Below are 230,686 nucleotides of genomic sequence, written 5' to 3'. Positions count from 1 at the left end.
TTCATGAGTCCGATGAGATGATCCAGTCGAAGCAGGTGCTGGTTGTGGATGACGATATCCGGAACATTTTTGCGCTGACCACGATTCTGGAGCGCCACAATATGCAGGTCACTTCTGCTGAGAATGGTCAGGAGGCTATCCAAATACTGGAGAGCCATCCGCAGATCGAAATTGTTCTGATGGATATTATGATGCCGATTATGGATGGATATGAGACAACGCGGGCAATTCGGAGCAATCCGAAATTCCGTGATTTGCCGATTATCGCATTGACGGCGAAGGCGATGGCAGGGGACCGTGAGGCTTGTCTGGAGGCTGGCGCTTCCGACTATATTACGAAGCCTGTGAACAGCGCTCAGCTCCTTTCGATGATCCGCAGCTGGCTTGACCGGCCGCAGGAGACGGAGGATTCAGAAGCTTCGGAATAAAAAATGATCCTGTATCAACTAAACGTTCGCTCTAAACGTTCGCTTTATGCTTCCGAAGCGAGGGTGTCCCAAAAGTGATCATAAGATGAACTGAGGGACACCCTCTTTCATTTTGTCGAACAAAAAGAAACCGCTCTCTGGAAAATGGAGGTACCCCCCAACCATAAACCAAAAAGAGACGGTTTCTTTGTACATACTTGGTCTAACGGACATTTTGGCTGCTTTGAGAGTAGAATCGAGTGAACCAGAGTCGTTTGAGCGTCCTAAGCGCCCGAAATGTCCGTTACCCCTTCCAATAATGAGAACAAGTCTGCTAAGAGTCTAGAATATGTCCGTTAGCGAGTTTAAAATATCCGACAGCGATAATAGGGAAGAGAAACAGCTACAGCAAAACGGATCATGACAGATGCTTGTTGATCCATTCAATACAGTCCTGTGTGACCTCGTCGCGGTTGATTTCGTTCAGCATTTCATGGCGCCCTTCGGCGTACAGCTTGAGCTGCACATCCCGGATACCTTGCCGGACATACATTTCTGCAAGCCGCTTCGGACCTGCGCCGTAGAGCCCGACAGGATCACTGTCTCCGCCCAATATGTACACTGGCTTATCTTTAGGAATAAGGGAGAGCTTGCTGCTCCTGTGAATCTCCCGAAGAAGGGCGAACATGCTGCTGAAGAAGCCCGCGCTGCAGATAAAGCCGCACATCGGGTCATTGATGTATTTATCCACTTCCGCCTCATCCCGGGACAACCAGTCAAAGGGAGTTCTCATCGGCAGGAACCGCTTGTTGAAGCTTCCGAACGTAATGGCGTTCATCAATAGACTTGGATGCTGTGATCCTTGAAGCTTGCACTGAAGTGTTGCTAGCTGCTGTCCAAAGGACAGGAGACCCCGGGGGCCGTTCGTTCCGGACAGGAGGAAGCCGTGATAAGCCTCTGGCGCTACATACATGACTTTCTGGGATAAGAAGGAGCCCATGCTGTGTCCGAATAGGAACAGCGGCAATTCTGGGTAATGTGCAGAGATCAGTGAGCCTAACGAGATCATATCCCGGGCCATGCCGTTAAACCCGTCTTCTCCCGGCCACCCTAGCTCTTCCGGCGTTCCGGCTGTCTTTCCATGCCCCCGGTGATCATTCGCATAGACGACAAAGCCTGCCTCAGTCAGAGCAAGCGCGAAACGTTGATATCTAGCCGCCGTCTCGCTCATTCCATGCGCAATTTGGATCATGCCTCGGATACGTTCAGACTCCGCAGGCAGCCAGCGATAGACAAATACATCATGCCCGGTATCGTTGGCGAAGGTAAAGGTTTCTTCCCGCATGCTCGACACTCCCTCCAGATCGGGTTAACAATGGAGCCTTACTTTTTCTCAACGGCGATCAAGTAAGGCGAATCCGGCTTTTGCAGTTGGCGATACACCAGTGCCTGTCCCCTGCCTTGCGATAGAGCCGCCGCCCAGGCTTCCACTATAGCCGCTTCCTCACGTCCGCCGGAATGCCCGGGATAGAGAACGGCGGTTAGGACGCCTCTTGGCCTGAGCAGCTCAAGAGCCTGTTCAAGGGCAGGGATGGTACTGTGAGGGCTCGTGATCACGGCTTGATCGGCTCCAGAGGCGGGCAAATAGCCTAAATTGAACATAACGGCACCGATCCTGCCATGTGTCTCCGGAGGAAGCGCAGCCCCCATATCGGCATGGCTCTTTAACAGCAAGGTAACAGGTGAGAGCCGAAGCTTGCTCTCCTTATCTAGTCTGGTCTGGGTGAGCTGAAGGGCCTGCGGCTGAATGTCGAAGGCGTACACATGGCCGCGTGCTCCGCATATTCCTGCGAGGAAAAGGGTATCTGCTCCTGTGCCGGCCGTGGCATCTATAGCGGACTCTCCCGGCTGCAGGCGCTCACTGACCAATTTATGCGCAAAACTGAGAACGGATTGAAACCCCATGCTTACCCCCTCCAGTATTTCCCCTGCCAGGTATCGCGCTGCTTCAGTTCATCATCGATGGCATTGAGCACTTCCCATTTCTTAAGACTCCACATCGGACCGATCAGAAGCTCTCTTGGAGCGTCGCCCGTCAATCGATGCACAATCATTTCCGGGGGAAGAAACTCAAGGGTATCGACAATCAATTTCACATATTCGTCCTGCTCCAGGAAACGAAGCAAGCCCGCTTCATATTGCTTGACCATCGGGGTCTTGCGCATCAGATGGAGCAGATGGATCTTGATTCCTTGCACATCCATATTGGCGACGGCCCGGCCGGTCTCCAGCATCATTTCATGACTCTCCTGAGGAAGTCCATAAATGATATGGGTACAGACGCGAATGTTATGCTTGCGCAGTTTCTCTACGGCGTCCAGATAGCATTGGGTATCATGCGCACGGTTAATCAGGGTGGACGTTGACTCATGAATCGACTGCAGTCCCATTTCTACCCACAGATAAGTGCGCTCGTTCAACTCTGCCAGGTATTCGACGACATCGTCCGGCAGACAATCCGGGCGGGTTGCTATAGATAAACCTACGACACCCGGCTGCTCCAGGATGGCTTCATAGTATTCCCGTAATTCCTCCACCGGGGCATACGTATTGGTATAGGCTTGGAAGTATCCAATGTATTTGGCATGGGGCCATTTCAAATGCTGGCGGTCTCGAATTGTGTTGAACTGCGTCACCAGGTCGTCCCGGCGGCTTCCTGCAAAATCGCCGGAGCCGCGGGCGCTGCAAAATGTGCAGCCTCCTTTAGCGATGGAGCCGTCCCGATTGGGACAGGTGAATCCGGCATCGAGCATGACTTTAAATACTTTATCGCCAAATTGTTCCCGCATTTCGGTGTTCCAGGTATGAAACCGTTTATCACTCCACAATAAAGGGGCGGAAGGTTGTAATGTACTCATCGTTTCTCCTTAGTCCATGATGGATGTAATATAGTTGTCACATTTGAGAAAATTTCAGTATGAAAACCTAAAGGGCCTTGCGTTATGCGTATTCCCTGGAATCATTGTATCAAAAAAATAAAAAAAAGTGGAACAGTGAGCAGGAGCATTTCTTGCGGCTTATGACATATTATGCTATTTTTAAAATACCTAAAATTTGTTTGGACCCCAATTCCAATAAATCGAAGAAGGAATCCCAGCCCGTCTCCCCGGCGGCACCGGATTCCTTCTTCACTTTTTAAGAGGTTATTCAACTCGCATTTATACCGAATTACTCTTTACAATTGGACCGAACTTCGGCACAATGTTTCAGTAACTACTAGAAGGTGGAGGAATAAGATGCGTTTACGCGGCAGAAAAGGAATCCGTGAGGAGCTGGAGCAGCAACAGGATATCGTTGTTCTTGATCCGAGGGGCTATAAAGGGAAATGGGCGCAGGTGTTCGGCAATGACCGGCCGCTCTATATTGAGCTGGGCATGGGCAAAGGACAATTTGTCAGCGGCATGAGCTTCAAGCATCCTGCGTGTAATTTTGTGGGCATGGATATGTACGATGAGCTCATCCGGCGCGCAAGCGAGAAGGTGCGTTCGATCTGGAGCGGGACTCCGGAAGGAGAGCCTGCAAATGTGAGACTGGCCTTGGGAAACATTGAATCGATTGAGGAGTTTTTTGCTCCCGGAGAGGTTTCGCGCATCTATCTTAATTTTAGCGACCCATGGCCGAAGAAGAAGCATGCCCGGAGACGGCTTACTCATCCGCGCTTCTTGGATAAGTACTGCTCGCTGCTTAATCAGCAGGGCGAAATTCACTTCAAGACCGACTCACGCGAATTGTTTGAGTTCTCGCTGAATGCTTTTGCGGCCAAGGGACTTCAGATGAGCAATATATCTCTGAATCTTCATAAGGACGGCATCAATGAACAGCATGTCATGACGGAGTACGAGAGCAAGTTCTCCAAGCAGGGAATGCCGATCTATCGTTGTGAAGTGAAGATAGGGGAAGAGGCGCTCGAGGCTTATCATCGGACGAAAATGGAAGAGTTCTAAAAATTAGCACCAACCATACAGGGGCCATCCAAAAGCGGATTGAATGATCTGCTTCTGGATGGCCCCTGCCGATTCAGTTATTATTCTCTGTTAAAAAAGGATGACGCTCGATAAGTTCGATGATAGCTTGAGCGCTCTGCATCGGATAATAGCTGGCGATCCTGTCAAGCATCTCCGCACGTTCGCGAACGACTTCATCGTAATGATGCATCAGTCTATGAATCCAGGCTGTGATATCATCCAGCGAACTGATCGGAGTGCCCCAGCCCTGAGAAGTAAAGTACTGCGAGTTCTCTTCCTCCTGGCCGGGAAGCGGCTTGTGGAACAGCATGGGAATGGCTTTGGCCAGTCCCTCCGAGCAGGTCATACCGCCCGGCTTGGTAACAAGCAGGTCGGACACCTCCATCAGCTTGTCAATTTCACGGGTGAACCCGAGTAAATGAATGTGCGGATGAATAAAGCGCGGATCCTTCCTCATTTTCTCCAAAGATTTCGTATTGCTGCCAAAGCAGAAAATAATCTGAATCTGCTCGCGAAAGGAAGCCAAGTGGGCGTTAACCGCCTCGTCCTTCATGAATCCCCAGCCCCCGCCCATAACCAGCACAGTAGGCATCTCCTTCAAATGAAACTGCTCCCGAATGTCGCTTTTCTGGTGGCGTTCCCAGAAATTCGGGTGGACAGGAATCCCGGTAATTCTGATTTTATGGTCTTCGACCCCGCGTTCCAGCAGCTTTTGCCTCACTTGCTCGGTAGAGACCAAGTAGCTGTTCACCTCGGGGCTAATCCAGGTTCCATGGGCATCGTAGTCGGTGATCACCGTAGCCAGCGGCACATCGAGCAGATCAAGCCGCTTGATCCGGGAGATAATTGCACTTGGAATCGGATGCGTGCATACAATGACTTCCGGATGAAGCTGCTTGATGATTTGAATTGTATCTGTGTAAAACATTCGATGAAGAGCAAGCGTCGTCAATCGGTTCAGTGATTTTTTATAATTGCTTCTATACATCATTCGTATTAACCGTGGTTGCGTAGAGACCGTTTTTTTATAGGCGGTGATAATGATCGGTGCCATCCTGGGGTTCAAGAAGCTTCCCAGCTCCATGACTTTCGTCTGCACCTGTGGCGAAACTCTGCGTAAACTGCTTGATAGCGCATACGCCGCCTGCGTGTGCCCGGCTCCAAACCCTTCGGATAGAAGCAAGACTCTTTGTTTTTGCACTTAGTTTCACCTTTTCCTACAAGGTTTTCCTACCCAATACAATATCCCCTTTAAGGCCATAATGCAACCGTGCTAAGCGCGACAGCAGAGCCGATAATGCCTCCTGCGAGCACGTCTGAAGGATAGTGCAGACCCAGATAAATCCGCGAAATTCCAACGATCACAGCGATTGGTGCCAGAATGAGTGCAAGTAAAGGTTGGGTGGAAATAAAAGGAACAGTAATCGAGAAAATGGCTGTCGTATGTCCGGACGGAAAAGAATGGTCCGTCAGCGGATTACGGAATGTATTTGTTCCCGGAAGCGTCAAATAAGGACGAACCCGGGGGTAGATTTTTTTCGCCAAAGCAACAGGAATATGGCTGGCTGCAAGGGCGGCAAAAGCCTGCAATCCCGTTCTGCTCCATACTGGCGAAGGAGCGAAATACCAAATGGCGAGAGTGGATAATATCGTGAACCAGGCTCCTCCCAGATGGGTCAGATGGTATAGCCAGAAATTAAGAAAGCTGCGATGCAGTCTGCCATTGATCCCGACGAATAACCGTTGATCAAGCTCTACAAGTTTTTGAAACAATCTAGTCATGGGGGTATCCCTCCGCGTTTGGTGTGCCGCACGTACGGCCTTGACTGCCGCTGAAGCCGCATTTCAACGCAGCGATGGCAATATGGCTTGATTATAAAAGACATCTTTATCAAAAAGGTATCATAATTTTTAATTCTGCTTGAGTTAATATACCCTTTTTTTGATTTCTTGTGAATCAATCCTTTGAAGTTCTTGCTGCCCTGATTCAAATATTATCAAACAAGTTTAAAGGAAATTGATGTGTTGTGTAAACATTTTTACCCCAATCTTCGTTTGTATTAAATAGAGAGCGTAACAAACATTTACAAAACGCTGATTTTTTTCGAACGAAGGGGGGACTAAAGAAATAAAAAGAGCTAAAACTGACGAAAATAGGAAAGAATCGCAGCGAAACATGATGGAAACCCTCACTTACCGATAAATGCGCTGACTTCTGCTTATTTTGAAGGCAAGCAAGCTTTTACACCGGTTTGACAAATGGTGAAAACTCATGGAAAATCGAAAAAGCATTGAAATAAGAGCATTAGCTATTCAATGCTGAATGCTGCTTTCCCAGGCCAGCTAGGCAGACAAGGTTTAAGGTTAGGGTCATAAAAAAGATGTAAAGAAAAAAAGGGTCGACAGAAACTCCGCAAGGTAAAGAGAGACAAAACACAAGAATTCATAGGGGTTTAAAGGGGGTACTGAAAACATGTTTAACACGATCATTATTGTATTGCAGGTGCTGCTCGCTGTAATCGGAGTGTATCAGTTCGCTTTGTCGCTGTTCGGTATGTACAAAAAAAAGAAAAAAGAAGTCCACGCTCCGTCCAAATCCTTCGCTGTGCTCGTAGCGGCGCATAATGAGGAGCAGGTTGTCGGCGCTTTAATGGAAAACCTGAAAAATTTGAACTATCCGAAAGAACTGTACGATGTGTTTGTGATATGCGATAACTGTACGGATTCAACTGCTGAAATTGTTAGAAGCCACGGGATGAATGCCTGTGTACGCGTTAACCCGAACCTGCGGGGCAAGGGCTACGCGATTGAGTGGATGCTGAAAGAGCTCTGGAAGATGCCGCGCCAATATGACGCCGTTGTTATGTTTGATGCTGACAATCTGGCACATCCGGACTTTCTGAGCGAAATGAACAATGATCTTTGTTCCGGCGCCCGGGTTATTCAAGGTTATATAGATACGAAAAATCCGGAGGATTCCTGGATCACTGCGTCGTACGGGATCTCTTACTGGTACTGTAATCGTCTCTGGCAGCTTTCCCGGCATAACCTGGGTATGGCCAATTTTCTGGGCGGTACGGGGATGTGCTTTGAGACCGATCTTCTTAAGGAAATTGGCTGGGGAGCCACCAGTCTTGTAGAGGACCTGGAGTTCACCATGCGTTGCGTGAAGCGGGGGATCTACCCGGTGTTTAACTATGATGCGAAGCTGTTTGACGAGAAGCCGCTTACCTTTAAAGCGTCTGCACGTCAACGTCTGCGGTGGATGCAGGGGCATTTCACGGTAGCTCGAAGATATTTCTTCCCGCTGCTCTGGAGAAGCTTGAAGGAACGCAGCATGGTCAAGCTGGACATGGCGCTGTATGGCGTTAACGTCTATATCGTCCTGCTGACATTTCTGTTGACCGCACTGATCTGGTCGGATCAAACGATCTTTGGCGGACCGCATTTTGATACGCTGTACTCGCACTTCCCGTTATGGATTTCCTTTGTTGCGATTGCAGCGAATGTATTTACTTTCCTGGCGGCGATGGCATTGGAAAAGGTGACGTACAAGAAGGTATATGCTTATTTGGTGCTGTTTCCGATCTATCTGCTGTCTTGGTGGCCGATTACGTTCTATGCGTTCTTCACGCAGAACAACAAGCAGTGGAGTCATACGCAGCATACTCGCGTTGTCCGTCTAGAAGAAGTCCAAAAAGGGTAAGGAAACTTAATTATCGACTTTTGATCACGAAGTAAACTCAAGTAGAATATTCGGCGTCGAATCTTGAACTCAGCCTGGGTCTTCCGTTGCTCACGTAGGTTTTGCCAGCTTATGCTTCCGAAGTCGTTTTCTCCGAAAACGTGTAGCTCCGCTACTCAGACCCAGGCTTTATTCAACCTTCTCGGTGCTGAAAAGCCAATAATTAAGTCTTTATTGAGAGGTACCTTAAAAACGGGACTTTGATCACGAAGCAGACTCTAAGGGGACTATTCGACATCGAATCTTGAACTTAGCCAGGGCCTTCCGGTGCTCACATAGGATTTTCCTATGCTCCGCTCCTCAGTCCCTGGCTTCGTCCAACCTTCTCGGTGCTGAAAGTCCCTTTTTTTAAGCTTTAATTGATAAGGTAGCTTTGAAAATTGGACCTTGGTTGCGAAGTTTTTCATCTCTTTCTTCGTTCTATGACAATAGGCGTTAGAAACGGATTTGATGCTGAACTTTTGTATGGAATATCGTATAAAAGTCATCGTTGTAATGTCCAAACAAGCAATTTTGTACGAAAATCCGTACAAATGCTTTCAATTATGGGGTGGACACGCTAGTTTTGTACGATTATTCGTACAAAATGACCTCATATAGTACTATAATGTACTTTTTTATAGGAAGAATCGTATAAAACTTGCTTCGATGACGGTGATGATTTGTACAGAAGATTACACTGAAAAGCTAGTGGGGAGTATGTGGGTACTCAGTGAGTACTCTATGAGTACTCTATGGGTACTCTGTGGGTACTCAGGTGGGGCATAGGGTGGTACTCAGGTGGATTTAAGTTTTAAGTTGGATTAAGTTTGGATCAAGTAAGCGTCTTTAGGGCAGCTTTTGATCATTTCGATCATCTTGATCATGTCGATCATTTCGATATGTGGTGTTTGGTATTTCAACAGGCAACCTGACGCTAACAGCAGGTGGTCCCCGAATTTGTATCCTAATTTTGTATCCTGATCGTGTTTCCTCATTTTATTTCCTTTCGCTTGACAACGATCTGCGTGCTGTGTTAAATTATTTGAGTATTGCAACAATAACTGTTTTGGATTGCAAGCAGAGGCTCTAGCTTCTCACCTGACCGACGATGGCGTTGGCTGGTATTGATCCAATGATTTATGAATGCTTATGTTCATGATGAATTGACGATCAAAAGGGATGCGGGCGCCTAAACCTGCATCCCTTTTTTATTGAACCTAATCAATGGAGGTGGAGAATTATCAGTAAGGAACATATGATCAATGATGAGATTCGGGTGAAGGAAGTTCGTCTGGTTGGACCTGAAGGTGAACAGATTGGAATTAAGCCTACCCGTGAAGCGCTGCAAATGGCAATCGATTTGAATCTGGATCTCGTCAATGTAGCACCGACGGCCAAGCCGCCTGTCTGCCGCATCATGGATTACGGAAAATTTCGTTATGAGCAGCAGAAGAAAGAAAAGGAAGCCCGTAAGAACCAGAAGATCGTGGACATCAAGGAAGTTTGGTTCCGCGCCAATATTGAGGAACATGATTTTCAAACAAAGCTTCGCAATGTGGTTAAGTTCTTGAATGAAGGCGATAAGGTAAAGTGCTCGGTTCGCTTCCGCGGCCGTGAAATTACCCATGCAGATATCGGTAAGAAAATTCTTGACCGCGTCAAGGAAGAGGTTGCCGAGATCTCTGCCGTAGAACGTCTTCCAAAATTGGAAGGCCGCAGCATGATTATGATTCTGGCGCCTAAAAGCTAAGCGCATTGAACACAAACTATGAGGGGGAAGTACCATGCCTAAAATGAAAACTCACAGCAGTCTGAAAGACCGCTTCAAAATTACCGGTTCCGGTAAAGTAAGACGTTACAAAGCAAACCGCAATCACTTGCTGTCCCATAAGTCCAAACGCGCAAAACGTGTATTGGCAAACAGCCCTGTGGCTTATTCCGGTGACGTTAGCCGTTTGAAGCAACAACTTGCAAACTTGAAATAATCATTTACACAACTTATTGGGAGGTTTATTGATATGGCAAGAGTAAAAGGCGGATTTGTAGTTCGTCGTCGTCATAAAAAAGTATTGAAGCTGGCAAAGGGTTACTTTGGTTCGAAACATCGCATTTTCAAAACTGCTAACGAGCAAGTTATGAAATCGATGCAATATGCTTACCGGGATCGTCGTACGAAGAAACGCGACTTCCGCAAGCTTTGGATCGTTCGTATTAATGCGGCTGCTCGCATGAACGGCTTGTCCTACAGCAAATTGATGCACGGCCTTAAACTGGCTGAAGTCAACATCAACCGCAAAATGCTGGCTGACTTGGCTGTAAATGATATTAATGCGTTCAATTCCTTGGCGACTGTAGCTAAAGAAAAAATCAACGCTTAATTTATGAAGTCTATACCGCCGTCACAGAATGACTTGATTCATTCCGGTGACGGCGGTTTTATTATGATGTGTGAAAAGTATATAATTGGGCACGATAAGAGAGGGATTTATAAGGAAGAAATGTGCTGCAGAAGGCAGAAGTTCACATCTACCAAACATAGGATGGGAACTATGTCGAAAGGAAGCGTTTGCTTTTACAAAAAGACGAAACTTATTTAACCATAGGTTATTAAAAGTATGGATTTTAGGTGTTTTTAAAGGTATAATCGGTCTGTGCAGAAATGGACAAAATTTTTAAGGGGGATTATACGTTAATGAACAAGGTCTTCAAGTATTCTCTAGTCATGGTGCTCGCATTGACAATGGTTCTGACAGGATGCGGCAACAACAGCAAGAACAATGCAGCGAACAACACTTCTGATAATGGTGCTGCAACCAACAACTCCAGCGGCGCTGGCAACAGCGGTGACAGCAAGGGCTCCGATATCAAGATCGGCCTTGTAACTGACGTAGGCGGCGTAAACGACAAATCCTTTAACGAATCGGCTTGGGAAGCTCTGGAAGCATTGAACGCTGAGCAAGGTATTCAGCATCAATACCTTCAAAGTACAACAAGCGCGGATTATCTTCCTAACCTGAACGAATTCGTTCAAGGCGGATATGATCTGACTTGGGGAATTGGCTTTGACCTCGGCGATGCTGTTAAACAAGTGGCCGACGCTAATCCGGAAGCGAAGCTTGCCATTATCGACGCGGTAGTTGAAGCTGCCAACGTTGAATCGGTAACCTTTGCCGAGAACGAAGGATCCTTCCTCGTAGGTGTGGTTGCTGGTCTGACTACAAAGACAAATAAGATCGGCTTCATCGGCGGCATGGAAAGTCCGGTTATCAAGCGCTTTGAAGTAGGCTTCAAGGCAGGGATTGAAGCGGTTAATCCTGATGCGAAGCTGACGATTACTTATGCAGGTGCCTATGACAAGCCTGACGTTGGTAAATCTTTGGCGAGCCAATTGTTCGATGACGGCGCGGACATTATTTTCCCAGCTGCCGGACAAACAGGCAACGGCGTATTTAACGAAGCAACTGCACGCAACGCTGCCGGTGGTGCCAACAAATTGTGGGTTATCGGCGTAGATAAGGACCAATCGATTGAATTCGGCGACGAAGTAACGCTGACTTCGATGGTTAAACGCGTTGACGTAGCGGTTAAGAACGTATCCCAGCAAGTTATTGACGGTACGTTCAAGGGCGGACAAGTTACCAACCTGACTTTGAAGGATGACGGTGTAGGCTTGCCGGAAACTTCGAAGGCAAACGTAAGCCAAGAAATCCTGGACAAGGTCGAAGAGTTCAAACAGAAAATTATCAACGGTGAAATTACAGTTCCTGCTGAATAATCCCGTATAGATAAATCTCAAGACCCATTCCGATATGAAAAATGTAAAGCACAAACAAGCAAGGCCAGTGATGTATAACTGGCCTTGTTGTTTGCTTAAATCCCAAATGATGAGGGTGATTTCATGAGCACTGCGGCTGTGGCTCCTGTGGTCGAGTTGAAGCAAATCACAAAGCGTTTCCCTGGCATTATTGCCAATGACTCCATCAGTTTGACCCTCCGCAAAGGGGAAATTCATGCGCTGCTCGGAGAGAACGGCGCCGGCAAATCGACTTTGATGAATATTCTATTTGGTCTTTATCAGCCAGATGAAGGCACGATTGAAATGAACGGCACACCGGTTACGATTGACAATCCGAATAAGGCGATTAAATACGGAATCGGCATGGTTCACCAGCACTTTAAGCTTGTCCAGCCTTTCACGGTGACAGAGAATATCATTCTGGGTATGGAGCCTAAAAAAGGACTAAATATCGACTATAAATCAGCATCCGCGCAGGTGGCCAAGCTGTCGGAACAATATGGACTTCAGGTCAACCCTAACTCGAAGATTCAAGACATTTCGGTAGGAATGCAGCAACGCGTCGAAATTATGAAGACGTTGTACCGGGGCGCTGATATTTTAATATTTGATGAACCTACTGCGGTATTGACACCACAGGAAATTGAAGAGTTAATGGCCATTATGCGCCGCTTGGTGGCGGAAGGAAAATCCATTATTCTAATTACGCATAAGTTAAAAGAAATCATGGAAATTTCGGATCGGGTGACGATCATCCGCAGGGGGAAGGTCATTGATACCGTAGATACGGACAAGACCAATCCGAGCGATCTCGCCGAAAAAATGGTCGGACGCAGTGTTTCGTTCAAGATTGACAAGGACGATCCGAACATTGGCCAGCCTGTACTGGAAATGAATCAGGTAAGAGTGGAAAGCAAAGACGGCGTTTCTCTTCTTAACGGGCTTGACCTGGTAGTCAGAGCCGGAGAGGTCGTCGGAATTGCCGGTGTGGACGGGAACGGCCAGACCGAGTTAATCGAGGCCATTACCGGACTGCGTAAAATCAATTCAGGAACGATTACCCTGTCAGGCAGAAGCATTACCAATCTGCCAACTCGGAAAATTATTGAAAGCGGTGTGTCGCATATTCCCGAAGACCGTCACAAGCACGGTCTGGTTTTGGATTTCTCCGTCAAGGAGAATATGATTTTGGAAACCTATTACAAGACTCCCTACAGTAAGGGCGCTTTCCTGGATCAGCGCACGATTGGCGAATATGCAGGAAAGCTAGTCAAAGACTTTGATGTTCGTACACCGGATATTGAGACCAAGGCTCGTTCGTTGTCCGGAGGAAATCAGCAGAAGGCGATTATTGCGCGGGAAATAGACAAGAATCCCGATTTTCTTATTGCAGCTCAACCTACACGGGGCTTGGACGTAGGCGCCATTGAATTTGTACACAAGCAATTAATCGCGCAACGCGATCAGGGCAAAGCCGTTCTTCTTGTCTCGTTCGAGCTGGATGAAATCATGAATGTTGCCGATCGGATCGCGGTTATTTATGGCGGAAAAATCGTCGGAGAAGTGTATCCGAAGGACACCAATGACCAGGAGCTCGGACTAATGATGGCAGGCTTTATCGATAAAGGGGGACAAAAGGGTGAATAAGCTGCGCAAAATATTTACGCTCGACAGCCTTGTCGTGCCTTTAGTCGCCATTGTGCTGGGCCTGATCGTAGGCGCTTTGGTCATGCTTCTCGGGAATTATAATCCGATTGAGGCCTACTCCGCGCTTATTAAACGTGTGATCGGCAGTCCATATCATGTGGGAGAGACCATTCGTCAGGTCACGCCTCTGATCTTTACCGGTCTTGCTGTTGCCTTTGCCTTCCGTTCAGGGATGTTCAACATCGGGGCGGATGGTCAGGTGCTTATCGGTATGACGACGGCCACGGCCGTATCGTTGTCTCTGGATGGCGTACATGCTCTGGTTTCAGTTCCGCTGGCAGTAATCGCAGGTGGACTTGCAGGCGGATGCTGGGCTGCAATTGCCGGCTTCCTCAAGGCGAAACGGGGAATTAACGAGGTTATTACGACGATCATGCTGAACTGGGTCGCTCTTTACTTCTCGAACTATATTATTCGTCACTTCTTCCTGTTAAAAGGACAGAACCGTTCCGAAGATATTCAGGCATCCGCTTCGATGACCTTCTTGTCTTCAATCTTCGATAATGCCCGTGTGCACTGGGGGACAGTAATTGCACTGATCGCAGCGGCATTCTTTTATATTTACTTATGGAAAACAAAGCAGGGCTATGAAATGCGCGCCGTGGGCTTTAATCAGCATGCGGCTGAATATGCAGGGATGAACGTGGGCCGCAATGTCATCAAGGCGATGTTCATCAGCGGCGTGTTCGCCGGCTTGGCCGGCACCTTTGAGGTGCTTGGCGTATTCCATTTCCAATCCGTGTTTGCTGCATCTCCGGGGTATGGATTCGACGGAATTGCGGTTGCGTTGCTTGGGATGAACCATCCGATCGGCGTTGTATTCGCAGCGATTCTGTATGGAGGCTTGACTTACGGATCGGCAGGCATGAGCTTTGCCGCCGGAGTTCCGCCTGAGCTTATTAAAATCATTATCGGCTCGATTATTTTTTTCATTGCTGCGCAAGGCATCGTACGCTTCATCCTAAAGCCGTTCTATCTCAAGCGCAAGAAAGAGAAGGTGCTGTAATATGGACGTTCTTACGCTGTTAGGCCAATTGCTGAACTCGACGCTCGTGTTTTCTACGGCTTTGATCTTTACGGCACTCGGCGGGATTTTCTCCGAACGTTCCGGCGTAGTCAATATCGGACTGGAAGGTCTGATGATTTTCGGCGCATTTGCCGCCGGAGTAGGCACTTATTATGCACAAGAGGCGGGCATGGGAAGCGCAGCCCCCTGGGTCGGCGTTATATGCGCAATCTTTGTAGGCATCCTGGGCTCGTTGATCCATGCGTTAGCCTCCGTTACCTTTAAAGCGGATCAGACCATCAGCGGTATCGTCATTAACTTCCTGGCGGCCGGTCTGACCTTATTTATTGTGAAGCTGCTGTTTGACGGCTCTGCCGAGACACCGCTGATTAAAGTGTTTCATAAACAGGCTATTCCTTTGTTAAGAGATATTCCGATTATCGGCGAGGGATTCTTCAATGCCTATCCGACCACTTACCTGGCTTTGATTCTGGTGGCAGTAGCATTCTATGTGCTGTACAAAACGCCGTTCGGCCTCCGTCTGCGTTCGGTGGGCGAGTACCCGGGAGCGGCAGACACGCTCGGGGTGAATGTGTCCCGTATGCGTTATATCGGTGTTATGATTTCCGGCGCATTGGCCGGATTGGGCGGGGCAACGATTACGTTAACGACAACCAGTTTGTTCTCGCACAACACCATTTCCGGACAAGGCTATATTGCGATAGCCGCAATGATCTTCGGGAAATGGAATCCGGTGGGTGCCTTTGGGGCAGCGATGTTCTTCGGGTTCTCCCAAGCGATTCGGAACTATGTGCAATTGTTTGAATGGTCCAGAAGTATTCCGCAGGAATTTATCTTCATGATCCCGTATGTACTGACGATTATCGTGCTTGTCAGTGCGGTGGGGAGAGCCTCCGCACCGTCTGCGCTCGGGACTCCTTACGATCCTTCCAAACGCTAATGATCCAAGAACTGTATCCCGAGGCCGAATTCCATCGGCTTTGCGGATACAGTTTTTTTATGCCCATTTCTTAGCCTCAAGGCGATGGCTCAAACAGCGGCGAAGTCCCGGGAATATAGTAATTTGAACGAGATTACGATATACGAAGGAGGAAGCTGAAATGGCCACGAAGGTGACAAGGAAAGAGGCGGAAAAATGGGTCGGGAAATCGATTGTCGCTTATAAAAAGGACGGAAGCGTTGTCAGCGGCAAACTGGTCAAGGTTAGCGGCGGTCGTCTGTACGTAAGGCAGAATCCAGGGAAAAAGGTAAAGACGAAGGCCATCATTCCATTGGTTTTGTTTGATTTGCTTGCAATTGGAGCATCGCCATACGCCTACGGCGGAGGTTATGGAGGCTACGGTTATGGAGGCTATGGACCATACGGGGGATATAGTCCTTATGGCTATGGACCGGGCCCTTATGGAGGGGGCTTCTGGTAAGGACTATCTTCGGTTTAAAAGCTCCTTTTCTAGTTCAAAGCATTGAGAGGGCTTCATGTAACGGATGGTTTGATATCCTAAATTTTTGTAAAATAAGTGTGCTCTGGTGTTGTCGAAGTCTACCATAACCTTTGACTTTACACAGCCGCGTGAACTGGCAAAATTCTCAGCATGTGCCAGGAGCGTCTTTCCAAGGCGGTTGCGACGATAGGATGGAGCAACCGCCATCATGTCAATATAGAGCAGTTCCCCATGCATCATGAAGTGGATAAATGCGATAGGGTCTGATTCATAATCTTTGGATGCTACCAGGGTAACGCCATGGGATAGCCGTTTGGGCACGTCCTTAACCACTGTCTTCAGTTCACTTGGAGACAGGTGGGAGAGCGGGACAAGCTCCTTGCAGATCAGATCATGAATGACAGGATCGTCCTGCTTGGGTCTTCTGTATCTAATCATTTCACACATCCTCCTTGCCTGGGCCATTACCCATATCATATGTCGAAAATCTTAAAGCGTTCGTCTTTTGATCACGAAGTGATTCATGAGGATAATTCGACTTACTTTTGTGCAGATTAAAATTAAGGTATTGACTCTGAATGTAAACTAATCATATAATGTGTCTAAACATTTTAACGACTATATCAAACGGCTATGATGAGGACGAAGGTTAAGGGCTCTTTGCTCAGAGAGTGGATGGATTTGCTGAGACCATCTGCCATTACCCCTTAAATGCGAGCTCACCTCGGAGCTGTTTTTCTGAAAAGTTGGATACCGGTCCCCCGGCATATCCCGCCTATTAGGAGAAATCGTCGGGTCTGCGTTAAAGACCACGGGTAGTAGCTGGAATGCTGTACCCGTCAAGGTCCGATTCCGTGAGGAGTCGGGTAAAAATGGGTGGTACCACGGAAGCAAAGCCTTTCGTCCCTCGGAATAGGAGACTATTCCGGCGGACGGAAGGTTTTTTTGTTATATAAATATATCCAATCTTTGGAAGGAGGATGACTGATGAGCGCGCAAATTCCTGAAGTGCGGTCTACAGAACAATTACGTGAGAAATGGATGAAACCGGAAGTGATTTCCGGCTCCGAAATCTTGCTTCGCAGTTTGCTATTGGAAGGTGTCGAGTGCGTCTTCGGTTATCCAGGTGGGGCGGTATTGTATATCTACGATGCCCTGTACGGATTTACTGATTTCCACCATTTGCTGACAAGACATGAACAAGGAGCGATTCATGCAGCAGATGGCTATGCACGCGCGAGCGGCAAAGTTGGGGTGTGTATTGCAACCTCCGGTCCGGGTGCAACCAATACGGTCACGGGAATTGCAACAGCTTATATGGATTCAGTGCCTCTTGTGGTGATTACGGGGAACGTCGTGTCAAGCTTGATCGGAACCGATGCTTTCCAAGAAGCCGATATTACCGGGATCACGATGCCGATTACCAAACACAGCTATCTGGTACGAAATGTGGAGGATTTGCCGCGGGTGATTCATGAGGCATTCCACATTGCAAATACAGGCAGAAAAGGTCCGGTACTGATCGATATTCCGAAGGATGTCTCGGCAGCCAAGACCTTGTTCGAGCCAGTGCAGAACGTTCATCTGCGCGGCTACCAGCCAACGGTGAAGCCGAACAGACTTCAGCTGGATAAGCTGGCTGCGGCGATTCAAGAATCGGAACGTCCGGTTATCCTGGCCGGCGGCGGTGTCGTCTACGCCGGAGCGCACGAGGCGCTGCTCGAATTCGTAAACATCACTCAAATCCCGATTACCACAACACTGCTTGGTCTTGGAGGTTTCCCGAGCGGACATGAATTGTGGATGGGAATGCCGGGAATGCACGGTACGCTTACGGCGAACCGCTCCATTCAGGAAGCGGATCTCCTCATCAGTCTGGGGGCACGGTTCGATGACCGCGTAACCGGAAAATTGGACGGATTCGCTCCGCATGCGAAAATTGCACATATCGATATCGACCCGGCTGAGATCGGAAAAAATGTGAACACAGATATTCCGATTGTCGGGGATGTCAAGCACGTGCTGGAACTGCTCATCCCGCTTGTGGCTCGGGCAGGCAAAGCGGATGCTTGGAGAGAGAAGATTGCAAAATCCAGCCAAGAGAACCCGTTCAAGTATAAGGACTCGGATACGGTGCTTAAACCGCAATGGGTAATTGAGCTTTTGAACGAAACGACGGAGGGGCAAGCGATTGTAACAACGGACGTAGGTCAGCATCAAATGTGGGCTGCCCAATACTACAAGTTCAATCAGCCTCGCTCCTGGATCACATCCGGCGGCCTGGGGACAATGGGCTTCGGATTCCCGTCGGCCATCGGTGCTCAGATGGCTGCCCCGGATCGGCTGGTTATCTCGATCAATGGCGACGGCGGCATGCAGATGTGCGCTCAGGAGCTGGCGATTTGTGCAATCAACAACATTCCGGTTAAGGTGGTTGTCATTAACAACCAGGTGCTGGGGATGGTGCGGCAATGGCAAGAACTGATCTACGAGAACCGGTACAGCTTCATCGACCTGGCCGGCAGCCCTGACTTTGTGAAGCTTGCCGAAGCGTACGGGGTGAAGGGACTCCGGGCTACGAATAAGGAAGAAGCCAGACAGGCCTGGCAGGAGGCTCTGGATACACCGGGACCGGTGCTTGTGGAATTCGTCGTTGAGAGAGGCGAGAACGTCTATCCGATGGTACCTCAAGGCTCCACAATTGATCAAATGCTGTTGGGGGAAGATTAACATGATGAAGAACCATGCGATATCAGTATTAGTTAATGACCAGCCGGGTGTTCTTCAGCGGGTCGCGGGATTGTTCGGACGCCGCGGCTTCAATATCGAGAGTATTACGGTTGGCCAGTCGGAGGAAGAAGGCTTGTCCAGAATGGTCATTGTGACCCAGGGTGACGACAAGACTTTGGAACAGATTGAGAAGCAGCTCTACAAGTTGATTGATGTTATTAAGGTAGTGAACCTTAGCTCGAGACCGATGGTTGGCAGAGAACTTGCATTGATTAAGGTGAAATCAGAGCCTTCGGAGCGCCCGGAGATCATGGGCGTAGTCGAAACCTTCCGCGCTGCGGTAGTTGATATCGGTACGAGCAGCATGATTGTTCAGGTTGTGGGTGACACCGAGAAAATTGATGCGATGATTGAGTTGCTTAGTCCGTATGGAATTAAGGAATTGTCCCGGACCGGAGTAACTGCTATGATTCGAGGGAACGCTTAGATCGAATCTCGTCCGTGTATGGCGGGAGATTGATGAGATCCTTAACATCGGCAGGGTCTCATGAATCCCCCGTCATACAGGCGGCGAAACAATAAAAATTGGGACGTGCCTATGGCACAGACCCGCAAAATATGGGAGGGCTTTAGAGATGGCAGTAACTTTGTACTATGAACAGGATGCAGAGCTTAGCGTACTAAAAGGAAAAACGATTGCAATTATCGGTTATGGCAGTCAAGGCCATGCCCATGCGCAAAACCTGCGTGAGAGCGGACTTCAAGTCGTTATCGGTCTTCGTGAGGGTAAATCGTTCAATAAAGCGAAGGAAGACGGCTTTGAGGTTCTGTCTGTGGCGGAAGCAACAAAACGCGCGGATGTTGTACAAATTCTTATGCCTGACGAGACGCAAGCATCTGTGTATCATAGCGAAATTGCACCTAACCTGAAAAAGGGAGCAGCACTGCTGTTTGCACACGGCTTTAACGTTCACTTTGGACAAATTGTTCCTTCTCCGGACAACGACGTGCTTCTTGTAGCCCCTAAATCACCGGGCCACATGGTTCGCCGGACTTATGTTGAAGGCTTTGGGGTACCAGGCCTGATTGCAGTTCATCAGGATGCAACCGGCAAAGCGAAGGAAATCGGCCTTGCTTATGCAAAAGGTATTGGCTGTACCCGTGCGGGAGTTATTGAGACTTCCTTCCGCGAAGAAACCGAAACCGACTTGTTCGGTGAGCAAGCTGTACTTTGCGGCGGCGTATCCGCATTGATCAAGGCTGGCTTCGAAACATTGACTGAAGCAGGTTATGCTCCTGAGATGGCTTACTTCGAATGCTTGCATGAGTTGAAGCTGATCGTAGACCTGATCTATGAAGGCGGTCTGGCCACAATGCGTGATTCCATCTCCAACACGGCGGAGTATGGTGATTATGTAACAGGTCCTCGCATTGTTACTGAAGAGACGAAGAAAGCGATGAAGGCTGTATTGTCCGACATCCAACAAGGTAAATTTGCAAGAGACTTTATCCTGGAGAACCAGTCCAACCGTGCCTTCTTGACGGCAACTCGCCGCAATGAAGCTGAACATCCGATTGAAGTTGTGGGTAAAGAGCTTCGCGGCTTGATGCATTGGATCAAGAAGTAAGGTAACCCCAGATTAACGACCTGTTTTTCTTACGTAACTTGAGAACTCCCCTGAGCATTGACTTCAGGGGAGTTCGTTTATCCTTTTATAATCAACTTATAGGTTTAACCTATGAAGTTAATAGTTTCTATATCTTTGTAACTCCATGTATGTTATGTTACAACTGAAATAAGATGATACAAGCGAGTTAGATAAGTTGAACTAAAGGTACTCAAGCTGCTTCATTTTCGGAAAGTATAGTCCAGCTTACTACAGATATAAGCTATCCATGAAAGGGAGTTGTAATTATGGCAGAAGTGAAGAAGATTGCAGTCATCGCCGGAGACGGCATTGGTCCGGAGGTTGTTGCAGAAGCGGAGAAGGTTCTTAAGCGGACAGAGGAGCTGTTCGGCTATCGCTTCGAGACCGAGCATGCTTTGTTCGGAGGAATTGCAATTGATGAGAAGGGGACCCCGCTCCCGGAGGAGACTCTGGCAGTGTGCCGCAAGGCGGACGCAGTACTGCTTGGTGCCGTTGGCGGTCCGAAATGGGATAATAATCCGAAGGAGCTTCGTCCGGAGACAGGACTTTTGGGCATTCGCAAGGCACTGGGGCTGTTCTCCAATCTTCGTCCGGCTGTCGTATTCGACTGCTTGAAGGATGCCTCCACCCTGAAGCCTGAGGTGCTGGAAGGAACCGATTTGATGGTTGTCCGCGAGCTTACAGGAGGCATTTATTTCGGTGAGAAATATCGCCGTGATACCGACCAGGGGCAGGAAGCGGTTGATACATGCGCCTACAACGTGTCCGAGGTTGAGCGTATTGTGCGCCAGGCATTCGAAATTGCACAGAAGCGCCGGAAGAAGCTCGCTTCCGTAGACAAGGCGAATGTGCTGGAGACTTCCCGCTTGTGGCGTGAAGTGGTGAACCGGGTTGCTCCGGAATATCCGGACGTTGAACTTGAGCATGTGCTCGTCGACAACTGTGCGATGCAGCTCTTAAGACGGCCTTCCAGCTTTGATGTCATTGTCACTGAGAATATGTTCGGAGATATTTTGAGTGATGAGGCGGCCATGCTGACAGGCTCGATCGGCATGCTGTCATCGGCATCGCTCGGAGAAGGTAGCTTTGGCCTGTACGAGCCGGTTCATGGCTCTGCACCCGATATTGCAGGCCAGAATCTGGCCAATCCGATTGCAACCATCTTGTCCGTAGCCCTGATGTTCCGGATGACCTTCGGATATGCGGATGCAGCGGATGCGATCGAGCGCGCGGTGGCGGATGTATTGAACGCCGGACACCGTACAGGCGATATCGCAGTCGACAAGAGCAAGGCCATCGGCACAGTTGCCATGGGAGACCTGATCGTCGCAGCAATGTCCAAGTAAAGGGGCGTCAGCAAGAGGCCATCAGCGAGTTGACTTCACAATTGCCCGGTGCTACCATGTGAGTTGATTATTCTTTATTCAGGCGGGTTGAGGTATCATTAACCGGTCTTTAGAATAAAGTAGATGCAATAACATATTAGGGGTTCAGGAATATTCCTGATTTGCTGAAAGGGTGATGGGGAATGAGTTTTTGCTGTGGAGCGAGTATGCTGGGCACGAAAGGGACGTTGAAGCATTATCGTACTCAAGTACACAATGTTCCCCTCCTGTTCTGCCCTGTTTGCCATCGGGTGGAGGTCCACTACAAGGTTGAAAATGAGTATGAGGTATTGGCGGAATATGCGCATAGTGACGGCCTCTCCGAAATCGATTTTCAGGATTTTAGCATGGAGGACGAAGATGAAATCCTCGGCAACTGTGTAAACCGGGAGGATGAGGATCCGCTCGATATTGTTCAGAATCAGATTGACCTGTCGCTGGATTTGCTCTCTGTTGCCGTTCAACTCAATGATACAGAATGGGAAGCGGAGTTGAAGCGAAGACTCGCTGTCATGAGCCGCCGAAGAATGAAGCTGTTGCAAAAACATAGCTGATAAAGAAGAGCCGTCATCTCAAGGATCACTTCCTTGAATGGCGGTTTTTCCTTATTCGAAAGAATTACCAGCTGCAAATCGCAATACTTTTTTTCGGATTTCTGTTTATTTGAGAGTATCCCCTCTTTTTCGACAGTATCTCTGATTGACGTTAATTGGAAAAGTTTACTATGATTGAAATAGTTAATTACATATAGGACAGGCTCTAATTACAGTTTCATAAGTAAGCAAGATTGTGTTCCAGGAAAAGGCGGATGTTTCGTTTCATGATCGTTAGTGTCGTTTATGGCAGGAAAGATCATTAAGAGACAAAGGGGGAACCAGCTTGTTAGGCGAATTTCAAGAGACACTGCTCCAATCTGTAAAAGCATTTCAATCTACTGAATTAGTCATGAATAAATATGAGAATGTACTTCAGCATCTGGATAGCGGGATTATGCTATTTGACACAGAGGGGACCATGACCTTTATCAATGTCCGAATGGCTAAGCTGCTTGAGCTCCCTCGTCAGTCACTGATTGGTTGTAATCTGGCCCAGTTACTGAAGCACCCTGGCATTAGCCATTACAAGAGAAAGAAGATTATCGGGCTGTATCGGGAAACCATTGTGTATCGGAAGAGAAACTTTGAGTTTATGGATGAGTATGGTCGATATTGGCTTGCGACCATAACGTATAGTGATGAGATGGATGGAGACTATCTGGTCAGTGTCAAGGATGTCTCCGAGTTCAAACAGATTGAAGAAACGGCCTATCAGAATGACAAGCTGGCCATGCTGGGGAAGATATCGGCTGCCATCGCACACGAAATTCGCAACCCGTTAACTGCGATTCGCGGCTTTATTCAACTGCTCAAGCCCCATCTTGTTCAGTTGGGAAGGGATGAATATGCGCAGATCATTCTGAGTGAGATTGACCGGGCTAACGATATTATTTATGAATTTCTGAACTCCTCGAAGCCTTCGACTCCGCAGAAGAGCGTAATCAGCGTCGCTTCCCTGCTGAAAGAGGTTGTCCTTCTGACAGAGAGCGAGGCCTTGATGAAGGGTTGCGAGATCAGCATTAAGGAAGTTGCGCCTCAGATGAGCATTGCGGTGGATGTAAAGCAAATCAAGCAAGTGCTCCTTAACATGATCAAGAATGCAATGGAGGCGATCGAGGAAGTAGGCAGTGAGCATTCCGGCCAGATTGAAGTGAAGGCTGAGCTTGAAGAGAAATACGTCAACATTTCTATTCGCGATAATGGAAAGGGAATGGATAAAGCGATGCTGGCAAAACTGTTCTCTCCCTTCTTCACGACGAAGGAAAAGGGAACCGGGCTCGGACTATCGGTCAGCTATAGAATTATAAAAAACCATCGGGGAACGATATTTGCCGATAGCATCAAAGGGGCAGGTACGATCTTTGTGATCTCGCTTCCTTTGGCTACATGAATACAAAACCTGCGCCGCACAGCAGCGGCCGCAGGTTTTTTAGCATGCATATTTCACTCATCCCGATGGCGGCTGCTTGGTCGATGAAGAAGCAGAATCGCAACAGGAAGCTGCACAGGATTGTTGTTGGGCGCAGGCTGCGCAGGCCCCTTGCTTCCGTTTTCGAATACCTCGAAAAAAAGCAAATCCAGCATAAGCGAATACAACCGTCAGGATCACAATGTCAGCGATCATTCGTTCATCTTCCTTCCATTAAAAGATCAGCTTGCCCCCTTGGTAAATAACGATCGATACGAGATAGGCAAGCAGAACAGCATATGCAACTGAAAATGCAGTCCACTTCCAGGAGGACGTTTCCTTCCGAAGAACACCCACGGTTGCCAGACAAGGCGTGTATAACAGTATAAATGACATGAAGCTGTAAGCCTGAAGCGGAGTAAAGGCCGATGAAATCTGGACTTGCAGTCCGTTGATATCCGGAGCATGGTAAATGATATTCATGGTTGAGACGACGACCTCTTTGGCCATAAAACCAGTCATTAATGCAGCGCCAGCTTGCCAGGTTCCGAAGCCGACAGGCTGAAGCAAAGGGGCGATCAGCCCTCCGACATAGGCGAGAAAGCTATCATCCATGGACTCAGCCACGCCTCCTGGGCCGAGATAAGACATCATCCAGATCAGAACAGAGCCGGCAAGAATAAATGTGCCTGCTTTGCGCAGGAATCCCTTTCCTTTCTCCCAAGTACTTCGGAATAATGTCCGTCCTTGCGGCAGACGGTAGGGAGGAAGCTCCATAAAGTAGAAGGATTTTTGATTCTTAAAGATGGTCCTGGAGAACAGTTTGGCAAGCAGCAGAGTAAGAAGAATACCAAGGAAATAAAGAGAAAAGACGACTAGAGCTTGTGATCTGGCAAAAAATACACCGGCAAATAATGCATATACAGGAAGCCTGGCGGAACATGACATTAAAGGTACAAGCAGCATCGTCAAGGTACGTTCCTTTTCCTGTTCAATCCCTCTGGAAGCCATGATTGCAGGAACGTTACACCCAAACCCAATAATAAATGGGATCAGCGACTTGCCGTTCAGTCCGACCATCTCCATTAACCGATCCAGCATTACCGTAATTCGGGCCATGTAACCAGTATCTTCAATGAAGGAAATGATAAGGAACAGGATGAAGATTTGCGGTATGAATACCAGGACACCGCCAACACCTGCTACAATGCCGTCTAATATTAATGCTGCAGTGAATCCAGAGACGTTCAGAGCCTCCAGGGCTCCTGAAATAAAAGTACTCAAGGGTCCTGAAATAAAGGTATCCAGCATATCGGATAGCGGATTCCCGAGCCAGTCAAACGTTAGTTTGAAGGTAACATACATAAAGGTTAAGAAGAGGGGGACTCCCCAAAAAGGATGCATGGCCATTTGATCTATACGATCCGTAAGAGTCGGGTGAGCTTTTGGTTGGGTAATCACCGCGCTTTTTAAAATTTCTTGAATGCGCGCCATTCGTACAGATCTCAAGTAGTGAGTCAGTGTCATGGATGGGTGTGTTGCCGCTAGCGACCGCTCTGTCCCTTCAAGAAGGGTATCCAGACGCCGGGAACAATCGTCGTCTAATTTCAGGGCATGGCGTACAGCTTGATTGTTCTCAAGCAGTTGAAGTGCAGCCCAACGCGTTGACAGACTCGGATTAGGGACAAATTTCGCTAATTCCCGGGAAATATCAAGGATAGCTTGTTCAATTGTCTCGCCGTAATCAAGAATCCAATCCGGCGCAGCGGTCTGCGAGGAATTGTGGGTCATAACCTCCAATAATTCATGGCATCCTTTTCCCGTCCGCGCAACCAATGGAATGACTGGAACTCCCAGCATACGGGATAATACCTCGATCTGAATATGGACTCCACGGGATTCAGCGACGTCCATCATATTTAAGCCGATCAGAAGGGGCTTGCCGTATTCAAGCATCTGTAAGGTGAGGTAGAGGTTTCGCTCCAACTGGGAGGCATCCACAATATTTACGATTGCCGAGGGCTCCTGACCGACCAGAAACGTCGCTACCACGCCTTCATCGCGGGACACCGGATTGAGGGAATAAACACCGGGCAGATCTGTAATAGAACCTGCTTTATTGCGAAGCTGGCCTACTTTCTTCTCAACCGTGACACCGGACCAGTTGCCTACATATTGATATGAGCTTGTCAGCGCATTAAACAGCGAGGTCTTTCCTGTGTTCGGATTTCCGATCAATGCGGTATTGTTCAAGATCCGGACACCTCGATCCGGGCAGCCTCTCTTCTGCGGATACTCAGAAGCTGCCCGCGACATTCAAGCAAGACCGGTCCGCCCCACAGACAGTAACGCTTGACGGTAATGCTTGCACCCTCATGAATGCCGAGGTCTGCAAGTCTTCGCCGCAGCATGGGGTCGATATGTATCAGTTGCGAGATTACAGCGGAATGACCAGGTTTGAGCCGAATCAGATTTTCCGAACGAGGCAGCATTGTTTTCCCTCCAAATAACATTATTCGATATTGATAATCACTCTCAATTGGGATCAATATACAGCATGCTTATGGAATTAACTGTGAAAATAGTCACAAAAAACAATAAAAGAAATGGCTGAACATCTTTACTTTTACTTTTCTCTTCAAGTAAGATGGTAGATAAAACATGCACAAAGAAGGGACACGGTACGGATGAAGGAAAATCAATGCAAAATCGTAGACTGTACAATTCGAGACGGGGGACTTGTTAATAACTGGGATTTCAGTGTTGAATTTGTCCAAAAATTATATGCAGGCTTGAACGAAGCCGGCGTCGATTATATGGAAATCGGATATAAAAACTCTCCAAAGCTGTTGAAGGGAGCCGACGAGGCGGGACCTTGGCGTTTTCTAAATGATGATTTCCTGAAGAAGGTCATTCCGAATAAAGGAAATACGAAGCTCTCCGCACTGGTGGATATCGGACGAGTGGATGAAAATGATATTTTGCCGCGCAGCGAAAGCTTGCTCGATCTGATTCGGGTTGCCTGCTATGTGAAGGATGTGGACAAGGCTCTGAAGCTTGTTCAGACTTTTCATGACCGTGGATATGAGACCACGATTAATATTATGGCACTGTCTAACGTTATGGAGCATGAACTGCTTGAGGCGTTTGACATGATCAAGAACAGTGTCGTGGATGTCGTATATATTGTAGATTCTTATGGGAGTTTGGACTATAAAGATATGGAGCATCTGGTAAATAAGTTTAAGCAGCATCTGCCGAACAAGCGTCTGGGCGTTCATACGCACAACAACCTGCAGCTTGCCTTCTCCAACACGCTTGTTGCCGCGGATCTAGGTGTCGAATTACTCGATGCTTCTGTCTACGGGATGGGACGTGCCGCAGGCAACTGTCCGACGGAGCTGTTAGTCACCCATCTGAAAAATACAAATTACAAGCTGCGCCCGGTACTGGAGGTATTGGACCAGTTGCTGGTTCCTTTGCGCGAGAAGGAAGAATGGGGATATCTGATCCCCTATATGATTACGGGAAGTCTGGATGAGCATCCGCGCTCGGCGATGGCCTTGCGTGCCTCTGAGGACAAGGACAAGTCGGTCGACTTTTATGACAAGCTGACAACACCGGAGGTCGGATTCGACAAGAGCAAGTAAAATGCACGTTAAAGGGGCAACGTGTGAAGTGTACTTTCGATCGCTGTTGTTCGCAGATTTCTTTAATTGGACTAAGTTCCCACAAGGGAGAAATCCGCTCACAAAGGCGAACGCTCCGCTTCTTCAGTACACTTCACACTTATGCCCTGATCACTTGCCTTTGGAGTATAACTGATACGCGAGATTGCACCATGACTGCGCCACATGTTTCATTACAGTAAGCTTGTAGTCCGCGGCATCATACAGGCAGGGTGCGCTCGTGTTAGAGTTGCTCCCCGACCTCATGATGCTCCGGTCTTACATCGAAACTTCGCCCGTCCTGCCATTATTGAAGTTTTCTCCGAACTTAACTTGACCTACTGGCATTCCACCTTGCTCTGAACTCCATCCGCTCTTCTTGACCAACCTCATTCAGCTCGCTCTCATCCGCCCATGCTCCAGTGAAATTACTTACCTTAAAATCTTCATTCGACGCACAAACCCACTTTTAGTGAAAAAACTTACCTTAGATCGTCAGTAACTAGCCAAACCCACGTTTTAGTCAACTTTAAGTACAAAAATTTCACTATATCTGCATTTCTATCATTTCCACTGAATTTAAGGTAACTTTTTTCACTACATGCGTAAGAGCCATATTTTCATGCGGTTGACTGATTAACGTCATGCTGCGAAACACCGCGCACTGATAGCCGAACTCTTTGCTAGGTGTACGCATGCGTACTTGATGGGTATATTGCTTAATCTACTGAAATGACCCATGCTCTGCGGGCTTGATGAAATTGGGGCATTCCCAATAATGAAGCGGTGTTGCCTATTTACTGCTTGTAATTCGTTAGTGCAGGCACTTAAAGCCGAGCTCAAGAGCCTGCGTAATAAAAGCATAAGTGTGAAGTGTTACAAGCTTTCTGTAAGAAAGCTTGTAACACTTCACACGTTGCCCCCACGAAACGCAGAAACGTTAGACGGTTTTATGCTGCTGCACACTTGCAGCAAACTGCGCCGAAAGGAGCGCTACCATTAACATGAGCTTGATGAGTCACTGCCGAGCGAACTAGTGCGATAAATTTCTATTAACCGCAATGAATAATAATTCGAAATTTGTTATTTTAAAATGGATAAAGCAGGAATAGATCATTTCTTGTTGAATTACTATTGTGTGCGACTTGCAAGATACCAACACTTGCAAGATACCAACCTCCAGGAGTTGAGCATATATGAACGTCAGGACAGAGGAGAAGACAGCGGTTATTCACATCGGGCTTGGTCTGTTGGTAATGATAAGTCTATTCGCATTTTTCGAGAATTTTGAAAATTTCGGTGATACTCAGACTATTCAGGTTATTCAACTGGTAGGAGGACTGATCTGCGGGGCAGTGGCGTTCGCTATCTTTGCGCAGGGGTGGATCTGGTTTGCCGAAAAGTTATCGAAGCATCGTTTCTACACAGCAATCCTGTTCATCGTGCTGGCTGGCTTCAGCTTTCTGCTAGCCATGGGACCAGACGGAGTAGGAGTAAGGGATTCCGATATGGATACCCGGCTGAGTAATGTTTGTCTTGTTATCTCACATCTGATATGTGCTGTAGGAATGTTAGTGATATTTTCAGCTTCGGACAATCAAATTACGAGACGGTATAAAGTAAGTGTTCTGCTTGGAACAGCTGTTGGGAGCGGTGCGCTGCTCCTGCTTTTATTCTCTTATCAGCAAATTTTACCGGAAAGTATGCTTGAGCTCGGCAGCTTTCCTCAATTTAAACTAACGATATGGATCATTACCATGCTGTTGTATTCCGCGGGGATCGCAGGTGTGATGTATCATCATCGTAAAGCAAAAACGATCGCCTCGCTGACGGTGGTCCGCGCCTTGCTGTTCATGATGATGGGCTATTCCCTGCTGTTGACCGGTGATCCTGCCAAGCCCAGCTTTTATCATATGATCGGGCAATGGTATATGGCGATATCTTATTATTTTGTGCTTAAAGGCGTTTATCAGCTAACGATTCTGGAGCCTTTCCGCGTTCAACAGAAGATCGAGGCGCGTATGAAGCATATGGCTTATCATGATGACCTGACGGGTCTTCCTAATATTCGCCGTCTGAAGGAGACGCTTGCCGGGATGCTAAGCACATCCTCAAAGACCTCTGAGCTTAAGGGCGTCGCGGTTGTCAATATCGATCGGTTTAAAGCAATCAATGATTCGTTAGGCTACAGCACAGGCGACCTGCTGCTGAAAGAGCTTGGCAAAAGGCTCGAAATGCTATGTACCGAGCAGGAGAGGGTATACCGGCTTGGTGACGATGAATTCGCTTTAATATTCACAGGGCTTACCGAATCGAAGCAATTGGAAGACCGTGCAGAGCAATTGCTGCATTCTGTTAATCCCTCCATCACAATCGTAGATACGGAGTATCATGTTTCCCTCAGTATGGGGCTGGCTATTTTTCCGTATGATGCGAAAAGTGTGGATCATTTGATCCAGTACGCCGATATGGCCGTACATTATGCTAAAGAACGGGACGTGACCTTTCTTCGGTATTCGGAAGACATGAAGTTACGCACACAGGCAAGAGTGGAATTGGAAAACGATATGCGAAAAGCCTTGGACAGAGAGGAATTCTTCCTTGAATTCCAGCCTCAGTTCAATTTATTGAGCGGAAAAATGGTGGGCATGGAGGCTTTGGTGAGGTGGAATCATCCGAAGCGCGGCTTACTTCCTCCCAATGAGTTTATTCCGATCGCGGAAGAGTCCGGTTTAATTGTACCGCTGGGAGAATGGGTGCTCAAGACAGCTTGCGGGTATAACAGAAGATGGCAGCTTGAAGGCTTTGACCCGGTATGTGTATCCGTCAACTTATCCATGCGGCAGTTCAGACAATATAACCTGGCGGAAAAGGTGGATTCCATTCTTAAAGAGGTTGGACTTGAAGCCCATTACCTTGAGCTTGAAGTAACGGAAAGCATGACCTTTGATATCGAGACGGCTCTAAATCAACTGGAGAGCTTGAAGAAGCTGGGTGTACATATTAGTATCGATGATTTCGGCACGGGGTACAGCTCTTTGAATTATCTGAAAAGTCTTCCTATCGACCGCCTCAAGATTGACCGTTCCTTTGTAAGGGAGGTCATGATTGACGGTAATGATGCAGCGATCGTATCCACGATCACGATGATGGCGCATCATTTGAAATTAAAGGTTACGGCGGAAGGAGTAGAGAGCAAGGAGCAGCTGGAGTTTTTGAAGCAGCAGAATTGTCATGAGGGTCAAGGCTACCTGTTCAGCAAGCCTGTTAAAGCAGAAGAATTGAGAGATCATTTTCTGAACCGGAAGGCAGGATAACAGGATAAATATAGGAAAAGGCAGTTCTATCAGCCCGCGGGCTGAGGAACTGCCTTTATTGATATGAACGGACATTTGAAATGACACATAACAAAAACAGCCGCTTAGGAAGAGCTTCCTAACGACTGCTGAGTTGTAAAAGAGATGGAGCGGGTGATGGGAATCGAACCCACGCTACCAGCTTGGAAGGCTGGAGTTCTACCATTGAACTACACCCGCATGATAATTATAATGGTCGGGACGACACGATTTGAACATGCGACCCCCTGGTCCCAAACCAGGTGCTCTACCAAGCTGAGCTACGTCCCGTCAACTTCACATTGAGTAAATTCTTCAGTGAAGACAAGAAATAATATAGCACTTTTCAAGAAGGGATGCAAGCACTTTTTACCTCAAGAGAAATTGCTTGCCGGAGAAATTTCAAGGCATTGCTTGCCATCGAAGTCAACTTTTCATATAATAGCAGATAATTGAACAAGCAAATGCAAAGATGGAGATAAGTAAGCAGAAGCCTCCTCACAGGGACAGGGTGCCATGGATTGAGAGCACTCTTGCGGAAACAGGCTGCTGAAGTTCACTCCGGAGCAGTGCCTTGAACCCGATGGAGATTTGGATCCCGCGGCAATAGAGGTTACCGGCTGCGACCCGTTATGTCGATCAAGTGAGAATTCAGGCCAGACTGCGAGTTTGTGGTGTTTGCAGGTGCTTATGAGTTCTAACAAGGGTGGTACCACGGTCTGTTCGTCCCTTTCTGGGAGAACAGGCCTTTTTTATTTTTCCAGTGAGGCAATAATGGACATGAAAGATCTTAGCATGAAAGTCTAAAGGGGGATTCAATCAATGAAACAGCGTCTGGAATCATTGAAGCAGGAAGCAGTGGAGCAGCTTGGCGGGGTTGCCGATGTGGCCCAGTTAAACGACCTTCGGGTAAAGTATTTGGGGAAAAAGGGAGCACTAACAGAAATCCTGCGGGGCATGGGGGCATTGAGCGCTGAGGAGCGTCCGATCATTGGCCAGGTGGCGAATGAGGTGCGTGGCGTGATTGAAGCTCTGGTTGAGGAGAAGCAGGCAGCGTTCGATCACAAGGAGACAGAATCACGCTTGGCGGCGGAGAAGGTCGATGTTACCCTGCCAGGCCGCCCGATGACGCAAGGCTCAGTTCACCCGTTGAACCAGGTCATCCAGGAGATTGAAGATATTTTTATCGGTATGGGCTATCGAATTGCAGAAGGACCTGAGGTGGAGACGGATTATTATAACTTTGAAGCGCTGAACCTACCGAAGAATCACCCGGCGCGGGATATGCAGGATTCCTTCTATTTGACGGAGGAATTGCTGATGCGTACCCATACCTCTCCGGTTCAGGTGCGTACCATGGAAGCGATGAAAGGGGAGGTGCCGGTCAAGGTCATCTGTCCGGGGCGCGTATTCCGGCGTGACGACGACGATGCGACGCATTCCTTCCAGTTCCATCAAATCGAGGGCCTTGTTATTGGCGAAAAGATTCGAATGAGCGACCTGAAAGGCACACTGCTGGAATTCACCCGCAAAATGTTCGGCAGCCAGACTCAAATCCGGTTGCGTCCAAGCTTTTTCCCGTTCACTGAGCCCAGCGTTGAGGTTGATGTAACCTGCGTGAAATGCGGTGGTGACGGCTGCAGAGTATGCAAAGATTCCGGCTGGCTGGAAATCCTGGGCAGCGGCATGGTCCACCCTCGCGTTCTGGAGATGAGCGGCTACGATCCTGAAAAGTATAGCGGTTTTGCCTTCGGTATGGGGATGGAACGGATTGCGATGCTGAAATACGGTGTCGATGACATCCGTCATTTCTTTACGAATGATCTGCGTTTCCTGCAGCAGTTTTCGAGAATATAGAGCGCCGAATAGGGAAGGGGAATATACGATGAAAGTTTCAACCGATTGGTTATCACAATATGTATCTTTGGAGCAGGTTGATGCTGCCGAGCTCGCCGAGAAAATCACCCGGTCCGGGATCGAAATCGATGGCGTTGAGAACCGGAACAAAGGGGTATCCGCACAGGTTGTTGTCGGATATGTCAAGCATAAGGAAAAGCATCCGGATGCGGATAAGCTGAACATCTGCACGGTGGATGCCGGGCAAGAAGAAGATCTTCAGATCGTCTGCGGCGCTAAAAATGTGGATGCCGGACAAAAAGTGCCGGTCGCACTTGTGGGAGCCAAGCTTCCGGGCGGCCTGGACATTAAGAAAGCCAAGCTGCGCGGAGTGGTCTCCCAAGGGATGATCTGTTCCGCCAAAGAGCTTGGACTTAATGATAAGCTGCTGCCAAAGGAGCAGCAGGAGGGTATTCTTGTACTTCCTGCCGATAGTACAGTCGGCTCCCCGATCGCCAAGCTGCTGCATCTGGATGATCAGGTGCTGGATTTCGATCTGACACCGAACCGTTCGGATTGTCTTAGCATGCTGGGAGCGGCATATGAAGTAGCAGCCATATTGGGCCGGGAAGTGAAGCTCCCTGATCCTGAAAGCAAATTGATCGAAGTGTCTGATGCAGCCTCTGAGTCGATTCAGGTAAAAATTGAGTCGCCCGAGCTATGTGACCGGTATGCCGTAAGAGTTATTTCCGGCGTAGAAATCGAGCCTTCCCCGCTATGGCTGCAGAGCCGTCTGATGGCAGCGGGAATCCGGCCGATCAATAACATTGTGGATATTACGAATTACGTTATGCTGGAATACGGCCAACCTCTCCATGCGTTTGATGCCGACAAAATCGCCGGGAAAACCATTGGCGTGCGTGCTTCACGGGCAGGGGAGAAGCTGGTTACATTGGATGGACAGGAGCGGACATTGGAGCCGGAAACCCTGCTGATCGTCGATGGGGAAGACCGTCCGGTCGGGCTGGCAGGCGTTATGGGCGGCCTGGATTCTGAAGTGACGGATTCAACACATACCATTGTGCTGGAATCTGCCAAATTCGACGGCGGTTCCATTCGTAAAACCTCCCGTCAGCTGGGGCTTCGCTCTGAAGCCTCGCAACGCTTCGAGAAGGAGGTTGATCCGGCAAGAGTTCTTCCTGCTCTCAACCAAGCTTCGCTGATGATTGCAGAGCTTGCTGGCGGCCGAGTGCATAAAGGTATCGTCCAGGCGGTTGAGCGGGAAACAGAGCCGAAGACAATCAAGCTCTCGTTAAGCAAAGTGAACGATTATCTCGGAACAGATATCTCGCTGCTGGAAGCTAAGGCCATTCTGCTGCGTCTCCACTTCGAGTGCGGGGATGCCGGTACCGGCGAGCTTGAAGTAGGGGTTCCTACACGTCGTGGAGATATTACCCGGGATGTGGATCTCATTGAGGAAATCGCCCGGATCTACGGCTATGATAACATTCCTACAACCTCTATTGAGGGCCGGACAACAGCCGGAGGCTACACCAAGGCACAGGCTTTGCGCCGTGCGCTTCGCCAACTGCTCGTGCACGGGGGCTGGCAGGAGACGCTGGGATATTCATTCATTCGTGAAGGAGCGGCCCGTGTATTCCCATCGCTCGGAAAAGGCGGCGGAGAGGCTCGCCTAGCCATGCCGATGAGCGAGGACCGCAGTGTGCTCCGGGGAAGCTTGCTGCCGGGTCTGATGGATATGGCACAGTACAACCGGAACCGCAAGCAGAACGATCTGGCGATCTTCGAGATCGGTACTGTGTTCCACTCGGTTGATGAGAAGCTTGCAGAGAAGCCGCATGAGCTGGCTGTTCTAGGCTTGCTGCTGACAGGAAACCGCGGACTCAAGACATGGAACACCTCTGCGGAAAAGGTGGACTTCTTCGACCTGAAGGGGGCTCTGGAAAGTGTATTTTCCAGCCTGGGTCTGGAAGACCGGGTACGCTATGCAGCTGATAGTCCTAAGGGCTTCCATCCGGGACGCTCCGCCTCGCTCTATCTGCATACGGCCGGAGAAGGTGAAGTTCATATCGGCACACTGGGTCAGCTTCATCCGGAGCTGCAGCGTGACATGGATCTGGAGGATACCTATGCGGCCGAGCTGCTGCTCGCACCTCTGTTCAGCCATGCCGGGGAAACAGTAAGCTATCGCGATTTGCCGCGCTTCCCGGCCATGCAGCGGGACATTGCTGTCGTAGTTGACCAGTCCGTCGAAGCGGGCTCGCTTCTTGAATTGATCAAGCAGACAGCAGGCGAATGGCTTGAGCATGCCGAGGTATTTGATGTCTTTACGGGAAGCAAGCTCGGCGAAGGCAAGAAGAGCGTGGCCTTGTCTCTCGTCTACCGTCATATGGAGCGGACGTTGACAGATGAAGAGGTGGCGAAGGCGCATGAATCCGTGATTCAAGCTCTTGAGCAAACTTTTGCCGCTGAATTGAGAAAATAGCAGGAATTATGTGGAGTCACATCGAATCATGAGTGTAAGAGTCATGCTTCGGTGTGGCTTTTCTATAAGAGGCAAAGCAGACTTTTGAACGCGCATTATAAAAAAACGACACCCAAGAGTAACCCAGGACGAAGGAGGCCCCTGCTGTGAATACCCCTGATCGCATTACAATAAACGTAGAAATATACGGCACATCCTATAAAATTGTGGGTTCCAACCCCGAGTATATGAAGCAAGTCGCCCGTCGTGTAGACAGCCATATGCGCTCCATGGCCAAGCAATACACCCATCTTGATACTCCGAGATTAGCCGTGCTGGCTGCGGTAAGAATGGCGGAAGAAGCGGTTAAGGTTGATGATCTGCAGGCTGAACTAGAGGAACTCCAGAAGGAAAAGGGAAGCCTAGCTCAGGAGATCTCCGTCCTTCAGGCGCTTCATACAAAACAGGAAGCTGCACAAAAGGAGCTTCAGGAAGAGCGGCATCAATTAAAAAGTGACAAGAAGACCTTGACCGAACAGAATGCCAAGCAGGCTGCTTCTCTTCAAGAGAGGGAGGCGGAGTGCTTGAAGCTGGGCGGTAAGGTTCAGGAGCTTGAACGTCAACTAGCAGAGCTAAAGGGCAGCAATGCTCAACTTCAGGCGAAGCTGCGCGGAGTTGAACAGGAGGCTCGAAAGGAGCAGCAGGAGAAAACCAAGGCGCAAGGCGAGCTTCAAGCAGCCAAAGAGCGTGAGGAGGAAGCGAGGAAAGCTGGCGTACAGTCGAAAGAGAGCGCAGCTAGGCTGGAACAGCAGGTGAAGCTGCTGCAGCAATCCTTGCAAGCGGCAGATAGCGAGATTAAGAAGCAGCAGCGCCTGCAGCAAGAGACGAAAGCCCGGGAGGACAAGCTCCGTGAGGAGCTGGCAGCCGTCGTTCAGAACGAGGCATCCTGGCAAAAGCTTGCCGATAAGCGGAGTGAAGAGCTTAGCCGGATGGAGATCACGCTGATGGAGAGCAAGGAGGCCGCAGCAGGTCTGGAGCGTAAGCTTGCTGTATCGGCGGAAGAGCAGGAAGCTGTGAAGAATAACTTGGCGCAGGAGCAGAATCGGGTTAGAGACCTGCAGACGGAGCTGTCGGGCCTGCAGGAGAAGCTTGCAGAGGCAGAGCAGACGAAAGAAACCCTGTTCAATAATGATCAATTTATACGTGAGGATAATGAGCGTTTACAGAAAGAAGTAGAGAAGCTTGGCGGCCGGCTTCAACAGCTGGAGCAGGACATTAAGGATTATGCGGCGCTTGCCGAAGATCAGGAACAGGCGAGGGAAGCTGCGGAGATCCGCGAGCGGGAATGGCGCGAGCAGCTTGCTCTGGCGGAGCAGGAGCTGAACTCCTGGCGTGATACAGAGCGTGAGCTCCAGCTTCAAATTGAGAACTGGCAGCAGGAGAGCGCAGCCGGCGGGGAACAAGTGCTGACCTTGAAAGAGGACTATGAAGAAGTATTGAAGGAACGGGATCGGCTTGCGGAAGAATTGAAGCAGATTTCGGACAGCTTCGAGATAGTCTCTCATGAATACCGCCTGCTTCAAGTGGAGCGGGAAATGTCCTTGGAGAAATCGGAGAGCCGTGAAGCAGAATATCAGCGTCTGAAGGAGGACTATGCCAAGCTGCAGAACGAATACAATGAATGGATCGAATTAATAGAACAGGATTGATTCATAGCCGTATCAACAGAATAGCGCCACCGGTACAAGGGACCGGGCGGCGCTATTTTGCCGTGTTGTTTGTCACTCAACAATAAGTGTAGACACCATGGTGCCATGCCCAGAACCGCACATGATAGAGCATGCAATTTCATATTTTCCGGCTTCCTTCGGAGTGATCACGACGGAGTCTTTCTTACCGCTCAACTGCACTCGCAAGCCGGGAATTAGGATTCCATGATTCCCCTCCACATTTTTGAAGGTGATTTGCACAGGGACATCCTTCTTTACACGGTATTCTTTTTGGTCAAATTCATAATTGACGGCTTCGATGACGAGTTCGGCCTCGGGCTTAACCTGGGCTTCAGTGCTTGCTGCAGAATTTGAGTTGCTTGAACATGCACTTGCCAAAGTCAAAAGAACGCATAACATCAATAATGCAATCGTCTTTCTCATTGTCAATCCCCCGCAATATGATATATTTGTGACAATTCCAAATGTATTATAGCCTAGTTGTAGTTAAAGAAAGAATGAGAAGTGTGTCTAAATGGTGAACGCATAAAATGAATATACACGTCAAAAAGCCCGAGGCGCATACCCCAGGCTTTTCGATCAATTCGATGCCGGTACGATATGAAGCTGCTATCGCTGGCTTCTTCCTGCCTCAAACGGTGTGGACACAGGGATGAACAAATCGATGATCCCGATCACAAGCGCCGCGAGGATCGCCCCGATAATAGAGACAGATACGCCGGAGACAATAAATTGAGCCAGCCAGATGACGAGTGCGCTCGTAATGAAGCCGACGATGCCGCGTCCGAACGGGGTGACCTTTTTTCCGAAGATCCCTTCGATTGCCCAACCGATCAAGGCAATGACGAGTGCGAGCAGCAGGGCGCTGCCAAAGCCGCCTATACTGAATTGCGGGACGAGCCAGCCCACTACAAGCAGTACGAGGGCTGATACGATAAAACGCACAACGTGTCCCAGAAATCGCATGGAACTTGGCCTCCTTTTTAGAATGGATAGATCTCCTTGGTCCTTCTTTTGAATCCTGCTTAGTGTGTACGGGAAAAACCTTAAATATGTACCCGGACTGCAAATGGCGGAAATACGGGATATTCGATATAATATAAACAATGCTCGAGGGGAGTCGTGAGTTCTTTGAACGAAAAAATATTCAAAACGATGGAATACCGCAAAATTATCGATCAGCTAATTAAATATACACAAACTCCGATGGGGAAAGAGGCCGCGGACCGGCTTGTCCCTGTACCGGATCTGGAAGAAGTCAAGCGCTTGCTGCAAGGAACGGAGGAGGCTTTCACGGTCGACAGATTGAAGGGCGCCCCTTCCTTCGGCGGAATCGTCGATATGACGCCTGCAGTAAAGCGGGCCCGCATTGGCGGAACCTTGAATCCTCATGAGCTTCTTGGAGTGGCAACGACGCTGGAAGGGGCGCGGAGAATTAAGCGCTACCTTGCTTCCATGCACGAGGAGCATCCTGCCCAATTGCTGCATGCCTTGAGCGAGAACATCAGCGAGCAAAAGCCGCTGGAGGATGCAATTAAGCGATGCATTGACGACAGCGCTGAAGTACTGGACTCAGCTAGTGCGGAGCTTGCCCAAATTCGCCGTGAGCTGCGGGGTGGGGAAGTCCGGATTCGCGAGAAGCTGGAGGCCATGATCCGGTCCTCCAATGTCTCGAAAATGCTGCAGGATCAATTGATTACGATTCGCGGAGACCGGTTTGTTATTCCGGTTAAGGCGGAATACCGCGCCCATTTCGGCGGGATTGTTCACGATCAATCAGGCTCCGGGGCAACGCTCTTTATTGAGCCGGAATCGATTGTCGCCATGAACAATAAGCTGCGGGAGACCAGGCTTCGCGAGGAGCGCGAGATCGAGGTTATTTTGCAAAAGCTGACTGCGCTTACGGGAGACCAGGCCGAGCTGCTGCTATATGATAGCGACGTAGTTGGCCAGCTGGATTTCTTATTCGGGAAGGCGCGTTTGGCCCGCGAAATGAAGGCTGTTCTTCCAAGGATGAATGACCGCGGATTTATGAAGCTGCGAAAAGGCCGGCATCCGCTAATTGACCGCGACCAGGTCGTGCCCATCGATGTGGAGCTGGGCAACCAATATTCCACGATTATTGTTACGGGACCGAATACGGGCGGGAAGACGGTTACGCTGAAGACGATCGGCTTATTGAGTCTGATGGCGATGTCCGGCTTGTTTGTTCCTGCCGAGGAAGGAAGCCAGCTATGCGTATTTGACGCGATTTATGCAGACATCGGAGATGAGCAGAGTATTGAGCAGAGCCTCAGTACCTTCTCCAGCCACATGACGAATATCATCTCCATCCTGAAGCAGATGACGCCTAAAAGTCTCGTGCTGCTGGATGAAGTGGGCGCGGGTACCGATCCAGCCGAAGGCTCGGCACTGGCAATTGCCATACTGGAGCATATACACAGCTTCGGCAGCCGCATGATCGCTACGACGCATTACAGCGAATTGAAGGCTTATGCTTATGAGCGTAAAGGCGTCATCAACGCAAGTATGGAGTTTGACGTGAATACGCTTAGTCCGACGTATCGATTGCTTGTTGGCGTTCCGGGACGAAGCAACGCCTTTGCCATTGCGGAGCGTCTGGGGCTGCCATCGCAGATTCTGGACTACGCCCGCGGCGAAGTAACGGAAGAGGATCAGCGGGTAGAGCATATGATTGCCTCGCTCGAAGAGAATCGGACCGCGGCAGAGCAGGAACGGGAATCTGCCGAGAAGCTGCGTAAGGATCTGGAGAATCTGCGAAGCCGCCATGAGGCCGAGCTTGAGAAGCTTGAGCAGCAGAAGGATCGCAGGCTGGAGAAGGCCGAGGACGAGGCGCGGGCTATTATTGCCAAGGCAAAAGCCGAGGCGGAGAAAATTATTGATGATCTTCGGCGAATCGCTCAGGAAGAAGGCGCTGCCGTTAAGGAGCACAAGCTGATCGCGGCCCGCAAGCAGCTGGAGGAGGCCGAGCCTGCCCAGCGGAAGAAGGCAGCTGTCCGCAAAGCGGGCAAACAGCCGCGGCAGATCGGTCCCGGGGATGAGGTTATGGTCTACAGCCTGAACCAGAAAGGGCATGTTGTAGAGCTTGCAGGAGCGAAGGAAGCGCTGGTCCAGCTTGGGATCATGAAGATGAAGGTTTCATTAGACGACCTGGAGCTCCTGGCTGCTTCGCCGGCGCCAAAGCCGGTTCAAAAGGTCGCACCCAACGTTAAACGGACAAGAGACGATAATACTAGAAGCGAGCTGGATCTGCGGGGAGCCAACCTGGAAGAAGCGCTTATCGAGGTGGACCGTTTCATTGACGAGGCCTATCTGGCGAATCTTGGACAGGTCTATATCATTCACGGGAAGGGCACGGGCATCCTTCGCACCGGCATATCTGAATATTTGCGCAAGCATAAGCACATCAAGAGCTACCGGCTGGGAAATTACGGCGAAGGCGGAACCGGGGTTACCGTTGCCGAGCTGAAGTGATGAGGAGGATGTGTGTTGAGAGAAAGTATTGATCCGCTGCTGGAGCAGCCGGTAGGTTTGATGGCAGGGTATTTTTCTGTAGCTGTTATCGAATTGATCGTATTTCTTTCGTGTTTCGAGCTTGTGACCAAATATCGTTGCTGGCATGAGATCAAGCGGGGCAATATCGCCGCATCATTGGCAACGGGCGGAAAAATCTTCGCTCTATGCAATATTTTGCGCTTTGCGACCGCACGCTCGAACATTTATGACTTCATGGCCTGGTCGTTTGTAGGAGCGTTCCTGTTGTTCTTGGCTTACATCATGTTTGAGTTCCTGACGCCAGTATTTCAGATCGACAAGGAGATCGCCGAAGGGAATACAGCGGTAGGGCTGATTGCCATGGCAGTCTCCGTCTCCGTATCCTTTGTAATTGGAGCTTGTATCGCATAGGGGGGATTCTTGGTGCTGAAAAATTTGGTCCGAGTTCTGTTTGTGGCTTCAATGTTATTTCTGGTAGCGGGTATTATTTTTTTGTGGAATGCTTAAAGTGCATGTTCAAAACAACCTCTTAAAAGATTTAGGCCGGGTGGCCTATGGAAGGATGTAAATACATGGTAGAAACTACAATTTGCCCATGGTGTCAGACAGAGATTGTCTGGGATGAGGAGCTGGGACCCGAGGAAGAATGCCCTTATTGCCATAATGAGCTGAAGGGATACCGAACGCTTAATATTGCCCTTGGCTCGGATGAAGATTGGGAGGATGAAGACGAGACTTCCGGTGATGATACGGATGATGCAGGGCTCTGGCAGGAGGATGAGGAGAGCCATTTGAACGCGATCCGCAGGGTAGAAGCTTTTGCTGGTGCGGGCGGAGACCTTTTGGCCTATGAATCGGGAGTAGAGAAGCAACTGGACGCTCAAGAGGAGGTTCCGGAGTGCCCTCACTGCCGGGAGTATATGCTGCATGCAGGAACAGAGCCATTGTCTCCGGGCTTTAAGCCGGTACAAATGCAAGCGAAGGATATGCCGGTACTCCGGTCAAGCGCTGTCTTGAATGTCTATGTCTGCTCGGCCTGCTTCCAGGTGAGCCGTTTTCTATCGGAGGATGACCGGAATCAGTTGATTAAGACCGTCAGTGAAGAGTAAGGAAAACATCAAGCGCCAGATCCGCCCCTTAACTGGAAGGGACAGGTCTGGTGCTTCTTGTTAATGAGAACATTTCCGCATCCTCTCGTGAAATGCCCGCAATAAGATCGGCAATTAATTCAGCACCCAGCATGCTGCATACGGTGCCGTTCCCTCCATATCCCTCCAGAAAGTAACAGCGGGGAAAGTCAGGGTGGCCGCCGATGAACGGTAATCCGTCACGTGTCCGCCCGAATACGGCTCCCCAGGAGCGCTTGATCTGGAGCGAGGATTTTTCGGGGAACATCTGATGAAGCAGATGCAATAGATCCTTGCCCTTCTGGATTTCCCGTCCTTCCTTAAGTCCTCCTGGAGGAAGGGGCTCATCCAATCCGCCGATAATAATATTTCCGCCTGAAGTGGTTCGCATATACAAATAGGGACGGGCTGTCTCCCAAATCAGGCAGCGTTCAAACCAATCATTGAAATGGGCTGCGGAATCAGTAGCAATGGCATAACTGGTAACGAGTTCTGCACCAGGCTCCCGCTTCAGAGTCTGAGCCATATAGCCTGTCGCGAAGATAACGTGCTTCGCCTTGATCGTGTTGTGCCCGCATCGGCAGATCACCCCGTCCGGGCGGAACGTGTCTATTTGAATGGGGGAATATTCAAATACCTGAACGCCTTTGGAGGCGGCGTGGCTGACCAGGCCGCGAGTGAAATCAACGGGCTGAATCTCTGCATCACCCTTCGTGTAAATCGCGGCAGGTCGTTGAAAGGGAAATTTACTGCCGATTTGATCGGCATCCAGCCATTCTGCAGGAAATCCATATTTCTGGAGGGTTGCATATTCTTTATGCAGCATAGGTACATCTTCTTCGCTGCTTGCAAGATAGAGGCTGGGGCGTGTCTCCAGTGCGTGAAGATGAAGCGATTGATTGATTTCCTTCAGATGCTCCAATGCAGACCGGCACGCACGATAGAAATGTACGGCCTTTTGCTCGCCCAGGGTATGTATGAAGGAAGTCAGGCTCTTGTCGTTGGCATACTGAATGAGCCCGGTATTGACAAGGGTGCTTCCGGTGCCGATGGTATTCTGTTCGGACAAGACTACGGACAACCCCTGCTGATGCAGTAAATGAGCGCATAGCGCTCCTCCGATGCCGCCGCCGATGATCAGACAATCGCAGGTGAGGTCTTGCTTAAGCTTGGGATAAGTGGCTCGGGGCTCACGGGTGTCCAGATTCATCCAGAGATAATTGCCGATGTGCAGCTTCATCTTTGCTCCTCCTTACAAAATCACCTATCTCAATATTCACCTGGATGACATAAGTATAACCAGCCTCTCCTTATAAAAATTAGGAACAAGGATATAATATGCCACGAACGCATAATACAACCTGGAGGAGTCAACATGAACAATCACCAAATGCAGGCGCTCTCCGGCAAGGAGCTTAATTACATCGCCGATAGTATTGCCAATGAGGACATGCTGATCAAGATGTGTGCTGCTGCGGTCCAAATCTCGACACATCCGCAGATTACGCAGGCAGTTACCCAGCATATTCAGGCTCACGAACAGCACATGGACAAGCTTCGCGATGCGCTCAAGCAGCATCAGCCGCTTGCCCCCGGACAGACACAATAGCCTTGCTCCACACATCCATGGACTATAACGACAACAGGAGGGAATCAAGTGAACAATCAGCTTCAGAATGACATGCTGCCGCAGGATGATCTGTTAAAAATAATGCTGGCTGACTTGAGACGAACTTCGCGCGAATATACGACGGCAACAACGGAAGCCTCATGTCCCGCAATCCGCAGCTTGTTCTCGGAACTGACCGATAGCACCTTGAAATTGCAAGGCGAACTGTACAAGCTGATGGAGCAGCAGCAGATATATACCAAGCCTGCCGGGGCTTCACGTAAAGAAGTAGATCAAAATCTGCAGGAAGCGGAACAGGCATGCATGAAGGCGAAGCAACTTGTCGCTCAGCATCAAAGTCAGCTGGGAAGCGTAGCTGCACATATGTCTAACGTATCCGCTCATCAGGTGAATACAAAGCCATATAACTAGCCGTCAGGGCTACAGTTCAAGGCTACAGTACGTGCTCGGCTTGCAAGTCATCGGCGTTCGCTTCGGGGGAAATCTTCCATGAAGCGGACGTTTTTATTTGCAGGAGTAACAAATTCATGTAATATAAGTAGTAAATTTGATTCCGAGACTTTAGGTGTGATTGACCTGAATCGGAACAGCGCTGGAGGATGAAGCATGAAACCATTAAGCGAATTGAAGCTGAAAGTGCTGGATCTTCTGAGAGAGGATGCCCGCCGGGATCCTAAGCTGCTGGCGACTTTGGTAGGCTCGTCGGAGCAGGAAGTGGCTGAGGTGATCGCCGAGCTTGAAGAGGATCATGTAATTGTGAAGTATGCGACAGTGGTCAATTCTAGCAAGTTGGATGATGAGAAGGTAACCGCACTGATCGAAGTGCAGATTACACCTGAGCGCGGACGCGGCTTTGAAGCGATTGCGGAGCGGATTTACTTGTTTCCGCAGGTGATGTCCGTCTACCTCATGTCTGGCGCCTATGATCTGCTCGTAGAGGTTGAAGGACGCAACCTGAAGGAAGTCGCGAGCTTTGTCTCCGACAAGCTGTCTCCGCTGGAATCGGTACTGTCGACGAAGACGCATTTTATTCTAAAAAAATATAAGCAGGACGGTATCATCTTCGAGGACCCTGAGGAAGATCGCCGTCTGATGATTTCTCCGTAAAGGAAGTAATGTCATGAGCATTCATTCACAGGAAGAGCAGCACATGGAATCGGCCGGCAAGACGATGACGTCCTATTTGGCGCCCCGCGTACGGGATATTCAGCCTTCAGGGATACGCCGCTTCTTTGACCTGGCCAGTGGAAACAAGGATATTATTACGCTGGGTGTAGGGGAGCCCGACTTTATTACACCCTGGCATGTAAGAGAAGCCTGCGTATATTCTTTGGAGCGTGGATTTACAAGCTACACCAGCAATGCGGGCACCCCAGAGCTGCGGGAAGCCATTGCAGAGTACTTAGATAACAGTTATCAGGTAAAATATAATCCAAAGGATGAAATTCTGGTTACGGTAGGAGCGAGCGAAGCGATTGATCTGGCCTTGCGTGCTTTGATCGTACCCGGGGACGAGATTCTTATCCCTGTTCCTTGCTATATCTCCTACTCTCCAATTACGGCCGTCGGAGGCGGCGTGCCCGTTGAGGTCGAGACCTTTGCGAAGGACAGCTTCAAGCTCCAGGCCGCGCAGCTTGAAGCCAAGATTACGCCTAGATCAAAGGTTCTGATTCTTAATTACCCGAGCAATCCGACGGGGGGAATTATGAGCTATGAGGACTGGCTTCCCATTGCCAAGCTGGTCGAAAAGCATGATTTGATCGTTATTTCCGATGAGATTTATTCAGAGTTGACCTATGGAGAGAAGCATGTCAGCTTTGCTTCGATTCCTGGCATGAAGGATCGCACGATTCTCGTCAATGGCTTCTCCAAAGCCTTTGCCATGACGGGCTGGCGGATGGGGTATGCTTGCGGACACCCGGACTTGATCTATGCGATGTTAAAGATCCACCAATATACCGTCATGTGTGCTCCGGTCATGGGACAAATTGCTGCGCTTGAGGCCTTAAAGAACGGCCTGGAGGAAAAGGATCATATGGTGGAGTCGTATAATCAGCGCAGACGGCTGATTGTTCAGGGCTTGCGGGACATCGGTCTTGCCTGTCATGAGCCGCAGGGCGCTTTCTATGCCTTCCCAAGCATAGAATCAACCGGACTCACCTCCGAGGAGTTTGCTACGGGCTTGCTGAAGGAGGCCAAAGTTGCCGCCGTACCGGGCAATGTCTTCGGCGCAGGGGGAGAAGGCTTCCTCCGCTGCTCCTATGCGACCTCTGTGAACCAGATCAGCGAGGCGCTGCACCGGATCGGACAATTTGTCCACCAACTGAATAGATAACAACCTGTTATTCCCGGAGCGCCGAGAATTTATCGCAATTAACAGTTATTTCAATAATTAATTGATCATTGGATGATTCCCATGGTATAATTTGATTTTGGAAGGTGCTTAAGATGCTCTGGGAGGGATTTCTTTTGGGTTGTGGTGAGAGTAAATTGCCATTCGAAATGGATGATTTTACAGCTGGAAATGGCAATCATTTGAATGAATGGGAAGATGAAGCGAGTCGGATGACTTCACCACATGCAGTATCTCCCTATACACTGGAAGACGAAATTCGCATTTTACGTTGTAAGATGGTAAAGCTGTTTCAACAAGAGAACTCATTTACATCGGATAATGTGATCGAGATCAGCAGTCTTCTTGACCTGAAAATCAATGAATTTATGAGGACATATCAGAAACATGAATAGCAGCACCTTGGAGACGCCGGAAGGCGTTTCTTGTTTTTCATCACCAATTAGCGATATATTGGAGACAGAAAGCGGGGAGAGCATATGAAATTGTATACGCGAACCGGAGATACGGGGCAAACCTCGGTTATAGGAGGAAGAGTCGATAAGGATGATCTTCGGATAGAGGCTTATGGTACGATTGATGAATTGAACAGCTATGTTGGCTTGGCTGCCGCTTACGTGGATCCTGCGCGCTTCGGAGACTTAAGCGACCAGCTTCAACAGATTCAGCATGAATTGTTCGATTGCGGAGCTGATCTGGCCTATGCGACAGAGGATGAGGATCGGTATAAAGTCCGCGAAGAGCTATCGGCTCGGCTCGAGGTTTGGATGGATCAATATCAGCAGGAAACGCCGCCAATCGAAAAATTCATCCTTCCAGGCCGAACCCAATTGGCTGCAGCACTCCATGTCTGCCGGACAGTCTGCCGTCGTGCTGAACGGAGAGTAGTGAGTCTTTTCCGGACCAAGCAAGGCAATGCGGAGGTTCTGATCTATCTCAACCGGCTGTCCGATTATTTCTTTGCGGCTTCACGGGTTGCCAACTACCGTTTGGATCAGGAGGATGTCGAATATATTCGCAGTGCCAATGTGTTCGGCAAGTCTGGGAAATGAGCTCGTATTATGATCCTATCTCTTACCTGGTAACCGAGGATGAGAATGGCTGGCAGGTAAAGAAGGTATTGCAGCGAAAGCTGGGGGTATCCCGCAAGCTGATGTCACGAATCAAGCTGACGGAGCGCGGTGTACTGTTGAACGGAACCAGGGTGTATATTAGCGCGCTAGTGAAAACGGGGGATTGGGTATCCATCTCCCTGGAGAAGGAGTCGTCGGAGGATATACTTCCTCAGCCTATTCCCTTTGATATCGTGTATGAAGATGACGCTCTATTAATCGTGAATAAAGCATCGGGTATCATTGTGCATCCTACCCATGGTCACTATACGGATACATTAGCTAATGGGGTGGTGTACTATTGGCAGGAGCAGGGGAAGCAGTATCGCTTCCGACCGGTGCATCGGCTGGATCAGGAGACAAGCGGTTTGATTGCAATTGCAAAAAATGCATATATTCATCAGCATATTTCCGAGCAGTTGATCGCAGGGACGGTGACTAAAAAATATACAGCTCTGGTGTACGGGTGCCCGGAGCATCCGGAAGGCACTATTGACGGTCCCATTGACCGGGATCCGGAGCAGCCTCACCGGAGAATCGTTACCCCGGAGGGTTACCCTGCTTTGACAAGCTATAAAGTGATTCATTGCTATCCGGGTGAAATAGGAGCACAGGTTGAATTACGCCTAGGTACCGGGAGAACCCATCAAATCCGGGTTCATATGACCTCGATCGGCCATCCTTTGATAGGGGACAAGATGTACACCTTGGAGCATGGAGAGACGGACTCCATGGAGGAGTGGATCGGGAGACAGGCCCTGCATGCTTCAGAGCTGGGATTCCGGCACCCGTTAACTGGAGAAGAACTGTTATTTAAGGCCCCGTTGCCTGCCGATATGCAGTTGCTGAGACAGAGACTTGAAGGAGGAACAGAAGGATGAGCAGACTGGTTGTCTATCAATATCCCCCGTGCGGAACCTGCCGCAAGGCAGTGAAATGGCTGGAACAGCAAGGATTTGAGCTTGATTTGCGCAATATCAAAGAGGCTCCTCCATCCGTTAAGGAGCTCGCTGAACTGCTGGACAAGAGCGGACTGGAGCTGAAGAAATTCTGGAATACAAGCGGTGACGCCTATCGTGAGCAAGGATTGAAGGACAAGCTTCCTGCGATGAGCCGCGAGGAGCAGATGGCATTGCTCGCTTCGAACGGGATGCTGATCAAGCGGCCGATCGTATATGACGGCACCCGTGTGACAGTAGGCTTCAAGGAAGAGATGTATGAGCAAGCCTGGAAGGAGAATCTAGAATGAACCTGAATATGGAAGAAGAAAAGGTTCTGCTTGTCGACGGCATGGCTTTGATGTTCCGGGCTTACTACGCCTCTGCCGTGACAGGGTATATCCGTCGGACCAAGGCTGGCTTGCCAACCAATGCGGTGTATGGATTTATGCGTTATTTCTGGGATGCGGTTCAGAAGTTCGATCCGACGCATATTGTTTGCTGCTGGGATTTGGGCGGGAAGACGTTTCGAGCAGAACAATTTGCTGGTTATAAGGGGAACCGCTCCGAGGCGCCGGATGATCTGATTCCTCAGTTCGCTGTCATTCAAGAAGTGATGGAGAGCCTGAACATTCCGAATATTAGCTGCCCGGGTTATGAGGCTGACGATTGTATTGGCAGCCTGGCTTCCCGCTTCAGCAAGGAGATGGATGTCTATATCCTGACCGGGGATCATGACATGCTTCAGCTGGTCAATGAACGTACCCGGGTTATTATTATGAAAAAGGGCCATGGCAATTACAGGGTCTACTCCCCGGAAAGCCTGATGGAGGAGAAGCAACTGACGCCCCGCCAGATCATCGACCTCAAGGGTCTTATGGGGGACACGAGCGATAATTACCCCGGAGTAAAAGGCATTGGCGAGAAGACGGCGCTGAAGCTTGTGCAGGAATTCGGCTCCATTGAAGGGATTCTGGCGAATCTGGATTCCTTGTCCAAATCCGTTCGAACCAAAATTGAGAATGACCTGGATATGCTGCACCTATCGAAAAGCCTCGCGGAGATCCGCTGCGACCTGGATGTGGTCTGCACGGCGGACGGCTGCCGTCTTAACCTTGATCCGGTCACTGTCATCACCAAGTTTGAAGAATTGGAAATGGCGAGCATGAGTGCATGGATGGGACTTGCTGCAAATTAAAGCGGAGCAAGAAACAGACTGACGAAGCTTCGTCTAGTCTGTAAAGTAAGGGTCTCCGACAACCTGAACCAGGAACAATCGAAGCTCTGACGCCTCCTCCTCATTCAGCTTGAAGACATGCTCAATATACCCTTCCTCATCCAGATCATCACTACCAAGGATGGCGCTCTTTCCGTTTTGCAAATCCGTCACCAGCTTCTTTCCGTAAAACCGGTTGGTGGAGGTAACCGCGAAGTCAAAGCGCTGCAAGGAAGGTCCGATGAAGGTTACGAATCGTGTGGATGTCTGTTCCGTGCTGTCGGATAAAAAATCCAATTCTTGTTCGGGCTCTGTCATTTCTAATCCTCCTGTAAGGTATTCTCTTGTCATTATAACGATTTCATGAGTCAAGGAGCAATGGAAAGCAATAAAGATGAGGCCATATTGACAGTTTGGATGAGCATGGTATTATTAGGAATAACAGTATATGGTTACGGGGAAGCACCTCTCTTGAATATTCAAGGGGGGTGCTTTTTTTATTTGCCCCTGATACCGGAGCTGAACTTGAAGGAGGGATTATTATGAGAATCATTTTTTTGAACAGTCTGGAGAAGCAGCAGAATGGGACGATGCCCCATAACGCCCAGGTCTGGATTGGAGAGGAAGAGGGAATCTGGCGGATGGGCTGGAACGAGACCATTGCGGAGAGCAGCACAGAGACAATCTGGTACGAAGGGGCCTCCTGGTCAGAGATGCTGCATGTATACAGGCATCAATTGGTGATCAGGCTGAGCGAAGGCTTTCGTCCGGTTCTGGAAGGGATCTGGGATGGACAGGACGGGTATCAGGGACGGGGGGTGGCGCAGAAGCTGCTATGCTACAGCGACCTGCATCCTAATGAAGCATTATATAGCGAACTGAGCTTGTGGAGACGGAAGAAGGCAGCCGAGCTGCGCAAGCCTCCGTACATGATTGCAAGCAATCGGCTGTTAAAGCTCATCAGTGTATTTAGGCCGTTAACCAATGAAGAGCTGATGCAGCTTCCGGGAGTTGGAGCGGCAAAAGCAGCGGAATACGGTCAGGAATGGATTGCGATGATGGCTTCTGCTGCTGGAGAGCGCCCCGGCCATTTTCCATTGGATTGGGTAGACAGACAGATTGATGATGAGGTCTATCGCGCCTGGGTATACAAGCAGAAGGAGGCCAAATTCCGCATGGAGACAGAAAGGATCACTGTGCGGCGCAAAATTATGGATGAGGCCGTCCGCGGCTCCAATTTGGAAGGGATTTGTACGGCGACAGGACTTCAGCGCAGAGAGCTGGTTGAATGGCTGGAAGTGCTTGAGAAGGACGGCTATTCCATGGACGAGATTATCGGGAAGGAACTGGAGGGCATGGCCGTAGAAGATATCCAAGCGGTGTGGGATACCTTCGAGGAGCTTGGCGATCAATTATTGAAGCCGGTGCTTCAACGGCTGTATACAGCCGAGGCGATTGAAGCCGCTGGACAAGAGACACTTTATGAACGTCTGCGGCTGATTCGCATGAGATTCCGGAGAGAAAGAAGCTATAACCGAAAGGCGGTATGATCGTCCGTATTTAAAAGAAAAGGACGGCCGTTAAGATACTGCCCGGAAGTATTCCAGGTCCGTATCTTAACGGCCGCCCCTGTAACAATTTACAGATTAATCTTTGATTTCAGATCCAATCGCGCTTCCGGAACAGATAGAACATTCCTGCCCCAAGCGCCAGCATTACGCCAAGCACAATGTAATAACTGTATTGCCCATGAAGCTCTGGCATATGATCAAAGTTCATCCCGTAGATCCCGGTAATCAGGGTCAGCGGAATGAAGATCGTTGTGATTGCTGTGAATACTCTCATGATTTCATTCGCTCGGTTCGCGATGGCGGCCTGATAGGCTTCACGCAAGTTGCCTACAAGCTCTCTGAAGGTATCGAAGTTTTCGGAGATCTTAACGGCATTTTCATAAATATCGCTGAAGTATTTTTGCAGCTGATCATCAATCAGCCGCAGGTCCTTTTTGTTCAGGATATTAATAACTTCCTTCTGTGGTCCCAGCACCTTCTTGAGCCATAAAATTTCGCTTCGAAGACCGATGATTTCATTCAAATGCGAGCGCTTCGTATGCATCAGAATGTCTTCTTCCAGGTTCTCAATCTTGACCTCGATCCGATCGCCTACGGTGAAATAGTTATCCACTACAAGGTCGGTTAAATAATACAAAAACCGGTCAGGCTCGCTGACCTCCTGCTCCCACAGAATCGGCTTGATCGCTCTAAGCTCATTGATCTTCTGCTTGGTCACGGTAATGATATAATGCCGCCCCAGAAACATGCTGAGCGCACGCAGGAAAATCTCTTCATCATCATAACGGATGCTGTTCACGACAATGAAATAATGATTATCATAGGTTTCAATCTTTGGCCGCTGTTCTTCTTCCGTCATACAGTCTTCGACTGCCAGATCGTGCAGAGAGAACAAAGGCTGAAGCACTTCAAGGTCTTCCACGTCCGCATCAATCCAGTAGAAGCCTTCCTCCGGTGCGGTTGTCGTTAACTCAACATTTTCAATAACTGTAAAAATACCCTTCATTACGTGCCGAATCTTCATTCGAACTCACTCCTTTATTCAGACCGTAACCGGCCTGTGTGCTCAGTGCTGCATGGGAGCATAGGAAAGAGAATGCGATTCGGGTAAGGGGGCGGGCCAGACACGCCAAAGCAGGTGTTTCTATAGTAACACCGGGAATAAAAAGAGCCCGCCGGCACACACCGTCGCCTGGCTATTCGCTTTCCTATGCAGTTGAAACTTCAGGACAATACTGTGGGGCCTCGGGTCGCCTTCCATTCTCGGATTCACCTCTTTATTTAGTGGTCGTAAATACTTGTCTAGTATAACGCCGGGATGGAAGTAGTTTCAACCAAAAAGATTCTGTGACACAGACTGAAAATGGCTTGTGAAAATTACTATTTCATGTATAATGAAAATCAGCATATCAAATTTTAAGTTTACAACTGAATATGAAGACGATTTTCTTATCAAGAGCAGGTGGAGGGACTAGCCCGATGAAACCCGGCAACCGGCGATACGTCGCACGGTGCTAATTCTTGCAGAACATGAAGTGCATACTTCGTGCTCTGAGAGATGAGAGAGGCGCATGTTTTATAAATGACGACCTTTCTCTATGCGAGTAAGGTTTTTTTATTATGCAAGTTGAGCTCACATTTCAAAAGGAGTGATTCAAATGCCGATTAAGGTGCCCGATCATTTACCGGCCAAAGACGTTCTGACAGGTGAAAATATATTTGTGATGGATGAGAGCCGCGCTTATCAACAAGACATCCGTCCTTTGCGGATTGCCATACTTAATTTGATGCCGACCAAGGAGACGACCGAAACCCAGATTTTGCGCCTTCTTGGGAACACGCCGCTTCAAGTTGAAATCGTCTTGCTTCATCCAAGCACCCATACCTCGAAGAACACCTCTGCCGATCATCTGCAAATGTTCTATAAAACCTTTGAGGAGATTAAGGACCATCGGTTTGACGGCATGATTATTACCGGTGCTCCGGTAGAGCAGCTCGAATTTGAAGAAGTAAACTACTGGAACGAGCTTAAGGATATCTTCGAATGGAGCAAGTCGCATGTGACCTCGACAATGCACATCTGTTGGGCTTCCCAAGCGGGATTGTATTACCACTATGGCGTCCGCAAGCAAGCCTTGCCGAAGAAATGCTTCGGAATTTTCCCTCACTGGGTGAACACCCCGCATGTGAAACTGCTTAGAGGCTTTGACGGTGTGTTCCAGGTTCCCCATTCCCGTCATACGGATGTGAACCGAGCGGATATCGAACGCCATTCCGAGCTGGAGATTCTTGCGGAATCGAAGGAAGCAGGTATTTACCTGGTGTCATCGAAAGACGGCAAGCAGATTTTCGTGACCGGCCACTCCGAATATGACCCGGACTCCTTAAAATGGGAATACGACAGGGACGTAGCCAAAGGAATGGAAATTGATCTGCCTGTAAATTACTACCCGAATGACGACCCGACTCAAACGCCGTTATCGACTTGGAGAGCACATGCTAACTTATTATTCTCCAACTGGCTGAACTACTATGTGTATCAAGAAACGCCCTATGATATTGATCAGAGTTCCGAGTTAATATACCATATTTAAAAAATATGCTGGAGGGAAGCAAAGTGGGAGAGAACAATTGGCGTATTGAAAGCAAGCTGGCTCAAATCGGCTCGATGGATGAGCCGGTAACGGGAGCCGTTAATTATCCGATTTATCAGGCAACAGCCTTTCGTCATCCGAAGCTGGGCCAAAGCACAGGATTCGATTATGCCCGTACCAAGAGTCCGACCCGGAGTATCCTGGAGGAGGCATCAGCTTCACTGGAAAGCGGGGATGCTGCATTTGCCTGCAGCTCCGGTATGGCAGCATTGCAAACGGTGTTTAGTCTGTTCTCACAAGGAGATCACCTGATCGTGTCTCTTGATTTGTATGGGGGGACCTACCGCCTGCTTGAACGAATTTTATCCCGTTTCGGGATTACAGCCTCTTATGTCGATACCAATGATGCGGACGCATTGGAATCTGCACGGAAGCCGCATACCAAAGCGGTGTTTATCGAGACGCCGACCAATCCGCTGATGATGATTACAGATCTGGAAGCCGTCAGCGGGTGGGCGAAGCAGCATCAACTGCTTACGATTGTGGATAATACGCTGTTGACACCGCTCTTTCAGCGTCCGATCGAGCTGGGTGCGGATATCGTCGTACATAGCGCCACCAAGTATTTGGGCGGCCATAACGACGTGCTTGCCGGGTTAATCGTTACCAAGGGAGAAGAGCTGTCGAATGAAATGGGCTTCCTGCACAATTCGATTGGCGCCGTACTTAGTCCGTCTGACTCCTATCAGCTTATGCGAGGCATGAAAACCTTGGCACTCCGGATGGAGCGCCATGAGAGCAATGCGCTTGCGATTGCCCGCTACCTCAAGGAGCATCCGCAGGTGGAGACCGTGTACCATCCGGGTCTGAGCGACCATCCGGGTTATGAGATTCAGAAGAAGCAGTCCAGCGGCAACACGGGCATCTTCTCCTTCAAGGTTACAGACGCAAGATACGTTGAGCCGGTGCTGCGTCATCTGCGGTTAATCGCATTTGCCGAGAGCTTGGGCGGGGTGGAATCGTTGATGACTTACCCGGCGGTTCAGACCCATGCCGATATTCCTGAAGAGATTCGCGCTGCGGTCGGTGTGGATGATCGGCTGCTCCGGTTCTCGGTGGGCATCGAGCACGTGGATGATCTGATCGGGGATTTGGCACAAGCTCTCGAGGCGGCTCGGCAAGAGGTGGAAGGAGGAAGCCATCAATGACTAAATTCGATACGAAGCTGATTCATTTCGGCAGTGAAGTAGATGCGGCAACCGGCGCCTCCAGCGTGCCGATCTACCAGGCTTCTACCTTCCATCACCATGACATCTATAATCCGCCGGAATACGATTACAGCAGATCCGGCAATCCGACTCGTCAGGCACTAGAGGAATATATTACTCTGTTGGAAGGCGGAGCACGGGGATTTGCCTTTTCCAGCGGCATGTCTGCTATTTCTACGGCATTTATGCTGTTCTCGGCCGGTGATCATCTGATCGTTACCGAGGATGTGTACGGGGGGACTTATCGGCTGCTGACCCAGATTCTAAGCCGGATGAACATAGAGACAACCTTTGTTGATATGACGGACTTGTCTGCTGTCAAGGCTGCGCTGCGTCCGAATACGAAAGGGGTCTTTATGGAGACGCCTTCGAATCCGACCCTGAAAATTACCGATATCGCAGCGGTTGCCGCATGGGCAAGTCAGCATCAATTGATCAGCATGGTGGACAACACCTTTATGACTCCTTACTACCAGCGCCCGATCGAACTTGGAGTAGATATTGTCCTGCATAGTGCGACCAAGTTTCTCGGGGGACATAGCGATGTGTTGGCTGGACTGGCAGTCGCGCGTACCGAAGAACTGGGTAATCAGCTGAAATATTTGCAGAATGGACTGGGAACCGTCCTGGGAGCGCAGGAATCCTGGCTGCTTATGCGCGGGATGAAGACGCTTGGAGCCAGAATGGAGCGCAGCGAGACAAGTGCCCGCAAGCTGGCAGATTGGCTGCAGGGACGGTCCGATATCCCGGCGGTCTATTATCCTGGACTTGCTTCTCATCCTGGGCGGGAAATTCAGGAGAAGCAATCCACAGGGTATGGTGCGGTTGTCTCCTTCGATGTGGGCTCTCAAGAACGGGCAAAGCAGGTGCTTAGCCGGGTCAAGCTTCCGTTGGTGGCTGTCAGTCTTGGAGCCGTGGAGAGCATCCTCTCGTATCCGGCGATGATGTCTCATGCTTCTATGCCTGCCGAGGTGCGAAGCGAGCGTGGAATCACGGACGGATTGCTTCGCTTCTCTGTGGGACTCGAAGATATCGAGGACTTGATCGAGGATTTGGGGCAGGCGCTTGAAGGCTAATGATGAAGTGACTGTTGCTGGTGTGTTTAGGATGGCTTAGTTTAGCCAGAAAAATTCGTGAGCAACAGCGATCGCAAGAATAATTTATACGTTGCCTAACTCGTACAAACCTTACGCGCGTATTAATCTTATGCATACAAACATTAGTTCGCTGCATGGCACCTGAGAGAATCGGGTGCTGTTTTTTTAAAATGAGTATGTTACGATATAGTAGCAATTTAAAGGAAATGCAAGGAGGCAGATCCATGGCCGTAATTGACCATATTTTAAACAAAGCATTGCAGGGCGAGCGCCTTGAGCTGGAAGAGACAATTGCACTTTTTGATTCTAATGAAATAGAGAAGATGGGCCATACCGCCAATGTGCTGATGGAACGCAGACATCCGGATCCGATCACAACCTTTGTTATCGGACGAAATGTCAATTATACGAACATCTGTGACGTGTATTGCCGGTTCTGTGCATTTTACCGCCGGCCAGGGTCGGAGGAAGGGTACGTTCTTCCCGATGAAGTAATTATGCAAAAGATTCAGGAAACCGTTGATGTTGGCGGCACTGAAATTTTGATGCAAGGCGGCACGAATCCTAACCTGCCCTTCAGCTATTATACCGATTTGCTTCGGAAGATTAAGAGTCAATTTCCGGATATTACCATGCACTCCTTCTCTCCGGCGGAGATCATGAAGATGAAGGAAGTGTCGGAAGGGCTTAGTCTGGAAGAAGTTGTGCGCGAGATTCATGCAGCCGGACTGGACTCCCTTCCCGGAGGCGGCGCAGAAATTCTGGATGACCGGACCCGCCGTAAGATCAGCCGATTGAAGGGCTCCTGGCGCGACTGGATGGATGTTATGCAGACTGCGCACAAGATCGGCATGAATACAACAGCGACGATGGTCATTGGTCTTGGCGAATCCAATGAGGAGCGGGCGCTTCACTTGCTTCGTGTTCGCGAGGCTCAGGATGAATGCCTGAATAACAACTATTCTTCCGAAGGCTTTCTTGCCTTTATTCCATGGACCTTCCAGCCGGATAATACGAATTTGAAGCTGGAGCGTCAGACACCGGAGGCTTACCTGAAGACTGTGGCGATCAGCCGGATCGTACTGGATAATATTAAGCATCTTCAATCCTCCTGGGTAACGATGGGGCCTGAGATTGGCAAACTGTCGCTTCGTTACGGCTGCGATGACTTTGGCAGTACGATGATTGAAGAGAATGTGGTGTCATCCGCGGGTGCGACTCATAAAGTCAACATCGAATCGATTCTGTCGATCATTCGCTCCGCCGGCAAGATTCCTGCTCAGCGTAATACTCGATACGATATCCTGCGCGTATTTGATGACGAGCAGGCTAAAATCGAAAATGATTTCATCATGCAAAACTAAAATATGATAAAACGTTTGTTGAGTTATCCGGCCGGATGAACTCAACAAACGTTTTTTATTTTCCAAATTAACTAATCTTGAGGAAGGGGGAGTTCATGCGAATGAACTCAGGTAAAGCTTAAAGCTGTACCGTTTTTAGCGAATTGGAAATGCTGGTTAACATTCCATAAGCCTGACCTCGTATATCCGTTTCTTCCCCGCCATATACTTTGGGAAGACAACGAAAGGGGCGGAGCGTATGGGATATTTTGTATTAAGGGCAGATCGAACCGGTACTGATCATGGCACACGGCTCCTTGAATATATAATTGGAAGAGGCAGCGGAATGGGGGGACATAACATGCCTCCACAGTCATGGACGATTGATTATGATGAGTCGGGCAGAGCGCTCGTTCAAATGAAGGACAGGGACGAAGAGGCAATCAACAGTATTGCAGCAGGCTTGGCGGATTATATTCTAGAGCAGTGCGAAGCTGACCTTGCCGGTGTCTTGGCTGATCGGCGGTATGCCTTTGTTGAGCCGAACGACCGGGCCCGGGCCGAGCGGTTCTGGCTTAGCTTTCTTAATGGAGATGAGGCAGGGGATCAATTGATTCGGCAGCGCCGGAGAGAGCTCGTGCTGAACACACTCCAGAGTTATTTGCTTGAATCCCAGTATTTGGATCTAAGCGGATTTATTGCCTTTCGGCTGACGCTGTACAAGGAGATGCTGCAAGAGACGATTGACTTGGCCATGGAGGAGTATTTGCTGGATCAACAATATGAAGAGTTCCTTCAATTGCTGCAGTACTTTGTCCAATTTCAGGAGCCTCTGACTCCTCTGGTGCACCTCGTCCATCATGGGGGCCAGGAGTTCAGCATATTTAATCAATCCTTCTCGCCGATCCGTGAAAGCTCCAGCGGCATGGTGGTGGCTAAAATGGGCGATCTGGAACTGGAGATGGAGGATCAGGTGGTCAGCACGCTAATATCCTTGTCCCCCGACCGAATCCTGCTTCATACCATGGCACCGGAGACCACAATTATATCCACAATCCGCACCATTTTCGGGAATCGGGTTCAGCTGTGCCAGCAGTGCCCGCATTGTAATCCGGTGCACACAACAGCCAGGAAGCAAGATCAGGAGTGCCACGGAGGTTCTTGACGGACCTTGCCGATATCTATAGAATCTCCGAATAAGAGCGTCCGTCCGGTAAGGTCAATTGTATTGGCTTGCGGGCGGATGCTCTCTTTTTTCTGATTCCAGCACGACAGGGAGGATTTGTTGACACCATTATAATGAAATGTTTAAATGTTGTTTATTACATTCCTTTGGAAAGTGAGAATAACATGATAGATATACATACGCATATCCTGCCTGGACTGGATGATGGTGCGCAGACTTGGGAAGATACAATGAATATGGCCAGGGTTGCGGCCTCAGAAGGTATCACAACAATAATAGCAACACCGCATCATGCGAACGGGAGATATGACAACATAGCTAGCGAAGTGGTAGAGCACACCAAGCATGCTAACGAACAGTTGATAGCGGCCGGGATACCTGTTACGATCTTGCCTGGACAAGAGATCCGGATGCATTATGATTTTCTGGAGGCTTGGTATAGAACGGAGTTGCTTCCGCTGGCGAACTCGAAGTATGTGTTGCTTGAGATGCCTTCCTCTCGAATACCACAGGAAATTTATGAGCTAATTCATGAACTTAAAATAATGAAGCTTAAACCGATTATCGCCCATCCTGAACGTAATGCCGAAATTATGAAGAATCCGGAGCGGCTGGGTGAATTAATTGATTTGGGCGCCTTTGCCCAGGTTACAACTCATTCCTTGCTTGGGGGTTTTGGCAAACGAATTGAAAAATCGGCTTGGTCCCTTTGCAAAAACGGTCTTATTCATCTCGTTTCATCAGATGCACATCATGTTGAACGCAGGGGCTTCCGATTGCGTGAAGCCTATAATGTAATCTCTGAGCGGCTGGGGAGACCATGGGAGACTTATTTTTTGAACAATGCACAGTGTGTTATTGAAGATAATTCATTTGGTACTCAACCGGCATCAGTGCCTATTGAGGGGAAAACACGTCGAATGCTATCTTTTTTTCATAAAAATTAGCTCGTATTTAGGACTATACCCGCTCTTTGGAGGAGTAAATTAGGTAATAAGGTATCGGTATTTTTCGGGTTAGTTGTACTCCTGAAGTTGTAAATTAATGCTGACTTTTTCGAAAAGTCCTGAATTGATACATTTTCAATAAGAACTGATATTATGGCACCTCGTTTTTTTTGAACCAAGTAAACCGTTTTTTTGCGGTAAAACTTGGTTTTTTTATTATTTAAAGTGAAAATTCGTATAATTCTACAAAATTTTAAGCTATAAAAAAAGGGTAATTTACTTAAAATTTTACTTTTTTAGTCCTGTTTTTTTAGGACGGTGGACAATAGTCCCTAATTAGCGGAACATTATATCATGTTTTGCAATAATTATCCTTTTTAAAGTTATGCATTAAACAGGAAAAAACCTTTATTTTTCAAGGAAAGGAAGCTGTTATAGGCGATAGATTTAGAAATCAAAGAAGGAGATTTTATTATGATTTTATAAAACGCTTACATTAAATAAATGATTGGAAAAGCATCTCAAACGAAGATAAGTCGTGTTACTTTTCAACATAAATCAGGAACTCTAGACTATGTCTTTTTTCACTCAAGAAATGTTTACAATTATGTAATAATAACAGCGAGGGGAGAATTGGAGTCCGGATATAACCCTTTCCGTGGAGAGCTATATTGATTTAAAGTGCGTTAAGATGGTTAAAGCAAATAGGTAAGCTCCATTATTTCAAGGAACTTAGACTTGATGAATTGAATTGAGGATGCAAAGATGAATGTTTCCAATAGTGAGCAGCGGCAAGTACGACTGAAGCAATTTTTGAGAATACTGTCGGAAGATCCTTCTCTATCGCATCAAGTTGAGCAAGGGAAGTTGAGATCATTGGCTGAACTTCTTATGGTCTCCGGTTATTGGCCATGCGGCGAACCCGTTAATATGTCTAGTGTAGTGTCGTTATCGTTAAAGAAGCTAGGTCTTGAAGCTGGATCAGAGGAACTGATAGAATACATCATGAATGGCGGAACGGTTGAAAGCTTTATAGATTCGGTAAAACAGGGTCCATTTAATCGCCCCTAGATGTTCGCGAATTGAATAACTTAAGTCAATGTTATGAAAGGAATATCCGCGGGATTTTATTTCTGCGGATACATTATGGCCTTAAGTTCTCGTTTTGAATAACTATTATATTAAAATTATTCATTATGAATTGTCTAGTTGAAGCAGCATCGGAAGAAGACGTCACATAACTAGTAACGGAGGAAACAATTTGGAACTAAAACAATATTGGTTAATCGTCAAGAGAAGGTTGATATTGATCGCATTGATTGTAGCGATAAGTTGTCTATCCGTAGGCATTTACTCTTACTACTTCATCACACCGCAATATGAAGCATCAGCTAAACTCATCGTTAACCAGTACAAGGACAGCAGCTCACTCATACCGAGTATAGATGTCGGCTCTATTAATTCTACGATCGGGCTAATTAAAACTTATAAGGAAATTATCAAGACACCAAGAATGATGAAAATTGTCGTTAAAGAGTACCCAGAACTTGGGGCAACGTACAACGAGTTGATTGGGAAAGTAAGCGTCAGTTCAGTAAATGAGACGCAGGTGATGTCCATTACAGTTCGTGACAATTCCTACGCTAAGGCCGCAAATATTGCTAACGCTGTTGCAGTAGTCTTTCAGAAAACGATTCCTGATCTTATGAAGGTCGACAATGTCTCCGTCTTGGACAAAGCCGATCCCAAGGAATTCCATGGGCCGATCGCACCGAATCCTAAGCTTAATATTGCGGTTGCTTTCTTATTGTCCTTGATGCTCGGCGTGGGTATTTCATTCCTGTTGGATTACTTAGATGACACGATAAAGACCGAAGAGGATATTGAAATGGTGCTTGGGGTGCCGGTGTTGACTTCAATACCAAGGCTCAAAGAAATGGATCTTAAGAAACAAGAAGATACAGGGTCATTTAAGCCGACAGCTGGGAGGGATAGCCATGTCTCGTTCGACTCCTGAATGGAAGTTGATTACAGAGAGCAATCCGAAATCACCGATCTCCGAAGGATATCGGATGTTGCGAACAAATATCGAGTTTTCAACGATTGACCAAAAGCTCCAAGTCATCATGCTGACTTCATCCAAACCGAATGAAGGAAAAAGTACCACCAGCGCGAATATGGCCGTCGCTTTCGCTCAAGCCAATAAAAGGGTGCTGCTGATTGATGCCGATTTAAGAAAGCCAACGCAACACCATATCTTTGGAAAGTCCAATCGTAACGGATTAACGACAGCATTGTTTAAACAGAAGGACATCCATGAAGTGATCCAGCAATCCGACACGGAGAATCTGTCGCTTATTCATGCAGGTCCTACCCCTCCCAATCCGTCGGAGTTACTGTCATCGAAACAAATGGCGGCACTGATTGCAACAACCAGGGAAATGTTTGATGTCATCATCATCGATACACCACCTATCTTGTCTGTCACGGATGCTCAAATTGTAGCGACCCAAAGCGACGGTGTCGTCCTCGTTGTGGACTCGGGGAAGGTGAAGAAGGACGTTGCGCTCAAGGCGAAGGCTTCATTAAGTCATGTGAATGCCAAGCTTATCGGGGTTGTACTCAATAACATTAATCGTAAACATTCGGATGCCTATTCTTATTATTACGAAGATATCAACGAGGCTTAGCATGGCTTATTTATACTACAATTCTACAACGCACTCTTTATAGCCCTGGAAGTTGTGAACAGGAAGGTAATGTCTCCTGCACCTTTATCACTGGAGGCACTCGATCATGCTGTGGGTCAGTGACCTTAGACGTTTGTCGTCAGGGGTGTGATGTGAGGAAGGGTTCAATGCCCTTGTAATTTGTAATTTGTTTGCAAAAAAACAGGATAGGGTGGGTTCCATATGAAAAAAGTGACAAAAGCCATTATCCCGGCTGCAGGGCTCGGTACTCGTTTCTTGCCAGCAACGAAAGCCATGCCAAAGGAGATGCTTCCCATTGTCGATAAGCCAACCATCCAGTACATCGTGGAGGAAGCCATTGAATCGGGAGTCGAGGACATCATTGTCGTAACCGGTAAAGGAAAGCGGGCGATCGAGGACCACTTCGATATCGCATTTGAACTTGAGCATATTTTAGAGGGAAAGGGAAAATTTGACATCCTGGAAAAGGTTAGAAAGTCATCTCATGTCAATCTCCATTATATCCGGCAGAAAGAGGCCAAGGGACTTGGACACGCTGTTTGGTGTGCGCGTAATTTCATTGGAAATGAGCCGTTCGCCGTTCTGCTTGGTGATGATATTGTGGAAGCCGACATTCCTTGCACAAGACAGTTGATTGAACAGTATGAGCTTACCGGACGTTCGGTCATCGGTGTTCAGAGTGTCGAGGATGATCAAACACATCGGTATGGCATTGTAGACCCGGGTGAGAGAGTGGGTAACCTTTACCAAGTAAATCGGTTCGAGGAAAAGCCTCCGCAAGGACAAGCACCTTCAAATCTGGCCATTATGGGCCGTTATGTTCTTACTCCCGATATTTTTGAATATTTGGGTAGACACGAACGTGGAGCGGGTGGAGAGATTCAACTTACAGATGCTATTCAAAGGTTAAATGTAGCTCAGGGTGTTTACGCCTATGACTTTCAAGGAACTCGTTATGATGTGGGAGAAAAGATCGGATTTATTATGACAACGATTGACTTTGCACTTCGAAATCAAGAACTTAGACAACCATTAATATCAGGGTTGGAAGAATTGATGGAACGTGAGATCCGTAAACAATTAACCTATTAAGGAGTGATGTAAGATGGCACCTTCACCATATAGGGATGAAGCAGTAATCGGTTTCTCGGATTATTATTTGATGACGAGGTCTAAGCAAGAAGGACCTACCCTGTTCTTGGTATTCAAACGAACCATAGATATTTTAGGTTCACTGGCCGGGTTGATTCTGTTAAGTCCATTATTCGCCATTATGGCCATTCTGATCAAATGGGAAGATCCATCGGGTCCTGTCTTTTTCTATCAGACAAGAGTTGGTAAGAACGAAAGGCTATTTCGGATGTACAAGCTCCGTTCAATGTATACAGATGCCGAAGAAAGGCTGAAGGATCTGCTTGATAAGAACGAGATCAGCGGAGCGATGTTCAAAATGAGAAATGATCCGCGTGTAACGAAAGTCGGGAAGTTTATTCGGAAGACGAGTATTGATGAACTTCCGCAATTAATCAATGTGTTGCGCGGGGAAATGTCCTTGGTTGGTCCGAGACCGCCCCTTACAAGAGAAGTAGCGGAATACACAAATTATGATAAGAAACGTCTGGCTGTCACCCCAGGCTGTACAGGACTTTGGCAAGTTAGCGGTAGAAATAATCTTAGTTTCAAGGAAATGGTCGATCTTGACATTACTTATATAGAGAAAAGATGCATTGTGCTTGATATGAAAATAATCTTAAGAACAGTGAGAGCTATGTTCGGCTCCAAGGATGCATTTTAACCAGAAAATGGAGGGGAGATCATGGTTAGAGTCCTTCATATTTCGGAGTTTACTAAAGGCGGGATTGAAACCCATCTAAATGAGGTATTGAAGTACCAATCGGGCAATCATGATGTTTATCTTATGGCATCTCAGCAGAATTCGAACCGGGATACGCTTTGTATCCATCCTGATCGTCTGCATCTGTACTCCTATAAGAGAAGTCCTAAATATTTTCTCAAGGCGATGCATTCGATACATAGGATGATCAAAGAGATGAATCCGGATATTGTACATGTCCATGGAACGTTTGCGGGTTTTTTTCTGCGAACGTTGTTTTTTTTAAAACGGAAGCGGCCGGTTGTGATTTATTGTGCCCATGGATGGGCTTTTCTTATGGACACGAAGCCGTGGAAAAAGGTTGTATTTGCAGCCGTGGAGAAACTATTATCGCTTCGGACTGATTTCATCATCAACATCTCAAACTATGAATATCAGAACTCGATAAGCTATGGTCTGCCTGAAAAGAAATCAGTAGTTGTGTATAACGGGGTTTCGGATACGCCGCCAGGCAATCATGCGCCATTTGAGGTGGATAAGGACAGCATTAATCTGCTATATGTAGGTCGCTTTGATCGTCAAAAGGGCTTTGATTTGCTGCTTGAAGTGTTTAAAGAACACTCCTTTGGAAATGTCTGCTTGTATTTAGTCGGAGATACCGTATTAAAGGAATTTGAATATGATTATCCGAGTAATGCGGTCAAGATCGGTTGGGTGGATAATTCGCAAATTGATCGTTATATGCAAGCTTGCGATGCGGTGATCGTTCCGTCTCGCTGGGAGGGCTTCGGGATCGTCGCGATCGAGGCATTACGAAATAAGAAGCCCGTTATTGCCAGTAATCGAGGCGCACTTCCGGAGATCATTAAACATGGAATCAATGGATATATCTTTGATTTTAATAATAGGGAAGAGTTAGCTCATATCATTCAGAGACTTAATAAACAACAACTTCAAATGATGGGAGAGAGGGGGGAATTGATTTTTAACGAGAAATTTCATTCGGATAAGATGAATGAACAAATTCAACAACTATACGAAGAAGCATTGAAAAATCGAAGGGATCGTTATTCTAAGGCTGTTAGCAAATATGTCTAGATTCACGAGGATGAGGACGAAGATGAATGCAAACTTACAGAAAAGTCATCTGATATATACAGAGCAGATCCAGAGTCAATCGAATAAAGTGCAATTTTTTCTGGCGTTATATCTTGTTTTCTTGTTATTGTTGACACTCTATCAGGATTTCCCTCTAGTGAATCAAATCGGTGAAATTGGCAGATCGCCCATAATTACTCTGTTTCCACTGTTTATATTTTGCGAGATCGCTTTGCTTTCGAAATATAAGCAGGTGATGTATGTATCAAAGATACAAAAGTATTTATTTACACTTATTCTTTATTTAAGCTTCATCAGCATGGTCTATATTCTCGTTCAATTCATGCAGGGCAGCTACAGCTTTGGGACTGAGAACTTGCTCGGCAAAGCGATCAAGGTGTTAATCTACTTTGTTACCATCCTGCTCTATGTCCGGCATATGCAGCTTGTCTTTTCGAAAATACAAAGCGTCAGGCTGCTCTACAGCAGCTTTTTTGTTGTGGTCACTTTTTTGCTGGGCATTATGATTGTGGAACTAGTTAGTATGCCTAATGCGCTAACCTTTCTGCACTCTAAAGATACCCCCTATTGGCGAGTGAGATTGCTCACCTCTGAGAGTAGTACAACAGGGTCGATTATCGTCGTGTATTCTGCGATTCTAATCTACTTGTCGAGACATTTAAACCGATTTGCCAGGACACTGTCTCACTTGTATGTTGCTGGTTTTTTTCTGTTTTATTTATTCGTTACGGGATCGAAGGGATTTTTGATTGTAAGCTTATTGACGTTAATTGTGACGATGATCAAATTTCTTGATTTCAGGAAGAAGCGAAATTTCATTCTGCTTTTTATGGTCATCACAGCTATGTATTTGTTCATTGCTTATTTTTCCGCAGGATTGATCGGGTCGTTCAGCAACGATATTGAGAACTACACGTCGTCTTATACACGAATGGGCACAATTATAATTGCCATAGCTACCGTCTTCCATCATCCATTTGGGGTGGGCACGGGGGCTTATTTAATGTATTTCGATCATTATTTAAATGACGCAATAAACCTGATGTCGCGTTTATACTACAGCCTGTTTAGCGTAAGCCAGATCAATGCGGGAGAGTTGCTGCAATACACGGGCTCGGATAAAAATTTGGGCGTTAAATCGGGCTTCTTCCAATGGGTGATGTTTGGTGGAATTTTCGCATTCGTATTTTTTTATCTGCTGGCTAAAAATCTGATCATAAAGGTGAAGTCGAGTCTCATTCTGTTTGTCGCGCTAATATTCAACTTGTTCTCACTGCTCTTTGTGGCGCTTGAGATTAAATATGAGATATGGCTATTATTCGCTTTTATTAGTCTTTTTCTAGGGAATAAAGAATTTAATCACACTTACACCGGGGGGTTGCAAGATGAAAATACTAGTAGTATGCAGTGACTTTCCATACCCCGCCGATCATGGGGGACGGGTGGATACATGGGGAAGAATTAAAGTGCTGTCCGAGCTGGGGTGGAACATCCATCTCGTCGTTTGCGGCAAGCAAATTCCCTCCGAGGAAGAGATTAAAGTTGTCTTTCAATATGTAAATAAAGTGAAATTATGCGAAAGACGGAGCAGGCTGGTGGATTTGCTTCATGCGTTTCCCATGCAAGTCAAGTCGCGGAGTGAACTGAAGCATGTGAACATCGATGAGGATTATGATTATGTGCTGCTTGAAGGCGATTATGTGTATCCCATTCTTAAGAACCCGCTGATCAAACAAGGTAATGTCATTTTGCGGGTGCACAATGATGAAGCGATCTATTTTAGCGCGTTAGCAAGAAGCACGAAAAATATGATTCATAAGTTGTACTATCACATGGAGAGCCGGAAGTTTATGAGATTACAAAAGAAAGTACTGGAGCAGGTGGATAAGTATTTGTTTATTTCTAATAAGGAGTTTGAAGACTTCCAAAGACAAAATCCATCTGCCAAAAGCATATTTTTACCGCCACCGGTTCGTAAGGAGACGTTCCTTTCGAACAACTTTCAGGATAAACATAAGCATATAGTATTTATAGGCTCGTTGTTCATGCCGAATAATCGGGAAGCGATTGAGTGGTACCTTGAGTACGTTCACCCATTGCTGTTGCAGGAGAAGGATTACAAATTCATTGTAGCCGGGAACAGCAGGAAGCAGAGCCTAAGCTGGATGCAGGCATACGACTTGAGGAATGTGGTTGTGTACGACACGCCGGAGAGCTTGGACGATATTTACAAAGACGGGTATTTGTTCGTTAATCCAATGCAGAACGGTGCTGGCGTAAAACTAAAGACAATCGAGGCGATTCAGAATGGGCTGCCGGTTGTCTCAACCTCTACTGGCTATGAGGGTACAGGCCTCGTCCCCAATAAGCACATTATGATCGCTGATAGTCCGGAGACATTCTATCAGCGTATTAAAGAACTGCTGCATCAACCCGCACGGGCACAAGAACTGCTTGAAGCATCGCAGCAGTTCATTCGCAGTCATTATGATCATAAAGAGGTGCTCAAAGGTTACATAGATTCATTAAATCCTAATGCTCAAATGAAGCAGGTGCTGTGATGGATAGAACAAAAATTAATGTCTTGTTTGTTACGCATGCGGATAAGAAGGGCGGAGCCGAACAAAGCTTGATTCATTTAATCAATTATCTGGATACATCCCAATATCAAATCTTCTTACTAAGTCCTGAAGATGCGGACTACTTGACTGAAATTCGGACGAAGTTCATTCATTTTCCGCTTCGCCTAAACAGTATTAAGAGGAAATGGGGCTTAGGCTATTTGCAGACGGTATTTCAGATTCGGTCTTTCGTGATGAAGAATAACATTGAAATTATCCATGCCAATGGATGGCGGGCTCCGTGGTATATAGCACCGCTTAAATTTATTGCGAACAGCAAGCTGGTCTGGCATCACCGGGACTATACACACTTGCGCATGTTTAACTCCGTGCTGCCGCGGTTCTTCGATCAGGTCATCTGTATCTCTCAGTTTGTGGCGAGTTCAATTCAAGGCAGTAACAAGACGATTATTTATAACGGTGTTGATCCAGAGCTATCCTTGAGCAGGAAGAACCGGGTATTTATGGAGGATGATACGCTCGTTATTGGAACATTCGGACGAATCGTAGAGTGGAAGAGATATCATTTGGTGATTGAAGCAGTCAAGAAATTAGCTCTTAACGGGAAGACCAACTGGAAGCTTCTGATCGTAGGAGATACATCAGTCGATGGATCAGAAGGATACTATAACGAGATGATCCGGAAGGTTAGCGAATATGGATTGGAACAGAACGTTATCTTTTATGGGTACAGTAAGAAGCCGCTTGATCTGATGAAGGAATGCGATCTAACGATTAATTTTTCTCTTAACGAGCCGTTTGGGAGAGTAATTATCGAATCTTTGCTTGTACAGACACCTGTCATCGTCTCTGATTCGGGCGGTGCCCCAGAGATCATAAACCTAACAAAAGGCGGGTTCATTGTAAGAGATGGAGATGTTGAGGCGCTCTATGAGACGATTCGGCAGGTTTACGATGGAAAGATTAACTATCAAGAGCTCTCCATTCAAGGCTATGCAAATGTAATGAAGGATTTTAACATGGCCACGATTACTCGTAAGGTAGAGGAAACTTACAGCCTGTTATTAGTAGACTCTCTGAAGCTAAAAGCTGGCGGAACATTACTATGAGAATTTCATTCAAGCAGATTCGAATCGGCAAGCTGCTTGCTGTGCTGAAGGGGGCTGTTATCCTGCCAATCAAGGCCAATTCCGTCGGTCGGCTAGGTCGAATTGCCGGAAGGCTGATGATAAGAAACAAGGGCAAGCTCGTCATAGGAGCCAATGTTTCTTTCCATGCCAAGCCTTTTCCCTCGTCGATTTCGGTTGATAAACAGGCAAAGCTGTGGGTAGGCGATAATGTATTTTTTAATTACGGCCTTGATATTGGCTGCACAAAGTCAATTCGGATCGGTGATAATACCATCATTGGTCCGATGGTTAACATTATCGATACGAACTTTCATCCGGTAGATGTGGGGGATCAGTCGTTTAGCAAAGACATTGTCATCTGTAATAATGTCTGGATTGGCCGGGGGGTTCTTATCTTACCCGGTATAACGATTGGACAAAATAGCGTGATCGCTGCAGGCAGTGTCGTAACGCGCAATATTCCGGATAATGTGTTGGCCGGAGGGGCGCCTGCCAGGGTTATTCGGGAAATCCACGTTCCGAAGGAATGGGTGCGCAGATATAACTGAGAAAAGTTGATTCCAGCATGTTTAGGGAGAGTTAGCGATGAAAGTATGGATGTGGCCGAAATCTAGCGAGTTGAACTTTTACAATGATTTATTATCGAATTCGCTTTGCAGTGCGGGCCTGGACATTATGGATCTGCGACATGGCAGGCTGATGCTGAAGGTCGGCCAAGTGAAATCAGGGGACATCGTTCACATTCATTGGATGCATCATGCCTACCAAAATGAGAATCCGCTGCTGTTTATCGTGAAATCATTCATCTTGGTATTGACGATGCTGTATTTGAGGTTAAAGAATGTACAACTGATTTGGACCATTCATAATCTGTATCCGCATCATGTGAAATATCCAAGCATGGAGCGCTTTATGCGGTCCTTAATTTGTCGTTTTTGCAACAAGCTGATCGTTGCTTCCGGATCGATTAAGTCAAAAGTAATGACGGAGTTCGGCGTTCCGGATCATAAGCTGTTCGTGGTGAAGCATGGTCATTATTTAGGTGTATACAGCCCCAATGGTAAGGATTTTAGACAAATATATAATATCGGCAAAGACAGCCATGTTTATTTGTTCATGGGCGCGATCAAGGCATATAAGGGTGTGGAGGATCTAGTAGAGGCCTTTAATTCAATAAAGACAGAACGATCTTACCTTATTATTGCGGGTAAAGCGGACCAAGAAATGCAGAATTATTTGCAGACTATTAGAGATAAGGATCGGGTGATTATGGATCTGCGATTCATACCTAATGAAGAGGTTGCCGATCTGATCAATGCGGTGGATGTCATGGTGATGCCTTATAAGGAAATTACAACCTCCGGCACCGCTATACTCGGGTTGTCGTTCAAGAAGCTGATTGTTATGCCAAAGAATGATTTCATTGATGAATATTTCAGAGAAGACATGGTTGTCAGTTATGATCCATCAGAAGGCAATGGATTAAAGAATGCAATGAAGAGGGCGTTAAATGTGAAAAAGGAAGAGAAATCACCTGAATATGAAGAAGTGCTTAGGGAATTAGACTGGAGACTCATTGCAAAGCAAATCAAAAACGTTTATCAAGGATGGGGATGAACGATGAACAGAGTCGTAACGGTGGCGATTTGTACACATAATCGAGCAAAAGATACAAGTGAAGCTATTGAGAGTGTAGTGCTCCAGAGTTACGCAAAAGAGGATATCGAAATTATTGTTATCGACAATCGATCCACGGATAACACCATGGATATGGTGAACGATCTGAGGCGTCGTCACGGATCAAGGATACGTTATATTTATGAGAATAAGCTCGGATTATCGGTTGCCCGGAATCGGGCGATACATGAAGCAAGGGGCGAGTATATTCTTTTTCTCGATGATGATGCGATAGCTTCTAAGGATTGGGTGCATGAAATTGTAGATGTTTTTGAGAGTGACCCTACGATCGGTTGTGTTGGCGGGAGAATAGACCCGATCTGGGAAGCTGCAGAGCCCTATTGGATTCCAGAAGAACATCGTTCAGTGTTTACGATTCTCGATTATTCCAGCAAAGTACAGGAAATGCCTGCTCCGTCTATTCCATACGGCGCGAATGTCGCCTTTCGAACGAGTATTTTTAAGCATATGAAGCCGTTCCGCGAGGACCTGGGGCGCGTCGGAAATAAATTGCTGTCGAGCGAAGAAAGCGAGCTGATTGCCAGACTTCGGGAAAATTACAAAGTATACTATACGCCTTATGGACAGGTCCAGCACAAAATAGCGAAGGAGAGAACGACAAAGAAATGGTTCCTGAAGCGGATATTCTGGCAGGGGGTAAGCGATGCGGTCAGACGCCAGGATAACAGCCCTATTCTTGTGATCAAGCATATCATCCGGATGCTGCAGGCTATTTTGTCGTCGATACTCTCCATTTTTCACTATAAGTCTTTCATCAGACAGATTACTAAAATTTGTTACCGGAATGGATCGCTAGTTGGTATCCTCCGCTACAACGGTAGGGGATGAGCAAAAAATATGAATCAGCTCATGTTTCGTAAAGCATGGAGTGGAGATGGATTAGTTCAGACGATCTTTCGTACCAGCGCAACAAATCTCTTAGTGATGGTTATCAGTACACTTACCTCGATTGTGACGGCCCGTATGTTTGGAGTTGTCGGGAAAGGTGAATTCTCGGCTATTATCTTCTGGCCAACATTACTTGCAGGCCTTGTGGGATTTGGCCTTCCGACATCACTAATCTACAACCTCAAACAAAATCGGGGCAGTGAGGCCGATTTTGTAAGGGCAGGCTTCCTATTTCAAGTGCCTGTCAGCATCATCACGGGTGTTATTGCTTGGACTTGGCTGCCCTCATGGCTTGGAAATTATCCTGAAGCGGTTATCGAGACCTCAAGGTGGTACACGGTACTAATGCTGCCGATCTTGCTTGCGGTTAATTTGATTTCTGCACTAGCGCAAAGCTGCGGCAAATTTAATGTGTATAACGGCGTACGTTTATTTTTCCCGCTCATCAATCTTGCCGGACTTATCGCACTGTGGATTATTGGAAATTTAAGTCTTCATTATGCGGCACTGGCATTTCTTCTAACCAGTGTATTTGTCATTTTCTGGGCTGTGTACAGTATGCGGGATGATCTGCGAATTCATTGGTTTAGAGATTTAGGTAATACCACGGCGGCAAAGGCTTTATTCGGTTATGGAAGCAAAGTATTTGGCGTAGAGCTGCTGGGGACCCTGTATTCTCAATTCGATAAGCTTGTCATTCTATCAATGCTAACAGCAAGAGATCTAGGTCTGTATACTGTCGTATACGCGTTATCACGGGTATTTAACGTTGTTCAAACAGCGATTACGAATGTTATTTTTCCGAAGGTAACCGGTATGGCGGCGGATGCGATCATGGCTACGGTTGGGCGGGCGTTTCGCTTATCGATGCTCTTGATGATGCTTGTTGTTGTTCCCTGTATGTTCGTCGGCCGCTTCCTGATGGGGATATTATTCGGTGCGCCTTTCTTAGAAGCTAGCGGAGCTTTCTATCTTTTGTCTATAGAGTGTATCCTCGGAGGCGGCTCATGGATCCTGGCATCCTCTTTCAACGCGATGGGTAGACCCGGACTTGTACTGATACGGCAGCTTATAGCGCTGACAGTAACGATCGGGTTATTCTTCGTATTGGTTCCATTATATGGCCTTAACGGGATCGCACTTGCTTTATTAATCGGTGCTGTCATCCGATTATTGGTGACGATGGCCGCGATGAGAATTGTATTTCAAGTAAAGATGAGCACTCTGTTATTTGATAAAAATGATTTTCGTTTTTTGCTGGAACGCATAAAGGACAAGACAAAAAAATAAAGGAGTGCGCTGAGATATGTCGATGGAACTAATCGTTCACCCGATGGACGTGTTGAAAAATCAGCTTCGCAAAATATTGCGTGTGATCCCGCCGGGATCAAGCATTTACTATGTCGATTATCCCGTTCATAGCAATGGCGGTGATCTGCTAATTATGAAAGGCACAGAGGCATTTTTCAAGGATTACGATATCATTGTTCAAGCGCGATATAGTGTTCTGGATTTCCCTGACGAGCTGAATATTCCTACAGACCAGATCATTGTTCTCCATGGCGGAGGAAATTTTGGAGACCTGTATCCCGCACATCAAAAGCTGCGTGAGAAAATAATTACGGATTATCCTCATCACCGGGTCGTTATTCTGCCGCAGACTATCTTTTATATAGAAGAGTCCGAATTCGATCGTACGGCTCAAATTTTCAATCAGCACAGTGACGTCCATCTCTATGTTCGAGACACCTTGTCCTACGATATGGCGTTGGAGAAGTTCAATACCTGTAACGTCTATTTATCGCCGGATATGGCTCACCAATTGTGGCCAATCATGCCTACGAGTGATCCAGTGAAGGAGTTGTTGTACTTCTTTCGTACAGATATTGAGAAGACCAAAGAGCAGGAAGAGCTGGAATTATCGGGACGCGGCGACTACCTGGATTGGATTTCATTATATAACCGGGTCGAGAAGAAGACGATCAGCATGATTGTTAACCGAATGCGAAAAGGCGGAGGCCCGCTTCCTATGCAAGTGATCTGGAGCAAGTATACGGATTATCTCGTGGACAAAGCCGTCAAACGGTTCAGCGGCTATCAGCATGTGCAGACTTCCAGACTGCATGGACATATCTTGTCTTGCTTGTTGGACAAGCCTAATATATTGCTCGATAATTCATACGGCAAAAATTCCAATTACTATAACACTTGGACAAGCGGAATCAAATCCGCGCAGCTAGTTGCGGCAAGCCCCCAAACTGAGCTTATGCTTTCGAAGTAAGTTTTTCTCCACAAAACTTAAGCTTATGCTTTCGAAGTAAGTTTTGTTTCACAAAACTTAAGCTTATGCTTTCGAAGTAAGTTTTGCTCCACAAAACTTTGTAGGAGAGGATATCATGAAAATTGTTCTTCTATCGGGGGGATCAGGTAAACGCCTGTGGCCCTTATCGAATGAATCGCGCTCCAAACAGTTTTTGAAGGTGCTTGAGAATGAGGCTGGCGGGCGGGAGTCCATGGTGCAGCGCGTATGGAGGCAGATTTCTAAGGCTGGCCTTCGTGAGCATGCATTTATTGGAACCAGTAAGGCACAGGTTGAAATGATTCATAGCCAACTAGGAAGCGAGATTGAAGTCATCGTTGAGCCAGAGCGAAGAGATACATTTCCGGCGATTGCACTGGCGGCTGCCTACTTATATTCGGTACAAGATGTTGCCCTGAACGAGACCATCGTAGTAATGCCAGTTGATCCTTATGTGGAGGAATCATTCTTCTCTAAGACGAAGGAGCTTGAGGATGTTCTTCAGCAATCCGGTGCGGATTTAGCGCTTATGGGAGTTAAGCCGACATATCCTTCCGAGAAATATGGATATATCGTCCCCGATAACGGCGCTAAGGTTGAGGAGGACGAGCCTTTCGTAACCGTTCATAGTTTTAAAGAGAAACCCCGCGAGGAAGAGGCGGTAGCCATGATAGAGCAGGCTGCGCTTTGGAACTGCGGTGTTTTTGCTTTTAAGCTTGATTTTCTGATTAACATCTTGATTGCAAATGACCTTCCGATCCAGTATGACGAGATGTTGAAGCAATACGGCAGACTTCCCAAGACTAGCTTTGACTATGAAGTTGTGGAGAAAGCCAATCATATTGTCGCACTTCCTTATAGGGGGGACTGGAAGGATCTTGGGACGTGGAACACGCTTACGGAAGAAATCGAGTCCTCAATTGTTGGCAATGGAATGATGAGCGGAGCTTGTCATAATACGCATGTAATCAATGAACTAGATATACCCATTACGCTGCTTAATTTATCCAACGTTGTCGTAGCGGCAAGTCCGGACGGCATTCTGGTCTCGGACAAGGCTGCAAGTCCGATGATCAAAGAGGTCATGAAGCATTCGGATCAGCGGCCGATGTACGAGGAGCGGCGTTGGGGAGGTTACCGGGTGCTAGACTACTTGAAGTATCCGGATGGTAAAGAAGTTCTAACGAAGCGAATCTGCATTACGCCAGGTCAGAACTTAAGTTACCAATACCATCTGCTCCGAGACGAAGTATGGACAATCGTATCTGGTGAAGGTGAGATGGTGCTTAACGGCAAGCACTTCCCAGTAAAGCCGGGCGATGTTCTTGTTATATCCAAAGACAGCAGACACAGCCTGCGTGCTGTAACTGAAATGGACATTATCGAAGTTCAGACCGGGACCGAGCTTATCGAAGAAGATATCGTAAGGCTTGCTTTTGATTGGAATGAAATTATACAGCTGTGCACGGTTAATTGAACTATTTAAATGAAGGAGTGAGAGATATGAACATTACGATCATCGGAACCGGATATGTAGGGCTAGTATCCGGCGTCTGTTATGCGGAGATCGGTAACGACGTCATCTGTGTAGATAAGGACCCGTATAAGATTGATCTGTTAAACAAGGGTAAGGTTCCTATTTATGAACCAGGCCTAAAGGAACTGATTGCAACTAATCGTTTGGGGGGGAGGCTTGCATTTACATCTAATTTATCGAATGCCGTAAGGCATTCCGACATTGTCATCATAGCAGTCGGAACGCCGCCTCTGCCGAGTGGGGAAGCAAATCTGTCTTACATCGATCAAGCGGCGATTGAAATTGCGAAAGCGATGAATGGATACAAAATCATTACAGTGAAAAGCACTGTACCGGTGGGAACAAATGAAAGACTTGCCAAATTAATAAAATCTCATACAAACATGGCGTTTGATAGCATTTCTCTGCCGGAGTTTCTGCGGGAAGGCTCTGCGATTCAGGATACGCTTTATCCTGACCGAGTCGTCATCGGCGCCGAATGCCAGAAGGCGGCAGACACGATGGTTCAGCTGCATAAGCCGTTGACACAGAATATTGTCGTGACAGATATCCGCAGCGCAGAAATGATTAAGTATGCATCTAATGCATTTCTTGCAACGAAAATTTCATTTATTAACGAAATTGCTAACATATGCGAGAAAGTCGGCGCAGACGTGACTAAGGTTGCGGAGGGGATGGGATATGACAAACGAATAGGGTCTTCATTTTTAAAGGCCGGGATCGGCTATGGAGGCTCTTGTTTTCCGAAGGATACGAGTGCGCTCATTCAAATTGCCGGAAATGTTGATTACGAATTCAAGTTGCTCCGATCGGTCGTAGAGGTGAATCAGGATCAAAGATTTAACGTTATCCGCAAGCTGGAGACGATTTTTGATGGTGAGTTAAACGGAACAACGATTGCGGTCTGGGGACTCTCGTTCAAACCGAATACCGATGATGTGCGTGAATCGCCTGCGTTGGAGATTATTCAGCATTTGGTGGATAACGGAGTAAGAGTAAAAACCTATGATCCTGTGGCGATGGAAAGCTTCCAATCTCTATTCGGAAAGGAGGGTGTGATATGGTGTGAGGATGCAATGGAAGCAGCACAAGATGCAGATGCGCTATGTTTACTTACGGAATGGCATGAGTTTGCAAAAGTTGATCTTCATGAACTGCAAAAGGTATTGAAACAGCCGATTCTAATCGATGGGCGTAATGTGTTCAATGAGGAACAAGTACTTGGAACCGGTTTTATTTATTACTCGGTAGGTCGTCCTAATTTAAATCAAGGTGTGAAAGAGAAGGTGCCTGCTCTCTAGAGGCGGTTACAAAGGATTTACCAAATTATATCCGAGGTGAATAAGATGTCGCTTAGAAAAAAAGCAACTGTATCCGCTCTTGTCCTTTCTATGCTGACCGCATCCGTTGGAATCTTGCCCTTCAGCACAAAGGGCCCCATGGAGAAGCTGAGCCTGATCCAGATGGCGAATGCCGCCGAAATGGAGCAGTCATCAGGATCCTTCAGAGAACGATTAAGCGAATTATACGCTGCTCTGGCAATTGATCCTGAGGGTCTCCAGGATGTCATAAATCTGCGTGAAGAAATAACCAGACTTCAGTTCGTAGAAGTCCAACCTCTAATCAGTCCGATCTGGAGCAAGGTGAATGCAAGACTCCCTGAAACCGTTGATCGGAAGGAACTAAGAGAAGGTCTGATTCATCTTTTCAAGACAGTCAGCACGATCCAAACCATGTCGGAATTGGAGGAGCTTCGATCCAATCCTGAATTCAACGCAACGTTGAGAATGATTGCGGCCGCATTTGGACATGAAGATTTAAGCGTGGATGATTTCATTGTATTTCTGTTTGGGGACGGCGGAAGCCGTTTGGGCTTGGAAGGGACAGTCGCCAGTACCCTGGAAAATATGCCATTGACTCAGTTAGCCGGATTAATAGGTAATAGGCAAGCTGCTACCGAGATCCTGCTCCAAGCGGTAGACAAGCTGCTGGAGGAAAACGATGCGTATAGAATCAGCTCCATTTTGAAGGAAATGGACATTTCTTCTCAGGATATTAGGTCATTGTTGACTAGCCTGCAGGGCAAACTTCAATATGATGACCAGGCTATCCATGCTATGATTATGGCTTATGTTCGTACAACCGTAGAGGCTACAGCCCAAATCAGCGAGGATGGCCGTCAACATATATACAGTTTGAATGCATTCGGAATTGAAATTCCAGCTTTCATCCTGCAATGGAGCAAGGTATCCGGGGATGCTGCCGTAAGCGTATCCTCAAACGGAGTAGTAACGATTCCGGAGGGTGCAGGCAGCGGTTCAGCCGTGATTCAAGCTGAACTGGCGAACCCTTATGGCAGCGGCTCCGGTGTGATTTTTCAAAAAGAAGTGACTTTGAGAGAGACTTCCGGGGAAGAAACGGTGTTTCCAAGTGAGCAGTTCTTGGAACGGATGAATAAACTGCATGCGGCACTTGCAGCAGGGGATCCAACTGATATTCAGGATGTGAGGAATCTTCGTGATGAAATTGCCGGACTCGATCCGGTTCTGGATGAAGCCTTGATAGATCCAGTCTGGAACAAAATAGCTCCTAAGCTGCCGTCAACAGTGGATCAGGCTGAACTGAAAGCAAACCTCTTCCAGATGATTAAGGAAGTAGGGTCATTCCAGTATGATCCAACCGCATCGGAGCTCGAAGCGATTCGAAGTAATCCGAAGTTCCGCAGCACGCTGAAGACGATTGCGGCGGCTGGTGGTGACAGCCAAATCGTTATGGATGATTTCTTATTGTTTATGTTCGGTGATGGCGGCTCTCGTAAAGGCATTGAAGGAACAATCCGGGATTTACTAGTCAATATGAATGCTGCTGAGCTATTAGGATTGCTAGGTAACAATGAAGCCATTACTGCAGTGCTGCTTCAAGCAACAGAGCAACTGCTCAGTGAAACCGATGAATATAAGTTTAGCTCGATTTTAGAGAAGCTTGAGGTTACGCCGCAGGATCTGAGATCAACGGTGCTAAACTACCAAGTTAGGCTACAATATGATGTGCCGGCAATTCATGCAATGGCGGTCGCATATATGCGTTCAGAATCAACTGAACGGGTCGATGTAAGCGAAGATGGCCGTCAACATATATACAGTTTGAAGGTGTTTGGAGTCGATGTGCCTGCTATAGCTTTAAAGTGGGTCAAAGTATCAGGAAGCGATGACATCGAAGTATTGCCAAACGGTACGGTTACGCTTGCTCCGCGCGTACCGAGCGCTTCCGCAGTTATTCAGGCACAGCTTTTCAACCCTTACGGTGGAAATGCTAAAGTAATTTTTGAGAAAGAAGTTACATTAACGGCCTCTACTGAAGAAGGAAACATCTTCCCAGTAGAGCAATTTCTAGAACGAATGGAGAAGCTGCACGCTGCTCTTCAGGCAAATGGATCTTCAGATGTAAGGGATGTTCGCAGGTTACGGGATGAGATCAATAGCCTAAGTGCCACGAAGGACGCCGCTCTGATCAATCAGATATGGAAGCCTATTGCAGAGAGGCTCCCGGATTCTATTGATAAAAATGAAGTGAAGAAGAACTTGTTTGAGCTCATTACTTCAGTTGGTTCCCTACCGTATGATCTGGAGGGTTCACAGCTTGAAGCCATTCGCACAAATCCGGACTTCGTGGCAACGATGGGAATTATTGCGGAGGCTGCAGGAGTATCCAATCTGTCGATCGACGATTTCCTTATTCTGCTATATGGTGATAACGGCGAACATAGTGGAGTTGAAGGAGCCATACGTAATACGATATCGAATATGAATTCAAAAGAATTGGCTGCATTCTTGAAAAATAAGAATGGCCTCGATCGTGTTAAAGAGGCAGCGCTGGAAGCGGTTCTATCGGATCGGAACGGATATGCGTTAAGTGAAGCCTTGTTTAACCTTGGTGTTAAACCGAAGGCTGCAACTTCTTTGGTACAGAATTTTAAGACGAGACTAAGATATGATGTGCCGGCGGTCAGAGCAATAAGCGCTGCCTTTATCTCTTCCGAAACAGAATCAAAGGCAGAGATTACCCAAAATGGGCGCCAACATGTATATACGCTGACGTTTCTGGGTGTTGAGCTTCCTTCCTCAGCTCTGAAGTGGAAAAAGGTATCCGGAAGCAAAGAAGTAAAGGTAACTTCAAACGGAAAAGTAACCATTGATAAAAAGGTCCAAAAGGGTACCGCTATTATTCAGGCTACGCTGGTTAATTTATTTGGGGGCAATTCCAAAGTGATCTTTACACAAGAGATTACGCTTACCAATGGAGTGGTTGATCCGGAAGTTCAAATTCAGAATATCGTTCATTCGCTTCAAGGTAAGTTAGCCGAAATAAAAATAAGGTTTGATTCTGCAACGATTGATGCCGAAAAAGTTCAGTTGATAATGGAAGTTGTGCAGGCAGGAAATGATAGCTTCGATCGGATTAATGAGATTGATGCATCTAAAGCCGTCAAGAATAAAGCAATCAACAATGTAAAAAAACAAGTTAATAAAATGATGGATTACATTTTGCAAAATCTATTGAAATTCTAAGACCAAGCCAGCTCTTCCTGCCAACAGGAGGGCTGGCCTATTTCTTTTACCCATCGTTACACTTTGTAGGAAGGCGGTGTTCACATCACAATGGGACAACAACGAATCCGCAAGAGAAGGCGGCGTCGATTTCGAAAACCGGATATAGTCATTTTTATCTTATCCACGATCACTATTCTCTTACTTTTTCTATGGGGGGGATTGTATTGGAAGGAGTCGTCGGAAAACAAATTAATTGTTAATGCCAGTGAACAAGAAGAATTCCAACAAATCCTGCTGGAAGACAATGATCTATTATTACTTGATGTTGAGGATATCACTGCAGAGGCAGTGGAACAACACGAAGAACTCGGAGAGACGGGAGATGTTTCAGCAAACTCGGGTACGCAAGTCCAGAATAATAAGAATGCCCAAGGCTCGCAGACCTCCACGAATCAGAGTACCCCAAGCCTGGCATTACCGAGTGCTCAAAGCACAACGAAGCCAGACGATTCAAGCACGACGAAACCAGACGATTCAAGTACAACGAAGCCAGACGATTCAAGCACGACAAAGCCAGACGGTTCAAGCACAACGGACGTGGCTTCACCTAGCGTGGTACAATTAGACTCTACAGCGAATCTGATAGAGAAATATGAGCAAGATTTCACACAACTTCAGGAAAAGTGTAGAAAGGATATGAGGGCAGCTTTAAGTGACGCGGAAAATAGTATGCAGCAACTGGATAAAAGTGATCCCCGCAATGTAATCGCATGGAGAGATCAGTTAAACGCCGAATTATCAAAAGCTGAATCAACCTGTGACGATTCATTCCAAAGAATTGTTCAAAATGCAGAAAATGATGCAGTATCTGCAGACGTCATCGAAGGCTGGAGTCAAAAATATGACGATTTAAAGGCGAAACTTCAAGAGGAGTCAGAAGCGAAGCTGCAACAACTAATGGGCGGTTAAATCATTCATCCTTTGGAAATTGCCGATCGCGGAGTACTCGTTCAAGTAAAATACGAATCAAATCAAGATCGTCCTTTTCCAAAGGGATTCCGTCCCAATGAAGCTGTTCGAAATTTAAATATTCTTTGGCATTATGATTTAGTTCTCCCGGTGGTTCTGGATAATTAGTAAGCCCCAGAAGATAATCCGCCGACGTGTTTAGTTTACGAGATATCGTTTGGATAGATTCCAGAGTAGGTTCACGGTAACCGGATTCATACCCTGCATACGTACTTTTGGCGACCCCAACGTAATCTGCAACTTCCTGCATCGTCAGTTTTCTCTTTTTGCGCAACTGCTTCAGTCGCTTCGCGAACATCCGCTAGCTCTCCCTTCAGACCCCGTAAATGACATTTCCGTTATGTGAAATACACTCGTATTCACTTCTAGCAAATGCAACCATAATTATAGCATGTTCACCAAACAACGCAATTAGGGAACTTCATTTCTTACGCAAATTCGCAAAAGTTCCAACGTCGGGGCGGTTCTTGACGGAGCTTGCCGATAGCTATATAATTACTGATAATTCGAAAAGCGTTGACAAAGACATGGGTCATGCAGAAAGAACGGATCAGAGAGAGGGAACATCAGGCTGGAATTCCCTTCGGTTTCGCTGTTGGCTTACCCCTTTGTAGCTGTAACTCCGAACCTTCCTGCTCAGCCTGGCTGAGCGGTTGTTATAAGAGCTGCCGGGCCATTCCCGTTACAGAATGCCGAATAAGGGCTTGACTGCATGGCAGATAAGCCGAATGAGGGTGGAACCACGGGTTATGATGCTCGTCCCTTTCCGGGGACGGGCTTTTTGCTGTCCGTTGCCGGTACTCCATATTATCAAATTATTGACTGGGAGGAAACAATCGTGGCAATCAAGATTTCACTGCCGGACGGTTCTGTCCGGGAATACGTAGAGGGGAATACGCTGGAGGATGTAGCAGCATCTATCAGCAGCGGCCTTCGGAAAAATGCGGTAGCCGGTAAAATTAACGGTCAAGCGGTAGATCTTAATACCGCGTTAACCGATGGCGCCCAAGTGGAGATCATTACATTGGACTCCAAGGATGGCGTGGAGATTATGCGTCACAGTACGGCGCATTTGATGGCTCAAGCCGTTAAACGCCTGTTCGGCGGCAAGGAAGTTAAGCTCGGGATTGGTCCGGTGATCGAGGACGGGTTCTACTATGATATGGATCTGGAGCATCCCTTGAACCCGGAAGATCTTCAGAAGATCGAGAAGGAAATGGAACGCATTATTGGAGAGAATCTTCCGATTACGCGCCGTGAGGTCAGCCGCGAGGAAGCGGTGGCGATTTTCACGGAGCTTGGCGATCCATACAAGCTGGAGCTGATTCGTGATCTGCCGGAGGACAGCGTGATTTCGATCTATGACCAAGGTGAATTCTTCGACCTGTGCCGCGGTCCTCACGTACCTTCCACCGGCAAGATCAAAGTATTCAAGCTGCTGAGCGTAGCCGGAGCTTACTGGAGAGGCAACAGCGACAACAAGATGCTGCAGCGGATTTACGGAACAGCCTTCGTGAAGAAGGCTGAACTGGATGAGCATTTGCGCCTGCTGGAAGAAGCGAAGAAGCGCGATCACCGCAAGCTGGGGAAAGAGCTGAGCATCTTTACCTTTAACAACCTGGTCGGACAAGGCTTGCCGATCTGGCTGCCGAAGGGAGCAACCCTTCGCCGTACGCTTGAGCGGTACATTGTTGATATCGAAGAGCGCCTTGGCTATCAGCACGTGTACACTCCTGTACTCGGTAATGTTGATTTGTATAAAACGTCAGGACACTGGGATCATTACCAGGAAGATATGTTCCCGAAAATGGAGATCGACACCGAGGAGTTTGTGCTCCGTCCAATGAACTGTCCTCACCATATGATGGTGTACAAGAGTGACATGCGCAGCTACCGTGATCTGCCGATCCGCGTGGCTGAGCTTGGAATGCAGCACCGCTACGAGATGTCAGGCGCACTGACCGGTCTGCATCGTGTTCGCTCCATGACGCTGAATGATGCTCATATCTTCTGCCGGATGGATCAGATCAAGGATGAATTTACCCGTGTCCTGGAGTTAATCAAGCAGGTATACAGCGACTTCGGGATCAAGGAATACAAATTCCGTCTGTCCTATCGCGATCCTCAGGATACCGAGAAGTATTTCCCGGACGACAATATGTGGAATACGACTCAGCGCATGCTGCGTGAGGTTGTGGAAGAAGCGGGGCTGCCGTTCTATGAAGCGGAAGGGGAGGCTGCCTTCTATGGTCCGAAGCTGGACGTGCAGGTGAAGACGGCTCTTGGCAAGGAAGAGACACTGTCGACGATTCAGATCGACGTGCTGCTTCCGGAGCGCTTTGAGCTCGAATATGTGGGCGACGACGGCGCGAAGCATCGTCCGGTTGTATTGCACCGCGGTATCCTGGGAACCATGGAACGCTTTACGGCCTTTCTGCTGGAGAACTTTGCAGGCAATCTTCCGCTCTGGCTGTCCCCGATTCAAGCCAAGGTCATTCCTGTATCGCAGGCCTTTGACGACTATGCCCGTAAAGTGGAAGATACGCTCAGAGCTTCGGGCGTTCGTGTGGAAAGCGATCTGCGCAACGAAAAGCTGGGTTACAAAATCCGGGAAGCTCAGTTGGAGAAAATCCCTTACATGTTCGTCGTAGGCGAGAATGAGCAGCAGAATGCTACCGTATCGGTTCGCAAACGCGGAGAAGGAGACCTGGGAGCGAAGTCGCTGGATGAAGTTGCCGCCCAGCTTCAGAACGATATTCGCAACCACGTCATTTAACTTTTTTATACGATGAATGTATAAACCAAGGCGCATGTGGAAAACCTTCGCATTAAGGGGGAGGTTTTCATATGCGCCAATTTGCTATGTGGCGGAGAACTGTAATTGCACTGTTAATGACGGTTCTCCTAGTCCAGGCGATCGCCGCAGACAGCAAGCTTCAGGCTATGAATGATCACACTGGAAATGTAATGAACGGATATACACTAGAGCTCCGAATGGAGCAATACGAAACGATGGCTCAACGTCTGGAGAAATTCCATGTGAGGCTTGAGCGGAATCAGAGCAACCAGTTAACACCGGTGCTGGCTAGGCAAGAGCAGAAGAATACGCAGAACAGTACGGTAGCGACAGCTGCGAATGAGACTGCTAAAGCCGCCAAGAAGGTCAAGGTCGTTGCTACAGGTTATACGGCTGGCTATGAATCGACGGGCAAGCATCCGAACCATCCGCAGTATGGAATCACATACTCCGGCGTCAAGGTAAGACGTGATAAGGATACGATTTCGACCATTGCCGCCGATCTGAAGGTCTTTCCGATCGGAACGGTCCTTTATATTCCGGGCTATGGCTACGGAATCGTGGCGGATAAAGGCTCTGCGATCAAGGGGAACAAGATTGATCTGTACTTCAAGACCACCAAGCAGGTGTTCAAGGAGTGGGGCAAGAAAGAGGTTGAGGTTCAGATTATCCGCAAGGGAAGCGGTAAGCTGACGGAGGATATGCTGAGCAAGCTTGGAAAAGCGATGGAGGTCAGCAAGGAAATTCCTGATCATATGTGGGATCAAATCATTTGATTTTCCAGTTCAGGGCTTTGCATAATTCACCTTACTTGTATGCATAATACTTTCTGTAATGCACAGGGGAGGTGAATACAAGTGGCAAAGAAAAATAAGGCTGAATCGCCAGGCTATAAAACGCCTAACGAGAAGTTCAACGCCGAGTTTGCAGAGGAAAGCAATGCGACGATTGCGCAAAAAGCCAAAGCTTCGCATCAGGCCTCCAATCAGCAACAGAAATAACAAGATGAGTGAGCAACAGGCGTCCTGCAGAGGGCGCCTTTTTTAGGATGAATTCAATTTCCTTAAAATCCCATATCCCTCCGCCTGAAGACCGAGTTCGATTTCCATCCTGCGCCGCTGTTGTAATCAGAAGCGACTAAGGTAAACTGTAGATAAATAAGTCAACCTAGGGGAAGTTGCATGAGAAGGCATAAGTGTAAAGCACTTTACACGTTGCCCTCAGCAAGCTTTAGTCTATTTGGAGGGATTATCGATGAGGAACGGATTATGGGGACGCTTGATCGGCGGACTGGTGCTAATTAGCATTGGTACTTTATTTTTATTAAATCAGTTAGGGATTGCAACGATCAGTATCGGCGAGCTATTCTCAACGTATTGGCCTGTCTTTCTGATTCTCGCTGGCTTATCCCAGCTGGGCAGCGGAAATTGGCGGGGCTCAAGCTTTATCGGAAGTGCCGTTCTAATGCTGATCGGCGGTTATTTTCTTGCCCGGAATTTGGGTATGATCGATTTATCGCCGGGAGATTTCTTTCGCTTTTTCTTCCCGCTGCTGTTAATTATCGGAGGATTGAATGTACTGCTCAAACCGCGCAGCCGCAAGAAGTGCGGAACTGGCCCGGAAGACTATGATATACCGCCAGCACCATCTCAACCTCCGGTACCGCCAATTCCTGATCAATATATCCCGGAGATGAAATCGTCTTTGGATTCGATGTTTGACGGCTTGGAGAAGCAGCATGGCGGTAAGGACAAGGGATGGAAAGATATGCATAACCAAGATTTTGGAAATCATACTCACCATCAGAATTACTTCAATGACGGAACGGAATCCTCCGGCAAGCGTGAAACGTTTAATAAAGCAGGGTTTATCGGAGATGTTCATCTGGGAGAGGATTACTTTGAGCTCCGGCCGACAAACATTTCTCATTTTATCGGGGATACGGTAATTGACCTGACGAAGGCGCAGATTCCATATGGAGAGACGAAAATCAACGTCTCAGCCTTCATCGGCGACGTGAAGATCTTTGTTCCGGAAGACATCGACCTGGGAATCAGCGCGGTATCCAATGCTTTTATCGGAGATTTGAAGATATTGAAGCAGAAGCAGGGAGGCTTCATGAGCAATGTACAGGCTCAATCCCCTTCCTATCATGAAGCAAGCAAACGGGTAAAACTGATCGTGAGCGTATTTATCGGCGATGTGAAAGTGAATACGGTGGGTTAGCTTATGATGGTTCAACGGATTCTGAAAAATACGAAATGGGGGCTGCTGCTATACTTTCTGTTAACAGGAAGTCTGGCGGCAGTTCTCCTCTATGGCGGGTATAAGGCGGGTGTCATTCATGTTCGTGATCCGCGGGTGTTGACCTATGGAATCACCTTCGTTGTGGTGGCCACACTGATTATCGGTTATATTGCCGGACGCCGGATCCAGGGCAGGATTGATCTGCTGCATCTGCAGATGCTTCAGGTGGCAAAAGGAAATTTGTCTGTTCGACTGCCGGATACGGTGGATCAGACCTTTGCCGGACTCTATCGGGAGTTCAATAATATGACCGAGGCTGTGGAGAAGAAGATGCAGCTGCTTCAGCAATTAGGGGAGCAGGAGATTCTCGAAAAGGACAGAATGGTCGAAGGAGCAGTGCTGGAAGAACGCCGCAGGCTTGCCCGTGATCTTCATGATACGGTTAGTCAGCAGCTTTTTGCTATTCATATGGCGGCTTCTTCATTGCCTAAGGTCTTGGAAATGAATGCGGATCAGGCCAATGCGGTGATGGATCAACTGATCCAGATGTCTAATACGGCACAGAAGCAGATGCGGGCCTTAATAGCACAGCTTCGTCCTATGGAGCTTGTCGGGAAGACGCTGCCTGAAGCGCTGGATCAGTGGTTCCCGGATTATTGCCGTCAAAATGGGCTGAAGGGCATCAAGGAGATGGATGTGCAGGGACACATATCGGAGGCCAAGGAGCATCAGCTGTTCCTGATCATTCAGGAGGCGATGGCGAACATCGTCAAGCATGCGGGAGCACAGCTGGTCAGTCTGTCTCTTAAGGAAGGGCCCAGACAGGTTGTGCTTGCGATTAGTGATGACGGGCAGGGCTTTAGCGGGAACGGACAGAAGCAGGGCTCTTATGGACTGACGACGATGCGAGAGCGCGCGGAGAAGCTGGGCGGACATGTTGAGATTATCAGCAAGTCCGGAGCGGGGACGACCATTCGTGTACATATACCCAAGTTCGAGGATGAGAAGGGGAGAGCGGATCATGAGCAGTAAGATTAAGGTGATGATTGTTGACGATCACGACATGGTGAGGATGGGCTTGAAGACTTATCTCATGCTGGATCCTGCATTTGAAGTCATAGCAGAGGCCGGGGACGGGATGGAGGCTCTTCAAGCTCTGGAGGCCCGGGAGGCGTCCATGCTGCCGGATCTGATACTGATGGACCTGATGATGCCGGTAATGAATGGAGCAGAAGCTACTGCTGCAATTCTGGCGAGGTTTCCGGGACTCAAGATCGTTATTTTGACCAGCTTTTTGGAGGATGAGCTTGTGGTTCAGGCCGTGGAGGCCGGGGCGGTCAGCTATGTTCTGAAGACCGTATCTGCGGAAGAGCTGATCTATGCACTGCAAGGAGCTTATCGGGGGATGCCGGTAATGACAGGGGATGTCGCACAGGCATTGACACGGGGACTTCGCCAGCGAAGTGTGCAAGGCAGCGATTCAGGGCTGACGGATCGGGAGAAGGAAGTATTGATGCTGATTGCGGAAGGCAAGAGCAATAAGGATATCGGAGAAGAGCTTCATATTAGTATTAAAACGGTGAAGACGCATGTGAGCAATTTGCTTATGAAATGCGAACTGGAGGATCGGACTCAATTGGCTATCTATGCCCATCGTCAGGGCTGGGTCAGCAAATCATAGTAGAGGAAGTTCAAAAAGTCAGCTTTTGATCACGAAGTAATTCAAGAGGGGCATTCGACATCGAATCTTGCGTTCACCCTCGAAGTCCGGTACTCATGTAGGTTTTGCCTACACTCCGTTCCTCCTTCTTCGGGTTCTCACAACCTTCTCGGTGCTGAAAAGCTGACTTTTTGAACACGTACTTTAATAAGAATTTTTCAGCACTCATTCGCTTTTATCTCCTTTTTAATTGTTTTTAAGGTATGTTTAAGGTTTATAGTACAAAATAAGATCAAGAAAACAAGTTACCCCTGCAGCAATCAGGGGAAGGAGGGCAAGCGACATGAATGACGAAAAATACAAATCCGGTCAACCTTTCGGGGACGACAGCCAACATAACGATATGAATGAGCAAGCAGAACCCAAGAAAGAAACCCAAGGCTCCTACTATTACTCCTACGGTCCCTTCCAATCCTACGGAAGCGAGAAGCGCGAGAACCCGCTGGATTCGATTCTCGAGCAGCAGCGTGAGGCGGAGGATGTAGAGATCACAAGACCGCAACCGGTTCGTCCGATTCCTTCTATGCAAGAGGAGGTTCGCCGGACAGACGGGCTGGGCAGTTTCGGTGGTCAGGGAGGCGGAAGCAGCAGCGCTCCTCCTGCGAAGCATTCGGGAAATTGGCAGTTCAATGCCAAGGCTCCGAAGAAGACGTCCTTTAAATCGATTGCGGCAAGCGTGCTTGCCGGTATGCTGATTATGACCGGAGGCATGATCTATGCAGACCGGACGAATCTGTTCACGGGTGATCAGGCTTCGGTTCCGGCATCGGCACCGCAGTCTGCTGCACAAGGCGCAGGAAGCGGAAGCTCATCCTCTTCGCAAGCAACACAAGCTTCTTATACGATCACCAATCCTGGCGATGTTACGAATGTAGTGAATCAGGCCGGGCCAGCAGTGGTAAAAATCGAGACCCTGGTAAGCTCCAGCAAACAAAGGTCAAATACCAGCCCATATGGCAGCAACGATCCGTTCTACCGTTTCTTCTTCGGGGACGATTACTACGGAGGCAGCCAGGGCAATGACTCGGGAAGCCAGGGCGGATCTTCCGATCAACTGGTGCCGACGGGGATTGGCTCCGGCTTTATTTTTGAAAATACAGGCTATATCCTAACGAACGAACATGTGGTTCATAATGCGGATGTAGTACAGGTTACGGTACAGGGAACCGAGAAGCCTTATGAAGCCAAGGTGCTCGGCACGAGCTATGAATTGGACTTGGCAGTCTTAAAGATTGAAGGAGACGATAGCTTCCCTTCGATTCCGCTTGCTAATTCTGATGATGCTTCGGTGGGCGAATGGCTGGTTGCGATCGGGAACCCGCAGGGCTTTGACCATACGGTTACTACCGGGGTGCTGAGCGCCAAGGAACGGAGCATTACGATTGCAGGAGAAAACGGTGAAAAGAACCGTGAATACGAACACCTGCTGCAAACGGATGCTTCGATTAACCCAGGGAACTCGGGTGGTCCGCTGCTCAACCTGAGCGGTGAGGTCGTCGGCATCAATGTGGCTGTCAGCTCGGATGCTCAAGGGATCGGCTTCGCCATTCCTACCAGCACCATTACTGAAGTATTGGACAAATTGAAGAATAATGAGAAGATTCCGCAAAAACCGGTGCCGTTCATTGGAGCGACGCTGATGACGATGACGGATGAGGTTGCAAGACAAATGGGAACCGACGTGAAGGAAGGCTCTGTCGTATCGGATATCGTCTACAAATCGCCGGCTTATCTTGCGGACCTGCGTCCTTATGACATCATTACAGGAGCAGATGGCAAGAGCTTTGCGACCAAGGAATCTCTGATTGAATACATTCAGAGTCAAGAGGTTGGCGCGGAGGTCACGTTTAACGTTGTGAGAGATGACCGCAAACTGGATTTGAAGATCACGATTGGCAACAAGAATGATTTTAACCTGGAGTAATGTAAAGGATTAAACGGGCGGCAGGCGGAAGCCTGCCGCTTTTAAAGGTTGTTCAAAAAGTCAGCTTTTGATCACGAAGTGTTCCAAGGGGGTGACTCGACATCGAATCTTGCGTTCACCCTAGAAGTCCAAGCGGATGCTTACGAGGTATGCTTCCTTTGGAAGCATTTCGCTCATGTAGGTGCTGCCTACACTCCGTTCCTCCTTCTTCAGGTTCTCGCAGCCTTCTTGGTGCTGAAAAGCTGACTTTTTGAACACGCACTTTTAGCGATGATCTGATAAAATAGTTGTATTGAACAAGAGGTTAAGGGGAGATAAGCATGAGATCGTCCATTCTGGTCATAGATGATGATGAGAAGATTACCTCCATGCTGCGGCGCGGGCTTGCCTTTGAGGGATATGATGTGCATACGGCCCGTAATGGGGCAGAGGGCTTGTCCACGGTCATGGCTGCAGATCCGGATCTGATTATCCTGGATGTCATGATGCCGCAGATGGATGGCTTCGAGGTATGCCGCAGGCTGCGCGAGGGGGGCAGCTCGGTGCCTGTTCTGATGCTGACGGCCAAGGATGAAGTGGAGAACCGGGTAAAGGGCCTGGATACAGGAGCGGACGATTATCTCGTCAAGCCGTTTGCGCTGGAGGAGCTTCTGGCCCGGGTGCGCGCGCTGCTGCGGCGTAAGGAGACGAAGCCGGATGAGACCGCCGGACAGCGACTCGCCTTCGAGGATATCATTATGGACATGGATTCCCGGGAAGTGCTGAGAAGCGGGCGGCGCCTGGAATTGACGGCGAAGGAGTTCGATCTGCTCCACCTGTTCATGCAGAACCCGAAGCGTCTATTGACCCGGGATTTGATTATGGATAAAATATGGGGCTACGATTATAGCGGCGAGTCGAATGTGTTGGAGGTTTATATTGCCATGCTGCGGCAAAAGACAGAGGAACATGGCGGCAAGCGCCTTATTCAGACCATCCGCGGCGCGGGTTATATTTTGAGAGGGGATTCCTAGGCATGTCTATAAAATGGCGGCTGACCGCATGGTATACGAGCATTCTGGCCGTTATGCTGGTGTTGTTTGGAGCTTCAATCTACGGCTTTGTCCGTTTTTATACGTATGGAGAGGTAAAGAATCGGCTGGTTGAACAGGCGGAGCGCATTGTGAACTCGCAGAACTTCAGCCTTACGCAGGGACTTGACTTTTACCTGGAGCCGTCCCAGGCTCAGCGGCTTGAGGATGCGCAGCTGTATGTTCAGATTCATAATTATACGAGTGGAAATTCGCGATTCTCACGCAATATGCTGGATCGGGAGCTGGTATTCCCTGTTCCTGAGGTAAATTCAGCTTCTGATAGCAATGGTTTTCAGAATATGACGATAAGCGGCTATTCTTTTATCCTGTACCAGGTTCCGATCCATTTGAACGGCAAGGTCATTGGTCTTGTGCAATTGGGTGCCTATACGGGGGCGGAGGATCGGCTGCTGGAGCGGATGAAATCGATTCTGTTTATCGGCGGATTAATCTCGGTTGTGCTGGCCAGTACATTCGGCTTGTTCCTTGCCCGCAAATCCATGGAACCGATCGGCAAGGTGATCGAGGCGGCAAACGGCATTCAGACCGGCAATGATCTTAGTGTGCGGATTGATTATGAGGGACCGCATGATGAGATCGGCGGTCTGATCGGGACTGTCAATTCGATGCTGGGGCGGATGGAAGGCTTCTATAATGATTTGGATGAGGCTTATTCCACGCAGCGCAGATTTGTCTCGGATGCTTCTCATGAATTGAGAACCCCCTTGACCACGATTCGTGGAAATGTGGATCTGCTCAAAAAGATATGGCAATCCGAGGAGGAAGAGATGTCCGGCATGGATGCTGAGGCCATTCGGAAGCTGTCGCTCGAAGCAGTTACTGATATTGCCGGGGAGTCCGAGCGAATGAGCAGATTGGTCAATGATATGCTGTCACTGGCGCGGGCGGATGCAGGGCAGATTATGGCGAAGGAAATGCTGCCGCTTGAACCGCTTGTGGAGGAAGTCATTCGGCGTGCTCAGTTCCTTCCAAGGAATGCGACCTGGATTCAGGGCGATATGAGTATGCTTGGGGCCGTCTCGGTAAATGGAAACAAGGATTATTTGCAGCAAATGTTATTTATCTTTATAGAGAATGCCTTTAAATATACACCTTCCGGCAGTGTGACGATGGATGCGATACGGGCAGATGAGCAGATTGGCCTGCGGATTTCGGATACGGGCATTGGCATGGACCGAAGCGAGGTGCCGCATATCTTTGAACGCTTCTATCGGGCGGATCCTTCCCGTGGAGTAACTCCGGGCACGGGCTTGGGATTGTCGATTGCCAAGTGGATTATTGACGAGCATGAGGGGTCCGTGGAAGTGCTTACCCGCCTTGGGGAGGGCACGACATTTGTGATCTGGCTTCCGGCCGTCTTTCACGCTCTTCCAGAATAAGCTATAATGGAGAGGCTTCAAGGCCTCTCTCTTTTATTACGGAGAAGAAGGTACAATAAGCAAGGAGGTTAGGAAGTCTGAAATCTAGAGCAACGCACGCATTAAGGGAAATAGGCACATCAAATAAGCCGTTCGCAAAACGACTTTTATGGTAGTTTATGGTATTTTTGGAGGCAAGAGAGATCAGGTTGCTTCCGCCATAATGCGGTAACCTTGGGATTGTGCCAATAAAATCGCTTGTTCTATCGTGATTTCACGGTGTACTGGACGAACGTCGGATTTTTTGTATAAGTCAGGGTTATAGGGTTCCTTGCTCTTTAAGATGTGGTAGATAGCTGTTAACAGCATACGGGCAATCGCAATAATTGCACGTTTATGGCCTCTGCGCTTCTTCAGTTGTAAATAGCGGTTTCGGATTTCGAGATGTTTTTCGCTTTTGACTACAGCAGTGGCACACTGTACAAGAAGAGGTTTGATGTAGACACCCGCTCTCGAAATCCTTACTGACTTTTTCTTGCCAGCACTCTCATTGTTTGTGGGAGTGAGTCCTGCCCAGGAGCACAGATGCTTGGCTGTTGGGAACACGTCCATATTCACACCGATTTCCGAGACCACTGCAATGGCGGAAAAGATGTTTTTGAAGGACGGAACAGTCAAGATTAGGTTGATCTCCTCGGAGTAGGACTCGGCAAGCGAAAGGATAATAGATTCCAGGTCTGACTTACGTGCTTCAAGATCTTCGTAATGTTGCTTGATGATCTTGATTTTTCCGGCCTGTTCGGGCGTAATGAGCCCGTCAATCGCGAGCTCCAGTTCAGGAAGTTTCTCTTTCACGGAGCCGTGAACGAGCGATTTGATGTCAAAAGACGTATCCAGCGGATTGTCCAGCAATTTGTTAATAATGTTCATGGAGCTTTTCCCGAACGTATCCGAAACGACGTTTCCGATTTGGATGTTCGAGACCGTCAAGCTGTTTTGGAGCCGATTTTTCTCGCTTGATGTGAAATTTGTCAGCTTGAAGCGATAGCGCATCAGGTCGCGTAGCTGCCGAATCGGCAAAGGGGGCATAAAGCTTCCAGCCACAAGGTCATGCTTGAACAGATCGGCAATCCACTGAGCGTCCTTTTTGTCCGTCTTCTTGCCGCGAATGGCCTTGACGTATTTCGGATGAGCCAAAGTGATGTTGCAGGAGTGCTCCAGAATGTTGAACACGGGAATCCAGTATTTCCCGGTCGATTCCATACAGACATCCTTGCAGTAATTCTCACAAAGCCACTGTGACAGCTCGTTCAGTCCTTTGGTAAAGGTCGAAAAGCGATGGCGTTTGTAAGTCGTGACACCTTTGCTGTTAGTGGAAGCAATACAGGCGACCACAAAGGTTTTGTGAACGTCAATTCCACAACAGACGGGGTAGACAATCTTTAAAGCCATAGGAAATCTCCTTTCGAGGATATACAGGGATAGCCAGCAGGGACTGATTGCCCAGCAATAAACGAGTTGTTTATACAAAGATAAGTCTGCGTGCTCGAAGCGACACTTATTTGTGCTTGGAAAGGCAATCTACACATATAATCATGCGGTCGCTTTGTCAAAAAAAGCGGCCCACTCACCTCCGCGTGATTTGTAGTGTACTGGTATCCCTGCATATAAAGAATACAAAAAAACGCTCACAGTTGAACGGATTTCATTCCGTTTTGTGCCTTGAGCGAAGCGAAAGGAATGGGAATAATCATGGAAGTCTTAAAAATCTCGCCGCGCGGCTATTGTTACGGAGTTGTCGATGCTATGGTGCTTGCCAGACAAGCAGCCAAGAATCTCGATTTGCCGCGCCCGATCTATATACTCGGCATGATTGTGCACAATAGTCATGTCACCCAATCCTTCGAGGATGAGGGCATTATTACGCTGGATGGCCCGAATCGGATGGAAATTCTAAGTCAGGTTACCAAGGGAACGGTAATCTTTACCGCACATGGTGTATCGCCTGAAGTGCGCAAGCTGGCACGGGATAAAGGATTGACTACCGTGGATGCGACTTGTCCCGATGTGACCAAGACGCATGTTCTGATCGAAGAGAAGGTAGCCGACGGATACGAGATCATTTATATCGGTAAAAAGGGCCACCCCGAGCCGGAAGGCGCAGTAGGAGCCGCCCCTGGAAAGGTACACTTGATCGAGAAGGAAGAAGAAATCGAGACGCTGGAGGTTCATGCGGATCGGATTGTTATTACCAACCAGACCACGATGAGTCAGTGGGATATTAAGCATATTATGAAAAAGCTGCTTGAAAAATATCCGAGCGCCGAAGTGCACAACGAGATCTGTATGGCAACACAGGTTCGTCAAGAGGCGGTAGCGGAGCAAGCAGGACAGGCGGATCTGGTCATTGTGGTCGGAGACCCGCGAAGCAATAACTCCAATCGGCTGGCTCAGGTGTCCGAGGAGATTGCCGGCGTCAAGGCTTACCGGATTGCGGATGTTACCGAGCTGAAGCTGGAGTGGCTCCAGGGCATCGAGAAAGTGGCAGTTACTTCGGGTGCTTCGACACCTACACCGATCACGAAGGAAGTGATTACGTTCCTGGAGCAATATGATCCGAATGATTCAGCAACCTGGGAGATCGTCCGGACTGTAAATATGTCGAAGCTCCTGCCGCCTGTAAAAGCAACTACGAAGAAAGAATGACCGGGCAAAAATAGAATTGACATAGAATAAAGAGCATAGTAAAATCTGCTTAAACAGTTAAGCGGTAATGAAATAGGCGTCTTTTACTTAGACGCCATTTATTTTAAACTTTGCTTAACCGGTTAACCAAGAATGGAGGTATACAGTATGAGAAAAAGTAGATCTATATTAATGGTATTACTTTCGATTTTTGTAAGCGTTTTATTGTTGACTGCTTGCGGCAACTCAAACTCAGCTACAGAACCCGCTGTATCAGAAGAAAACATAGAAAAAAGTCTATATACAGTAACTTTCTATGATATGGACGGAAGCACAGAATTATCGAAAGAAGAAGTTAAGGAGAATGAATTAGTAAGCGAATATACCCCAAATAAAGATAGCTTTAGATTCATGGGCTGGTATGCAACACCTTCTTTAACCCATAAATATGACTTTAGCACACCAGTAACTGCGGATATGGAACTGTTTGCAGGCTTTTTAGAAGATAAGGAAGATACAAGGAGTTTTGCTATTGTTGGAAGCGGAAAGAGTCCGGTACTCGTCACCTCCAACTGGGGAACTGTGATTGATGACAATCATATTCTAACCAAGGAACCGGATGAGAACGTTTACTCCATAAGCCTGGACTTGTATGAAGGAGATGAATTCCAGTTAGCGACGAATACTTCTTGGTTTAACCAAAGGGGGGCTGGCTATTTAACAACTTCAAGTAAGGATGGAGTCGAATACTTTTCAGGCTCTGCAAATAATTATCAATCCAGCGAAGCTAAAAAAGCTAATATTAAATGTCTTAAATCCGGCAACTATACCCTCAAGCTGACTACATATCCTGGTGCCGATGTCTATGATACCGAGAATAGCGAATACACCGAAGCAACGAAAGAAAATTTTAACTCAAATCCCTATGACACCATTGAGTGGGTTTATAACGGAGAACCAAAGGACGCGATAGCAGAGGTGACAACCTCCTATTATATTAAGAGTTCCATTACGACTGGCTGGAATGATGTTTATGAGGATGAATACAGATTCAAAGAAATAGACGGACTGCCTGCTTTAACAATTCAGCTAACTGAGAAAGAAGAATTTTTATTTACTTCCACAGTCAAAAGCGGTGATACAGAAAGCGTAGGCAATGAGTATGTAAAATTCAGCAATATTAAGGACGAAAATTCACTTGAATTTGTTGAGGGCAGTCCTAGTGATAATATCATCGCAAAAGCAGCGGGGATGTATACCTTTATCTATGACCCGGCAACGAAGGAACTGACAGTAAGCTTTAAGACAAAATAAAAAACAGGCCGGCGTATATTTTGCAAAAAGCTGCCCAATGCTTACGGCAGCTTTTTGCAAAATGATTATACGAATTGGGTGTGTTCCATATCAGGAATGCGATTGATGGCTAACTCTATGCAGCGATAGACCCTTTCCATTTTTGAGTGTAAGTCAAAAGGAAGATAGCAGCAATTATCTTTTTCTGCCATAAGGTCATTCAGAGCATTCTGATTATATACAACATTTTGATTAGAAATCTCTGAAAGATCACTTAAATTTTTTACAAACTTGACCTCACGGAAAGTATCGCAGATAAAAGACTTTAGCAGCTCATTGTTAGGAGTTAGACATATATAGGAGTAATTGTCAGTTCCAAAATGGTTATCCGCATTTTTCTTTAGCAGCTTATAATCGCTGCAAATTTGAAAGAACCAGGGAATATCGATTAAGCAGTCAATGGCAATTACCGGAACAAGGTTCTTATCCCCGATCCGAAGGAAAAAATCAAGTGTGGCGTCAAAACATAAAATAGCATCTACATGATTTAAATTTGTAATTTCCTTATGATCTTGGATAATCAGATGATATCCGTGCTGTGTCGAAGCCTCAGATAATCCTTCAATCAAAAGCAATTGCTCAGAACGTTTTAGCAGAGAAGTCTCAGGCATCATGTAAAGAGCGATATTATAGGTTTTGCTCGTAGACAGAGACCTCGCCGAGGAATTTGGTTTATAGTCCAACAGATTGACGATCTGCAAAACCTTTTTCCTTGTTTCTTCACTGATTCGTTGATCCGTGCGGTTATTAATCACATATGAAACTGTGGCTACCGAGACACCTGCCTGCTTAGCGATGTCCTTTATCGTAATTTTTTTATCCATGACTTAGTTATATACTTTATTAGCATTTTTGTGAATATGCGAAAAAACACAAAGGGAATTGATACCATGAATAAACAAGCAATACTACATATACCTGAATCAAAATTCTGTTATCCCGTCAATCAAAATACAATCATATTACGTTTGCGCATGGATAAAGAAGATAAGGTAGACCGCGTAGAGGTAGTATACGGCTGCAAATATAAGTACCACGCGGAACAAAAAACTGCCGTGATGAAAGAAAAATATAAGGATGATTTATTTAAATATTACGAAATAGAACTCGAGCTTGAAGATGTTAGACTCTCCTATGTGTTTAAAATATGGAGGAATCAGAAAACGTACTATTTTTCAGAAGACGGGCTCACTTCAGCCTATGATTTTAAATTGTCCTATTACAATTCCTTTCAGCTGCCATATATCAACAAGAATGATATCCATGAAGTAGTAGAGTGGATGCAGGGCGCCGTGTTTTATGAGATTTTTATTGACCGCTTTCATCAAGGGTTGATCCATAAAGATGCGGATTATATCAATCTGGAATGGGGCGGGATACCCAATCCCAAGAGCTTTACAGGCGGGGATATTCCTGGCATTACGCAAAAGCTGGATTATCTGAAAGAGCTTGGGGTCAATGGCATCTATTTAACTCCAGTATTCGAGTCCATCTCTAACCATAAATATGATATATCCAATTATAAAAAAATTGACCGGCATTTTGGAACCAACGAGGATCTTTATAAGCTAGTGAACGAGGCTCATCAACGAGGTATGAAGATCGTACTCGATGCGGTATTCAATCACTGCAGTGATCTGCTGCCACAATTTCAGGATGTGCTTGAAAAAGGAAGAGAATCGGCTTATTTTGATTGGTTTATGATTGATGGCGACAGAATTGATACCCAAAACATCAATTATGAAGTGTTCGGTTACAGTGAATATATGCCAAAGCTCAATACCAATAACACAGAGGTACAAGAATTTCTAGTGGATATCGCTCTCTTCTGGATCAAGGAATACGATATCGACGGTTGGCGCCTGGATGTATCGGATGAGGTTTCTCATCAGTTTTGGAGAAGGTTGAGAGAAGCAGTTAAGAAGGTTAAGCCAGATTGTGTAATTATCGGGGAGAACTGGCACGATGCCAATGCATTTTTACAGGGAGATCAGTATGACAGCATCATGAATTATGCCTTTACCAAAGCCTGCCTGGATTATTATGCTTTCCAGACTGTTAATGCACAGGGGTTTGCTGAAAAGCTAAATCATTTGTTAATGAGAAATAGCGGGCAGGTTAACGCTATGATGCTGAATCTTTTGGATTCTCACGATACGGACCGTTTCTTTACCTCTGTAAATAAGAATAAGGACCGCTTACTTTCAGCCATTGCCGTTATGTGTGTGCATGTGGGGGCACCCTGCATTTATTATGGTACGGAATTATATCTTGAGGGGGGATATGATCCGGATAACAGGCGGTGTTTTGATTGGGATGAATCGCGCTGGGATCTTCCATTTATGCAGAAAATAAAGAATCTGTTGTCATTAAAGCAGAAGCCCGAATTACAAAAGGGAGAGATTTGTATTTCGTATGATGAGAATCTGTGCTATATCATTCGAACCTTTGAAAATAGTGAAATTACATTAATTCTGAACCAATCCGGAAAAACAGTACCCATAAGGCCAACAGGAACAATACTGGCTCAAAATAAATTGCTGGAATGCAACTTGTTAACGGATGGATTTGTAGTTTACGAAAATTAAAGGAGTGGATGTTCATGAAGAGATTTTTCGGAATTTTACTTGTAGTCTTGTTAACTGTAGGACAACTGACGGGCTGTGGATCGACGGCAGCCGTGAATGAAAAGGATCCGTCTGCTCAGACGGATGCTTTAACATCCATTTACAACGGTGAGTTGGAAAGAAATGTTACCCTTCGTATCCTTGAGAACGATACAGCTATTGAACAGGGATATTTTAAACAGCTAATTGACGCGTTCAATGAGAAGTATAAGGATTACGGGATTGTGGCCGTGGATGCTAATATGGATCAGCGCAGTAATCTGGCGGATGACGGGCCTTATGGATATGGACCGGATGTATTGTATCAGGCCAATGATTCCATTATGAAATATGTAGAGGGTAAACATATTTACCCCATTCCTGCAGAGTCTTTGGAGCACTATTCCCAGATTCCGGAGCATGCATGGGATGCCTATAAGTCCGAGGTTGACGGCAAAGCCTATTATATGGGCGTTCCTGTAAATATTCAGACCTCCATGTTATTTTATCGCAAGGATATGCTTCCTAAAGACTGGGAAACAAATTGGGACAAGAACAAGAATAAGGTGCCGGATATGGTAGAAAACTGGAATGATTTATATAAATACTCCAAATCGATCGTTGAATCAGGTACAGGAAAGTATGGTTATATGCGTTCGTTATATGACGTGTATTTTTCATCCGGCTTCCTGTTCTCTTATGGAGGTTATATCTTTGGAGATCAGAATACGAGCCCGGAAGAAGTGGGTTTATCCGCGGGTAATGCCGAGGTCGGAGCGAATGTTCTGCTGCAGCTTGCTTCTGTAATGAATGAAGAGAGCATCGACGATTCCATCACGGTAAATGGCTATAGCAGAATTGCAGATGGTACTTATTTCGCGATGATGACCACACCGGATGTGTATTCCTTATTTATTAAAGAACTGACATTGGAATATGAAAAACAGGGTATGAGTACGGAGGATGCCAAAGCTTTAGCCGAAGAAAATCTGGTTGTGGCCGGACTGCCCCTGCTGCCTGCAAGCGGTGATTTAACGGAAGAAAACCCGGAACTAATTCCTTTAAAGGCTATGGGAGGTATTAATGGTTATGCCATAAGCGCTTATACCAAAGCACCCAATGCCAGCCTTGCTTTTGTGGAATTTGCCACAAGTTACGAGATGATCATGAAAAGACAGGAGCTATTAGGAAGTATACCGGCACATTCCGACGCTGCTAAAGCAACGGGAGGAGTCTCGGAAATTGTATTCAATAACTTAAGTGAAGGAAACATTGTAGTCATGCCATCCATTACGGAAATGGTGCAGGTATGGTCACCGGCAGAGACATTCTTTACGGACTTAGCCAAAGATGCTTTTCGTACATCCGATAAAAAATATACTTCATTAGAAGAATTAAAAAATGGGTTGAAGGTTGTAGATCAGCAAATTTATGATGCAATCCACACGCTTTCTAATTGAGGTGTATATATGAATATGTTTACCAGAAAAATAGGCAAAAATGTTATAGCCAGTATATGTCTAATGGGTCTGGGACAGTTGATGTATGGTCAAATTGGAAAGGGTCTGTTATACCTTGCCATACTTGCCTGTGGAGTTCTCTATGCTGCTCTTCGCGGTTTTTCTGACTTGGCAGGTTTTTTCACCTTAGGAACCAAGGAAAAGGATGCCTGGTTTGGCATTGAAGGAGATAACTCCGTTGTAATGCTGCTTATGGGGATTCTTTTCATAGCAGCAATCATGCTATTTATTAGCCTCTACCTTTCAAACATCCGAGATGCCTATGAAACCCAAATTCTCGTGGAAAAGGGAGGGAAGCCAAGAACCTTTCTGGAAGATGTGAAAAAGCTGCTGGATGAAAAGTTTTACAAGACAGCTCTGTTTCTGCCCGTTATCGGTGTATCTATATTCAGCATACTGCCTATTGTATTTATGATTGCCGTTGCATTTACTAATTATGGCGGTAATATTGTTCCTCCAAAACTGGTCGATTGGGTGGGCTTCAAAAATTTTATTCAGATTGCAACCCTCTCAAAATTTGCGCCAACCTTTGGAAAGATACTTAACTGGAACCTGCTTTGGGCGGTAAGCTCTACATTTCTAAATTATTTTGCAGGTCTTGGGCTTGCCCTGCTTCTTAATAAGAAGTGTGTACGAGGAACAATTATATGGAGGGCATTTCCTATCTTGGCCTACGCTGTTCCCGGATTTATAACCCTGCTTGGTTTTCGCTTTATGTTTTCTTATGGCGGACCTATTAACCAAATCATTATGGACATGGGATATAGGGCCATCGGGTTTTTGGATATCGATGCTAAATGGATGGCAAGGCTTATTGGCTTACTGGTAAACGCATGGATCACGGTGCCTTCTATTATGCTGTTGGCCACGGGTATACTAACTAACGTTGATGTTGACCAGTTAGAGGCGGCTAAGATTGACGGTGCGAAACGGTGGAAGCAATTCACAAAAATCGTATTCCCTTTTGTTTTGTTCTCCACAACGCCGGTAATCATCGGTCAGTTTATTGGAAATTTCAATAATTTCGGCATCTTCTTCTTCCTCCGTGGCGGGTTATATATGGATGGATATTTCTTGGCAAGTGATACGGACTTGTTAATTAACTGGCTTTATAATCTATCCATTAATAACAACTACTACAATATAGGCGCGGCAATCAGCTTGGTCATCTTCCTTATTACCTCTATGATCTCACTGCTTGTCTACGTTAAATCGCCATCTTATAAAGAGGAGGATATCTACCGATGAAAAAATACAACTTTCTTCGTGTGGCAGATTCCGTTATTACTCATACCGCACTAATTGTAGTTTCATTGATTTTCCTCTTTCCTTGTCTATGGTTAATTTTGGCGTCTTTTAGTAAATCGGGATCCATCTATACCTACAAGGGCTTTTTTCCCAGCGGTTATAGTCTGGATACCTTTAAAACCTTATTTACGGATACCGCTATGTATAATTATCCTCAGTGGTTTATGAATACATTGCAGATTGCGGTGTTCAGCAGCTTGATTGGTACTTTTCTTGTTATATTGACGGCATATACGATGTCCAGATTTCAATTTAAGAGCCGGAAGAAAATCATGAAAGGAACGCTGATCCTTGGGATGTTTCCCTCTTTTATGGGAATGATCGCTGTATATATTATCATGACCCAATTCGGACTCATAAATAATTTATGGGGTGTCATTCTCATTTACAGCTCCAGCGCACCGATGGGCTATTTAACCCAAAAAGGTTTTTTTGATACCGTACCTTACTCCATTGATGAAGCAGCTAGAATTGACGGGGCGACGAATTTACAGATCTTCTTAAAAATCAATCTGCCTTTGTCCCAGCCGATGATCGTATATACCGCACTTACAAGCTTTACGTTCCCATGGAGCGATTTTATATTGCCAAAGCTATTATTGAAGGAAAAGGACCTCTATACCGTAGCGGTAGGTCTGATGAATCTCGGTGAGACTGAATTTTCAAGATTTGCAGCAGGATCTGTTTTTATAGCTGTACCGATCGTTATTTTGTACTTCATCCTGATTCGGTATATGATACATGGTATGACCGCAGGTGCAGTGAAGGGATAATTCAACACCGCGATTCGTAAACTATTCATTTTAAGCCGTCCTGTCCGTCTTACAGGTCGGCTTTCTTTTTCCAGAATTTAAGGGGCTTGTTTCTCTATCCGGTCATGTTATACTAGGAAAGAAGAAAAGTTACAGATTTGTAACTAATCAGCACTTTCAAGGAGATGACATGATGAGAACAACAGGAATGAAGAAATACTTGCTTACTGGCGGTTTGTCTGCCATTCTGACGGCTAGTCTTGTCCTGCCAGCTTCAGCGGCACCGGATTATAAAGACACGTCCAACAGATCGAATGAGAATCAGTCAACCGCTTGTTATTCCATAACGTGGTCGAAGAATGCTAATCCGTCCATCGTGTGGGGCAGCAATGGGGAGAAGCAGTCTATCCCTTATGATTCCCTAAAGCTTCAATCTGATCTGGAAGGATTTAGCAAATGGTGGAACTGGAATTTAGGAGACTCCGGTAATACTGGTAATACAGATAACTCGGGTAACACTGGTAATACTAATAACTCTAGTAACTCAGGAAACACCGGAAACTCCGGAAATTTAGGGAATTCCGATAACTCAGGCACAACGAACCAAGATAACTCTGGATTGACTGCTGCCGATAAATCGCAGTTTGCTTCAGAGGTCATTAAGCTTGTGAATCAGGAGCGCGCCAAACAAGGATTGCAGCCGCTCACGGGGGATTCGGCATTGAACAACATGGCTTTAGTGAAGGCCAAGGATATGAACGATAATAACTATTTTAGCCACACATCACCAACCTACGGTTCTCCGTTTGAAATGATGAAGTCGTTCGGTATCAGCTATAGATATGCAGGCGAGAACATTGCCATGGGACAGAAGACACCGGCGGAGGTTGTCAATGCCTGGATGAATAGTGAAGGCCACCGTGCTAATATTTTGAGCGCCAACTTTACACTTATCGGTGTTGGATACTATAATGGCTACTGGGCACAGGAGTTTGTCGGCAGATAATAATAAATAGTTGAAATAGTTTACGAGTTTTACTTATATGGTATATAATGGAATAGGTGAAGCACACCCTTATGTTCGCGCAAGTGAATGATAGAGGTGTGCTTTTTTATATCAATGAGGTACAGGGTGCAAAATGATTAATTGCGAGGAGGAGAAGTGATGGAGTGATGGTGTAGGTTTGGTAAGGCTCTGATGGGGCGTACATACGTAAGGCGTAGGAATATGCAAGAGGACATCAATGTATTTTTCTAATGCAAGATTTTTGCTGTGAATGGAATATGCTCTCATTTTATTGATTACAAAACCTAGAAAGAGGTAACTCTCAAATGGAAGGACAAGTGATTGTTGTGAAAAAAATGGTTGTATCTCTTTTAGTTGCTGCTTTGTTGTTGCCTGGTGTAGAAACAGTTTCGGCTGCCGTTAAAGAGTTTGACAAAAATATTGTGGGCAGCCCCAAACTTGCTGTGCTTGTGGATGGTAGGAAAGTCAAATTTCAAGGGGGTGATCCTGTTTCGGAAAAGGGTAGGGTTCAGGTTCCCTTGCGCGGAGTAGGTGAAGCTCTAGGGGCTGAGGTGGATTACGATGAGGCTGGGAAAAAGGTGAAGTACACTAGGGAAGGAAAATCGATTGTACTCACAATCGGCAGCAAGGAAGCTGTCGTCGATGGACGAGTGATTACGATGGATACAGCTGCTAAAGCTGTAAAAGGACGTACTTATGTTCCGCTGCGTTTTGTAAGTGAAAATCTGGGTGAAACGGTGAAATGGGATGGTGTGGGAAATTGGGTCTGGATCGGGAGTCAGGAGATTCCGCATATTACAGAAGTCACAGAGCTTGAGGATATCAAACCTTACCGGCATTACTACGAAGGGTACGAATATATGTCGCAATCTGATGGTAATGATCTTGACTTTGCAAGAATTGTTGATGGAGATACAATGCCTGTTCAACTGACAAAGCTCACCATTATGGATATGTGGATGGTAACGGATGGGGAGAATGATGGAATTCGCGTGAGATTCAAAGGAGCAAATAAGCTAACCATCTTTTTTCTTCAAGGAAATGGCGATATTCGAAGACGGGATGCTTATGTCGTCGATCAAGGGGATGGCACTTATATAGGCCAATTTCCAATAGTAAGTTCGCCGGATAATCATTATAAGTATGGGAAGGACTGGAGGAACTACAGTATTAAAGATGCAGACTACTTACTTTTTCAAGTAACAAGTTATCCGGACGATAGTATTAGGTTGTTTTCTAACCCGTTCAAGTAACTTTCTATAACTCTGTAAGGATGGAGTGATGATTTGTTTTTCAAGCAAAAGAGACACTTTCTTTGTACTCTGCTAGGGATGCTATGGCTTGTACTCTTTGCAGAAGGCACTGGCACACTCGAAGCAGCGGCAGGGGTACAGGGGCCGGTCGTATTACAGCCTTCAAAGAGTGGACAAAACGAAAATGTCATCTACTCTGTTGGATTAGGACGTGTAGATACCTGGACCAACTCAGCGGGGCAGTATATTGCAGATCCGTATTTGGGCGATGTAGTTAGACCAGGAACCATCTATCCGGAAGCACACTATGATTGGGAATACCAGTTCATTTATCCCGGCAGGAAAATCAAATCGATTGAAGCCTTGACTTTCAATACCTTAGAGGTTCCAGGTGAAACACTTGAGTGGGCAAAGGCCATGTTTGAAAGGGCGAGATTTGGCGAAACATGGGATTATTATTATCCAATGTTTGCAACAGTCCTCAGTGTTGATACGAAGAGCAAGAAGGGCCTTGGAACGGATACGGCATCTATAGTTATCAACGAGAGCTTTATTATTCCCACATCGGGTAAAAATCCTGAGCGTTTAGATACCACAGGGTTAGCAAAAGGAGTTGTGGGATTGAGGTACTACTTCCCCATTCTATTCAAGGCCGAGCTTGAGCCGCTGGGTGGGAAAGCGATCGTTAAGCACTTTAGCACAAATAATGTCTCTCTGGATGGGATTGATGGCTTCAAAGACTACGAATTGAAGCTGGAGATAAATGAGCCTTACACCTTTCCTCCAGCACCCGATACTGCCAAATTTAAATACAAGTACTACAAAAAGAAGATAGACGGTGATCCTTCCAATGAAAGTAATACCTACGGAAATCCGATGTCGATTATCTACGATGGCAAGTATGGTTCGTATAATATCAATTTGTACTATGAAGGCGAAGATCCGCCACCGCCTGGAGGAGGCGAATGCACCGACCCGACTCCAACCGGACAAGCAATTGAAATGCCATTAACCTCGCCTGATCCTAGTGCAGTAATAAAGGCTGATAGCCGCGGCAGTGAGCGTTTCAATGTCTTGGATGGGATTCCTACTACCGAGAGCCTGTATGGGAATGTGCTGGCTAAGAGCTATCTCCACAAGAACAAATTTGCGCAGTATAGCGGCAAGTGTACCTTTAATATTGAAGTGAGTCGGGAATACACCTTGACGTGGGACCCGAAGAAGACAGAAACCGGCCCTGATGGAAAAGAGAGAGAGGTGCCTGATCCGCAGGAAGACACCGAGACGCTTACTCAAACACATACAGTTGAAAGAGAATATTCGTTCTGGACCATCGAGAATCTGGAGGTTTACAAAATTGATGAGGCCAAGCTCTGGAACTATGCCTTTAATGGCGGCGGCATCACCATATTACCAAGCGGGTATTCGCCCCCGGTATTTTCAAGCTCAGAGACACATGAATTTACGCCGCCAAGTCCTCCTGCTTCGATAGAAGCTCCGCCTGGATCTAAGTCGGGAGGAAAAGATCGTCCTGATTTGTCCGGCGAGGATTTAAAATCATTTGCGGAAGCGGAAGTCGATCCTGTTAAGGTGAAGAATGATACTCTTACCTTCAATGGCAGCACCATTATGAATGGTTCGGAAACCTCACAAGCCGGCCCAACGCCGTCACAAATTCCAATCTCTCCGGCCATTAGTGAGAGCGTCCTGTATAGTCCTGGAAATGTGATACCTACAAGCAAAACGAATAAGGCGAATCAGCCGAGCACGGGAACGATCTATTACGGTTTGATGAGCGGAAATATAAACGGCGGCTCGGATCAGAGCTATCCGATTTACGGGATCAACTCCGTCACGGTTCATACCCCGGTGGTGATGTATGCGAGTATCTCTGATGATGCGGAGCACAATCAGAAGACTGTGCCTGCAGCGGGAAGATCCGCACTTATTCTGGAACGCTCCTTCACGGTATCACTGCCGAATAGCGGACAGCATCAAAGCTATTTGGGATATGGCTACAATAACTATTTAAAGTACATAGGCAGCAAGCAGATCCGCTTTCCGTTTGATGTGTATGGGGGCGCGAATCAGCAGCAATTTATTCCAAAGCACACTTGGATCGAGGTTGAAAAGGAGAAGGAGAGCTTCGTGTTCTATCTTCCGGTATGGGTAGATGAAGGCTTCTATGAGGTCGAGATGCGGACGATCGCTCATAATGCCCCCACCGAAGCGACTGGCCAGAGCAAGGCTAATCTGAACGTGCCGCACCACATTGCGGAGGACCGCGTTGCTGTCGATGTCATCGGCCGTCTGTATGATCTCCGGATTACGGATATCGCTGACTATAACTGGGAAAGCGTATTTCGACAGAATGCAGGCTCGGCGCTTCCGACCGGAGTATCCTACTGGGTCGGCATGAATGGAATTGACGGGGCCTCCCGAGGGCTTGAACAGAAATACACACTTCCTGTTGCCCCCGGCAGCCATCCGCTCTATAACAACGCAGCTGTAAAGACAGGGTATCACTTTAAATTTGAGCTGAAGACCAAAGGCAATATGTTTGGACTGCAGGACCGGATCCGCATCACTCCCAGCTTCTATTTTGTGAACAGCAAGAGCGGGCAGAGACAGCCTGTTGATCTTTACTATCATGCAGGAAATAACCGTTTCGTGAAAGTTGGTTCATCAGCCGATCAGCTTCAGCGATATGTCGTCCTGAATGATCGCTTGCGCAATGTGCCGGTTCAGGAGCTTACGGATACTGCCTTGTACAAATATGATCATGACTATACCTTCGCCCAAATTTCGGGGATTAGCCGCCAGAAATATATTGAGAACTACATTAACAAATACAGTATGCAAAAGACACAGGTAGGCAGTCTCAGTCGGATGGAGCTGAATGAGCGTATTCGTACCTTCATCGGACCTAAGAGCGGGATTCCAGCGGGTGTGGACGCTGCCAGGGCGAATGCCTCGATCCAGAAGTGGTATGGAGAATACAGTCTTCCTGCTGCCGTATACGCCGTATCTAAAGGTGTTATTCCCGCAGAGTATGGAAGAACGCATCAAGGGCTGACAGATCGTTCGCCGATCTTTTTAAAGGATGGTTATATCGTTGTGAACTTCAATCTGGAGACGATCCGGGAGGGAATTAGCAGTCAGCCGCATTTGCAATACATCCGTGCGCCTCTGATGAACCAATGGACTCAGATGGAAGGATTCCTGCGAGCCACCCAGGATCCCTATGGCCGGTCATTTGCAGTGATGGACGGGGATGTACTATTCTATGAAGCGGATCAATCCAGTCAGGATGATTTCCGCTCGATGGTCATTCATTGAGGGGAAGCCCGGAGCAACCCGATACCTATCGGTTTGTTCCGGGTTCTTTTTGCTGATTAGGCTTGACGAAACAGGAATAAATCGCTATAGTTACTTTAGCAATTAAAAGCTTGAAAGCGAACAAGCGTCTAAGTACAACAGTTATGAATTGCATAAATAGATGCCGCCAAGTCAAATGGAGAGGATGAGCAAAATGATCGTTATTACATCGAATCAAACACCGGAGGAACGCGTACAGGAGATTATTTCCGTAATTGAAAAAGAGGGACTGCAAGTACATGTGTCCAGAGGAACCGATCATACGGTAATCGGCTTGATCGGATCCATTCAGCCGCAGCTGGCAGAGCACTTGCGCCAGATGAAGGGCGTTGAAAATGTCATTAAAATTACAAAATCCTATAAACTGGCTAGCCGGGACTTCCATCCGGAGAATACCGTTATTCAGATCGGCGATGTTCGCATTGGCGGCGGGGATCTTGTCGTCATGGGCGGTCCTTGTGCCGTAGAATCGCCAGAGCAGATCGATGAGATTGCAAGACTGGTTAAGGCGGCAGGCGGACAGGTATTGCGCGGAGGTGCCTTCAAGCCTCGCACAGGTCCGTACAGCTTCCAAGGAATCGGAGTTGAAGGTCTTGTAATGATGGCGGAAGCCGGTAAAAAGCATGGGCTGCTGACGATTACCGAGGTCATGACGCCAGAGTATGTGGATGTCTGTGCCGAGTATGCGGATATTCTGCAGGTGGGCACACGCAACATGCAGAACTTTGATCTGCTTCGCAAGCTGGGAGAATGCGGCAAGCCGGTGCTGCTCAAGCGGGGCTTCAGCGCGACCTATGATGAATTCCTGAATGCAGCCGAGTACATTCTGGCCGGCGGGAATCCCAATGTGATGCTCTGTGAACGGGGGATCCGGACCTTTGAGACATACACTCGTAATACGCTGGATCTGTCGGCAATTCCGGTACTCCAAAGCTTGAGCCATCTACCTGTCATCTCTGACCCGAGCCATGGTACGGGACGCCGGGAATTGGTTGAACCGATGACCAAGGCTTCTGTTGCAGCAGGAGCGGATGGGCTTATCATTGAAATGCATACCGATCCGGATAATTCCATGACAGGGGATGGTGTCCAGTCGCTCTTCCCGGATCAATTTGCAGGTCTGTTGCGTGATCTTGAGAAGCTGGCGCCAATCGTCGGCAAGCGTTTCGAGACGCCTAAGGAGACCGTTCAAATCTGATCAAAATACCAATGTTTTCAAGCCCCTTCGGCCTTTGCCGCCAAGGGGCTTTATACTTTTTGTGCACAAGTTTGTACTGTGTGTTACAAAACCTAACATAACGCATAAAAATACCTTACATGACTATTGACGGTTTTTTCTCCCGGTTCTATAATGACGACAGAATAAACAAAAAAGGATGAACGTTAAACCGGAAGTGAAGATTTAATGTTCGTGATTTGGGGAGGAAGACAGTATGTCATTAGAGTTGGTAATGAAAACAATTCAAGAAAAGCAAATTGAATGGGTCGATTTTCGTTTTGTTGACTTGTCCGGTCGCGCGCACCACATAACCGTTCCGGCGAAAGAGGTTGACGAGGATACATTTGTGAATGGTGTAGCTTTTGACGGCTCCTCGATTCCGGGATTCCGTGGAATTGAAGAATCCGATATGGTCATGATGCCAGATCATGGCGCTGTATTCGTAGATCCATTTACCGCACATCCGACATTGAACGTATTCTGTGATATTTTTACTCCGGACGGAGACAGATATGAGAGAGATCCGCGGAGTGTAGCGGTTCGTGCGGAAGAATACCTCAAGGCAAGCGGAGTGGGTACAGCAGCATACTTTGCACCGGAATCTGAATTCTTCATCTTTGACGACGTTCGATATGACAGCAAAATAAATACAACCTTCTACTCGGTCGATTCCGAGGAAGCAATCTGGAATACGGGCCGAACAGAGGAAGGCGGCAATCTTGGCAACAAAATTCCTGTTAAAGGCGGTTATGTACCGGTTGCTCCAATGGACAAACAGCAGGACATCCGCAGCGAAATGTGTCGTTTGCTTGATGAAGCAGGCATCCGCGTGGAGCGTCACCACCACGAAGTAGCAACTGCGGGGCAGGCTGAGATTAACTTCCGGTTCGATACATTGCTAAAAACGGCAGACAATCTGCTGGTCTACAAATATATCGTGCATAACACGGCCGCTCAATTCGGCAAGACGGCAACCTTCATGCCTAAGCCGCTGTTCGGAGACAATGGTAGCGGAATGCATGTGCACCAATCGATCTTCAACGGGGACATCCCATTGTTCTACGAGAAAGGTGCTTATGCCAATCTGAGTGAAACCGCACTGCATTATATCGGCGGAATTCTGCATCATGCTCCGGCGATTATTGCCTTTACTAACCCTAGCACCAACTCTTACAAGCGCCTGGTTCCCGGATATGAGGCTCCGGTCAACCTGGTATTCTCCAAAGGGAACCGTTCTGCGGCAGTCCGGATTCCGGTTGCGGCAGTAACTCCTAAGGGCTGCCGCATCGAGTTCCGTACGCCGGACTCCACGGCAAATCCATACCTTGCCTTCTCCGCTATGCTGATGGCTGGCCTGGATGGGATCAAGAAGAAGATCGACCCGAGAAAAGAAGGCTACGGTCCATATGATAAGAACATTTATGAATTGTCCCGGGCTGAGAAAGCCGAAATCCGCAGTGTGCCGGGCTCCCTGGATGAAGCGCTTGATGCGCTCGAAGCGGATTATGAATTCTTGACAGAGGGCGGCGTCTTCACGAAGGCATTTATCGATAACTTCATTGAAATGAAACGTGGCGAAGCAAGAGCAGTAGGCATTCGCGTCCATCCTTACGAATTCGGTCTTTACTACGATCTGTAGGTCGGTATGAACCAAGGAATTTTCACATTAGCAGGTTAGCCTGTTGAACAAGAAGCCGTGTCAGGGAGTGATCCCTGCACGGCTATTTCGTTTGTACAGAGCAGTTCAAGAAATGGTTCAAGGTTTACTTGTGGCAAGCGGGTAACCAGATTCAGTATAATGAGAAGATGAATTCAGGACAGGAGGTCAAGGCATGATATTGGAGGTTATTGCAACCTGTGCGGAGGATGCGGTCGTGGCTGAAGCGCACGGGGCGGACCGGCTGGAATTGGTGACGGCCGTAACGGAAGGCGGGCTGACACCGGGTATAGGCTTGGTGCGTCAGGTTGTGAAGTCGGTCAATATTCCGGTTCATGTGATGGTTCGGCCACATAGCCGCTCCTTCCTGTACAGTGAAGCGGATATACGGACGATGGAGGAAGAGGCTCGCGCAATAGAAGATGCGGGGGCGGCGGGTATTGTGTTTGGAGCCTTAACAGCAGATCGCAGGATCGATGAGGCTGCCTTGGCAAGGATATTGGCAGCATCAGGGGGCATGAATGTTACGTTTCACCGTGCCTTTGACGAGCTAGCCAGCCTCCCTGAAGGCCTGTATACCTTACTGCGATACCCCCGGGTGAACCGGGTATTAACCTCGGGCGGGCCTTTGCCTGCGCCCCAGGCAGCTTCCGAAATCCGGCAACTGGTAGAACTAGCTTGCGGCAGTTCTCTTGTCATCTTGGCGGGTTATGGACTAACGTTGGAAACGGTGGACCGCTTCATTGCAGAAACAAAGGTATCCGAGGTTCATTTCGGTTCAGATATCCGCTTCGGGAGAAAGGGGTTGTCTCCGATCGATCCGGACAGGCTGAGCGCGTTGTCCAGCCGTTTGAAGCTTTACTATTAGTGCGTGTTCAAAAAGTCACCCGCCGCAAGATTCCCGGATGACAATTTCCGGCTCCACTATAATACTGCCTGTCTCAGCTTCGGTATGTATAAAATCATAGAGCAGGGCGGCCGCCAGCTTGCCGATTTTATCCTTATTTTGCCGGACTGTGGACAGGCTGGGGCTGGTGTATTTACACGCTTCAATATCATCGCAGCCCATGATCGCAACATGGTGCGGGATCTGGTAATGATGCTCCTTCAGCGCCTGCATAGCCCCGATTGCCAGTAAATCTGAAGCGGCGAATAAAGCCTGAGGCACGCTGCCTGCTTGGATCATGGCCTTCATCGCCTGATATCCGCTCTCCTCGTAGAAGCTATCTCCGTTCACGAACCAGCTTTTATTCACATTCAAGCCGAAGCCTTCAAGCGCATCGGTGTAACCTTTTTCTCGCAGATTAGAAATTTTAGATTCCATTGTGCTTCCGATGTATCCAAACTCACGGTATCCCAGCAAATAAAAATGCTCAACCGCTTTGTAAGACATTTTATAGTTATCCGACATGATATAGCCTGATCTCTTTCCCTGCAGCTCAAGATCGATGCCCATGCAGGCAATTTCGCTCCGATCCAGCTCGTCAATCGCAGGCTCTACATCCTGTCCGGATATGATCAGGCAGCCATCAATCTGATACTGGCGGCATCGGGTCAGATAATCTCCGTGGGAAGAGTCCGGGCTCTCATTTGTCAAGAACAGGAGGTCATACCCGAGGAAGCCGATCTGGCGTTTGAAGGAGGACAGGACCTCTGCAAAGAAAGGGTGGCTGAAGTCAATATTTTGTCTGCCTGCAAAAATAACGCCGATCAATCCGGAGGACGAACGCTCCTGCAGCTTGGCTGATTTGGTTGGTACATATCCGGTATCCCGAATGATTTGGAGGACCCTGCTCTTGGTTTCATCCGAAATATCGCTATAGTTGTTCAGGATCTTGGATACGGTCGAGACCGAGACACCGGCTAATTCGGCAATCGTTTTGATATTCATAACTCATCCACCAATTTTAGAATTTACGAAAATATTTTCGTGATGTAAGTGTAGATCATTATCACATGGACGTCAAATATATAGTTCTGCGTTGCTAAATAGTATTTACAAGCCGCCATAAATAGTGCCATAATAAAGTGGAGCGAAACCGATTTCGAAAATAAGAATATTCAGCGTGTATTTTATTGAATTGCCGAAAATATTTCGTAAAAGGATTGAGAGGAGTCTAGCTATGAAGAATCGGGCATGGTTTTTTCAAGGAGACCAAGGAGAGTTTGCATTAGAGCAGCCGGAGCGGAATACGGGCTTGTATTTTCCGTTAGTGAATGAGGCAGGGATGATGTCGGCCATCACACCGAACCTGCACGGGCAGGTCACTTCGGGCCATAATACTTTTTTGACCGAGCCGGTATCGGTCATGGATCTGCATAATTCGAAAGCCTCGCGGAATTTCTGGGTGTACATCCAAGGGGAAGGAGCCTGGTCTGTCAGCGGGAATTCACCTAGGCAGCAAAGCGAGCTATATGCAGAGGAAAAGGAAGCTAGCTTCGTAGAAGCCGGTTTTCTATGGCATAAGGTAACCCGTGAGCATCGTACAAATGGACTTAAGGCGGAGACGATCAACTTTGTTCCGATGACAGGAGACAAGGTGGAGTTGATGAAGGTCACGCTGACCAACCAGGGCGCAGAGCTGCTAACATTGATCCCCACGGGGGCGATCCCGATCTATGGGCGTTCAGCAGATGATCTGCGCGACCATCGTCATGTCACCTCCCTGCTGCACAGGCTGTTTGTATCGGAGTTTGGTCTCGAAGTGCAGCCTGCGCTTTCTTTTGATGAACGCGGGCACCGGGTGAATAAAGTGACTTATAGCGTGCTGGGGGCAGAGGCTTCCGGCAGAGCGCCTATCGGACTATTTCCGGAAACAGAGAGCTTTATCGGCGAGGGAGGGGCGCTCGATTGGCCGGAGTCGGTGGTAGCCAATGCTCAGCCAACCGCAGTTGCAGGCGATCAATTGGAAGGATATGAAGCTATCGGGGCGATTCGCTTCAATACGGTGAAGCTGGAGCCGGGGCAATCAGTGGCTTACGTTATGGCTATGCTGATCACCGACGATCGTCTTGATGTCTCGAGAATCGCGGCAGATTACTTGTCCGAACAAGCGTTCAACACCCTATTGGAGCAAAATCAGAGCTACTGGCAGGAGAAGCTGGGCACGCTTGCATTCAACTCCGGGGATGAAAGTCATGATCTGTGGATGAAATGGGTTACACTGCAGCCGGTACTTCGCAGATTGTATGGAAATTCCTTCTTGCCATATCACGATTATGGCCGCGGCGGCCGGGGCTGGCGGGATCTGTGGCAGGATTGCCTCGCCTTGATGGTGATGGAGCCGGAGGAAGTGCGGGATCTCCTGCTGAACAACTATGCAGGGGTGCGTATTGACGGCAGCAATGCAACGATTATCGGAAGCAAGCCCGGTGAATTTGTCGCGGACCGCAACAATATCCCGCGCGTCTGGATGGATCATGGGGCATGGCCTTTATTGACAACACTGCTATACATCCATCAGAGCGGTGATGTGGAGCTTCTGCTGCAGCCGCAGACCTACTTCCGCGATCTGTTCGTAAAGCGTTGCAAGGATCGGGATGCAAGCTGGACTCCAGAGCAGGGCAACAAGCTGCTAACGCGCGACGGACAAATCTATGAGGGAAGCTTGCTGGAGCATATTTTGCTGCAAAATATGACGACCTTCTTCCATGTTGGCGAACACGGCAATATCCTGCTTGAAGGGGCGGACTGGAACGACGGTCTGGATATGGCGGCCAAGCGCGGCGAGAGCGTAGCGTTCACGGCCTTCTATGCGAGCAATCTGCTCGAAATATCAGAGCTGCTGCTTGCACTGCAAGCACGCGGACAGGAGACCATTGAGATTGCCGAAGAGATGATGGTGTTATTCGACACGATCACGGACGAGGCTGTGTCCTATGATCGTATCTCCGAGAAGCGTTCCTTGCTGGACCGGTATTATGAACGTGTGGTACCATCGATATCAGGCAAGAAGGTCAGCTTGAATATTAGCGAAGCCGCCACCGACCTGAAGCGAAAAGCCGCTTGGCTTACCGACCATCTTCGCAGGAATGAATGGATTCATAACCAGGAAGGCCATGAATGGTTTAACGGCTATTATAATAATGACGGAGAACGCGTGGAAGGGGATCATCCCGAAGGGGTCCGCATGACGTTGACCGGGCAGGTATTCCCTGTCATGGGCGGCATTGCGACAGATGATCAGGTTGGGAGGATCGTTCGAGCTGTGGACCGTTATTTAAAGGATGCAAATATCGGATACCGGCTGAATTCCCGCTTCGGCGGGATTCAGCAAAACCTGGGGCGGGCATTCGGCTTTGCCTTCGGGCATAAGGAGAACGGCGCCATGTTCAGTCATATGACGGTCATGTACGCTAATGCGCTCTATAAGCGGGGCTTTGTCAAGGAAGGCTATGAGGTGCTGAATTCGATCTATACCCTGTCCCGTGATTTTGAGAAGAGCCGGATGTATCCGGGGGTGCCTGAATATATCAATGAAAAGGGCCGCGGAATGTATACGTATCTGACGGGTTCTGCAAGCTGGCTGCTGCTGACTCAGCTCACCGAGGTCTTTGGCGTTAAGGGGCATTATGGAGATTTGGTTCTGGAGCCGAAGCTTGTTGCTTCCCAATTTGATGCATCCGGACGTGCTGCCGTGGAGACTTTATTTGCAGGTGTACTGTTGAAGGTGAGCTACATCAATAAGAATAATGCAGACTACGGTGACTACAAGATTGGTTCAGTAACCTTGAATCGTGAAGCAGTTCACTATGAAGGCGCAGAGGGCCGGGTTTCAATCGCGCGCTCGCTGCTTGCATCGCTTCCAGCGGGGCAAGGGCATGAAATTGAAGTGGTATTAGTCTAATATCTATTATCCCTTACAGGAAACCCTGGCGGCTTTTGATGGCTTCCGGGGTTTCTATTCTGAATAAGAAAGAAGGAGAACTCAAAAATGGCGTACCAATTAACAAATGGAATTTTGACCGTCGATATTGCCGAGCCCGGCGAAGGCTATCGCGAGACTCGATTTGAATGGAACGGATTGATCACAGGCATCACCCTGCTTGATGGAGGGCACAGCTTCTGCACCTCGGAGAATCTGACTGAAGGACAGGGCGGGGGAATGGGGCTTTGCCATGAATTTGGCATCAAGGAGGCTATTGGGTATCAGGACACGAAGCCGGGGGAGCAATTCCCCAAGCTTGGGGTAGGGTTGCTGACGCGTACCGATGAAGGTCCGTATTTCTTTTATAAAGATTATCCGGTCCAGCCCTTTAAAGTTGAGATCGAACAGGGAAGCCCGGAAGAGATTACCTTCAGAACCCTGCCGGAGGAGTGCGGAGGCTATGCAGCGTTGCTTGAAAAGAGAATTTCCATTGATGGGCAGAGCCTGTCTATAGAGTACAGTCTGCATAATACAGGACAGAAGAAGCTGTCTACAGAGGAGTACTGCCACAATTTTCTGAATATTAACGGTTACTCCATCGGGCCTGATTATAGACTGGAGTTCCCGGTAACCCTGCAGCCTGAGGTTGACGAGGCAGAGACAAGTGAAGAATTGATGTTCGATGCAGGAAGGGTGATATGGGAAAAGGTGCCTGAGCACGAGTTCTATTTCCGGACGGGAGGTTACGATGGGACTCGCAAGCCCTATTTGTGGGAGTTGTTCCACCTTCCAAGCGGTGCAGGGGTACGGGAGGTCAGCCGATTGGAGGTATCCTATGCAGCGGTGTGGGGACGGAGCTATGTTGTCTCGCCGGAAATCTTCTACAGGATTGAAGCGGAACCAGGGCAATGCATCAAGTGGACGAGGACGTATGAATTTTTCTCCGAAAATACAAAATAGCCCATTCACTTTGATAAAATAAAGCGTTAATGTGTCAATTCTGCAAATTATTGATGTTCGAGAGAAATATCGTCTTGCTGGAAAAAAGAATAGTTGCTATGATAATCCTAAAACTTTGACCAGGCTTGACACGGAAGAGAAGGGATGGGAGCAATGACAAAGAGAGCTTACAATTTCAATGCGGGACCGGCTGCCCTGCCGCTTGCAGTACTTGAGCGTGCACAGGCACAGTTTGTTGATTTCAAGGAGACAGGCATGTCCATTATGGAGATGTCTCACCGAGGCAAAGTATATGAAGAGGTACATCACGAGGCCTCCAGCCGCCTGCTGGGACTGCTGGGAAATCCGAAGGGTTATAAGGTACTGTTCCTCCAGGGCGGAGCGACTACCCAATTTGCCATGATTCCGATGAACCTGTTGTCTGAAGGCAAGACAGCTGGCTATGTGAAGACCGGCAGCTGGGCAAACAAGGCAATCAAAGAAGCTAAACTCCTCGGAAGCACGTTTATTGCGGCCTCCTCAGAAGAGGACAAGTATATGTCGATCCCGGATGTCAGCAAGCTGAGCTTGCCGGAGAATACGGCTTACCTGCACCTTACTTCCAATGAGACCATTGAAGGAACCCAGTTCCGTCAATTCCCGGATACAGGCGGTGTTCCTTTGATTGCGGATATGTCCAGCGATATCCTGTGCCGTCCGTTTGACCTGAATCAATTCGGGCTCGTCTATGCCGGTGCTCAGAAAAACCTGGGTCCTTCCGGTGTGACCGTGGTGATTGCCCGTGAAGAGCTGCTGCAAAATTCTCCGGCTCATTTGCCAACTTACTTCCGGTATGACACCCATGCGGAGAATGACTCGCTCTATAACACGCCGCCTTCCTTCGGAATCTATATGGTGAACGAAGTGCTTAAGTGGATTGAAGAGCAAGGAGCGCTTGCAGGAATTGAAGCGAAGAATCAGACCAAGGCTGACCTGCTGTACGGAACGATCGATCAAAGCGGCGGCTTCTACCGGGGATGCGCGAATCCGAAGGACCGTTCAATCATGAACGTAACCTTCCGTCTCGGCTCGGAGGAGCTGGAGAAGCAATTTATCAAGCAGTCGGAAGCAGAAGGCTTCGTAGGACTTAAGGGCCACCGCAGTGTAGGGGGCTTGCGCGCTTCCATCTATAATGCGGTGCCATACGAGAGTGTGAAGGCTCTGACAGATTTTATGGCTGATTTCCAGAAACAGCATGGTTAAGGTATAATAGGAGAATGACCGAAGCGGCAGCAGAAGGCTTCCTTCAGGGCTGCCGCTTTATTTTGGAGCTTCTCCAAGACGGGAAATACATTCTCCGAGGTGTTGATCAACATGGCATTGCATATTGTACTTGTAGAACCTGAAATCCCGGCTAACACCGGCAATATTGCGCGAACCTGTGCGGCAACAGGAATCCATTTGCATCTGGTTCGCCCGCTTGGCTTTCGGACAGATGACGCAACCTTGAAGCGTGCAGGTCTGGATTACTGGTATGCGGTGCATATCGAATATCACGATTCCTTCCGTGAAGTGGAGGAGAAATATGCCGGCAGCCGTTTTTTCTTTGCCACGACCAAAGCGAAGAAGCGGTTTACGGATTTTGAATTTCAGGATGGCGACTTTTTTGTATTCGGCAAGGAGACTAAAGGGCTTCCTCCCGAAATTTTAGCTGCACATCCGGACACGCTGATGCGGATGCCGATGACGGACAAGGTGAGATCGTTGAATCTGTCCAATTCCGCGGCAATCATCGTGTACGAGGCGTTAAGACAGCTGGATTATCCGGGAATGGAATAAAATCTGTCGATTGTTAGCGAAGAAGCAGGAATCCTGTAAATTGTATCGAATTGATATATAGAAGATAGGTATTTTGCTCTATTTTTACATAACTTATGTTACAGGAGAGGTGTTACACTGTATGAAGCCTGCTGGTGTGGTTCGTAAAGTGGACCAACTGGGAAGAATCGTCTTGCCCAAATCGCTGCGAAAGAGATATCAAATGAATGAAGGGGATCCTGTAGAAATTTTGGTACAAGGTGACCACATCATATTGGAAAGATACCGTCCGAAATGTGTTTTCTGCGGATCCATGGAGCAGGTTGCTGAATTCAAGGAACGTTCCATCTGCACACAATGCCTGCACGAAATGAATCAGCTTGCTTAGGAGCGATGAGGTCCTAGGAAATAAATAAGCTTCCCGCCAAGGGAAGCTTATTTATATTCATAGAGATCTTTTTGAACTACTTCTTATAGTCCGTGTTCAAAAAGTCAGCTTTTCAGCACCGAGAAGGTTGCGAGAACCCGAAGAAGGAGGAACGGAGTGTAGGCAGAACCTACATGAGTGAAATGCTTCCAAAGGAAGCATACCTCGTAAGCATCCGCTTGGACTTCGAGGGTGAACGCAAGATTCGATGTCGAATCAACCACTTGAATACCATTGTGATCAAAAGATGACTTTTTGAACTACCTCTTATAGACCTTTTGTTTTATCGTCGTTGTAGGAAGAGGTTAAAATACCGCATAGAAACATGGCAAGAACTAGTGTGATAATCCAAAACGTTAGCGAGAAAGACACGGTCACGCACCTCCGTAGTTAATCCGATATTCCTTCCCTTATTATACCCTCGATTATTTTAAAAATAAATCAATTGTTGATATATATCACAATAGACTTTAAATCTTTGGTTCCAATCCCCTACTTGAAGAACAGAAAATGGGTAGGGACCGGACGAAGCTGCCCATCGGAAGGCTTGTTGACAACCTTTCCGTTGACGACAAGCGAAGACGAGCCTCCGCCATCCAGGTTATAGGCATCCTGGACACCGAAATTGAACAGCTTGGCTTGTACCTCCTCAAGCGTGGCTCCGGAGCTTCCTTTCTCATCCCGTCCGTCAATGACAAGGATGAGCAGTTGATCATCCTTATAATTGCCAATGACCGTACGCGGCGCTCGAAGCGGGGACTTCTTCCACTTGTCAGGTATCGTTACCTTTACGCCATTATTCAGGAGAATAGGCACAAACGTTGCGCCGAACAGCGGCTGAAGCTTATCCAGCTCCTCCTTCTGCTTGAACTTGCCTCCGATTAATTGTCCGGAGGGGTTCATGCCGACGAAGAACAAGTCCTTGTAGGTCGGTTGAAAGCCGCTTAAATAGTTGCCGTCCAGCACCGTCGTGCTCATAGGATAACGCTTGCCGTCAGAGTCGGCAAAGCCGCCCGCATTGATTCCGGCTACGGCACCGTATCGCTTGGCGGCCTGCAGCGTGGTCTCCGCTCCTCCAAACACATCCTTCCCAAGCGTCATCTTCATCGCATCGGGGGATTTAAGCTTCACTTTCATCGCATAGCCCTTATAAGTTCCAGGGTTGATTTTATATAGCTCGATCCGTATATTATCGCTTTGAATAGTCTGATAAGGCGTACCCAGCTTGGCAGTAATCCGTTTATTATAGATCACTTCCGGGCGATTCGCTGTATAAGCAGCGGTTTTCTTGATGGAGGCCATCGTTTCGGTTGTCTTGTGATACAGCTCAGCGGTCTCCTTCAAGGAAGAAGCCGTCAGCTTGGCAGCCTCCTCCGCTTGGGCGAGTTCTTTGCCGATACTGCTAGTTATCTCAGGAATATTTGTCTCCTGTGTGAGACCCTCTACGTCCGTTGTCCATGCTATGCCGGCTCCTCCAATCAGCAAGGCAAGCACCAGCCCGAGCAGCGGCCCTGTTGCCAGCAGGAAGAAGCGATTAATCCGTTTTGTATCCATCATCATTTAAGCAGGTCCATCTTCTTCTGAAGTTCAGCAAGCTGCTTTTGTACCTGACTTAGCTGGGTATACAGCTGGTTGCTGTTATCCGTCTTGTTCGTAGTGTTGTCTTTGGTGAATTCCAGCAATTCATTGAAGCTCTGGACCTGGGACTCAAGCTCGTCCACTTCCTTGGCAAGCTGGGTCAGCTGTGCTGAATACTCGGTTCTCATCGCTTCGGTACGTGCAGCCATGGCCGCATCCAGTTCTAGCAGCATCGTTTCTTTTAAATGGTTGCTATACATATACGCGCCGGTTCCCCCTGCTCCGATCAAGATGATCCAGATCAGGATTACGGCAAGCGGAGAAATTCGTTTCTTCTTGCTTCGGGAAAGGGTCTCGGCGCTGTCACTCGGGTTGTAAGACATGAGATCACCTCTGGGTTGTTATTTCCAGTCTACATTCTATCACGCACCTTCTCTCAGTGCAAAAGGATTGCAAGTTTCATAGAATAGAAGCATTTCAAGCGCAATTTGTAAGGACAAATTATGCTCAGGTACAATCGTTGTAATGATCATAGACGGGGGGAAGCGACATGGAGCAATGGCTGGAGGAATTCATGTCCGGCTGGCCAGCTGAACAGAAACGTGAAGTGGCGGAGCATCTGGAAGAGGGGCGGTTTATCTCATTCATGGATGGAAGAAGCTCTATCAGCACGGAGGAAGATATTCTGGAGTGGATGCCTGCATGGGAAAAGGAGGATGAGCGCTTATTATTGTTATTAAAGGAGGAAGTACAGAGAACATCATTACCGGCAGTAAGGCTGAAGCTGCCGTCCGGGCTTCATCCGGCAGTTCTTCGGAAGGCGGCGCTGCTTAGAGGGGTGGCCGTAGGGAGCGATTCAGAGTGCGAAGATGCAATTCTTCTCCAATTTGAGGGCCTTAGCCCGGAGCAAATTGCCGAAGGGCTGGAACGCCTGGAGGAAGAGGTCAGCTCGTTCACAGCCCGCTACGAATCATGATCCTTCCTCGGATCTGGCTGAGGCAATCAAGCTCAGCCCCTCAAGGACTTCCGCATATTGAGACAGCGCGTCGATGCCCGAAGGCGTAAGGGCGTATTTCCCGTGGCTGACGCGAATGAACCATCCATAATAATTGCTGCGCAGGATGCTTGCCGCATTCCCGACACCGCTGGCATCCCTGACCTCGCGCGGCGCAATTCCCTGATGATCTCTCATGACAAGCGCCATCCGAAGCGCCTTTTCCCGATAGGCGGTTACCAGCTTCGTGCCATGGCTTCCGCCGACATTGTAATCCCCGCTTCGCTCATGAAACTCGTTGAGCAGACGCTCAGAGCGCCGTTTAATGACCTTGGCAGCCGGTACAATGACATGATCGCCGGGAGCACAGAGGATTTCTACGAACGGAGGCTTAGTCTTAAAATGGGTGACCGCTATCAATCCCAGCCCAAGCCGGCGGCATAGCAAGGTGATCTCGTTCCAGCGCTGATTATGGGCCCCACGTTTGCTCCGGTTACGTTCTACGGCCAGATAAACTTCACTGCTTAGCTTCTGGCGCTCCAGCCCTTGCAGCAAAAGAGGCAAATTGAAGGTCTTTTTTATTTCGACGATCAGGAGCTCCGGACGCTCCGGATGAACACCTACCAGGTCACAGTGCTTAACTTCACTCTTAATCGAATACCCCTTCTGCTCGAAAAATGCCTTCAAAGGAGCGTATAATTCGGTCTCGTACTGGACTGCCATTGCGATCTTCCCTTTCTTTCTCTGCCAAGTAGTATCCAAATGAACTATAAGAGATTGTTCAAATGCGGGATCACTTTCCACACCTACGTTACACCCGCTGCGCGTCGCAGGGCCTCCCTTGTGTAACTGCTTCGTTCCTAGCATCAGAGAAGGAAGGAAGCAAAACATACCGACTGGTCCTCTAACGGACATTTTGGACTGTTAGCAAGCCGCTTCAGACTACTTTGATCGCTAACGGACATTTTCGCCACTTAGAACTCTTAATCCACCCATTCCTCTTCAAATCTACTAGCTAAGTGTACAAAATGTCCGTTACATTTCCATCCACCTCAAATATAGCTCTAAGAAGACATAATGTCCGTTAAATCGGGAAGAGGTGTGTCAAGAAGATCCCTCTACGTGCTGAAAAATTGACTTTTTGAACACGTACTATAAATGTGAGGGATAGAAAAATTATATCATATCCCAAGGTCAACTTATCCGCTCCCTTTGCATAGGATTGTATTACTTAAGACATAAGCCCGGCTTCATCAGCCGCCAGATCACTTGAGGATAGATGCTAACCACACCTAGCGGAGTACAGGAGGTAGCGAGCATGGAAATTTTTGAACGCATATCAGCTTATCGGGCGGAAAGTGAATCGTTGGCATGGAACGGTACATTCAGGGACTATATCGAGTTGCTGGTCAAGGATCCATCCCCTGCCATGACGGCACATGCCCGGGTGTATGCCATGATTGAATCCTACGGGGTGGAGGAAAGGGATGGCCGCAAGCAGTATAAATTTTTTGAACAGGAAATATTCGGACTGGATCGTGCGGTTGAAAAGCTGGTCGAGGAATACTTTCATTCCGCAGCGCGAAGGCTGGACGTACGCAAGCGGATTTTGCTGCTGATGGGACCGGTCAGCGGAGGTAAATCAACAATTGTTACCCTGCTAAAGCGGGGACTGGAGAAGTTCTCGCGCACGGAAAAGGGAGCGGTCTATGCGATATCCGGCTGCCCGATGCATGAAGATCCGCTTCACCTGGTTCCCCATGAGCTTCGGCCTGAGGTGGAAAAGGCGCTGGGAGTTCGGATCGAAGGTAATTTATGCCCGGTATGCCAGCTCCGCTTGAAAAATGAGTATAAAAACGACATCGAGCAGGTGGCGGTAGAACGAGTGCTGCTATCCGAAGACAACCGGGTCGGGATCGGGACCTTTAGTCCGTCGGATCCGAAGTCCCAGGATATTGCCGATCTGACGGGAAGCATTGATTTCTCCACGATTACAGAGTATGGCTCTGAGTCGGACCCCCGTGCATATCGGTTTGATGGCGAATTAAACAAAGCGAACCGCGGACTGATGGAATTTCAGGAAATGCTGAAATGCGACGAGAAATTTCTGTGGAATCTGCTCTCACTGACCCAGGAAGGAAACTTCAAGGCCGGCAGATTTGCTCTTATTTCGGCCGACGAGCTGATCATCGCTCATACGAACGAATCGGAGTACAAAGCGTTTATTGCCAACAAAAAAAATGAGGCGCTGCAATCCCGCATGATTGTTATGCCGATTCCATATAATCTCAAGGTCTCACAGGAGGAGAAGATCTACGCCAAGCTGATTGGACAGAGCGATATGAATCACGTGCACATTGCCCCGCATGCGCTGCGTGCGGCAGCTATTTTCTCCATCCTTACTCGCCTGAAAGAGACGAAAAAGCAAGGCGTCGATCTCGTGAAGAAGATGCGGCTTTATGACGGTGAAGAGGTAGAGGGGTATAAGGATGCAGACTTGAAGGAACTGCAAGGGGAGTATCTGGAAGAGGGAATGTCCGGGGTAGATCCCCGCTATGTGATTAACCGGATTTCCAGCGCGCTGATCAAGCAGGATTTGCACTGCATGGGGGCGCTTGACATCTTGCGGGCGATCAAGGACGGTCTTGACCAGCATGCCTCGATTACGAAGGAGGAGCGGGAGCGCTACCTCAACTATATTAGCATTGCCCGTAAGGAATATGATGAGCTCGCCAAGAAAGAGGTTCAGAAAGCCTTTGTCTATTCCTTTGAAGAGTCGGCAAAGACCTTGTTCGAGAATTATCTGGACAATATCGAAGCCTTCTGCAACTGGACGAAAATCCGTGATCCGCTGACCGATGAAGAGATGGAGCCCGATGAGAGACTGATGCGCTCGATCGAAGAGCAGATCGGCATCTCGGAAAATGCCAAGAAGGCCTTCCGGGAAGAGATCTTGATTCGGATTTCGGCCTATTCCCGCAAGGGCAAGAAATTTGAGTACAATCATCACGACAGGCTGAGAGAAGCGATTGAGAAGAAGCTGTTTGCGGATTTAAAGGACATCGTCAAAATCACCACTTCAACTAAAACGCCGGATGAAAAGCAGTTGAAGCGGATTAACGAGGTATCGAAGCGGCTGATCGACGAGCATGGCTATTGCCCGGTCTGCGCGAATGAGCTGTTAAGGTATGTAGGAAGTCTGCTGAACCGCTAATGAATAGACCGAGGGCCAGTTATCCTGAGAAGGATGAACTGGCTTTTTAGCGTTACTTTTTTCGCCATACCCCGAAATACAACGGCCGCTTGAGCAGCATGACAGGGGAGTATGCCATTTTTACAATTCTTGTAGAGATCCACTGGCATAGCAGGGCAAGAACGATGATACTCCAGTCAATGACGACAGCTGTAAGCAGAAAAATGACGGCATTCATCCAGAACAGGGTAGATCCGGGGTTGACTTTGCGCCGCCTTGCGAGCGCAAGCGCGACGAAGCCGATGCCCCCGTTAGTGAACCTCTCCCGCAGCAGTACCGAGATTCCCGCGCCAAGAAAGACAGAGCCGGCTATCAAATCCAGCCATACATTTGAAAAGGGGGAGTGGAGATAGACCTGAAAAAAATTAACCGATACCGCCGTTGCGGTGATGACGATGATCGTGCCTATAGCGCTGACCCGTCCCAAATGATGCACAGCGAGCAGAAGAAACAGAATATTGGTGGCCCAGAGTCCGATGCTGACCGGGAGCTGCAGACTATGGTAGAGTAATATAGCGAGCCCGGCACAGCCGCCGGCAGGGATCGCATGCGGAAATAAAAATACACCCATGGCAAAGCCCTGGATTAGAGAGCCAGCCAGGATATGAATGTTTTTTTGCCATAGCCGCCGGAAAAAACGCGCTCGGGAGCTGTAAGTAATGGTTGTCACGGAAATCACCCCTCTGGGATGGATTGTCAGGCTAGTCCTCCTATACAACTTATGAGCGGGGGAATGAAGCGATGCATGAAGGGGATAAACTTCAAGGTTTGTACATATGAAGAGCAGGGATTGCTGTATCTGCAATGGAATAATTAATCAATGAGGAGGGGACGTCATGGCGAAGCAAGCAGGAGAGATCATCGTAAAAATTATTTTGAGTATTGCAGCTGTCTGCGGAATTGCCTTTGCAGGCCTTGTCATATACGGGTTCACGGCACTAATGGGAATTGATCAATTCAATTCGGCACTTATATTGATTGGTACAGGGGCTGCGGCTATATTTGTAATTCTATTTATGTTCATAACGTCACGTCTTCATCGGATCCTGAGGTGGTCTTTACTGGGAATTATCATCATTGCGGCGCTGGCCTCGGCAGGACATGAGGTCTGGAAAGCCTACTATAACAGCATTCCTGTAGTTAGTGATCAGGAAGTGGATATGGATCATTATATGCCTTTCCGAGAGGGCAGCAAGCTGGCTGAACTGAGTGAGCCTTCCTCCTTGAAGCTGACGTCAGAGCTTCCGAGGCTTGACGGGGCAACAGCGCTCTATCCGCTGTATGCGGCATTTGCGCAGGCTGTGTATCCTGAACGGGAATATTCCTACAAGGATAGCGAAGTAATGGTGAACACCACGCCTGAAGCGTATAAAAATTTAATCGAGGGTAAAGTGGATCTTATTTTCGCCGCCGCTCCGTCTGAGCCGCAGAAGGCAGCGGCCCGCAGAAACGGACTGGAGCTGAAGCTGACCCCGATCGGGCGGGAGGCATTTGTGTTTTTTGTGAATGCGGACAACCCGGTGGAGGGATTGACGACGGAACAGCTTCTCGGCATCTACTCGGGCGAGATCACGAACTGGAGCGAGGTAGGCGGAGAGAATAAAGAAATACGTGCTTTTCAAAGACCGGAGGGCAGTGGAAGTCAGACGATGCTGCAAAAGATCATGGAAGGCCGGGAGCTGGCAGAGGCGCCAAGCGAGGATGTGGTGTCCGGCATGGGCGGCATCATTCAGAGGACGGCGGATTATAGGAACCATAAGAATGCGCTTGGTTTTTCGTTCCTGTTCTACGCGACTGAAATGGTACGGAACGGAGATATCCGCTTGCTAGAGATGGATGGAGTCACCCCGAATCGGATGACCATTGTTAACGGCGACTACCCGCTGGCTTCAGAGTTTTATGCCGTGACGGCGGGAAGCGACAACCCGAATGTCGATAAGCTGATTGAATGGATCCTCTCTCCGCAAGGGCAAGAGCTGATCGAGAAAACAGGGTATACGCCGTTGCAGTCGGGACGATAGTGATAATGGATTTGTGGTAGATGAACTATATCAAACAGATGCACGCAAGGGAGAGGTTAAAGTGTCCGCAGGCACATTGTATATAAACGGGAAATGGACGAGCTTAGTTGATACCGAAGCCTTGAATGCTGCAGATGCGGTGTATGTAGAGGAAGGCCGGATTAAGGCCATTGGCAGAAAAGAGGATCTGAAGCTTCAGCTCACTGGACGTCATGTCCGGACCGTTGATTGGGAGGGCGCGGTCGTGCTGCCCGGACTGTGCGATGCCCATATGCATCTGTCGATGCATGGCATGAAGCTGGATATGCTCGATTTCAGCAGCGCTGCCTCCAAGGAGGAGATGTTGCGCCTCCTGCGTGAGCGGGCCGCATTAACGCCGCCGGGAGAATGGATCCTGGGGTTGAACTGGAACGAGAACAACTTCACACCGGCAGAAGCCCCGACGCTGGAGGAGCTGAATGCAGTCAGCGAGCGGCATCCGATCTTTCTGACGCGGACATGCTTCCATGCTTATCTCGCCAATACAGAGGCATATCATAGAGCAGGCGTTGCAGCAGACACACCCGATCCGGAGTCGGGGGCCTTTGGCCGGGATGAGTCGGGGCAATTGAATGGCTGGGTTTATGAAGAAGCATCCGCCGCCTTTACGAAGGTGCAGCCGGAGCCGGATTATGCGGTGAAAAAAGAGGCCATCCGACGCGCATGGCTCGATGCGCTGCGCCTGGGGCTAACCGCCGCGCATACCGAGGATTTGCGCTTCCTGGGCAGCATCGAGACGATGCTGCAAATCTGCCATGAGCTGCGGGAGGAGGAAGGCATCGCCTTCCGGACCCACCAGCTCATCTACTATCCGTTCCTGGCCGAGGCGCAGGAACGGGGACTGCGCGCCGGCGCCGGGGATGAGTGGCTGCGCATCGGCGCGGTCAAGCTCTTCGCCGACGGGGCGATCGGCGGCCGCACGGCGCTGCTGCAGGCGCCGTACAGCGATGCTCCGCAGACCCGGGGCATGGCGATCCACTCCGAGGAAGGGATCGCTGCCATTGTCCGCGAAGCGCGCCGGCAGGGCTTCCCCATCGCCGTGCATGCGATCGGCGACGGAGCCGCCGATCTGACCCTGCGGGCGATGGAGCAGTTCCCGCTGGCGCAGGACAGCCGGCTGCCCGACCGGCTGATCCATGCCCAGGTGCTGGATGCGGGGCTGGTGCGCCGGATGGCGGCGCTCCCGCTGGCAGCAGACATCCAGCCGCGGTTCGTGGCCAGCGATTTCCCTTGGGTGCTGGACCGGGTGGGTCCGCAGCGCACAGAATACCTGTACGCGTGGAAGAAGCTAAGCGCGGCGGGGATTGTATGCGCAGGCGGCAGCGATGCGCCGATTGAGCCATTGAACCCGCTGCTTGGAATGCATGCGGCCGTTACCCGCCGCAAGCCGGAGGAAGACCATGAGGGCTACTTGCCCGATGAGAAGCTGACGACGGCTGAAGCCCTTGCGCTATTTACGAGGGGCAGTGCCTTTGCCGCCGGAGAAGCTCGCGAGCGCGGCTCGATAGAAGTCGGCAAATTCGCCGATTTCACCGTGCTGGACCGTGAGCTTGAAGGAGATCCGCAGCAACTGCTGGATGCCCGGGTGCGAATGACGATTGTGAATGGGAAAATTGGCTATCAGGCTTAACATAAACTCTTGCTGAACTTGCTTTATGAAGAACCGGATCAGATCTTAGATCCGGTTCTTTTTTTTATAAAGATGAAGCTCCATACAATCTGGATTGACATGAAAAATAAATGATGCTAGTATGTGTTTAATTAATACTTAACTAATATTAAATAATGTTTAATAAAAATTAAATATCATAAGGAGAAGAAGATATGGAAAACGGACTCATCAAGCAAAAAATGAAATTCGGGTATTGGGAACCTCTTGAATTTATCGCAGCCCTAACGATGACCGCTAAGGCGGAGTATATTCCCGGAATAGCCCGTGAAATTCAATTCATCCCGGATCAGCAGTTTTCGGAAATGCTGGAGCAGGTTCATGCCCGGCTCTCGCCCCATATCAAGCGGGAGATGTCCCGTTACTTCGGAAAATCGATGATCTATGACCGTTTGGACGCCGTGCTTAGTCAGGTATTTTACGATGATGATGAGGTCGAGACTGCGGAAGCTTATCTGGCAAGGTATCAGGAGCAGGATGCGCTTCTTCTGGCAGCGATGCTGGCGGAATCTATGTATGCCCATGAAACGCCGGATTGGCGGGGGGAGCATCCCTTTGCCGAGGTGAGCCGAAAGAGAGAATTGTTGGTGTCCCTGGTCCAGTCCCGCTTGCTGGCGGATGAAGAATACCATGCCGAGTTGCTGGAGGCTGCGACGTTTCCCGAGGAATTCAAGCAAAGAACGCTCTTGCTGCTGCAAGCTTTTCTGGAGCATGGATTTACCCCTTTACGGGATCAATTGGGACAGCTGGGAAGAGAGGGAGCCGCTGCATTTGAGGACTATTTCCTTGCTGAGCCTGAGAAGGCCTTCCGCGAAATTGCCAATTCAGGCCCGGAACTGATCGCCAAGCCTACGCGGGTCCATGTCAGCTATATCTCACAGATTAGAGTCGACTTCCGTTACTTCAATGAGAAGGATCATCCAAGCTGGTTGATTCTAGGCCACCGCAATCATGCCTTGGCTTTGCAGCGGGAAGATAAGGGGACCGTGGAGCAATTCCTCAAGGTCATCTCCGATAAACGGCGTCTGGAGATCATAGCGTTGCTTAAACAAGGCAACCGATATGGCGGGGAGCTTGCACACCTGCTATCACTGACCCCTGCCGCGATTAACTACCATACGAACCTGCTGATTGATCTCGGGTTAATCCGGATAACCCGTGCAGACAATCGTATTTATTATGTGCTTGACCGAGACCGGCTCGGCTCATTCATGGATCTAAGTAAGGATATGCTGTTGCGGTGAAAGGGGGAGCCAATCGTGCAAGAGATACTGTATGAGGCAGAGCGAGTCAGCATGGTCTATAAAAAGGGAAAATATAAAGCGAACAAGGAGATCTCTTTGCAGATCAGACGCGGGGAGATCGTCGGGGTGCTCGGACCGAATGGCGCCGGCAAATCAACGTTAATCAAGCAACTGGTCGGTCATCTAAAGCCTACAGAGGGCAGGGTGCTCTATAAGGGGATTGATGTTTATAAGCAGACCCGAACGGTTGCCGGCCAGGTGGCTTATTTCGCCCAGGAGCCCCATGTTCTGAATGCCCTCACCGCCCGGGAGGCGCTTGTGTTTACCGGTCAACTCCGGGGAATGCCTAAATCCCAGGCTATGCGGGAGGCGGATGAGCTGCTGGAGCGATTTGAAATTCCGGAAGCAAGAGACAAACAGCTGAAGAGGCTGTCGGGAGGCCAAAAGAGGATGATCGGGATCGGTACGGCGCTGATCGGCCACTCCCCCGTCCTTATTCTTGATGAGCCTACAAATGAGCTTGATCCCGCTAAACGCCGCCTCGTCTGGGAGTTGATCAGCGAATATAATCTCGAAGGAGCTACCGTTATTCTGGTCACCCATAACGTCCTGGAGGCAGAGCAGGTCGTTGATCGGGTCGCCGTCATTAATCATGGACGCTTGCTTGCGCTAGATAGTGTGACCAAGCTCAAGCAGCGTGTGGATCAGCGGCTTAAATTTGAGATTCAAACGGCGTATGGAGCTAGTGACGATGTTGAAGAAGTCCTGAAAGGGTGGGGAATTATTCAGCGGCACGGAGCCAATCGAATGAATCTGCTGGTGAATAAAGAGGAGGCGGGAGATGTGCTGAGCATGATTGTATCCAGTGAGGAGCTGCCCATTGATGAATTTTCAGTGCTGCCTCCAAGCCTTGAAGATGTTTATTTTCATATTGATCATGAAGGTAAAGAGGGGGCGGGGGCATGAATACGTTGATGCCGTCTGCAGATACAGGGCTGCCGCGGATATCCGGTAGATTCGCTCGCTGGCGTCTGGAAGTATCCATATTGTTCCGGATTCAGTTTGCAACTGTGAAGGACAGCTGGATGTGGATTATTCTGATGGCTACGCTCTATCCGCTGGCAACTTTTCTGTTTATGCGTTTCTATACCGTGAATCCCAGCGAAGATATGATTGTTCAGATCATTGCGGGCAACCTGGTATTTGGGCTGGTTGTTATGGGCATGAATTCACTCGGGCAAGAGATTGCCATGCAGAAGCACCAGAATCACTTTACTTTCTATGCGTCGCTGCCTATATCCAAGCAGAACTTTGTGATCGCGAATCTGCTCAGGGGGCTGATGAACACGGTTCCTTCCCTGTTGATCCTGGGGGTGCTGACGCAAGTAATCTATGATATTCAGCTTACGCTGTCTCCCGGATTGCTGCCGGTCATGGTCTTGAGTCTGACAAGTGTGGTTGGCATAGGCATACTGCTCGGGTTCTGGTCGCCAACCTTTCAATTTACCAATATGCTATGCCAGGCGTTAATGATGGTCATATCCTTTCTCTCGCCGGTTATGGTGACGATGGAACAGCTTCCCCTTCCATTGCAATGGCTCGCTTATGTACTGCCTACCACGTATGCGGCGGATGCCATGCGGACCATTCTGACAGCAGGCTGGACTCCAGGGGTTATGCAGGATTGTCTGGTCATGTTAGTCTATACGCTGATTTCTCTGTTTGCCGTTCACCGGTTGATCGGGTGGCGGGTTAGCGATTAAAGCGATATGTTAGAAAATAAACGATAAAATAAGCAGCAGCCCCGGATCATTTTTGATCCAGGGCTGCTGCTTCATGTATTAAGGCAATTTTCTGCCGCGTGAGCTGATATATAGCGAGTACCATTCTTCACGGGTCAAGCGCAGCGTGGCCGCCTCCCGGCAGGCGCGGATCCGGTCGGTGTTAATCGTGCCGATCACCGGCTGGATTCCGGCAGGATGGGTCATCAGCCAGGCGAGCACAATCGCCTCGGCGGTCGCACCCTTTTCCTTAGCCAGTTGTTGAACGAGCTCTGACGTCTTCACGACACTTTCAGGCTGATCCGTGAGCGGGCGTCCGGAATAGATGCCTTGAGCCAACGGACCCCAGGATTGAAGCTGAATATTTTCCAGGCGGCAGAATTCCAGTGTTCCTTCCGGGAACACATTTTGCTTGGCTTCTTCCTGGTTAATATGCGTTCCAACCTCCAGAAATCCGAGCTTCCGCAGGCTCATTTCAAGCTGGTTCGCAACGAACGGCTCCTCGCAATAACGTTGAAGCAGCTTGATTTGGCCTTGTCCCATATTGGACACGCCGAAATGCCGAACCTTGCCTGATGCCTTCAGCTTATGGAAGGCGGATGCGACCTCCTCTGGATCCATGAGCGCATCGGGACGATGAAGGAGCAGGATATCGAGATATTCTGTGCCCAAACGGCTTAGAATACCGTCAACACTGTTCAGGATGTGCTGCTCCGAAAAATCAAAGCGGTGCGGTCCTTGCTCGTCTTCGAACCGGATTCCGCATTTGGATTGGAGGATGATCTTCTCTCGAAGCCCGGGCTGATTGCTCAGAACGCGGCTGAACACCTGTTCCGCCTTGCCGGCAGTATAAATATCAGCATGATCGAACATATTGATGCCGATGTCCAAAGCAGCCTCAACCGCTGCTTGTCCTTCTTTGTAATGCTCGTCTGTGATCGGACTATTCTTGTCCCAGTCTCCGCCCATACGCATGCAGCCAAGCACAAGCTGACTGGCGGGAATACCATGCTGCTGTAAAGGGATTGTTTTCATCGTAATCCTCCTGTTTTTTCTTGACTTCTATTATAACGCTATTCGCATGCAAAAAAAGCAGTCTGCCCCCACAAATGAGGAAAGACTGCTCGTCATCTTACCTTAGAAAAGGCGTAAGTTTGAAGAGGAACACTTCACATGTGGCTACAAAATCTTCCGATAATGCTTCTCCCCGTCATAGCTAAACAGCGCCGTTTTGCCCTCCACCACGGTCTGCAAGTGGATGCTCTTGCCCCATAGGCGGTAGACGTGCGGCAGGGTTCGCTCCAGGTATTTCAGATCCAGCTCAATGCCCTCGTACTGGTGCTTAAGAAGCAGCTCGCCGGCTCGTTGATAATCGCCATCCGCTACGACGATGTAGGGAGAACCGCCGTTTACCTTGGACAAGGCAAGCTGATCGCGGACATGCTCCCAGGACTTGTCGGTGATCTTCCACTCCGGCCCTTGCTTCTCGAAAATGTATAAATCCAGGTCACGCACCAATTCCTTAGTTAAATAACTGCGAAGGAAGGAAATGTCCGAATCCAGCTCCCGGACCTCGAATATTTTCTCGCGTCCCTTCCCGGGCTCGCGTCCCAATCGCACCTGCTCCTCCTCGGTAGGACGGTCCCAGCGGCGTTCTATATCCTCAAAAATCTTCAGTCCAAGATAGTACGGATTGAGGCTTTGCTGGGAGGGCTGAACGACGGATGCATTTAGCTTGGCAAATTCAATCGTCTCCTCGCTGGTCAAATCCATTTCCCGAAGGATGCGCTGATGCCAATACGAAGCCCAGCCTTCGTTCATGATCTTTGTCTCCATCTGCGGCCAGAAGTAGAGCATCTCCTCCCGAAGCATGCTCATGATGTCCCGCTGCCAATCTTCGAGCGCTTCCGAGTATTCCTGAATGAACCAGACGATATCCTTCTCCGGCTTGGGCGGGAAGCTTATGGAGACATCCGGCCCTCCCGGTTTGCCGGGCGGAGATTTTGGCGTCGCCTCTTCTATAGAATCAAGGCCCCACAGATCATCATAAGGACCGCTGGGGGAGGAGCCCTGCAAGGCTTCCTTGCTCCGGCGATGCTGCTCCTCCAATTGTCTTCGCTTATCGTAGCGCATGGGGCGGATCAATTGGGGATCCACATGCTCCTGAATGCCGAGCACAGCGTCAATGAAGGACTCCACAGTTGCGGCTCCGTACTGCAGCTCGTATTTGCTGATCCGCTCCGCGGTTGCGGACATGCTCTCGACCATGTCCCGGTTCGTGTTCGAGAACCGGGCATTGTTCTTGAAGAAGTCGCAGTGGGCCAGCACATGGGCGACAATCAGCTTGTTCTGAATGAGGGAATTCCCCTCCAGCAGAAAAGCATAACAAGGATTGGAATTGATGACCAGCTCATATATTTTGCTCAGGCCGAAGTCGTACTGCATCTTCATTTTATTGAACATTTTTCCGAAGCTCCAATGACTGAAGCGGGTAGGCATACCATAGGCGCCAAAGGTATAGATGATGTCGGCCGGACAGATCTCGTACCGCATCGGATAGTAGTCCAGCCCGAAGCCGTCCGCGATCTCCATAATTTCTGCGATGGCATACTCCAGTTGCGTCATCTCATTGCTCAAGACAGCGCCCCCTTTTCCCGTTTATGGAAAAATTGCTTCAATGCACTGTATACTTCGCCCTTCTCTTTGATGACATAGTACATGAACCGGTCTTGCTTCAAATTCCGGTAGGCCGACATTAGGGTGCTGCCCCGGTTGTACTGGTTCACCTCGCCATAGCCAAACATATTGGTTCGGGACAGAAGCTCCTGAATCAGCTTGAGGCAGCGTTCATTATCAGAAGTGAGATTATCTCCGTCAGAGAAATGAAACGGGTAGATGTTATAGCTGGAAGGGGGATAGCGTTCATCAATGATTTCCAGCGCCTTCTGATAGACCGAGGAGCAGATCGTACCGCCGCTCTCGCCGCGTGTGAAGAAGTCCTGCTCGGTGACCTCCTTGGCTTCTGTATGATGGGCCAGGAAGACAATCTCTACCTTTTCATACTGTCTGCGCAAAAACCGGGTCATCCAGAAAAAAAAGCTGCGCGCGCAGTATTTTTCGAAGGTGCCCATGCTGCCGCTTGTATCCATCATGGCGATGATTACTGCGTTGGAACGCGGAATCAGGATGTCTTCCCAGGTTTTGAAGCGAAGGTCGTCCGGGGAAATGCCGTGGATGCCCGGCGTGCCCGCGGTCGCATTGCGCCGCAGATTCTCCAGAATCGTCCGTTTCTTATCAATGTTGGACATCAGCCCTTTTTTACGAACATCGTTAAAGCGGAATGAGGCAGCGTCGAGCTCCTTTTTATCCTTATCTTCAATAAAAGGCAGCTCAAGCTCATCGAATAATAGATCCTCCAGATCCTCCATGCTGACCTCTGCTTCGACATAATCAACTCCCGGCTGGTCGCCGGCCTTGTCTCCTTTGCCGCCCTTGCCGCCTTCCTTGGGGCTATCTTTTGCCAGTATATCGCCAACCTGGCTGTCGCCGTCTCCCTGACCTACATGCTTCTGTTTGTGAAAATTATGAATGAAGCGATATTCCTCCAGATTCCGCAGGGGAACCTTGATAATCTGCTTTCCGTCCGACATAATAATGTTCTCTTCCGTCACGAGGTCGGGTAAATTTTGCCTGATGACTTCCCGCACTTTCTCCTGGTGCCGCTGCTGATCCTGGTAGCCTTTGCGGTGCAGGGACCAATCCTCCTTGGAGACGACGAAATTGTACGCATTCGGATTCGTTGACGACATTGTCAGCACCTCCCCATATCATGATCTAGCGGAGTGTCTTGTAACTAAAGTATATTCGCGGGGAGGCCTGATATGTGAAAAGCCCTTCGCAGCAGCCGCGGAATCTGGAGCACCGCAGGCTGCCGTGAAGGGCAGAGGAGAAGAACATTTTACATTATTGAGGTATGGACTTCGTAAACAGAATGCCGATGGTCTTGGCTCCGCAATGGCTGGAAATGACGCATCCCGCATTGGATATGGCGATCTCTCGGGCTTGGGTTGCAACAGCAAGCGCAGCCTTCAGCTGTACCGCATCCTCGTCAGCCAAGGAATGCGTAATAAAAATGAGATCATTGTCCATTTCCGGAATCCGGGCCAGTGCGTTCTGAAGCAGCTGATCCATCGCTTTCTCCCGGCTGCCGCGCACTTTATAGGCCGGAGTCATTTTACCGTCGATTACCTTGATTACAGGACGGATTCGCAGGAGGCTGCCGACCAGATTCTGCATGCCGGAGCAGCGCCCGCCCTTATATAAGTAATCCAGAGAGTCAATTACAAATTCGGTCTCGACTTGAGAGCGAACAGCTTCGAGCAAGGCCAGAATATCCGCTGCGGATTTTCCGTCCTCTGCGGCGCGTACGGCCTTCATCACCTGCAGCCCGATTCCGGATGACAGATTCAGTGAGTCAAAGACATGGACTTGTCCAACCGGGAACTCTTCTGCAGCGATGAGCGCATTCTGGTATGTCGAAGACAGCTCGGAGGAGAGGCTGATATAGATAATAGATCTGCCTTCCGCAACATAAGGCGAGAAGGCAGCTATGAAATCAGCCGGTGAAGGAGCGGCTGTCTTGGGCAAACGCCCGGTCGCCGCAACCTGATCATATAATTCGGGAACTTGAAGATCCACACCGTCCCGGTATGTAGCATCCCCGAATGTGACGTAAAGCGGTACGATTCCGATATCGTATTTTTCGATCCATTCAGGAGGAAGATCACAGGTACTATCCGCAAAAAACTTAATCGTCCCCATAAAGATGAGAACCTCCTTTGTCACAGGTCATGCGCTTAAAGTGTGTGTTCAAAAAGTCAGTTTTTCAAAAGATGACTTTTTGAACAACCTCTTAAAGGGATCAAGACTTGCGCATGTACATAATAGCTACCGTATGAGGACCGCAATGGCTGGAAATCACGCATCCTGCTTCCGCAAGCGCAACCTCGCGAACGCCGGTCTGCTCCCGCAGAATAGCAGCCAGCTTCTGGGCAGCTTCTTCGGCCATCGTATGGGCGACGATAATCAGGTCGTCATCCATGCGATCCTTCTGCGCAAGTGCATTATCCAACATTTGTTGAATGGCTTTCTCTTGCTTGCCCCGTACCTTATAGGCCGGGATGATCGTTCCGTCAACCAGCTTCAGAACGGGCCGGATTTGCAGCAGGCTGCCAATGAAATTTTGCATGCCGGAGCAACGGCCGCCCTTATATAAATATTCCAAGGTATCAATTACAAATTCTGTCTCCACTCGGCTGCGGCAGTCTTCCAACAGAGCTGCGATTTCCTTGCCGCTCTTGCCTTGCTGCGCTGCGCCGACTGCCTTCATAACCAACAAGCCGATACCGCTGCATAGATTCAGGGAATCGACCACATGGACACGCCCTTCCGGGAATTCACCAGCCGCCAGCAGGGCATTCTGATAAGTCGAAGATAAATGCGAGGAAATACTCAGATAGACGACTTCTTCACCGCGTTCGATGTAAGGAGCAAACGCATCCATAAAATCCTTCGGTGACGGAGCAGTCGTCTTCGGCAGAGAACCGATGGCGTCAACCTTGCTATACAATTGCTCCGGATTGATGTCCAGTCCGTCCCTGTAGGTATGATCATCAAAAACAACATAGAGCGGAATAATGCCGATATGATGCTCGCTGGCCCAGCCTGCCGGCAAATCAGAGGTGCTGTCCGCAAAAATTTTGACTTTTGACATACGTCTCTCCTTGCTAACATATAATCCAAATTCTATTCTAACAAAAAAGAATCCGGTTTAACATCTTTAAAATTGTGTTAGAGTAAAAGGTGAATGATAGAATCTCATACATATATTTAGGAGGTGCTTGAAAATATGGATCGGAAAATGGCGGCAATCGGTGCATTCCTCATGCTGCTCTCCGTCGCTCTCGGTGCCTTTGGCGCGCATGTGCTCGAGCCGATCATAGGAGCAGATGCAGTGGGAACTTTTGAGACCGGTGTACATTATCATATGATACACGGTATCGCGGTGATACTCGCAGCCGCAGCTTCGGGCCTGGGGGGAGACCACCATCGGCTGCGCTGGGCAGGCTGGTTATTCCTGATCGGAATCGTGCTTTTTTCCGGAAGCCTGTACCTTCTTTCAACGGCAGGGTGGAGCTGGCTAGGCCCGGTTACGCCGTTAGGCGGGGTAGCCTTCCTGGCAGGCTGGCTGATGCTTGCGCTTGGTGTGCTGAAGAAAAATTAATCAATAATAAGAATGCCCCGATATTCACATGGATGGAATACCGGGGCATTTCATATCTATATAAGTTGAACTAGAAAAATGCACAGAAAGGGCAAAAGTGTGAAGTGTGGTGAAGAAGCGAAAGCGTTCGCCTTTGTGAGTGGATGTCTACCGTATGATAACTTAGTTCAATTAAAGAAATCCGCGAACAACAGCGATCGTAAGCACACTTCACACGTTGCCTCCAGTGTACAATCCTTAGTTCAACTTTTATAGATATAATGAAGCTATTATTTGATATCGATAAAATCGATAATCTCATTTAATCTGAAGTTATACACTCGCTTCTCATCAACATGATATACATTGATTGTGGAAGTGTCGGACATGTAATTCAAGATCCTGCAAGGAATGCTCATCCGTTCACCTTTCCGATGAACAAGCAGGCGGACCAGCCGATTTTCAATAATAAATTTTTGAATCCACAATGTAAACTCTTCATTTTTGGCGAATTCGTCGAACGAGGTTTGCTTGCTGCTGTCCTGAGACAGCTCAGTCTTGACAGGATCGGAGCTTTTGCCGCTACTGGTTTTGGAGGAGGCTTTAGCCTGTTCTTCATCCTTTGCTACATTCAATCTCTTGTACGATCTGGATATGATGGATTGCTTCTTCGTCGAGAGCAGGGATTCGATAATCGTTCCAAGCTCGATCCCTGAGTTGACTTTATAATCAATAATATGTCCGCTTTGATTGAGTGCCTGCAGCAGAAATTGCAGTGCTTTGGCGTTGGTCTCGCTGCGGACTAGAATTTCAACGTTGAACAAGAAGCCAAGATCTTCCTTTGTGCTTGCTGCCTTCGCTGTATTGCCTTCTTTTGAATTGTCACTCTTCTGATTTTCCATATTGCCCCCAGCATTCTTGATAGGTTTCGCATTCAATATCATAGCACCAGTGACAGGACATTCCTAGTCCTTCGACGATCAAATACAAAAAAATCAAGATGTTTCTTACTATAAATAGTTTTGAGTGGATTACTCAACAATATTCGTTTTGATTCAGCACCTTTCTTACGATTTTATCTGAAGGATGTCGGATCGTATTTTTCTTTTCCAACGGAAATGGAGTATAATATTGACAAGGATACAGCTTGTTTAAGCTCAACCTTGTACGGGTATATTTACACTATTGAGCTCTTGATTATTATCGAAAGCGAGGGGTTTGAAATGGCTAAAGCCGATGCAAAATCTTCAAGCAAAACGAAACAATCAAGTCTGGAGCAAGTGCTTAATGAACAGGTGGCGAACCTGAATGTTCTTTATGTGAAGCTGCATAATTATCACTGGTATGTGAAGGGTGAGAATTTTTTCACCTTGCATGAGAAATTCGAAGAATTGTATAACGATGTTACTCAAAAGATGGACGCCGTTGCCGAGCGCTTGCTTACGATCAAGGGGAGTCCTTCGGCAACCCTTAAGGAATACCTGGAGCTTGCAACGATTCAGGAAGCAAGCGGTCAAGAAGACGCACGGACAATGGTGCAACAACTGATTGAAGATCTGGCTACTCTTTCAGAATCATTCCTTGAAGGGATTGAGCTTGCCGACAAGGAAGGCGATGAACCAACAGCAGACTTGCTGACTGGCTTCAAGGGCGATGTCGAAAAGCATATGTGGATGCTGAGATCTTATCTCGATTAACTGCAGAGTGAAGGACCTGAAGATGGCTTGGCCGATATGGTCAGGCCTCTTCTGTTAATCGACAAGATCCTCTGGGACTCTGTCTAGTTTCGTTGATTAAGCAGGTAAAGTAGGTTAGAATGTTATATGAGTAATTGATAATCAATGATAATCATCTAGAATTATTCTAATTTGATAATCATTATGTTATAATGGCATCAAATTGTAAAGGATAGCTCAAATGATGAATGAAGGGAGCAATAAGGCATGGCAACGAGTTTTGTTGTAGAAGGATTGAAAGCAGAAATCGAGGGGAAAGAGATTCTGAAAGGGATCGACCTTGAAATAAAAGGCGGAGAGATTCATGCGATCATGGGGCCGAATGGAACAGGCAAGAGTACGCTGGCTTCTGCATTGATGGGTCATCCGAAGTATGAAGTAACCGATGGTAAGGTAACTATCGACGGTGAAGATGTGCTGGAGATGGGTGTCGATGAACGCGCATTGGCAGGATTATTCCTTGCTATGCAATATCCGAGCGAGATCGCGGGTGTAACCAACTCCGACTTCTTGCGCAGTGCGATCAATGCACGCCGCGGAGAAGGAAATGAAATTTCCCTGATCAAATTCATACGTCAAATGGAAACCAAGATGAAAGAGCTTGAGATCAATCCTGAGTTCGCTCATCGTTATTTGAATGAAGGCTTCTCCGGCGGGGAGAAGAAGCGGAACGAAATTCTTCAGATGATGATGCTTGATCCGAAGATCGTTATTCTTGACGAAATCGACTCCGGTCTTGATATCGATGCGCTCCGCATTGTTGCGAACGGTGTTAACGCCATGCGCAGCGAAGAACGCGGCTTCTTGATCATTACGCACTACCAGCGTTTGCTTAACTATATTACTCCGGACTATGTCCATGTCATGATGCAAGGACGTATTGTGAAATCCGGCGGACCTGAGCTTGCCGAACGTCTGGAACGTGACGGTTATGATTGGGTGAAGGAAGAACTCGGTATTGTGGATGAAACTGTAGGCCAAGAAGCCTAATCGGAAGGAGGAGAAGCAAAATGACGACACAAATCGTTCTTCCGGTCAATCCGGAACAACTGCGGAGCTCTTCTTCGGGCAGCGGTGAGCCGGCTTGGCTTACAGACAGCAGAGTAGATGCGCTGAAGCTTGCCGCCGATCTGGAATTGCCTACATTGGAAAAGACAAAGATTGAACGGTGGGACCTGAACCATTTTGGCTCATGGACCTCCTCCGCTCCCGCATTAAAGGAGCAGCTCCCGGAGCAGGTAGCATCATTCGTAAATCTGCAGGAGAACAGTAATTTGCTGGTTCAGCAAAATCATGCGATTGTATTTGCGCAGCTGAGCGCTGATTTAGTTGAAAAAGGCGTTATTTTTACAGACCTGCAGACAGCGGCGCGTGATCATGAAGATCTGGTGAAGCCCTATCTTCATTCGATCATTAAGCCGGAGGAGAACCGTCTAAGCGCTCTGCATAGCGCGCTTTGGAACGGCGGCGTATTCCTCTATGTACCCAAAAATGTGGAAGTCGATATTCCGCTGCAAAGTATTTTCCTGATCGACAGTACAGAGACCGTATTCGCACCTCATGTGCTTATCGTGGCTGGGGAGAACAGCCGGGTAACTTACGTCGATAATTATATTTCCGGAGACTATAGCGAAAGCATTGTGCATAACGGTGCGGCTGAGGTCATCGCCAAGGATGGCGCCAAGGTGCAATTTGCAACGGTCCATCACCTGAATGCAACGACAACCGATTATACGATCCGCCGGGCTATGCTTGGAAACGATGCGAGCATCGAATGGATTGTAGGCGAAATGAATAGCGGGGATTCAGCCAGCGAGACCTTGACGATTCTGAAGGGCAATGGCTCGAATTCCGATGCGAAGGTCATTGCGGTTGGCTCCGGCTCCCAACGCTTGAACTATACCACCAAAGCAGTTCACTTTGGCAAAAGCTCTGAGAGTCAGATGATTACCCGTGCGGTCATGCGGGAGCAAGCATCGGCCATCATCAACGGGATCACCAAGATCGAGAAGGGCGCAACCAAGGCGGATGGACAGCAGACTGAAAAAGTGCTGATGCTCAGTCCTAAAGCACGCGGGGATGCAAACCCGATCCTTCTCATTGACGAAGACGATGTAACGGCGGGGCACGCAGCATCGGTTGGACAGGTGAACCAGGAGCAGATTTATTACCTGATGTCGCGCGGTATTTCCCGTGAGCAGGCGGAGCGCCTGATTATTTACGGCTTCCTTGCTCCGGTCGTATCAGATATTCCACTGGAGCAGCTGCAGCAGCAATTGCAGGGATTAGTGGAAAGGAAGTTAGGCCAATGAATGCGGAACTGATTAAATCCCAGTTTCCAATTTTGAATCAGAAAATAAACGGGCACCCGCTGGTCTATCTGGACAGCGCGGCAAGCTCCCAGAAGCCGAAACAAGTACTTGAGGCTGTTCAGGCGTATTATGAGCACGACAATGCCAATGTGCATCGCGGAGTTCATACGCTGGGCAGCCGGGCTACCGATGCTTATGAAGGGGCTAGAGAGCGTGTTGCCCGTTTTATTGGGGCGGCCAAGACGGAGGAGATTGTTTTCATGCGCGGAACGACCACTGCGCTGAATCTGGTGGCCTCCTCCTATGGCCCGTCAGTGCTTGAAGCCGGAGATGAGATCGTAATCACTCCAATGGAGCACCACAGCAACCTGATTCCATGGCAGCAATTAGCCAAGCGAACTGGAGCTGTGCTGAAATATATTCCGCTGCAGCCGGACGGTCATGTCGAGCTTGAGGATGTAGAGAAGACCGTGACCTCCAAGACGAAGATTGTCTCAATGGCTTATGTGTCGAACGTGCTTGGCGTAGTGAACCCTGTCAAGGAGATTGCGGCTATTGTTCATCGCCACGGCGGTGTGATGGTCGTCGATGGCGCTCAAAGCACGCCTCATATGAAGGTGGACGTCCAGGATTTGGATTGTGATTTCTATGCCTTTTCCGGTCATAAAATGTGCGCGCCGACTGGAATTGGAGTACTATATGGAAAGAAGCATCTGCTGGAATCGATGGAGCCGATTGAATTCGGCGGCGAAATGATCGATGATGTCGGCCTCTATGATTCGACATGGAAGGAGCTGCCTTGGAAATTTGAAGGCGGGACGCCGATCATCGCCGGAGCGGTAGGTCTTGCCGCTGCTATCGATTTTCTGGAGGAAATCGGTCTGGATGAAATCCACCGTCATGAGACAAAGCTTGCTGCGTATGCCATCGGGCGATTGTCAGAGATTGATGGCTTGACGCTGTACGGTCCTCGGGAGCGTGAGGTCGGATTGCTGACATTCAATCTGCTCGACGTTCATCCGCACGATGTGGCTACTGTCCTTGATACGATGGGAATTGCAATCCGTGCAGGACATCATTGCTGCCAGCCCTTGATGCGTTGGCTGCAAGCAAGTTCAACGGCAAGAGCCAGCTTGTACATGTACAACACGGAGAAGGATATTGACCGGCTTGCGGAAGCTTTAATCCAAGCAAAGGAGTACTTCGCGTAATGCAACTGGATGATTTGTACCGCCGTGTTATTATGGATCATTATAAAAACCCGCGCAATCGCGGAAAGTTTGAAGAAGGAGCCTTGACGATCGATCTGAACAATCCGACCTGCGGGGACCGGATCTCGTTGCAGCTTCAGGTTGAGGACCACGTCGTCAAGAACGCCAGATTCACAGGGGAAGGTTGCTCCATCAGCATGTCCTCGGCTTCAATGATGACAGAGGCGGTCAAGGGCCGTACTGTCGAAGAGGCATTGGAGCTGGCGGACCGATTCTCTAGCTTAATGAAGGGCGAACCGGTTGAGTTTGATGATTATGAAGATATCGAAGCACTGTCAGGCGTGAATAAATTTCCGGCCCGGATCAAATGCGCCACCCTTGCGTGGAATGCACTCAAGAAGGGTATGGAACAGGAAAGCTAATCATTATTTTGAAGGAGGTAAGGCACCATGGCTAAAAAGGCCCCTGAGATGGAGGAGTATAAATATGGCTTCCGTGACGAACACAAGGCGGTGTTTCAAACCGGAAAAGGGTTGACCCGCGAAATCGTGACGGAGATTTCTCGCATCAAGAATGAACCGGAGTGGATGCTGAACTTCCGGCTGAAATCCCTTGAGCAATTCGAAAAAATGCCGACACCGCGTTGGGGCGGGGATTTGGATGAGCTGGATTTCAATGATATTCAGTATTATGTAAGACCTTCCGAGAAGCAAGGCAAGACCTGGGAAGAGGTGCCTGCCGAGATCAAGGAGACCTTTGACAAACTGGGGATCCCTGAGGCGGAGCAGAAGTTCCTGGCCGGGGTATCCGCGCAGTATGAATCCGAGGTCGTCTATCACAGTATGCAGAAAAACCTGGAGGAGCAGGGCGTAATTTTCATGGATACGGATACGGCTCTGAGAGAGCATCCGGAGATTTTTCGCGAGTATTTCGCAACGGTTATCCCTCCTGCAGATAATAAATTCGCCGCGCTGAACAGTGCCGTTTGGTCCGGAGGCAGCTTCATCTATGTGCCTAAGGGTGTTAAATGTGAAGTGCCGCTGCAAGCCTATTTCCGGATTAACTCCGAAAATATGGGACAATTCGAGCGCACACTGATCATCGCCGATGAGGACAGCTTTGTGCATTATGTAGAAGGCTGTACCGCTCCGATTTACAGCACGAACTCGCTGCACAGTGCGGTTGTAGAGATTATCTGCAAGAAGAACGCGCGCGTGCGCTACACGACGATCCAGAACTGGGCGCCGAACATTTACAACCTGGTTACCAAGCGTGCGGTTGCTGAAGAGAATGCGACGATGGAATGGGTTGACGGTAACATTGGCTCCAAGCTGACGATGAAGTATCCTGCCGTTATCCTGAAAGGACGCGGCGCGAAGGGCAGCGTGCTGTCCATCGCAGTGGCCGGTAAAGGCCAGCATCAGGATGCCGGAGCGAAGATGATTCACCTGGCGCCGGATACTACATCCACGATCGTCTCCAAGTCGATCAGTAAGCACGGGGGTAAGGTAACCTACCGCGGACTTGCTTCCTTCGGCCGTCAGGCGGAGGGTGCGAAATCCAACATCAAGTGCGATACGCTTATTCTGGATAACCAATCCACCTCCGATACGATTCCGTACAATGAAATCATGAATGATAACATTGTGCTGGAGCATGAAGCGACGGTGTCCAAGGTGTCGGAGGAGCAGTTGTTCTATCTGATGAGCCGCGGGCTGTCCGAAGCGGAAGCAACCCAGATGATCGTCATGGGCTTCATCGAGCCGTTCACGAAAGAGCTGCCAATGGAGTATGCGGTCGAAATGAATAGATTGATCAAATTTGAAATGGAGGGCTCTATCGGTTAATACCCGAATGCAGTCCGAAACTATAAAAAACGTGTCCTCCCCTTATCTCGACGGTTGAGATAAGCGGGGGACACGTTTTTATCATAGAGCTTACAGATACACTTCGGTAATCGCGATATCTCTCATCTTCGAGAGATCGACAAACCGGGAATCAGCCTTCACCAGCGGCCGGAAGAAGTCTGATTGATTGGTCATTACAATCGATCCGATCTCCCCGGAGCTGAGCAATACTTTCTTGCCGATAAAATTCGGTATTAGATGATTGATCAGAACTTGAGTCGGTTCCGGGCTAAGCTTGCCGAAGCTGAGCTCGTTAAGCTCTCTTAGCACCGTTAACAGTTCTTTCTTGGATTGATAGATCCGGTTGGAGGTCATCGCTGAATATACGTCCGCCACCGCGGCGATCTTGGCAAAAGGGTGGATCTCACTCCCGTGAAGACCTTTGGGGTACCCTGAGCCGTCTTCCCGTTCGTGATGCTGCAAGGCGATGAGTGCCGAGAGCTCGTCCCCTGTAGAGTTCAGAATAATCTCATGACCGTAGGTGGTGTGAAGTTTAATCTCTTCAAATTCCTCCGGAGTAAGCTTGCCGGGCTTATGTAGAATGTCTTGCGGGATCTTGCATTTCCCGATATCGATCAAATAACCGGCTTTACCTGCCAGGTAAGCATCTTCTTGGGGGTAACCGAGCCAAATGGCAATATAATAAGAGAGCATTCCAACCTGAAGCGAATGATTATATGTATAGTTATCGTTGTTGTCGTTCAAGAGCAGCAAGAGTGAGACAACATCCTTCTGTGCAGCCAATTGATTAACGATAGGGTCGATTGTTCGATCCACCTGTTCGTTATCAAACGTTCCTTTGATAAGCACATCCTCAAATAGCGATTCAAAGCTGTCAACGGCACTGTCAAAAAGCGCTTTCATTTTTTGGACCTGCGGTGGGAATAATTCGGCCTTGGGAACTTGAACATTCACTTCATGCGGACGTATATCAATGTAATCAATGCCGTGCTGCATCAGTTTCACGATGGCTGAGCTGGATAATTCCTGATCTTTCTGAAGAATCAGGACGCCAAAATGATTGAAAACATCAGCTTCAAGCTGGTCGCCGGGTTGGATATCCATGATATGAACTCTCAAGGAAGATGACACCTCGTACTTTCCAATTTTCTTTATCATAACAGGGAGTTTCTGGATTTTCAATGAAATGTTCTTTTTAAAGGAATACCTTACATGTTTAGCCAAAGGAGCGAAGTATATAAATGCGAGTCTAAAAAATCTATAAAATAATTTATTCAAAAGACATTTTTTAAGTCTGAGGTATATAATATTTGTAGTATTCTGTAAATTGGCATTATGACAAAGTATGTTTTTTGCGACAACAAGGAGGAGTATTCATGCTGGAGGACTCAGAGCAGGATACATTACATATCGCTTATACGAATGACATTCACAGTCACTTCTCGGCGATGGAACGAATTGCTGAAATGGTGGAGCAGCTGCGGGCGCAATACGGATCTTCATTGCTGTTGCTTGATATAGGGGACCATATGGACAGGGCAGCGGTGGAAACGGAAGGCACTTTGGGTCAAGCCAATGTAGATATGCTTAACCTGACGGGATATGACGCGATTACGATTGGTAATAATGAAGGTTTGACGTTTACTTTGGAAATGCTTCAGCAGGCCTATTCCGGTTTAATCTGTCCTGTTGTATGCGGTAATTTCCGGGAATATGCTACTGGCGAACCCCCGTCCTGGATGAATGAACGGCTTATTATTGAACGCGGAGGCATGAGGATCGGTCTAATCGGAGCTACGGCTGCTTACCCTCTTCTCTATAATCTGCTTGGCATTGAAGCTATGGATCCCATTGCAGCGATTGCTGCCGAAGTAAGACAAATGCGAAGCGAAGTGGATCTTATTATCGTCATGTCCCATCTGGGACTGCAGGTAGATGAAGAAATGGCGGCAAGGATTCCGGGGATCGATTTGATACTTGGCGGGCATACCCATCATTTGCTGGAGGTTCCGCTTGTTATCGGGGACACGACGATCTCTGCTGCAGGAAAATACGGACAGTATCTGGGGCTCATAACGATTACCCGAAGCAAGGCTACCGGAAAACCCGTTGTAACCGCGGGGCGTTGTATTCCCGTAGATGAGGGTGCCGGAAGTGAAGCTATCAGACAGGCGCTTGAAATTCATCGAGCGGCAGCAGACGAACGAATGAATACTGAGATTGCGTATACGGACAGAAAGCTTGAATTGGATGAGAAGTATGAGTCGGAATCCCCGTTTGCTAATTTTCTTGCCCAGGCGGTCAGAAGACATACGGATACAGAAATTTCGTTGGTTAACAGCGGGCAACTGCTGGGGGAATTACCTCAGGGCGAGATTACATGGGGAATGCTGCATCAATTGTGTCCGTCTCCGATTAATCCTTGCCGCCTGCTCCTTACCGGGGAGGATATTCTGTATACGCTGGAGCAGTCGCTGCTGCCGGAGTGGACCGGACGAGCCATTACGGGTTTTGGTTTCCGCGGAAAGGTACTGGGAGGAATTTGCGTTGATGGGATGGAGATAATATACGATCCGTCCAGGGAGCCTTACCAGCGGATCATTCAGGCTAGCATCCAGGGGGTTCCTCTTCGACAGGAGCAGACCTATGCCGTAGGAACCTTGAGCATGTTTACCTTTGGCAATGGTTACGAGCGGATTAAAACGGGTAAAGACATCGTGTATATGCTTCCCGATTTTTTGCGGGATTTGCTTAGACATGAGCTTCAGGTCCCGGGTGCCCTCGAACAATGTCGATTAAATCGGTGGATACCGCTCGGAAAATAAATAAGTTCGTCGGATTTTATTTTAATACAGGATGATGTATTGTATAATTAATCGAATTTTTATTTTTACATTTTGTAATTTCGGAGAGACGGAAGTGGTTTTAGTTGCGCTTGTTACCAGTCAGTTCGTTACAACCCGGCATGCGTTTGGGAAAGAAGATATATAATGAAGAGGGAATTATCTTACTCTCGGAAAATGCAGAACTGAATGATGTAATTATTCGCCGAATGCAATTGCACGGGTTGGATTATGTTTATATCTCTGACCCTCGTACGGATGATGTTGTTGTTGAAGATATGATCGAGGAGAGTACGCGGCGCAAGGCTCTTCAGGATATTCGCGATACCTTCCGCAAGCTCTCGGAGCCTTCTGTCAAAGGGATGGTCTACCCTTATTTGGGGAAGACCTTTACCGGTTTGGTCGAAACTGTCATGGATGATCTTCGCGGCCGTGAGGATACCATGATTATGATGATGAACATCAACAGCATGGATCATTATTTGTTCCGCCATTCCCTGAATGTCTGTATCTATTCTTTAGTGCTTGGACTTGTGCAAGGATACACCAAGGATGAGCTTACCTTGCTAGGGCTAGGCGCTTTGCTTCATGATATCGGAAAGACAAAGATCCCTTTGTCCATATTGAATAAAACATCAGCCCTGACAGATGAAGAGTATAATGAAATCAAGAAGCATCCGGAATTGGGCTACAAGATTCTCAAGGATGAGCCCGGAATCTCTCTTAAATCTGCGCATTGTGCGTTTCAACATCATGAGAGACTGAACGGGAGCGGTTATCCGCGCGGGCTGAAGGGCGACGAAATTTCGGACTTTGCCCGTTTGATTGCGATTACGGATACCTATGATGCCATGACTACGCACCGGGTATATCGTTCCGCAATGCTTCCGCATGAGGCCCTCGAAGTGCTGTATACAGGCTGTGGTACGCTGTACGAAAAATCAAAGCTGGAGCTTTTTCGGAATCATGTGGCTATTTATCCGCTTGGAATTACTGTGACCCTGAACACGGGAGAGACGGGAGTCGTGGTCAAAATTCATAACGAGTTTCCAAGCAGGCCTGTTGTTCGTATCCTGGCGGATGCGGACGGAGTAGAACTGAAGGCTCCTTATGATTTCGACTTGCTGGAAAGTATGACGACAATCATTAAAAAAGTTGATGAAATTGAGCTATAGTTTTATGCCGACGGATTCGCACTCTCTAAGGTGCGTTTCTTCTTTTTTTGGAGTATGAACTATTGGGGTAATGGAGGAGAATACAACATGAATATGAATCGATACGCAGGATTGGCAGCCGTTGATTCTGCAATCGGTCCCGGCCGAGACCCTTGGGATCCGATCCATTCATTAAGAGCCTATGGCAGGCACAAGCTTACCAGTGTAGAAATGACCGTAACCAATCTGTGCAATATGCGGTGTGAGCATTGTGCGGTTGGAGACAGTCTCGTGTTTAAAGAGCCGGAGCATATTCCCCTGGAGCTGATGCTGAATGCGCTGGATCAGGTTGAGCATTTGCAGACGATCAGCATTACGGGAGGAGAGCCTTCTTTTCGCCGAAAAACAGTGGAGGAGGTTATTCTTCCGCTTCTGAAGTACGCCAAATCCAAGGGGATACGCTCGCAAATGAATTCTAACCTGACGTTGGATTATGAGCGATATGAGCCGCTCCTGCCTTATCTTGATGTTATGCATATCTCATTCAATTACACGAGTGCCCGTGATTTTCATGAGGTGGGCTTTGCCCGGAACCCTCACCCGGTAAATGAAGAAGTCGCCCACAAAATGTATAATAAGATGATAGATAATACGTGCAAGCTAAGTGAAGCCGGGATGTTCATCTCGGCGGAGTCGATGATCAATTATCGCACCCATCGCAAGCTTCCGGAGATTCACCGACTCATTGTCGAGATGGGATGTCAGCGGCATGAGGTACATCCTATGTACGCTGCTGATTTTGCGGAGAATCTGCCAAAGCTCAGCCTTGATGAAATTCGGTGCGCCATTACGGACTTGCTGGATGCAAGAGATCCGGAGCTGTGGATGCTGTTCGGTACCTTGCCTTTCTTCGCCTGCAATGACCAAGCATCCGATGCTGAGCTGCTGAGAAGGCTCCGGACGGAGAAGAATGTAACGGTTCGCAACGATCCGGACGGACGCAATCGTGTCAATGTGAACATGTTTACGGGAGAGGTCTTTGTCACAGATTTCGCAGCGATTCCTTCCTTCGGCAACATTAAGGAGCGCCGGCTGGATGATATTTTCGATGACTGGCTTGACAAGCATCCGCTGAATCAACGGGTCAATTGCTATTGTGAGGCGGCTGGCTGTTGCGGGCCGAATCTTCTCGTTGCAGATATGTATTATAACAACGTAGATTTCAAGACACGCAAGGCGATTACTCTATAGAAAAGAGGTCCTCTTCAATATGCAATATGCCATAGCCAATGCTCATGCAGATTTCGAGATGGGGAGACTATTCCTCAACCTGCTAATCGTTTTTGTTCTGGTTATGCTAAATGGCTTTTTTGTAGCTGCCGAGTTCTCCCTTGTCAAAGTGCGCCAGTCCCGGCTGACACAGTTGGTGACGGAGGGGAATCGCAGGGCAGTGTATGCTTTGCGAGTCAATAAAAAGCTGGATGCCTACCTGTCAGCCACCCAGCTTGGCATTACTCTGGCTTCACTAGGACTTGGCTGGGTCGGCGAGCCTGCCGTATCCGAGCTGTTGATTGAGCCATTATTACATGAATTCGGCGTGAGTGATCCAACATTGATCTCTACGGTATCGGTTGCGCTGGGCTTTGCTATCATCACTTTTCTACATATTGTAATCGGCGAGCTTGCTCCAAAGTCTCTAGCGATCCAAAAGTCGGAGACGACTTCTTTGTGGCTATCCGCTCCGTTGCTTTATTTCTATAAGCTGTTCCTCCCGGTCATCTGGTTGCTTAATTCAGCCGCTAATGGCATTCTGCGATTAGTCGGGATTCAACCGGCCGGTGAGGGAGAAGCCGCACACTCCGAAGAAGAAATTCGGATTTTGATGGATCAGAGCGCTCGAAGCGGTGTCATAGATCAAGAGGAAATGAAGCTGATGGATAACATATTTGATTTCTCGGATATGCTGGCCCGGGAGGTTATGCTGCCAAGAACGGATATGGACTGCTTGTATACGAACCTGACCTGGGAAGAGAACTTGAAGATCGTATCGGATACCAAGCATTCTCGCTATCCGGTCGCAGTGGAGGACAAGGATCAGATTATCGGGTTCGTCCATATCACAGACCTGCTGCTTCCGGAGAATGGAAGACCGCTGAATCTGGCGGATATTGTCCGGCCCATTCTGAATGTGCCGGAATCCATGGAAGTTAGCCAAGTCCTTCGCCTGATGCAGAAGAAGCATTCTCAAGTAACGGTTGTCGTGGACGAATATGGGGGGACGGCCGGCCTTCTAACTGTCGAGGTTATTCTCGAAGAAATCGTCGGCAATCTCTACGATGAGTTCGATGTTGAACGTGAAGAGGTAGAAGTGATTGGGGAGGGGATTTACTCAGTCGATGGGAGAATGCTTCTTTCGGATGTGAATGAGCTTGCCCATATATCTATTGAAGATAATGAGGTGGATTCGATTGGCGGCTGGCTGTTTAAGGAACTGGACGGAACACCTGCAAAAGGAAAGAAAAAGACTGTCGATGATGTGATACTGGAGGTAGCGGAGGCCGGACGCCTTCGGATTACCCGGGTAATAATTACGAAGAATCGAGCGGACGAGGAGTCCGGACAATCTACAACGGATGAGGAATAACATAGCAAGCCTTCGGCATGTAAACAGCCGAAGGCTTGCTTTTTTATTAATGGCTTAAGCCGGTTGAGTTCGCTCAGCGTGCGAAACAGAACACGAGCCACTATGCGGGCGGAGGAACAAAGGTTGAACCAACAGGATCATTGCTCCAGTTTAGATGAAGCCAGAAATGTAACGGACATTTTGGCTGCTAGGATAGGTGATGCCGAGGTTTTAGTTGCACTTCTACGATTCGTCGTCAAGGTGATCCAGCATTCAGCCAACATGGGCTTTAATGAGCTGAAGCAACCAGCAAGCGCAAAATAGACGAACCTCCATTTTGCGTGTGAAATTTTCAGCCCGGTGACGGGTGAAGACGACTCACTCCTGAAGAGGATGGGGAACTGACGAAGGAAAGTCGTGTGAAAGTCGTGTGAAAGCCGTGTGCGGGAATATCCGTATGCACGGTTTGACGGGGAGTCCGGGGGAATAATCCGCCATCTTACTCTACCAGTAACGAAAGAAAATATTCCGATTCATTGGTTCAGTTTCTAGGCGAACATCATATGTTAAACAAGAGAAACGGAAAACGATGAGAAGGAGGTACTTCATTTGAGTCATCCCCAAGAACAGACGTGGGTTCCGTTCATTGGTCCCTTTGATCCTTGCCCTCCAATCCTATGCAAAACATATAGCACTCCGCCGCAGTTATTTATGACGTTTCAGCCCCCTAATTTACCCCAGTTCAGCCCGGAGGAAGCATTGCGCCATGGCACGCTTTGGCCTGCGTTGTACAGTCCCTATGAATCCCGCTGGGGGAAAGGACGGTGAATTATGAATTCAACATCAAAGCCGCATTGTGATCCTGAATTTTATGAAATGCTGGAGAAGCTGCAGGCACTCGATTTTGCATTAGTGGAGTTGAACCTTTACCTGGATACCCATCCCGATGATTTGGCTGCGATTCAACAATTCAACCAGTTGACGCAGGAGCGGACCATTTTGGCGAATCAATTTCAATTGCTGTATGGGCCTTTGCAAAATTTTGGCCGTGCCTATTCCAAATTCCCGTGGGAATGGTCGAAGGTCCCTTGGCCATGGCAGGTCTAGTCTGTGCTGCAGTGCGGGAAGCGCCATGCTGATCATCAGCCAAAGGAGGTAATGAATAAGCGATGTGGGTATATGAGAAAAAATTGCAGTACCCGGTCCGCGTAGGAAAATGCGATATTCGCATGGCTAAATATCTGGCCGAGCAATACGGAGGGGCTGATGGGGAACTGTCGGCGGCCCTGAGATACTTGAATCAGAGGTACACGATACCGGATAAAGTTATAGGACTTCTGAATGACATAGGTACAGAAGAATTTGCCCATCTCGAGATGATTGCCACGATGATCTATAAGCTTACGAAGGATGCGACTGTAGAAGAGCTCGATGCAGCAGGCATGGGGGCTTACTATGTCAGTCATGACAGGGCGTTATTCTATCAGAATGCAGGCGGTGTTCCCTGGACAGCAACGTATATTCAAGCTAAAGGCGATCCGATTGCCGACCTGTATGAAGATATTGCGGCGGAAGAGAAAGCACGGGCTACATACCAGTGGCTAATTGATATGACCGATGACGTCGACTTACAGGACAGCCTGAAATTCCTGCGGGAACGGGAAATCGTTCATTCGCTGCGCTTCCGTGAAGCCGTAGAAATATTGAAGGATAATCGGGATCAGAAGAAATTTTTCTAGAAATAGGGGATATGAGATGGCCAAAAATAAACGTGGAAAATCATTATGGACGCTTCCTTCCAGAGGCCGCGGCACCTGCCCGGTATGCGGAAGCACGCGAATCAAGCTGCTGTACACGAAGACAACCAGCTCCGGCCAGCCCTTGAAGGTGTGCAAGAAATGCTTCAATGCCACACAAGCGCGTATTGATGCGGCGCAAACCGTAGTGTGAATCATTGAACTAATGAACGTACGCAGGAGCAACGTGTGAAGTGTGGTTACTCACTTCAGAACATTTCACACTTATGCCATTTCTGTGAACCTTCTATAGTTCAACTTATATAATCAAAGAACAAGCGCCCCTCACGTATTGTGCGAGGGCGCTTATTCTGCTTTTCAAGATCATGCAACTGCTGAGTTGTATGAGAGTATCAATCTAGTATAACTGAACACGACTCAATCCAAATTGAAATAAATGAAAAATAATTCGTGAATTCATTGAAAATAATGCTACAATGGATTGCAGAATCAAGCTTAGCTATCGCTACGCTAATTGCAAAGGGGAGCATGACCATGAATAAAATTGTTAAGACTTTAACGATTGCCGGAAGTGATTCCAGCGGTGGTGCAGGAATACAGGCGGATCTGAAAACATTCGAGGAGTATGGCACCTACGGTTTCAGCGCCTTGACGACGATCGTAACCATGGATCCAGACCGGGACTGGAACCACAGTGTGTATCCGATAGAGGCGTCACTGGTTGCGGAGCAGCTCAAGACCGTGTTTGCCGGAGGCCCTGTTGACGCAATGAAGACAGGAATGCTGGGCAGCGTAGCTATTACTGAAGTCGTTAAAAGCTGCATTGAACAAAACAAGCAAAAAAATGTTGTGATTGATCCGGTAATGGTATGCAAAGGGGAAGATGAAGTACTCAACCCTGAGAGTGCAGATGCAATCCGGGATTTGTTGCTTCCGCTCGCTACGGTTGTTACACCAAACTTGTTCGAGGCAGGCGTGCTGTCCGGCAAGGGAAGACTGGTTAATCTCAATGATATGAGGGAAGCTGCCAAGCTTATCCATGATCGTGGCGCTGCGAATGTTGTTATAAAGGGCGGAAAGGCACTTGAAGGCGACAAAGCGATCGATCTGTTCTATGATGGCACAGAATATGTCATATTCGAGACAGAAAAGATCGAGCCTGCTCATAATCACGGGGCGGGTTGCACATTTGCCGCAGGCGTTACAGGCGGGCTTGCTCAGGGGTTGTCCGTAAAAGAGGCTGTTGCTAAAGCCAAGGATTTTGTCACGGCGGCGATTAGAGCAGGTTATGCATTCAATGAATATGTCGGGCCGGTATTCCACGGCGGGTACCGTCTGAATCAAAAATAATATCTTGATTTTTAGAGGGTGTCCCCAAATTCTGTACACCCTTAATAACAAAATAGAGTGATATTTATATAGAAACCAAGGAGTATAGCGGCCTTCTCTCGCTTGACTCCTTGGTTTCTTGTGTCCACTGCGGCTTTTTGATCAATGGGGAGCGAGAGGAAGCCGCCCGCCAATAATTTTAGTGCTTATCGGCAATTGTTTCGCAATCCACGGTGTAACCTCACATTGAAAAAGGGGCCCTGACCATCTACGTCTTTGTGACACCCTCTTTCTTCTGTTTCCATAGAAAAACGAATCAAATGCAGGATAAACCGAGATAATAAAAGCGCCATAATCAAGTAAGCGCTTCCCTGATTAAAAAGTAATTAAATCTGAATTTTCATGTCATTTTCAAGGATTTACATTATCAGGCCATAGGAGTAATATCACTCTTGGATTCGATATCTGATTCGCTGAATTTCCTCGTCACGGCGGGGAAAACGGGGGAACCGAATGCGCCTTGAGCGGAATGATTTTTATTCTGTAAGGTGCGTGGGGTGAATCCGCGGAAGCTATCAACCGGAGATTTAATGTACGGCAGGCAACCGCGGAGGGGTGACTCTCACTACCCTAATCCGACAGCTAACCTCGTAAGCGTTGTTCGAGAGAGGATGATACTGTGACCAGTTCATATGGCCGCAGAGGTTCTTTCCTCTGCGGTTTTTTGCTGCGTAAATACAAGACCAACCGGACAATCAGCCTCAATCCGAGATTTTATTCTAATTCTTGGTGGTGTTGCATCTATGTTTACACTCTTCAAACGTGTCTTAATCGGTCAGCCTTTAAAATCGAAAGACCTTGGTGAGCAGAAGCTGAATAAGACGAAGGCTCTTGCGATCCTGTCCTCTGATGCGCTCTCTTCCGTAGCGTATGGACCGGAACAGATTCTGCTGGTATTGATGGCCTTGGGGGCGGCGGCATACTGGTTGTCTATTCCGATTGCGGTTGGCATTTTGGTGTTGCTTGTTGCGCTTGTCCTGTCTTACAGACAAATTATCTTCGCTTACCCTCATGGCGGCGGGGCCTATGTAGTATCCAAAGAGAATCTTGGAGTCAATTCCGGTCTTCTTGCGGGGGGCTCTTTGCTTGTCGATTATATTTTGACTGTCGCAGTAAGTATTTCGGCGGGTACGGATGCGATTACTTCAGCATTTCCATCTCTGCACGGGTATAATGTTCTGATCGCGTGCCTCTTGGTCGTACTAATCACGATTTTGAATCTTCGGGGGCTTACCGAGTCCGCTTCGGTGCTGGCCTATCCGGTATATTTGTTCGTCGCTATTTTGTTTCTAACAATCGCAGTCGGTCTCTATAAGGTGCTGACAGGCCAGATCTCTCCGGAGCTTCACACATCCTTTGGCACGCCGATAGCCGGGCTTAGTCTATTCCTGCTGCTAAGGGCGTTTGCTTCAGGCAGTTCTGCCTTGACGGGAGTAGAGGCGATCTCGAACGCTATTCCAAACTTCAAGTCTCCGGCCCCGAGCAATGCGGCCAAGACACTTGCTGCTATGGGGATTTTACTGGCCATCCTCTTTTCGGGAATTGTATTTCTAGCTTATTACTATGGGATCTCTCCAAAGACAGAGGAGACGGTTGTATCCCAGATTGCCTCTGCTACTTTTGGGCGGGGAATCATGTATTATATTATTCAAGGGATTACGGCGATGATTCTGGTTCTTGCAGCTAACACGGGGTATTCGGCTTTTCCGCTGTTGGCAGTCAATCTGGCAAAAGACAAATACATCGCCAGAATGTTCACGGTAAGAGGAGACAGACTGGGCTATTCGAATGGAATTCTGTTTCTTGCAACCGCGTCGATCCTGCTGATTATTATGTTTAAAGGCCAAACCGAGCATCTGATTCCGCTCTATGCGGTAGGTGTGTTTATTCCGTTTACCTTGGCTCAAACCGGCATGCTTGTGAAATGGCTCCGCGAGAAGCCTGCGGGCTGGAGAGTCAAGCTGACGATTAATGCCATCGGGGCTGCAATCAGCTTTCTTGTTATGATAATATTTTTCATCACCAAGTTTCCACAGGTATGGCCGGTGCTGATTTTTCTGCCGCTCATCGTCCTGTTCTTTCGCAGTATTCATAAGCATTATGAGGATGTCGGGGACCAGCTTCGGATCAGTTCCTGTGAGCCTCATAAACCGATTGAGGGGAATGTGTTCGTTATTCCGGTTGCAGGGATTACGCATGTGGTAGAGAATACACTGAATTATGCAAAATCGCTCCATCCGGATCAAATCATTGCGGTATACGTTGCCTTTGATAAGGAAAGCGAAAAAGGGTTTGAAGAAAAATGGAGCCACTGGCAGCCTGATGTTCGCCTGGTGACGCTATACTCCCAATATCGAAGCATTATCCAGCCGTTAACCAAGTTTGTCGATACTGTGGAATACAAGGCCAAGGAGTCGAACTTTCAGGTTACAGTTCTGATCCCGCAGTTTATTCCGAAGAAACGATGGCATAATGCGCTTCACAATCAGTCCAGCTTGTTGATCCGGGCGTTCCTGTTGTATCGGAGAGACCTGATTGTAACGACGGTTCCATATCATTTCAAAAAGTAAACAAGGAGTTATTGAAAATGAAATTCATGTTTATTTCCGATATCCATGGTTCGCTATATTGGCTGAATAAGGCGCTTGAGCAGGTAGAGCTGGAGAAGCCCGACCGGATCATTTTGCTTGGAGATTATATGTATCACGGCCCTCGGAACCCGTTGCCGGAGCAATATGCCCCTGCACAGGTAGCTGATCGTCTCAATCAGTATAAGGACCGGATTCTTGCGCTGCGGGGTAATTGCGATGCTGAGGTGGACCAGATGCTGCTGCAATTTCCGATGATGGGCGATCATGTACAGATCTATGATCAGGGGCGGCGGATTTTTGCTTCTCACGGTCATATTCACAGCATGGACAATCTGCCTTCTCTCGAAGCAGGCAGCATCTTTATTCAGGGACATACGCATATTCCTGTAGCAGAGGAGCGGGAAGGCATATATTTGCTTAACCCAGGCTCTATCTCACTTCCCAAGGAGCAATGGCCTCATTCCTACGGCCTGATGGAAGCTGATGAATTTAAGGTGCTGGACTTTAATGGGAATATCCTCAAAGAGATTTCCCTGAACTGAAATAATTCCGTTGAGACATCCCTTCAAACAAGGTATCATGGATGAAGAAATATCGACGGAGGGATTATGGGAATGACAATTCAGCCAGGGCTGCCAAAGCCGGAAGCGATTATCTTTGATATGGATGGAACTTTGTTTAAGACGGAAACCTTGCTCATACCGGTGCATCATCAGGTGTTTGAGCAGTTAAGGCTGGAGAAGCTCTATGAAGGAGCGACGCCCCCTGAGGAGCTCATGCTTAGTTGTCTCGGAATGCTGCTGGAGGATATTTGGAAAAAGGTGATTCCGGATAGCAGCGAGGCGGTTCATCGACGGGCTGATGAACTGCTGCTTGAATTTGAGCTTGCCGGCTTAAAGACTCATCCGACCGAGCTCTATCCAGGCGTGGCCGATACATTAACCAAGCTCAAACAGCGGGGAGTTCGGTTGTTTGTTGCGAGCAATGGTCTTGAGCATTACGTAAATGGCGTTGCGGAAGCACATGGCATAGCGGATTTATTTGAAGGCTTGTACAGTGCCGGCCAATATCAGACGGCATCCAAGACCGAACTGGTCAAGCTGCTGCTGGACCGCCATGGCGTGGACCGGGCATGGATGGTTGGGGACCGTTCGTCCGATGTGGAGGCAGGCAAGCAAAATCACCAGACGGTGATTGGCTGCGCCTACGCCGGCTTTGGTCATGATCATGAGTTGGAGGGATCCGATATTTTGATCTCATCCTTTGAAGAATTGCTTGAGTTGTATGAGCAGTCTCATCTATAGCAGAGAGTTCGAATAAGCCGCTCCCTTCAAGAAGAAGAAGGGGCGGCTTTTCTGTTATATAACCACAAGGCGTACTCCAACGGCTTGATAATAGCTCGGCGGTAAGCCTCCTTATCCCCGGTTTGCATGAATACCTCTCGGGCCGGTTTGGGATTGACCTCGAGAATATAGACGCTGCCGCTTCGGTCTATCGCCAAGTCGAGAGCAAGCTCACAGATGGCACCGATGGATGATTCCAGATATTCCGCTACCTCCAGGCTCAGCTTTTCTGCAGTCCGTCTGATCTGGCTCCGCTTTTCCTCGGAATGGCCGGAATGGCTTAGTAATCTGTTCATGGGGATGGCTCTGCCTCCGCCATGTAAATTGGAGGTAACGCTTCGTGCAGGCCCGACTCTTCCTGCTCCCCCGGTAACCTCCCACTGACCTTCACCGTTTTTCTGTACCAGCATCCGGTAATCATGCACCTTCCCGTCAGGCAGCTTAATATGAATAGCTTGCTGGGCAATGAAGCGGCTGCTGCCCTTCCAGTTGTGCAGCAAGGACCCAAGCCGCGAGATCGGCAGCTTTTGTGCAGGAATAATGGACCGGTTTTGCCGGCGTCCCTGAACAAGCACCATGTTATTCTCCAGCCGCTCCAGTCGTAAAATGCCGCGTCCGCCGGTACCGTTAATCGGCTTGACATAAATCGAGGAGTGCTTGTGAAGGAGCCTTACAGGATCGGAGCTGTTCTGGAACAAAACCGTCTCCGGCAAGTAGGAGCGGAAGGAGGCTTTTCTCGAGAGTAATTGATAAATCGTCCATTTATCCCGTAGCGGTCGGTTCAGGAATCTTAAGTGCCCGTAACGATGTCTGAACTGTTTAAGCTGTTCGAATCTTTTACTTCGCTGGATGCGGCAGCGGTCATAGATAAGGTCGGGAAATTCGCGCCATTTTCGGGACCAGGCTCTTGTTCCGGGATCATAGATGAGTGCATGAATCATAGATTTCTTTCCATGAACATCCATAGGAGTAAATACGTATACATCTAGTCCAAGCTTGGCGCCCTCTATAATCATTTTCTGATAGACATGTCTTTCCTCAAGCCTTTTCTTGTCATTTAAATATAAAGTCAGAATCCCCAGAACCGGCTGAGACATCTGTTAATCACCTACTTTATCGGGTTTGTGCAGGCTATAGAGGGATAAATGAGTGCTATCCGCATCCGTCGCCAGTTTTCCGCAGCATTCCAGAAGTGTTTTGCCGCTAGCGCACCGTACAATCCGGGTGACCGACAATCCGGCATTCAGACACATCTGCAAGCCCGCCGGGTTATCCGGGGCAACGAGGCAGGTAACCTCGCCCAAGCGGGCAAGCTGACGAGAGAGCAGAGAGGAACCGATTCCGCGGTTCCGATAGAACGGGTTTACAACGACAATGCTAACCCCCCTGCCTTGATTTGTAAGGCAGGAGAGTCCGGCGAGCAGAGGCCCCTCCTCTGTACGAACAAGGGCGAACAGGAGAGAGGAGCCTGGCGCTAGGAGCTTGCTCTGGGACAGCTTCATCAGTTGATAATAGCTTTCGGCAGGTAATCTTCCTCGGGTATATCTCTGGACAAAGGACAGAAGCTGACCATGCTCAAGTTCCCAGTTCCTCCCTTCTTCAGGCTGCCATTCCTTGATCAGCATGAGATACCTCGTTTCCGGGATTATAACTTCCCTTGTCTGTATAAATAGTGGCTGTATTGAAATACACGCTCCAATGACTTCTTGCGGATATGGGGTTCATCAAATTTCATCGGCTTGGCATTGGCTTCGAAAAACCAGATTTTCCCATCCGTATCGATTCCTAAATCCATCGACATCTCTCCGAGCTGATTTCTGGAAGCCTTCTCGATCTGTTTGGCGATGAGCACGGCGCTTGATTTCAGCCGATTCATAAGATAGCCTGTCGTCTCTTGACCGAAAGAGGGAATGAGCAGCTTCTCCGGATCCTCGACACTGCCTCCTTGGGGAACGTGGGTGGTAATCCGGTGATAGCCAGCCAAGCGTGCGCCTATGCCTGTGACGAGCCAGGTACCTTTCCCGTTCTTCTGCACTAGCGTACGAATGTCGAACTGGCGTCCGTTATAAGAGGCAAGCTCGATACCCTGCTGAACAATATACGGTGTCTTCTCGGTTTCCCGCTTGATCCTTTTCCAGAGCAATGTGAGCTTGCCGGTTCTGTATACAATGTTGCGCTGCTTGACACCTTGAATCGTAAGGCGGTAGGGCTTCGTCTCACTCTCATCGATCTGAAGCAGCATGATCCCTTTCCCGGCTTTTCCACTCTCAGGCTTCAGATAGAGACTGCGATACTGCAGAAGCATCTCTTCCAGCGATTGCGGCGAGCGCAGCCGTCTAGTTCTCGGCACCAAGGTACGGGTGCTGTGATTTTTTTTGAGCCAATCGAACAGCACCCATTTATTGAAGAAGAAAGGATTGAACAAATGAATGTTGGCATGTTTTAGACAGGCAGCTATTTTTTTTCGTACGGAGGGTCTTTTCTCATCCTCGCGTTGCGGGATCCGGTTGTAGATTACCTGAGGAAGCGGGAACCACTGCCGCTTCCATTCCTTTTCTTCCGGGCTGTATGCGTATCCCTTGACCCGGTTTGCTGATAGCTTTAGGTCCTTGACAGTCAATACGTAGACCGGAAAATCCAATTCTCTGCCTGTACGGAGAATATCCCGGAAGTTGGCCCGGTTGCCGCGGAATTGCTCCGCCTTATCTTCTATCGTCAGCACCGCCACGACAGGCTTCTGATCACCTGAAACCTGGTTCATCAGGCTTCCCTCCTCCGAAATTTACTGAGGTATAAACAATGCTCGAGGATGTGCTCGACCGATGCTCTCCCTTCAGCCCGGAGGGAGGGGTGCTTGAAGATAGATCTTCCCGGCTTGGCGTTCGCTTCGAACATCCAGATTTTTTCTTCCTTATCGATTCCGATATCAAACCCGATCTCGCCTATCAGGTGCTGGTGGTGAATCTCAATGGCTTCGGCCAAGGTAATCGCAACTGATTTGGCATTCCTCAGTACTTCCTCCGCCCTTGAGCCGAAGGCGCGGTTAAGCGCTTGTTCGGGAGTCAGCAGCGATCCCCCGTTTTTCAAATGAGTTGTGACGCTGCCCTTACCTGCCTTCTTAGCCCCGATCCCGACGACGACCCATTGATTACGCCCATTCTTGTGCATATGGAAACGGAAATCAATCGGGCAGCTATCGATTTCGATCAACCTGATTCCTTGCTGAGCCACATAACCCTGAAGCGCTCGGCCATGTCTTGATTGCAGGGTTCGCATCAGACTGGGAAAGCTGCTGAAGCGAAGGAGCACATTTCTTCCTTGCTTCCGGTATCTGGCATAGTAGCCGCTCTTGCTCTGCTTCGATAACCGGTAAATTCCGTTGCCCAAGCTTCCGTTATTCGGCTTATAGTAAATCAAGGAATGCCTGTCGAGCAGGTCCCGAATCTGCTCCGGCGACGGGTTCATAACGGACTCCGGAACATACCGGTTAACGATCTGATCCTTCTCCAGCATGCGGTATACATCAGATTTATTGAAGAAGCTCCAATTAAAGAATGGAATCCGGCGCCTGATGAATCGTTCACGCAATTGGGTGATCGAACTGGTTACTTCCGCACGGCGGCTGGGAAGCCGGTTATATACAACATCAGGGAGAGGCACTCTCTTGCGGACAAAATTTCCGGCCTCATTCAGGAAAAAACCATTCACAGATTCATCGTCCCAGTTAATATCTCTTGGAGTAAACGCAAAAATATAAGATCGCTTGCTGCCATAACGCAGCAGTTGCCTGATGAATCCGGTTCGGGAGCCGAAGGGGTTGCTTGCCGAGGAGGTAGGACCGTCGGAGAGAACGCCGATAAGCGGTCCGATCTGAACTTCTCCCTCCTGAAGGCTGCGAAGAAAGACGCTGCCGGCCTTCGGAATCCGCATCTCCCTGCGAATCCCGGATGCGAGATACAGATGCTTCCCCGGTTTGTTAATCGGCTTGATTACTGCGGGAACCCGCTCACCGCCAAACTTGAGATGAACCGATTTTTTTCCCGACAGCTTCAAGTTTTTCATCAAGGATCCGGACACGTAGACGACCCTTTGGGGCTGCTGCGTGAAATGGACGTTGCAAAAAGTCAAACTCATGAATTTTTCCTCCTAAAAAAGTCTTACGTGCCTTATTCAAGGTTTGCTCAGCAGCAAATAACGGGCATATAAAATCGGATTTTCGATGCTCTTCCTGGCGCTGGCGGCATCCCCGATCCGGAAGAAGGAAGAACGGCCAGGCTTCGAATTGGTCTCCAGCACCCAGACATTCCCCGCCCGGTCGACTCCAAAATCGATGCCTAGTTCAGCCAGCCGGCCAAAGCGGGATTCCAGACAGACCGGGATCTTCCCGGATAACTTACGAACCGTGTCCGCAATACGGCTTCCCGGTCCCATACCGAATTCGGAGCGAAGGAACGACTCCGCCTGCAAGGGGGTTCCCCCTCCGTGCAGATTTGAGGTGAGCGACTCTCTGGCACCGATTCTGGCCGCCATTCCGGTGAGTTCCCAGCAGCCTCTGGCATTTTTCTGCATCAAAGCACGAATATCAAACGGCTCTCTGCCTGAAGTTACAAGCTCCAGATAGGATTGCATAATATAGGGGCGATTCGCGATAAAGGAATGAATCCAGTTCAGGCCCTCTTGACGGGATTGAAACTTCCTGTGAAGAATCTGATTCTGCCCGTCCCGCCCGGTTAACAAAAGCTTTTCCGAGACGGATGGGCTGATAACATGCAAGGTTCGTTTTCCATGCGTCCCATGCTGAGGCTTGAGGAAAGCTTCTCCTTGATGGGAATCGAGCCATTGCTCCAGTTGACATTTCGTACGGTATGGCAAAGTATCTGGCAAATGCGGAACCAGCTCAGGACATTGCAGCAAGGCCTGATGAACATTCCACTTTCCCGAGAGCCCGCGGGTCAGATAACTGAATTGATGAACCTCAGCAAGCCGTTTCATAGCGATGCGCTTGCGATGAAGTGTTCTTCGGTCATACGAAAAACAACGATCATATACAATATCAGGCGGAGCATATACCCCTTGCCGCCAGCTTCCGTTCTCAAAGCCGAATCCCCGGATCGAGAATTTGTCAGCACTAACCGAAGAGGGGGTGAACACAAAGACCTTCATCCCGCAGCGATGACCGGTCAGACACAGCTTTCTGCAATAATCCGATTCTGAGAAGGGAAGCATCCCGTCCGCTTCACGCACCAGAACCCCGACCATACCGCGTGCCCGTTTATTGATCATTCTAAGCACCTCCTAGAAGCCGGACAGATAGCGGGTATATTCAACCACTTGCTTGACGGACGGACGAATCTTACCGACCCCGATAGGGGTATTGTCGTTCTTGGATGGTTTTGAATTGACTTCCAGCAGCCAGATATGTCCCGTGTTGTCCACTGCCAGATCTATACCGAGCTCGCCAAAGTGGGCAGGGATCTGATGGTCGACAGCGTCTGCGATATACAAGGCGGCCTTGCGCAGCTTTAAAGGAATTTTCCCTTTCAAATTGGGGGGCAGCGACGACTTGAGCACGGCTTCTTTAACGGTGCTCAAGGATCCGCCGCGAGCCAGGTTGGAGACGAAATGATGGCCTCCTGCTGTTCTGGCAACTATAGAAGTGACATTCCAGTTTCCGGACAAATTTTTCTGAACCAGGGCGCGGAAATCAATCGGTCTGCGATCTGCTTCAATGAGAGAAAGCCCCTGCTGGATTTGATAACGGGTAGCTTTCATTTTTCCGGATAATGAGGTATACAGCTTGGCGAGACTGGGATAAGCCTGCCGCCGGGTTCCCCCTACCTGGGCAGTCTGGGTCTGGAAGGCTCCTCCTTCCAGCCGCGATACCCGAATGATTCCTTTCCCAAGGCTGCCTTTAATCGGCTTCAAAAACACAACAGGATGCTTGGCGCACATGGCCTTGAGCGTTTGCAGACCCTGGAAGGCATAGGACTCCGGCAAGTATTTTGAAATACTGGGGTCTCTGGAGAGCGCATCGAATACTTCTGTCTTATCCAGAAACTTCTCATTAAAAAAGTGGCTGCCATAGCGGGATTTTACTTCCTTCAGGAAATGCTGTACGCTAGGTTTATTCTCCAGCTTTCTTGAGGTTAGACGATTGTAAAATACATCGGCCGCAGGCACTTGGGACTTCTTCCATCCGTCTCCATAGACCCAGGCGGACACGCTGGATGAGTTGGCTCCGATCTGGTCCGTCGTGAAGAAGTACACGTATACGCCCTGGAGTTGACAGGCATTGACGAGTTCCTTGCAGAACATCGTAATAGGACCAAAGGGACGCTCCGGTGAATCCGGGTAGTCTTTGCTGATCAGCACACCAAGAAGCGGCCCGAATTGCAGGGTTGTCGAATGAGGACGATAAGTCAGCCGCAGCGAAGCGCGGGGCTGAACTCCCATTTGAGCGGCAAGCTGCTGACTGATTCGTATTCCGTCAAACTTAGACAACGGCACGACTCTGACAGTTTGCCGCAGCGATCCGAATACCAGCTGCATACGATGATGAACCGGTATTCGCCATTGCTTGATCAACTGATCACCGAGTACAACATAGTCGCTTTCAAGTAGGTTTGGACTCATGATTTGGATTTTCAACTTTTTGGAGGGCATGAAGCGAATCTCCTTCCAAGCCTGGGGCTTGATGGTCTTGGATACAATTAGTTCATCTGCATAAGCGCATGTAATGCATCATATGAGAACCCGGAACCCTTGGTGATTACCCATGGGCCATTTGCCGGGCAGCACGAAGGAGGTAATTCAAGGTGGACGACTGGCTGTATGTGCTCGTGACGTTAGTTGTCTCCGGATTTGTAGGCGGAATCACTAACCATTACGCGATTAAAATGTTGTTTCATCCCCGAAGACCCGTATATATTGGCAAGTGGCATGTCCCCTTCACGCCTGGACTGATCCCTAAAAGAAGGGATGATATCGCAAAATCCCTGGGGAAGGTCGTTGCTGAATACCTGGTCACACCCGAAGGAGTTCAAGAGTTTCTGGTGCGGCCTTCCTTTCGAGCGCAAGCTGAGGAACGAATCAAGCAAGCGTTCTTCCAGCTAGCCGATAGCCAATCGACGGTCCGGGAAATATTGCTGCGGTGGATGACAGAGGATCGATGGGAATCGCTCAAGCTGGAAATGTCCGATGCAGGAAGATCAGCTGCTAACCGGGCATTGAGAGCAATATGGGAAAAGCAAGACTTGGGCTCGCGTCAACTAAAGGCTGTTGTACCGGGATGGACGGAGGAGAACCGCCAGCGTTGGAGCGAGAAGGCAGCTGAGATCGTAATTCGTTCACTTGAGGATGAGCTGCTGTCATCAGCGGGTCAGAAGCTGCTGACGAAGCTTGCCGGTGAACTGGTGGACAAAACAGGCGGATTTCTCGGCGCGATGGCAGCAATCTTCGTGGATGAGGATAAGCTGGTACGCAAGCTGACACCGGTGCTGCTGCGCACCCTTCACGGAAAAGAGCTGGAAGGTCAACTGGTTGGCATGATCCGTGATAAGCTGGAGCAATTCGGTGAACAGCAGATCGGTGAGCTGCTGGAGCTTATCGTGGAGCAGGAACCGTTAGACTGGCTGAAGGAACAAAGTGAACGGCTGCCGGTGGAATCTTGGATTCGCTCGATTGAACAGCAAGAGGTGGGACAACTGATCGCTCCTTGGAAGGAAAAGGCCGATAGATGGATTCCGTCTATTACCGGGAAGGCCATTGAACTGATTGGCGGACTCCTCCCTGCTGCTTTTCAAGCGATCCGGCTTCCGTCCCTGGTGCAGGAACAGGTTGAGAAGTTCCCGATCGAGCGATTGGAGGAAATTATTCTTAGCTTATCCGGCAAGGAATTCAGAGCCATTACGTGGCTTGGTGTGCTTCTGGGCGGGATGATCGGTCTGATTCAGGCGCTGTTCATTATTTGGACGAGGTAAGGACTAACAAAGAACAATTTGAGAGGATGAACTTTAATGAATATTTATGACAAGGCAAATGAATTGGCGAAGGCGCTGCGTGAGAGCAAGGAAGTTGAGGATGTTGAGTCAGCTATGAAGCTGGTAGAGGCGGATCCGGAAAGCAAGAAGATGCTTGATGATTTTCGCAACCGGCAAAATGAGCTTCAACAGATGATGATGGCGGGTAATATGCCCTCCCAAGAAGAGATGGAGACGATGGAAAAGCGATTTGAGGTGCTCAGCATGAACCTTGGGATTCGCAGACTGTTTGAAGCCGAGCGCCGGCTGAGTGTGGCGATTCAAGATATCAATAAGATCATTACCGACAGCCTCCAGCATTTATACGGAACCCAAATGTAATATTGCGAGTTCAAAAAGTCAGGTTTTTAGCACCGAGAAGGTTGTGAGAACCCGAAGAAGGAGGAACGGAGTGTAGGAGAACCCTGCATGAGTACCGGACTTCTAGGGTGAACGCAAGATTCGAAGTCGAATCAACCTCTTGGAACACTTCGTGATCAAAAGATGACTTTTTGAACCACCTCTAATATTCATATTATCAAAGCATCCTTCATAGAGTAGAAATATAGATTCGATGAAGAAGGAGCTGCTGTTCAATATGAAGACGGTAAAGAAGCCGAATAAACTCAAGCATTTCATGTATCTGATTATCGCGCTTGCTATGCTGGTATATGCCTTGCCGATGATATCCTTCGAGCCGGGAGCCGGCTGGATTTCCGCTTTTGGCGCTGTATGGGCGTTATTTGCTTTTCTGGTCATCGGAGCGCATCTGCATTTTATTCTTGGCGTTAACGAAGAGAAGCAGCAAAAGCTTGAGGAGGTACGCCGCGCCAAGTACCGGGAATGGGAGAGCAAATGGCTGAAGGAAGGCAAACAGAAGCAAGGCATGTGAGCGCAAACGAGGATGAAAAAGACGGACCCGGAATAAGCGGGCCCGTTTTTTTATTACTTGGTGCCGCTTGATCAGACAGCTTCGAGGGTGACAAGAACTGCCTTGGCTGAGTATTCGATTATAGTGTATATTAGATACAGAGTGGTACAGAATCCGACGGGGGGTATAACAGTTGGAGGGACATGAAGAAAGTGTAACGAAGCACGAGCAGCTTCTACAGCATATTGAGGGACTTAAGATTGGAACCAAAATTTCCGTGCGTAAGCTGGCCAAGAGTCTGGGGGTCAGTGAAGGAACAGCCTATCGGGCCGTGAAAGAAGCGGAAAATCTGGGGATTGTGATTACGAAGGAACGGATTGGAACGGTTCGTGTCGAGAAGAAGCCGCGCAATATTTCGGATCAATTGACCTTCGGGGATGTTGTCGAAATCGTGGAGGGACATGTGCTTGGCGGAGCGGAAGGACTGGACAAGACGTTGTATAAGTATGTCATCGGCGCGATGAAGATCGACGCGATGGCCCGCTATATCGATGCAGGAAGCCTGCTGATTGTCGGGAACCGTGAGAATGCCCATGCCCTGGCGCTTGAACAAGGCGCAGGCGTGCTGATTACCGGAGGCTTTGGTACGAGCCGGGAGGTCAAGGCACAGGCAGACAGCTTGTCCCTGCCGATCATTTCCTCGCGTCACGATACATTTACAGTCGCATCGATGATTAACCGGGCGATTTTTGACCGACTGATCAAGAAAAAGATTATGCTGGTAGAAGATATTGTGGCGAGCAAGCCGAAGGTGAACATGCTGAAGGTAACGAGCAATATTTCTGATTTTGATCAGCTGTCTATAGAGACAGGCCAATATCATTTTCCTGTCGTTGATGAATGGAACCGGGTGATCGGGATTATCAGCCGCAAAAATGTGGAAGAGCTGAGCGGAGACCAGAGCATCGAAAAATGCCTGACCCGCCATCCGATTACGGTCGGCCTTCAGACTTCGCTGGCATCGGCTGCCCAAATCATGGTGTGGGAAGGTATTGATTTCCTGCCGGTCGTGGACAGAAACCGGAAGCTGATCTCTTCCATTACCCGGCGCGAAGTGCTTCAGGCCATGCGTGACGCACGCAATCAGCCGCAGATGGGCGAGACGTTCGAGCATTTAATGTGGAATGGGTTTGCCGAAGAACGTGATGAAGACGGGCGTCTATTCTTTCACGGGGTGATCACCCCTCAAATGGCAACCGATCTAGGCACCATTTCCCATGGTGTATTAACCTCGTTGATGACGCATGCAGGCTTGAGTACGGCCAAGGATATCAGCGGCGGGGGAGATTATGTAGTGGATAACCTGACCACGTACTTTGTCCGTCCGGTCCAGATCGAGAACCCGGTCATGATCCGTCCGCTTGTTCTTGAGATGACGCGCAAAACCTGCAAGCTGGAAATTGTGATGACCTATCAAGAGCATCTGATCTCCAAGGTGGTAATGACGCTTCAATCCATCGACCACGCCTAGAAGGCGCGATTAATCCGCCCGTTGTCTGGAGATCAGCCCGTAATTGCGGAAGCCGGCAAAAAGGTTGAATGCGCCAAGCACCATGAATAAAGCACCCACAATAACCCGTACCGTGGACCCGCTGAACATGAACATTTGGATCAAGGAAAGCACGATGAGCATGAAGCCCATGCTGATATTCATCTTTGCCTGGGACAAGCCGCGAACCCGCGGGTCCCGGGAACGGCGCGACTTCACGCTGAACACAATGGAGCAGATGCTGGATACAAACAGAATGGCATACAGAACATATAACAGGCTCTCAATCATGATAAAGGCCACCGCTCCTTCGCTTAGAGATTGTTCAAACAGTCAACTTTTGATCACGAATGAGCACTTCATTTTTTTGTTTGGCAGATGTGATCTTTATCATTGTAACATGGATTTCGGATGCCGTCGCGGCCGTTTAGCTCTTGATATAAGGACGGATATCCACCCAGATTTGGAGCACGCCTTCACTGACGAGCATCGTCTTGACCTGAATGCTGTACTCCTTCTCTCGAACCGTGTATACTTTCCGGTTCAGCAGTGTTCGCGCCATCTTGGCATCGGAATCGATCTCGAAGATGCTTCTCCCCCGAAGCACCTCCAGCTCTTCGTGAAGCTGCTGAACCACTTCCTTCACTGCAAGCGCATCCAGCGGAGGATCACGTTCCTCAACCCGAACCTTGATCTCCTTGACTACGGTCGAACGGTTTTGATATTTCTTCAAGGTCTTATTATCCTCTTCTGACTGATAAAGCTGGATTTGCAGATCCTTGTTCTCAAGCCACAATTGATTATAGCTCTGCTGAAATACAAGATTATAAATGATGCTTCCAGCCACCATGCCCAGAACAAACACCGAGAACAGCTGCATAAATCGCCTGAAGCCTCGAAGGGATTCCCGTGAGGACAGCTTGCGCTCTTCGCTCATCCCCGCCCCCCTCCACACATCCATCTTACCAGTTCGGACCCGATATGAGCTCCCATAAAGGCAGAGAGTAAAAACAGGATCTGCTTGATTGCCGGGGAGATATTTCCGTCAAAGAAATTGCTCTCGATCACCCGCATGGGATCGATCGTGCCTCCCACAGCGGCAGCGAGTGCCCAAATCTTGATTCGTCCGGCGATATCCAGCATCGTCTGGGTAGGGGGCTGCAAGGAAACGACGGCTCCAATTCCTCCTATCAAGGCTCCTCCAAGCACGATACCGAACGCAACAAAAAAATCCATAATGGCTTTTGTAAGAAATGTGCTCATTTGTTCATGACGCTCCTCTCCATTTTTTACATCCGCAGCTGTTTGTCTATACCATTCTATGGGCACTTGTCCGCATTCTATGATAGAATAATTTAAAAGGGAACAAATGTTTCTCCCTGGGCAATATGAGGGGGACTTATTACGGTCTGGCGAAAGGTTGGGAAGGCATGAACAGCAATCCATTCGTTCATCTGCATGTACACAGTGAATATAGCTTGCTTGACGGCGCAGCCCGTCTTGAAGAGCTGGTGGAAAAGGCTGCGGGATTAGGCATGAGCTCGCTGGCTCTGACCGACCACGGTGTCATGTATGGAGCCATTCCATTTTATAAATTGTGCAAGGCTAACGGGATCAAGCCGATCATCGGCTGCGAGATGTACTTTACAGCCGGTTCGCGCAAAGAGCGGGGGAGCCGGAAGGATCAGCCAATTCACCACTTGATCTTGTTGGCCAAGAATGAGGAGGGCTACCGGAATCTGATGCGGCTCTGCTCCATTGGGCATCTGGAGGGATTCCATTATAAGCCGCGCATCGACTGGGAGGTGCTGGAGCGGCATCACGAGGGACTTGTCTGTCTCAGCGCTTGCCTGGGCGGCGAGGTGCCGCAGCATCTGCTGCATGGACGGCCCGGCGAGGCCAAGCGCGCCGCTCTCCGGTACAAAGAAGTATTCGGCGAGGATTTCTATCTTGAATTGCAGGATCACAGTATGCCGGAGCAGAAAAAGGTGAACCCGCTGCTTATTGAACTGGCTGCAGAGATCGGGGTACAGCTTGTCGCCACAAATGATGTCCATTATTTGGAGCGGGAAGATGCCAAGATGCAGGATGTGCTTATCTGCATTGGAACGGGAAAGAACATTGAGGATGAAGAGCGGTTCCAGATCGGTACAGAGCAGCTCTATATGAAGAGCGGTGAGCAAATGGCCGCACTCTTCCCTCATGTTCCCGAAGCCATTGCAAATACTGCAGTGATTGCGGACAAGTGTAATCTGGAGCTGGAGTTCGGCCGGCACATCCTGCCTGCCTTTCGGCCGATACCGGAAGGAATGGATGCAGGGACGTATCTTGCGGAGCTATGTCGCCAAGGGCTGGAATCCCGGTACCGAGGGCAGGAGATTTGGGAGAACGAAGACGGCAGGAGAAAATTGCAGGAGCGGCTCGGCTACGAGTTGGGCGTCATTGCCAGCATGGGCTTCTCCGATTATTTCCTTATCGTATGGGATTTTATTGCTTATGCACATTCCAGAGGAATCGCTACCGGGCCCGGCCGGGGCTCCTCCGCAGGCAGCCTGGTGGCTTATGTATTGAAGATAACCGACGTAGATCCAATGAAATACAAGCTGTTGTTCGAGCGCTTCCTGAATCCTGAGCGGGTAACGATGCCGGATATCGATATCGACTTCAGCGATGAGCGCCGGGATGAGGTTATCGCTTACGTCGCCGAGAAATACGGCTCCGAGCATGTCGCGCAGATTATTACCTTTGGAACGATGGCGGCCCGTGCGGCGGTCCGGGATGTCGGGCGGGCGATGAATGTACCTTTTGCCGAGGTGGACAAGGTTGCCAAGCTGATTCCCGGAAATCTGGGGATTACGATCGAGCGGGCATTGGAGATCAGCTCGGATTTGAAGCAGCTGTATGAGACCCAGGTAAGAGTGAAGGGACTGCTCGATATGGCCCGCAAGGTGGAGGGGATGCCCCGGCATGCTTCGACGCATGCTGCGGGCGTCGTAATCTCGCGCGATCCGTTGACCGATGCGGTTCCCCTGCAGGCGGGCAGTGAAGGAACGGCGCTGACTCAGTACTCGATGGAGCATCTGGAGTCGGTCGGCTTGCTGAAGATGGATTTTCTCGGATTAAGAACGTTGTCTATCATCGAGCGCTGCAGCAACTGGATAGCCGAACAGACGGGTCAAGCGCCGGATTTCCGCGAAGTAGCGGATGATGATCCGCTGACGTATGAGATTCTCGGCCATGGCGAGACGACGGGCGTATTCCAGATGGAATCGGCCGGAATCCGGCGGGTGCTTCGGGATCTTAAGCCGACGGTCTTTGAAGATGTGATCTCGGTCGTAGCCTTGTACCGGCCTGGACCGATGGAATTTATTCCGAAGTTCATCTCCGCCAAGCATGGGGAGACGGCAGTGGACTATCCCCATCCTGATCTGGAACCGATTCTGCGGGATACTTACGGAATCATCGTCTATCAGGAGCAAATCATGCAGATCGCTTCCAAGATGGCAGGCTTCTCGCTGGGGGAAGCGGATTTGCTGCGGCGCGCCGTCTCCAAGAAGAAGCGCGAGGTGCTGGATCAGGAGCGCAGCCATTTTGTGGCCGGAAGCGTGAAGCTGGGATACCGCGAAGAGGATGCCCATGCGGTCTACGACATGATTGTCAGATTCGCCAATTACGGCTTCCCTCGCGCCCATGCGGCAGCCTATGGTGTGCTTGCTTTCCAGACGGCTTACCTGAAGGCGCATTACCCTGTGCATTTTATGGCCTCCATGCTGACGGCCGTGATGGGAAGTCACCGCAAGGTGGCTGAATATATTGTCGAATGCCGCAGAATGGGAATTACGGTGCTGCCTCCGGATGTAAATGAGAGCAGTGTTCTGTTCACCCCGCTGGATGGCGTGATCCGGTTTGGCCTGGCCGCCATCAAGAATGTCGGCACCCAGGCGATGGAGAGCATTCTTCAGGAGCGGAAGGAACGGCCCTTCGACAGCTTGCTCGATTTCTGCCGCCGCGTGGATCTTCGCGTCTGCAATAAGCGGGTGATTGAGTCGTTGATTCAGGGGGGAGCGTTCGATGCGCTCCCGGGACACCGGGCTCAACTGCTCGCGATGCTTGATGAGACGGTGGAGGCGGCTGTAAAGTGGCGGAAGGAACGTGAAGATCTGCAGATCCAGCTGTTTGATTTTGTGGAGACGCCCCATTGGGAGATCGACTACCCGGAGGTTCAGCGCTTGTCGAGTGCGGAACAGCTGGAATTGGAGCGGGAGCTGCTCGGCCTGTATCTCTCGGGGCATCCTCTGGATGATTACGAGCAGGCGCTGGAGCAGGAAGGCGTTGACAAGCTGATGGAGCTGGAGGAGGCGCCGGACGAGAAGAAGACGGTGGTCGCCGGTATGGTCGTCTCGATCAAGGCGATTACGACCAAGCAGGGCAAGGCGATGGCCTTCATGGAGCTGGAGGACCAGATCGAGCGCTGCGAGGTCGTGCTCTTCCCTGAGGTGTGGCGGCGTTCTTCGCGCCACATCAGCAAGGGGGCTCTGCTTGCGCTCCGCGCCACCGTCCAGCAGCAGGACGAAGGCTTCAAGCTGCTGGCCGATGAGGTGGCGCCGCTAAGCGCGCAGAGCCTGCAGGAGCTGCGGCGCGGCCTCGCCAGAGGCGGGCGCGCCGCAGCGGATGGGCGTGCGGGGCGCACAGCACCCGCACGCAAGAGCCCTGCTGCGCCGCCGTCCGGCGCAGCGCAGCAGGCACCGCCTTCGGGCGCCGCCGCCGCGGACAAACCGGCGGCGCCCGAAGGCGAGCCGAAGACGCCTGCAGGGCAGCGCGTCTTCGTGAAGATCACGGCGGCGGCGGAGAACGCCCGCCTGCTGGAGCAGCTTAAGGCGCTGCTCGAACAGCACAACGGTCCTGTGCCGACCGTGCTGTTCTACGAGCGGACAGGCAAGCTGCTCGAGTTAAGCGAACGCTACCGCATCCGTCCATCGCCGGAGCTGTTTCGCGAGATGGAGACCGTGCTCGGTCCAAATACGGTGCGCATAAGATAGAATTTCAGAGCACATTTCGGCATCCCTCCGCATACACTTAGGAACACGAACGGAGGGATGCTTCTATGTCATATCAGCTTGCAGAGAGTTGGTTGCTGCGCCGTGGAATTACCCTGGAGCAGATTGCGGATATCGTCTATGATCTGCAGCTTCCATATCATGAAGGACTACAGCCGGAGGCTTGTCTGGAGAGTGTCAAGGCCGTTTTGCAAAAACGGGAGGTACAGTATACGCTGTTCACGGGCGTCGCCCTGGACGAGTTGGCGGAGCAGAATCTGTTGCCGGAACCGCTGCAGTCTATTCTAAATGCCGATGAAGCACTGTACGGGGTGGATGAGACGATGGCCCTCGGCATCACAAGCGTATTCGGCATGATCGGTCTGACCAGCTTCGGCTATCTGGACAAGGTAAAGCCGAAGGTGATCGGTACGCTGAATAACACGCAGGGACATATCCATGTCTTCCTTGATGATCTGGTCGCCGGACTGGCAGCAGCCGCTTCGGCAAGAATCGCGCATAAAGACGACAACGCTGCGACATATTTTGCAAATTAATCCAGTCCCTTACTCACAGGCACCATGCGCTCTTTGTTGCGGTAATTTTGACAATTGTGTTATCATTACTCTATTATTGGGCTCAACAATATTGTAGGGGGCTTGGAAGAGGACATGTGGACTGTAATGTACATTGCGCCTACCGCGAAGATTGCGGACATGATCAAGACGAGACTCACCGAAGAAGGCTTTCTTGTCCAAACCCGTCCTGTCAATTTATCCAAACAGCAGTTTGAGATTCTTGTACCGTCAGGTGAACTCGAAGAGGTTCAGGAAGTGCTTAATAACATATTGCATCCATAAGAGGCAAGGAAATCATGAAGACACGGTTTCCTTGTCTTGCTGCGATGTGGCGAAATATGGAATGCTGAAGAGGTGGAGTTGTGTTTAAAGACTTGTTCCAGAAGAAAAGAAAATACGCGACCATTCCTTCAGAACGATTGGGAAGCGATCCGCTGCCGGCGGAAGGAGACCGCCCCAAGCGGGAGATCCCGGAAGGTCTGATGAACAAATGCAGCCGCTGCGGCAGCATTCAATACAGTAAAGAGCTGGAGAAGAACCTGAAAGTTTGCTCCTCCTGCGGACATCATATGCGGCTGAATGCGATAGAGCGAATCCGGATGACGGTCGATGAGGGCAGCTTCATTGAGTATGATGAGGATCTTGTATCTGTGGATCCGCTGAGCTTTCCTGGCTATGCCAGCAAGCTGGAGCAGCAGAAGATGAAATCGGGCCTGCGGGAAGCTGTAGTGACCGGCGAAGGACTTGTTGGCGGCTTTCCGGCAGTGATGGCGGTGATGAGCTTTGACTTTTTCTCCGGAAGCATGGGTTCCGTGGTTGGAGAGAAAATCACCCGCGCTATCGAAGCAGCTACAGAGAAGCGCCTGCCGCTTGTCATCTTCTCGACCTCGGGGGGCGCACGCATGCAGGAGAGCATCCTAAGTCTCATGCAGATGGCGAAGACGAGCGCCGCGCTTGCACGGCTGGACGAGCAGGGAGGCTTGTTTATCTCGGTCATTACCGATCCGACGACCGGAGGGGTATCGGCCAGCTTTGCCATGCTCGGCGATATTATTATGGCTGAACCGGGAGCCGTATTCGGGTTCGCCGGACGGATTGTCATTGAGCAGACGATTCGCCAGAAGCTGCCGGATGATTTTCAGACAGCAGAATTCAATCTTCAGCACGGGCAACTGGATATGGTCGTTCATCGGAAAGAGATGAGGGCAACCTTGTCCAAGCTGCTGGAGATGCATTCTCCGAAAGGAGGAGTGTAGAATGGCCGTGGAAATGCCTTTTGAAGCGCCTCTCGCTCAATTAAGGGAGAAGATTCGGGAACTGGAGCAGTTTGGTCAAGAGAAGGGAATTGACTTCAGCGAGGAAATTGCTCGCCTGGAAGAGAGATACAAGGAGCTGGAGGAGGAAATCTACAGCAATATCTCCCCTTCCCAAAAAATGCATCTGGCCCGCCACCATCAGCGCCCGACATCCCTGGATCTGATCGGGCTGATCTTTGAGGATTATATGGAGCTCCATGGAGACCGCCTGTTCGGAGATGATCTTGCTGTGGTCGGAGGCCTTGCTAAATTGGACGGTGTTCCGGTTACTGTGCTTGGGCAGCAGCGGGGGAAGGATACGAAGGATAATATCGCCCGCTTCTTCGGCAGCGCCCATCCTGAGGGCTTCCGCAAGGCGCTCAGATTAATGCGCCAGGCGGACAAGTTTGGACGCCCGATCATTACGTTTATCGATACCAAAGGCGCTTATCCGGGCATTACTGCGGAGGAGAGAGGGCAGTCGGAAGCGATCGCCCGCAATCTGCTGGAAATGGCTAAACTTCGCGTGCCCGTAATCTGTGTGGTCATCGGGGAAGGCGGTAGCGGCGGCGCGCTTGCTCTCGGAGTCGGCAATCGGGTTCTGATGCTGGAGAATGCGATTTATTCGGTAATCTCTCCGAATGGTGCGGCATCTATTCTCTGGAAGGATGCATCCAAGGCTGACCAGGCTGCCGAAGCGATGAAAATTACAGCACAGGATCTGCTCGAAATGGAAGTGATCGAGGAAATTGTACCTGAGCCAAAGGGCGGGGCTCATCGAGATTACGAGGAAGCAGCGGCAGCTATCAAGGAGCGCCTGCTGCGTCACTTGGAGGAGCTGTCTGCGCTTCATCCGGATGAGCTTGTAGAGGACCGCTACCGGAAGTTCCGTAAGATCGGCGAATTTGAAGAGCAAAGAAAAACGGCTGAAATGCCGATAATAGATACTGTAACGGCAAGCAATGACTAATATACGGCAAAGACTGTTACAATATGAGAAACTTCCTATACAAATGTAGGTTTTTGTAGTAAATTTAGTTGTTGGAAAAGATGTTATAGAGAGAAAAATTTAATACGGAGGAAACCCAAATGCGCAAAACAAAAATCGTATGTACTATCGGTCCTTCTAGTGAATCGTTAGAGAACATCAAGAAGCTGATTATGGCCGGAATGAACGTCGCTCGCCTTAACTTCTCCCACGGAGATTATGAGGAGCATGGCGGCCGGATCAAGACGATCCGCCAGGCGAGTGCTGAGCTGGGGAAATCAATCGCCATACTGTTGGACACAAAAGGTCCTGAAATCCGCACAGGCAAGCTGAAAGAAGAGCCGATCGAGCTTGAGCAAGACGAACTTATCACTTTGACTACTGAAGAGATTCTTGGTGACAAAGACCGTATCTCCATTACCTATTCGGATCTCCCGAATGATGTTGAAGTAGGTTCGACAATCCTGATCGACGACGGTCTGATCGGTCTGACTGTTCTGGATATTCAAGGAACCGAAATCAAGTGCCGTATCGTAAACGGCGGTACGATCAAGAGTAAAAAAGGCGTAAATGTACCCGGCGTTAACATTTCCCTGCCAGGCATCACCGAGAAAGATGCTAACGATATCAAGTTTGGGATCGAACAAGGCGTCGATTTTATTGCCGCTTCCTTCGTTCGTAAAGCTAGCGATGTACTTGAAATTCGTGAACTTCTTGAGAAGAACAACGCCACTCACATTCACATCATCTCCAAAATTGAGAACCAGCAGGGTGTAGACAACCTGGATGAAATCCTGGAGGTTTCCGATGGCCTTATGGTTGCTCGCGGCGACCTTGGCGTTGAAATTCCTGCTGAAGATGTGCCGTTGGCCCAAAAACGCATGATCGAGAAATGTAACCGTGTCGGCAAGCCAGTTATCACGGCTACGCAGATGCTCGACTCGATGCAACGCAACCCGCGTCCTACACGCGCTGAGGCGAGTGACGTGGCTAATGCGATCTTTGACGGAACGGATGCGATCATGCTGTCCGGCGAGACGGCTGCAGGGAAATACCCTGTTGAATCCGTTCTGACGATGTCCCGTATTGCCGAGAAGGCGGAATCTGCACTGGAATACCGCGAGATTTTCATTAAGCAAAGCAATGCGCAACAAACAACTGTAACCGAAGCGATCAGCCAATCCGTAGCTAATTCGGCACTGGAATTGAACGCGAAGGCAATCATTTCTTCGACGGAAACCGGCTATACTGCCCGTATGGTATCGAAGTATCGTCCGAAGGCGCCGATTATTGCGGTTACTACCGAAGAATCAACCATGCGCCGTCTTGCACTGAACTGGGGTGTTACTCCGGTTAAGGGTCAGATCGCAACCTCTACGGACGAAATGTTCGATTATGCAATGAAGGGCGGATTGGATTCCGGCCTGGTTAAAGAAGGAGATCTGGTTGTCATTACAGCTGGTATTCCGCTTGGACGTTCCGGTTCGACCAACCTGGTTAAGATCGGTCAAATCCGTAAATAATTGCTGCTATTACAATCAAAGCAATGGGAAGCCTGGCAACAGGCTATCCCGTTGCTTTTTTATAGGGAGGTGTAGCGTGATGTATATTAGTGAGCTTGCGATTAAACCGAAGTATTTTGAGTTTGATATGATGGGGATTATATACCATGCTCACTATCTGGGCTGGTTTGAGGCTGGGCGAACGAAGCTGATCGAGGACTTGGGATTGAATTATATTCACATGGAACAGGCCGGATACATATCCCCGGTGCAGGAGATGAAGGTGGAATACAGAAAAGGAATCCGCTATGGGGATGAGGTGCTTCTTCGCACCTGGATCAAGGAGAATGGCGGCGTGAAGACTGTGTACAGCTATGAAGTGCTGAATGGACAGGGCGAGTTGTGTGTAAAAGGAACCTCTGTCCATTATGTGGTCAGACGCGAGGATTTCAAGCCTGTTCAATTCAAAAAGATATTTCCCGACTGGTATGCCAGATTTGCGGAGGCCAGTGAGTAAATTTTGATTATCGGGAATCAACAAGGTACAATACTCCTTAAGGCGATATTCAGTGCCGAAACTTGAATGCATGCAAGATGCTGGAAAAGGAGTTAACTATGCGGAAATGGATAGCCTTGCTGATCGTTATTGTTCCGGTCGTTGAGTTTTGGGGATACGCATTCGTTGCGGACAGACTCGGACTTGGGAAGACGATCTTTCTGACGTTGGCTACCTCGGTCATTGGCGGTTTGATGATGCAGTTTGAAGGAAGAAAGGTAATGGCCGACGCGAAATCGCAGATTAACGGCGGTCAGGTTCCCGGTAAAATGGCTATTGACGGGATGTGCGTCTTTGCCGGCGGGATCATGCTGTTGCTTCCGGGATTTGTAACGGATGTGCTCGGATTTATTCTGGTATTTCCATTAACACGTCCGCTCTGCCGCGCACTGCTGATGAAATGGATCGGGAAGAAGCTGAAGGATGGTACGATTACCTTTTATCGTCGTTGACTTATTGATCATCATCGTTTATAAATATAAACACGTGAATTTTCATAATCTAAGTTCAAAAAGTCAGCTGAATTACTTCGTGATCAAAAAATGACTTTTTGAAAACCTCTATAAGCAATATCGAGGAACGGGACAGTAGCTGATCTATAGTCTATTCAAGCGAGCCGGGAGGGTGGAAGCCGGTATAGACTGGGTAAGCGAAACGGGCCCGGGAGATGGTTTACCGAACGAATCCCTCAAGTAGGTAAATCCGGCACTGGCCGTTATCCAGCAGAGTGACCGGAGCGGTTGTCCGGTACTTAGAGTGGCACCGCGGGAACTTCAAGTCTCTCGTCTCTTTTTAGAGGCGAGGGCTTTTTTTTATTTTATGGAGAGGGTGAAAATATGAATGAAAAAGCTGCAAAGGGCTGTGGCTGACAAACTGCATGATTGGCTTGAAGGAATCGAGGCGGAAGAACTACTGAAGCTGATGGAAGTTCCCTCAGATGCTTCAAAGGGGGATCTCTCGCTGCCTTGCTTCAAGCTAAGCAAGAAGCTGCGCAAGGCTCCTCAGGAGCTTGCCGATCAACTGGCAAATGCAATCAATGGTTCTCTGGATTCGCAATCGGGAATCGCCCATGCTGAATCTTTGTCGGGTTACCTGAACATTTACTTGGATCCCAAGGTGATCACACCGGGTATTTTGCGGGATATATTGGAGGCTGGCGAAGGATACGGCTCCCATCAGGAGGGGAGCGGGAAGACGATCGTTGTTGACTTCTCTTCTCCTAACGTAGCAAAACCGTTTCATGTTGGACATTTGCGTTCAACAGTAATTGGCGGTGCGCTCGTCCGCATTTTCAAATTCATGGGTTATGAGTGCATCGGCATTAATCATCTGGGGGACTGGGGGACCCAATTCGGCAAGCTTGCTGTCGCCTATCGTCTGTGGGGAGATCCGGGAAGGCTTGAGCAGGGGGCTATTGACGAGTTGCTTAGCCTGTATGTCAGATTCCATGAAGAAGCAGAGCGCCGTCCTGAACTGGAAGCTGAGGCGAGAGCGGTCTTTGCCCGAATGGAGCAGGGAGATGCAGAGATGCTGGAGCAATGGAAGTGGTTCGTTGAGCTCAGCCTGTCTGAATTCAACCGGATTTATGAGCTGATGGGGATCTCGTTCGATCATATTACGGGAGAGAGCTTCTACAATGACAAGATGGACCGGGTCATTACCGAGCTGCAGGAGCGGGGACTTCTGGAAGAGGATCAGGGGGCGATGCTCGTCCGGTTGGATGATTACAATATGTCTCCGGCATTAATGCTGAAGCAAGACGGCAGCTCGCTCTACCACACGCGTGATGTCGCAGCGGCTTTATATCGTAAGGATACGTATCATTTTCATCAAGCGGTATATGTAACGGATTATTCGCAAAGCCTGCATTTCCGCCAATGGTTCAAGGTTGTGGAGCTTATGGGTTATCCGTGGGCAGATCAACTGGTGCATGTTCCGTTTGGCCGCGTCAGTCTGGAGGGGACAGGCTTTTCTACACGTAAAGGGAATATTGTGAAGCTGGAGGATCTGCTTCAGCAGACAATTGCCAAGGTACGGGAAATTATTGAGGAAAAGAATCCGGAGCTGGAGTGCAAGGATGAGGTGGCAAGACAAGTCGGAGTAGGGGCAGTGATCTTTAACGATCTTAGCTCGAACCGGATTAAGGATATTGTATTTAATTGGGAGCAGGCGCTTAGCTTTGAAGGCGAGACAGGGCCATATGTGCAGTACACATACGCACGCATCTGCAGTCTGCTTCGAAAGGGGAGAGAGGTATCGGAGATCTTCTCTCAAAGCAACTCGATTGAAGAGCTCCACTTGCCCGATTCGGAGGAATATGCCCTGGTGAAGCAGCTATCTCTGTTTCCTCAATCGGTAGAGTCGGCTGCAGCAAAAATGGAGCCTTCAATCCTATCTCGTTACCTTGTAGATACTGCGCAAGCCTTTAACCGGTTCTACCATCATTGTCCGGTCATGGATGCTGAGCGGAAGCTGCGCGATTCGAGACTGCTTCTGACGGAAGGCGTGCGTATTACCCTGAATAACGGCCTGAAGCTGATCGGGCTTGAAGCGCCTGAACGAATGTAATCTCCGCTGTTGTCCTGTTTAACGCAGCTTGCCTTCCATAATATAATTTCGAAGATCGCGCAGGAGGCCGGCACGACTCATCGCGCCAAGCAGGATCAGGGCTGCCGGTCCTGCGACCAGGCCGAGGAAGCCGAACAGCTTCAAGCCGATAAACATGGAGATCATGGTCGGCAGCGGATCCAGTCCAACGCTGCTGGCCAGAATCTTCGGTTCAATGATCTGCCTTGCGATAATGATGACTCCGTACAACACGGCAAGACCGATGGCGAGGGAGGTGTCTCCTGTCATGAAGCAGTAAAGCAACCAGGGCAGCATGATCGTTCCTACGCCCAGGTAGGGGAGCAGATCGACGAATCCGATCAGGATGGCGTAAGTAAAAGCGGAATTGACGCCGAGCAGGAGCAGTCCGATCAGGACGATGAAGGCGGTCACGGATATGAGCACCAATTGCGCTTGGAAATAACCGGACAGGGCTTGCTGGAGATCCAGCCATACCTCGCGAAAGCTTTTTCGAAACCGTTCCGGAATCGCTTTTGCAAGCCAGATCATATTTCTGGTCCACTGATTACTGATGAAGAAGGCTGCGGTTAAAATAACAACGAGCAGAATGCCCATGCTGGGCAGCGAGGTCAGCAATTGCAGGATCCCGCCCAGCAATCCATTCAGAAGCCGGGTGATTGCCGATCCGACCGACTGAGCGGTTTGATCGATATTATTATGAATTGTCGTCTCATATCCGGGGTTGTTCACAATAAATCGGTTGATCTCATTGATAATGTTATGAATGCCTTCGCTCTGCGTCCAATCCACGAACCAACTCTTCCACCGCATAAGATGTCCATCGAGCGATTCGGCGAGGATGAGCAATTCCTTGACCATTCGGGTAACCGCAGCTGCAAGAACGATTCCTCCGCTTACGGCATAAATCAAAAGCGCCCCTGTAACGGCCAGCCAACGGGGAAATCTGAGAGATATCTGCAGCCATCGGACCAGCGGATTAATCAGATAAGCAATCAGCCAAGCAATCAGAAATGGATAAAGGATAGGGAGCAGCCAGATAAATCCGCCAACGAGAAGAATGATACATAAAGTAACCCAAGTGCCGCGCAGGATGCGCTTTGACATGATGTGATCCATCGTATTTCATCTCCTTCCGTTTGTTGGTGGGGACGGGCTCCTGTTCACATTTTATTTTCTTTATAAGTTATATATTCCGAAACAAATTTTATGTCGAAATGTGACATTGATCATTGCGCTGAGAAAGCGATTACAAAATTTATTTATCTAGGTGATAAAAATAAAAGCGGAAAAAACCGCTTTACATCAATGGTTGTGATAATGTTCAACCCACAAATTACCCACAAATCATTATTTTATGCCATCCATAAGCATGTCTAACTTTTCCACCGCAGAGCGTTTTTTAGGATTCGTAACGTGGAGATATATTAACTTTGTTGTATTGTCATTCTTGTGACCAAGCAAATGTTGGATTGCAGCGAGTTCAACCCCTGCTTCAGCCATTAATGATGTGTAGGTGTGCCGGAGAGAGTGCGGGGTAAGATTCAAAGGCAATTCTGATTTTTCCAAAACTTTTTTGAGATAGTCTCTCGCTTCTCTGTCTCTCATGGGATATCCCATCAACCATTTTTCATTAAAAAATAAAAAACCTTCATCAAACAAAAACATTTTCCTATGCTGCATTTTATATTCGTTCTTCCAGTTCATTTGTTCTTTGATAACGTTTATTACTCTTTGACTCACATCAATTTTCCTAATAGATGATGTGTTTTTCGGTGGAGTCAACTTAAAATCCTCAGTCTTACCCTTGATATATAATGTTTTAGTAATCGATATAACTTTATTTACTTCATCAATATCGGTGTTCTTCAAAGCCAGCAATTCGCCTATTCTCATCCCAGTATATGCAAGAATGAATAATATCCTGTGACATTGTATGGTATAAGGTTCTGATCTATCCATTTCAGATGATACAGAGAATAACTTTGCCAGTTGCTCTTTTTCTAAATATTTTGGCAATTCCCCACCGCTAGATTCGATTTCTTCAACGGTTTGTTCAAATTTAGGTATCTGAGCAAATTGAGTTATGTCTTTTTTTATGTACTCTAACTCAAGGGCCTTGCTAAAAATCATTCCCATGACTGTGTGATAGGTTCTAATCGAACTTTTTGAATATGGAGTTGGTTTTTTTTCGCCCTTTTTGAAATATCCCACATCGCGCATCTTGTTTAGTTGCTCCTGGTACTTGAAGCTCGTCAACTCCTGTAATCTCAGCCCTCCAATCGTCTTCTTTATCAAGTTAACAGTGCTCTTCCTTAAGTTCTTAGAGTTTCCCTTGTTGCCAGTTGCCTGATACATTTTCAACCATTCACTTGCAAATTCGCCAACAGTTTTTTTGTCTTTGTCAATATATGTACCTTTTAATATTTCGGACTTAATAATAATCCCACTATTTTCGGCATCTTTCTCAGTTAAATGAGGCCCGTCCTCTTTTTGAATGCGATCACCGGTGGCCGGGTCCTTAATGCTATATCTGTAGTAGTATTCACCATCTATTATGCATACATTTTTTGTTTTGGTCTTCTTTCTTTCACCTTTCTTTGGCATGCGTTATCACCCTACTCAGATTTATTTATAGATCGTTCCATCAATTGTTTAAACAGTTCTACATCTTCATCATTTAGATTTTTAATCAAGTCAATAGTCTGTTTTTTAACATCACTTATTAAACTTTTAGAGTTTGCTTTGATCTTATCCAGGTCTTCGTTAAAAAGGAGATCGTCAATATCAACGTTTAAAACGCTAGCAATTTGTTCAACCTTCCCCATCCGCGGTTCGTTTCTGCCATTCTCCCAATATCCTATAGTTACACCGGACACGCCGACCCTTTCTCCTAACTCCTCTTTCGTCATTTCCCTCCACTCTCGTATTCTCTTTAGATTTTCCGCAAAACGAATAGTTTTCAATTCAATTCCCCTTTCTTTTATACAACCGATATTAACATACACTTAGGTATTATTCCACTTTTTTTCTAACTTATACTTAATTTTTTGCGTTTATGCGTTGACATCTAACTTTATGTTAGGTATATTTGAGGTGCGGGAAGGAGGTGATAATACCTATGGACAAGCAAAGAGCAAAAACACATCGCCGCAGAACATTGCGAGAATGGCGGGCGTTCCGAAGACTAAGCAAGACCGCGATATCTTCTAGAATGGGCGTGCATATTAGTACCTATACTAATATTGAAGAACATCCTTGGGAGATAAAAATGAAGTATGCGATAAAATTAGCCGAGATATTCGAGTGTGAAGTTCATGACATTATTTTTTTTGAACAAGAATCTAACTTAAAGTTAGGATAATTATTTTGGAGGGATTAAAGTGGATGAATTGCCGCCCATTGTGTCAGTTGATGATGTTGCCGAATACTTCAAAGTTAGTAGATCAACCGTTTTTAAGGCAATGAAATCCGGGAAATTGAAAAGCTATAAATTTGGAAGACAAAGAAGGATTAAACGTGAATGGGTCATGGAATTTGAATATTCACTGATAAACCCTGATTTAACCACTTAGGAGGTGAGAAAAATGGATACGGAAAAGTACACGGAGTTAATGAACAAATTGATTAATCATATGTTGAAACGCCTTGAAGAGTGTGAGCCTGAACAGGTTGTTGAATATGTTTATGCGATCGTCAACCTCGCTGATAACATTCACGCTTTGGGCAGAAAGCTAAATGTTTAAACTTGGTCCTTTAGTATTCGATCATAAATGCCATTAAAAATGGTTGCTACTATCTCAGCATTTATCGCGGCATGTTCGCTCAAGGTATTGCCGCCGTATTCTTCGGTATCATATTTAAAATTTTCCAATGTTTTAAGCGTGAGTTGCACAACAACTTCATTTTTAGAAATCTTGCTCACCCCCTCTCGGAGGAGTTCAGGCTCACAAATTCTAAACATTCGACGGGGAGGAGAAAAATCCTATTAGAAATGAGCATAGCAATCCTGATAAATCCACTTAGGAGGTGAGAAAGAAATGGAACAACGGATTAAAGCGATTGTGGAAGCGTTGAAAGGTTTGAAACACAGCGACTGGCTAAGGGTTAAACAGCATATTGATATGGCTTACACTTCCCAAGCCGCCAAGGTTAAAATTGACGACTTGGAAAATGTTGAAAAAAACTTGAACCGTGAGTTTAAAGGCTATTCACAATCTGAATAAATATCGGGTTTATTCGGTAGTCAACGCCTTTGTAGTAAACATGAACATAATCAAGTTGGTAAAGAGTATGATCCTGTTCTTTTTCAGTAGGAGACCATATCTCAGCATTTTCTTCCCACCATTTGCTTGGAGACGAACCGTGATTCCCAACTGTGCATTGGGGGTCATCACCAAGATTAACCCAATTACCAAGCAAGCACGCATGAACTTGTACAGCCAATTTATAACACCTCCTCTCCAATTCCAATATTCGACAGGGAGAGTAAAAATCCTATTAGAAAGGAGCATAGCAATGGAACTATCTCTTAAGGAGCGGAATAGAGTTGTCCGGGCCCTTGAAGATGAAGCCAAGAAGCTAGGGGGTATAGTTCACACCTTCTCCAACTCAGAAGAGTATGTAGAGCATTATCTAAGCGCAATGGCTGATTTAAAGGAGACAAGGGACCTAATTAAAAAGTTTGAGGAGGTGCCGTTTTGAATCAATTAATCCCTACACACTCAAATGAGAGTGGAAATCTACTGGTTAGCGGTCGTGAATTGCATGAGTTTCTGGAAATTGGGACTCGATATAACGATTGGTTTACTCGGATGCTGGAGTATGGTTTCACCGAAAATGTAGACTTCATATTGGTTACTCAAAAAAGAGCAACCAATAATCCAAAGAATCCAATGGCCGAATTTACTGACCATCACGTAAAAATCGAAATGGCTAAAGAAATTTGCATGATCCAGCGTAATGAGAAGGGCAGACAAGCCCGGCAATACTTCCTAGAGCTTGAGCGGAAATGGAACAGTCCTGAAATGGTTATCAAGCGGGCGCATGAGTTTCTTGAAAGAAAGGTTGCTGCTCTCACGACAGAGAATCTGGTGCTGGTTCAGCAAAACAATGAATTACAGCCTAAAGCCTCTTACTATGACATGGTGCTACAAAACAAGTCTCTACTCTCTGTATCAAAGATTGCCAAGGATTACGGCATGAGCGCCACGGCGATGAATCGGAAGCTCTATGAATTGGGTGTGCAATACAAGCAAGGTGATATCTGGCTCCTATACGCCAAGTACCAGGACAAGGGATATACCCAAACATCTACGCATGTCATTGATGCAGACAATTCTAAGGTAAGTACCAAATGGACTCAAAAAGGCAGACTGTTTATTTACGACTTGCTTAAATCTAACGGCGTACTGCCCATGATCGAGCGGGAGGTATCGGCCTGAAATGTCTAAGACACTTGCACATGCGATGGAGTGGAGAAGGGCGCTTGATGTAAAGGCTGTAACTCCAAAGGACGCTCCGGAACAAGAATTGATCGACGTAGTTATCGGGTTTGAACGAAAGAACGCTTGGCTTGAACTTACCCGCGAAGCAATGGGGTTGCCTGATCCATACCACTCTTTGGTTAATGGCCTCTCGCAGTATATGCCATTGCCACTGGCTAAAGAAACTACTGTCAAGTTGCTTGCAATGGTTTGTGCAGAAGATCAGGGATTAGAAGTGTCGGTAGAATTATTTGATCAAAACATAAAGGACATGAACCGCGCACTGTAGTCAAGGAATTATCTATTGGGACATTGGTGTAGCGGTAAAGACCAATATTACGAAGGAGTGTGTAGCGTGAAGAAGATTTCACTTTTAACAATTTTGATTGGCTTAGCAATCACCCTTAGTGCTTGTACAGATGCCGACATTGCATCAAGCAATTTATCCAAAGCAGCAGACAACTTTGAGATTGATAGACGGATAGTGTTTTATAACGGCATCACCGACACATATCTGCTGTCCATTGAGGGGCGCTGTTCACTAGGAAACAGCGATGATCGATCTCAACAGGTAACCGTTACGTGCAAGACCGGAGAAGATGCCTACAAGAAGCATTTTCTAGGACTCTCTGACAACGTTACGTATTTCGCGGAACAACTGGAAAGTGCGGATGTGAGCGTCTACCATTACCGCGTTACGTTTAAGCCAGAAGCTATCTTGCCTGATATCGACCTAAGAGTGAAGGAGTGACGCGCAATGCATATGGATCCAGCAGAAGTACTACGGTCTACGTTTCAGAATCTCGTTGACCGCAATGTAAGTCCAGAGCAAAAGCAAGACTTTATCAATCGCTCAAGAGCTTACCACCAAGATAATCCTGATATGGCTGCTGTATTGGACGAGCTACAAGCACTCGTATAATTAATTCAAATTTTAAGGAGGCTGAACATGAATGACCTTGATGTAATCTGGCGCCGATTTGAATTGCTTCGCATTCGTTGGAACCTTACAAACGGGCGAATTTATTGCCATCCAGAGGTGCTACCAGCGGCTTTAGATTGGATTGACGGAGAGTTAGAAGGATTAGCAATATGAAAGCATGTGCTGGTTGCTCAAGAGAAGCTGAATACGAGGTGTACACTGGTAGTTACTGGCAACCACATTGCGAATCTTGCGCCAATGAAGCAATGGACTGCAAAGAAGGTGCGCTAATAAGGAGGTTGGACGAGCTTGAATCTTCCAGTAAGGATCAAAGCAAGGGATGACTTTACGGCAAGGTTTGCATTATCTCTTGTGGGAGGCAAGTACAGAGACGGCACTTATCCCAAGTTTGAGTTTGTGAGCCAAGAGCATAAAAGAGAATACGAGCTTAAGCTACGGGAGCTGGAAGGAAAAAAGAATGACCACAGCGGCAACTGTAGTCATTCCAGCAATTAAATATATTTTATCACGGACACAATAACACATTTTTTAGGAGGTTGTAAAGCCCATGCGCTTATACGAATTATCTGAACAATACGAAACGTTGCTTGAAATGGCTAACGAAGACCCGGGTAACGAGAAGTTGCAGGAGTTTCTGACTGGATTGGAAGGCAAGATCGAAGAGAAGGTTGAGAACACGATTAAGGTTGTTCGTTCCCTGGAAGCCGAAGCAAAAGCGATTAAAGACGAGGAAGAACGCTTGAAGTCCCGGCGCGCTTCCTTGGAAAATAACGCCCAGTATCTGAAAGAGAATGTCCAAATCATCATGCAACGTATGGAGATCGACAAGGTTAAAGGGCAATTATTCAATATTTCCTTACAGGCCAATCCTCCAAAGGTTGTTGTGATGGACGAGTTTCATATTCCGCAGAAATACTTTGTTACTCCGCAGCCGGTTCCACAACTCCAAAAGAAGGACATTCTGGAGGACTGGAAGCATGGGAAAGAGATCCCAGGTGTACAGGTTGTGCAAGATAAATCATTGAGAGTGCGGTGATTAGATGATCTTTTCAGAATCTAACCAATCTATTTCTAAGGCGCTAGTAGATGCTTGGGGAGCTATTGAAACGCCAAAGCATAACACCAATGTCACAGTGAAATTAAAAACCGGAGGCTCTTATGAGTTTTCCTACACTGACCTCGAAGGCATATTCGATGCTTTAAAGACTGTCTACAAAGAAAATCGCATAGCAGTACTTCAAACACCCAAGACGTTTATCCAAGACGGTTCGTTGATGGTGTCGGTTGAAACCATGCTGCTACACGATTCTGGAGAGTGGATTAAATCTGAGCCCCTAAGCGTGACTGCCAGTAACAATATGCAGGACCTTGGAGGTCAAATCACTTACATGAAGCGCTACTCTTTGTCAGCAATCTCTGGAATATCCACTGAAAAAGACGATGATGCAAACGGCGTATCAGGTAATCAAGTTGAGTATAAGGGTAGGCAGGAAAAGCGTTCGGATGCTCAGGTTAAGCGGCTGTTTGCAATAGCGAATAGCAAAGACATAAGTGCTGCTGATGTTAAAAAGGCGCTGATGAAAGATTACAACAAGACCAACGCCGAGGATTTAACCAAACAAGAATATGATGAATTGTGCAACCGCCTAGAATTGGCCGAGAAAGGACATAAACATGCTGAATAGAGTTATCTTGATCGGACGTTTAACAGCAGACCCAACCCTTAAATACACGCCTTCTGGCGTAGCTGTAACTCAGTTTACCCTTGCGGTAGACAGACCGTTTAATTCGCAAGGTGGAGAACGTGAGGCAGATTTCATTCCGGTAGTTACCTGGAGACAGCTTGCAGAGACTTGCGCAAATTACTTGCGTAAAGGACGCTTGACTGCTGTGGAAGGTCGTATTCAAGTTCGGAACTATGAGAATAACGAAGGTAAGCGCGTATACGTTACCGAGGTTGTTGCTGATAATGTCCGTTTCTTGGGACCAAACAATGGTAACCCATCTGGTCAAGGCAATGATGCATTCAAACCTGATAAAAAGTATGGCGATCCATTTGCAGACGATGGCAAACCGATTGATATTCCAGATGAAGACTTACCATTTTGAGGTGACATATGGACTTAATTAACGTAACCCAAGAGATACACGCCGCCTCTCAGCGTCTTAGCAAATCCGCTGACGCCCTCTTTAGTCTTGGTAGATCAAAGGCAGAGGCAGAGAGAGATTACCGTCTAGCGCTCTCTCAGGAGATTTTAAAGCTACGAGCAGACGGTATACCTGTATCTATTGTAACGGATTTAGCCAAAGGAAACGTAGCAGATGCATTATTCCAACGAGATTTGACAGAGGCGCAGTTCAAAGCAGGCATTGAAGCTGCTGACGCTATTAAGGTACAAGTATCAGCTTTACAAACAATCCTCAAATACCAAACGGATATGTAGGTGATCCTATGGACTTTGGATTTAACCCGGTGCCTAAACCAAATCACAGTAGGCGTAATAAGACGGATACCAAGTTAAGGAAACGAGCGCCCAAAGAAGATACAGAGCTAACAAAGGAACAAGTCAGAAATGAAGTCAAGAAACGGGATGGAGACTGGTGCTTACTTAGCGGTAAGCCCGGTCCCGGCCTACACCTTCACAGGGTCGTATACAGCGGCATGGGAGGGGGCAGTGGTAAGTATGAGGTATGGAACTGTGTGCTGCTCTCTACCGAAATGCACACCCTTGTACACTCAAATAAGAGACTTTGGCAGCCGTTGTTACTTGAGTTTCTAGCCACCAAAAAATCAGGTCAGGACCCGACGAAGGTACTAGAAAAATTACGATCTAAAGCAAGTGGGTGATAAGATGGCGCGGCCTCGAAAAGAAGGCATGGACTACTTCCCTCATGATACAGATGCCGTTAATGATACCAAAATTGAAGCAATGAGAATGCTGTATGGAAATGATGGGTATGCGTTCTACTTTATCCTTTTGGAACTCATTTACAAACAGCCTGATTTTGAGCTAGACGTTTCTGACGCAGAAACTATACAGATACTCGCCAAGAAAGTGGAAGTATCGCAGGAGAAATTCAACAGTATGCTTCAAACGGCAATTAAAAGAGAATGTTTTGACCCTCTAGCATATCAAGAAAGATGTGTTTTGACATCAGAGGGGGTTAAAAAACGGTCAAAAGTAGTGGTTGATAAACGGGTTAAGATGCGCAAGAAGCCCAGTAATAGCGCGGGAATTGAGTTAATTCCTGATTCCTGTGATGTTTCTGACGCAGAAACGGGGGAAGAAAGTGCACAAAGTAAAAGGAAAGTAAAAGTAAAAGAAAAGAAAAGTAATAAAGATATTATACCTAAAATATCTTACGCCGAATTCGTATCCCTTACCCAAGATGAATACAACAAACTCATTTCCGCCCATGGTGAAGATACCACAAAGCGAATGATAGAAATCCTGAACAATTATAAGGGATCAAGCGGCAAGAAATACAAGAGTGATTACATGGCGATTTTAAACTGGGTTGTCAAACGGGTTGAGGAGGAGGTGCGGCGTGAACATAAACGATCTGAAGCTTTCCGCGGAGGACAAGCAACTAATAATCAACACCATGCAAACAATTCCCAAAAAGCAGGAACGTCAACTCAACAACAATCCTATGCCGGGGGTGTTTCGGGAGCTGGAGGAACAGTTCAAAAAAACGGAAATACTGAGACCGCTTCGAAGTACGACCAGTTTATTCGCAGATAGTGAACACGAAGGAACTTATTGCTGTTTGGGGTGCAGGCAAGAAATTGGGAGGACGTTTGTTCCCTTCAAAAAGCAATGGGGTTTGAAGAGAGCGTGTGCGTGTATCGTGGCAGAAAACGAGAAGGCAGAGAAAGAAAGGGAGCGCCGTTATCGTCGGGGTCAAATGGAGCGTGTGTTTTCCAGAAACATCATGAATGAACAACTTAGAGCAGCAAGGCTCGATAACTTCATTGAGCGCGAAGGCACAGAATCCCTCTTGTCAGCGTCCAAGAAATTTGTTGAGGGATTTGAATTAAGGAAAACAGGATTATTGCTGTACGGACCTCCTGGGAACGGTAAGAGCCATCTGGCGGCAGGGATACACCATGAACTAAATCATCAAGGATATGTTTGTCTGTTCTTGGACGTGCCGCAACTCATAAAACTAGCAGAAACCGCAACTAGATTTGATTCAAAGATAAACCTTACAGACATTATCAATGGCGCAGTTAGCGCAGACCTGTTGACCTTGGACGAACTTGGGGCAGGAGACATCAGCAGTAAGATTTACACCGACATTTTATTTCCAATCATAAATGGGCGGCAGGGCAAGATAACCAACTACACGACAAACTTAAGCCTGGATCGCCTTGAAAACTGGCTCTTATACGACAAATACAAAAACATAGTAGACGAGGAGGGGCGGTTGTTTGAACGGATTTTTACAAGCGCGGATATCTACCAAAACAAAGCAACATCCAAACGCCGAGAAGATGCACTCGCTAGAATGCAGCAGGGATATAGCTAACGACGAATGGAGGGATTTGGGTGAGCGAATCCGAGCAACAGCAGAAATCATCTACAGACAAGAAGCAAGAGTACAAGCAGAGGTACTACAACAAAGAAATGACTGAGATATTTGAATCTTTTGAATGGCCCTTATACGAGTTATTTGATAGGGCAGACGGAATAATGGCAAAAATATCGACCGAAGCATCAGCGTGTCAGATCCCGGCAGAGTTTAGAGCAAATTTTATGAGAGAGAGGGTCATAGACATGTTTGAGCAGATCGCAGAGCAAAGGATGGGGAAAAAAGATGCAATGTAGAATGGCAGGATGCCAAAGGATAGCAACTGAAACTTGGAAACTAGTAGATGTGTGTTGTCATTGCTGGGACGCTATCCAATCGGAGCAACACAAATACTACTCACGTCGCATCACGGATAAAGAGAGATTCCTCAACGAGCAAATCGAGAGAATCAAAGAGGCTGACGAGCGTAAAGCCAAAGAGATTAAAGCCATAATAACCAAGAGCAAGAACGGACTTGTTACACAGGTAGAGATTGAAGGGAGACATTATAACTTAGTCAAGGAGGCGGCGAAATGAGATTTATAGGAATCGACCCAAGTGGTCAAACGGGATTCGTCATCCTGGATCGGGACGGAAAATTACTTGACGGTTTCGAGATCGCACCTAAGGACAAGGACAAGACCAAAATGATAGACGAGATCGTAACAGAGATCGAAGAAAATCTTGAATACGGTGATGTGATAGCAATCGAGGGATTCAGCTTTAACTCGAAGGGCAAGGGAGTAGACTTCCAGTACGGATTGGGTCATGCGATCCGTTTGGAACTATACCGAAGCAATAAAAGTTGGATCGAAGTAACGCCAAGCCAAGTTAAAAAGTTTGCGACCGGGAACGGGAACACAAGCAAGGAGAACATGATCATCCCAATCTTGCGACATTGGAACTTTGAACACACATCGAATAACGTGCGAGACGCCTATGTATTGGCTCAGATAGCGAGAGCAACACGATTGGGTTCATACCTCACCAAGTACCAGCAGGATGTAACAGAGACGCTTCTAGGCACCTCAAAATCGAAGCAGACAACAAAGGCTATCTAACCCCACCCCTAAGACCCTATATATACTACTTAACCATTAAACTAAGTTTTCGGATAGATAAACTATGAGAGGAAGATGAACAATGAAAACAATTCAAGAAGTGATCGACAATTACAGCAAGTATGCAACACTCCTAGATGACAGATTTGGCGTGAGGTTTGCTGAGTTTTTGAGCGCTGAGCAAATACCCTTGATTGGATTTTCGCTAAAAGAAGGGGCCGCACACGAACCTATTCCATTTACTCGTGAAAATGTGTTGGCTCAACTCGAAAAAGATGTACGGTTCGGGATGGAAAAGGCTCGGGATTTGCGAGGCATTTCAAGCGAATTAATGTTCTATGTCGTTCGTTCTTGGAACAAGGTTTTGGAAGAAGGGCTTGAAGATTTCAGTATTTACGGATCCTATGGAATGCCGCTTTTCCGAGAGACGGCCAAAAAGTACGGATGGGAAATTTAATCACCCCTCATCATCTAAAGGAGGAATACCCTATGAAACCCGAACAAATCGAACGCTTAAAAGAAGCATATAACCTTGCACCGGTAGACGGATCTAAATGCACATTTTGGACAGACGAAGGTAAAGAAGCATACCAGGACGGATTTGTAACGGCTCTGCAAATACTCGGAGTACAAGTTAAGGACTTGAACTGTTAAGGAGGAATACCCATGTTAGGTAAAGCAAGTGAGATCAAAATAGCAACGATATCAGGAGCGGCAGATCGTTTTGAAGAATCATTACGAGATTGGTGTGAATTTAATCCAAAAGCAATGATCGAAGATATTAAATTTACGGCTACAGCCCTAGAGAACCAAGTTGATTACCTTCATGCCCTCATCATCTATAAGGAGGCTCCCCATGAATGACCGGATACAAGAGAAGCCTACCCTATCCCACCTTAAAGGATAACCCTTATACACCCTTATACGGGGCGAAAGGATGAATAAACAATGCGTGAAATAATCGTGGACAACTTTGCCGGTGGTGGAGGAGCGAGTACCGGAATCGAATTAGCAATCGGAAGAAGCGTAGACATTGCGATTAACCACGATCCAGCAGCTATTGCTATGCACCGGGCAAATCATCCTGAGACAGAACACTACTGTGAAAATGTGTGGGAAGTAGACCCAGTAAAAGCGGCAGCAGGACGACCGATCGGGCTGGCATGGTTTTCCCCGGACTGCAAACACTTTTCCAAAGCTAAGGGCGGTAAACCTGTAGAGAAGAAGATACGGGGCCTTGCTTGGATCGTACTCAAATGGGCCGGTAAGGTTCGACCGAGAGTCATAATTTTAGAGAATGTGGAAGAGTTCAAAACTTGGGGTCCAGTAAGAAACGGACGACCTGTTAAGAGCAAGAAAGGCCAAACGTTCGAACATTGGAAAGCGCAACTTGAAAGCCTTGGGTACAAGGTGGAGAGCCGGGAACTTAGGGCTTGCGATTATGGAGCGCCAACGATACGAAAGAGATTCTTCTTAATCGCCCGGCGTGATGGAGTTGCAATAACATGGCCTGAACCAACTCATGGAGATCCGAACAGTGAAGAAGTCAAAAGCGGCAGATTGAAGCCGTGGAGAACGGCTGGAGAAATCATAGATTGGTCGATTCCATGTCCTAGTATCTTTGGTAGACAAAAGCCTTTAGCAGAAAACACAATGCGCCGAATTGCGAGAGGTATTCAAAAGTTTGTTATTGAAAATCCAGATCCTTTCATTGTTCCGGACGGAATAGCATTCCTTGCAAAGCACTACGGAGGCAATTATACAGGCGCAGGTAGTTCGCTAGACGATCCTTTACACACGGTAACGGTCACGGACCATAACGCACTTGTCACGGCGTTCCTCGCTCAATACTACACAGAGACAGCACCGGGAGAAACGAGAGGACAGACGTTAGATTCTCCAATCATGACAATTCCCACAGCCAACAGATACGCACTTGTTACAAGTCATCTATTAAAGCTGAAAGGTCAGGAGTACGGCGCAAGCCTTGATAAACCACTTCACACCGTTACAGCAGGAGGTAATAATTTCGGAGAAGTGAGAGCGTTCCTGATGAAATATTACGGGAATGAAGAAAACGGCCAGACATTGAACGAACCGCTTCATACAATCACGACAAAGGACCGTTTTGGACTTATAACTCTGAAAGGCGTTAATTACCGGATCTTGGACATCGGCATGAGAATGTTAGAGCCTCGCGAATTGTTTGGAGGTCAAGGGTTCCCGAGTAGCTACATCATTGATGTTGACGCAGACGGAAAGAAATATCCAAAAAGCGCCCAGGTTGCAAGATGCGGAAACGCTGTTCCTCCACAATTCTCAGAAGTGCTTGTAAGAGCGAACCTTCCGGAACTTTGTACAGGTAGCGGCAGAAGGCTGGCTCTCGAAAGATATAGACCGGCTGCTGGACAACTTCAATTTTCGATGTAGAGGGCCGAAGGCCATCAATCGACTGAATATGCTTAGGGCAAAGCCCGGAGGCCGTATAAGGCATTTATCTTAGAGGGGAGAAGTAAAAGGGATGAAATACGGATTAAGTAATGAAGAAGCGATACAGGCGATCAAAAGTAACTATCCTCCAGAGAGTTACACAATGCTCAGGGAAGCGTTAGACATGGCTATGAACGCACTCCAGCAGCTTACCGAGAAGGACGCAACCATAAAGAAGTTGAAAGACATGTCTCAACGTTGGGAAAAAGCTTTTACCAATGCAGATAAGCAATACCTGAAGAAAGAGAAAGAAGTAGCAGAGTTAAGAAAGATGATTGAATGGCGCGATGAACGCTTTAAAAACGCAAACGAGCAGTGCGACAGACTACGTAAAGCACTAGAAGAAGCATACACAACCATGACGGACGCTTTACAGGTAATGGAGATGGAAAAACGAGATTTCAACCTTATGCCACAATGCACGATAAAAGACGCTGCCGAAGAGTTGGAGAAAATTCTTTATCCGGTAGGGGAAGGTGATAAGGAATGAACTATTACATTCTTAGTCTTAAGTGGTCAGCAGGAAAAGGCGAATATGTTTGGTGGCGTCCAGATAACAGCGGATACACCAATAACTTAAATCAGGCAGGGATATACAGCGAGGAAATGATAAAGGCAAAACCGCTTTACTACAAAAACACCTCAACTTATCCGGTTCCTGTTGAAACAGTAGAAAAGATGATCATTAACAGGGTTGTTCCTACGCTCGATGGCAATTGGAGTTTGATGGGGATTGATATCGGTACGTTGCAACACTATTAGCCCCTATACGGCTATAGAAGTGTAGACACAAAGAGAGAAGGAGGAAATAAAAATATGAAGCATTCAGACCATTATTACAAGATTTCATTAAGACCTAAATATACAGACGATCAGTATACGGAGGTCTATATAAAAGGCGATAAAAAGAAACTCGTAGCCTTTTTATTAGATATTGGTGACAGCTTTTATGTGACTATCCTGGACGTGAATTCAGAAGGGTACATTCTAAATCGTAAAGATGCTCCAGCAGAGGCAAACAAAAATTAATGCGCATTTAAAACCATTATACCCCTTACGGCCTCCATACCGGGGGCCTAAGGTTAGGGAGGGAAAACAGTGTTTGGACGAAAGATGGCGCAAGCATCAATCAACATAACCTGTGATTGTGGCGCAAAAATGACGGTTACACCTCCAAAGACTATTCAAGAAATGCCGAAAGAGTTGAGATACTTCGATCTTAACTGCTGTTATTGCCAGGGATACATCGGAACGTTTGGGTGGTCTTTATCGCCGGACATACCTAGCACAAACGAAAAGGCTTTGATTTTTATCGATTAGGGGAGGTAAGAGAGTGAAACCAAAATACGACTTCAAATTCGGAGACTTAATTGAGAATCACTATGCCAGTGAGGACAATCCAAGACGCAAAGGGATATTCATTAAGAAAAACAGCAAGGGCCATTTTGAAATGACGGATGGAAGAGGATCGTTTTGGTTGTCGGCAGCGGACAATGAAAAGCTCGTGAAGGTAGGCAGCGTAGTAGTTGCTCCCGATCCCATCCCCTTACCAACCATAAAGCCGGGAGATAAGGCTAAACATTCAGACTTGGGTATTGTAAGAGTTATGAGTGATCCTATGGTTGCTGTGCTAAAGGATAAAGAAGAATTTGAAGTGTACCTGGTTGATTTGGAGGTATCCCATGACTAAACAGGTTAGAGACTGGAACAAGGATATGAAGTTATCAGCAGAATTACATGCAATTGGTTCGCCTTTAGAACTTGAAGAAATAGCAATTTATTGGATGAATCAATACGCAGCAGAGAAAGAACGTGCGGATAAGGCGGAATATGAAAAACGAATGCTGATTCAAACTATGCTCAAGGGAGACCGGATTATAGCAGAGTTGCAAGAAGATTTACAAGCCGCAGAAGCCCGAGAAAAGAAACTACGTGAAACACTAGAATTTATAAAAGGGATAACTACCAAGGCTCCTGCGTTTTCAGATTCAGCTTATGCCCATTTCGAGGCATGCGAAACATTATCATCCCTTTATCCAAAGGAGGAAGAAGGAAAGTGAACGTTAAACAGGGCAACACATATTGGGGCATGGTAGGCAAGCGAGAAGTCGAACGGCGAGTGAACATTATCGAAACTCGATCAAGTGGAACGCAATATGTGAATTGGACGCACATTAAGAAAGACGGAACCCTGGGGAAAAGTAGCTGGACGGAGAGAAGGAAGTTTGAAGAATGGGCAAAGGGTCTATTTGAGTCCTTTATTAACCTACCAGGGGAGGAATAAACCCCTAAACAACCAAACTTATACGGCTCGCGCGGATTCGGTCGGCCCGGAGAAAAAGACGAAGGAGGGAACGAGGTGCTTAATCAGATTATTAACGCGGACTGTTTCGATATTTTCCCAAGCATTCCAACGGGATCTATTGACATGATCATATGTGATCCGCCATACGGAACGACACAGAGCCAATGGGATTCGGTTATTCCATTCCCTCTCATGTGGAAACATTATGAACGGATTATTAAAGACAACGGGGCAATAGTGCTTTTTGCCAAGGCTCCATTCGATAAGGTTTTAGCAGCCAGCAATATGAAGTTGTTCCGGTATGAATGGATTTGGGAGAAGAACAAAGCTACGGGTCATTTAAACGCCTCTCATATGCCAATGCAAGCACATGAGAACATACTTGTATTCTACAAAAATACACCAACATACAATCCACAAAGTACAAGTGGACATAAGCCGATGAACAAAGCTGTAACCAGACATACATCCGGGGTGTATGGTTCTGGACGAGAATCAGCAAACAACGCCGGAACCACTGATAGGTTACCGCGCAGCGTCCTTTACTTCCCGGTAGTAAACAACGATGATCCAGAACGAATACACCCCAACCAAAAACCTGTTGACCTGTTTGAATACTTAATTAAAACATACACAAATGAAGGCGATACAGTGCTGGATAACTGTGGAGGAAGTTGCGTTACGGCAATTGCTGCAGAACGCTGTAAACGAAATTTCATCGTAATAGAGAAAGATAGGATATTCGCTAAAAACGGTCAGTTGAGGTTCAATAATGCGCCTGCAGTATTGTTCTGAATCATAAACCAAAGGGAGAGATAAAGAGTATGGCAAAGTTTAAATTTACGGTTAGCACCGGGTTCGTTGGATCGCGGCGTGAGGAAACAATTGAAATACCTGATGAAGATTTAGAAGGATTGGATGAACATGAGAGAGAGCATTTAATTCAAACCGTTTGGGAAGAGTGGCTTTGGGACGGAAACATAGATGGTGGATGGGTAGAAGTAGAAGAATAGGCCAAAGGCCCTCGAATCGACCGAATTACCCAGCGAAGCGAGGGCCGAATAAGGGTTGGATTATAGGAGGTATATATGACTGACATTTTTGAAGTATACGATCGTCACGGCGCAAGGTTGGGATTGAAGATAGAGATATACCACTCGAATATTGTGGATTGGCGGTTGACGATCGAAAAGAGAAAAAACCTAGAAGAAGGATGTGTAATCGTCGACGTACAGCACAGTGATTATAAATATGTTTTAGCAAAGGCAGAAGTCGAATTTAAAGAATGGCTACTAGAAACTAACGGAGGATATTAGGAGGTATAAGATATGTCTCTAGTAAAAGCTAAATCAAAATGGGTATGGACTCAGGAAGCACAAGAAATAGACCCACAACGTATAGCCGGTAGACCAATAACAGATGTTTATCCTCATTACGGTGTAGAGGCTCCGGCAATGCTCTTAGAGCGTGGGTACATTGTAGATGCAAGTGAGTATCAAGGCCAGACTGATTTATTTGATTATGTGTAGTATAATGCAAATAAATGGGTGAAAATAGGCGCTTTATATCTAAATACAATGTAAAATAGTGCAAAGAAGGTGAGAAACTATGCAGGACCTGCTCAAAAGCTACAGGGAGACAAGGTATCAGCTGCACAAGGTCAAGATTGAAGTGGACGCCAGAAAAGAATATCTGGAAGAGCAATTCGAAAAGAGCCCGAAGGATGATAACATCAAAATTATGCTAAATGAGGCAAAGTTGGAGTGTGAGAAGATTAATTGGTTTATGTCTAATCTCACATACGCTATTGACTGGCTTAACAACGGTTTTGCTCCGGGTCCTAGGAGGGCAATATACAGGCGTTCTAGGGATCAAAGGACAATGCCTATCGACCCGCTTTACTTGCAGTCCTACGCCCAACCAGCAGCTTGTGGCAGTCCCACAACGATATCTGACAGCGAGAGATTCAGGATAGACGAGGCTTTAAGCGGATTATCTGAGAGAGAAAAACAAGCTTATATGCTTCACAAAGCGTTAGGTTTTAGCATTTATCAAACTTCTCAAGAAATGGGCGGCATAAGAAAAAGCACGGTTCAAAAATACATCGAACGAGCTAACGCAAAAATTGAAGAAGCAAAAATCTCGAACCTATTCCTTGTGGGATAGGTTTTCTTGTCGTACGACTGCCACCTATATATAGAGGCACATAATCATGTGCAAGCGAATGACGGACTATAATGATCTGGTCCGTTGTTTGCGTTTAAATTGGTTTCATATCCTTAACATATCGACTACTCCAAGCCTGCCCGATAAATCGGGTGCCATTCCTCCTTTCCCCTTCACAGGGCGTGTCGACCACAGGCACAAGGGTGCGCTAGACGTATAAAGGCTGGATCGTGGAGGCCGCCGCTGCCTTAGTAAAGCGGCTTATGATATTATCTCATTGAGGTGATCGAATGAATATATATGTTGTATATGGGGTAAATGAAGAACCGCATTATCCTTCTGGATATGCAGAGGTTCATTATGTTGGGGAAGATAAACAAAAGGCGATTGAGGTTGCGCGAGAGGCAAAAACGAAAATTGGTGAATATTGGGCGGTTAATATTGAAGTTTGGAAAAATGGAAAACTAACAGAAAAAATACAAGAAGAAATATGTTGATTTGGCTGCCTAACGGCGGCTTTTTTATTTATACATAAGGGGGTGCTAAGTTGGAGAAACACCTAACATGGACGCCAGAGGAAGACGCAAAGCTAAAAGAATTGTCTGGCACAGGGACATATGCAGAGATCGCCAGAGTATTGACTGATCAATTTAATATAGAGATTACGTCAGAGGCTGTCCGCAAGCGCACTAAAAAGTTGGGGATATCAACAAAGGCGCCTCCACTTGATTACAAGACAACGACAGAGATACTTGCTGATGGATCCCATAAGTCAGACAAACTGCTTCGAATGTCCGAAGAGCAGAGTAAGGATGTTAATTACCTTCTTAAAGCCCACGGATATGATAGAGACACTTGGGAGCTAGTGAACGCACGCAACAACATCTGGAATGTTTATAGTAAGCAGGACGGAGTACAGACGCTATACAGCAGTAAGATAACTGTAAAGCCAAAAACTAAAAACTTCACCATAGATGACATAAAAGAGATTGTCTCGGATCTGATGGAGAACTACAAGCCGCCATTGTATGAACCGGTTCGATATGCTGATGATGGAAAACTGCTTGAAGTGAATATGTCAGATCTTCATTTAAACAAGATGGGATACAAGGATGGAGAGTACAACCATGAGCAAGCAGAGAAGATATTCTTCTTTATCCTGAATGACATCTTGACCAGGACAGAGAATATAAGTTTTGAAAAAATCCTGTTTATATGGTCGCATGACTTTTTTAACGTGGATAACCTCGCCAAAGCGACAACGGGAGGAACGCCGCAGGACACAACAACCAGATTCGCAGATATGTACAAACAAGGTAAGCGAATGTTAATCCAAGGAATTGATCTATTAAGGCGGTTTGCTCCTGTTGAGACAATACAGGTTGGAGCTAACCATGACCGCCTAACCAGCTACACCATGTCAGAGGTGCTTGAAGCGTGGTTCAGAAACGATGACAGAGTGAAAATAGATAATGACCCACTAAGTAGAAAGTACATCAAGTATGGAAGGAACCTCATCGGCTTCAGTCATGGAGACAAGGAAAAGAGTAGGCTGGGTAAATTAGTGCCAATTGAAGCCCGGAAAGATTGGGGAGAAACGCTCTATTCTGAAATACATGCAGGACATCTGCACAGCGAACAAGCCGTCAAGGAAGAGAATGGCGTGATTGTTCGCTATTTGTCGTCTCCAAGCGGTACAGATAACTGGCATTATGAATCCGGTTATGTCGGGTCCGTAAGAAAGGTCCAGTCCTTTATATGGGACAAAGAAAGAGGGTTACTCGATATATTGCATACACCGATTATTCCAAGGGAGTTGATTGAAGTTGGAAACAGCGGAAATATGGAAGGATGTCGAGGGGTTTGAGGGTCTATACAAAATAAGCAACAAAGGCCGCGTATATAGCCTATATAAACACAAGGTAATGCGCTGGAAAATAAACAATCGAAAATACAGACAAATAGCATTGACTAAGGAAGAAAAGGTCAAATATTACCTTGTACATCGCTTGGTCGCTATGCACTTTGTTCCCAATCCTAAAGGTCTGCCGCAAGTAAATCATAAGGATGAAAACAAAGATAATAACGATGCCGACAATCTTGAATGGTGTACAAATCACTACAATGCCCTGTACGGTACAAGAGTCGAACGAACAACAATGAATAGAAGCTACAGAGAATCACGCCAACGAATGAGGAGGAAAGCCGTTGGGCATCCGGTAAACGGAGGAGATCCAATATACTTGGACGCCTTGAAGGACGCTGAATTATATGGATTTACTCGGACAGGAGTGAAAAACTGTTGCTCTGGAAAATCAAAAACTCACAGGGGATATGTATGGCAGTACAACGATGGTAAGGGGATTGTGAAGCGGATCAAAAAGAATGCTTAAGTCTATTCATTATGTGTGAGGTGGTGAGGAAGATGACAGTTAGATTCGAAAAAGCGTTGTCTATATTAGTGATCGTATTTCTTGTTTCATGCATTGTAAATCAAACATATAGCATTTATACGACTCATCGGGCAAACAAGGTATTGAATGAACAGAAAGAACAATTGAAAGAAATTAAAGCAGTAACGGAAAAGGCAAGGAGTAAGTTGGAGTAAAAGAATCGGAATACGAGTTGAAAGAAGGTGAGAGGGATGAATGTTAGCAGAAACTTGAAGCTAATGTTAATGAAGTTGGGGAGAAAAGGTCATGATGTGTCGTTGATTCAGGAGCAGAGGTATTCAAGGGACTACGATAGCGTTTATTCTCGATACAAACTCACCTTCTGGATAGAGGGAGAAAAAAAGAATAAGAAGACCGGAGAGAAAAAGAAATGCAAGGTGCCAGACACCTATGAATTTAACAGCGCTATTGAACTGCTGCAGTATATGGTGGTGAGAGCAAATGAATGAGAGACAGAAGGCATTCGCTGATTACTATATTGAAACAACAAACGGCGCAGACAGCTACAAGAGGGCTTATCCTTCATGTAAGACTGATTCAGCGGCTAGAACAGGGGCTAGTAAGCTACTAACAAATCCCAACATACAAGCTTATATAAAAGAAAGAATGGAAAGCAAAGAAAGAGAACGGATTGCCACACAAGACGACATACTAACCTTCCTGACTGATGTAATGAATGGTAAAGTTAAAGACCAACTAGGGCTGGAGACGCCCGTGAAAGAGCGTAATAAGGCTGCTGAATTGCTTGGGAAGAGGTATGCTTTGTGGGTAGATAGGCAGGATATCAACACAACTGTTACTCCTGTGTTTGTTGATGACATAACGGGTGATGAGGATGCGTAAAAAACTATCGGAGTTTATCCCTAAGGCATTTCATGACACGTGGAGAGCGGCAAATGATCCCAACATACTGAACGTAGTTGAAAAGGGTGGCCGTGGATCCGGCAAGTCATCTGACATCGCTCACATCATTGTACAGATGCTAATGCGATACCCGGTCAATGCGGTTGGTATAAGATACTTCGACAACACGATTGAGTTATCAATATTCGAACAAATCAAATGGGCCATAGCAGAGCAGGGCGTATCACATCTTTTCAGGGTGAATAAGTCACCCATGAGACTCACGTACAAACCTCGGGGCAACTACATGGCCTTTAGAGGGGCGCAAAACCCTGAGAGGCTTAAATCCCTCAAAGATGCTAATTTCCCGTTTGCTATTGGGTGGATTGAAGAATTAGCCGAGTTCAAAACGGAAGACGATGTTACGACTATCACTAACTCTTTGCTGCGTGGGGAGTTGGATGATGGTCTTTTCTATAAGTTCTTTTTCAGCTATAACCCACCAAAGCGCAAGCAGTCATGGGTCAATAAGAAGTATGAGACGCAATTCGTGCCGGAAAACACGTTCATTCATCATTCCACTTACATTGATAACCCGTTTATTGCAAAGGCGTTTATCGAAGAGGCAGAAGCGGCAAAGGCGCGAAATCTCAGAAAATATGAGTGGGAGTATTTAGGCAAAGCAATAGGGAGTGGTGTTGTGCCGTTTGATAATTTGACATTTAGACGCATTACAGACGATGAAATCAAATCATTCGATAACATACGGCAAGGGATTGACTGGGGTTACGGGGTCGATCCTTTTTCTTTTGGTCGCTGGCACTATGACAAGACACGGCGAATACTGTACGCCATGGACGAGTTGTACGGGGTCAAGATAAGTAACCGCGAGGCTGCTGAATGGATCAAGAACAAAGGATATCACACGGACATGACCACGGCAGACAGTGCGGAACCAAAGAGTATCGATGAAATGAAGACGCATGGACTGCGAATCAGAGGGGCAAAGAAAGGCCCCGGCAGCGTTGAGTACGGAGAAAAATGGTTGGATGACTTGGAAGAGATAGTGATAGATGCAAAGCGCACTCCCAATACAGCGAGAGAGTTTGAAAACATCGACTATGCAACAGATGCAGACGGTAATCCAAAGGCAAAGCTCGAAGATAAGGACAACCATACGATAGACCAATGCAGATATGCGCTTGAAGGAGATATGAAGAAGCCAAGTATATCATTCTAGGGGGTGATGGATTGAACGAAGAAATAAAGAAGATCATCGAAGAAAATGCACCGATGAGGCTCGAACAAATCATAAAGCAATGGCTAAATGATTGGTTGGACAGTCACGAATACCGTTGGATGCTTACGGGAGAGAGGTACTACCGCAATAAGACAGATATACTAAGTCGCAAGCGTTTGGTTATCGGTGGGGATGGAGAATTGGTAGAGGACAAAAATTTAGCTAACAATAAACTGGTTTATGGTTTTACTCGTAAATTGGTAGATCAAAAAATAGGCTATCTGTTGTCAAAGCAAATGAGTATCCAGTCCGAAAATGAGGCTTACCAAAAAGTTCTGAACGATATATTTGATAAGTCCATGCACCGGACGCTAAAGAACTTGGGCAAGGAAGCCGTGAACAAAGGCATTGCTTGGTTGCATGTGTATTATGACGAGAATGGCACTCTAAGCTTTAAGCGAATGCGGTCCGAAGAAATGGTGCCCGTTTGGATAGACGAGGACCATACGCAATTACAGGCCATGATACGACGCTACAAGGTAGAAACGTATGAAGGAACAAGCAAAAAAGAAGTCGTGAAGGTTGAGTGGTGGGACGACAAGGGTGTACGGCGATACATTTATAATGGTGACCTACTGCCTGATTTTGGCTGTGACGAGGATGGACAATCTATCATCCTTGATTCTTCCCATTATGTTGTTGAGAGGAACGGAGAGGAACAGCCTCTTAACTGGGAGCGTGTGCCCTTCATTGCGTTTAAAGCTAATGATGAAGAGCAGCCATTGATTGAACTTATTAAATCGCTGGTGGACGACTACGACAAACGATCGTCCGACAATTCCAATAACCTTGAGGACCTACCTAACAGTGTCTATAAGCTTAAAGACTATGGAGATCAAGATTTAGGTCTATTCCGCAAAAACCTAATGGCTTACAGGGCTGTTAAAGTGGATGACCAAGGCGACGTTGACACAATAGACCTCAAAATAGACAATGAAGCGTTCAAACAACATATAGACTTATTGCGAAAGGCTATATATGAGTTTGGTCGTGGAGTGGACATGCAAACAGAGAAGTTTAATGGTGCTACAGGGATAGCGCTCAAACAACTTTATAACGACCTGGACATGGATGCAAACACCATGGAAACAGAGTTTCAGGCGAGTCTTGAACAATTGCTTTGGTTTATCAATAACCATTTAGCCAATACGGGAGTGGGTGACTTCGAAGGAGAGAAGGTTGAATTCGTCTTCAACAGGGACATATTGCTTAGTGAGTCTGATGTAATCACTGATGCGATGAACAGCATGGGACTAATCTCTAACAAGACCATCATTGCTAATCATCCATGGGTATCTGATCCTCGAAAAGAAGAAGAACAGATTAAAAAGGAGAAGGAAGCCAGCCTGATCCAGTATCGAGAATTAGAAGGGGGCGAAGGGGATGATCCTGTCAAAGGAAACGACGAAGAAGATTGATGAATTTGTTCGCGGAATAACGGGCGCATACATCGATATGGCTAAGTCCGAGACAGGCATACACGATGAAAGCCTGCATGCATATGCGAAGCTTATAGAAGCTGTTGGGTCGTTGTCCTCTGATGCGGGGACGGACATAAGTGTCGTTGGATTTACAGTCCAAAAGCAGGCAGAAGACAATGAAGACGAATGAATATTGGCAAAAGCGCAGTGAGCAAATATCATCCCGACAGTTTCGCCGTGCGGACGCCTTGGAGATCAGGCTGAACAAACAGCATAGCAAGTCACTCAAGAGCATCCAAAGGGACATAGAAGCCTTTTACGGACGTTATGCGGTCAACAACGAGATAAGCTTTGTTGATGCTAAAAAACAGTTAGATGCCGGAGAATTAAAAGAGTTTAAGATGACCCTTGAAGAGTTTACCAGGAAGGCCAAAGACAACGCAGACGGTAGATGGACGAAAGAATTGAACAACGTCTATTACCGTACACGTGTAACGCGATATGAGGCCTTGCTGATGCAAATCAGGCACGAGGTAGAACTGCTGACTGACGCCGAATACAAAGAGCTTACAAGCCTGTTAGAGGATACCTATAAAGACACCTATCACCGAACCCTATTTGAAATACAAAGGGGAACAGGTATAGGTGTTTCTTTCGCTCAGATAGACAAGAACGCCCTTGAGACAGTGTTAAACAAAAAGTGGGCCGGGTCGGATTACAGTTCTCGCATATGGGACAACAAGACAAAACTACTTAGGGAGTTAGAAACGAACCTGTCTCAAGCGTTTATCCGCGGCGATAGCCTCGGTAAGACGATCAGGACGGTGCAACAGCGCATGGGAGTGTCAAATGTTAATGCGGCAAGACTGGTGCGCACAGAGAGCGCTCATATAGCCGCAGAAGCGACCTATGAAGGGTATAAGGCTAGCGGAGTAGTTAAGCAGTATCAATTCCTTGCCACGCTGGACAGCCGCACCAGCGCAGTATGCCAGAGCATGGATAATAGGATATTCCCGTTGTCTGAAAAGCAAGTGGGCGTAAACTACCCACCATTGCACGTTAATTGTCGATCAACTACGGTTGCTTATTTCGATGACGGCGAAGACCCGGGAGAGCGCATTGCAAGGGATGCAGAAGGTAACTATTACTACGTGCCAGACACCATGAACTACGAAGAGTGGCATAAGAAGTACGTTAAAGGAGGTGATAAACTATGATTGAGACATACCGCGCGAAAATCTTTGTGCAGGCTGTACAGTTTACAAACACGCAGGAAAACATCCAGGATATCATTTCCTTTATTGGGCTGCCTGTTTATGTGGAGTACGCGCCTACTGGCATCCAGATGCGCATCGTTCGCACGCCGTATAACGTCGTAATCGTCAAAGTTGGCGAATACATCGTAAAGGCAGAGGATGGTACGCTGAGCAAAATGAGCGAGATCGAACTTTCTGACAAGTATGACAAGGTATCTTAGTTATCTGTCTTTTCACAAGGTATTTATCAAGGTAAAATCATCACCGGACACAACCGGGATAACAAGCGAGGATGATGAAAATGGATTGGTTAAAAAAACTTTTGGAAGAGCAGGGATTGTCTGCCGAACAGACCAAAGCTATCACAACTGCGGTGGAAGAAAACTATAACGGCTATGTTCCCAAGCATCGGTTTGATGAAGTCAACAACGCGAAGAAGCAAGCTGAAACCGACTTGAAGGAACGGGACAAGCAGCTCGAAAAGTTGAGTAAATCTGCGGGCGATAATGAGGAGTTGAAACAACAAATCAAAGTGCTGCAGGACGAAAACAAAGCCGCGACCGAAAGGTATAATGCGGAGGTTGCTCAACTAAAGATTAGCACCGCATTGAAACTGGCCTTATCAGGAGATACACATGATGCTGACCTTGTAGCCAGTCTAATTAATCGCGATAGCATCAAGTTAAAGGATGACGGAACAATTGAATCTGGACTTGATGACCAAGTAAAGGCATTGCGAGATAGCAAGCCTTTTTTGTTTGTCGAAAAAGACAATCAGCCTCCTAAATTCAAGGGTTCCAAGCCGCCCGAGGGCTCGGGTAGCAAAGGAACTACTAAGAAGCCGAGCGAGATGAATTATGAAGAACTTTGCGCTTACATTGAAGCAAACCCTGGCGCAGAAATCTAATTAAAGAATGGAGTTGTTTGATTCATGGCAAAATTTAATTCAAAGACATTTAATCCGGAAGTGTTTGGCAAGTACGTTGAGCGTATTCCGCAGACAAGAAAAAACGAATTAATCAAATCCCGTGCACTTACGGGGAACGCTGATATCCGCAACGCTTTTAGCTCTGGAACAGGTACGGCGTATGCCACGTTACCTATGTACGGTCTGCTTGACGGCGCACCCCTTAACTATGACGGTGTGACTGATATTACAGCCACCAGCACAACGACATTCGAACGTAGCGTTGTTGTTGTTGGTAGAGCCAAAGCATGGACAGAGGGAGACTTCGCAGAGGATATTACGGGCGGCGCTGGTTTCATGGATAATGTAGCTGTCCAAGTGTCTAACTATTGGGATCAGGTAGACCAGGACACGCTGCTTAGCATCCTTAAGGGTATCTTTAGTATGACGGGAGCCAATAACCTTAAGTTTGTTGACGGGCACACCTATGACATAACTTCTAACGCAGATGAAGCAGCATTGGTTGGAGCTGCTACGCTTAATTCTGCGATCCAACAAGCCAGCGGCGATAATAAATCTAAATTCAAACTTGCTATTATGCATTCGGTTGTAGCGACTAACCTAGAGAACCTTAAGTTGCTTGCTTACCTCAAGCAAACGGACGCAAATGGTATTGAGCGCGAATTGAGCCTGGCGACATGGAATGGACGGATTGTCTTGATTGACGATTCTATGCCTACGGAAGTTGTACCGGCAGCAGGCGAAACTCCAGAGTACACCAAGTACACAACTTATGTGTTGGGTGAAGGGGCTTTTGATTATGAAAACATTGGAGCGAAAGTGCCATATGAAATGAGCCGAGATCCTAAAACAAACGGCGGTCAAGATACCCTGTACAGCCGTCAGCGGAAAGTTTTTGCACCATACGGTATCAGTTACACCAAATCCAGCCAAGCAACCCTGTCTCCTACAGATTCCGAACTGCAAAACGGTGCGAACTGGACGTTGGTGCATGATGGTGGTGCTGGCGCTGCACGTAAGTACATCGACCACAAGGCGATTCCTATCGCACGAATTGTTTCCCGAGGCTAATGTCATGCTACCGACCAATCTAACCGACCAAAGAACGGTGTTAGACATCATCAAGCCGAGACTTCAGTTAATGGACAACACACATGATGCGCTGCTGCTCCCTTATGTCAGAGAGATTGGTCGGCGCATCATGCATTTCTGTAACATATCCGAAATTCCAGACGATTTGTCCGATGTTTGGGCGTCAATGGTCATGGATGCGGCGCGTGTGGAGCTACCGACAGTGGATGAAATCAATGATACAGCAGGGGGCGCGGATAATATCAAGATTGGCGATACTTCCGTTTCGCCTGCCTCTGGTGTTGCTGGATTGTCTAATACGGCTAAATCTGTGATTGATAAAGTCGTGCTGAACTATCGAATTGACTTAGTCAGATACCGTAAGTTGAGGTGGTAGCATGATTAATTACAAACGACACCGCCGAAAGATTGAAAAGACCTATGAAGACCGCTGTACAATCAAACGGGAGAAAAAGACCAAGGTCAATGGTGAGACTAAAATTGATTGGGTTACTAAACACACCGACATACCTTGTCGAATCTCTCAAAAAGCCCTGGCAACAAACGGACAAACCGAAACAGTAAACAACATCGCCTATGAAACGAAGTTGTTCATCTCGCCAGATATAGAGGTCTTGCAAGGTGACCTAATCGAAGTGACGCGCGGCTCTTTAATGCGGATGTATACCGCAGGAGAGCCGTTTTTCTATCCCACGCATCAAGAGATAAGCATACAGCGTCGAGAAAAGGCCTGATATGGCTAAGTGGGGAAGCTTTGACTTTGGCGAAATGGAGCAACTAGCCAAGACGTTTAATTCTGCTCTTGATCAACGAGTAATTGAGCGATGGATAAGAGAATTCCTCTTGGAAATGGCCTACCGGGCCGAAAGGAAAATCAAGAAACGCACTCCGGTAGGCGAAACCGGGGAATTGCGGCGCAATTGGAAAGTGGGTAGTGTCGTTCGCAAGGGTAATGCGTATGAGGTTGAAATTTTTAACAACACAGAATACGCGATTTATGTAGAGAACGGTCACCGCGCAGGCAAGAACTTGACCAAATGGGTTGAGGGACGCTTTATGATGACGATCAGTATGAAAGAGATTGAACGGGAATTACCGAGGTTTCTCGAACGGAAACAGGTTGAATTGCTTGAACAGCTCATGAATGGTAGAAAGGGGTGAGGTTGTTGGTTGAGGTAACAGTAAATAGCATAAGAAGCGGTGTTATCTTAGCCCTGTCTAACCTCTTCCCGAACATGGATGTTTATGGCGAAGAGATTAAACAGGGCTTTGAGGCGCCGTGTTTTTTCGTCAAGTTACTAACCATGGGACAAGATCAGGAGTTGAACAGGCGGTATAGACGTTCTCACGCCTTCGATATTCACTTTTTTCCCAAGTCGGTGGATTCGAACGAAGAAGCTCACGGAACGGCTGAACAGCTATACGACAAGCTCCGACTGGTCAATATTGACGGTGCGATGTATCGGGGCGCGGGGATGAATCACGAAGTCGTTGACGGCGTGCTGCATTTCTTCGTGGATTTCAATTTCCACGTATTTGCCGAGAAGCCGCCGGGGATCAAGATGCAAACTCTCAATCAGGAGGGAAGGTTGAAAAATGGCTACAAAGGATAAGGAGCTGGCCGCAGGCTTTACGAAAGATCAGTTTTTGCAGTCCCGCCAATGGCAGGGGATTGATAAGGACATTTTGTCCGTTGTGCTGGAGCCAAGCAAGACGTACACGATCGCCGAGGCAAAACGGCTGATTGATCAATTTAAACAGGGGCAGGTGAAAGGATAATGGCAGGAGGCACTTGGAACACTCAAAATAAAGTTCGCCCGGGCGTCTATATCAATTTTGTATCTGAGGCTAAACCGCTCGGTACAGTCGGGGAGCGCGGCATTACAGCACTAGCCTTGTCGCTGCCGTGGGGACCAGAGAAACAGGTCATTATGGTAGAAGCAGGAGCAGACACGATGGACGTACTCGGCTTTGATATTACTAGTCCGGCGCTGCTGCTTGTGCGCGAATCGCTAAAACGGGCTAAGACGCTGCTGTTATATCGGCTTAACGTCGGAGTCAAAGCTACCGCAACAGCTGGGGATCTGGTAGCAACGGCACTGTACTCTGGTGAGCGGGGCAATGATATCACAGTTGTAGTACAGGCCAACATCGACGAGCCTACGAAGTTTGATGTCAAAACACTTGTTTCTGGCGTTGAGGTCGATGTCCAGACCGTCGCGACGATTGCTGAGCTGACGGACAATGGTTGGGTGACCTGGTCGGGCACCGGTGACCTTACAGCAACGGCTGGAGTTAACCTTGCAGGCGGTACGAACGGCACTGCAACCAATGCAGACCACACCTCATTTTTGGCAGCACTGGAGCTGCAGGACTTTAACACCGTCGGGCTCGCTGCCGATGATGCAACGCTAAAGCCGCTGTATACGGCATTCGTGCGCCGCCTGCGTGAGGACGAGGGTAAGAAGGTTCAGGCTGTGGTCACCAACTATCCTGTGGCCGATTACGAGGGCGTGATCAGCGTCAAGAATGGCGTTGTGCTATCTGATGGTACGACGATCACAGCGGCTCAGGCTGTCGCTTGGGTGGCTGGTGTGACTGCTGGGGCTACCGTGAGTCAGGCACTTACCTATACCGCCTACGACGACGCTGTAGACGTGTCGCCGCGCTACACTAATAGCCAGATCGAGGCGGCGTTGCTTGCTGGGGAATTTGTCTTCACACCATCTAATGGCCGCGCGATTGTGGAGCAGGATATCAATACGTTGCAATCCTTTACAGCGGATAAAGGGCGGCAGTTCCGCAAGAACCGTGTGCTCCGGGTACTTGACGGCATTGCCAACGATCTTAAAGCGACGTTTGAAAACTACTATCTTGGCAAAGTAGACAACAATGCTGATGGTCGCAACTTGCTCAAGTCGGAAGCAATCTCATACATGAACACGCTGCAGGCGATCAATGCGGTTCAAAACTTCGACGCTCAGACGGATGTTATCTTTGTTGCTGGTAATGAGTCTGATGCGGTATATGCAGAGATCGGGGCGCAGCCGGTGGACAGCGTCGAGAAAATCTACATGAAAGTGCGGGTGAAGTAGGATGGGATTTATGAAAGCCGGAGACGCGATCAGTGGTCAGGAGGGCCGTGCATATGCAACGATTAACGGCAGAATCGAAGAAATGTTTTACGCTAAGACGATCGAAGCCACAGCAGAGAAAAATAAATCCGAGTTTAAGGCGCTCGGTCGCCGCGGAACTCAATCGAAGGCAATCGGGTGGACTGGAACGGGTAGCATGACGATTTATTACGCAACCCCGATTTTCCGGCAGATGATGATCGACTACATTAAAACAGGCAGGGATACTTACTTCGATATCCAAATTGTTAACGAAGATCCGAACAGTGGTCTTGGTAGACAGACGATTGTACTAAAAAATGTCAATCTGGATAGCGTCATAATGGCTAAATTAGATGTTGACGCCGAGTTTTTGGACGAAGAGATTTCCTTTACGTTTGATGATGTAGACATGCAGGACAGCTTTAACTCCATTACGTTGGGCTAATATAAGGAGGATAACTTGATATGAGTACACTTCAAGATTTTCTAAATAGTAATCCGGTTGAGGGATTGACCGAGGATGTGGCTGTATCGTCTAGGTTTAAGGACGCTGATGGTAACCTGCTGAAGTTCAAGATCAAGGCCATGAGCGGTCCAGAGTTTGAGGATATACGGAAGCGGTCCACCACGATCTTGAAAAAGGGTAAGGTGGATTTTAACGCTCAGCGTTTTAACACCACGTGTGTAATCAACAACACGGTAGAGCCGAGCTTTAAGGACGCCGAATCCATTAAAAAGTTGGGATGTAACACGCCTGAGGAATACCTTAATAAGGTTCTTCTGCCGGGCGAGATTGCCACACTTGCTGAGCATATCCAGAAGCTAAGCGGCTTCGAGACGGATATGGAAGAACTGGTAGACGAGGCAAAAAACTAATACGGGAGGGCGATGGTGACGCGAACTATGCGTACTTCGCCCTCCACAAGTTTCACAAGTGGCCTAGCGAGTTTATGGCACTCTCACGAAAAGAAAAGGCGTTTGTTATAGCCTCCATTGATGAGAGAATTAAGGCCGAGGAACAAGCTGCAAAGAAACTAAAAAAATAATGCCCTTTGTTGGTTAAATCTGCTAATATTAGTACAACTGAACTAATACAAGGAGGGCTTTTGTTGAAAGTTCTTAGAGTCATAGGATCTATTCTTCTGTTTGTCGTATCATTCGTTTTTGCTATCTTTTTTCTTATGGGTTTATTTATTCCGGATTTTGAAGGTGTATGGATTGCAGGTATCTTTACAGTAGTCTTTTTTATTTCTGGCATGTTTGTTAAAGGTAAATCAAAACGTAAGATTGAAAACGATAAGCACAAAGACGAATTAAAGGAACGCGGAGTTCTTGCTAGTAGCAAGTTGCACCACGTTGAAGGGTTGCCGCTAGCAGAGAAAACACTTTGTAGTGTTCATGTAACGCATGACACGCTTATTGTCGAAGGTGGTGGAACTACTTTCGAATTAAAGAGTAGTCAAATAAGAGCTGCCGAAGTCAAAACGGATGCTGAAATAGCGAATATAGTACACAGTAGCGCCGTAAAAGGCATTGCAGGTGGATTGCTATTCGGGCCTATTGGGCTTGTGGTGGGAGCAAGGGCAACAAATAAAAAGCAAACGACTTATACTTACTACCTAATCATAAATTTTGTGAATGCTAATGGAGATTTGACAGCAATAATGTTTGACGGAGGTAATACACCATTCAGTTCACAAAGGATAAGTAATAAATTGCATCCCATACTTAAACAAAACCCAAAAGCAACTGTGCAACTGTAATAAATACAAGCGCCCTTATGGCGCTTTTTATTTTTCCTTGAAAGAAGGTGAACAAGTGGCAACTGTGTCATCGACAATTAAGATGTTTGATGCCATGTCAGGTCCGCTTAAAAGCATCACCAATGGGATGAATCTCATGATATCAACGATGTATAAAATGCAGGACACAACGGATAGAAACACCAACATTGATAAGTCTCTGAATGCGGCTAAGCATCAAATAGCGTCAGCGGAAGCAGAGATCAACCGCCAGATCAATATGGCGAAACAGTCACAAGACAACTTTAACCGGTCTGTCAAAAATACAAAATCCTCCATGAGCGATCTGAGCCTTGCTGTAATCGCCGTTAATCAGGGGGTTGAGTTAATAAAAAAGGGTTGGGGATTAGTAAACCAATCAATGGGCTTGGCAGATGAAATGACTGCTACTAATGCAAGGTTAGCTTTGGTTAATGACGGACTGCGCACTCAAGCTGAATTACAGAGACAGGTGCTTGATGTAGCTAACAGAACGCGCCAAGGGTATGTAGAGACCGCTGGTTTGATCACCAAATTAGGTGCCGGTACTCAGGGGATATTTAAGAATGACGATGAGCTGCTAAATTTTGCCGAACGGTTTAATAAATCCCTCGTAATAAGCGGAGCAACAGCGCTGGAATCAAGTAGTGCCATCCTGCAAATGTCACAGGCATTGGGTAGCGGGTTGCTACAGGGTGATGAATTACGATCACTTTCGGAAACTGCACCGGTGATGATGAGAATACTGTCAGATGGATTAGGGATCGCACGGGGCGAGCTTAAACAGATGGGGGCAGACGGTGAACTTACAGCGGATAAGATTGTTAAAGCCTTTCAAAATCAAAGTGAGCAAATTGATTCCATGTTCAAGGATATGCCAATGACTTTTGGTGGCGCAATGACAATAATGGGGAATTATCTTAAGACTTGGTTCGGTTCGCTGAACCAGATTGGCGGTCCATTAACTCAAATCACCGATCAAGTTGGTTTACTCACCTCATATCTACAGTCAGATGCAGGCCAACAGTTTATGAATGGGCTAGCAGAGGGGATAAGTACCGCTGTTAGTTGGCTCCTACAACTTGCACAATTAGTTGGACAGGTGTACAACTTTATCGCGTCTAACTGGTCAGTAATCGGGCCTATTGTTTGGGGTGTAGCAGCAGCGATCATTGGACTTACCCTTGCCATAAAGGGCGCAGCTATCGCCCAAGCCTTGTTCAACGCTGTTATGAATGCCAACCCAATTGTATTAATCATTACTATTATCGCAGCCCTGGTAATTGCACTTTATAAACTGTGGACGTCGAATGATAATGTTGCAGCAGGTCTCTATCGCGCATGGAATGCGATTCTGAACTTTTTCGATACATTCCCGGCATACTTTTGGCAACTCGTGGAGTGGTTATTGCAGCCGTTTGTCTGGTGGGCTGAAAAGGTCGGAGGTGTTTATGACTCTGTAATCAATGGGATTATATCGGGCATTAATGCCGTACTTAAGTTGATCAACAAAGTAACCGGTTCTAGTTATGAGATCGAAGCCAAGTTTAATATGGCAGATATGGCCGATAAGATATCTGACTATGCCGGGGCTAAGAAGGATGCTGCATACGCTTCTGCCGCTCTGAAAGCACAGGAGCGTGAGCAAAAGGTAATTGATTTTTTAGACAACAGAGCCTCTAAACGGGCTAAAGAGCAAGCCGAGAAAGAAGCGAAGGGGTCCGGGATCGGAACAGGAACAACGCTGTTTAGTCCGACTGGTGGCAGTACAATAGATAGCATCGATAAGGTAAACAAGGTCGGAAAGATTGAGGACTCTGTAGACATCTCGAGCGAAGACCTCAAGCTCATGCGCGAGCTGGCCGAAATGAAATCGATCCAGAACTTTGTTACGTACAGGCCTGAGTTGACGGTGACGACAGGTCCGATATCAAAGGACGTGGACATTGACGAGTTAATATCGAGGATCGATCAGACGCTTGAAGAAGATATAGCGGCTAATGCTGCGGGGGTACCCCTATAACGCGAAAGGGTGAAAAAAATGAAATGGGACCAAAGCAAACCGAAAGCTTTTATCTCTTCCTATGAGATAAAGCAAGAAATCGAAAAGGGCCAGATGACATTGCATCTGACCTTTGATAATCCGAGTGGAGAGTGCAGCACATATGCTGACTTCCTTGAATCTATTGGTGAGTTCCTGGCAACCAGAAATTCCGATTAACTTAATCCTAATTTACTCTTTATATAAGATCCTGCAACCTCAGCGAGTATAGGGAGGGAAACACTTGATACGGCACTAAAAACTTTATCTTTGGTTCCACTCCAGACACTATTATCTCTAATATTGTCCAAGAACTGGTGACCGTCCCAAGTTATACTCATGGCGTTGTATGAAGTTCCACCCAAAGATTTAAAGACTTTAGCGTTAATGTAGTTTGCCTCCTCTAATTTTTGAAACGTGTACACCACATCTGATTTTTCGTATTTTTGCAAGGATTCAAATTCAGTGTGGTCATTGCAGTCAATATATTCATTTTCTGTGAGTCCTTCTAAGGTTAATAAAAAATCTCTGACGCACTCATGATTAAGCCGCATTTCTTATACCTCCTTTCTGATTAATGGAATAGCTCGCACTTCCATTATTCTACAAAAGGGGGTTATTTCCTTTAGAAAGGAGGATCCATGTGGCAGATTACTCACTGACCCTATCCTTTAATCACGAAGCAGAGGCGATTGAGTTCCCGGTCTTGCCTGAGAAAATTGAAGTGTCATCCTCTGGCAATAACAAGACCTATGACATATCCCAACTTGGGGAGATCAACGTGATCAAGCCAGGCAAGCTGGCTGAGATCGCATTCGAAAGTTTTTTTCCTGCAAGTTGGTTCCCGGGATGTAACGTAGAGCAAAGGGAACTATTTCAGCCGTCGCATTACATTGTTGATCGAATACAGGACTGGCGCGGCAAGAAGCATCCCGTACACCTTGTGCTTACAGGCGGTCCGATGAACATCAATATGGATGTCAGCATCGAGCGTTTTATCTGGTCAGAGTCAGGCGGCGCTGTGGGCGATATCGCTTATCAAATCGCACTGAAGGAGTATCGCTTTTACGCTGCTCGAAAGGTGCAAGTAGCTACTCAATCCGGATCCGCTAGTGTCGCCATGCCGAAGCTACTCAGCCCGGCCCCTGCAGCTCGTCCAGACACTCGGGTGCAGCCCAAGACGTACACGTTGGTCGCGGGAGACAACCTCTGGAAGGTGGCACAGAAATTTCTTGGTGACGGGAGCAAGTACAAGCAGATCCAAAGCCTTAACGGCATCAAGGACGCCGAATTGAAGCGGCTGCCAATCGGTAAGGTCATCAAACTGCCTTAAGGAGGTGCGACATGCTACAGGTAATCACGGACAATAAACAGGGCGATGTATACGATATATCGGAGATCGTCACCGGGGCAACTTGGAAGACGTCTCGCATCGGTAAGCCCGGCAGTGTGGACCTTACCATTTTGCAGGATGCTAACTACATGATCAGTAACGGGGATATTATCGCACTCAAGTGGGATGATGTCCCTTTATTTTATGGCTATGTGTTTACGATTGGCCGCAGTGAGGCAGACACGCTATCTATTAAGGCATATGATCAAATGCGCTATCTGGCCGCAAACGACACTTATGTCTTTAAAGCCAAGACCGCAGCGGCTATAGTCAAACAGATCGCCGATGACTTCGGTTTGCGCTGGGGTCATGTTGTCGATACCAAATATAAAATCCCGTCTATGGTCGAAGACGGACAGAAGTTGATTGACATCATAGATAAGGCATTTGCGCTGACTACAATCAATACGGGCAAGATATACGTTTTTTACGATGACTACGGCAAGCTATCTGTGCAGGATGCAGAGGACCGCGAGTTGGAGCTTGTGATAGGCGATGAGAGCCTAATGACGGACTTTAGCTATCAGCAGTCGATTGACAGCGACACATACAACCGGATCAAGCTTGTGAGGGACAACAAGGATACAGGAAAACGGGACGTATACATCGCCCAGGACAGCGCCAACATCGCCAAGTGGGGCAGATTACAATATTATCAGAAGGTTGACGACAATCAAAACGAGGCGCAGATTAAGGCGCTCCTCGATCAACTCGCCAAGGCCAGAAACCGAGAGACAAAGAGCCTTAAGATTACAGCCCTTGGCGATCCATCAATCCGAGTGGGCAGCTATTTAAGAGTTATTATTGGCGAGTTGGCTATTGATCAGCGTTTTTTAATCGAGGAATGCTCCCACAACTTTAACGGCGATGACTACACAGTCCAAATTGAATTGAAGGTGATCTAATGGCATTGAGCGACACAATTAAGAGGCTGGGAGCTGGGGCAGTTAATAGCGGCAATCCGGTTGCGGTCATGTTTGGGACGGTCACTAAATCAAATCCTCTTGAGGTAAACGTTGATCAGCGTTTTACACTCGACGAGGATTTTTTAATTGTCACGGAGCGCCTGACCCGGTATGAGGTTGACCTAAAGCACAGGCATACGACAGGCAGCGAGGATACCGGAGAGGCGTTGCTTGATAAGATAGTCATCCGAGAGGGTTTGAAAGTAGGCGACGCTGTACTGCTGCTCCGTGTGCAGGGCGGCCAGAAATACGTTGTATGGGATAGGGTGATTACATGATACCGATTGGTGGAGCCATACAAGACGCTGCCGAGACGCAGCAGACCAGCAGGACATACGGCATCGATTTTGCCAAGGGCAAGGCTACGGGTGTGACAGACGGCTTAGAGGCGGTGCGACAGGCGGTGTACAAGATACTCCGAACTGACCGCTTTGCCCATCTGATCTATGATGCCAATTACGGCAGCGAGATCAGCGGCTTGCAAGGTCGGAGTCAGGGGTATGTCAGATCGGAGATCGAGCGCCGTATCCGCGAGTCCCTCATGCAGGATGACCGTATATCAGAGATCACAGACATGCAGATTAGTATCACCGGCGATGAGGCACTAGCAACCTTTGCAGTAGTGTCGATCTACGGAGATTTTAGAGAGGAGGTGAGCGCAGTTGTATGAGACTCAAACATATGACGTGATCCTGCAACGTATGCTTGACCGGGTCAGTGCCGATGTAGATAAACGACCAGGCAGCATCATTTACGACGCATTAGCGCCATCAGCCGCCGAACTGGCGCAACTTTACATGGAACTGGATATAAACCTTGCCCTGTCCTTTGCTGATACAGCTACAGGCGAGTACCTGGAGCGCCGTACAGCAGAGTTTGGGATCAACCGGGAGCAGGCGACAAAGGCAAGGCGCAAAGGCTTGTTTTATGCGTCTGGTGATGTGCCGATGGACGTGCCTGTTGGTAGCCGGTTTTCGCTCGGTGATCTCAATTACACGGCTGTGAGCCGAATCGCTGCCGGACAATGGCTGCTGGAAAGTGAGACGGTCGGCGTCATCGGTAATCAGGATTTTGGGGCACTGTTGCCGATTGACTACATTGAGGGATTGGCGCGCGCTGAGTTGGCAGATGTGTTGGTGCCCGGGGAGGACGCCGAAACGGATGAATCTCTCCGGTCTCGCTACACAGCGGCTATCAATGAGCAAGCCTTTGGCGGCAATGTAGCGGACTATAAACAGGATATCATGGCTATTGCTGGCGTGGGCGGCGTGAAGGTGTTCCCGGTTTGGGCAGGAGGCGGTACAGTCAAATGCACAATCATTGCGTCTGACTTTAATCCTCCATCCTCTACGCTGATTGACGAGGTGCAGACCATAATTGACCCGCTTGTAAATAGTGGTCAGGGCATCGGATTGGCTCCTATCGGTCACCAGGTCACGATTACAGGGGCACAGGCGGTCACGATCAATGTAGCTGCTACACTTACCCTTGCTCCTGAGACTACCCTTGGTCAGGTGCAGAGTGATGTCGAGGAGGCGATAAGCGCCTATCTTCTGTCGCTCCGGCAGACCTGGGCTAACGAGTCGGCTATCATCGTCCGTACCGCTCAAATTGAGTCACGTATCCTGACAGTGCCGGGCGTTGTAGATATTACCGGGACTCAACTTAACGGCAGCACGGCCAATGTAGTGCTTTCGGACGAGCAGATCCCAACTATGGGGACGGTGACGCTCAGTGAATAGACTACTGGAATACTTGCCGGATATCTATCATGAGGTCATTGACTTTGTAGAGCTAACCGATACCGGGGCACAGGAAGTCATATCCGCTGAGCAGGCGATTAGCACGCTGTTTGCTGACCAGTATGTGACAGAGGCATCCGAGCAAGCTATTAAGCGCCGCGAAAAGATGCTGGGCATCCAGGCTGATCCTACAACGGAGACGCTGGACTTTAGACGAAAGCGGCTGATTAACCGCTACTCAACCAAGCCGCCATTTACCGTCAGGTATCTGCAGCAACGGTTGGATTTTTTAGTCGGAGCGGGGCTGACTATCGTGAGTGTGGATCCGCAAGCATTTATCCTGACCGTGACAACTAATATTGATAATGCTGCACTTTTTAAAGAGGTTGAACGGACTGTAAAAGTCACGAAGCCAGCGAACATGCTCTACCAGCAGCAGACCTCGTTACAGGATACGATCGAGTTGCGCGAACGCATCAAGGCGCGGTCAGTGAGTTGGAATTACAAGTTGGATGGCTCATGGAAGCTTGGCGAGAAGCCTTTTGCAGATTTAGGCATGGAGGTGGTCTATAAATGATTGCGAGTACACTTTTATCAGAGATTGCAACATTGACGGACAGCAAGATTGTGAAGGTGGTCTTAAACGAAACTTACGAGATTACTAATTTTGAGGTTAAGGCTGTCAGCGGATCGACCGTAGGTATGCAGTACATTGTCCCTGCTTCGGTGGTGCCGGTCGTGAACAAGATTGAGCTTAAAAATAGTTCTGATCAGTTAGTCACTAGTAACGATGTGTATGTGCCAATTACATCTGACACTCTGATTTTGCAGACAATTGAAGTTAAGGAGGGAGCCTAATGGCTAAAACAGATTGGGGATTAAATGACATAGTAAAGCCTGCAGACCTAAATGAGCTTGGTGGAGAGGTTAATCAACTCCGCGAGGACGTAGATAATATTAACTTCCCAATCTCTGACGCAACGGACGGGACAAGGAGTGATGTAGCAGGATCGGAGAAGGCAGTAGGTCTGGTTATGGCAGAGGCACAAGCGGCAAAAACAGCTGGCAATGAGCGAAAATCCGAAGTGGTTGCCGCGCTTGTTGCCCTTGGGGTTTCGGCATCCACTTCGGACACTTGGGCAACGCTTATTAGTAAGATGACCGCAATTATCAAGGCTACGGGTAATGCAACGGCTGCTGATGTGCTGGCGGGTAAAACGGCATCTAACGCCAATGGCCCTATTACAGGCACGATGCCAAACCGAGGCGCCGGAGGCACAGTTACACCGGGCACAACCAACCAAACCAAGGCAGCAGGGTATTACAGTAGTCCGATTACGATATTAGGCGACGCCGATCTTGTACCCGGCAATATCAAAAGTGGGGTTAATTTATTTGGGGTGCTGGGATCCCTCATAGAAGGAAAACCCTTTGCTACCGGAACAACTAATTCCTCATCTACCGGATCCACTTTAGAGGTTAGGGGATTGTCCTTTGCGCCTACCGTTTTTATTTATCGTAGTCTTGACAGTAGCTTTTTAAATTTTTGGGGGTTTGCTGTTTCGCCGACCTCCACCTTTATGCAAACTAGCCCATCATGGGGAGCGAGCGGTATTGGATATGCACAACATGGCGGCCAAGGAGCTGGTACGTTAAACCCAATTTGGTACAATGATGGATTTTCCGGTATTACGGGATTAGCAGGAGGGCGTCCATTCTTATGGATAGCTTTCGGTCAAACCTAAAAAACGAAGGGTGTTGACAATGATACGTATGTTTAAAAGCAAAGAGGTACGAGTAGCATAGCGCCAATAAGGCGTTTTTATTTTGCCCTCGGGAGACCGGGGGCTATTTTGATTGAGGATGTGACGCAATGGATGATGTACAGGTAGAAATGTTACAGCGGATAACGCGGACAGAAACAAATGTGATCAGTATGAAAGAAACACTAGACCAGGCGCTGAATGTAAACAAAACGGCTGTTGAAGCCTTGGCATCGGCAAGTTCAGCGCATAAGCGAATCGACACTATTTTTAGAATTATATTTTGGCTGGGCACTACGGTTGTTGGCGCAATCATATTAGCGGTTATCAAATTAGTTACAGAGGGGGGCAATTAATCATGACAATCAAATGGTTAAAAGCAGCAGGTGTCCGGGCGCTCAAGACGGCAGCTCAGACGGCTATTGGGGTAATTGGAGCAACGACGGTATTTAGCGAGGTTAATTGGACGGTGGTAGGTGGCACGGTGTTGCTGGCGACAGTGACGAGCTTTTTGACAAGCTTTGCAGGGCTGCCAGAGGTTAGCGATGAGTAACTTTGTATATCGCAAATACCACATACCCAAAGGGACGGCCTACAACCGCCGTCCTGCCATTCCAATGATGGCGACAACCATAACCATCCATAACACTGGCAACCCGTCCAGCAGCGCCGCAAATGAGCGTGCATGGCTGACTAATCCAAGCAACAACCGTACAGCCAGCTATCACATTGTCATTGACGACAAGGAGGCTATCGAGTGCCTACCGCTCAATGAGTCTGCCTGGCATGCAGGGGACGGTAGCGGAGCCAAGAGCGGCAACCGAACAAGCATCGGTGTGGAGATTTGCGAGAGAAATTACACCCAGTCTTTGGACAATGCCGTTAAGTTGGTTGCTGCCATGCTTAAAGAGCGTGGTTGGGGCGTGGATCGCTTGCGTAGGCATTGGGATTGGTCAGGCAAGGTGTGCCCGAGATTGATGTATGACGACGGTAAATGGACTGGATGGGTTGATTTTAAAAACCGTGTGGCCGCAGAATTGGCTGGAGAGGATGAGGATAAATTGGAACTAAGCAATTATCAATGGCAATCGTTGCGTAACGGCGTATCGGAGCTAATCGCAAGTGGCAAAATCAATGACAAGACATGGCTTGATAAGATCGATAAGCGCACGATTACGGTATCGGAGTTATCCTGGTTGACGTTTACTGTGGCCCTAAGATAAAACGTTAAGCCCTGAGAGTTAATAGCTCTTGGGGCTTTTTTGGTTTTATCCACACAAACTTTACCAAATCATTTGCTTGACTTAAAATAGAAGTGTATGCACTAAAACTATATTAAAGTGTATGCAGAAGGAGAATGTTAATGAAATTGAGATTGGTTAAGCAAGGCGAGTTTTTGGGTATTAAGTGTGATTTTTGGATGGACAAGCATGGCGAGGTATTTATGACTCGTAAACAGATTGGTGAGGCGATGCAATATAAAAATCCTGATGATGCAATTTATCGTATTCATGAACGTAATAAAGACAGGCTAGACGCTCTTTCAGTTACCGTCAAACTGTCGAGTACTGACGGAAAGAAATATGAAACTATCTTATATCGCGCAAAGGGAATCTTCGATATTATCCGTTTTAGTCGTCAACCAATCGCTGATGAATTTATGGACTGGGTTTATGATGTTATCGAGGCAATCCGCACAGGACGTATTAGCGAACAAGTATTGCGACAAGCAGGAATCACTATTCGCCGCACTTTGACAGACTCTATTCGTGATTTAATCGAAGAAAGCCCGCACAAAAAGTTTCAGTATAAAAATTATACAGACCTTATCTATAAGCAATTGTTCGGTATGAATGCAAAAGAAATAAGGTTGCATCTGGGTTTGTCCAAAGAAGAAAACATAAGAGACTTCCTTGATGCCAATGAACTTGAGGCAGTTCTTCAGGCAGAAAGGCAAGTCTCCACGTTAATTGAAATGCAATTATCCTACCACGATATTAAGGGAATATTCAGCAAAAAGCAAGTAGTTCGTTCGTTACCTCGTGGCAACCGTCCACGCAAAACAGAAGAGGAAGCAAACTGCATTTAGCGCAGACGGGTTAGCGATTAAGCCCACTAACCTATACGGTCGGTGGGATTTTTTTATTAGGGCCAATTAATCGTAATATCCCCGGATATGACACTCGCAACTATTATAAAAGCTGCAAGCACCACACCTCCAAGGATCGTTCCAGGCCAACTGTTCAGGAATTTCACAACCCGATTATTGCTAGGTTTGCTCCCCATACTCTATCATCCCTTCCTATCCTAAGATTTGGTATTACTTACTTCGACTCAATGATGATTAATCCTTTTTGAAAGCCCGTACCAGCGCGACAATCGATAACGCCAACGCTACAATGGCGATAATAGTCGTTACTGTTTCCACGTTTATTCCTCCATTCCCTGAACCAAATCAATAAGACTTTCAATTTCATCCAACGTATCCTTGTACGTCTCGATTTCGTCGATTACGCTTTCCCAATCATTCTGTTCTTCTTCCAAGACAGCTTGCCGCGCCTCCTGTTTTTCGGTTAGATGGTCCTTGTCAGCCAGATCGTCGAGCTTATCCTCGATTGGCAACAAGACTTCTGCTCGAATATCTTCCATTAATTGATCGAGCCGGTCCGTTGGAAGTAAGTCTCTTATCTCATTCAGCTCTTTTAAAATAGCTCGCACCTTCGCTTTTGTTGCCATACCGTTTTTCCTCCTTAGAGGGGCCGAAGCCCCCAATTAATTCGCGTAAGGCCGCCGCCATATTGTAGGGGGGCCCGTAGGCCCCGATCGTCTTAAACGTTGTAGCATTCTTTCAACTGCTTGTTTATCTCAGCAATGCCACCTTCTTGTTCGATTTCATCCCATGTGTAGGTTATGTCCTCAATTACTCTTTGCACTAGCTTGTATCTTCCGTCCTCTTGCCTTACGTCCCACATGGAACGTATAACGTATCTGTTTATGTGTCTCAATCCGTCTACATCGACATCCAGCACGTTCTTGATAAAAATTTCTTCCGGTTGACTTGTTGTCATTTTCATTACCTCCGTTTGTTTTGTTATCTTAATTATATACTCACGTGAGTATACTGTCAACACTTTTTTATACTTGCGTGAGTATTATTTTTAGTTTATGATTTTAGCAGGAGGAGATCGCATGACAGACAACAAAGGCACCCCAGCCACACGGGCCAAAAACAAGTACAACGCCGCTAATTATGATCGGCTATATCCATATGTCCCCAAAGGACGTAAAGCCGTGTATGAGGCTGCTGCAAAGGCTACAGGACATACACTTAATGAGTACATCATGATAGCATTAGATGAAAAAGTAGAGCGAGACACAAAGACCACCGAGGCATAAGCCAAAGTGGTCTTTTTTTGGCCCTTACCAGTCCGGTAATATGTATTGCCAAATTGGTAAGTCCATCTTATAATCAAAATAGGAACGTAAGTTCGTATTTAAAGCGCTAACATTAATTTTTTTAATAATCATAATTCGACGGCATTCGACATTTGTAGGGTGCTACGATTGTGGTAGTTGGCTTGTTTATTAGGGGGTGAGAAGGTACATAAAGGGGGACTTGATTTTAAATTAAGTATCCGTCAGGGGAGGGGCAGATATCACCCTCCGCGCCTGACTATTTTACCATTCGTGCAAATCTTCCATCGTACAATTAAGCACTTGAGAGACTTTAGCAGCTAGGTCGTAACTTAGCAATCCCTTACCGTTAATGACCCTCGAAATATGGGACTCGGTGCAATCGACGATGATAGATAAATCACGAGCTGTTAAACCTTTCTTAACAAGAAGTTCAGGCAGACGGCTTCTCCCCGGTTCTCGGAGATCCATTGCGTCACCTTTCTAAGTCTAAGTTAGTCGAGGTAAATTGTACCATTCATTTTTCAAGTAAACAACAGCAAAGGGAGGGCTTGTATCAGTGGATGCTCATTTAATACCAATCAAAGACAGTATAAAAAACCTCCGATTAAGTAGAAATATATCCCTTGATATTTTGTCAACGTGTACTGGTATCGATACTGAAGACCTAGATAGGTATGAAAGAACACCTAGCGACATTCCTATTGACGACGCAGTTAAGCTGTTGGGATATTTTAATAAGGACTTTAAATGCGTAAGTTTTCAACAATGAAAAAATACGATAACCCACAATCAACCCACAAAGTCACAAAAAACATCAAGCAGAAAAACACCATATATTACAGGTGTTTTTCTGCTTGATGCCTTGTGCGGCAAGGGATTAGGTGCATTATATGCACGTTGTTAATCTTTAATAATCGTTCACACAATTTTAAAAATTTATCTAGGTGATAAAATCATTTGATGATCGGAATGGGGAGTAACGTGTTCCCACGCTTTTAGAAATCCAGTATGATAAATTTAACATGTTACCAAGACAGTGATCCTCTAAAAGGAGAGATGTTCAAATGACGGCTACCAAAGGATTGGAAGGGATTGTAGCAGCAACCTCCTCCATCAGTTCGATCCATGACGGTGTGCTTGCCTACCGTGGCATTAATATTGACGATCTGGCCGAAAAAGCAAGCTATGAAGAGGCGGCTTATTTGTTGTGGTACGGCAAGCTTCCCAATCGTGATCAGCTCTCTGAGCTGCAGGAGCAATTGAATCGGTATGCTCCGGTTCCGGACGCTGTACTGGCACAGATGAAGCTGTATCCTGCCGAGGCGAATACCATGGCAGTCTTGCGAACCTCCGTATCTGCCCTGGCGTTATACGATGAGCAAGCTAACGATAATTCCCGGGAAAGCAATCAATTGAAGGCTATTAAGCTGCAGGCCCAACTGCCAACGCTGATCGCCGCCTTCTCCAGAATTCGTGAAGGAAAAGAACCGATTGCTCCAAAGCAGGGCGTTTCTCTCTCTTATAATTTCCTGTATATGCTATCCGGTGAGGAGCCTGACCCGGTAGCGGTAAAAGCGCTTGATCAGGCCCTGGTTCTCCATGCCGATCATGAGCTGAATGCTTCCACCTTCTCCGCGCGAGTTACCATCGCCACATTGTCGGATATCTACTCCGGTGTTACCTCGGCGATTGGAACCTTGAAGGGGCCTTTGCATGGAGGAGCCAACGAAGCGGTTATGCAAATGCTGAGCGAGATCGGGACGCTTGATCAGGTAGAATCTTATATTCAGAAGAAGCTTGCCAATAAGGAAAAGATCATGGGATTTGGTCATCGGGTCTACAAGAATGGTGATCCTCGTGCGAAGCATCTTCAAAGGATGTCCCGTCAATTGGGATTGATGAAGGGTGATACTACCCTGTATGATATCTCCGTGAGAGTGGAGGAGCTTGTCACATCCCAAAAGGGATTGAAGCCCAATGTCGACTTTTATTCGGCATCGGTCTATACCATGTTAGGTATTCCACGGGATTTGTTCACACCGATTTTTGCAATCAGCCGCCTGTCCGGCTGGACTGCTCATGTGCTTGAACAGCTGGATGACAACCGCATTATCCGTCCGCGAGCCGAATATACGGGGGCGACAAATCAGCAGTACATTCCGATTGATTTGCGCTAGGAAGAGAACAACCCGGGAAACCGGGTTGTCATTGTGATAAAATAAAATTTGAAGTGAATGAAGGCTGTTTTTTTGAACAACTTCAGGTATTACCAAATTCATATGAGGAGGAAAACATAGACATGCTGCAATTAGAAAAGTTTGACCTTCCGACGGAAGGCGAGAAAATCGTAATCGAGGACGGCAAGCTGAAGGTGCCGAATCAACCGGTTATCCCCTTCATTGAGGGAGACGGAACAGGAAGAGATATCTGGAAGGCGTCGAAGCGGGTGCTGGATGCAGCGGTGGAGAAGGCATACCGCGGCGAGAAAAAGATCGCCTGGTATGAGGTGTTTGCAGGAGAGAAGGCCTTTAATACATACGGAGAATGGCTTCCGAATGATACGCTCGAAGCGATCCGTGAATACATTGTGGCGATCAAGGGACCGCTGACTACCCCGATCGGCGGAGGAATCCGCTCATTGAACGTGGCGCTCCGTCAGGAGCTGGACCTGTATGTATGTCTGCGTCCGGTTCGATACTTTGATGGTGTTCCGTCCCCGGTCAAGCGTCCTGAGCTTGTGGACATGGTTATTTTCCGTGAAAATACGGAGGATATCTACGCGGGAATTGAATATAAGGAAGGCTCTGAGGAAGTCAAGAAGGTGCTTGCTTTCCTGCAAAATGAGATGGGCGTGAAGAAGATTCGCTTCCCTGAGACATCCGGGATCGGGATAAAGCCGGTATCGGAGGAAGGCTCCAAGCGCCTCGTTCGTGCAGCGGTGGAATATGCAATCAAGCATAACCGCAAGAGCGTAACTTTGGTGCATAAAGGAAACATCATGAAGTTCACCGAGGGTGCATTCAAGAACTGGGGTTATGAGGTTGCGGAGGAGGAATTCGGCGACAAGGTATTTACCTGGGCCGAATATGACCGTATCAAGGAACAATCCGGAGCGGACGCGGCGAATCAGGCTCAGAAGGAAGCACAGGACGCAGGCAAGATTATTATCAAGGACGCTATTGCCGATATTGCGCTCCAGCAGGTGCTTACCCGTCCGACCGATTTTGACGTCATTGCTACGCTCAATCTGAACGGCGATTATCTGTCTGATGCGCTGGCTGCACAGGTTGGAGGAATCGGGATTGCACCGGGTGCGAATATCAACTATGTGACCGGCCATGCGATCTTTGAGGCTACCCATGGCACGGCTCCGAAATATGCAGATCTGGATGTAGTCAATCCGGGCTCCGTGATTCTGTCCGGCGTTATGCTGCTTGAGCACCTGGGGTGGCAGGAAGCTGCCGACTTGATCTATAAGGGGCTGGAGACTTCCATTAACAACAAGACGGTTACCTATGATTTTGCCCGCCTGATGGAAGGCGCAACAGAAGTGAAATGCTCCGAATTTGCGGATCATGTTATAAAAAATATGTAGGAGGTCTTCATGAAACGGAAGAAAATTACGGTGGTAGGCGCCGGATTTACAGGAGCAACCACAGCCCTGATGCTGGCCCAAAGAGAACTAGGAGACGTTGTTCTGCTTGATATTCCCCAATTGGAGAACCCGACAAAGGGCAAGGCGCTCGATATGCTGGAGGCCAGTCCGGTACAAGGCTTTGACAGTCAAATTATCGGAACATCCTCTTACGAGGATGCTGCGGATTCTGACATCGTGATTATTACTGCAGGGATTGCCCGCAAGCCAGGCATGAGCCGGGATGATCTGGTTCATACCAATGCGGGAATTGTAACTTCCGTTTGTGAAAATGTTAAGAAGTATTGCCCGGATTCCATCGTGATTATCCTTAGCAACCCGGTGGATGCCATGACTTATGCCGCTTATCAGGCGCTTGGATTCCCCAAGAGCCGAGTCATCGGCCAGTCCGGTGTACTGGATACAGCCCGCTACTGTACATTCATAGCCCAAGAGCTGAATGTCTCGGTGGAGGATGTACGAGGCTTCGTGCTGGGCGGCCATGGGGATGACATGGTGCCTCTGGTCCGGTATTCTAGTGTTGGCGGCATTCCGATCGATACCTTGATTTCCAAGGAGAGAATCGAGGAAATTGTTCAGCGGACACGGGTTGGCGGCGGCGAGATTGTCAATCTGCTTGGCAACGGCAGCGCCTATTATGCTCCGGCAGCATCGCTGGTTCAGATGACGGAAGCGATCCTGAAGGACAAGAAGCGCATCCTGCCGGTGATTGCTCTGCTTGAAGGGGAATATGGCTATGATGGTCTGTTCCTTGGGGTTCCGGTCACACTTGGCGGAGCCGGAATTGAGAAGGTATTCGAGCTTGAGCTCACATCCGAGGAGAAAGCGGCATTGGATAAATCTGCGGACTCGGTACGTGCAGTGATTGCTGTTGTCGAGAGCAAAGCAGGCGCTTAATAGGATTTGGGATGAAGGGAGGCTTTCTCCAAGATTTCAGGATCTTGAGAGAAGGCTTCTTCTTTCTTTTACAGGTTGGAGAAGCTATAATAGATTATAATAAATCTAATTAGCGATGAAAGGTGGATATGAAATGAACTTTGCATTTGTGGCAGTCATGTTCTTGCATATTCTTGGCACACTCGCGCTCGGATTCTACGTACTCCTGCCTCTTGTGTTAGGAAAGGTCGGCAAGCTGTCTCTGGCGGCACAGGAAGGAACGGTATCCGCTGTTAAAACCCTGAATACATACGCCCAAATCGCGTTGGTGCTTCAGTTGCTTACGGGCGGGTACTTGATGACATTCCGCGACTATTCCGTAACCTGGATGGTTATTGTGATCGTCCTCTTCCTGGCGATCGGGGCCCTTAGCGGAATGATGGGCAAGCCGCTTCGCGTTGCGATTGAAGGAATTCGTTCGAAGAAAGGATTCCAGGAAGTCGCCGGCAAGCTGCGTGTATTCAGTAGTCTGTTGTGCGTATGCGTGCTGCTGATCACTTTCTTTATGGTTTACCGCGCCATTTAAGTTTAAGTTAACGAATCACAAAGCGACACCAGAAACAGGAAAGAGGCTGAACGAAGCGTCAAGCATTTGACGTAAGTTCAGCCTCTTGTGCGCTTGGCAGCGTAACCAACTAAAGAGTGAAAGTCTCTAGCATACTGCGAAGTGGCGGAAGTGCATAGCTGACAGACAGTGCGCAGTCCGTGAGGATGTGTGCGGAGGGTCTGAAGG

At 47.8% G+C, this 230,686-nt stretch carries 245 protein-coding genes, 2 tRNA genes, 2 riboswitches and 1 other annotated feature (1 of these 250 cut by a window edge); of the genes, 198 read left to right on the top strand and 49 right to left on the bottom strand.

Features of this window, described 5'->3' with window-relative positions; all coding sequences use genetic code 11:
• On the top strand, positions 1-428 hold the 3' portion of the coding sequence (locus KI362_RS12320; protein WP_301627453.1) for a HAMP domain-containing protein. 5,065 nt of this gene lie to the left of the window's left edge; the window shows 428 of its 5,493 coding nt (coding positions 5,066-5,493); its start codon lies off the left edge, out of view; it ends in the stop codon at positions 426-428.
• Between the two features lie 397 nt (positions 429-825).
• On the opposite strand, the gene KI362_RS12315 is transcribed toward KI362_RS12320, so the two are convergent.
• From KI362_RS12315 to KI362_RS12305, 3 genes are read right to left on the bottom strand one after another with little or no spacing between them, the layout of a single operon-like run.
• Positions 826-1,752, bottom strand: a complete 927-nt coding sequence (locus KI362_RS12315) for an alpha/beta fold hydrolase (RefSeq protein ID WP_301627452.1) — start codon at positions 1,750-1,752, stop codon at positions 826-828.
• A gap of 38 nt (positions 1,753-1,790) precedes the next feature.
• Positions 1,791-2,372 carry a class I SAM-dependent methyltransferase gene (locus KI362_RS12310; RefSeq protein WP_301627451.1) on the bottom strand — a complete coding sequence of 194 codons (582 nt, stop codon included), beginning with the start codon at positions 2,370-2,372 and terminating at the stop codon, positions 1,791-1,793.
• A 2-nt stretch (positions 2,373-2,374) separates the two neighbouring features.
• The gene (locus tag KI362_RS12305; RefSeq protein ID WP_301627450.1) at positions 2,375-3,325 is read right to left on the bottom strand and encodes a TIGR01212 family radical SAM protein; all 951 of its coding nucleotides are present in this window, start codon (positions 3,323-3,325) and stop codon (positions 2,375-2,377) included.
• Between the two features lie 378 nt (positions 3,326-3,703).
• Between KI362_RS12305 and trmB the strand changes: the two genes are divergently transcribed.
• On the top strand, positions 3,704-4,411 hold the full coding sequence (trmB, locus tag KI362_RS12300) for a tRNA (guanosine(46)-N7)-methyltransferase TrmB (RefSeq protein WP_301627449.1): 708 nt from the start codon (positions 3,704-3,706) through the stop codon (positions 4,409-4,411).
• 73 nt (positions 4,412-4,484) lie between these two features.
• On the opposite strand, the gene KI362_RS12295 is transcribed toward trmB, so the two are convergent.
• Together KI362_RS12295 and KI362_RS12290 are read right to left on the bottom strand one after the other, a co-directional pair.
• Positions 4,485-5,633, bottom strand: a complete 1,149-nt coding sequence (locus KI362_RS12295) for an MGDG synthase family glycosyltransferase (RefSeq protein WP_301627448.1) — start codon at positions 5,631-5,633, stop codon at positions 4,485-4,487.
• A gap of 50 nt (positions 5,634-5,683) precedes the next feature.
• A complete protein-coding gene (locus tag KI362_RS12290; protein WP_044477578.1) occupies positions 5,684-6,214 on the bottom strand; it encodes a phosphatase PAP2 family protein in 531 nt (176 codons plus the stop codon).
• A gap of 691 nt (positions 6,215-6,905) precedes the next feature.
• Here KI362_RS12290 and KI362_RS12285 point away from each other — a divergent pair.
• The 9 genes from KI362_RS12285 (at position 6,906) to KI362_RS12245 (ending at position 16,110) form a co-directional block, all read left to right on the top strand.
• On the top strand, positions 6,906-8,138 hold the full coding sequence (locus KI362_RS12285; protein WP_044477580.1) for a glycosyltransferase family 2 protein: 1,233 nt from the start codon (positions 6,906-6,908) through the stop codon (positions 8,136-8,138).
• Between the two features lie 1,276 nt (positions 8,139-9,414).
• The gene (gene infC / locus KI362_RS12280; protein WP_044477581.1) at positions 9,415-9,909 is read left to right on the top strand and encodes a translation initiation factor IF-3; all 495 of its coding nucleotides are present in this window, start codon (positions 9,415-9,417) and stop codon (positions 9,907-9,909) included.
• A gap of 34 nt (positions 9,910-9,943) precedes the next feature.
• Positions 9,944-10,144: a 50S ribosomal protein L35 gene (gene rpmI, locus KI362_RS12275; RefSeq protein WP_044477582.1), complete on the top strand. Its 201-nt coding sequence runs from the start codon at positions 9,944-9,946 to the stop codon at positions 10,142-10,144.
• 33 nt (positions 10,145-10,177) lie between these two features.
• Entirely contained in the window at positions 10,178-10,537 is a 360-nt protein-coding gene (rplT, locus tag KI362_RS12270) for a 50S ribosomal protein L20 (protein ID WP_044477583.1), read from the top strand.
• Positions 10,538-10,851: 314 nt separating this feature from the next.
• Entirely contained in the window at positions 10,852-11,934 is a 1,083-nt protein-coding gene (locus KI362_RS12265; protein ID WP_044477584.1) for a BMP family lipoprotein, read from the top strand.
• A gap of 123 nt (positions 11,935-12,057) precedes the next feature.
• The gene (locus KI362_RS12260; RefSeq protein ID WP_301627447.1) at positions 12,058-13,602 is read left to right on the top strand and encodes an ABC transporter ATP-binding protein; all 1,545 of its coding nucleotides are present in this window, start codon (positions 12,058-12,060) and stop codon (positions 13,600-13,602) included.
• Positions 13,595-14,668 (top strand): ABC transporter permease, encoded by a 1,074-nt coding sequence (locus KI362_RS12255; RefSeq protein WP_301627446.1) that lies wholly within the window; start codon positions 13,595-13,597, stop codon positions 14,666-14,668. Before KI362_RS12260 ends, KI362_RS12255 begins: the two co-directional genes overlap by 8 nt.
• Before the next feature lies 1 nt (position 14,669).
• A complete protein-coding gene (locus KI362_RS12250; RefSeq protein WP_044477587.1) occupies positions 14,670-15,629 on the top strand; it encodes an ABC transporter permease in 960 nt (319 codons plus the stop codon).
• A 160-nt stretch (positions 15,630-15,789) separates the two neighbouring features.
• On the top strand, positions 15,790-16,110 hold the full coding sequence (locus tag KI362_RS12245; RefSeq protein WP_044477588.1) for a hypothetical protein: 321 nt from the start codon (positions 15,790-15,792) through the stop codon (positions 16,108-16,110).
• 3 nt (positions 16,111-16,113) lie between these two features.
• Here KI362_RS12245 and KI362_RS12240 read toward each other — a convergent pair whose 3' ends face one another.
• The gene (locus KI362_RS12240; protein WP_044477590.1) at positions 16,114-16,569 is read right to left on the bottom strand and encodes a GNAT family N-acetyltransferase; all 456 of its coding nucleotides are present in this window, start codon (positions 16,567-16,569) and stop codon (positions 16,114-16,116) included.
• A 549-nt stretch (positions 16,570-17,118) separates the two neighbouring features.
• Between KI362_RS12240 and ilvB the strand changes: the two genes are divergently transcribed.
• The 6 genes from ilvB (at position 17,119) to KI362_RS12210 (ending at position 23,881) form a co-directional block, all read left to right on the top strand.
• Positions 17,119-18,861: a biosynthetic-type acetolactate synthase large subunit gene (ilvB, locus tag KI362_RS12235; RefSeq protein ID WP_301627445.1), complete on the top strand. Its 1,743-nt coding sequence runs from the start codon at positions 17,119-17,121 to the stop codon at positions 18,859-18,861.
• Positions 18,862-18,865: 4 nt separating this feature from the next.
• Positions 18,866-19,348: an acetolactate synthase small subunit gene (ilvN, locus tag KI362_RS12230; RefSeq protein WP_374705659.1), complete on the top strand. Its 483-nt coding sequence runs from the start codon at positions 18,866-18,868 to the stop codon at positions 19,346-19,348.
• A gap of 148 nt (positions 19,349-19,496) precedes the next feature.
• Positions 19,497-20,489 (top strand): ketol-acid reductoisomerase, encoded by a 993-nt coding sequence (ilvC, locus tag KI362_RS12225; protein WP_044477592.1) that lies wholly within the window; start codon positions 19,497-19,499, stop codon positions 20,487-20,489.
• A 287-nt stretch (positions 20,490-20,776) separates the two neighbouring features.
• A complete protein-coding gene (gene leuB, locus KI362_RS12220; protein ID WP_044477593.1) occupies positions 20,777-21,856 on the top strand; it encodes a 3-isopropylmalate dehydrogenase in 1,080 nt (359 codons plus the stop codon).
• A 182-nt stretch (positions 21,857-22,038) separates the two neighbouring features.
• A complete protein-coding gene (locus KI362_RS12215; protein WP_301627444.1) occupies positions 22,039-22,449 on the top strand; it encodes a hypothetical protein in 411 nt (136 codons plus the stop codon).
• A gap of 325 nt (positions 22,450-22,774) precedes the next feature.
• A complete protein-coding gene (locus KI362_RS12210) occupies positions 22,775-23,881 on the top strand; it encodes an ATP-binding protein (protein WP_044477595.1) in 1,107 nt (368 codons plus the stop codon).
• A gap of 57 nt (positions 23,882-23,938) precedes the next feature.
• Here KI362_RS12210 and KI362_RS12205 read toward each other — a convergent pair whose 3' ends face one another.
• The 3 genes from KI362_RS12205 to KI362_RS12195 are packed head-to-tail and all read right to left on the bottom strand — an operon-like array spanning position 23,939 to position 26,391.
• Positions 23,939-24,115 carry a FeoB-associated Cys-rich membrane protein gene (locus KI362_RS12205; protein ID WP_301627443.1) on the bottom strand — a complete coding sequence of 59 codons (177 nt, stop codon included), beginning with the start codon at positions 24,113-24,115 and terminating at the stop codon, positions 23,939-23,941.
• Positions 24,116-24,133: 18 nt separating this feature from the next.
• On the bottom strand, positions 24,134-26,152 hold the full coding sequence (feoB, locus tag KI362_RS12200; protein WP_301627442.1) for a ferrous iron transport protein B: 2,019 nt from the start codon (positions 26,150-26,152) through the stop codon (positions 24,134-24,136).
• Positions 26,149-26,391: a FeoA family protein gene (locus KI362_RS12195; protein WP_301627441.1), complete on the bottom strand. Its 243-nt coding sequence runs from the start codon at positions 26,389-26,391 to the stop codon at positions 26,149-26,151. Before KI362_RS12195 ends, feoB begins: the two co-directional genes overlap by 4 nt.
• Positions 26,392-26,586: 195 nt before the next feature.
• Between KI362_RS12195 and KI362_RS12190 the strand changes: the two genes are divergently transcribed.
• Positions 26,587-27,549: an aldolase catalytic domain-containing protein gene (locus KI362_RS12190; protein WP_044477596.1), complete on the top strand. Its 963-nt coding sequence runs from the start codon at positions 26,587-26,589 to the stop codon at positions 27,547-27,549.
• A gap of 1,214 nt (positions 27,550-28,763) precedes the next feature.
• Complete coding sequence (locus KI362_RS12185) at positions 28,764-30,884, top strand: putative bifunctional diguanylate cyclase/phosphodiesterase (protein ID WP_301627440.1); 2,121 nt, start codon at positions 28,764-28,766, stop codon at positions 30,882-30,884.
• 145 nt (positions 30,885-31,029) lie between these two features.
• On the opposite strand, the gene KI362_RS12180 is transcribed toward KI362_RS12185, so the two are convergent.
• Positions 31,030-31,103 (bottom strand) — tRNA-Gly (locus KI362_RS12180).
• A 13-nt stretch (positions 31,104-31,116) separates the two neighbouring features.
• A tRNA-Pro gene (locus KI362_RS12175) sits at positions 31,117-31,193 on the bottom strand.
• A 531-nt stretch (positions 31,194-31,724) separates the two neighbouring features.
• Here KI362_RS12175 and pheS point away from each other — a divergent pair.
• From pheS to KI362_RS12160, 3 genes are all read left to right on the top strand, one after another.
• Positions 31,725-32,759 carry a phenylalanine--tRNA ligase subunit alpha gene (gene pheS, locus KI362_RS12170; RefSeq protein ID WP_301627439.1) on the top strand — a complete coding sequence of 345 codons (1,035 nt, stop codon included), beginning with the start codon at positions 31,725-31,727 and terminating at the stop codon, positions 32,757-32,759.
• 28 nt (positions 32,760-32,787) lie between these two features.
• Positions 32,788-35,244: a phenylalanine--tRNA ligase subunit beta gene (gene pheT, locus KI362_RS12165; RefSeq protein WP_301627438.1), complete on the top strand. Its 2,457-nt coding sequence runs from the start codon at positions 32,788-32,790 to the stop codon at positions 35,242-35,244.
• Between the two features lie 146 nt (positions 35,245-35,390).
• Positions 35,391-36,932, top strand: a complete 1,542-nt coding sequence (locus KI362_RS12160) for a cell division protein ZapA (protein ID WP_301627437.1) — start codon at positions 35,391-35,393, stop codon at positions 36,930-36,932.
• Positions 36,933-37,004: 72 nt separating this feature from the next.
• On the opposite strand, the gene KI362_RS12155 is transcribed toward KI362_RS12160, so the two are convergent.
• Positions 37,005-37,376: a cupredoxin domain-containing protein gene (locus tag KI362_RS12155; protein ID WP_044477604.1), complete on the bottom strand. Its 372-nt coding sequence runs from the start codon at positions 37,374-37,376 to the stop codon at positions 37,005-37,007.
• A 186-nt stretch (positions 37,377-37,562) separates the two neighbouring features.
• On the bottom strand, positions 37,563-37,919 hold the full coding sequence (locus tag KI362_RS12150) for a phage holin family protein (protein WP_044477605.1): 357 nt from the start codon (positions 37,917-37,919) through the stop codon (positions 37,563-37,565).
• Positions 37,920-38,084: 165 nt separating this feature from the next.
• Between KI362_RS12150 and KI362_RS12145 the strand changes: the two genes are divergently transcribed.
• From KI362_RS12145 to KI362_RS12135, 3 genes are all read left to right on the top strand, one after another.
• Positions 38,085-40,448: an endonuclease MutS2 gene (locus tag KI362_RS12145; RefSeq protein ID WP_301627436.1), complete on the top strand. Its 2,364-nt coding sequence runs from the start codon at positions 38,085-38,087 to the stop codon at positions 40,446-40,448.
• A gap of 15 nt (positions 40,449-40,463) precedes the next feature.
• Positions 40,464-40,880 carry a DUF350 domain-containing protein gene (locus tag KI362_RS12140; RefSeq protein WP_233500587.1) on the top strand — a complete coding sequence of 139 codons (417 nt, stop codon included), beginning with the start codon at positions 40,464-40,466 and terminating at the stop codon, positions 40,878-40,880.
• 161 nt (positions 40,881-41,041) lie between these two features.
• Positions 41,042-41,578: a hypothetical protein gene (locus tag KI362_RS12135; RefSeq protein ID WP_301627435.1), complete on the top strand. Its 537-nt coding sequence runs from the start codon at positions 41,042-41,044 to the stop codon at positions 41,576-41,578.
• Positions 41,579-41,606: 28 nt separating this feature from the next.
• On the opposite strand, the gene KI362_RS12130 is transcribed toward KI362_RS12135, so the two are convergent.
• A complete protein-coding gene (locus KI362_RS12130; RefSeq protein WP_301627434.1) occupies positions 41,607-42,836 on the bottom strand; it encodes an NAD(P)/FAD-dependent oxidoreductase in 1,230 nt (409 codons plus the stop codon).
• A 135-nt stretch (positions 42,837-42,971) separates the two neighbouring features.
• Between KI362_RS12130 and KI362_RS12125 the strand changes: the two genes are divergently transcribed.
• The 9 genes from KI362_RS12125 to KI362_RS12085 all read left to right on the top strand — a co-directional run bounded on the left by KI362_RS12125 (position 42,972) and on the right by KI362_RS12085 (position 48,827).
• Positions 42,972-43,205: a hypothetical protein gene (locus tag KI362_RS12125; protein WP_044477609.1), complete on the top strand. Its 234-nt coding sequence runs from the start codon at positions 42,972-42,974 to the stop codon at positions 43,203-43,205.
• A 48-nt stretch (positions 43,206-43,253) separates the two neighbouring features.
• On the top strand, positions 43,254-43,637 hold the full coding sequence (locus KI362_RS12120) for a spore coat protein (RefSeq protein WP_301627433.1): 384 nt from the start codon (positions 43,254-43,256) through the stop codon (positions 43,635-43,637).
• A gap of 195 nt (positions 43,638-43,832) precedes the next feature.
• Positions 43,833-44,333 carry an Lrp/AsnC family transcriptional regulator gene (locus KI362_RS12115; protein WP_044477610.1) on the top strand — a complete coding sequence of 167 codons (501 nt, stop codon included), beginning with the start codon at positions 43,833-43,835 and terminating at the stop codon, positions 44,331-44,333.
• A gap of 13 nt (positions 44,334-44,346) precedes the next feature.
• Complete coding sequence (locus KI362_RS12110) at positions 44,347-45,561, top strand: aminotransferase class I/II-fold pyridoxal phosphate-dependent enzyme (protein WP_301627432.1); 1,215 nt, start codon at positions 44,347-44,349, stop codon at positions 45,559-45,561.
• Positions 45,562-45,674: 113 nt separating this feature from the next.
• Positions 45,675-45,974, top strand: coding sequence for an aspartyl-phosphate phosphatase Spo0E family protein (locus tag KI362_RS25555; RefSeq protein WP_301627431.1), 300 nt, complete (start codon positions 45,675-45,677; stop codon positions 45,972-45,974).
• 84 nt (positions 45,975-46,058) lie between these two features.
• Positions 46,059-46,631: a cob(I)yrinic acid a,c-diamide adenosyltransferase gene (locus KI362_RS12100; RefSeq protein ID WP_301627430.1), complete on the top strand. Its 573-nt coding sequence runs from the start codon at positions 46,059-46,061 to the stop codon at positions 46,629-46,631.
• Complete coding sequence (locus KI362_RS12095; protein ID WP_301627429.1) at positions 46,628-47,572, top strand: RluA family pseudouridine synthase; 945 nt, start codon at positions 46,628-46,630, stop codon at positions 47,570-47,572. Before KI362_RS12100 ends, KI362_RS12095 begins: the two co-directional genes overlap by 4 nt.
• On the top strand, positions 47,569-47,940 hold the full coding sequence (locus KI362_RS12090; protein ID WP_301627428.1) for an arsenate reductase family protein: 372 nt from the start codon (positions 47,569-47,571) through the stop codon (positions 47,938-47,940). Before KI362_RS12095 ends, KI362_RS12090 begins: the two co-directional genes overlap by 4 nt.
• Entirely contained in the window at positions 47,937-48,827 is an 891-nt protein-coding gene (locus KI362_RS12085; protein WP_301627427.1) for a 5'-3' exonuclease, read from the top strand. Before KI362_RS12090 ends, KI362_RS12085 begins: the two co-directional genes overlap by 4 nt.
• Before the next feature lie 33 nt (positions 48,828-48,860).
• Here KI362_RS12085 and KI362_RS12080 read toward each other — a convergent pair whose 3' ends face one another.
• A complete protein-coding gene (locus tag KI362_RS12080) occupies positions 48,861-49,163 on the bottom strand; it encodes a DUF3055 domain-containing protein (RefSeq protein WP_301627426.1) in 303 nt (100 codons plus the stop codon).
• Between the two features lie 224 nt (positions 49,164-49,387).
• Here KI362_RS12080 and KI362_RS12075 point away from each other — a divergent pair, with 224 nt between their 5' ends.
• The gene (locus KI362_RS12075) at positions 49,388-50,395 is read left to right on the top strand and encodes an HRDC domain-containing protein (protein ID WP_301627425.1); all 1,008 of its coding nucleotides are present in this window, start codon (positions 49,388-49,390) and stop codon (positions 50,393-50,395) included.
• Between the two features lie 109 nt (positions 50,396-50,504).
• On the opposite strand, the gene corA is transcribed toward KI362_RS12075, so the two are convergent.
• A complete protein-coding gene (gene corA / locus KI362_RS12070) occupies positions 50,505-51,440 on the bottom strand; it encodes a magnesium/cobalt transporter CorA (protein ID WP_044477623.1) in 936 nt (311 codons plus the stop codon).
• A gap of 422 nt (positions 51,441-51,862) precedes the next feature.
• Positions 51,863-51,981: riboswitch (SAM riboswitch) on the top strand.
• A gap of 93 nt (positions 51,982-52,074) precedes the next feature.
• Between corA and metA the strand changes: the two genes are divergently transcribed.
• From metA to KI362_RS11950, 24 genes are all read left to right on the top strand, one after another.
• Positions 52,075-53,010: a homoserine O-acetyltransferase MetA gene (metA, locus tag KI362_RS12065; RefSeq protein WP_044477624.1), complete on the top strand. Its 936-nt coding sequence runs from the start codon at positions 52,075-52,077 to the stop codon at positions 53,008-53,010.
• A gap of 74 nt (positions 53,011-53,084) precedes the next feature.
• Positions 53,085-54,218, top strand: a complete 1,134-nt coding sequence (locus KI362_RS12060) for an aminotransferase class I/II-fold pyridoxal phosphate-dependent enzyme (protein ID WP_374705658.1) — start codon at positions 53,085-53,087, stop codon at positions 54,216-54,218.
• A complete protein-coding gene (locus KI362_RS12055) occupies positions 54,215-55,354 on the top strand; it encodes a trans-sulfuration enzyme family protein (RefSeq protein WP_301627423.1) in 1,140 nt (379 codons plus the stop codon). The genes KI362_RS12060 and KI362_RS12055 overlap by 4 nt, the downstream gene beginning before the upstream one ends.
• Before the next feature lie 245 nt (positions 55,355-55,599).
• Positions 55,600-56,739, top strand: coding sequence for a cyclic dehypoxanthinyl futalosine synthase (gene mqnC / locus KI362_RS12050; RefSeq protein ID WP_044477627.1), 1,140 nt, complete (start codon positions 55,600-55,602; stop codon positions 56,737-56,739).
• A gap of 340 nt (positions 56,740-57,079) precedes the next feature.
• Positions 57,080-57,883 carry a putative sporulation protein YtxC gene (locus KI362_RS12045; protein ID WP_301627422.1) on the top strand — a complete coding sequence of 268 codons (804 nt, stop codon included), beginning with the start codon at positions 57,080-57,082 and terminating at the stop codon, positions 57,881-57,883.
• A gap of 134 nt (positions 57,884-58,017) precedes the next feature.
• Positions 58,018-58,851: a tyrosine-protein phosphatase gene (locus KI362_RS12040; protein WP_301627421.1), complete on the top strand. Its 834-nt coding sequence runs from the start codon at positions 58,018-58,020 to the stop codon at positions 58,849-58,851.
• A gap of 765 nt (positions 58,852-59,616) precedes the next feature.
• Positions 59,617-59,922 carry a hypothetical protein gene (locus KI362_RS12035; protein ID WP_044477628.1) on the top strand — a complete coding sequence of 102 codons (306 nt, stop codon included), beginning with the start codon at positions 59,617-59,619 and terminating at the stop codon, positions 59,920-59,922.
• A gap of 190 nt (positions 59,923-60,112) precedes the next feature.
• Positions 60,113-60,868, top strand: coding sequence for a YveK family protein (locus tag KI362_RS12030; protein WP_301627420.1), 756 nt, complete (start codon positions 60,113-60,115; stop codon positions 60,866-60,868).
• Entirely contained in the window at positions 60,849-61,541 is a 693-nt protein-coding gene (locus tag KI362_RS12025) for a CpsD/CapB family tyrosine-protein kinase (RefSeq protein WP_301627419.1), read from the top strand. Before KI362_RS12030 ends, KI362_RS12025 begins: the two co-directional genes overlap by 20 nt.
• Before the next feature lie 222 nt (positions 61,542-61,763).
• A complete protein-coding gene (gene galU / locus KI362_RS12020; protein ID WP_301627418.1) occupies positions 61,764-62,654 on the top strand; it encodes a UTP--glucose-1-phosphate uridylyltransferase GalU in 891 nt (296 codons plus the stop codon).
• A 70-nt stretch (positions 62,655-62,724) separates the two neighbouring features.
• Positions 62,725-63,357: a sugar transferase gene (locus tag KI362_RS12015; protein ID WP_301627481.1), complete on the top strand. Its 633-nt coding sequence runs from the start codon at positions 62,725-62,727 to the stop codon at positions 63,355-63,357.
• A gap of 21 nt (positions 63,358-63,378) precedes the next feature.
• Positions 63,379-64,494, top strand: a complete 1,116-nt coding sequence (locus KI362_RS12010) for a glycosyltransferase (protein ID WP_301627417.1) — start codon at positions 63,379-63,381, stop codon at positions 64,492-64,494.
• Positions 64,495-64,651: 157 nt separating this feature from the next.
• The gene (locus KI362_RS12005; protein ID WP_301627416.1) at positions 64,652-65,926 is read left to right on the top strand and encodes a hypothetical protein; all 1,275 of its coding nucleotides are present in this window, start codon (positions 64,652-64,654) and stop codon (positions 65,924-65,926) included.
• Positions 65,901-67,076: a glycosyltransferase family 4 protein gene (locus tag KI362_RS12000; protein ID WP_301627415.1), complete on the top strand. Its 1,176-nt coding sequence runs from the start codon at positions 65,901-65,903 to the stop codon at positions 67,074-67,076. Before KI362_RS12005 ends, KI362_RS12000 begins: the two co-directional genes overlap by 26 nt.
• Positions 67,076-68,206, top strand: a complete 1,131-nt coding sequence (locus tag KI362_RS11995; RefSeq protein WP_301627414.1) for a glycosyltransferase — start codon at positions 67,076-67,078, stop codon at positions 68,204-68,206. Before KI362_RS12000 ends, KI362_RS11995 begins: the two co-directional genes overlap by 1 nt.
• Positions 68,203-68,775: an acetyltransferase gene (locus KI362_RS11990; RefSeq protein WP_301627413.1), complete on the top strand. Its 573-nt coding sequence runs from the start codon at positions 68,203-68,205 to the stop codon at positions 68,773-68,775. Before KI362_RS11995 ends, KI362_RS11990 begins: the two co-directional genes overlap by 4 nt.
• Positions 68,776-68,812: 37 nt before the next feature.
• Positions 68,813-69,844 carry a glycosyltransferase family 4 protein gene (locus tag KI362_RS11985; protein WP_301627412.1) on the top strand — a complete coding sequence of 344 codons (1,032 nt, stop codon included), beginning with the start codon at positions 68,813-68,815 and terminating at the stop codon, positions 69,842-69,844.
• A 3-nt stretch (positions 69,845-69,847) separates the two neighbouring features.
• Positions 69,848-70,753 (top strand): glycosyltransferase, encoded by a 906-nt coding sequence (locus KI362_RS11980; protein WP_301627411.1) that lies wholly within the window; start codon positions 69,848-69,850, stop codon positions 70,751-70,753.
• A gap of 9 nt (positions 70,754-70,762) precedes the next feature.
• Positions 70,763-72,103 (top strand): oligosaccharide flippase family protein, encoded by a 1,341-nt coding sequence (locus KI362_RS11975; RefSeq protein WP_301627410.1) that lies wholly within the window; start codon positions 70,763-70,765, stop codon positions 72,101-72,103.
• 16 nt (positions 72,104-72,119) lie between these two features.
• Entirely contained in the window at positions 72,120-73,094 is a 975-nt protein-coding gene (locus tag KI362_RS11970) for a polysaccharide pyruvyl transferase family protein (RefSeq protein ID WP_301627409.1), read from the top strand.
• Positions 73,095-73,209: 115 nt separating this feature from the next.
• A complete protein-coding gene (locus KI362_RS11965; protein ID WP_301627408.1) occupies positions 73,210-74,589 on the top strand; it encodes a sugar phosphate nucleotidyltransferase in 1,380 nt (459 codons plus the stop codon).
• A gap of 26 nt (positions 74,590-74,615) precedes the next feature.
• Positions 74,616-75,950: a UDP-glucose dehydrogenase family protein gene (locus KI362_RS11960; protein ID WP_301627407.1), complete on the top strand. Its 1,335-nt coding sequence runs from the start codon at positions 74,616-74,618 to the stop codon at positions 75,948-75,950.
• 45 nt (positions 75,951-75,995) lie between these two features.
• The gene (locus KI362_RS11955) at positions 75,996-79,217 is read left to right on the top strand and encodes a hypothetical protein (protein ID WP_301627406.1); all 3,222 of its coding nucleotides are present in this window, start codon (positions 75,996-75,998) and stop codon (positions 79,215-79,217) included.
• 90 nt (positions 79,218-79,307) lie between these two features.
• On the top strand, positions 79,308-80,168 hold the full coding sequence (locus KI362_RS11950; RefSeq protein WP_301627405.1) for a hypothetical protein: 861 nt from the start codon (positions 79,308-79,310) through the stop codon (positions 80,166-80,168).
• Between the two features lies 1 nt (position 80,169).
• On the opposite strand, the gene KI362_RS11945 is transcribed toward KI362_RS11950, so the two are convergent.
• Positions 80,170-80,526, bottom strand: a complete 357-nt coding sequence (locus KI362_RS11945) for a helix-turn-helix domain-containing protein (RefSeq protein ID WP_044477644.1) — start codon at positions 80,524-80,526, stop codon at positions 80,170-80,172.
• Positions 80,527-81,066: 540 nt separating this feature from the next.
• Here KI362_RS11945 and thrS point away from each other — a divergent pair.
• The 9 genes from thrS (at position 81,067) to KI362_RS11900 (ending at position 91,389) form a co-directional block, all read left to right on the top strand.
• The gene (thrS, locus tag KI362_RS11940; protein WP_301627480.1) at positions 81,067-83,004 is read left to right on the top strand and encodes a threonine--tRNA ligase; all 1,938 of its coding nucleotides are present in this window, start codon (positions 81,067-81,069) and stop codon (positions 83,002-83,004) included.
• Between the two features lie 71 nt (positions 83,005-83,075).
• Entirely contained in the window at positions 83,076-83,801 is a 726-nt protein-coding gene (locus KI362_RS11935; protein WP_044477645.1) for a 3D domain-containing protein, read from the top strand.
• An 81-nt stretch (positions 83,802-83,882) separates the two neighbouring features.
• Complete coding sequence (locus KI362_RS11930) at positions 83,883-84,026, top strand: hypothetical protein (protein ID WP_187375126.1); 144 nt, start codon at positions 83,883-83,885, stop codon at positions 84,024-84,026.
• Between the two features lie 253 nt (positions 84,027-84,279).
• Positions 84,280-85,251, top strand: a complete 972-nt coding sequence (gene liaF / locus KI362_RS11925) for a cell wall-active antibiotics response protein LiaF (protein ID WP_301627404.1) — start codon at positions 84,280-84,282, stop codon at positions 85,249-85,251.
• A gap of 3 nt (positions 85,252-85,254) precedes the next feature.
• On the top strand, positions 85,255-86,304 hold the full coding sequence (locus tag KI362_RS11920) for a sensor histidine kinase (protein WP_301627403.1): 1,050 nt from the start codon (positions 85,255-85,257) through the stop codon (positions 86,302-86,304).
• Positions 86,294-86,953 carry a response regulator gene (locus tag KI362_RS11915; RefSeq protein WP_301627402.1) on the top strand — a complete coding sequence of 220 codons (660 nt, stop codon included), beginning with the start codon at positions 86,294-86,296 and terminating at the stop codon, positions 86,951-86,953. The genes KI362_RS11920 and KI362_RS11915 overlap by 11 nt, the downstream gene beginning before the upstream one ends.
• Before the next feature lie 322 nt (positions 86,954-87,275).
• On the top strand, positions 87,276-88,916 hold the full coding sequence (locus KI362_RS11910; RefSeq protein WP_301627401.1) for a S1C family serine protease: 1,641 nt from the start codon (positions 87,276-87,278) through the stop codon (positions 88,914-88,916).
• Between the two features lie 320 nt (positions 88,917-89,236).
• The gene (locus KI362_RS11905) at positions 89,237-89,929 is read left to right on the top strand and encodes a response regulator transcription factor (protein ID WP_301627400.1); all 693 of its coding nucleotides are present in this window, start codon (positions 89,237-89,239) and stop codon (positions 89,927-89,929) included.
• A gap of 2 nt (positions 89,930-89,931) precedes the next feature.
• A complete protein-coding gene (locus KI362_RS11900) occupies positions 89,932-91,389 on the top strand; it encodes a sensor histidine kinase (protein WP_301627399.1) in 1,458 nt (485 codons plus the stop codon).
• A 183-nt stretch (positions 91,390-91,572) separates the two neighbouring features.
• Here the strand turns inward: KI362_RS11900 and KI362_RS11895 are convergent, their stop codons facing one another.
• Complete coding sequence (locus tag KI362_RS11895) at positions 91,573-92,820, bottom strand: IS110 family transposase (protein ID WP_301627398.1); 1,248 nt, start codon at positions 92,818-92,820, stop codon at positions 91,573-91,575.
• Between the two features lie 300 nt (positions 92,821-93,120).
• Here KI362_RS11895 and KI362_RS11890 point away from each other — a divergent pair, with 300 nt between their 5' ends.
• Positions 93,121-94,074, top strand: a complete 954-nt coding sequence (locus KI362_RS11890) for a 4-hydroxy-3-methylbut-2-enyl diphosphate reductase (protein WP_212940847.1) — start codon at positions 93,121-93,123, stop codon at positions 94,072-94,074.
• Between the two features lie 147 nt (positions 94,075-94,221).
• Positions 94,222-95,367, top strand: a complete 1,146-nt coding sequence (locus KI362_RS11885; RefSeq protein ID WP_301627397.1) for an InlB B-repeat-containing protein — start codon at positions 94,222-94,224, stop codon at positions 95,365-95,367.
• 65 nt (positions 95,368-95,432) lie between these two features.
• On the opposite strand, the gene KI362_RS11880 is transcribed toward KI362_RS11885, so the two are convergent.
• Complete coding sequence (locus KI362_RS11880; RefSeq protein WP_212940851.1) at positions 95,433-96,230, bottom strand: LacI family DNA-binding transcriptional regulator; 798 nt, start codon at positions 96,228-96,230, stop codon at positions 95,433-95,435.
• Between the two features lie 66 nt (positions 96,231-96,296).
• Here KI362_RS11880 and KI362_RS11875 point away from each other — a divergent pair, with 66 nt between their 5' ends.
• The 10 genes from KI362_RS11875 (at position 96,297) to KI362_RS11830 (ending at position 110,994) form a co-directional block, all read left to right on the top strand.
• A complete protein-coding gene (locus KI362_RS11875) occupies positions 96,297-97,994 on the top strand; it encodes a glycoside hydrolase family 13 protein (protein WP_301627396.1) in 1,698 nt (565 codons plus the stop codon).
• Positions 97,995-98,008: 14 nt separating this feature from the next.
• A complete protein-coding gene (locus tag KI362_RS11870; protein ID WP_301627395.1) occupies positions 98,009-99,472 on the top strand; it encodes a sugar ABC transporter substrate-binding protein in 1,464 nt (487 codons plus the stop codon).
• Between the two features lie 63 nt (positions 99,473-99,535).
• Complete coding sequence (locus KI362_RS11865) at positions 99,536-100,780, top strand: carbohydrate ABC transporter permease (protein ID WP_301627394.1); 1,245 nt, start codon at positions 99,536-99,538, stop codon at positions 100,778-100,780.
• Positions 100,777-101,613 carry a sugar ABC transporter permease gene (locus KI362_RS11860; RefSeq protein ID WP_044477656.1) on the top strand — a complete coding sequence of 279 codons (837 nt, stop codon included), beginning with the start codon at positions 100,777-100,779 and terminating at the stop codon, positions 101,611-101,613. The genes KI362_RS11865 and KI362_RS11860 overlap by 4 nt, the downstream gene beginning before the upstream one ends.
• Positions 101,614-101,782: 169 nt before the next feature.
• Entirely contained in the window at positions 101,783-102,598 is an 816-nt protein-coding gene (locus KI362_RS11855) for a CAP domain-containing protein (RefSeq protein WP_374705656.1), read from the top strand.
• Positions 102,599-102,924: 326 nt separating this feature from the next.
• On the top strand, positions 102,925-103,872 hold the full coding sequence (locus KI362_RS11850) for a copper amine oxidase N-terminal domain-containing protein (RefSeq protein ID WP_301627392.1): 948 nt from the start codon (positions 102,925-102,927) through the stop codon (positions 103,870-103,872).
• Between the two features lie 78 nt (positions 103,873-103,950).
• Positions 103,951-107,211 (top strand): DUF5704 domain-containing protein, encoded by a 3,261-nt coding sequence (locus KI362_RS11845; RefSeq protein ID WP_301627391.1) that lies wholly within the window; start codon positions 103,951-103,953, stop codon positions 107,209-107,211.
• Positions 107,212-107,404: 193 nt separating this feature from the next.
• Entirely contained in the window at positions 107,405-108,448 is a 1,044-nt protein-coding gene (gene aroF / locus KI362_RS11840) for a 3-deoxy-7-phosphoheptulonate synthase (RefSeq protein WP_044477659.1), read from the top strand.
• Between the two features lie 235 nt (positions 108,449-108,683).
• Positions 108,684-110,108 carry a type I glutamate--ammonia ligase gene (gene glnA / locus KI362_RS11835; RefSeq protein ID WP_044477660.1) on the top strand — a complete coding sequence of 475 codons (1,425 nt, stop codon included), beginning with the start codon at positions 108,684-108,686 and terminating at the stop codon, positions 110,106-110,108.
• Between the two features lie 193 nt (positions 110,109-110,301).
• The gene (locus tag KI362_RS11830) at positions 110,302-110,994 is read left to right on the top strand and encodes a copper homeostasis protein CutC (RefSeq protein ID WP_301627390.1); all 693 of its coding nucleotides are present in this window, start codon (positions 110,302-110,304) and stop codon (positions 110,992-110,994) included.
• Positions 110,995-111,009: 15 nt separating this feature from the next.
• On the opposite strand, the gene KI362_RS11825 is transcribed toward KI362_RS11830, so the two are convergent.
• The gene (locus tag KI362_RS11825) at positions 111,010-112,017 is read right to left on the bottom strand and encodes a LacI family DNA-binding transcriptional regulator (RefSeq protein WP_301627389.1); all 1,008 of its coding nucleotides are present in this window, start codon (positions 112,015-112,017) and stop codon (positions 111,010-111,012) included.
• Between the two features lie 232 nt (positions 112,018-112,249).
• Here KI362_RS11825 and KI362_RS11820 point away from each other — a divergent pair, with 232 nt between their 5' ends.
• From KI362_RS11820 to KI362_RS11800, 5 genes are all read left to right on the top strand, one after another.
• A complete protein-coding gene (locus tag KI362_RS11820) occupies positions 112,250-114,973 on the top strand; it encodes a GH36-type glycosyl hydrolase domain-containing protein (protein WP_301627388.1) in 2,724 nt (907 codons plus the stop codon).
• Positions 114,974-115,060: 87 nt separating this feature from the next.
• Positions 115,061-115,954: a hypothetical protein gene (locus KI362_RS11815; protein ID WP_301627387.1), complete on the top strand. Its 894-nt coding sequence runs from the start codon at positions 115,061-115,063 to the stop codon at positions 115,952-115,954.
• Positions 115,955-116,107: 153 nt separating this feature from the next.
• Positions 116,108-117,196 (top strand): 3-phosphoserine/phosphohydroxythreonine transaminase, encoded by a 1,089-nt coding sequence (serC, locus tag KI362_RS11810; RefSeq protein WP_212940873.1) that lies wholly within the window; start codon positions 116,108-116,110, stop codon positions 117,194-117,196.
• 111 nt (positions 117,197-117,307) lie between these two features.
• On the top strand, positions 117,308-117,772 hold the full coding sequence (gene trmL, locus KI362_RS11805) for a tRNA (uridine(34)/cytosine(34)/5-carboxymethylaminomethyluridine(34)-2'-O)-methyltransferase TrmL (RefSeq protein ID WP_044477665.1): 465 nt from the start codon (positions 117,308-117,310) through the stop codon (positions 117,770-117,772).
• Between the two features lie 121 nt (positions 117,773-117,893).
• Positions 117,894-118,139 (top strand): AbrB/MazE/SpoVT family DNA-binding domain-containing protein, encoded by a 246-nt coding sequence (locus KI362_RS11800; RefSeq protein WP_212940875.1) that lies wholly within the window; start codon positions 117,894-117,896, stop codon positions 118,137-118,139.
• A 531-nt stretch (positions 118,140-118,670) separates the two neighbouring features.
• Here KI362_RS11800 and KI362_RS11795 read toward each other — a convergent pair.
• Entirely contained in the window at positions 118,671-119,738 is a 1,068-nt protein-coding gene (locus KI362_RS11795; RefSeq protein WP_301627386.1) for a phosphodiester glycosidase family protein, read from the bottom strand.
• Positions 119,735-120,139 (bottom strand): hypothetical protein, encoded by a 405-nt coding sequence (locus KI362_RS11790; RefSeq protein WP_044477668.1) that lies wholly within the window; start codon positions 120,137-120,139, stop codon positions 119,735-119,737. Before KI362_RS11790 ends, KI362_RS11795 begins: the two co-directional genes overlap by 4 nt.
• Positions 120,140-120,306: 167 nt before the next feature.
• Here KI362_RS11790 and KI362_RS11785 point away from each other — a divergent pair, with 167 nt between their 5' ends.
• Positions 120,307-120,732: a hypothetical protein gene (locus tag KI362_RS11785; RefSeq protein WP_301627385.1), complete on the top strand. Its 426-nt coding sequence runs from the start codon at positions 120,307-120,309 to the stop codon at positions 120,730-120,732.
• Here the strand turns inward: KI362_RS11785 and KI362_RS11780 are convergent.
• Positions 120,727-121,473, bottom strand: coding sequence for a DUF2161 family putative PD-(D/E)XK-type phosphodiesterase (locus KI362_RS11780; RefSeq protein ID WP_301627384.1), 747 nt, complete (start codon positions 121,471-121,473; stop codon positions 120,727-120,729). The genes KI362_RS11785 and KI362_RS11780 overlap by 6 nt on opposite strands.
• Before the next feature lie 595 nt (positions 121,474-122,068).
• Between KI362_RS11780 and KI362_RS11775 the strand changes: the two genes are divergently transcribed.
• The gene (locus KI362_RS11775; protein ID WP_301627383.1) at positions 122,069-123,964 is read left to right on the top strand and encodes a PrkA family serine protein kinase; all 1,896 of its coding nucleotides are present in this window, start codon (positions 122,069-122,071) and stop codon (positions 123,962-123,964) included.
• A 52-nt stretch (positions 123,965-124,016) separates the two neighbouring features.
• Here KI362_RS11775 and KI362_RS11770 read toward each other — a convergent pair whose 3' ends face one another.
• Positions 124,017-124,673, bottom strand: coding sequence for a YitT family protein (locus KI362_RS11770; RefSeq protein ID WP_301627382.1), 657 nt, complete (start codon positions 124,671-124,673; stop codon positions 124,017-124,019).
• A gap of 166 nt (positions 124,674-124,839) precedes the next feature.
• Here KI362_RS11770 and KI362_RS11765 point away from each other — a divergent pair, with 166 nt between their 5' ends.
• From KI362_RS11765 to KI362_RS11745, 5 genes are all read left to right on the top strand, one after another.
• Complete coding sequence (locus KI362_RS11765; protein ID WP_301627381.1) at positions 124,840-126,024, top strand: PstS family phosphate ABC transporter substrate-binding protein; 1,185 nt, start codon at positions 124,840-124,842, stop codon at positions 126,022-126,024.
• A 121-nt stretch (positions 126,025-126,145) separates the two neighbouring features.
• Positions 126,146-127,693, top strand: a complete 1,548-nt coding sequence (locus KI362_RS11760; protein WP_374705657.1) for an amidohydrolase — start codon at positions 126,146-126,148, stop codon at positions 127,691-127,693.
• 194 nt (positions 127,694-127,887) lie between these two features.
• Positions 127,888-128,976 (top strand): ArsR/SmtB family transcription factor, encoded by a 1,089-nt coding sequence (locus KI362_RS11755; RefSeq protein WP_301627380.1) that lies wholly within the window; start codon positions 127,888-127,890, stop codon positions 128,974-128,976.
• A 15-nt stretch (positions 128,977-128,991) separates the two neighbouring features.
• Positions 128,992-129,942, top strand: coding sequence for an ABC transporter ATP-binding protein (locus tag KI362_RS11750; protein WP_301627379.1), 951 nt, complete (start codon positions 128,992-128,994; stop codon positions 129,940-129,942).
• Positions 129,939-130,739 carry an ABC transporter permease gene (locus KI362_RS11745; RefSeq protein WP_212940892.1) on the top strand — a complete coding sequence of 267 codons (801 nt, stop codon included), beginning with the start codon at positions 129,939-129,941 and terminating at the stop codon, positions 130,737-130,739. The genes KI362_RS11750 and KI362_RS11745 overlap by 4 nt, the downstream gene beginning before the upstream one ends.
• Positions 130,740-130,817: 78 nt before the next feature.
• On the opposite strand, the gene KI362_RS11740 is transcribed toward KI362_RS11745, so the two are convergent.
• The 5 genes from KI362_RS11740 to KI362_RS11720 all read right to left on the bottom strand — a co-directional run bounded on the left by KI362_RS11740 (position 130,818) and on the right by KI362_RS11720 (position 136,530).
• On the bottom strand, positions 130,818-131,792 hold the full coding sequence (locus tag KI362_RS11740) for an aldo/keto reductase (RefSeq protein WP_301627378.1): 975 nt from the start codon (positions 131,790-131,792) through the stop codon (positions 130,818-130,820).
• A gap of 144 nt (positions 131,793-131,936) precedes the next feature.
• On the bottom strand, positions 131,937-133,382 hold the full coding sequence (locus KI362_RS11735; RefSeq protein WP_212940938.1) for a SpoVR family protein: 1,446 nt from the start codon (positions 133,380-133,382) through the stop codon (positions 131,937-131,939).
• Positions 133,383-133,390: 8 nt separating this feature from the next.
• Positions 133,391-134,566 carry a sporulation protein YhbH gene (gene yhbH / locus KI362_RS11730; protein WP_301627377.1) on the bottom strand — a complete coding sequence of 392 codons (1,176 nt, stop codon included), beginning with the start codon at positions 134,564-134,566 and terminating at the stop codon, positions 133,391-133,393.
• A gap of 154 nt (positions 134,567-134,720) precedes the next feature.
• On the bottom strand, positions 134,721-135,578 hold the full coding sequence (locus KI362_RS11725; RefSeq protein WP_301627376.1) for a DegV family protein: 858 nt from the start codon (positions 135,576-135,578) through the stop codon (positions 134,721-134,723).
• Positions 135,579-135,678: 100 nt separating this feature from the next.
• Positions 135,679-136,530 (bottom strand): DegV family protein, encoded by an 852-nt coding sequence (locus KI362_RS11720; protein WP_212940901.1) that lies wholly within the window; start codon positions 136,528-136,530, stop codon positions 135,679-135,681.
• A 135-nt stretch (positions 136,531-136,665) separates the two neighbouring features.
• On the opposite strand from KI362_RS11720, the gene KI362_RS11715 reads away from it, so the two are divergent.
• Positions 136,666-137,040 (top strand): DUF423 domain-containing protein, encoded by a 375-nt coding sequence (locus tag KI362_RS11715; RefSeq protein ID WP_044477680.1) that lies wholly within the window; start codon positions 136,666-136,668, stop codon positions 137,038-137,040.
• Positions 137,041-137,309: 269 nt separating this feature from the next.
• On the opposite strand, the gene KI362_RS11710 is transcribed toward KI362_RS11715, so the two are convergent.
• Positions 137,310-137,921: a hypothetical protein gene (locus KI362_RS11710; RefSeq protein WP_249413098.1), complete on the bottom strand. Its 612-nt coding sequence runs from the start codon at positions 137,919-137,921 to the stop codon at positions 137,310-137,312.
• A 321-nt stretch (positions 137,922-138,242) separates the two neighbouring features.
• Here KI362_RS11710 and KI362_RS11705 point away from each other — a divergent pair, with 321 nt between their 5' ends.
• The 6 genes from KI362_RS11705 (at position 138,243) to sufB (ending at position 144,125) form a co-directional block, all read left to right on the top strand.
• Positions 138,243-138,716, top strand: coding sequence for a Dps family protein (locus tag KI362_RS11705; protein ID WP_301627478.1), 474 nt, complete (start codon positions 138,243-138,245; stop codon positions 138,714-138,716).
• A 246-nt stretch (positions 138,717-138,962) separates the two neighbouring features.
• Positions 138,963-139,745, top strand: coding sequence for a Fe-S cluster assembly ATPase SufC (gene sufC, locus KI362_RS11700; protein ID WP_044477681.1), 783 nt, complete (start codon positions 138,963-138,965; stop codon positions 139,743-139,745).
• A 20-nt stretch (positions 139,746-139,765) separates the two neighbouring features.
• Positions 139,766-141,067: a Fe-S cluster assembly protein SufD gene (gene sufD, locus KI362_RS11695; RefSeq protein ID WP_301627375.1), complete on the top strand. Its 1,302-nt coding sequence runs from the start codon at positions 139,766-139,768 to the stop codon at positions 141,065-141,067.
• Complete coding sequence (locus tag KI362_RS11690; RefSeq protein ID WP_301627374.1) at positions 141,064-142,278, top strand: cysteine desulfurase; 1,215 nt, start codon at positions 141,064-141,066, stop codon at positions 142,276-142,278. The genes sufD and KI362_RS11690 overlap by 4 nt, the downstream gene beginning before the upstream one ends.
• A complete protein-coding gene (gene sufU, locus KI362_RS11685) occupies positions 142,278-142,700 on the top strand; it encodes a Fe-S cluster assembly sulfur transfer protein SufU (RefSeq protein WP_044477684.1) in 423 nt (140 codons plus the stop codon). Before KI362_RS11690 ends, sufU begins: the two co-directional genes overlap by 1 nt.
• A 27-nt stretch (positions 142,701-142,727) precedes the next feature.
• Positions 142,728-144,125: a Fe-S cluster assembly protein SufB gene (sufB, locus tag KI362_RS11680; RefSeq protein ID WP_044477685.1), complete on the top strand. Its 1,398-nt coding sequence runs from the start codon at positions 142,728-142,730 to the stop codon at positions 144,123-144,125.
• A 90-nt stretch (positions 144,126-144,215) separates the two neighbouring features.
• On the opposite strand, the gene KI362_RS11675 is transcribed toward sufB, so the two are convergent.
• Positions 144,216-145,265 carry an HD-GYP domain-containing protein gene (locus KI362_RS11675; RefSeq protein WP_301627373.1) on the bottom strand — a complete coding sequence of 350 codons (1,050 nt, stop codon included), beginning with the start codon at positions 145,263-145,265 and terminating at the stop codon, positions 144,216-144,218.
• A 260-nt stretch (positions 145,266-145,525) separates the two neighbouring features.
• On the opposite strand from KI362_RS11675, the gene KI362_RS11670 reads away from it, so the two are divergent.
• The 13 genes from KI362_RS11670 to KI362_RS11610 all read left to right on the top strand — a co-directional run bounded on the left by KI362_RS11670 (position 145,526) and on the right by KI362_RS11610 (position 157,807).
• On the top strand, positions 145,526-146,971 hold the full coding sequence (locus tag KI362_RS11670; RefSeq protein ID WP_301627477.1) for a bifunctional metallophosphatase/5'-nucleotidase: 1,446 nt from the start codon (positions 145,526-145,528) through the stop codon (positions 146,969-146,971).
• 104 nt (positions 146,972-147,075) lie between these two features.
• Positions 147,076-148,164: an HD-GYP domain-containing protein gene (locus tag KI362_RS11665; RefSeq protein WP_301627372.1), complete on the top strand. Its 1,089-nt coding sequence runs from the start codon at positions 147,076-147,078 to the stop codon at positions 148,162-148,164.
• A 93-nt stretch (positions 148,165-148,257) separates the two neighbouring features.
• Positions 148,258-149,394: a radical SAM/CxCxxxxC motif protein YfkAB gene (yfkAB, locus tag KI362_RS11660; protein WP_301627476.1), complete on the top strand. Its 1,137-nt coding sequence runs from the start codon at positions 148,258-148,260 to the stop codon at positions 149,392-149,394.
• 19 nt (positions 149,395-149,413) lie between these two features.
• Positions 149,414-150,787, top strand: a complete 1,374-nt coding sequence (locus KI362_RS11655) for a hemolysin family protein (protein WP_301627371.1) — start codon at positions 149,414-149,416, stop codon at positions 150,785-150,787.
• Positions 150,788-150,910: 123 nt separating this feature from the next.
• On the top strand, positions 150,911-151,090 hold the full coding sequence (locus KI362_RS11650) for a hypothetical protein (RefSeq protein ID WP_301627370.1): 180 nt from the start codon (positions 150,911-150,913) through the stop codon (positions 151,088-151,090).
• Positions 151,091-151,375: 285 nt separating this feature from the next.
• Positions 151,376-151,594 carry a spore coat associated protein CotJA gene (locus KI362_RS11645; protein ID WP_071784154.1) on the top strand — a complete coding sequence of 73 codons (219 nt, stop codon included), beginning with the start codon at positions 151,376-151,378 and terminating at the stop codon, positions 151,592-151,594.
• Positions 151,595-151,597: 3 nt separating this feature from the next.
• Positions 151,598-151,873: a spore coat protein CotJB gene (locus tag KI362_RS11640; RefSeq protein WP_301627369.1), complete on the top strand. Its 276-nt coding sequence runs from the start codon at positions 151,598-151,600 to the stop codon at positions 151,871-151,873.
• Between the two features lie 62 nt (positions 151,874-151,935).
• Positions 151,936-152,505: a manganese catalase family protein gene (locus KI362_RS11635; RefSeq protein WP_301627368.1), complete on the top strand. Its 570-nt coding sequence runs from the start codon at positions 151,936-151,938 to the stop codon at positions 152,503-152,505.
• Between the two features lie 16 nt (positions 152,506-152,521).
• Positions 152,522-152,716, top strand: a complete 195-nt coding sequence (locus tag KI362_RS11630; RefSeq protein ID WP_301627367.1) for a hypothetical protein — start codon at positions 152,522-152,524, stop codon at positions 152,714-152,716.
• A gap of 341 nt (positions 152,717-153,057) precedes the next feature.
• Positions 153,058-153,873 carry a bifunctional hydroxymethylpyrimidine kinase/phosphomethylpyrimidine kinase gene (gene thiD / locus KI362_RS11625; protein ID WP_374705655.1) on the top strand — a complete coding sequence of 272 codons (816 nt, stop codon included), beginning with the start codon at positions 153,058-153,060 and terminating at the stop codon, positions 153,871-153,873.
• 440 nt (positions 153,874-154,313) lie between these two features.
• Positions 154,314-154,525: riboswitch (cyclic di-AMP (ydaO/yuaA leader) on the top strand.
• A gap of 130 nt (positions 154,526-154,655) precedes the next feature.
• A complete protein-coding gene (locus tag KI362_RS11620; RefSeq protein WP_301627365.1) occupies positions 154,656-156,482 on the top strand; it encodes an APC family permease in 1,827 nt (608 codons plus the stop codon).
• 17 nt (positions 156,483-156,499) lie between these two features.
• Positions 156,500-157,045 carry a phosphodiesterase gene (yfcE, locus tag KI362_RS11615; RefSeq protein WP_301627364.1) on the top strand — a complete coding sequence of 182 codons (546 nt, stop codon included), beginning with the start codon at positions 156,500-156,502 and terminating at the stop codon, positions 157,043-157,045.
• Between the two features lie 72 nt (positions 157,046-157,117).
• Positions 157,118-157,807, top strand: a complete 690-nt coding sequence (locus tag KI362_RS11610) for an HAD family hydrolase (protein WP_301627363.1) — start codon at positions 157,118-157,120, stop codon at positions 157,805-157,807.
• A 26-nt stretch (positions 157,808-157,833) separates the two neighbouring features.
• On the opposite strand, the gene KI362_RS11605 is transcribed toward KI362_RS11610, so the two are convergent.
• Genes KI362_RS11605 through KI362_RS11580 form a run of 6 tightly spaced genes read right to left on the bottom strand, consistent with a single transcriptional unit; the run spans position 157,834 to position 164,509 of the window.
• Entirely contained in the window at positions 157,834-158,943 is a 1,110-nt protein-coding gene (locus KI362_RS11605; protein WP_301627362.1) for a YheC/YheD family endospore coat-associated protein, read from the bottom strand.
• A gap of 3 nt (positions 158,944-158,946) precedes the next feature.
• Positions 158,947-159,471 carry a GNAT family N-acetyltransferase gene (locus KI362_RS11600; protein WP_301627361.1) on the bottom strand — a complete coding sequence of 175 codons (525 nt, stop codon included), beginning with the start codon at positions 159,469-159,471 and terminating at the stop codon, positions 158,947-158,949.
• Between the two features lie 20 nt (positions 159,472-159,491).
• Entirely contained in the window at positions 159,492-160,607 is a 1,116-nt protein-coding gene (locus tag KI362_RS11595; RefSeq protein WP_301627360.1) for a YheC/YheD family endospore coat-associated protein, read from the bottom strand.
• Positions 160,607-161,980, bottom strand: coding sequence for a YheC/YheD family endospore coat-associated protein (locus KI362_RS11590; protein WP_301627359.1), 1,374 nt, complete (start codon positions 161,978-161,980; stop codon positions 160,607-160,609). The genes KI362_RS11595 and KI362_RS11590 overlap by 1 nt, the downstream gene beginning before the upstream one ends.
• A gap of 36 nt (positions 161,981-162,016) precedes the next feature.
• A complete protein-coding gene (locus KI362_RS11585; RefSeq protein ID WP_301627358.1) occupies positions 162,017-163,129 on the bottom strand; it encodes a YheC/YheD family endospore coat-associated protein in 1,113 nt (370 codons plus the stop codon).
• A 12-nt stretch (positions 163,130-163,141) separates the two neighbouring features.
• Positions 163,142-164,509: a YheC/YheD family endospore coat-associated protein gene (locus KI362_RS11580; RefSeq protein ID WP_301627357.1), complete on the bottom strand. Its 1,368-nt coding sequence runs from the start codon at positions 164,507-164,509 to the stop codon at positions 163,142-163,144.
• Between the two features lie 152 nt (positions 164,510-164,661).
• Here KI362_RS11580 and KI362_RS11575 point away from each other — a divergent pair, with 152 nt between their 5' ends.
• The 4 genes from KI362_RS11575 (at position 164,662) to KI362_RS11560 (ending at position 168,266) form a co-directional block, all read left to right on the top strand.
• Positions 164,662-165,825, top strand: coding sequence for a DUF445 family protein (locus tag KI362_RS11575; RefSeq protein ID WP_301627356.1), 1,164 nt, complete (start codon positions 164,662-164,664; stop codon positions 165,823-165,825).
• Between the two features lie 36 nt (positions 165,826-165,861).
• On the top strand, positions 165,862-166,206 hold the full coding sequence (locus KI362_RS11570) for a YlbF family regulator (protein ID WP_212944198.1): 345 nt from the start codon (positions 165,862-165,864) through the stop codon (positions 166,204-166,206).
• Positions 166,207-166,438: 232 nt separating this feature from the next.
• The gene (locus KI362_RS11565; protein WP_374705654.1) at positions 166,439-166,756 is read left to right on the top strand and encodes a hypothetical protein; all 318 of its coding nucleotides are present in this window, start codon (positions 166,439-166,441) and stop codon (positions 166,754-166,756) included.
• A gap of 172 nt (positions 166,757-166,928) precedes the next feature.
• Positions 166,929-168,266: a DRTGG domain-containing protein gene (locus KI362_RS11560; protein ID WP_044477707.1), complete on the top strand. Its 1,338-nt coding sequence runs from the start codon at positions 166,929-166,931 to the stop codon at positions 168,264-168,266.
• A gap of 9 nt (positions 168,267-168,275) precedes the next feature.
• Here the strand turns inward: KI362_RS11560 and KI362_RS11555 are convergent, their stop codons facing one another.
• The 3 genes from KI362_RS11555 to KI362_RS11545 all read right to left on the bottom strand — a co-directional run bounded on the left by KI362_RS11555 (position 168,276) and on the right by KI362_RS11545 (position 169,547).
• Positions 168,276-168,575, bottom strand: a complete 300-nt coding sequence (locus KI362_RS11555; RefSeq protein ID WP_301627355.1) for a YtpI family protein — start codon at positions 168,573-168,575, stop codon at positions 168,276-168,278.
• A gap of 136 nt (positions 168,576-168,711) precedes the next feature.
• Complete coding sequence (locus tag KI362_RS11550; protein WP_044477709.1) at positions 168,712-169,221, bottom strand: hypothetical protein; 510 nt, start codon at positions 169,219-169,221, stop codon at positions 168,712-168,714.
• On the bottom strand, positions 169,218-169,547 hold the full coding sequence (locus KI362_RS11545) for a YtrH family sporulation protein (RefSeq protein WP_044477710.1): 330 nt from the start codon (positions 169,545-169,547) through the stop codon (positions 169,218-169,220). The genes KI362_RS11550 and KI362_RS11545 overlap by 4 nt, the downstream gene beginning before the upstream one ends.
• A 125-nt stretch (positions 169,548-169,672) precedes the next feature.
• Here KI362_RS11545 and KI362_RS11540 point away from each other — a divergent pair, with 125 nt between their 5' ends.
• From KI362_RS11540 to argS, 9 genes are all read left to right on the top strand, one after another.
• Entirely contained in the window at positions 169,673-173,323 is a 3,651-nt protein-coding gene (locus tag KI362_RS11540) for a DNA polymerase III subunit alpha (protein ID WP_301627354.1), read from the top strand.
• A gap of 65 nt (positions 173,324-173,388) precedes the next feature.
• A complete protein-coding gene (locus KI362_RS11535; RefSeq protein WP_044477711.1) occupies positions 173,389-173,877 on the top strand; it encodes a phosphatidylglycerophosphatase A family protein in 489 nt (162 codons plus the stop codon).
• A gap of 114 nt (positions 173,878-173,991) precedes the next feature.
• Entirely contained in the window at positions 173,992-174,180 is a 189-nt protein-coding gene (locus tag KI362_RS11530) for a hypothetical protein (RefSeq protein ID WP_044477712.1), read from the top strand.
• Positions 174,181-174,260: 80 nt separating this feature from the next.
• Positions 174,261-175,154: an acetyl-CoA carboxylase, carboxyltransferase subunit beta gene (gene accD / locus KI362_RS11525; protein ID WP_301627353.1), complete on the top strand. Its 894-nt coding sequence runs from the start codon at positions 174,261-174,263 to the stop codon at positions 175,152-175,154.
• A 1-nt stretch (position 175,155) separates the two neighbouring features.
• The gene (locus tag KI362_RS11520; protein ID WP_301627352.1) at positions 175,156-176,163 is read left to right on the top strand and encodes an acetyl-CoA carboxylase carboxyltransferase subunit alpha; all 1,008 of its coding nucleotides are present in this window, start codon (positions 175,156-175,158) and stop codon (positions 176,161-176,163) included.
• A gap of 119 nt (positions 176,164-176,282) precedes the next feature.
• Complete coding sequence (gene pyk / locus KI362_RS11515; protein WP_301627351.1) at positions 176,283-177,704, top strand: pyruvate kinase; 1,422 nt, start codon at positions 176,283-176,285, stop codon at positions 177,702-177,704.
• Positions 177,705-177,783: 79 nt separating this feature from the next.
• Positions 177,784-178,200, top strand: coding sequence for an acyl-CoA thioesterase (locus KI362_RS11510; protein WP_301627350.1), 417 nt, complete (start codon positions 177,784-177,786; stop codon positions 178,198-178,200).
• Between the two features lie 98 nt (positions 178,201-178,298).
• A complete protein-coding gene (locus tag KI362_RS11505) occupies positions 178,299-178,691 on the top strand; it encodes an FxsA family protein (RefSeq protein ID WP_044477717.1) in 393 nt (130 codons plus the stop codon).
• A gap of 114 nt (positions 178,692-178,805) precedes the next feature.
• Positions 178,806-179,032, top strand: a binding site (T-box leader).
• 47 nt (positions 179,033-179,079) lie between these two features.
• Positions 179,080-180,807, top strand: coding sequence for an arginine--tRNA ligase (argS, locus tag KI362_RS11500; protein ID WP_301627349.1), 1,728 nt, complete (start codon positions 179,080-179,082; stop codon positions 180,805-180,807).
• A gap of 18 nt (positions 180,808-180,825) precedes the next feature.
• Here argS and ytvI read toward each other — a convergent pair whose 3' ends face one another.
• The 3 genes from ytvI to KI362_RS11485 form a co-directional block, all read right to left on the bottom strand.
• Positions 180,826-181,944, bottom strand: coding sequence for a sporulation integral membrane protein YtvI (gene ytvI, locus KI362_RS11495; protein ID WP_301627348.1), 1,119 nt, complete (start codon positions 181,942-181,944; stop codon positions 180,826-180,828).
• Positions 181,945-182,175: 231 nt separating this feature from the next.
• The gene (locus tag KI362_RS11490; protein WP_301627347.1) at positions 182,176-183,432 is read right to left on the bottom strand and encodes a tyrosine-type recombinase/integrase; all 1,257 of its coding nucleotides are present in this window, start codon (positions 183,430-183,432) and stop codon (positions 182,176-182,178) included.
• A gap of 11 nt (positions 183,433-183,443) precedes the next feature.
• On the bottom strand, positions 183,444-183,791 hold the full coding sequence (locus tag KI362_RS11485; protein ID WP_301627346.1) for a helix-turn-helix transcriptional regulator: 348 nt from the start codon (positions 183,789-183,791) through the stop codon (positions 183,444-183,446).
• Positions 183,792-183,946: 155 nt separating this feature from the next.
• On the opposite strand from KI362_RS11485, the gene KI362_RS11480 reads away from it, so the two are divergent.
• Genes KI362_RS11480 through KI362_RS11470 form a run of 3 tightly spaced genes read left to right on the top strand, consistent with a single transcriptional unit; the run spans position 183,947 to position 184,571 of the window.
• Positions 183,947-184,189 carry a helix-turn-helix transcriptional regulator gene (locus KI362_RS11480; RefSeq protein WP_301627345.1) on the top strand — a complete coding sequence of 81 codons (243 nt, stop codon included), beginning with the start codon at positions 183,947-183,949 and terminating at the stop codon, positions 184,187-184,189.
• Positions 184,190-184,208: 19 nt separating this feature from the next.
• Positions 184,209-184,400: a helix-turn-helix domain-containing protein gene (locus KI362_RS11475; protein WP_301627344.1), complete on the top strand. Its 192-nt coding sequence runs from the start codon at positions 184,209-184,211 to the stop codon at positions 184,398-184,400.
• A 12-nt stretch (positions 184,401-184,412) separates the two neighbouring features.
• On the top strand, positions 184,413-184,571 hold the full coding sequence (locus KI362_RS11470; RefSeq protein WP_301627343.1) for a hypothetical protein: 159 nt from the start codon (positions 184,413-184,415) through the stop codon (positions 184,569-184,571).
• Here the strand turns inward: KI362_RS11470 and KI362_RS11465 are convergent.
• The gene (locus KI362_RS11465; RefSeq protein WP_301627342.1) at positions 184,568-184,750 is read right to left on the bottom strand and encodes a hypothetical protein; all 183 of its coding nucleotides are present in this window, start codon (positions 184,748-184,750) and stop codon (positions 184,568-184,570) included. The genes KI362_RS11470 and KI362_RS11465 overlap by 4 nt on opposite strands.
• A 115-nt stretch (positions 184,751-184,865) precedes the next feature.
• Between KI362_RS11465 and KI362_RS11460 the strand changes: the two genes are divergently transcribed.
• Positions 184,866-185,051 carry a hypothetical protein gene (locus KI362_RS11460; RefSeq protein WP_301627341.1) on the top strand — a complete coding sequence of 62 codons (186 nt, stop codon included), beginning with the start codon at positions 184,866-184,868 and terminating at the stop codon, positions 185,049-185,051.
• Here KI362_RS11460 and KI362_RS11455 read toward each other — a convergent pair.
• Positions 185,026-185,271: a hypothetical protein gene (locus KI362_RS11455; RefSeq protein ID WP_301627340.1), complete on the bottom strand. Its 246-nt coding sequence runs from the start codon at positions 185,269-185,271 to the stop codon at positions 185,026-185,028. The two genes, KI362_RS11460 and KI362_RS11455, sit on opposite strands and share 26 nt — an antisense overlap.
• 72 nt (positions 185,272-185,343) lie before the next feature.
• On the opposite strand from KI362_RS11455, the gene KI362_RS11450 reads away from it, so the two are divergent.
• The 52 genes from KI362_RS11450 to KI362_RS11195 all read left to right on the top strand — a co-directional run bounded on the left by KI362_RS11450 (position 185,344) and on the right by KI362_RS11195 (position 216,262).
• On the top strand, positions 185,344-185,529 hold the full coding sequence (locus KI362_RS11450) for a hypothetical protein (protein WP_301627339.1): 186 nt from the start codon (positions 185,344-185,346) through the stop codon (positions 185,527-185,529).
• Complete coding sequence (locus KI362_RS11445) at positions 185,526-186,269, top strand: phage antirepressor KilAC domain-containing protein (RefSeq protein WP_301627338.1); 744 nt, start codon at positions 185,526-185,528, stop codon at positions 186,267-186,269. Before KI362_RS11450 ends, KI362_RS11445 begins: the two co-directional genes overlap by 4 nt.
• Before the next feature lies 1 nt (position 186,270).
• Positions 186,271-186,600 (top strand): hypothetical protein, encoded by a 330-nt coding sequence (locus KI362_RS11440; RefSeq protein WP_301627337.1) that lies wholly within the window; start codon positions 186,271-186,273, stop codon positions 186,598-186,600.
• A gap of 66 nt (positions 186,601-186,666) precedes the next feature.
• Positions 186,667-187,062: a beta-sandwich lipoprotein gene (locus KI362_RS11435; RefSeq protein WP_301627336.1), complete on the top strand. Its 396-nt coding sequence runs from the start codon at positions 186,667-186,669 to the stop codon at positions 187,060-187,062.
• 198 nt (positions 187,063-187,260) lie between these two features.
• Positions 187,261-187,407: a hypothetical protein gene (locus KI362_RS11430; protein WP_301627335.1), complete on the top strand. Its 147-nt coding sequence runs from the start codon at positions 187,261-187,263 to the stop codon at positions 187,405-187,407.
• Positions 187,408-187,542: 135 nt separating this feature from the next.
• Positions 187,543-187,749 carry a hypothetical protein gene (locus tag KI362_RS11425; RefSeq protein WP_301627334.1) on the top strand — a complete coding sequence of 69 codons (207 nt, stop codon included), beginning with the start codon at positions 187,543-187,545 and terminating at the stop codon, positions 187,747-187,749.
• 52 nt (positions 187,750-187,801) lie between these two features.
• On the top strand, positions 187,802-188,290 hold the full coding sequence (locus tag KI362_RS11420; RefSeq protein WP_301627333.1) for a siphovirus Gp157 family protein: 489 nt from the start codon (positions 187,802-187,804) through the stop codon (positions 188,288-188,290).
• 4 nt (positions 188,291-188,294) lie between these two features.
• Positions 188,295-188,939 (top strand): ERF family protein, encoded by a 645-nt coding sequence (locus tag KI362_RS11415; protein ID WP_301627332.1) that lies wholly within the window; start codon positions 188,295-188,297, stop codon positions 188,937-188,939.
• Positions 188,929-189,363, top strand: a complete 435-nt coding sequence (gene ssb, locus KI362_RS11410) for a single-stranded DNA-binding protein (RefSeq protein WP_301627331.1) — start codon at positions 188,929-188,931, stop codon at positions 189,361-189,363. Before KI362_RS11415 ends, ssb begins: the two co-directional genes overlap by 11 nt.
• Positions 189,364-189,371: 8 nt before the next feature.
• Positions 189,372-189,698, top strand: coding sequence for a hypothetical protein (locus KI362_RS11405; protein ID WP_301627330.1), 327 nt, complete (start codon positions 189,372-189,374; stop codon positions 189,696-189,698).
• Between the two features lie 396 nt (positions 189,699-190,094).
• Entirely contained in the window at positions 190,095-191,000 is a 906-nt protein-coding gene (locus KI362_RS11400) for a DUF4373 domain-containing protein (RefSeq protein WP_301627329.1), read from the top strand.
• 106 nt (positions 191,001-191,106) lie between these two features.
• Positions 191,107-191,787, top strand: a complete 681-nt coding sequence (locus tag KI362_RS11395; protein WP_301627328.1) for an ATP-binding protein — start codon at positions 191,107-191,109, stop codon at positions 191,785-191,787.
• 20 nt (positions 191,788-191,807) lie between these two features.
• Positions 191,808-192,086 (top strand): hypothetical protein, encoded by a 279-nt coding sequence (locus tag KI362_RS11390; RefSeq protein ID WP_301627327.1) that lies wholly within the window; start codon positions 191,808-191,810, stop codon positions 192,084-192,086.
• Positions 192,087-192,362: 276 nt separating this feature from the next.
• The gene (locus KI362_RS11385) at positions 192,363-192,890 is read left to right on the top strand and encodes a crossover junction endodeoxyribonuclease RuvC (protein WP_301627326.1); all 528 of its coding nucleotides are present in this window, start codon (positions 192,363-192,365) and stop codon (positions 192,888-192,890) included.
• Positions 192,891-192,972: 82 nt separating this feature from the next.
• Complete coding sequence (locus KI362_RS11380; protein ID WP_301627325.1) at positions 192,973-193,347, top strand: hypothetical protein; 375 nt, start codon at positions 192,973-192,975, stop codon at positions 193,345-193,347.
• Between the two features lie 32 nt (positions 193,348-193,379).
• Positions 193,380-193,544 carry a hypothetical protein gene (locus KI362_RS11375; RefSeq protein WP_301627324.1) on the top strand — a complete coding sequence of 55 codons (165 nt, stop codon included), beginning with the start codon at positions 193,380-193,382 and terminating at the stop codon, positions 193,542-193,544.
• Positions 193,545-193,556: 12 nt separating this feature from the next.
• Positions 193,557-193,754: a hypothetical protein gene (locus tag KI362_RS11370; protein WP_301627323.1), complete on the top strand. Its 198-nt coding sequence runs from the start codon at positions 193,557-193,559 to the stop codon at positions 193,752-193,754.
• A gap of 84 nt (positions 193,755-193,838) precedes the next feature.
• Positions 193,839-195,320: a DNA cytosine methyltransferase gene (locus KI362_RS11365; RefSeq protein WP_301627322.1), complete on the top strand. Its 1,482-nt coding sequence runs from the start codon at positions 193,839-193,841 to the stop codon at positions 195,318-195,320.
• A gap of 91 nt (positions 195,321-195,411) precedes the next feature.
• Positions 195,412-195,870: a hypothetical protein gene (locus KI362_RS11360; RefSeq protein ID WP_301627321.1), complete on the top strand. Its 459-nt coding sequence runs from the start codon at positions 195,412-195,414 to the stop codon at positions 195,868-195,870.
• Positions 195,867-196,142: a hypothetical protein gene (locus tag KI362_RS11355; protein ID WP_213656680.1), complete on the top strand. Its 276-nt coding sequence runs from the start codon at positions 195,867-195,869 to the stop codon at positions 196,140-196,142. Before KI362_RS11360 ends, KI362_RS11355 begins: the two co-directional genes overlap by 4 nt.
• Before the next feature lie 54 nt (positions 196,143-196,196).
• Positions 196,197-196,409 carry a hypothetical protein gene (locus tag KI362_RS11350; RefSeq protein ID WP_301627320.1) on the top strand — a complete coding sequence of 71 codons (213 nt, stop codon included), beginning with the start codon at positions 196,197-196,199 and terminating at the stop codon, positions 196,407-196,409.
• A gap of 304 nt (positions 196,410-196,713) precedes the next feature.
• Positions 196,714-197,070: a hypothetical protein gene (locus KI362_RS11345; protein WP_301627319.1), complete on the top strand. Its 357-nt coding sequence runs from the start codon at positions 196,714-196,716 to the stop codon at positions 197,068-197,070.
• Positions 197,063-197,440 carry a hypothetical protein gene (locus KI362_RS11340; protein WP_301627318.1) on the top strand — a complete coding sequence of 126 codons (378 nt, stop codon included), beginning with the start codon at positions 197,063-197,065 and terminating at the stop codon, positions 197,438-197,440. The genes KI362_RS11345 and KI362_RS11340 overlap by 8 nt, the downstream gene beginning before the upstream one ends.
• Positions 197,437-197,664 (top strand): hypothetical protein, encoded by a 228-nt coding sequence (locus KI362_RS11335; protein WP_301627317.1) that lies wholly within the window; start codon positions 197,437-197,439, stop codon positions 197,662-197,664. The genes KI362_RS11340 and KI362_RS11335 overlap by 4 nt, the downstream gene beginning before the upstream one ends.
• A 75-nt stretch (positions 197,665-197,739) precedes the next feature.
• The gene (locus KI362_RS11330) at positions 197,740-198,480 is read left to right on the top strand and encodes a DNA-methyltransferase (protein ID WP_301627316.1); all 741 of its coding nucleotides are present in this window, start codon (positions 197,740-197,742) and stop codon (positions 198,478-198,480) included.
• Between the two features lie 29 nt (positions 198,481-198,509).
• Positions 198,510-198,698 (top strand): DUF7167 family protein, encoded by a 189-nt coding sequence (locus KI362_RS11325; protein WP_301627315.1) that lies wholly within the window; start codon positions 198,510-198,512, stop codon positions 198,696-198,698.
• Positions 198,699-198,773: 75 nt separating this feature from the next.
• Positions 198,774-199,001 (top strand): hypothetical protein, encoded by a 228-nt coding sequence (locus KI362_RS11320; protein WP_301627314.1) that lies wholly within the window; start codon positions 198,774-198,776, stop codon positions 198,999-199,001.
• Positions 199,002-199,013: 12 nt separating this feature from the next.
• Positions 199,014-199,214 carry a hypothetical protein gene (locus KI362_RS11315; RefSeq protein WP_301627313.1) on the top strand — a complete coding sequence of 67 codons (201 nt, stop codon included), beginning with the start codon at positions 199,014-199,016 and terminating at the stop codon, positions 199,212-199,214.
• Between the two features lie 79 nt (positions 199,215-199,293).
• Positions 199,294-199,851, top strand: a complete 558-nt coding sequence (locus tag KI362_RS11310; protein WP_301627312.1) for a sigma factor-like helix-turn-helix DNA-binding protein — start codon at positions 199,294-199,296, stop codon at positions 199,849-199,851.
• Between the two features lie 290 nt (positions 199,852-200,141).
• Complete coding sequence (locus KI362_RS11305; protein ID WP_301627311.1) at positions 200,142-200,348, top strand: hypothetical protein; 207 nt, start codon at positions 200,142-200,144, stop codon at positions 200,346-200,348.
• A 50-nt stretch (positions 200,349-200,398) separates the two neighbouring features.
• Positions 200,399-201,718 (top strand): hypothetical protein, encoded by a 1,320-nt coding sequence (locus KI362_RS11300; protein ID WP_301627310.1) that lies wholly within the window; start codon positions 200,399-200,401, stop codon positions 201,716-201,718.
• Complete coding sequence (locus KI362_RS11295; RefSeq protein WP_301627309.1) at positions 201,678-202,244, top strand: NUMOD4 domain-containing protein; 567 nt, start codon at positions 201,678-201,680, stop codon at positions 202,242-202,244. The genes KI362_RS11300 and KI362_RS11295 overlap by 41 nt, the downstream gene beginning before the upstream one ends.
• 278 nt (positions 202,245-202,522) lie before the next feature.
• A complete protein-coding gene (locus tag KI362_RS11290; protein ID WP_301627308.1) occupies positions 202,523-202,753 on the top strand; it encodes a hypothetical protein in 231 nt (76 codons plus the stop codon).
• Positions 202,746-203,147 (top strand): terminase small subunit, encoded by a 402-nt coding sequence (locus KI362_RS11285; protein WP_301627307.1) that lies wholly within the window; start codon positions 202,746-202,748, stop codon positions 203,145-203,147. Before KI362_RS11290 ends, KI362_RS11285 begins: the two co-directional genes overlap by 8 nt.
• Positions 203,140-204,387, top strand: a complete 1,248-nt coding sequence (locus KI362_RS11280) for a PBSX family phage terminase large subunit (protein WP_301627306.1) — start codon at positions 203,140-203,142, stop codon at positions 204,385-204,387. The genes KI362_RS11285 and KI362_RS11280 overlap by 8 nt, the downstream gene beginning before the upstream one ends.
• An 11-nt stretch (positions 204,388-204,398) precedes the next feature.
• Entirely contained in the window at positions 204,399-205,865 is a 1,467-nt protein-coding gene (locus KI362_RS11275) for a phage portal protein (RefSeq protein WP_301627305.1), read from the top strand.
• Positions 205,831-206,058 (top strand): hypothetical protein, encoded by a 228-nt coding sequence (locus KI362_RS11270; RefSeq protein WP_301627304.1) that lies wholly within the window; start codon positions 205,831-205,833, stop codon positions 206,056-206,058. Before KI362_RS11275 ends, KI362_RS11270 begins: the two co-directional genes overlap by 35 nt.
• The gene (locus KI362_RS11265; protein WP_301627303.1) at positions 206,045-207,085 is read left to right on the top strand and encodes a minor capsid protein; all 1,041 of its coding nucleotides are present in this window, start codon (positions 206,045-206,047) and stop codon (positions 207,083-207,085) included. Before KI362_RS11270 ends, KI362_RS11265 begins: the two co-directional genes overlap by 14 nt.
• Positions 207,082-207,345, top strand: coding sequence for a hypothetical protein (locus tag KI362_RS11260; protein ID WP_301627302.1), 264 nt, complete (start codon positions 207,082-207,084; stop codon positions 207,343-207,345). Before KI362_RS11265 ends, KI362_RS11260 begins: the two co-directional genes overlap by 4 nt.
• A gap of 80 nt (positions 207,346-207,425) precedes the next feature.
• Positions 207,426-208,031: a phage scaffolding protein gene (locus KI362_RS11255; protein WP_301627301.1), complete on the top strand. Its 606-nt coding sequence runs from the start codon at positions 207,426-207,428 to the stop codon at positions 208,029-208,031.
• Between the two features lie 24 nt (positions 208,032-208,055).
• A complete protein-coding gene (locus tag KI362_RS11250; protein WP_301627300.1) occupies positions 208,056-209,123 on the top strand; it encodes a phage coat protein in 1,068 nt (355 codons plus the stop codon).
• A gap of 4 nt (positions 209,124-209,127) precedes the next feature.
• Entirely contained in the window at positions 209,128-209,520 is a 393-nt protein-coding gene (locus tag KI362_RS11245; RefSeq protein ID WP_301627299.1) for a DNA-packaging protein, read from the top strand.
• Position 209,521: 1 nt separating this feature from the next.
• Positions 209,522-209,878 carry an ABC transporter ATP-binding protein gene (locus KI362_RS11240; RefSeq protein WP_301627298.1) on the top strand — a complete coding sequence of 119 codons (357 nt, stop codon included), beginning with the start codon at positions 209,522-209,524 and terminating at the stop codon, positions 209,876-209,878.
• 1 nt (position 209,879) lies between these two features.
• Complete coding sequence (locus KI362_RS11235) at positions 209,880-210,305, top strand: HK97 gp10 family phage protein (protein WP_301627297.1); 426 nt, start codon at positions 209,880-209,882, stop codon at positions 210,303-210,305.
• Entirely contained in the window at positions 210,302-210,757 is a 456-nt protein-coding gene (locus KI362_RS11230; protein WP_374705653.1) for a phage tail terminator family protein, read from the top strand. Before KI362_RS11235 ends, KI362_RS11230 begins: the two co-directional genes overlap by 4 nt.
• Positions 210,741-210,923 (top strand): hypothetical protein, encoded by a 183-nt coding sequence (locus KI362_RS11225; protein WP_301627295.1) that lies wholly within the window; start codon positions 210,741-210,743, stop codon positions 210,921-210,923. Before KI362_RS11230 ends, KI362_RS11225 begins: the two co-directional genes overlap by 17 nt.
• A complete protein-coding gene (locus tag KI362_RS11220; protein ID WP_301627294.1) occupies positions 210,923-212,239 on the top strand; it encodes a phage tail sheath family protein in 1,317 nt (438 codons plus the stop codon). Before KI362_RS11225 ends, KI362_RS11220 begins: the two co-directional genes overlap by 1 nt.
• A gap of 1 nt (position 212,240) precedes the next feature.
• Complete coding sequence (locus tag KI362_RS11215; protein ID WP_301627293.1) at positions 212,241-212,705, top strand: phage tail tube protein; 465 nt, start codon at positions 212,241-212,243, stop codon at positions 212,703-212,705.
• A gap of 20 nt (positions 212,706-212,725) precedes the next feature.
• Positions 212,726-213,136, top strand: coding sequence for a phage tail assembly chaperone (locus KI362_RS11210; RefSeq protein WP_301627292.1), 411 nt, complete (start codon positions 212,726-212,728; stop codon positions 213,134-213,136).
• Between the two features lie 233 nt (positions 213,137-213,369).
• The gene (locus KI362_RS11205) at positions 213,370-214,023 is read left to right on the top strand and encodes a hypothetical protein (protein ID WP_301627291.1); all 654 of its coding nucleotides are present in this window, start codon (positions 213,370-213,372) and stop codon (positions 214,021-214,023) included.
• A gap of 55 nt (positions 214,024-214,078) precedes the next feature.
• A complete protein-coding gene (locus tag KI362_RS11200) occupies positions 214,079-216,064 on the top strand; it encodes a tape measure protein (protein WP_301627290.1) in 1,986 nt (661 codons plus the stop codon).
• 9 nt (positions 216,065-216,073) lie between these two features.
• Positions 216,074-216,262: a hypothetical protein gene (locus KI362_RS11195; protein ID WP_301627289.1), complete on the top strand. Its 189-nt coding sequence runs from the start codon at positions 216,074-216,076 to the stop codon at positions 216,260-216,262.
• Here the strand turns inward: KI362_RS11195 and KI362_RS11190 are convergent.
• Positions 216,259-216,636, bottom strand: coding sequence for a DUF2513 domain-containing protein (locus KI362_RS11190; RefSeq protein ID WP_301627288.1), 378 nt, complete (start codon positions 216,634-216,636; stop codon positions 216,259-216,261). The two genes, KI362_RS11195 and KI362_RS11190, sit on opposite strands and share 4 nt — an antisense overlap.
• Positions 216,637-216,725: 89 nt before the next feature.
• On the opposite strand from KI362_RS11190, the gene KI362_RS11185 reads away from it, so the two are divergent.
• From KI362_RS11185 to KI362_RS11130, 12 genes are all read left to right on the top strand, one after another.
• Positions 216,726-217,415: a LysM peptidoglycan-binding domain-containing protein gene (locus tag KI362_RS11185; RefSeq protein WP_301627287.1), complete on the top strand. Its 690-nt coding sequence runs from the start codon at positions 216,726-216,728 to the stop codon at positions 217,413-217,415.
• A gap of 11 nt (positions 217,416-217,426) precedes the next feature.
• Positions 217,427-218,380 (top strand): XkdQ/YqbQ family protein, encoded by a 954-nt coding sequence (locus KI362_RS11180; protein WP_301627286.1) that lies wholly within the window; start codon positions 217,427-217,429, stop codon positions 218,378-218,380.
• Positions 218,380-218,718, top strand: coding sequence for a DUF2577 domain-containing protein (locus KI362_RS11175; RefSeq protein ID WP_301627285.1), 339 nt, complete (start codon positions 218,380-218,382; stop codon positions 218,716-218,718). The genes KI362_RS11180 and KI362_RS11175 overlap by 1 nt, the downstream gene beginning before the upstream one ends.
• Positions 218,715-219,110, top strand: a complete 396-nt coding sequence (locus KI362_RS11170; protein ID WP_301627284.1) for a DUF2634 domain-containing protein — start codon at positions 218,715-218,717, stop codon at positions 219,108-219,110. Before KI362_RS11175 ends, KI362_RS11170 begins: the two co-directional genes overlap by 4 nt.
• Positions 219,103-220,182: a baseplate J/gp47 family protein gene (locus tag KI362_RS11165; RefSeq protein ID WP_301627283.1), complete on the top strand. Its 1,080-nt coding sequence runs from the start codon at positions 219,103-219,105 to the stop codon at positions 220,180-220,182. Before KI362_RS11170 ends, KI362_RS11165 begins: the two co-directional genes overlap by 8 nt.
• On the top strand, positions 220,175-220,759 hold the full coding sequence (locus KI362_RS11160) for a putative phage tail protein (RefSeq protein ID WP_301627282.1): 585 nt from the start codon (positions 220,175-220,177) through the stop codon (positions 220,757-220,759). The genes KI362_RS11165 and KI362_RS11160 overlap by 8 nt, the downstream gene beginning before the upstream one ends.
• A complete protein-coding gene (locus KI362_RS11155; RefSeq protein WP_301627281.1) occupies positions 220,756-221,040 on the top strand; it encodes a ketopantoate hydroxymethyltransferase in 285 nt (94 codons plus the stop codon). The genes KI362_RS11160 and KI362_RS11155 overlap by 4 nt, the downstream gene beginning before the upstream one ends.
• Positions 221,040-221,927 carry a hypothetical protein gene (locus KI362_RS11150; RefSeq protein ID WP_301627280.1) on the top strand — a complete coding sequence of 296 codons (888 nt, stop codon included), beginning with the start codon at positions 221,040-221,042 and terminating at the stop codon, positions 221,925-221,927. The genes KI362_RS11155 and KI362_RS11150 overlap by 1 nt, the downstream gene beginning before the upstream one ends.
• Before the next feature lie 128 nt (positions 221,928-222,055).
• The gene (locus KI362_RS11145) at positions 222,056-222,301 is read left to right on the top strand and encodes a hemolysin XhlA family protein (RefSeq protein ID WP_301627279.1); all 246 of its coding nucleotides are present in this window, start codon (positions 222,056-222,058) and stop codon (positions 222,299-222,301) included.
• Positions 222,302-222,303: 2 nt separating this feature from the next.
• Complete coding sequence (locus tag KI362_RS11140) at positions 222,304-222,498, top strand: holin (RefSeq protein ID WP_301627278.1); 195 nt, start codon at positions 222,304-222,306, stop codon at positions 222,496-222,498.
• A complete protein-coding gene (locus KI362_RS11135) occupies positions 222,491-223,168 on the top strand; it encodes a peptidoglycan recognition protein family protein (RefSeq protein WP_301627277.1) in 678 nt (225 codons plus the stop codon). Before KI362_RS11140 ends, KI362_RS11135 begins: the two co-directional genes overlap by 8 nt.
• A 140-nt stretch (positions 223,169-223,308) precedes the next feature.
• Positions 223,309-224,034 (top strand): BRO family protein, encoded by a 726-nt coding sequence (locus KI362_RS11130; RefSeq protein ID WP_301627276.1) that lies wholly within the window; start codon positions 223,309-223,311, stop codon positions 224,032-224,034.
• A gap of 341 nt (positions 224,035-224,375) precedes the next feature.
• Here the strand turns inward: KI362_RS11130 and KI362_RS11125 are convergent, their stop codons facing one another.
• On the bottom strand, positions 224,376-224,681 hold the full coding sequence (locus KI362_RS11125; RefSeq protein WP_301627275.1) for a hypothetical protein: 306 nt from the start codon (positions 224,679-224,681) through the stop codon (positions 224,376-224,378).
• 92 nt (positions 224,682-224,773) lie between these two features.
• Positions 224,774-225,013, bottom strand: coding sequence for a hypothetical protein (locus KI362_RS11120; RefSeq protein ID WP_301627274.1), 240 nt, complete (start codon positions 225,011-225,013; stop codon positions 224,774-224,776).
• 121 nt (positions 225,014-225,134) lie between these two features.
• Between KI362_RS11120 and KI362_RS11115 the strand changes: the two genes are divergently transcribed.
• Positions 225,135-225,341 (top strand): transcriptional regulator, encoded by a 207-nt coding sequence (locus KI362_RS11115; protein ID WP_301627273.1) that lies wholly within the window; start codon positions 225,135-225,137, stop codon positions 225,339-225,341.
• 282 nt (positions 225,342-225,623) lie between these two features.
• Here the strand turns inward: KI362_RS11115 and KI362_RS25550 are convergent, their stop codons facing one another.
• Positions 225,624-225,830, bottom strand: a complete 207-nt coding sequence (locus KI362_RS25550; protein WP_374705652.1) for a helix-turn-helix transcriptional regulator — start codon at positions 225,828-225,830, stop codon at positions 225,624-225,626.
• A gap of 596 nt (positions 225,831-226,426) precedes the next feature.
• Between KI362_RS25550 and KI362_RS11110 the strand changes: the two genes are divergently transcribed.
• The 4 genes from KI362_RS11110 (at position 226,427) to KI362_RS11095 (ending at position 230,479) form a co-directional block, all read left to right on the top strand.
• Positions 226,427-227,539 (top strand): citrate/2-methylcitrate synthase, encoded by a 1,113-nt coding sequence (locus KI362_RS11110; protein WP_301627272.1) that lies wholly within the window; start codon positions 226,427-226,429, stop codon positions 227,537-227,539.
• Positions 227,540-227,661: 122 nt separating this feature from the next.
• Positions 227,662-228,957, top strand: a complete 1,296-nt coding sequence (gene icd, locus KI362_RS11105) for an NADP-dependent isocitrate dehydrogenase (RefSeq protein ID WP_044477721.1) — start codon at positions 227,662-227,664, stop codon at positions 228,955-228,957.
• A gap of 9 nt (positions 228,958-228,966) precedes the next feature.
• Positions 228,967-229,914, top strand: coding sequence for a malate dehydrogenase (mdh, locus tag KI362_RS11100; RefSeq protein ID WP_044477722.1), 948 nt, complete (start codon positions 228,967-228,969; stop codon positions 229,912-229,914).
• Between the two features lie 133 nt (positions 229,915-230,047).
• Complete coding sequence (locus tag KI362_RS11095; RefSeq protein ID WP_301627271.1) at positions 230,048-230,479, top strand: hypothetical protein; 432 nt, start codon at positions 230,048-230,050, stop codon at positions 230,477-230,479.
• Positions 230,480-230,686: the final 207 nt, after the last annotated feature.

Origin of the sequence: Paenibacillus apis (genome assembly GCF_018333295.1) — a bacterium.
In the GTDB taxonomy this organism is placed as follows: Bacteria; Bacillota; Bacilli; order Paenibacillales; family Paenibacillaceae; genus Fontibacillus; species Fontibacillus antibioticophila.
This window is presented reverse-complemented; position numbering and strand designations above follow the sequence as displayed.

Coding starts and splice junctions, on each gene's coding strand:
- ytvI (WP_301627348.1), bottom strand. CDS start 181,944: ATGGATCACATCATGTCAAAGCGCATCCTGCGCGGCACTTGGGTTACT.
- KI362_RS11600 (WP_301627361.1), bottom strand. CDS start 159,471: ATGCTGATCAAGGAATGGCAGCCTGAAGAAGGGAGGAACTGGGAACTT.
- KI362_RS11880 (WP_212940851.1), bottom strand. CDS start 96,230: ATGGATAAAAAAATTACGATAAAGGACATCGCTAAGCAGGCAGGTGTC.
- KI362_RS25555 (WP_301627431.1), top strand. CDS start 45,675: ATGCTCTGGGAGGGATTTCTTTTGGGTTGTGGTGAGAGTAAATTGCCA.
- yfkAB (WP_301627476.1), top strand. CDS start 148,258: ATGAATCGATACGCAGGATTGGCAGCCGTTGATTCTGCAATCGGTCCC.
- leuB (WP_044477593.1), top strand. CDS start 20,777: ATGGCAGAAGTGAAGAAGATTGCAGTCATCGCCGGAGACGGCATTGGT.
- KI362_RS11315 (WP_301627313.1), top strand. CDS start 199,014: ATGTCTCTAGTAAAAGCTAAATCAAAATGGGTATGGACTCAGGAAGCA.
- KI362_RS11125 (WP_301627275.1), bottom strand. CDS start 224,681: ATGGCAACAAAAGCGAAGGTGCGAGCTATTTTAAAAGAGCTGAATGAG.
- KI362_RS11520 (WP_301627352.1), top strand. CDS start 175,156: ATGGCCGTGGAAATGCCTTTTGAAGCGCCTCTCGCTCAATTAAGGGAG.
- KI362_RS11420 (WP_301627333.1), top strand. CDS start 187,802: ATGCGCTTATACGAATTATCTGAACAATACGAAACGTTGCTTGAAATG.
- KI362_RS11945 (WP_044477644.1), bottom strand. CDS start 80,526: ATGTTCGCGAAGCGACTGAAGCAGTTGCGCAAAAAGAGAAAACTGACG.
- KI362_RS11725 (WP_301627376.1), bottom strand. CDS start 135,578: ATGGGGACGATTAAGTTTTTTGCGGATAGTACCTGTGATCTTCCTCCT.
- thiD (WP_374705655.1), top strand. CDS start 153,058: ATGAATAAAATTGTTAAGACTTTAACGATTGCCGGAAGTGATTCCAGC.
- KI362_RS11910 (WP_301627401.1), top strand. CDS start 87,276: ATGAATGACGAAAAATACAAATCCGGTCAACCTTTCGGGGACGACAGC.
- KI362_RS11855 (WP_374705656.1), top strand. CDS start 101,783: ATGATGAGAACAACAGGAATGAAGAAATACTTGCTTACTGGCGGTTTG.
- yhbH (WP_301627377.1), bottom strand. CDS start 134,566: ATGTCGTCAACGAATCCGAATGCGTACAATTTCGTCGTCTCCAAGGAG.
- KI362_RS11890 (WP_212940847.1), top strand. CDS start 93,121: ATGGAAGTCTTAAAAATCTCGCCGCGCGGCTATTGTTACGGAGTTGTC.
- KI362_RS11320 (WP_301627314.1), top strand. CDS start 198,774: ATGACTGACATTTTTGAAGTATACGATCGTCACGGCGCAAGGTTGGGA.
- KI362_RS11570 (WP_212944198.1), top strand. CDS start 165,862: ATGAATATTTATGACAAGGCAAATGAATTGGCGAAGGCGCTGCGTGAG.
- KI362_RS11470 (WP_301627343.1), top strand. CDS start 184,413: ATGGATACGGAAAAGTACACGGAGTTAATGAACAAATTGATTAATCAT.
- KI362_RS11540 (WP_301627354.1), top strand. CDS start 169,673: ATGAGGGGGACTTATTACGGTCTGGCGAAAGGTTGGGAAGGCATGAAC.
- KI362_RS11360 (WP_301627321.1), top strand. CDS start 195,412: ATGAAATACGGATTAAGTAATGAAGAAGCGATACAGGCGATCAAAAGT.
- KI362_RS11385 (WP_301627326.1), top strand. CDS start 192,363: ATGAGATTTATAGGAATCGACCCAAGTGGTCAAACGGGATTCGTCATC.
- KI362_RS11895 (WP_301627398.1), bottom strand. CDS start 92,820: ATGGCTTTAAAGATTGTCTACCCCGTCTGTTGTGGAATTGACGTTCAC.
- KI362_RS11985 (WP_301627412.1), top strand. CDS start 68,813: ATGAAAGTATGGATGTGGCCGAAATCTAGCGAGTTGAACTTTTACAAT.
- KI362_RS11955 (WP_301627406.1), top strand. CDS start 75,996: ATGTCGCTTAGAAAAAAAGCAACTGTATCCGCTCTTGTCCTTTCTATG.
- KI362_RS11190 (WP_301627288.1), bottom strand. CDS start 216,636: ATGCGGCTTAATCATGAGTGCGTCAGAGATTTTTTATTAACCTTAGAA.
- KI362_RS11635 (WP_301627368.1), top strand. CDS start 151,936: ATGTGGGTATATGAGAAAAAATTGCAGTACCCGGTCCGCGTAGGAAAA.
- KI362_RS12285 (WP_044477580.1), top strand. CDS start 6,906: ATGTTTAACACGATCATTATTGTATTGCAGGTGCTGCTCGCTGTAATC.
- KI362_RS11595 (WP_301627360.1), bottom strand. CDS start 160,607: ATGAACCAGGTTTCAGGTGATCAGAAGCCTGTCGTGGCGGTGCTGACG.
- KI362_RS11285 (WP_301627307.1), top strand. CDS start 202,746: ATGAATGAGAGACAGAAGGCATTCGCTGATTACTATATTGAAACAACA.
- KI362_RS11505 (WP_044477717.1), top strand. CDS start 178,299: ATGCGGAAATGGATAGCCTTGCTGATCGTTATTGTTCCGGTCGTTGAG.
- KI362_RS11235 (WP_301627297.1), top strand. CDS start 209,880: ATGGCTAAGTGGGGAAGCTTTGACTTTGGCGAAATGGAGCAACTAGCC.
- KI362_RS11225 (WP_301627295.1), top strand. CDS start 210,741: ATGGCTACAAAGGATAAGGAGCTGGCCGCAGGCTTTACGAAAGATCAG.
- KI362_RS11735 (WP_212940938.1), bottom strand. CDS start 133,382: ATGACGCAACTGGAGTATGCCATCGCAGAAATTATGGAGATCGCGGAC.
- KI362_RS12265 (WP_044477584.1), top strand. CDS start 10,852: ATGAACAAGGTCTTCAAGTATTCTCTAGTCATGGTGCTCGCATTGACA.
- KI362_RS11690 (WP_301627374.1), top strand. CDS start 141,064: ATGAATGCGGAACTGATTAAATCCCAGTTTCCAATTTTGAATCAGAAA.
- KI362_RS11280 (WP_301627306.1), top strand. CDS start 203,140: ATGCGTAAAAAACTATCGGAGTTTATCCCTAAGGCATTTCATGACACG.
- KI362_RS11765 (WP_301627381.1), top strand. CDS start 124,840: ATGGCGAAGCAAGCAGGAGAGATCATCGTAAAAATTATTTTGAGTATT.
- KI362_RS11355 (WP_213656680.1), top strand. CDS start 195,867: ATGAACTATTACATTCTTAGTCTTAAGTGGTCAGCAGGAAAAGGCGAA.
- trmB (WP_301627449.1), top strand. CDS start 3,704: ATGCGTTTACGCGGCAGAAAAGGAATCCGTGAGGAGCTGGAGCAGCAA.
- pheT (WP_301627438.1), top strand. CDS start 32,788: ATGAAAGTTTCAACCGATTGGTTATCACAATATGTATCTTTGGAGCAG.
- KI362_RS11780 (WP_301627384.1), bottom strand. CDS start 121,473: ATGGCAGTCCAGTACGAGACCGAATTATACGCTCCTTTGAAGGCATTT.
- ssb (WP_301627331.1), top strand. CDS start 188,929: ATGCTGAATAGAGTTATCTTGATCGGACGTTTAACAGCAGACCCAACC.
- mqnC (WP_044477627.1), top strand. CDS start 55,600: ATGGCCGTAATTGACCATATTTTAAACAAAGCATTGCAGGGCGAGCGC.
- KI362_RS12310 (WP_301627451.1), bottom strand. CDS start 2,372: ATGGGGTTTCAATCCGTTCTCAGTTTTGCGCATAAATTGGTCAGTGAG.
- KI362_RS11775 (WP_301627383.1), top strand. CDS start 122,069: ATGGAAATTTTTGAACGCATATCAGCTTATCGGGCGGAAAGTGAATCG.
- yfcE (WP_301627364.1), top strand. CDS start 156,500: ATGAAATTCATGTTTATTTCCGATATCCATGGTTCGCTATATTGGCTG.
- infC (WP_044477581.1), top strand. CDS start 9,415: ATGATCAATGATGAGATTCGGGTGAAGGAAGTTCGTCTGGTTGGACCT.
- KI362_RS11825 (WP_301627389.1), bottom strand. CDS start 112,017: ATGAATATCAAAACGATTGCCGAATTAGCCGGTGTCTCGGTCTCGACC.
- KI362_RS12215 (WP_301627444.1), top strand. CDS start 22,039: ATGAGTTTTTGCTGTGGAGCGAGTATGCTGGGCACGAAAGGGACGTTG.
- KI362_RS12115 (WP_044477610.1), top strand. CDS start 43,833: ATGAAACCATTAAGCGAATTGAAGCTGAAAGTGCTGGATCTTCTGAGA.
- KI362_RS11745 (WP_212940892.1), top strand. CDS start 129,939: ATGAATACGTTGATGCCGTCTGCAGATACAGGGCTGCCGCGGATATCC.
- KI362_RS11170 (WP_301627284.1), top strand. CDS start 218,715: ATGATACCGATTGGTGGAGCCATACAAGACGCTGCCGAGACGCAGCAG.
- KI362_RS12305 (WP_301627450.1), bottom strand. CDS start 3,325: ATGAGTACATTACAACCTTCCGCCCCTTTATTGTGGAGTGATAAACGG.
- icd (WP_044477721.1), top strand. CDS start 227,662: ATGCTGCAATTAGAAAAGTTTGACCTTCCGACGGAAGGCGAGAAAATC.
- rpmI (WP_044477582.1), top strand. CDS start 9,944: ATGCCTAAAATGAAAACTCACAGCAGTCTGAAAGACCGCTTCAAAATT.
- KI362_RS11590 (WP_301627359.1), bottom strand. CDS start 161,980: ATGAGTTTGACTTTTTGCAACGTCCATTTCACGCAGCAGCCCCAAAGG.
- KI362_RS11550 (WP_044477709.1), bottom strand. CDS start 169,221: ATGAGCGAAGAGCGCAAGCTGTCCTCACGGGAATCCCTTCGAGGCTTC.
- glnA (WP_044477660.1), top strand. CDS start 108,684: ATGTCATTAGAGTTGGTAATGAAAACAATTCAAGAAAAGCAAATTGAA.
- KI362_RS11430 (WP_301627335.1), top strand. CDS start 187,261: ATGAATGACCTTGATGTAATCTGGCGCCGATTTGAATTGCTTCGCATT.
- KI362_RS12090 (WP_301627428.1), top strand. CDS start 47,569: ATGAGCAGACTGGTTGTCTATCAATATCCCCCGTGCGGAACCTGCCGC.
- KI362_RS11450 (WP_301627339.1), top strand. CDS start 185,344: ATGGAACTATCTCTTAAGGAGCGGAATAGAGTTGTCCGGGCCCTTGAA.
- KI362_RS11710 (WP_249413098.1), bottom strand. CDS start 137,921: ATGGAAAATCAGAAGAGTGACAATTCAAAAGAAGGCAATACAGCGAAG.
- KI362_RS11565 (WP_374705654.1), top strand. CDS start 166,439: ATGAAGAAGGAGCTGCTGTTCAATATGAAGACGGTAAAGAAGCCGAAT.
- KI362_RS11270 (WP_301627304.1), top strand. CDS start 205,831: ATGATCCTGTCAAAGGAAACGACGAAGAAGATTGATGAATTTGTTCGC.
- ilvB (WP_301627445.1), top strand. CDS start 17,119: ATGAGCGCGCAAATTCCTGAAGTGCGGTCTACAGAACAATTACGTGAG.
- KI362_RS11250 (WP_301627300.1), top strand. CDS start 208,056: ATGGCAAAATTTAATTCAAAGACATTTAATCCGGAAGTGTTTGGCAAG.
- KI362_RS11980 (WP_301627411.1), top strand. CDS start 69,848: ATGAACAGAGTCGTAACGGTGGCGATTTGTACACATAATCGAGCAAAA.
- KI362_RS11290 (WP_301627308.1), top strand. CDS start 202,523: ATGTTAATGAAGTTGGGGAGAAAAGGTCATGATGTGTCGTTGATTCAG.
- KI362_RS11490 (WP_301627347.1), bottom strand. CDS start 183,432: ATGCCAAAGAAAGGTGAAAGAAAGAAGACCAAAACAAAAAATGTATGC.
- KI362_RS11630 (WP_301627367.1), top strand. CDS start 152,522: ATGGCCAAAAATAAACGTGGAAAATCATTATGGACGCTTCCTTCCAGA.
- KI362_RS11965 (WP_301627408.1), top strand. CDS start 73,210: ATGAAAATTGTTCTTCTATCGGGGGGATCAGGTAAACGCCTGTGGCCC.
- KI362_RS11885 (WP_301627397.1), top strand. CDS start 94,222: ATGAGAAAAAGTAGATCTATATTAATGGTATTACTTTCGATTTTTGTA.
- KI362_RS12095 (WP_301627429.1), top strand. CDS start 46,628: ATGAGCTCGTATTATGATCCTATCTCTTACCTGGTAACCGAGGATGAG.
- KI362_RS11655 (WP_301627371.1), top strand. CDS start 149,414: ATGCAATATGCCATAGCCAATGCTCATGCAGATTTCGAGATGGGGAGA.
- KI362_RS12185 (WP_301627440.1), top strand. CDS start 28,764: ATGAACGTCAGGACAGAGGAGAAGACAGCGGTTATTCACATCGGGCTT.
- metA (WP_044477624.1), top strand. CDS start 52,075: ATGCCGATTAAGGTGCCCGATCATTTACCGGCCAAAGACGTTCTGACA.
- KI362_RS12075 (WP_301627425.1), top strand. CDS start 49,388: ATGAGAATCATTTTTTTGAACAGTCTGGAGAAGCAGCAGAATGGGACG.
- galU (WP_301627418.1), top strand. CDS start 61,764: ATGAAAAAAGTGACAAAAGCCATTATCCCGGCTGCAGGGCTCGGTACT.
- liaF (WP_301627404.1), top strand. CDS start 84,280: ATGAGGAACGGATTATGGGGACGCTTGATCGGCGGACTGGTGCTAATT.
- KI362_RS11380 (WP_301627325.1), top strand. CDS start 192,973: ATGAAAACAATTCAAGAAGTGATCGACAATTACAGCAAGTATGCAACA.
- KI362_RS12060 (WP_374705658.1), top strand. CDS start 53,085: ATGGATGAGCCGGTAACGGGAGCCGTTAATTATCCGATTTATCAGGCA.
- KI362_RS11580 (WP_301627357.1), bottom strand. CDS start 164,509: ATGCCCTCCAAAAAGTTGAAAATCCAAATCATGAGTCCAAACCTACTT.
- KI362_RS11800 (WP_212940875.1), top strand. CDS start 117,894: ATGAAGCCTGCTGGTGTGGTTCGTAAAGTGGACCAACTGGGAAGAATC.
- KI362_RS11900 (WP_301627399.1), top strand. CDS start 89,932: ATGTCTATAAAATGGCGGCTGACCGCATGGTATACGAGCATTCTGGCC.
- KI362_RS11870 (WP_301627395.1), top strand. CDS start 98,009: ATGAAGAGATTTTTCGGAATTTTACTTGTAGTCTTGTTAACTGTAGGA.
- KI362_RS11255 (WP_301627301.1), top strand. CDS start 207,426: ATGGATTGGTTAAAAAAACTTTTGGAAGAGCAGGGATTGTCTGCCGAA.
- KI362_RS11605 (WP_301627362.1), bottom strand. CDS start 158,943: ATGTCTCAGCCGGTTCTGGGGATTCTGACTTTATATTTAAATGACAAG.
- KI362_RS11405 (WP_301627330.1), top strand. CDS start 189,372: ATGGACTTAATTAACGTAACCCAAGAGATACACGCCGCCTCTCAGCGT.
- KI362_RS11265 (WP_301627303.1), top strand. CDS start 206,045: ATGAAGACGAATGAATATTGGCAAAAGCGCAGTGAGCAAATATCATCC.
- aroF (WP_044477659.1), top strand. CDS start 107,405: ATGATCGTTATTACATCGAATCAAACACCGGAGGAACGCGTACAGGAG.
- KI362_RS12015 (WP_301627481.1), top strand. CDS start 62,725: ATGACGAGGTCTAAGCAAGAAGGACCTACCCTGTTCTTGGTATTCAAA.
- KI362_RS11920 (WP_301627403.1), top strand. CDS start 85,255: ATGATGGTTCAACGGATTCTGAAAAATACGAAATGGGGGCTGCTGCTA.
- KI362_RS11310 (WP_301627312.1), top strand. CDS start 199,294: ATGCAGGACCTGCTCAAAAGCTACAGGGAGACAAGGTATCAGCTGCAC.
- KI362_RS11970 (WP_301627409.1), top strand. CDS start 72,120: ATGTCGATGGAACTAATCGTTCACCCGATGGACGTGTTGAAAAATCAG.
- KI362_RS11365 (WP_301627322.1), top strand. CDS start 193,839: ATGCGTGAAATAATCGTGGACAACTTTGCCGGTGGTGGAGGAGCGAGT.
- KI362_RS11095 (WP_301627271.1), top strand. CDS start 230,048: ATGAACTTTGCATTTGTGGCAGTCATGTTCTTGCATATTCTTGGCACA.
- KI362_RS11755 (WP_301627380.1), top strand. CDS start 127,888: ATGGAAAACGGACTCATCAAGCAAAAAATGAAATTCGGGTATTGGGAA.
- KI362_RS11325 (WP_301627315.1), top strand. CDS start 198,510: ATGGCAAAGTTTAAATTTACGGTTAGCACCGGGTTCGTTGGATCGCGG.
- KI362_RS11305 (WP_301627311.1), top strand. CDS start 200,142: ATGAATATATATGTTGTATATGGGGTAAATGAAGAACCGCATTATCCT.
- pheS (WP_301627439.1), top strand. CDS start 31,725: ATGAAACAGCGTCTGGAATCATTGAAGCAGGAAGCAGTGGAGCAGCTT.
- mdh (WP_044477722.1), top strand. CDS start 228,967: ATGAAACGGAAGAAAATTACGGTGGTAGGCGCCGGATTTACAGGAGCA.
- KI362_RS11375 (WP_301627324.1), top strand. CDS start 193,380: ATGAAACCCGAACAAATCGAACGCTTAAAAGAAGCATATAACCTTGCA.
- KI362_RS11785 (WP_301627385.1), top strand. CDS start 120,307: ATGGAGCAATGGCTGGAGGAATTCATGTCCGGCTGGCCAGCTGAACAG.
- KI362_RS11915 (WP_301627402.1), top strand. CDS start 86,294: ATGAGCAGTAAGATTAAGGTGATGATTGTTGACGATCACGACATGGTG.
- KI362_RS11795 (WP_301627386.1), bottom strand. CDS start 119,738: ATGATGATGGATACAAAACGGATTAATCGCTTCTTCCTGCTGGCAACA.
- KI362_RS12045 (WP_301627422.1), top strand. CDS start 57,080: ATGCCTCCACAGTCATGGACGATTGATTATGATGAGTCGGGCAGAGCG.
- KI362_RS11145 (WP_301627279.1), top strand. CDS start 222,056: ATGGATGATGTACAGGTAGAAATGTTACAGCGGATAACGCGGACAGAA.
- KI362_RS12315 (WP_301627452.1), bottom strand. CDS start 1,752: ATGCGGGAAGAAACCTTTACCTTCGCCAACGATACCGGGCATGATGTA.
- KI362_RS11340 (WP_301627318.1), top strand. CDS start 197,063: ATGACTAAACAGGTTAGAGACTGGAACAAGGATATGAAGTTATCAGCA.
- KI362_RS11415 (WP_301627332.1), top strand. CDS start 188,295: ATGATCTTTTCAGAATCTAACCAATCTATTTCTAAGGCGCTAGTAGAT.
- KI362_RS11370 (WP_301627323.1), top strand. CDS start 193,557: ATGTTAGGTAAAGCAAGTGAGATCAAAATAGCAACGATATCAGGAGCG.
- KI362_RS12245 (WP_044477588.1), top strand. CDS start 15,790: ATGGCCACGAAGGTGACAAGGAAAGAGGCGGAAAAATGGGTCGGGAAA.
- KI362_RS12150 (WP_044477605.1), bottom strand. CDS start 37,919: ATGCGATTTCTGGGACACGTTGTGCGTTTTATCGTATCAGCCCTCGTA.
- KI362_RS11480 (WP_301627345.1), top strand. CDS start 183,947: ATGGACAAGCAAAGAGCAAAAACACATCGCCGCAGAACATTGCGAGAA.
- KI362_RS12250 (WP_044477587.1), top strand. CDS start 14,670: ATGGACGTTCTTACGCTGTTAGGCCAATTGCTGAACTCGACGCTCGTG.
- KI362_RS11545 (WP_044477710.1), bottom strand. CDS start 169,547: ATGAGCACATTTCTTACAAAAGCCATTATGGATTTTTTTGTTGCGTTC.
- KI362_RS12085 (WP_301627427.1), top strand. CDS start 47,937: ATGAACCTGAATATGGAAGAAGAAAAGGTTCTGCTTGTCGACGGCATG.
- KI362_RS11950 (WP_301627405.1), top strand. CDS start 79,308: ATGGGACAACAACGAATCCGCAAGAGAAGGCGGCGTCGATTTCGAAAA.
- KI362_RS11140 (WP_301627278.1), top strand. CDS start 222,304: ATGACAATCAAATGGTTAAAAGCAGCAGGTGTCCGGGCGCTCAAGACG.
- corA (WP_044477623.1), bottom strand. CDS start 51,440: ATGAAGATTCGGCACGTAATGAAGGGTATTTTTACAGTTATTGAAAAT.
- KI362_RS12240 (WP_044477590.1), bottom strand. CDS start 16,569: ATGATTAGATACAGAAGACCCAAGCAGGACGATCCTGTCATTCATGAT.
- sufB (WP_044477685.1), top strand. CDS start 142,728: ATGGCTAAAAAGGCCCCTGAGATGGAGGAGTATAAATATGGCTTCCGT.
- KI362_RS11150 (WP_301627280.1), top strand. CDS start 221,040: ATGGCTAAAACAGATTGGGGATTAAATGACATAGTAAAGCCTGCAGAC.
- KI362_RS11845 (WP_301627391.1), top strand. CDS start 103,951: ATGCTATGGCTTGTACTCTTTGCAGAAGGCACTGGCACACTCGAAGCA.
- KI362_RS12040 (WP_301627421.1), top strand. CDS start 58,018: ATGAAATGTTTAAATGTTGTTTATTACATTCCTTTGGAAAGTGAGAAT.
- KI362_RS12260 (WP_301627447.1), top strand. CDS start 12,058: ATGAGCACTGCGGCTGTGGCTCCTGTGGTCGAGTTGAAGCAAATCACA.
- KI362_RS11220 (WP_301627294.1), top strand. CDS start 210,923: ATGGCAGGAGGCACTTGGAACACTCAAAATAAAGTTCGCCCGGGCGTC.
- trmL (WP_044477665.1), top strand. CDS start 117,308: ATGGCATTGCATATTGTACTTGTAGAACCTGAAATCCCGGCTAACACC.
- KI362_RS12080 (WP_301627426.1), bottom strand. CDS start 49,163: ATGACAGAGCCCGAACAAGAATTGGATTTTTTATCCGACAGCACGGAA.
- KI362_RS12110 (WP_301627432.1), top strand. CDS start 44,347: ATGAGCATTCATTCACAGGAAGAGCAGCACATGGAATCGGCCGGCAAG.
- KI362_RS11175 (WP_301627285.1), top strand. CDS start 218,380: ATGGCATTGAGCGACACAATTAAGAGGCTGGGAGCTGGGGCAGTTAAT.
- KI362_RS11110 (WP_301627272.1), top strand. CDS start 226,427: ATGACGGCTACCAAAGGATTGGAAGGGATTGTAGCAGCAACCTCCTCC.
- KI362_RS25550 (WP_374705652.1), bottom strand. CDS start 225,830: ATGGATCTCCGAGAACCGGGGAGAAGCCGTCTGCCTGAACTTCTTGTT.
- KI362_RS12135 (WP_301627435.1), top strand. CDS start 41,042: ATGGTAGAAACTACAATTTGCCCATGGTGTCAGACAGAGATTGTCTGG.
- KI362_RS11975 (WP_301627410.1), top strand. CDS start 70,763: ATGAATCAGCTCATGTTTCGTAAAGCATGGAGTGGAGATGGATTAGTT.
- ilvC (WP_044477592.1), top strand. CDS start 19,497: ATGGCAGTAACTTTGTACTATGAACAGGATGCAGAGCTTAGCGTACTA.
- KI362_RS12055 (WP_301627423.1), top strand. CDS start 54,215: ATGACTAAATTCGATACGAAGCTGATTCATTTCGGCAGTGAAGTAGAT.
- KI362_RS11350 (WP_301627320.1), top strand. CDS start 196,197: ATGAAGCATTCAGACCATTATTACAAGATTTCATTAAGACCTAAATAT.
- KI362_RS11120 (WP_301627274.1), bottom strand. CDS start 225,013: ATGACAACAAGTCAACCGGAAGAAATTTTTATCAAGAACGTGCTGGAT.
- KI362_RS12125 (WP_044477609.1), top strand. CDS start 42,972: ATGAACAATCACCAAATGCAGGCGCTCTCCGGCAAGGAGCTTAATTAC.
- KI362_RS11715 (WP_044477680.1), top strand. CDS start 136,666: ATGGATCGGAAAATGGCGGCAATCGGTGCATTCCTCATGCTGCTCTCC.
- KI362_RS11135 (WP_301627277.1), top strand. CDS start 222,491: ATGAGTAACTTTGTATATCGCAAATACCACATACCCAAAGGGACGGCC.
- KI362_RS11260 (WP_301627302.1), top strand. CDS start 207,082: ATGATTGAGACATACCGCGCGAAAATCTTTGTGCAGGCTGTACAGTTT.
- KI362_RS11790 (WP_044477668.1), bottom strand. CDS start 120,139: ATGTCTTACAACCCGAGTGACAGCGCCGAGACCCTTTCCCGAAGCAAG.
- KI362_RS11155 (WP_301627281.1), top strand. CDS start 220,756: ATGATTGCGAGTACACTTTTATCAGAGATTGCAACATTGACGGACAGC.
- KI362_RS11875 (WP_301627396.1), top strand. CDS start 96,297: ATGAATAAACAAGCAATACTACATATACCTGAATCAAAATTCTGTTAT.
- KI362_RS11115 (WP_301627273.1), top strand. CDS start 225,135: ATGACAGACAACAAAGGCACCCCAGCCACACGGGCCAAAAACAAGTAC.
- pyk (WP_301627351.1), top strand. CDS start 176,283: ATGCGCAAAACAAAAATCGTATGTACTATCGGTCCTTCTAGTGAATCG.
- KI362_RS11130 (WP_301627276.1), top strand. CDS start 223,309: ATGAAATTGAGATTGGTTAAGCAAGGCGAGTTTTTGGGTATTAAGTGT.
- KI362_RS11215 (WP_301627293.1), top strand. CDS start 212,241: ATGGGATTTATGAAAGCCGGAGACGCGATCAGTGGTCAGGAGGGCCGT.
- KI362_RS11210 (WP_301627292.1), top strand. CDS start 212,726: ATGAGTACACTTCAAGATTTTCTAAATAGTAATCCGGTTGAGGGATTG.
- KI362_RS11610 (WP_301627363.1), top strand. CDS start 157,118: ATGACAATTCAGCCAGGGCTGCCAAAGCCGGAAGCGATTATCTTTGAT.
- KI362_RS11440 (WP_301627337.1), top strand. CDS start 186,271: ATGTCTAAGACACTTGCACATGCGATGGAGTGGAGAAGGGCGCTTGAT.
- KI362_RS12130 (WP_301627434.1), bottom strand. CDS start 42,836: ATGAAGCTGCACATCGGCAATTATCTCTGGATGAATCTGGACACCCGT.
- KI362_RS11240 (WP_301627298.1), top strand. CDS start 209,522: ATGATTAATTACAAACGACACCGCCGAAAGATTGAAAAGACCTATGAA.
- KI362_RS11815 (WP_301627387.1), top strand. CDS start 115,061: ATGGCGTACCAATTAACAAATGGAATTTTGACCGTCGATATTGCCGAG.
- KI362_RS12290 (WP_044477578.1), bottom strand. CDS start 6,214: ATGACTAGATTGTTTCAAAAACTTGTAGAGCTTGATCAACGGTTATTC.
- rplT (WP_044477583.1), top strand. CDS start 10,178: ATGGCAAGAGTAAAAGGCGGATTTGTAGTTCGTCGTCGTCATAAAAAA.
- KI362_RS11245 (WP_301627299.1), top strand. CDS start 209,128: ATGCTACCGACCAATCTAACCGACCAAAGAACGGTGTTAGACATCATC.
- KI362_RS11640 (WP_301627369.1), top strand. CDS start 151,598: ATGAATTCAACATCAAAGCCGCATTGTGATCCTGAATTTTATGAAATG.
- KI362_RS12035 (WP_044477628.1), top strand. CDS start 59,617: ATGAATGTTTCCAATAGTGAGCAGCGGCAAGTACGACTGAAGCAATTT.
- KI362_RS12195 (WP_301627441.1), bottom strand. CDS start 26,391: ATGCTGCCTCGTTCGGAAAATCTGATTCGGCTCAAACCTGGTCATTCC.
- KI362_RS11820 (WP_301627388.1), top strand. CDS start 112,250: ATGAAGAATCGGGCATGGTTTTTTCAAGGAGACCAAGGAGAGTTTGCA.
- KI362_RS11180 (WP_301627286.1), top strand. CDS start 217,427: ATGCTACAGGTAATCACGGACAATAAACAGGGCGATGTATACGATATA.
- KI362_RS11530 (WP_044477712.1), top strand. CDS start 173,992: ATGTGGACTGTAATGTACATTGCGCCTACCGCGAAGATTGCGGACATG.
- KI362_RS11990 (WP_301627413.1), top strand. CDS start 68,203: ATGAGAATTTCATTCAAGCAGATTCGAATCGGCAAGCTGCTTGCTGTG.
- ilvN (WP_374705659.1), top strand. CDS start 18,866: ATGAAGAACCATGCGATATCAGTATTAGTTAATGACCAGCCGGGTGTT.
- KI362_RS11935 (WP_044477645.1), top strand. CDS start 83,076: ATGCGCCAATTTGCTATGTGGCGGAGAACTGTAATTGCACTGTTAATG.
- KI362_RS11740 (WP_301627378.1), bottom strand. CDS start 131,792: ATGAAAACAATCCCTTTACAGCAGCATGGTATTCCCGCCAGTCAGCTT.
- KI362_RS12190 (WP_044477596.1), top strand. CDS start 26,587: ATGAAGGAAAATCAATGCAAAATCGTAGACTGTACAATTCGAGACGGG.
- KI362_RS11860 (WP_044477656.1), top strand. CDS start 100,777: ATGAAAAAATACAACTTTCTTCGTGTGGCAGATTCCGTTATTACTCAT.
- KI362_RS11510 (WP_301627350.1), top strand. CDS start 177,784: ATGTATATTAGTGAGCTTGCGATTAAACCGAAGTATTTTGAGTTTGAT.
- KI362_RS11995 (WP_301627414.1), top strand. CDS start 67,076: ATGGATAGAACAAAAATTAATGTCTTGTTTGTTACGCATGCGGATAAG.
- KI362_RS11865 (WP_301627394.1), top strand. CDS start 99,536: ATGGGTCTGGGACAGTTGATGTATGGTCAAATTGGAAAGGGTCTGTTA.
- KI362_RS12100 (WP_301627430.1), top strand. CDS start 46,059: ATGAAATTGTATACGCGAACCGGAGATACGGGGCAAACCTCGGTTATA.
- KI362_RS11555 (WP_301627355.1), bottom strand. CDS start 168,575: ATGATTGAGAGCCTGTTATATGTTCTGTATGCCATTCTGTTTGTATCC.
- KI362_RS12155 (WP_044477604.1), bottom strand. CDS start 37,376: ATGAGAAAGACGATTGCATTATTGATGTTATGCGTTCTTTTGACTTTG.
- KI362_RS11905 (WP_301627400.1), top strand. CDS start 89,237: ATGAGATCGTCCATTCTGGTCATAGATGATGATGAGAAGATTACCTCC.
- KI362_RS11705 (WP_301627478.1), top strand. CDS start 138,243: ATGGCTAAAGCCGATGCAAAATCTTCAAGCAAAACGAAACAATCAAGT.
- sufD (WP_301627375.1), top strand. CDS start 139,766: ATGACGACACAAATCGTTCTTCCGGTCAATCCGGAACAACTGCGGAGC.
- KI362_RS12000 (WP_301627415.1), top strand. CDS start 65,901: ATGAAAATACTAGTAGTATGCAGTGACTTTCCATACCCCGCCGATCAT.
- KI362_RS11830 (WP_301627390.1), top strand. CDS start 110,302: ATGATATTGGAGGTTATTGCAACCTGTGCGGAGGATGCGGTCGTGGCT.
- KI362_RS11620 (WP_301627365.1), top strand. CDS start 154,656: ATGTTTACACTCTTCAAACGTGTCTTAATCGGTCAGCCTTTAAAATCG.
- KI362_RS11460 (WP_301627341.1), top strand. CDS start 184,866: ATGGAACAACGGATTAAAGCGATTGTGGAAGCGTTGAAAGGTTTGAAA.
- KI362_RS11535 (WP_044477711.1), top strand. CDS start 173,389: ATGTCATATCAGCTTGCAGAGAGTTGGTTGCTGCGCCGTGGAATTACC.
- KI362_RS11585 (WP_301627358.1), bottom strand. CDS start 163,129: ATGATCAATAAACGGGCACGCGGTATGGTCGGGGTTCTGGTGCGTGAA.
- KI362_RS11850 (WP_301627392.1), top strand. CDS start 102,925: ATGGAAGGACAAGTGATTGTTGTGAAAAAAATGGTTGTATCTCTTTTA.
- KI362_RS12025 (WP_301627419.1), top strand. CDS start 60,849: ATGTCTCGTTCGACTCCTGAATGGAAGTTGATTACAGAGAGCAATCCG.
- sufC (WP_044477681.1), top strand. CDS start 138,963: ATGGCAACGAGTTTTGTTGTAGAAGGATTGAAAGCAGAAATCGAGGGG.
- argS (WP_301627349.1), top strand. CDS start 179,080: ATGAAAAAGCTGCAAAGGGCTGTGGCTGACAAACTGCATGATTGGCTT.
- KI362_RS11720 (WP_212940901.1), bottom strand. CDS start 136,530: ATGTCAAAAGTCAAAATTTTTGCGGACAGCACCTCTGATTTGCCGGCA.
- KI362_RS12205 (WP_301627443.1), bottom strand. CDS start 24,115: ATGATCGCTGACATTGTGATCCTGACGGTTGTATTCGCTTATGCTGGA.
- serC (WP_212940873.1), top strand. CDS start 116,108: ATGACAAAGAGAGCTTACAATTTCAATGCGGGACCGGCTGCCCTGCCG.
- KI362_RS12010 (WP_301627417.1), top strand. CDS start 63,379: ATGGTTAGAGTCCTTCATATTTCGGAGTTTACTAAAGGCGGGATTGAA.
- KI362_RS11960 (WP_301627407.1), top strand. CDS start 74,616: ATGAACATTACGATCATCGGAACCGGATATGTAGGGCTAGTATCCGGC.
- sufU (WP_044477684.1), top strand. CDS start 142,278: ATGCAACTGGATGATTTGTACCGCCGTGTTATTATGGATCATTATAAA.